Here is a 230,686-nt window from a genome sequence, read left to right as displayed (position 1 = left end):
CATCTTGGAAAGGTGATTGCAGCTGTAAGTATATCAGGTCCTACTATGAGAATGACCGACGATAGGATGAATACGCTGAAGTCAATTATGGTTAAAACAGGAAAAGCTGTCTCCGCCCGTTTGGGGCATATCAGCCCTTTAAGTTAAATGTAGTGGCCCGATTATCTTTTATTAAAGATATATCGGGCTAATTTTTTTGCACAAAAAATATATATTAAATTTTCTTAATATTATTGAAATTACAAAAATGGGCTGTATAATTAGGTATAGGTCAAGTTGTTGTTGTATAACAAAAATACTATAGTTATATAACAATGTTTCGTGGTCCGCAACAAAATGGAATTATTGTTTGTTATTACAAAACTGAAGGGGGAAATGTTATTAATGAGTACGGGAACTTTAGCTTTTTTATCTCTTTTGCCGATTATCGCAGTGGCAGTGTTCCTGGTCGGAATGAGATGGCCTGCCAGCAAAGCAATGCCGATTTCATATCTGGTGGCAGTTGGTTTGGCACTATTTATCTGGAAAGTACCTGGAGCAAATGTCGCTGCTGCTTCGATTAATGGCCTAGTTGTTGCAGGAACTTTGCTGTACATTATTTTTGGTGCGATTTTACTTCTCAATACTTTGCAGGAAAGCGGTGGCATTAAAACAATCCGCCAGGGATTCACCGATATTTCTGCAGACCGGCGTATTCAGGTAATTATTATTGCTTGGCTGTTTGGATCATTTATTGAAGGAGCATCCGGCTTTGGTACACCTGCGGCTGTAGCAGTTCCGCTTTTAGTAGGATTAGGTTTTCCGGCAATGGCTGCTGTTGTTGCTGGAATGGTAATCCAAAGTACACCAGTTTCATTTGGTGCTGTAGGAACTCCTATTCTGGTAGGTGTACAAACAGGCTTATCAGCTGACTCAAGCATCACTGACAATTTCCTCGTACTAGTAACACAAATTGCCGGCCAGGTTGCAATCCTACATATGATTGCAGGCACATTGGTTCCTTTATTTGTTGTAGCATTAATGACAAGATTTTTTGGTAAAAACAAATCCTTCTCAGAAGGAATTAAGGTGTGGAAATTCGCTTTATTTGCTTCTTTTGCAATGACAATTCCATATGTAATCGTTGCAAATGTCCTTGGACCGGAATTCCCATCAATGGTAGGGGGATTAGTCGGTTTGGCAGTGGTAGTTACTGCAGCTAAAAAAGGTTTCCTTATGCCTGCTAAGGATCAGATTTGGGACTTTGAAGAAAAGTCTAAATGGGACCCTGAGTGGAGCGGAAAACTGGAAATTAAAGATATTGCACATAAAAGCGGCAATATGAGTATGGTTAAAGCCTGGGCTCCATACGTACTAGTAGGATTATTCCTTGTTTTGACAAGGTTGAAAACGCTTCCTTTCTTAGGTTGGATGCAATCATGGACTGTTAAGTTCGAAAATATCTTTGATTCTGGAATTACATCCAGCTTCCAGCCTTTATATTTGCCTGGCACGATTTTTATTCTTGTATCCCTAATCACCTATTTTTTACATGGTATGAATGGAAGCGGATACAAACGGGCCTGGGGTCAATCATTTAAAACAACAATTGCAGCTTCTACTGCCCTAATTTTTACCGTTCCGATGGTTCAAGTGTTTCTTAACTCAGGAGGCGGTGCAGCAGGTTTTGATAAAATGCCAATAGAGTTAGCAAATGGTGTTGCCGCTCTTGCCGGCGATTATTGGCCATTATTCTCAACATTCATAGGCGGGCTTGGTGCTTTTATTGCAGGAAGTAATACTGTTAGTAACATGATGTTCTCCTTATTCCAGTACGATGTTGGATCACAAATTGGTGTTGATGCAACATGGATTGTGGCCCTTCAGGCAGTTGGCGGTGCAGCAGGAAATATGATCTGTGTCCATAATGTTGTTGCAGCATCAGCAGTCGTTGGTCTTGTTGGTAAAGAAGGAGCTGTTATCCGAAAAACCTTGTTCCCATTTTTCTATTACGCACTATTAGCAGGTTCAGTCGGATACTCGATTGTTTGGTATTCACAAAAAGGCATATTTAACCTGGGTTCATTTATTGCGGTTGGTATAGCCGTTGCAGCTGTATATATTATTGCAACAAACAACAGACGCTCCAACATGATTTTGCCTCCTCCTTCAGTGAATGTAAAGTCTGCTAAATAAGGTCTTTTCTAACTGGCTTAGCTCTTATGCTAAGCCAGTTTTTTAATGGATTATTAGAGATATGAAGAAAATTTTCCATAACCCTATTTTCTTTTCCTATTTCTTGTAATATAATCTAACTGTATTAACTGTACTATGTATCATAGTACACTGTATACAGATGGGAGGGTTAGCATGTTTGAATTGGACGTAAGGAGCCGGAAGCCCATATATGAACAATTGGTTGAACGGTTAAAAGAGCTGATCATAACAGAGGTTTTAAAGGCTGATGAACAGCTGCCTTCCGTAAGAACGCTGGCCCAGCAGCTGACGATCAATCCTAATACCATTCAAAAGGCGTACAGGGAACTTGAATCCCAAAGCTATATCTATTCTATTAAAGGAAAAGGGAGCTTTGTCAGTCCTGCAACTCCAAAGCAAAACAGTGAAAAAATCGTAAAAGTGAAAAATGAGCTTTCGAAGCTCCTTTCAGAAGCATTGTACCTCGGCATTACAGCTGATGAATTATTCAAGATGATCAAAGAGATAGAAACAACCGTAGGGGGAGGGATAGAAAGTGATCAAAATCAGTAATGCCCGAAAATCTTTTGAGGAATTGGAAGCTGTCGAAAAGGTTAGCATTCATGTGAACAAAGGATCTATTTATGGATTGCTTGGTTCCAATGGAGCCGGGAAAACAACGCTTTTAAAGCTATTGTCCGGCATTTATGTACAGGACGAAGGATCAGTTACGATTGATGGCCAGCCGGTCTTTGATAACACGGCCATTAAGGAGAAGATCTTTTTTATCCAGGATAATCCCTTTTTTCTGCCACAATATACAGTCAAGCAAATGGCACAGTTTTATAAGAGCATATACAGCCGATGGAATGATGCTCGTTTTGAAGAACTGGCTGCTATTTTTGAAATGGATGTACATAAAAAGATCCATAAATTTTCGAAAGGAATCCAGAGGCAAGCTGCATTCATTCTTGCTTTGTCCGCAAGGCCAGAAATTCTTATTCTTGATGAGCCAATGGATGGCCTGGATCCCGTTATGAGAAAAAAGGTTAAAAGCCTGCTCATTGACGAGGTGGCAGAAAGGGAAATGACCATTTTGATTTCCTCTCATAATTTACGGGAAGTGGAAGATTTATGTGATTACATAGGCATTATGCATAAAGGCCGGATCATATTGGAAAAAGACTTGGATGATCTAAAATCGGATACCCATAAAATTCAGGTAGCTTTTAAAGGGCCTGTACCTGCCATCTTTGATTCTATGAAACTACTGCATAAAGAAAAAAGAGGGAGCATCATGATTTGCATCGTAAAGGGAGATGCAGAGGAAATCTCCGCATATGTTGAACAATTTAAACCTGTCATTCTTGACGTGCTTCCCCTTACGCTGGAAGAAATTTTTATTTATGAAATGGGGGATGTTGGATATGCCGTCCAAAATATCCTTGGTTAATAAAGAAATTTGGAAAATCATCACCAGGAGTATTGGCTGGGTTTCGATTATCTACTTTTTAGGGCTGTTTTTTTCCATTCCGCTTGAGATTCTGATGACCGTTTCAGAGGAACAGCGTAAATTCATAGATATTGACAATCTGTTTCAATATCATTTTCAGATTCAGATTATCTTAAACATGAGCATACCAGTGCTTATGGCAGTCTTTTTATTCCGGTTTCTTCAGGTGAAACAGTATAGTGATTTAATGCATAGCCTTCCAGTTAAAAGAGAAGCCATATTTCATCAATATGCCATCATTGGAGTTATTCTTTTAATTTTGCCAGTTCTGCTCATTGCCATTATCGTGCTGATTCTTTATCAGCCGTTCTTTTTGTATGATTTTTATAACATTGGTGAAATTTTTAAATGGCTGGGCATAACCCTTATGTACAACATCTTAATCTACTTGGCCGGTATTTTTGTAGGAATGGTTTCTGGTTTATCTGCGGTACAGGGAGCGTTAACATATATTATATTGTTGCTCCCAGTTGGCCTGATTATTTTGCTGGCTTTTAATTTGCCTTTCTACTTATATGGTTATCCGAGTCAATATTATTTAGAGAGCAAGTTTGAGAAGTTTTCCCCTTTGGTTTCTTTAGCACAAATCAATTACCGTGTATCTGGAGCACCCGAAATTGCGGTTTATCTCATTCTTATACTCTCCCTGTACTGGCTCAGTTTGTGGGTTTATAAAAAGAGAAAGCTGGAGGGTGTTTCCCAGGCGCTTGTATTTCCGATTACTAAACCAATTTTTAAATATGGAACCACATTTTGCACCATGCTACTTGGAGGAATGTACTTTGGCGAGATGCGAGGCGGCATGGGATGGCTTATTGCAGGATATGTGTTCGGAGCGCTGATCGGATATGTGATAGCAGAAATGGTTTTGCAAAAATCCTGGCGTGTAACTATCCACCTTAAAGGGCTGATGATTTATACAGCTGCAATGGCCGTTTTGTTCATACTTTTTCAATTTGACTTTACCCAATACGAAAAAAACATACCCGCAGCTAAAGAAATTGAGCAGGTCCATTTTAGTGAAAGTTATTATCTTTATAGTGACATTGATAGGGATGAGCCTTTATATCTAAGAGAATATGAAAATATTGACCTGGTCAGAAGGCTTCATAAAGAGATTGTTGAAAATAAAAATATTGATCACAGGGAGTCCAATGACCAAGATACTGCCTTTATCGTGTATGAGCTGAAAAATGGCGAAAAAATTGTTCGAAATTACAAAATAGATAAAACGAAATACAGACCATTTTATAAGCTTATCTATGAATCGGATGAATATAAAACAGCAACAAACGAAATCTACAAAGTCGAAGCAGATGAAACTACCAAAATCACCATTACTCCTTCCGGTCCTGTTAGTAAGCGGGCTACCATCACAGATCCTGATGAGCTAAAAGAAGCGGTTGAGATTTTGACTGAAGAAGTGGATTCAGCAGCCTATGAAGACAGCCAAAATCATGTTGAGCCGTATGCCTATATCGAGATTTTCTATGGCGACAGCAAGAAAGCCTACATGCAATGGAATCCTTCCTATACAAAGTTTGAAAAATGGCTTAAGGAAAACTCGCTGCTGGAGGAGGCGAGAGTAACAAGTAACGATATTTCATATGCCCTGGTTATGAAAGCAGAGGACCTTGAGATTAATCATGCAAGAGGTTTTTCATATGAGGACATTTTTGAAGATATGAAACAAAGCAACCTGGCAATGAAGATTACCAATAAAGAACAAATTGAGAGCAGTCTTAAAAACGCAAGAGGTTTTATAGATGGAGAATATTTAATTGCCTTCTATTTTGAAGAACAAAGAGCGATTGATATTAAAAACTTCAATGGAGAAAACGTGCCAGACTTCATTAAAAACCATTTTGAATAGAAGCTAGGTAAGCTGGAAAGAGAGGGGGATGAGAGTGACTAAACGTTCATTGGATATGAGTGAAATTTGCAATCTGTACAATAAACGGCTCTTTCATATAGCTTACTGCATTACCCGTGATCACTATCTTGCACAGGATGTTGTGCAGGAAACACTCATTAAGGCATTTGAAAAAATAGATACCATTGAGGATCAGAAAAAATTGGGGGCATGGCTATCGGCGATTGCAACCAGAACAGCGATCGATTTTGTCCGAAAAGAAAGAAGGACATACGAGAGAATAGCAGATTGTATCGATTTGGAAAATTGTCTGGAAAGAAATCATCTCGATGCCGGGCAGGAAGCAGAGATGAACATGCTGCAGGAACAGATATACGCATATGTCGATTCCCTCTCACCCGATCAAAAAAGAGTGTTCCTGCTTAAGGTTAATCACGGATTAAAAGAAAGAGAAATTGCCGATATTCTTCAATTGAACCCGAATACAGTTAAAACAAAAATATTTCGGGTCAGAAAACAGCTGAGAGAAATGCTGGGAGATCGGTATTCTGCCTGATTTTAAAAAAACAGCTTCTGAAAAGGGAGCTGTTTTTTATTTTTCATTGGAACAGATGCTGATAAAATCCATAACTTGATGATAAATCATTTTAAACAAGAAAATCAAAAAAAATGCTGGAAAAATCAATAGATTGCCGCTGACTTATCCCAAAAATCTTATATTCTATTAATAATTCTCCGAAAGTAGGCCAGGAAGTCCATGCTTCTGTAACCTTTTTTGATCAAAAAGATCCGATGCAAACCAGGATGACATCTTTTAAAATTTACCGGGAGGCAGACCCGCTATTACATGAAGCTCAGTGGAGAGCCGAAGAACCCGATAAATACGCTATATGGGCGGTTGGAAATGAAGAAGAAATGAGAAAGTTGAACCTGAAAGAATTGCCTGGCGTCAGTAAGGTTAACATCTCTAAGCCATGGAAAATGAAGGGTGGCCATGTCATGCCAAGCCCGCTATTCGTAATTTTTGATCAAAACACGGCTATCTTTTTGGCAGCAGACCATCCTCAGCTGGTGGATTATCTTGAAAAGAAATCGATGCAATAGGAAAAAGGGTGCTGAATAATGGCGGCACCCTTTTTTGTTTTGTCCCATTTAATTGTTAATTGAAGGGAATAACCACAATAATTCCTTGATGCTTGAAGGATGGTAGTTAATCTGGAGGAATAACGACGATAATCTCAGGGATTCTCGTGATATGGTAGTTAATTAGGAGGAATAACGACGATAATCTCAGGGATTCCTGTAATATGGTAGTTAATCTGGAGGAATAACGACGATAACCTCAAGGATTCTCGTGATATGGTAGTTAATCGGAAGTTAAAACGATTATCGTCCATGTTTTATCCATCTCAGGCACCGTAAAATGTGAACATTCATCGAAAGTTATCATAGGGAACTTAACTTATTAAAAAAATAAATATTAACCCAAGAAATCAATAAAAAGCTGGCAATTTTATCTACATTTAATAAAAAAGCCAAAATATTATATACCTATACTAGTAAATGTGTCAATGAAGTTAATCAATAGGAAGAGAAGCCATTTTTTTGCTCCGAAAATAGCTAAATTTTTATACTAATATTTTTACATTTAATAGAAATAATAGGTATAATAGTCCCGAAAGCGCAAGAATTGTCGTAATTTTGTGTATTTATAGCAGGATATCTGCTTAGTAAGTCTCCTCGTACCTGCTTCTCCTAAGAATGTTGCCCTCACCATGAACATAATTTATTGGCAAAATAAATTTTTCCTTAACGGAAACTAAAGCGCTATGTTTAAAAGGGGTGTGATAGCGTTACAAAAATAAACTCTCTCTTGCCTAAGCCTGGCGGACTCACACAAGAGAGAGAGGTGAAAGGAGTATACCTTTCCATGTAAGTATACTCCTTTTTATTAAAATGTGAAATATGTCACAAATATTTTAAAAAGGGAGATGAATAAATATGGTGAGTAGTAATAAAGAAAAGTTTGTAGTAAGGCGGGATACAATGGCCATTCTACCGGAATCCACGTCGAGCGGAAACTACTCAAAAGTAATTGAAGGGAACCATAATTTTTGTGTAGATTTATCGCCATACCAGTTAATGAATGAAAGTCTTTTGCATTATTGCTCTGATTTAAAGGGAGCGATACGGGGAACAAAAACGATTCTGGGGAATATACATATTCCGCCTGTACGCATTAACGGCAATCCGGATATGTACTGGATCCCTCACATATCACCAAAACAGGCAGACTGTGTTTGGATTGCTCTGCATCATATTGCCGATATAGCCTATTATTCTAAAAAACATACACGTGTAATGTTGAGCAATGGCTGTATGATTAATTTGGAGATTAGCATAAAACAGCTTCAATCTAGAATTGATTCTGCTGAACAGCTTCAGTACAAAATGAAGAAAATAACGGATAGGACAGGAACCTTCATGCTTGATCCTGAATATGGCATGGAATTTATACGGGATGAATATAACAATTACCGAAATAAACATTTAAAGCAAATCTTTTAAAATAATCAGCAGGATTAACGAGCCTGTAAATGGAAAAGAACTCCTAAGAAAGCATATTAAAAAGGGAGGCTCATTATGAAACTTCAGGATTGCAGGGCAATAATCACTGGCGGTGCTTCTGGGCTAGGCGAAGCGACTGCCAGGAAAATAGCAGGATGTGGCGGAAAAGTACTTATTGCTGATCTGGCAGAAGAGCGTGCGCAAAAGCTTATGGAGGGTTTGGGAAAAAATGTCATCTTTATAAAAACAGATGTCACAAAGGAAGACGACGTCCAAAGAGCAGTTGCATATGCAGCAGATCAATTTAGGTATATTAATACGGTTATTAATTGTGCCGGAATAGGGATTGCTTCTAAATTACTGGGCCGCAAGGGGATTCATAAGCTTGAAACATTCTCAAAAGTTATTTCTATTAATCTTGTAGGGACTTTCAATATAATCAGATTAGCTGCGGACCAGATGACAAAGAATGAACCGAATGAACACGGAGAAAGAGGGGTCATTATTAACACGGCTTCTGTTGCAGCCTTTGAAGGGCAAATAGGGCAGGCAGCCTACAGTGCTTCAAAGGGCGGTGTGGTCAGCATGACTTTGCCAATCGCCAGAGAGCTTGCCTCTTATGGTATCCGTGTTATGACAATCGCTCCAGGTTTATTCCATACACCTATGTTTGAATCACTCCCGGAAGAGGAAAGAAATTCTTTGGGGAAAATGGTGCCTTTTCCATCAAGATTAGGGTATCCGGAAGAATATGCAAAGCTGGCTGAAAGCATTTTGGAAAATCCGATGCTGAATGGAGAAACGATCCGCCTGGACGGGGGTATTCGCATGCAGCCAAAATAGGAATAAAGAAACCTAACCTTTCAATTGTGAAGAAGGTTAGGTTTTTTGAAATTTATATTTCTAAATGTTCTAAAAATAATGACTATTATTGTACAATATATATGAAAGCCTTTGCAAAGGCGGAAATGCATCAATATGAACTATGGCAAGAAAATTTATGGATTCGGAGGGAAAGCGATGGCTGCACCATACATACAGGAAGAGCATGAAATTTTTAGAGGCTCTTTACGCAAATTTTTAGAGAAGGAAGCCTATCCGAATTATGAGCAATGGGAAGAGGACGGGATTATTCCTCGTGAGTTTTGGCGCAAAATGGGTAAGCAGGGCTTTTTATGCCCTGATATTGAAGAGAAGTATGGCGGTAGCGGAGTGGACTGGGGCTTTGCGGTTGTCATCAATGAAGAGCTTGAACAAGTAGGTTCAGGTCTTGTCGGAATCGGGCTTCATAACGATATTGTAGTTCCATACATAACTGCATACGGAACAGAGGAACAGAAAAAAAGATGGCTGCCAAAATGCACTACTGGGGAAACCATCACCGCGATTGCCATGACTGAACCAGGGGCTGGTTCGGATTTGGCAGGGATTAAAACGACAGCAAAGCTTGAAGGGGACCATTATATTGTGAATGGCGAAAAGACCTTCATAACAAATGGAATCCATTCAGATTTGATAATCGTAGCCTGTAAAACGGATCCGAATGCCGAGCCGAGGCACAAAGGAGTAAGTTTGCTTGCGATAGAGAGAGATACACCCGGTTTTAGCCGGGGAAGGAAGTTAAAAAAAGTAGGTCTTCATTGCCAGGACACAGCTGAGCTGATTTTTGAGGACTGCAAGGTTCCAAAAGAGAACTTAATTGGTGAGGAAGGAAAAGGCTTTTTATATTTAATGGAAAAACTGCAGCAGGAACGGCTTGTAGTCGCAATCGCCGCACAAGTGGCAGCAGAAGAAATGCTTAGATTAACACTTGAATATGTTAAGAACCGCCAGGCATTTGGAAAGCAAATCAGCCGATTCCAAAACACTCAATTCAAAATAGCTGAAATGGCTACGGATATTGAAATGGGAAGGGCCTTTCTTGACAATTTAATTGCCGAGCATATGGAAGGCAAGGATGTGGTTACAAAAGTATCCATGGCGAAATGGAAATTGACAGACAATGCCCGGAAAATTGCCGCTGAATGCATGCAGCTTCATGGCGGCTATGGCTATATGGAAGAATACGAGATTGCCAGAAGGTTCAGGGATATTCCGGTCGCCAGCATATATGCCGGTACAAATGAAATCATGAAAAGTATTATTGCTAAAAATATGGGCTTATAAGGAGGAGCAAATATGCGTGAAGCTGTCATTGTAGAAGGAGTGCGCACCCCTGTCGGCAAAAAAAATGGACTTTTAAAAGATATCCGGGCCGATGATCTGGCTGCAGAGGCTTTAAAAGCCCTGGTAAATCGTGCTGGCATTGACCCGGTCATTATTGAAGATGTCATCCTTGGATGCGTATCGCAAATTGGAGAACAAACAGGGGATATTGCGAGGGTAGCCGCTTTGATTGCCGGTTTTCCTATTGAGGTTCCTGGAATAACTATTGACCGCCAGTGTGGTTCAAGCCAGCAGGCTGTCCATTTCGCTGCACAGGCTATTTTAGCCGGAGATATGAATGTTGTCATTGCAGGCGGAGTTGAAAGCATGTCCCGTGTGCCTATAGGCTCCAGCTATCAAGGTGTTGGATTCAGCAATAATTTGACAAGCAGGCATGAAATTATTCATCAGGGATTATCGGCAGAACGAATTGCAGAAAAGTATGGATTTACAAGAAAACAATTGGATCATTACTCATATGAAAGCCATCAAAAAGCACTGAAGGCACAAGCTGGAGGCTATTTTGCCCGGGAGATTGCACCAGTGGAAGTGACTCTGCCTGACGGACAAACCGTTACAGTTAAAGAAGATTCCGGACCCCGGAAAGGAACATCTGTAGATGCCCTGTGCAGTTTAAAAACAGTTTTCAAGGAAGATGGAGTTATTCATGCAGGCAACTCAAGCCAAATAAGTGATGGGGCAGCTGCCCTTTTGATTATGTCCCGAGAAAAAGCTGAGGAACTGGGGCTTAAACCGAGGTTTAGGATTCTTGCCCGTTCAGTGGTAGGTTCTGATCCTACTTTAATGCTGACAGGACCGATTCCGGCAACAGAAATAGTCTTAAAAAAAGCCGGTTTATTAATTGATGAGATTGATGTTTTTGAAGTGAACGAAGCTTTTGCCCCTGTCCCGCTTGCCTGGCTGAAGGAAACAGGGGCCGATCCGGGCAAGCTCAATCCTAACGGCGGTGCGATAGCGCTTGGCCATCCGCTTGGAGGAAGCGGAGCCCGCTTAATGGTCACCATGATGCATGAATTGGAAAGGACCGGAGGACGCTACGGCCTGCAGACAATGTGCGAAGGCCATGGAATGGCAAATGCAACAATTATTGAAAGATTAGATTAAAAATATGGGGAGGAATGAAATTGACGACTACAATTGGGAACATTTTTGATTTAACTGCTGGGAAGTTTCCGAACAAAGAAGCTTTGTATGATGTCAGGAAAAATCTGCGTTTTACTTACAAAGAATGGAGCCTGGAAATTAATAAACTCGCAAATGCCCTATTAAATGCAGGTGTAAGGAAAGGCGATAGGGTTTCAACCTATTTATTTAACACCGAAGAATTGGCAACTGCGTTTTTTGCCTGTGCTAAAATTGGTGCGGTGTTCAATCCGATCAACTTCAGGCTGATGTCCGAGGAAGTAGCTTATATTCTCCAGGATGCCGAACCAAAAGTAGTGTTATTTGAGCAAATGCTGGAATCCGGCATTACTCCCATTGCTCAGCGTTTCCCCCACACATCCTTCTGGTACATTGATGAAAACGCGCCCGAATATGCAGCATCTTATCGAGAAAAAGTCGATTTGGCACCACACACCGATATTGAAGGGGATATAGAAGAGAATGACTTATACGCCATCATGTACACTAGCGGTACAACCGGGAGGCCAAAGGGTGTGGTTCATCGCCATCGGGATATGGTGGAACAAAGCCTCATCGTCATCGGGGCAACAAAGCTCGAAAGCAGCGATAATGGCCTCGTAACCGCACCTATGTTTCATTGTGCAGAGCTTCATTGTGCCTTTTTGCCCCGTGTGCATGTGGGTGCAAAAAATACAATCCTCCATCATTTTGAACCGAAAGAAGTTTTACGGTTAATTACTGAAGACAAAATTACAAAATTTTTCGCGGCACCAACAATGTGGAATATGCTTCTGCAGGAAAACCTCAGTGATTATAATCTTGAAAGCCTTAAACTGGGGCTTTACGGGGCAGCTCCGATGGCTCCTGCACTCGTTTATGCTTGCCGCGAGAAATTGGGTATTTCCCTTGTGCAGGCATATGGAATGACGGAGATGGGCCCTGCTATCTCGTTCCTGTCTGAACACGACCAGATCAGAAAAGCAGGCTCCGCGGGGCAGGCATGCCTAAATCATGAAATACGAATTGTCCGGCCAAACGAAAACGGCCCGTCAGATCCGGAAGATACCGTTCCAGCAGGAGAAACAGGCGAAATAATCGTGAAAGGCCCATGTATGATGAGTGGCTATTTCAATCGGGAAGAAGCTACCCAAAATGCGATGCATGGCGGCTGGTACCATTCGGGCGATATTGGGTTCCTGGATGAAGAGGGGTATCTATTTGTAAAAGACCGTGTCGACGACATGATCATAAGCGGAGGAGAAAATATCTATCCACGTGAAGTAGAAGATGTTTTATATACGCATAATGGAGTTCTTGATGTTGCGGTAATCGGCCAGCCTGATGACCGATGGGGAGAAACAGTTACGGCATTTGTTGTAAAAAAAGATCCTTCCCTGACAGAACAAGCGCTGGACGAACTTTGTAGAAACAGCATCGAGCTCGCCAATTATAAACGGCCAAGAAAGTATGTATTTTGTGATGTCCTGCCAAGAAATGCAAGCGGCAAGATCCAAAAATTCATGCTTCGCAAACAGCTTGAAGATTTATTTGCAGATGGGAAAATATAAGCCGCAGAAAGGATTGCATGATGTTAAAAGGCATAAGAATAATCGACTTTTCAAATTATCTCCCAGGCCCATATGGCTCAATGAGACTGGCGGAACTGGGAGCTGAAATCATTAAAGTGGAACCGGTAAATGGAGACCCGGGCAGACATTTAGATATCAAAATCGAGGGTACAGGTGCTGTATTTGTGGCCAATAACCGCGGAAAAAAAAGCATAACGCTGGATTTAAAAAAGGATGATGGGCGAGTTGCTGCCCTGAAGCTGATAGCTGAAAGTGATGCTGTTCTAGAAAGTTTCCGTCCAGGTGTTATGAAAAAGCTGGGGCTTGATTATGATTCAGTTAAAATGCTGAAACCAGATATCGTCTATTGCTCCCTTACAGGCTACTGTGAGAATGAAGGCTACCGCAACCTGGGAAGCCATGACTTAAACTATATGGCAGTCAGTGGGGTCCTTGCCCAGTTAAAGGATCGAAACGGAAGGCCAATTCATCCCGCCAATACAATGGCAGATTATATGGGAGGCATGGCAGCGAGCGAAAGAATACTGGCTGCTTTGCTTTCCTGTAAGCTTACCGGCAATGGCGGTTATCATTGTATTTCCATAGCCGAGGTTATGGCTTCAATCATGGGAAACCATTTGCTGATTGAGAATGAGACAGGCTATTCAAATGGAATTTCTGTTTTAAATGGGGAAATCATTGCTTATTCAATCTATGAAACATGGGATAAACGTTTCATGGCACTTGCTGCTCTGGAGCCTAAGTTTTGGGTGAACTTCTGTAAAGCAACGGGGAGGGAAGATTGGATCGAGGCTCAGTTTTCCAAGACTAATGGTGATAATCCTATTTTTATGGAAGTAACGGAACTATTCATAAGCAGAACAATGAGGGAATGGTCCGAATTTGGACAAGCAGTTGATTGCTGCCTGACTCCTATATTGGAAACGGAGGAACTGAAAGACTTTCCACTTTACAAAAGAACTTTTGAAAAAAACCTAAGTTATCCTGCCATTAAGATGCATGGCGGTTTAAAGTCAGAAGTGGCATTGCCACCAAAAAAAGGCGAGCACACAGAAGAAGTTTTAACAAGGGAATCTCAGCGGAGAAAATAAAGTCTATGAAAAAAGAGAAAGAACTTTAAAAGTAAGCAAGAACGTTTCATGGGCTGGCGGCGCTGAGTTTTGTAAGATAAAAACTTCTGAAAGCAAGATGGAATCAGAAGATAAAAAAATGAAAAGACCCTTAATCTATAAGTTAAGGGTCTTTTCATTGGCTAAGAATAGATAATAGTAATACTCCCAAAATCAATACGAATCACTGCCCTGATTAGATTGGTAAAGCCCTGAAAGAACCAGTCGGATGTTATCGCTTTTTTTTAATTCTTTTAAAAGTAACGTGGATGTTACATAGGTGACAACAAACGTGTTGTTATTAAAAGTGGTATGGGAGTCGATGATTGTTCCGCCGTTTAGTACCTCCTTGTCTATACAATAAATAATGAAAGCTTAACGATTGTTGTATGGACAAGTAACCATGTGATGTATTTTTGCTGTCGCTATTTGAAAGAAGGCAACTGTGTACAAGGATTAAATGATATAATGAATGGGAATACATACTAAAATAAACTTTTTGTAAAATTTGGAGTGTGATGGTCACGAGTGCGTTTTATTAAAACAATCCCAAACATGGTTACGTTGGGTAACTTATATTGCGGTTTTCTTTCAATTGGTTTTGCTGCCAATGGACAATTCAAAAATGCAGCTATTCTCATATTAATTGGCATGATGCTTGATAGCATGGACGGCAGGCTCGCCAGAATGCTGAAAGCGGATAGTACGCTTGGAAAAGAGCTGGATTCACTGGCAGACATTGTTACGTTCGGAGTTGCACCCTCGTTTTTGGTATTTTATACATACTTCTTTCAATTTGGAATACTTGGATTAATTGTTTCCGGTCTTTTTCCATTGTTCGGAGCCTATCGATTGGCCAGATTTAACATAAGCCCTCCGAAATCCTCGCTGAACTATTTTATCGGAGTGCCCATAACCGCAGCCGGAGGTATTATGGCTATTCTGACACTGTTTGGTGACCGGATTCCCAATATCATCACAACGGTTGTGTTCACGGCACTATGTTTTTTAATGGTAAGCAGAATACGAATTCCCAGCTTTAAGGAAGTCCCTCTTCCAAAATATGGGACAATCGTTACAATCTTTTTGGGAAGTGTATTATACGTTATCTATAAGGGTTCATATGGACCATTTCCCAACTTGATTTACATTGCCATTCCGCTATATATAGCGTATTTGGCCTATAGGTTTATTAAAGGAAAAAATAAAAAAGACATCGATTAGCAGACTCTTTTAAAAGGGTCTGTTTTTTTAGTGAACAGAAAAAAAGGCCTAACTGGCCTTTTTACTTGTAGAAGACTTTGTCAATATTATATTTTGCTTGCAGTGTATTGATAATATAGGTTTCATAAATTTCCCGTTCCATGCTATCTTCCACATAGATAACGGCAATTTTATAGACTTCATCACGGTGATTTTTGATTGGCGATACATTGTCTTCAAAATGCTTTTTGACACGCTGTCTTAATTTGCGGGCTTTCCCTACAAACAGCAGGTCTTCATTCACATCAAAAAACAAAATCATGCCGCCTTTGTCTCTGGGAATCTTATGGTAATCTGTGAAGCCATAGACACTGCTAAGCTCACTTTCGCTTGCTTGTCCTGTTTGCCTGTTTTTTGTAATCACGAGATTTGGTTCAGGGATTTCAATTTTAATCAATATCATCACTTCCTATTCTGAACTAAAGGGTACCATAAATTTGCTAAGTAATCCACAATCCGGAAAAAAACCGATAATTGCATTTATTTTGTCCAGAGTCAGGATTCATGATTCAAAACTTGCACGAAAATCTAAAAATACCTCTCAGCACCCGTGTAGTGAATAAACTAAATGGTGCCTGGAAATGGAAAAACTTCATAAAGCGCCCGTATAGGCAGAAGAGGTTCCTGTTTGGACAGGGAAATTTTAGAAGCAATTAGCTCTGTTAAGGATTTCCGCACAAGAATCTCAGCGGACCCCGGGGGCTCTCTTTGATACGTATTCCCGCTGGGCATTGAATAAGCATCTTCGAGCAAGCACCGCACGAAAATGCGAATGCATTTTCGAGGCTCTCACGCCTTACGCTCAAATCAACATAGGACAAAATCAATAATGAGCTTTAACAAAGCAAGCAATTAAAAAAGGATCCCTTCAGATCCTAGTAAGCCTTTATTCTTTCCTTTCTTTTATTTGTCATGCTCATAAGCAATTCATTGTTAAGTGAGCGTGCCATATTAAGCGTAAGATCGAGCACCTTTTTCAATCCTTCCTTCTGTCCGCTATTAACAGCAATATGGTCGCATTTGATTTCGTTTTCCACACATATGCTGTTGCGCCCAACAGGGTAGGTGATGTGCCCAACCTCATGCCAGATAATGGCTTCTTTAACTTCACTATCTATACAAAACTTCTCATAATCATAAACGACAATAAACCAGTCATACCGGGGATCGAGTGATTGATAAAACATTGTTAGAAGTCTGCAGTCAATATTCCATAAACGCAGCCAACGTTCGTCCCGTAATCCAAAATTTTTTAATACAGTCTGTTTATCTTCGACGATGGCAGCTTTTCCGGAAAGGCCGTAACGGGGAGGATATAACTCTTCGCATACACAGATCAAGTGAAATTCTCCTTTTTTAAAATGTTCTACTAGCATTGTTATGTATATTTTTGAGTTTTAATCAATATGTAATTTAAAAATAAGCTATTTATTAATTTGTTAGAAAAAATGTTATAAATGTTCGTTTGGTATGTGAAAATATTCACAAATATATTGTAGAATAATGTCATTTTTAAGACAATAAACCCGTGGTTGATAGGCTAAATTAACGCTAGAGGTGAGAGGACATGTGTGAACAACATTGCAGCACTGAAAAAAAATGAAAGCGGCAGTGGTACATGAATTTAAAGAAAACCTGGCAATTGAAAACATAAAAATTCCATTAGTAGGATGTTTTAGTGAAAATCAAAGCTTGCGGCATTTGCCATACAGATTTGCATGCAGCCCATGGAGACTGGCCGGTAAACCAACACTTCCGCTCATATCTGGCCATGAAGGTGTAGGGGAAATTGTTGAGGCCGGAGAAGGAGTTACTCACTTGAAGGCAGGAGACAGGGGTGTGTTCCTTGGCTGTATTCCGCTTGCGGACAATGTGAATATTGCTTAACAGGACGTGAAACTCTTTGCCATAACCAGCTAATGCCGGCTATTCAATCAATGGCGGCTGCGCAGAATATTGCCTGGCAGATGAACGCTATGTAGTAAAAGTTCCCGATTCGCTTGATTATGTTGAAGTTGCACCAATCTTTTGTGCAGGAGTGACTACATATAAAGCCCTTAAAGTCGGGGAGGCAAAACCGGGTGAATGGGTGGCTGTTTATGGAATAGGGGGACTAGGCCATGTGGCAGTCCAATATCCTAAAGCAATGGGATTAAAGGTCGTTGCAGTTGATACGGTTGACGAAAAACTAGCAGCTGTCAGAATACGCAAGGCTCCAACTCGTGCTTGTAGAATGGGAAAAACAGTGAGAAAGGGAACAAATCGTCTTCATTAGTGCCCGTTAGAAGGAAAAAGCAGAGAGAAAAGGAACTAATCGTCCTCATGAGTACGTTTTTCAATTTCCTGAACGATAATCTTAAAGTCTCCTAAATTCTCCTATATCTATAGTGAAAAACACATCCACATAAGGAAATTGTCATATCAAAAATTCAATGAACATAAAAATGAGAAAGTGCTGGGGTCTGTGAAAAAATATTTTTAAGAAAAAAAGGAAAAAAGTATTGTATAAAGAATATTTAAACTATTCATAATTTTATAAAATATATTTCGCTGCTCGAAAAAAGGAGGATTGAAAGTTTGGGAATTTTAGAGATTAAAGATGTCACACTGCGATTTGGCGGAGTTGTTGCTCTGGATCATGTCTCTTATGAAGTGAAGGAAGGAGAGATTTTTTCACTCATTGGGCCAAATGGTGCAGGTAAGACGAGTATGCTGAATTGCATTAGCGGTCTTTACAGGCCGGCTTCCGGGTCGATCAATTTCAAGGGGGAAGATATAACCCGCTATAAGCCCCATAAAAGAGCCAGCCTTGGAATTGCCCGGGCATTCCAGAATATTGAACTTTTTCCTCATTTATCGGTTTTGGACAATCTTATGCTCGGCCGGCATGTAAGGATGAAAACAGGGGTTCTTTCAGGAGGCCTTTATTGGGGAAAAGCGCAAAGAGAAGAAGTTGAACATCGTGAAAAGGTTGAGCAGGTAATCGATTTCCTCGAAATTGAACACATACGGAACACGCCTGTGGGTACACTTTCCTACGGTTTGCAAAAACGGGTTGAAACCGGCAGGGCGCTTGCATTGGAACCAGAGATCCTTCTTTTGGATGAACCAATGGCCGGGATGAACAGCGAGGAAAAAGAGGATATGGCACGCTATATTATCGATATCCACGAGGAAATGAATACAACCATTATTTTGATAGAGCATGACATGGGAGTTGTCATGGATTTATCCGATCATATTGCAGTGCTGGATTTCGGCAAGCTGATTGGCTATGGGACACCAGAAGAAATCCAGAATAATCCTAAAGTAATAGAAGCTTATCTGGGAGAAGAAGATGCCGTATAAAAAACAAAAAGCGGCTGTAATTATATCTTAATTTTTATGGAGGGGGGATCAATTCGATGAGCTTGACATTTCCGCAGCTTTTAATTGAAAGGGTTTACAAAAATGGTTCGCAAGTAGCTTTGAGAGAAAAAGAGTTTGGTATTTGGAACGAACTCACATATGCGGATTTTTTAGACCAGGTAAAAAACTTCAGCCTTGGGTTGGCAACACTGGGGTTTGAAAGAGGAGATAAGCTTGCCATTATGGGCGATAACAGGCCTGAATGGGTAATCAGTGAATTGGCGGCACAAAGCCTAGGCGGGATATCCGTCGGGATCTATCAGGAATCCCTTTCAACCGAACTCAACTATATTATCAATGATTGTGATGCCACGATTGTGGTAGCTGAAGATCAGGAGCAAGTGGATAAACTCCTGGAGATAAAAGAAACAATTCCTAAAGTGAAAACGATCATTTATTACGATCCTAGAGGAATGAGAGATTATCAGAAGGAATTTCTGCTTAAATTTGAAGATGTGCTGGCACTGGGCAATACATTCAAATCACAGCACCCTGCATTTTTTCAGCATGAAGTTGACAAAGGTACCACAGATGATGTCGCCATACTTTCCTATACTTCCGGAACAACCGGAAATCCGAAAGGCACCATGTTAACCTATCAAAATCTTGTAGAAATGGCTAAAAATCTATCAAGCATAGATCCGCTGACAGATAAGGATGAATATGTCTCTTTTCTGCCGCTTGCCTGGATTGGCGAGCAAATGATGACAATCGCTATGGGACTATATAACGGGATGACGATTAACTTCCCGGAAGAACCGACAACTGTATTGGAGGATTTGCGGGAAATTGGCCCACAGGTAATGTTTTCGCCGCCCAGAATCTATGAAGACATGGTTTCCCGCTTTCAGGTGAAGATTCAGGATAGCGGCTGGCTGAAAAGAAAGGTATATAACTGGTGCAAGCCAATTGGTGAGAAAGTCGCTAAAGCCCATTTTGAAAATAAGCCGATAAGTTCGGGCACAAAACTTCTATATAAAATTGCGGACTACCTAATGTTCAGTGCCATTCGAGACCATTTAGGGCTATTGAAAATCAAGCGTGCCTATACGGGAGGGGCTCCGCTTGGACCGGATGTGTTTGAGTTTTTTCACAGCATCGGAGTAAATGTGAAAAGCATTTACGGCCAAACAGAGGTTTCCGGTATTTCAATTGTGCATCGAGATGGAGACATCAAGCTGGATAGCGTCGGCATACCCATCCCAGGAACAGAAGTGAAGATTTCTGAGGAAGGTGAAATTCTTATTAAAAGCTCAAGTGTCTGTAAGGGCTACTACAAAAATGAAAAAAGTACGAAAGATACCATTCAGGACGGCTGGCTGCATACTGGGGATGCCGGCAGGCTTGATGAGGAAGGGCATTTGTATGTCATTGACCGGATTAAAGATGTTATCCGCCTTGATACCGGTGAGATGTTCTCTCCGCAATTTATTGAGAACAAACTGAAGTTCAGCTCCTATATCCAGGAGGCTGTAGCAATTGGCAAGGACCGGCCTTATGTGGTTGCAATGATAAATATTGATATGAAGAATGTGGGTCGGTGGGCGGAGAAGAACCAGATCAGCTATACAACCTATACAGATCTGTCCTCTAAGCCGGAGGTCCTTGATTTAATTGAAAAACAGGTCCAGGAAATCAATCAGTCTCTTCCTGAAAAAGCCCGTGTGAAGAAATTTGTCCTGCTATACAAAGAATTGGATGCAGATGATGAAGAACTAACGAGAACAAAGAAAGTACGCAGGCAATTTGTTGCCAAAAAGTATGAATTGCTTATTGATGGTCTATACACCGAGGATAAAAAGATTAAGGTTAATGGAACCATCAAATATCGTGACGGTATAGAACAAACCATCCAAACGACACTTCAGGTCATCTTTATGGATGAAGGAGAGGGGGCAGCTTAAATGATCTTTTTCTTGCAAATGCTTGTAACAGGAATTGTAGTAGGAAGTGTCTACGCATTGGTGGCATTAGGTTTTGTATTAATCTATAAATCCAGCGATGCCATCAACTTTGCACAGGGTGAGTTCCTTTTGATTGGAACCTATGTGTGTTTAACGCTTATTACAGCATACAACATACCTTTTGTGGCCGCATTGTTAATTGCATTAATATTTAGTGCAGTTCTTGGCTTTGTCATTGAACGAATCGTATTAAGGCCATTTATCGGAGAGCCGGTTATTTCGATGATCATGGCAACCATTGGTTTATCCAGTGTGCTTGCCGGGATTGTTCATATTATTTGGGGGCATGAAACACGTGTATTTCCAAAGGTTTTCTCTGAACAGCCGGTTAAGCTGGGAGAAATCGTGATAGCACCGGTTTATCTTTGGTCACTTTTAATCGTATTTATCATGCTTGGCATCTTTACCCTCTTTTTCAAATATTCAAAGCTTGGCATTGCAATGAGGGCCACTGCAGATGACCAGCAGGCGGCTATGTCAATGGGGATTAGCGTCAAAATGATTTTTGCTGTAGCCTGGGCAATTGCTGCGATTGTTTCAGCAGTCGGAGGAATCCTGCTTGGGAATATTAATGGCGTTAACGCTTCCCTTTCGGCTATCGGATTGAAGGTTTTGCCGGTTGCCATCCTTGGAGGGCTAGACAGTATTCCGGGCGCCATTATTGGCGGGCTCATTATCGGCATACTTGAAAGCTTGACTGGCGGTTACCTGGATCCATTGGTTGGAGGCGGTCTGAAAGAAGTGATGCCGTTTGTCATCCTCGTATTAATCCTGATGTTCAAGCCATATGGTTTGTTCGGAAAAAAAGAAATCGAGAGGGTGTAAACGATGAGAAATCCCTTTGTAATGGATTGTGGAGAATTCCATGTGAATTATAAACAGGATATGGCCATCTGGAAAATTTCCAGAGTGCGGATGCGGGTATTCATTCTGCTGGCTGTTTTCGCGGTATTCCCGATGTTTGCCTCCGATTATGTGATTGGTTTAGCTACACTTTGTGGAATTGCTGCAATTGGAGCAATCGGATTAAATATTTTAACCGGTTTTACCGGGCAGATTTCAATAGGGGTAGGTGCATTTCTAGGTGTGGGAGGTTATACTTCTGCCATTCTGACAGCCAAGCTGGGGTTAAGCTTCTGGATTGCCATGCCGACTGCAGGTATTATTACGGCGGTTGTGGGCGGATTGTTCGGTTTGCCATCGCTAAGGCTGAAAGGACTGTACTTAGCTATCGCTACCCTGGCAGCACAAGTGATTATCCTGTTTGTCATTTCTCGCTGGGACTCGTTAACAGGCGGAACAGCCGGAATGGTGCTATCAAGGCCGGAACTGGGCGGATTTGTTTTTTACAGCGAGCGCAGCTATTACTATCTGATGTTTGTTGTTCTGGTTATTACAACCATATTTACCCTCAATCTCTTCCGCTCTCGGGTTGGCCGGGCATTTATAGCTGTCCGTGACCGTGATGTGGCAGCAGAAGTAATGGGAATTGATTTGTTTAAATATAAGGTATTGGCATTTATTGTAAGTTCCTTTTTCGTTGGAATTGCAGGTGCCCTGCTGGGCCACTATACAATGGTGGTAAGTCCAGAGCTGTACAGCATTACAGTTTCCATTGAGTATTTGGCAATTATACTCGTAGGCGGATTGGGCAGTGTGTTCGGGTCAATTTATGGAGCCGTGTTTATAACACTTCTGCCAGTTGTCCTTAGATCTGGGGTTGAGCTTTTAAGCGGAGTTTTCCCAGACTTATCAGCTGTCTTAATCGGCATGAAGGAAGTTGTATTCGGACTGGTAATCATCTTGTTCTTAATCTATGAACCACAGGGACTTGCGAAGATCTGGAAGAATATTAAGGATTATTTTAAGCTTTGGCCGTTTTCATATTAATTCCCGGGCAATAATATCTGAAAATTTTGAAAGTGTATTTGATAGGAAGTATACTTTCAATTTTTAATAAAAAAAGAAGGAATAAGGGGGAGCAAAATGAAAAAATTTTGGGCAGGTTTATTGGCAGCAACACTAATGACTGGAGTGCTGGCTGGCTGTTCAGGCGGCGGTGAGGAAGCAGCGGCAGATAAAAAAGGCGCGGTAAAAATCGGCGGTATTTTTGACCTGACAGGCGGTACCGGTGATGTAGGCACACCTTATGCAGAAGGGGAAAAAGCATTTTTTGAATCCATTGCCGGCGAGGATATCAACGGAAATAAGCTGGAATTAATCGGTGATGATTATGCGTACAAAATTCCTGAAGCACAGAAGTTATATCAAAAGTTAAAATCCAAAGATAAAGTTGCTGCCATTTTAGGATGGGGTACGGGTGATACTGAGGCCCTTCGCCAGCAGGTTGCAGCTGACAAACTTCCATTTATCTCAGCTTCTTACTCTGAGAACCTAAAAAATATTGATGAAAGCCCATATAACTTCCTGGCTGCCGCTTCCTATTCAGACCAGGCAAGATCTGTATTAAAGTGGATAAAAGACAATCATACTGGCGGTACACCGACTGTAGCTTTAATTTACAATGACACCGCATTTGGGAAGTCTCCAATCGAAGATGCCAAGAATTATGCCAAGGAGAATGGCATAGAAATTGTTGATGAACAAATTGTTGACTTGAAGACGCTCGATGCAACATCACAATTATTGAATATGGAAAAGAAAAATCCTGACTATGCGATTATTAACCAAACATGGGGAGCAACGGCAACAATTCTAAAGGATGCTAAAAAGCTTGGTTTGGATACACAATTTATTGGTTTAAACTGGGCTACTGGGGAAGGTTTGCTTCCAATTGCCGGCGATGCTGCTGAAGGCTTTATCGGTGTCGTAACTCATGCATTCCCGTATGAAGACCTTCCAGGAATGGAAGAGGTTAAAAAGTATGTAGAGAGCAAGGGTGAAAAGCTGGAAGACAAAAACCAGAAGTTTATCCAGGGCTGGGTGTCTGCCAAGATTATGGTTGAAGGCATAAAGCTTGCTGAAGATCCGACAACGGGCGAAGGCATCCGTGCTGGACTTGAGAAAATTTCAAACCTTGACCTTGGAGGATTGGCTGCACCAGTTACATTCACAGCCGACAGCCATGCAGGCACAAATCAAATCCGTTTGGCAGAAGTTAAAAACGGGAAGTTCGAAGTGTTCACAGACTATATCGGCTACTAAACAGACTGGGGGCGAGGTTGATAACCCGCCTCCTGTTGAATTTTAAGGGTTCAAGCTGTTATTAGGCGAAATTGTGAACTTAGCGAATAAAGTGGGGGATTTAGCGAACAATCTGAAAGGATTGGCGAATAAAATGCTTAAAACAGCAAAGAAATGTCAGATTTAGAGAATAAAAGTCGAAAACTGAAGAATAAACTTGAAACGGCTTAATAGATAAAGATAATAACAAAGGAAAATCAAGTTCAGCGAGATAAGAAGCTAGGAGGATAAAGCATGCTGACAATTAACAATGTCGAAGTAATGTACGATAAGGTCATTCTTGTTCTAAAAGGGATGTCAATGGTCGTTCCTAAAGGGAAAATTGTTGCCCTGCTCGGTAGCAATGGTGCCGGGAAGACGACTACACTGAAAGCTATTTCCGGTTTGCTAAAAAGTGAAAATGGCGAAGTAACTGATGGTTTTATCGAATTATACGGCGAGCGGATTGATGTAAGCGATGCAGAAACCATTGTGAAAAAAGGGATTTTTCAATGCATGGAAGGCAGACGCGTTTTCAAGCATCTTTCTGTAGAAGATAATTTAATTGCTGGTGCACATACCCGGAAGGACCGGAAAAATATTAAAAGTGATATCCAAAAAGTGTATCATTATTTTCCGAAGCTTGAAATGCTGAAGCACCGCCAGGCGGGCTATCTATCAGGCGGGGAGCAGCAAATGCTCGCCATCGGCAGAGGCATAATGGCCAAACCTAAAGTGCTTCTCCTGGATGAACCATCGTTAGGACTAGCGCCGCTATTAGTGAAAGAGATCTTTGGCATCATAAAAAAAATCAATGAAGAAGAGGGAACGACTATTCTCGTAGTTGAACAGAATGCAAATGTTGCTCTTTCGATTGCAGACTATGGCTATATCATGGAAAATGGCCGGATCGTGATGGACGGGACAGTGGAACGATTGCTTTCCAATCAGGATGTTCGCGAATTTTACCTGGGCATGGGCGATAAAGGCCGGAAAAGCTATAAGGATATTAAATCCTATAAAAGAAGAAAGAGGTGGCTATAGGTGGAAAAGCTGAAGGATATGATTCAGTATGCATATGAGAAAGTTCCGGGTTTTAAAAGGCAGCTTGATGCAGCCGGCCTAGCACCCTATGATATTCAATCGATCAAGGATCTAGTGAAAATTCCTGTACTTAAAAAAGATCGTTTGCCTGAACTGCAGGCTGCCATCCAGCCTTTCGGAAACCTTGCCGCCATGAAGCCAAATGAAATGGCAAGGATCTTTATGTCACCAGGCCCAATCTATGACCCGCAAACCCATGAAAAAGATTTTTGGCGTTTTTCAGAGGCACTTCATGCGGCTGGTTTTGGCCATGAAGACATTGTACAAAACACTTTCTCCTACCACCTGTCACCTGCTGGCTTTATGTTTGACTCGGCTCTTCGCGAATTAGGGGCAACTGTGGTTCCCGCAGGAACAGGAAACCGGGAGCTGCAAATCCAAGTGATGAAGGATGTCAAAGTAACCGGTTATGTAGGAACACCCAGCTTCTTTAATCTATTGCTTGACGCAATAGAAGAAAAGGGATGGAAGATCGGCAAGGAAATAGTCATTGAGAAAGTATTTTTTACGGCGGAAATGCTCACTGTACAAATGCGGAAACGGTGCGAGGACAATGGCATTTCAGTTTTTGAAGGATATGGGACAGCGGATTGCGGCTGCCTGGCGTTTGAGGATAAACAAGGGCCCGGTCTAAAAGTGACGGGTACAGCCATTGTGCAAATTTGTGATCCGCATACAGGGAAGGAAGTTTCAGCAGGTGAGGGGGAGGTGGTCGTTTCGCTTTTTGATAAAAACTACCCGCTCATCCGGTTTGGGACGGGTGACCTTTCACGCTGGGTTGAAGGCTATGAAGGGAAAAGGATTGCGGGAGTGCTCGGCCGTGTAAGCGATGGCGTTAAAGTGAAAGGAATGTTCGTAAGAGAAAAGCAGCTTTCAGAAGTCTTAGAGGGAGCAGGATATTCAGCTTTCCAAGCTATTGTCACAAATGATAAGGGACAGGATGAGTTTAGAATTTTAGTAGAATCCGAAGCTGAATTACAATCTGGATTAGCTGCCAAGATTCAGGATGTCATCAGGGTTAAGCCCCTTATAGAAAGAACAGCTTGCGGCAGGTTTAAAAAGGAAGAAAAAAAGCTAGTAGACAAACGGAATTACGAATTAAAAAAAGTTTAGATTGATGGAGGGCTGACAAGCCTTCTTTTTTATTGTGCCGGATTAACGACGATAATGGCCAAACTAAGAGAAAAAAGGTAGTTAAGTAAGCAGGATTATCAACGATAATAAGTAAACAAATAGAACAATGGTCGTTAACAAACCAGATTAACAACCAAATTGCCTATCAACGAGAAGGAAGGTCGATTGCTTTTTTATTCTGACTCTCCACCACCAAAAACAATCCCTTATAATAAGAAGTCAAGTTTGTCACCTGCAGTCCGGATTCCTGGATGGTGTGCAGTGTGTCACGGTTTAGATGGCAGCCATCGCATACTCGTTTCCAAAGAGGATTTAAGGCTTCCTGGGCAAATGCGAGAATGGGATGATTCATTTTCACATGTTCAAAGAATAGTATTTTTGCATGGGGTTTGCTTACCCTTTTGATTTCCTGCAGTGCTTTTTCAGGGTCTGGAATCGTACAGAAAACAAGTGTAGCAACAACTGTGTCAAAGGTATCATCAGGAAAATTCAGGCCTTCGGCTGATTGCTGATGGACTTGAATGGGAACAGCTGCAGCAGCCTTTCGCGTATAAGACTGTTCGATCATTCCTGGATTTGGTTCAATGGCATCAACATGTTCTGCGTTTTTATATAATGGAAAGTTGATGCCAGTGCCTGCACCAATTTCCAATATACGACCGGTAGCATGCGAGAGAATCTCTTTACGTATTTGCTGGAATTTCCGTTTTTCTAGCGGCTGCATGGCTAGATCATATATGGATGGGAAAAAGTTTCTCATTATGTTCATCTCTCTTTTCTTGTTTACGTTCCTTTCTCTATTTTACCTTTTTGCAAAAATGAAACAAGCTGGTACCTTAATAATAAAAGTACCAGCTTGAATGATTATAGTTTGTTTTCGAACATGTCGTTCAGCTTTTCGTAGGTATCCGGATACTTAGCCTCATATTGCAGGTAGGTTGGAACAGGGTAGCGGACCCCGCCTTTGTGAGTTTGCTTTAACCCATCAATGAACTCCTCCGCCATGGAATAAGGAATTGTAAAGGCCATTTCATGATCATGAGTCTGGCCGAAAACACGATCACCGTAACATGGCAGAATGACTTGCGGTTTATCGGCCTTAATTGTTTTAATGACGATATCAGCACAATCAGCTCTTGCGGTAAAGGTAGAAGTGATTTCCCCGCCTGTATGATAGAGGGCTCCGGCAACCATCCTCATAACCTGTGCAGAATTCCCATAGACTGCGATCACTTCTGGTTCAAAAGCTGCCCTTCCCAGTGGAGCCATCAAAACTGTTCCCGCTTCTTCTCTCGTAAACTTTGGAACAGCCGCTTCCGTTAAAGCTCCCAAATCACATGTTTTTGTGTACATGCCATCTGTCAGGCTTCCATTGGTGTAATAGTCCAGTTCTTCTTCAAATCCAAATGCAATTTTGGCAATTGGGCAGGATAAATCCTCTCCACCCATGGCAAGAGCCCAACCATATCGCCTTGCCATTGTAACACCCTGGCAGATGCTGAACGTTTTGCCGAAATCTTTAGCAGGACGCTTTACCCGATCAGGCATAATTTCCTCTTTTTTCATTACCCTAATAGCAAGTGGAAAGGTGTCAGGCCGCACATATGTATGAATCGCAGTTTCCAGCTCCGATAGCATTTGTGTATGGACAGTTTGCTGCATCATTAAACCTCCTTAAAAGCTTGTAAATATAATATTCTGTAAATTATATGGTTTAACCTGCTTATTTAGGAGTAAAATCTATCAGATATCTGCTCTCAGTGTAAAAGACTTTTTCAGTGATCTCTGTAATTTTGGCAATAAAGCAAACGATACAAATGTTACGGCTAAATCCAGAGGGAGATATGCCGCCATCCACCCCCAAGCCATACTATAGCTGAATCCTTTAGGGGCATCTGCCCATAGCTTAAGAGAAAGGTACATCCAGTTCGTTCCGATAAAATAGTTGCATAGTATACTTAAAAAACCTGCAAATATGTAGTGATTTCTTGTTGCTTTCCTTTGCTCAGCAACTAATTTTCCTGTTACAAAAGCTACAAGAACAAAAGATAGAATGAATCCAAAGGTCGGGCTTAATATCTGGGCAGGGCCGCCTTTAAATTGTGCAAAAACAGGAACCCCTATTAAACCAATAAACATGTAAACAAGCATTGCCATTGAGCCTATTCGGCTTCCGAGAATACCTCCAGCTAAAATGGCAAACAGAAGCTGCAGTGTGATTGGCACACTTCCAATCATTAAAAAAGGTGACAGATTTGCACCAATTCCCATTAGGGCGGCAAATAAACCGCAAAGCACCAGATCCTGTGTTTTTAATCCTTTCATATTTAACCCCCTTATTTTTTGTCAACTCAATATTATTTTGGTTAACATTTAATTGAATTATATATTCTCATATGTTAACCTCTTTGTAAATAAGGTTTACAAAAGGGGGTATTTTTATTAAAAGTTTATTTATTACCGGTACTGATACGGATGTTGGCAAGACGATGGCTTCTACACTCCTGACGGGCTACCTAAAACAAAAAGGAGTAAAAATTGCATCATACAAACCCGTACAAAGCGGTGCAGATACTTTACATGGAAAACTTACAGCGCCTGATGTTGAATTTTATAAGCTTGCAAATCCTGAGCTAAATGACAAAGAAGCTTATACATATCTATTTAAAAAGGCTTGTTCTCCGCATTTGGCAGCCCGGGAAGAAGGAACAAGGATTGAGCAGGAGAAGATCATTGACCATTATAAACAACTGGAAGCAAAATCCGATTTAGTCCTGATTGAAGGAGCTGGAGGAGTAATTGTCCCTTTAACGGATGCGGGTTACTCTATGCTTGACTTAATGAAGGAATTAGCAGTTCCGGCTGTTGTGGTTGCGCGGACTGGAGTCGGCACTATCAATCATACAGTCCTTACGGTTGATAAGTTAAAACAAGAGGGTGTACCAGTTGCCGGGGTTGTTATGAATCAATTACATATAGGAGATCCAGCTGTCGAGCTGGACAATCAATGGATGATTGAAAAGCTTACTAAAGTTCCTGTTATTGGCGTAATTCCTTATATGGAAAACCCATCTGAGGCAATCAAAAATCCTGCATTGCTGGAAAAAGTATTTTCTAAGTTTGATATATTGGAGGAGATCGCAATTGATAAACAAACAAGCTCTTTTAGATAGCAGTAAAAATCATTTATGGCTTCCTTTTACTCAAATGACTGATTATGAGCGCGACCCGTTAATTATTGAAAGCGGTGAGGGCATAATTCTAAAGGATATAAACGGGAAGGAATATTTGGATGGCTATTCCTCCCTTTGGCTGAATGTACATGGCCACCAGAAAAAAGAATTGGATGAAGCAATTAAAAAGCAACTAGAATTAATTGCCCATTCCACGCTTTTAGGAGCGGCCAATGTACCGGCTATTGAGCTTGCGGAAAAACTAATAGAAATTACGCCTGAAAAAATAAGGCGGGTGTTCTACTCTGATTCCGGGGCAACGTCTGTTGAAATCGCGGTTAAAATGGCGTATCAATATTGGCAAAATCTAGGGAAGGAGAGGAAAAAGAAGTTTGTGACCCTATCCAACAATTATCATGGAGATACGGTTGGCGCAATAAGCATTGGCAATGTGGATCTTTTTCACCGTGTATATGGCTCGCTAATGTTTGAGTCTATAAAAGCGCCTTTTCCGCTTGTATATCGTAATCCATTGAAAGATGAACAAGAAATAAGGGATTGTGCACTGTCAGAATTAAGAACAATTTTTCATGACCATCATGATGAAATTGCAGCTATTACAGTAGAACCGCTTATGCAGGGAGCGGGAGGGATGAATGTGATGCCCAAAGGCTATCTCAAAGGATTAGAAGAGCTTTGCCGGGAGTTCAATATTCTTTTAATTGTAGATGAAGTCGCTACAGGGTTTGGCCGGACAGGAAAAATGTTTGCGGTCGAGCATGAAGATGTCCAGCCGGATATAATGACTGTTGCTAAAGGGATAACCGGAGGCTATCTCCCAATTGCTGTAACGCTTACAACAGAAGAAATTTATGAAGCATTTTATGGAGAATATGAAGAAATGAAGACTTTCTTCCATGGACATTCCTATACAGGCAACCAGCTGGGCTGTGCCGTTGCTTTGGCAAATTTGAAAATTTATGATGAAGAGAAGATTTTGGAACAGGCAGCAAAAAAAGCAGAGTTTATCAAGTCTGAATTAGAAACATTAAAAAAACTTGCACATGTTGGAGATATCCGCCAGGCCGGTTTGATGTGCGGGATTGAACTCGTTCAAAACAAAGATACAGGGGAAGCTTATCCATGGATAGAGAGAATAGGTTATAAGGCAACTCTCGAAATGCGGGAACGGGGAATGCTGACAAGGCCGCTTGGAGATGTTGTGGTCTTTATGCCGCCGCTTGCGAGTACGGAGGAACAAATAAGGAAGATGGTTGAAATAATGGCAGACTCTATTAAAGCGGTAACGGAAAAAGAAAAGTCAGCAGTTTGAGAATTTATTTGATGAATGCTTGGGAAAATTATGCCCAAGCGTTTTTGTTTTGTTGACATGAAACCAAATGGTTTTATATAATAAAAAGCGAAACCTAATGGTTGTACTTTTTATTGTAGAGGAGAATTCATGATGGAAACACTGCAAGATATCAAACAAACCGTTATCTTTAATGCGCCAATCGAAAAAGTATGGAAGTCAGTCTCTACATCAGAGGGAATTGAATCCTGGTTTATGCCGAATGACTTTAAGCCTGAGTTGGGTTATGAGTTTCATTTGCAATCACCGTTTGGTCCGTCTCCATGCAAGGTTATTGAATTGGATGAGCCAAATCGTCTTTCTTTTACTTGGGATAAAGATGGCTGGGTAGTTTCGTTTATTTTAAAAGATCTGGGCGGAAAAACAGAATTCACTCTTATTCATGGAGGATGGAAGCAGCCTGATGCTGTTCTTCCGAAAGCTAATGAGGAAAGCGCGGTTATCCGTGAAAGAATGTCACATGGCTGGACTGGAATTCTGGAGAACCTTGGCAAGGTTGTAGAGAAATAATGAGTTCGTCTGCCCAGAAACATGATGTGTTTCAGGCAATTGCCGATCCGACTAGAAGAGAAGTTCTAAGGCTGCTTGCTGAAAAAGAGCGTCCAATTTCCGAGATCAGCGCTCATTTTCCGATTAGCCGTACGGCGATATCGAAACATCTTCACATATTATCAGAGGCTGAATTGGTCAGCGGGAAAAAGGTTGGAAGGGAAAAAATTTATCATTTGCAGCCCGAACCGCTGACAGAATTAAAGCAGTGGCTGTCGTTTTACGAGCAATTTTGGAATAATAAGCTGCTAAAGCTCAAACATATTGTTGAAGACGGTGATGATGGGCTGAATATAGTGGAGAAGGATGAAAAAAGCAAATGATTTTTCAGAAAAAGAGCTTGTGATAGGCTCTTTTTTCTTTTTAGGGAGAAGTTTTGGCCTATGGTGATAAAAATACTGCATTTTTTAAATTAGAAAGAATGAACATCGTCAACATTGCTATTTTTATCGTCAACTTCCGGTTAAATTTAATCAACTTCCAAGGATGATAAAAATTTTCACCTGAAAAGTTAGGTCTTTCTCTCAAAAGATATAATATAATGAAATTTGTGTTCATTATTTTTTAAGGGAGTTCTTGGCGATGTATCAGACATTTACTTTACAAGAGAAGGTTAAGCAAATTTCGATTATGCTGATCCCGATTTTGATTACGCAGCTTGGCATGTTTGCGATGGTCTTTTTTAATACGATCATGTCAGGCAGATATAATGCTTCCGACCTTGCCGGAGTTGCGATTGGTTCTTCGATTTGGAATCCTGTTTTTACCGGGCTCAGCGGTATCTTGATGGCTGTATCACCGATTGCGGCACAGCGATTTGGCGAGAAAAAGAATAAGGAAGTTACATCAATTGTGAAAAATGGAATGTACCTCGGTTTTATCATTGCATTTGCTGTGATTATCATCGGGACAGTTTTGCTGAATCCTATTCTGAACAGCATGAATTTGCCGCAAGCGGTAGAAGGAACTGCACGCGGATATTTGATTGGACTTAGCTTCGGTATTATTCCGTTATTTGTTTTTAACGTACTTAGGTCTTTTATTTATGCACTAGGCAAGACTCGAGTGGTTATGATCATTTTATTTTGTTCGCTTCCGATTAATTTCTTTTTAAATTACGTCCTTATTTTCGGCCATTGGGGTTTTCCTGAATTGGGAGGAGCTGGCGGCGGCTATGCAACTTCGTTTACGTATTGGTTTATTCTCGCCATGACTGCCTTTATTGTCAAAACAAAAGAGCCATTTTCAGGGTACCATATTTTTAGTAACCTTCAAGACTTTTCATGGGAAAGATGCCAGGAGATCTTAAAAATTGGTGTGCCAATGGGGCTGTCCATCTTTTTTGAAACAAGCATGTTTGCAGTTGTGACCATTTTAATAAGTAAATTTAACGTAACAACGATTGCTGCTTACCAGTCGGCATTGAATATCGTTTCTTTCTTGTATATGATTCCAATTAGCATTTCCATGGCACAGACCGTATTAGTAGGTTTTGAAGTCGGAGCAGGAAGATATAAGGATGCTAAGGCATACAGCTGGCTCGGCATTTATTTATCAATTTTTATTGCTTTGTTAACAGGCCTGCTGGTGGTTCTGTTCCGTTATGAGGTTGCAGGTTTTTATTCGAATGAACGTGCTGTTATAGCCCTTACTGCCCATTTCCTCATATATGCTTTGTTCTTCCAGATTTCCGATGCCATCCAGGCTACAGCTCAAGCGGCTTTAAGAGGATATAAGGATGTAAACATATCTTTTATTATTACACTGATCGCTTATTGGCTGGTCTGTCTTCCCGTTGGTTTCCTTCTGGCTAACAATACAAGTATGGGAGCAACTGGTTATTGGATTGGATTAACAATCGGATTGCTTGCTGCAGGAATTTGCCTGTCTATGAGGCTGATCTATATCCAGAAGCGAAAATTTGTGAGTGCAGAGGTTCGGGAAGCAGGATAAAACAATCGCCTGGCCGGTCATGGCACAGGCAATCTTTCTTTTTGCAAATAGACCCTTTGACATCTTCCTGACATATTGAGCCGATATAGTAAAGGCGAGGGTAAGCGATGCTTGGCCCTAAAAAGTTCAGGAGGAATACATATGAAAAAGACGGTAGCAGGTTTATTGATGGCAGGTGTTTTGATGGCAGGAGGTTATGCAACCACCTCTTTTGCGACAAATGGGGAAACCTCGGCAGAAACAGGGAAGAGCTTAAATTGGAATTTTAAAGGCCAGGGATTTGGACATCATGGTTTCGCAGGTGATTCTGAATCAATCCTGGAAAAAGCTAAAGAGCTTGGCATTAAGACAGATGGAAAAGATGCTCAAACACTGATTAAGGAAATCCGCACTGCCGAAATAAAAAAGGAAGCAAAGGAACTGGGAATAAAAACGGATGGTAAGGAAACGGCTGAGCTTATGGAAGAGGTCATGCTTGCAAAGATAAAAGAGGAAGCGGAGAATTTAGGCATCAAAACAGATGGGAAAGATGTACAATCCCTGCATGAAGAAATACGCATAGAAAAACTAAAAGAAAAGGCTAAAGAACTAGAGGTATCGACTGACGGGAAAGATGCAGAGACCCTCATGCAGGATATTCAGACAGCTTCTCTAAGTAAGGAAGCCAAAGAACTTGGAATTTCCACGGAAGGAAAGGATTTACAGACTCTATCTCATGAAATTTTCACAGCCTCCATAACAAAGGAAGCTAAAAAGCTTGGTATAACAATCGAAGGCAGGGATATCCGCGAAGTTGCCCAGGAGGTTGCTTCCGAAATGGTGAAAAAGGAAGCAAAAGAACTGGGAATCTCCATTGATGGAAAATACCTTCAGCAAATTGCTCAGGAAGTCAGGGAGAAAAAAATAGCTAATCTTGCCAATGAGCTCGGGATTTCCACTAAAGATAAAACAACAGCTGAGCTTATTGCAGAAATAGATGAGAAAGATAGTGAAAAATTACAAGAAATTCTTGGGCAAGGCCTTTTTGGGATTGAAATGAGGGGACTGGGCATAAAAGACGGGTATAGAAGGGATATTAATGGTCCAGGTAAAAGCCATGGCGGAAAAATTCATGAAGGCGGCATCGGAAAGCAAGGGTTCATGGGCGGCCAAAATGAAGCTGAGCAAACATCAACAGACGCTCTTTAATAGATTTGGATAATCCCCGTATACAAATTCGGGGATTTTTCTGTATAGTAAAGTATTGGAGGGCGGTAAAAATGAAAAAAATCCTGGTTGCAGAAGATGAACTGGCTATTTCCAAGGTTTTAAGTGCATACTTGCAGCGTGACGGATATAAAGTTTTGACAGCTTATAATGGGAAGGAAGCATTGGATTTATTTTTCGAACAATCACCTCATCTGGTCCTTCTGGATATCATGATGCCGGGGATGGATGGCTGGAGTGTGCTAGAAAAAATCCGTGAAAAAAGTGCTTGTCCTGTCATTATGCTTACGGCGCTTGGTGACATTGATTATAAATTAAAAGGCTTGAATACAGGTGCTGATGATTATATCTCCAAGCCCTTCGTTGGGGATGAGGTAGCTGCGCGTGTGAATGCTGTTTTAAGGCGTTCTCCGAATGTTTACCTTGATGAACATATAAAGCAATTTGGCAGTCTGGTGATTAATTTTGATTCCCATACAATCTTCTTAAATGGAAAAGAAGTAACGTTGACGCCTCGTGATTTATCATTATTGTTATTTCTGGCAGAAAGGCCGAACAGAACCTTTACAAGGGAGCAGCTGATTGAGCATGTTTGGGGAATGGATTATGATGGAAGCGACCGTGCAGTCGATTTGGCTATAAAAAGAATCCGGCAGGCTTTGTCGGATTGGCCGGCTTCGGAAGGTGAAATCCGTACACTAAGAGGAATGGGGTACCAATTCCATGTTTATGAAAAATAAAAAACGGACGACCTTGCTTCGCTATTGGACGACCCGCTATCTTTTTACCCTTTTAGTTGGACTCATTATTCTAGCAGCGGGTTCAATGTGGTGGATCAGGCAAACAACTCTTGAAAACAGGCTGAATTTGATGCAGTATCTAGCCGTCGAAACAGCCGATCGGGTGGTGCAGCAGGACGGCAATATAGAATTTGATCCTTTTTTTAACCGAATGCTGGAGGAAAGGGCAAAATTGCTGGAATTTAAATTTGAGCCGCAGGTATTTATAAGTGATTTAAATGGCCAGGTTCTTTATAAAAAAGCTGGCCGCATGCCAAGAAACAGTCAAGCTGGTCCGGGGCTCGGAACACTGCCCTCTGAACTGCTGGAGAACGAAAAAAATGTTAAAAGGATGAAAACGCAGGATGGCCTGTCTGTTTACGCTGTTAAGACACCAATAACGGTTGATGAAAACCAAGTCGGCTGGGTTGTCGTCGTACAGAGCGCTGATGATTTGACGAATGTGAATCAGGAATACCGCCTGTTGTTTATAATGCTGGTCGGTTTGGGGCTGCTCGGTTGGAGCGTGATTTATTTCCTATCGCGTAAAATTTCTCGGCCGATTCAGGAAGTAGCGTTTGCTGCTGCCAAAGTCAGTGAAGGGGATTATGAAATTGACTTAAAAGCTTCAGCTAATGAGGAAGAAATTCATAATCTTATAACTTCATTTAAAGAAATGACAGAACGCCTAATGCATCTTGAAAAACTCCGGGCAGAATTGCTGGCAGGCGTCACACATGATCTGAAAACACCCGTTACGTCCATCAGCGGACTTGTTCAGGCTGTCCGGGATGAGGTTGTCAACGGTGAAGAAAAACAGGAATTTCTTGATATAACGTTAAAAGAAGTCAATCGATTACAGAAGATGATTGAAGATTTACTGGATTTCAACTCTCTTTCAGCTGGTGCTTTTTCAATTCGTCCTGAAAACTGTGATATGAATAAGCTTGTTCAGGACATTGTACGCCAATGGGCATTAACCCAAAAAGGCGATTTTCAATATAGCCTCGAGGTACCGAATGAAACGCTTTATCGGTCAACGGATCCATACCGCCTGCAGCAAGTGTTAATTAATCTGCTAAATAATGCTTTACAGGCAATCGAAACCAATGGCCATATCACCGTAACTTTAAAGGGACAATATATTGATGTTAAAGACACTGGAACGGGTATACCTGTTGAGGAGCAGCCGTATATTTTTGAGCGCTTTTACAGAGGCGAACAAAAAAAGCTGAAAGTAAGAGGGCTTGGGTTGGGTTTGCCGTTCAGCAAGCTGCTCGCCAAAGCATTAAATGCCAGTTTAATTTTAAAGGATAGTTCAAATACTGGCAGTACTTTTTCAATCGTATGGGAAGAAAAAGGATAGATGTAAGCAAGATCACCTTGCTTTATCTATCCTTTTTGTGTATTTTGATATCTTCGGCTCTAGGGTGCTGATGGTTTTGAATGATAAAAAGCAGACATTTCAGAGAAATTAGGAACCTAGGCAGGTGAAAAGTGAGGGTTTGTAGTATATTGACTTAAAGGTTGACTTTCCATGAATCTGTTCCCTTTTTAAAAGCTGGCACCGTGTCCGCGTACATATACCTTATTTTGAAGGGATGAATATAGTTAAGAAAATTTTTTTATTTTGGTTATGTTAAAGCTTATCGTTGATTTTGACACCCTGTTGATTGGAGTGGTAGGGGCGAGATCCTCGAAAATGCATTCGCATTTTCTTCGTGCGATGCTTACACGAGGATGCTTATTCAATGTCCAGCGGGAGAGCGTGTCGAAGGGGGACCCCACAGGCGTGAATGCTCCGAAGAGGCTTCTGGGACCGCCCGCGGTTCGCTGAGTCCCTGGAGTGGAAATCAACAGGCAAGTTTAACACAGCCCTTATTTTTATAGGAGGAATTATATGACTGTAAAAGCCATTTTTTTCGATGCTTATGGAACACTTTTTGATGTGCATTCTGTTTCGGAGAAATGTGAACAATTTTTTCCGGAGAAAGGGATGCAGATAAGCGAGGTATGGAGGCAGAAGCAGCTGGAGTATACTTGGCTTCGCTCATTAATGGACCGTTATGAAGATTTTTGGAAGGTGACCGGGGATTCGCTAATATTTGCATTAAAAGCCTTGGATTTGCAAGCCAGCCAGGAAATCCGCAGTGCTTTATTAAATGAATATCTGCGCTTGAAGGCATATCCGGAAGTTCGGGAAGCTTTAGAATTGTTAAGTAACAGAAAGCTGGCAATTCTTTCAAATGGAACGCTGCAAATGCTGAATCCGCTTGTAAGGAATGCGAATCTGACAGAAGCCTTTAATGACGTTATTAGTGTTGATGAACTGAAAATCTATAAGCCTTATATGGGTGTGTATGAATTGGGAACAGCTAAATTATCAATTGATAAAACAGAAGCGCTATTTGTTACCTCCAATCCATGGGATGCTTCAGGTGCGAAAACATTTGGCTTTCAAGTCTGCTGGATAAACCGGAATAACAAACCATTTGACGAATTGGGTGTGAAGCCTGATCTTATTGTGAGGGACTTGGAAGAACTGGCAAATATATTACAATAATGAGGTAAACTTAATTTTTTTTGCAGGAATATAAAATGCTCCACGCAGCGAATGTTTTTTGCATATTTAATTAATTTTTACCAGGTGACATATCTATTTTTGACTCCAAAATAAGCTAGAGGGTAGAATAGTAATGTTCTTAAAAAGATAACTGTATAAATAGATTGATTCTATTTAAAATGCAAGGAGGACATTCGATGGAGTCTAAATCTTCCACTTACGAAATAGATGTCAACGGTTCTCTATTTGATTGGGATCTCGATAAGGGAACGTTTAATTTTGAAAATGACGAAGTAGTACTTTTCTGGGTGAATACAGCCTTTAAAACTCTGCTTGACTCAATTGAGGAAATCGCCGGGGAAAAGCAGGCAAAGCTTGTTCTGGAAACTGCAGGCTACCGTACTGGTAAAATTGTAAGCAAATTTTATCTGGAATCCGATAAGGAAAGAGAAATAATCATAAACCACCTTCCAAATATCTATTTAACTGCGGGCTGGGGCAAAACCGACATTGTCTCGTTTTGCTTAGAGGAAAAGAAAGCTATTGTGCGTGTCAAAAATGGCTGGGAATATAAAATCAATATTGCACAAAAGAAAGAGACGGAAGGCACTTTTCTGCCTGGGCATTGGGCTGGAGTATTAGGCGGCTTATTTGAAACGAATGTGTGGTATAAAGTGGTGAAAAGTCAAGTGCAGGGAGACGAGTATTCCGAATACGAGTTCTTTGAATCTGAAATAACGCCATCAATGAATGTAAATGCCATGATCCAAGAGCAGACTCAGGCTGCCCAAAAAGAAATGGAACAAAAAATCTCTGAACAGACCAGGGTATTATCTGAAATTATTAAAGAGATATCATCACCGATCATTCCGGTCACTGATTCCATTTTGGTCATTCCTTTGGTTGGGAAATATGAAGAACTTAGAGCAGAGGAACTTTTAAACAGGACACTGTTGAATTTACCTAGATATAAGGCTGAGTATCTGATATTGGATTTAACGGCTTTAAAGGGTGTCGATCAATACACACTTGATTTCCTGCAGAAATTTGTAAAAGCAGCTTCGTTGTTGGGCACTCAATGCATATTCGTCGGCATATCACCGGAATTAAGTGTACAAATAATCGAAAGAGGCTTTACCGAAACAAAAACTCCGTGCTTTTCCATCCTGCAGCAAGGAATTTCTCATGCTTTGGACCGATTGGGGCTTGAGATTGCAGAAAAGAAACAGCGGTAAAAAAAACAGCATTGAGCCCAATGCTGTTTTTTTACTGTTCTTTTATAAACTCTTTTATTTCATCTGGTAAAATGGCTGTTTCCCATGGGTGCCAGTAATAGGCAGTGCCGTCAAAATTTATAGGCAACTGGTTCACCTGTATAAAAAATCATATTATAGAAAATAGGGTCTCCTTTTGCTGTGTTAGGATTAAATCCTTGCTGGTTCTTGCTGTCTATTAACAGCTGCAGGAAATGGCTAAGATCTTCTTCTTGTTTTAATTCTGAAATTTTCTTATCTCCTTCCTGAGTGTAGAGCCTGTAGATTTCAATTCGTTCTACACGCTCAAGGGGCATGTCATCAAAATGCCAGCTAAACTCCTCATTTTCTATTGAATAGTAGACAGAATATCCGTTAATTTTGTCCGGAGTTTTAACAGCAATCAGAACTGGCTGCCCTTTAATGGCATAGATTTCTGTTCCTTTTTCATGAAAAGCTGCATCTCCATTTTTAATTTTGTAATTTGGGTTCGTGACATTGTCTGTAACCCGGAATTTCACTTCTCCAGCCTTTTCTCCTAAAAATTCTTCTTCTGCTAAAACACCTGTAAATGCCGTTATATTCCCTGCCTTCCCATTTTATAAAATCAACCCAATCAATGACTGTATGTGTATCAAAAGGTGTTGACCTGCAGCCGGCTAGCAGCAATAAAAGTATCATAAAAGCAAAAAACCTCTTCATATTGTCCCCCCTCAGTTAATGGACGGAAAATTCCAAAAAAATAGTTACGCTGTTATGAAAGCATCTTTTTGTTTATATTTTCATATATTGATGAGTAAACCCAATTTTTAGGGAGGGGACTTAATGTATTACGCACGATTGGTAAAATATAAACTTGAGGTAGGTCAGAGAAGTGTAGCCGAAAAGCTGACAAAGGAATTTGACTCTGCAAGCAGAGAGCTAAGCGGATTTCGCGGCAATGTTTATTTTTTTGACGATCCGGCAGGGGAATATAGAGCGCTGAATTACTGGGATACAAAGGAAGACGCAGAAAAAGCACAGGCTTATTTATATCCAAAATTGATGGTGAAACTGCAAAGTGTAACAAAGGAGAAACCATCGTTTAAATTTTTTGAAGTGTTTGATGCAACAGAAGATGGGGATTTGATTTCATCGCATATAAAAATTTGAGCAATATGAAAGTGACAATAAGACAAATGATTATGATATAGCAGGCCGCCCGGAATATTCATCCAGGCGGCTTAAATTTTGAGTTATTTAGCGATAAAGCTGCAAAAGAGGAAACAGAAAAGATTTATCGAAATACATAAATTGGAATAGAACAGGAGGGTTCGAAGTGATCTATGAGATGACGGTTCAAATTCGTGTATCGGATATGGAAGAAGGACAAAGATGGTATGAGACATTGTTTAATAAAAAACCGCATTTTATCCCCCATGCCGGATTTGCAGAGTGGGAGCTCATTCCGGGATGCTGGCTCCAGGTGGCTGAGGGCCTGCCGAGTAACGGGTGCGGTCCGATTCGGCTGGGCGTAACCGATCTGGAGGCTGAACGCGAAAGGGTTATGAATGAATTGAAAGTTGGAGATTTTGAGATTTTTTCAAGAAAAGAAGTTCCTGTTAAATGGGCAACCTTTACCGATCCATGGGGAAATAAAATAGGTTTCTTTGAATATATTGAAGATCAAGAGAAACAGGCGCAGACTAATCGCATTTTAGGCTAATAGATTAGGAGGATAACCGAAATGGATCATCACTATATAAAAAGAAATGAAGGATTTAACCTTCATATTGCCCCTAGTCAGGAGATAAGCCCGGAGGAATTTGAAGAACGCAAGGAAGAGTTTTATGTGGAAAAAAATGATGGAATCCATGCAAGAGTATATAAAGGTTTGCCTATGAAATTGCAGAAGGATTCAGAGGATCTCAACTTGTCCGAGGGTCTTAGCCATATAGAGGGGCCAGTTCTGATTTTAAGGGGAGAAGAAGGTTCTCTTCTTAAAGAGGAGGAAATTGAAGACTTTACAAAATATCATCCTTCATTTAAAGGTTGAAATCATAGCCGGGTCCGGGCATTCTGTTTTTGATCCAAAGGAACAGACAGATGAAATTTTTTATAAATATTTTATAAGTTTGGCATAAAAAAGGAGAAGAAATGAAGATCAGGAAACTGGATAAAATGGAGTCACCTCCAAAAGAGCTGCTCTTATTGGCCGACCCTTCCATCGAAATGATAGAGGATTATCTGAATAGAGGCGAAACTTATATTTGTGAGGAAAACGGTCAAGTGGTCGCAGTCTTTGTAATGCTGGCTACGAGGCCGGGCGCTTGCGAGATTGTAAATATTGCCGTCAGGGAAAGCCGGCAGGGGATGGGGATTGGCAGAAAGCTAATCGAGTACTCCATATATACTGCCAGGTTAAAGGGGGTTAAAACTCTCGAAATTGGAACTGGCAACTCAAGCATTGGGCAGCTGGCCCTTTACCAAAAATGCGGATTTAGAATCACTGGTGTCGATCGGGATTATTTTCTGCGCCATTATAAAGAAGACATTTTTGAAAGTGGGATACAATGCAAAGACATGATTAGGCTGTCGATGGCTTTATAGATTAGGAGGTATGTATGATGCAGGCGAGAATTCTTAATACTTATCAAATTAAAATTGCGGGTGAAGCCGAAAGCGGACAACTCATGGATATGCTGAAAGAAGTGGCAATATGGATCCAATCGCAAGGAATTGATCAATGGCAATATCTATTAGAAGGCGGCGATGATGATGAAATAAAGCAGGCCATCTCTAAGGGAAACACATATCTTGTTACAAAGGATGATGAATTAGCGGCAACCTTTACATTGTCCTCTAAGCAAAACGACTGGGATAAGCATATTTTTGGAGTAGAAGCGAATCATGATTCTCTTTATCTGCATAGGCTTGCGGTAAAGCCCAAATTTATGAAAAAATGTCTGGGTGCAGCCGTTATAAAATGGATTGATGAAGAAATAGCAACTGATAAACAATACCTTAAGCTCGATTGTGTCGAAAATAACCCAAAATTGAATGCTTTTTACAAAAATAACGGCTTTGAACGTATTGGAGTAACTGACGGGCACAGCAAATACCGGAAGAGCTTTAAAAACTAACTCTAAATTGGCAATAACAAGCTAAACTAAAAAGCTTATTTCATGAATGCATTCTTGCAATGTGTTATTTTAAAGAATGAAATAAATAAAAAGGGGTGTTTTGTTTTGCGGGATAATGAAGTTTTAAAAGAAAAAATATTGGGTGCTTATCAATTCAGGCATGCGACAAAAGAATTTGATCCCAATAAAAAGATTCCAGAAGATGATTTCCGTTTAATTTTGGAAACAGGGCGTTTGTCACCAAGTTCATTCGGGTTTGAACCTTGGCGTTTTGTGGTCGTCCAAAATGAAAAGCTTCGCGATAAAATTAAAAATGCTTCCTGGGGAGCATTTGGGAAACTCCCAGAGGCAAGTCATTTTGTATTAATCCTGGCAAGAACCAAAAAAGATACCAGGTATGATTCGGAATATTTGCAGGATCATTTTAAAAATAAATTAGGAATGCCAGAAGAAATTATGGCCAATTATTTAAAGCGGATTGAAGAATTCCAAAAGTCTGATTTCAACCTTTTGGATGGGGATCGCCCGTTGTTTGATTGGGCGTGCAAACAAAGCTACATAGCACTTGGGAATATGATGACAGCAGCGGCCCAGATTGGCATCGATTCTTGTCCAATTGAAGGCTTTGATATTGAAAAAATGAATAAGCTATTAAATGATGAGGGATTGCTGGAGGACGGCAGCTTTGGCCTTTCAGTTATGGTTGCTTTTGGGTACCGTGTAAAAGAGCCAAGGGCAAAGACCCGCAGGCCGTTTGATGATGTTGTTAAGTGGATCGACTAGGAAAAGAGCTTGTACTCTTTTCCTTTTTTTTTGCCTTAAAAAAAGAAATGGCATTTAAACAAAGAAGAAATATTCTAATGGGAAAAGTTGGGAGTTTATGTGTTGACTGCAGGACTTATTCATCATTTCGAACTGAATATTTTTTTGGTTTAAAGGTTTCTGCTAATTTCTAGGAGCTGGTTTTTAGAGGAATTGGGATATATACCCTATTTCAATAATGGGAGAGCTGGCTAAGCTGGAAATTAAGAAATACATATATTGTTTTTGTCCAAACAGAAGAATGGTTTCAGGGCAAGCAAGGTTTGGGTCAATCAGCCAGAATAATATGTAAAAGGGCTTAAAATCGAATATACATGAGCAATTTGGGTCAGAGATTATATATAAAATTAATAAATCTATAATAAATTGATAGGGTTACATTTAATAAAAAGCTAGAAGGCGAACGGGAAATAGCCCACCGATTCTATAAGGAAATGGTATATCGGGATAAAGGTACAGGTTTTGTCAAAAACCTGTATAAAATAGTTTAATAGCATATTAATTAGAGGGAAGGCCAATCAGCCTTCTCTTATTTTGTCATTCTTTTAGCGTATTGGACAAACACCGTTCCCTTTTTTCTTCCTTTTCATAGTTTGTTACTAGCTTATGGAAAGGAGGAAAATTATGTTTGGATTTTCAATGATACAAATGGTACGTGCACATGCAGATAAACTGGATATGCAGCTGCGTCAAGATTTAATTCATCTTTATACACCTTTTAAATGGACACCTTGTTTTTTGCATTCTCCTTTGGAAAAAGTGCTAAAAAGAACAAAAAGCTTCCATGTAGTGGTTGAATTTAAAAATGACTGCAGTTTTTCTGATGCAGTAAAAGAATGCCATGTTATTTCTGAAAGGCATTTTAGAGCAAAAGTAAACAGAAGCTTTTCTAGTATTTCCTGCTGCAGTATGGAAATGACACCAGCGGCACTGGATGATCTATTAACTTCATGCTCCCATATACACAAAATCTATTACGATCGAAAAGTACAAGCACTTCTAGACGTTGCCACCCCCTCGGTTGAAGCAGGGGCAGCACTGAATGCTAACGGTCCCTTAACAGGACAAGATGTTACGATAGCTGTTATCGACACGGGTATTTATCCACACCAGGATTTGCAGAACCCTGATACTCAGCAGACCCGAATTATTGAATTCCAGGATTTTATTAATAACCGTCAAGACGCTTATGATGATAATGGCCATGGTACCCATTGTGCCGGGGATGCTGCTGGTAATGGCATCGCATCCGCCGGAGTTTATCGGGGACCTGCTCCGAATGCAAACCTCATAGGGGTAAAAGTACTTGATAAGGTTGGATCAGGATCCTTATCTACCGTCATGGCGGGGATCCAGTGGTGCATCGATTATAACAGGGACCTCAATAATAAACCCAAAATTGACATTATCAGCATGTCCCTTGGAAGCTCACCTGCAGGCGATCCAGAAGAAGATATGATGGTAAAAGCGGTAGAGGCAGCATGGGATGCAGGTATTGTTGTTTGCGTTGCAGCAGGAAATTCGGGTCCGAATTTTGGAACTATTGCCAGTCCGGGCATCAGTGAAAAAGTAATAACAGTCGGTGCAATGGACGATCGGGACACACCAGACCGTGAAGGTGATACGATAGCAAGCTTTTCAAGCCGGGGAACGCTAGCAAGTGAGCTGGTTAAGCCCGATGTAGTAGCACCTGGTGTAAATATCATATCATTGCGCTCGCCAAACTCCTATTTGGATAAGCTTCAAAAATCAGCTCGCGTAGGCACTGAATACTTCTCATTATCTGGTACATCAATGGCTACACCGATTTGTGCAGGGGTTGCTGCCTTAATCCTTGAAAGCAATCGCCTGCTGTCACCTGATCAGGTAAAAGTGAAGCTTAAGGATGGGGCAGATGCATGGGGGGATTTTCCAAAAGATCAAAATCCGTACGTATATGGGGCCGGATATATAAGTGCAAGAAATTCAATCTTTGGAAAAGAAGATCAGTAAAAAATTCAAAGCGATTCTCTAATGGGAATCGCTTTAGTTTAATATTAGATACATACTAGAAGAAAAGAAATCTTCCAAAGGAGATTAAAATACTAGAGCAGCTTTTAAAGTATGGCGGGATAATTGTTTTTCATTACGTCACCTTTTTTCTGAATGGCAGTAAGGATAACAATGCCAAATATATAAAAGCAGTAAAGCATTTAATCAATGAAGAAAGTAGCATTTTTTTCCAGCGAAAAAAAGAGCCCTGTTTTCATGGCTCCTTTTTTTAATTTATTTATCATGAATAGTTAATTTTTCTAAATAGTTTCCAGATAATGCTCCATAAATCCAGGTGGGTAAAAATTTAAAGGCAGAGGCCTCAAAGCAATGATAATTGATGGGCAAAGAATAGTATCTTCCTGTGCTTGTTTCAAATGCTTGTACATAGCTTTTCCGCCGACCGAATTGGCAGAATGGATAGTGATGCGTTTAGCAAATAACTTTTCCTTCACCATTAATTGTACGAGCAAAAAGCCATTTCTGTCTGGATGCACCAAATCATGATCTAATGAGAGATGTTCTATTGAAAAATTTTGCAGCAAATCCATGCATTCATCGACGGTTTCTGCTAAAACATATCCCTCTGGCGCTGATCGATAATCATCAAGGAAAACGCTAATTTTCTCGATAAGTTATTGCTCCTTTAATAGGGTAGACAGCGAAAGTCTAATAGTCCCTATAGTTTTTTCATGCAGTTTAATTGTACCACATCTGACATAGAATGGCGAACATTCCCGAAAAAAACAGAATTTGTAAGGCCATCTTTCTTTTGTTATATCGTATAATACGATATAATTGTTTTACAAGATATTTAAAAGGTGGTTCATATGAAAAACAAAGTAGAATTACTAAATCAATATTGGACAGATATTTATTTTCATTTGCATTACATTCACACTGATAAAATAACCCACCAGGCGATACGTATCATGCAGCTGATTGATAAACAGGGGAACATTGGTGTTAGTGAAATTGCCTTATTTCTTAACGTTTCCCATAACACAGCATCAGAACATGTGAAAAGATTGGCGAATAAGCAATTTATAATAAAGGAAAGGGATCCTTCTGATGAAAGAAAAGTATTCATTTGTTTAACAGATAGAGGAAAAGAGGTATTAGACAGAAATACCAGCCTTGACCAGGAGAAATTGAAGCAGGTTTTGAATGAACTGGATGAAAAAGAACAGTATGCCATTGAACAAGCACTAAAGATCTTGAGTGAGCGTGCAAAGCAATGCAAATATTAATGAAGATTGTCGCATCTGCACTTGTCATTGGGCTGGTTACGGAAATAGCCAGGCGATATCCTGCTTATGGAGGAATCTTTGCCGCACTTCCTTTAGTCAGCTTGTTAAGCATCATTTGGCTGTATTTACAAGGTGAAAACGCTGTAATCTTAAGTAAGTTTGCATTGGGCGTTTTGGCTGGGTTTCCTGCAACAGCTTTCCTTTTAGGCATTGTGTATATTTCATTGCAGAAATCTCTAAATCTTTTCGCTGCAATCGGACTTGGGATTAGCGGGTGGCTACTATTTCTATTTGTTCAGGATATAGTGATTAAAAATGTCAAAAATATTTTATAACCATAGATTTTAGGAGAATAACATGATTAGAATTCAAGCGGTGAATAAGAAGAATGAATTAAGCAAAGACATTTCTCTAGAGGTTTTGAAAGCAGATTCTGCTAATTTCAAATGGTTTTGGATAGATTTTGATCAGCCAACCGAAGAAGAAACAGCTGAACTGGATAAGACTTTTCAATTTCATCCTTTAGCGATAGAAGATTGTATTGTAAAACTGCAGCGCCCAAAAATGGATTACTATGAAGATTATAGCTTTTTTGTAACGCATAGCTTAAATCATATTGATGAAAGCAAGCAGGAAATTAACTTTTTCATTGGTTCCAATTACATAATTTCTTACCATCATGAAGCATCGAAAGAGATAAATGAAGTGTGGGATCGGTTAACTTTAAGCAAAAAAATAAATAAATGGGATCCCTATTTAGTCATGTACCATATCTTCGATAAAATCGTCGATAATTATTTTCCAATCGTTTACCAGCTTGAAGATCGGTTAAGCCTGATTGAAGATAATCCTAACGACGAGTCCATGGAAGAGTTGCTTGAAAAGCTATTTGATATCCGCCATCACTTATTGCAAATCAGATATACCGTTATCCCGATGAGAGATCTTATTTATCGCGTAATCAATTCTCACCGGCTGACAGGTGTAAAGGAAAGATATGAGTACTTTGCTGATATACATGACCATTTATTGAAGCTGACGGAAATGATTGATGGAAACAGGGAACTGACGAATGATATCAGGGATAGCTATTTATCCATCAACTCGCATCAGACAAACCGGGTGATGAAAGTGCTTACCGTCATAACAACCATTTTCATGCCGCTGACGTTTATAGCCGGGATTTATGGAATGAACTTCGAAAACATGCCTGAACTGACCTGGAAGTATGGCTATTATGAAACTCTATTCTTAATGTTTGTCATTGGAGCCGGGATGTTTTGGTGGTTCAAAAAGAAAGGCTGGTTTAGATAGTGGAACGAGATGGATTTATAAAAAAGCTGTGTCGGATTGATGTCCGGCACAGCTTTTTGGTTAGAAGAATTTCTTCTTCCAAAAAATGAGTGCAGTGAAACTTGATAATAGGAAAACGACGATAAGAATCATCACAAAAGCATAAGGATGATTTTGGTAAGGCAAGTTCACATTCATTCCAAAGAAGCTTGCAACCATGGTAGGCAAAGCCAAGATAATAGTTACGGAGGTGAGGAATTTCATAACCATATTTAAGTTATTTGAAATGACGGAGGCAAAAGCGTCCATCATGCCGCTTAAAATCGAGCTATAGGTTTCTGCCATTTCGATTGCCTGCTGATTTTCTATCATGACATCCTCGAGCAGGTCCTTATCCTCTTCATACATTTTTACATAATTCATCCGCAGTATTTTTTGCAGAACAACTTTGTTAGATTTAAGTGAGGTTGTAAAATAAACAAGACTCTTTTCTAAAGCTAGGAAAGCATATAATTCTTTATTTTTTAAGGACTGGTGAAGTTCCCGCTCTATTTCATTCGTTTTTCGATTAATTTGCTTAAGATAACGCAGGTAGTAAGTAGAAATAAAATATAAGATTTGCAGGGCGAAACGGGTTTTCTTATTTGTATAAAAGCCCTTAACTTTATTTTTCTTAAATATTTCCAAAATTGGCGTTTCTTTTGATGAAACGGTTACGAAGCAATTATCCGTCATAATAATGCCAATTGGAATCGTTTCATAAATGGGAAAACCAGCATCGTCATGTGTCATATAGGGAAAGTCAATGATGATAAATACATTCTGATCTTCTTTTTCAATTCGGGACCATTCATCGTCATCCAATGCATTTTTAATAAAATCAACTGGAACATTCAATTTATTGGATACCAGCTCAACTTCTTCATGCGAAGGCTTGACCATGTTTACCCAGCATCCCTTGGTAATCTCTTCAGCAGAAATTACCTTGCAATCCTGATCTGTTTTAAAAATTTCAATCATAAAAAAACCTCCTCGTTATAATGAGGAAGCAAAGATACCTCTAACGTTGTTGATATTTAAGCAATAGTACTTCCCGCTCAACAAACAGATATGTCCCGCTTCCTCCTGCAGATTCTCAGGGTCGGGTTCTAAGGAACCGTAGCTACTCAAAAATATCAACTCCTTTAAATGGTATACCTTTATCATATATTCCGAAGATAGAGGCTGCAACCTAATTTTTTTACCTCTTTTTTATGTGGGAAAATTCTAATTAACTGTTATATCCATGAAGGAAAACAATTTGAATGAATGGAATGTATATAGAGAAGAGTGTTTAAAGGGGGAAACAAATATGGCTTGATTAGTGATTGTCATGATCGCATAACTGCCAATTTTCTATAGAATTCATAAGCGGCTTGATTACTTGGAGGAAGAAGTGAAATGGCTAAAACGAGAAGAACTGAATGACCAGGAGTAGATTTAGAAGGGGAGCGGGTGGCAAGTTTGAATAATATAGAGATACTAGAGGTTAAATCGATTGAAGGATATGAAGCCGAGTTATCAGAGCTTTTAATAAATGTGGTAGAGGAAGGAGCTTCTATAGGCTTCTTGCCGCCATTAGGAAGATCGGTGGCGGACGAATATTGGGCAGGGATCTTAAAATCGGATGATGTAATCTTATTTTTAGCACGTATGGATGGTAAAGTTGTTGGCTCAGCACAGCTGCATTTATGCACGAAACAGAATGGCAGCCATCGCGCAGAGATAGCAAAATTAATGACAGATGTTTCTATACGCCGGAAGGGCCTTGGACGTTTACTCATGCAAACGGCTGAGGAGAAAGCAAAGCGGGATGGCAGAACCCTGCTTGTGCTTGATACAAGAGAAGGGGATCCATCCAATGATCTTTATCGATCATTGGGCTTTATAAAAGCCGGGATAATCCCCGGTTATGCGAAATCAGCTAACGGTGAATTGGCTGCAACCGTTCTTTACTATAAAAATGTATAAAGAGAGGATAGCTTGTCGGATAAAGACACAATTAACGATGGGATGGACCATTTAAATAAGATTGAGGGGTATCCAACGGACGTGGAGTTAAAGAAGCTTCCGAGGCCATTTAAGATATTTTGGATACTTCTTTATAAGCTTCTTTGCTGTATCGATCCTGTTTATCATCATTATGAACTTTTTGGATTGACCGAACGGGAGGATGAATATGAATAAAGAGAACATCGCCCTGCAAAAACTTCGCCCAGAACACATGGAGGCTTTGAGAGCATTCACGCTGCCAGAGGAGCAGGAACAGTTTACTGCATTGCCGAAAGATGTTTTAGAAACGGGAGAGGGACAATTCCCCATTGTTATTACCAAGGATGATCATCCTGTCGGCTTTTTTATCCTGCATACTACTGAAAGAGTTAAAGAGTTTACTGAAAATCCCAAAGCTATGCTTCTGACAGCGTTGTCCATCAATTTTTCACAACAGGGAAAAGGTTTTGCAGGGAAGGGCATGGCTTTGCTGCAGCCATTTTTGAGGAAGGAATTTCCCCGCTGCAGCGAGGTTGTTTTGGCAGTAAACAGACGAAATATTGCTGCCCAGAAACTATATGAAAAAGCAGGATTCCAGGATACCGGCCGTAAGAAAATGGGGAAAATCGGCGAGCAGTATATTTATAATTATTTAATAGAAGGACTGTGTTAAAGCTAAATGCTGATTTTGCACAATGACGATTGGAGCGGAAGGCGCGGGACTCCAGCGGGAGGAGGCTCCCTGACCGCCTGCAGCGGAAATCAACAGTCAAGTTTATCAGAGCCAATAGAAAAATAAAAAGCAGCATCCCTTTAATGATGAGGGTGCTGCTTTTATTTAAACCACTTGTGAATAATATACAAAAAGAAAATCGTGGCACTTGTTAAGATGATAACCATTAGATGTGCATCTGACATTCTGTCTGCCTGTACAGCATCATAAATAGCGATAGAGAGTGTCTGCGTTTTACCAGGGATATTGCCTGCAACCATTAATGTGGCACCGAACTCTCCCATCGACCTTGCAAATCCGAGCACCAGCCCGGCCAGAATCCCTTTATATGCAAGCGGGATAATGATATAAATAAGCAAATTAAACCGATTGGCCCCATCCAGCTCGGCTGCACCGATTATGTCTTTATTGATCGATTCAAATGCTGCCTGAATCGGACTAATCAATAAGGGCAGGGAAGCAATCATTGCTGCAATCACAGCCGCTTTCCAAGTAAAGATGATCGGACTTCCAGCTACCGTCTCAAACCACTGTCCAAGAAGCGTATTTCTGCCAAGCAGTAAAATTAAATAGTAGCCTAAAACCGTTGGCGGTATAACAAGAGGAATCGTGACAATGATTGATAAAAACTTCGTCAATCTATTTTTCTTAAAAGCAAACCACCAGGATAAAAAAATACCGATGATGAATGCTAAAATGGTAGAAAAAATAGCAACTCTTAAAGATAATGTTAAAGGTAGAATGATCGTTTCCATTACGGCAAATCAAACCCATACTTTTCTAATATTTCTTGCCCCTGCTTACTCAAAATAAACTCAGTAAGTTTTTTGCTTTCTTCTTTTTTCTCCGATTGTATAGGAATTCCGAGTGTCTGCTTAATCGGTGAATGGGCTTTTTCATCAATCAGTTCAAATGGCAAAGCGGTTTTCTGAAGCAGGGCCAATGCTATAATCCCGGCATCTGCATTCCCTGATTCCACATATTGAAAGGCTTGCCTGATATTTTCCGCATATACGATCTTAGGCTCTATCTCATTCCAAATACCTGAGGCTTCCAATGCTTCTTTTGCTGCTTTTCCATATGGGGCATGCTCCGGATTGGCAATCGTTATGGATTTCACTTCAGGGCTTAAGAGATCATCCAGTTTTATCTCTTCATTGCCAGAATCTGAACTTAAAATGGCGATCCTTCCCAATGCGTAATATTTTTTTGAGTCTTTCTCGACTGCTTTTTTATCAATTAGCTTATCAATATAGGACTCCTGTGCTGCTGTAAACAAATCGAACGGAGCGCCTTCCTGGATTTGCTGAGTGAGCAGGCCTGTAGAGCCAAAGGTGAATTCCACCTCAATACCCGTTTCTTTCGTAAACTCATCACCTATTTCTGTTAATGCATGATATAAATCAGAAGCGGCTGCTACATAGACTTTTTCTTCACGTGTCTTAGCTTGGCTGCAGCCGCTTAGCACTAAAAGAAAAACGAAAAGCATCAATAGTACATTTCTATTCATCCAACTCGAACCTTCCATATGTAAGAATTCCAATCAATAAAGACATTATAACACCATCAATCGCCATATCGGGAATGATATCGTTGAAAATAGTGACATTCTGGCTCCAAATAAAAAACTATCTATTGCAGATAGCCTCGTTGACCCCAATCGCTGATAATGGCCCATTTTGGTTATTGAAAATTTCGTTGATAAATAGGATTTTGAGGCTGCCCATTGCTTAATTTTTTTATCTTAAAGGAATTTCCCAAACAATCTCGAATTAAATTGTAATATTCTCACGTATTGGAGGAATATGGTGGAGAATACATTTATTGCATTTCTGGACAGGTATTTGGACATTTGGAGGAATTGTTCTCTGGCTGAGATGAAACGAGTTGTAGCAAGGGATTTTCAGGCAAGGGAAGTAACGGATGGTTTGGTGTCCGATTTTGGTTTTGAGGAATCTATCACCGGCTGGGAAAAAGGCTTTAAGTTTATTAAAGAGAATGAAGCCCAATGGGATGTGAGCAAGGTCTCGATCCTTCAGCTTAGAGAGGGAGAAATGCTCGCTATTCTTTCGGCCACGATTATTATAAATGGGATTAGCCTGGATACAGCCAATTTGTTCTTCCAAACCTTCAAGGAAGATACCCTTGGAGAATGGAAGCTGGCCAGAAGCTATATTGAAGCTGGTATACCTTCAGAGAATATTAAAAGCCTGGCACTTAAATAAGGAGTTTCCTGGAAGCGATTCTGTCAGAAGGATCGTTTTTTTGAGGAGTAGAATGCAGGGCATAAGGAGCAAACAATATGATCAAACATGTAATTTTTGTTAGATGATAAAAATAGAAGAACTGGATGAAATGAGAAGAATGTCAATCAGGGAAAGGAGCGAGAAGCTGAATGTTCCTATGTATAAGATGCTTATGAACATTCCCCAGTTTTATAAAAGGTACCGGCAAGCCATTCAGGAAATTCATTTATTTCCGAAAATGAAGTATGTGCTGAATGAACTAGGCGGGAAAGGAATACAGACAGCCATTATATCATCAAACTCTGAAGAAAAATATTAGAGCCTTCCTTCTACGCAACGAGATTAAAAGTTCACAAAAATTCTTTGTTCCTATGATAAAAAAAGGTATTCCTTTGCCAGATGTCACATCTCCAAATCCAAAATCAAGTTCAAAGATATTCCATTAGGTGTAAAATTGACTGTTTTTGAAGAAATTGCTAATGATGTGGCTTTTAAATTGGTGGTTTGCTTACAAGCATGTGGCAAAGGTCAAGCAGATTCTATTCGTAATGATGTTGGAATGATGTGGCTTGGATTTTACATGGAATGGGTTACTGTTGGGAAGGTTTTAAAAACCTTAATGATTAAGCGCGGTTGGATTAAGGTCCCCCCGTATTACTATCCTCCGGGATCTCCACAACAGTAAAACCAACTTTATCTAAAAAGTTGGTTTTTTTAGGTACGGAAGGAATTTGCAGGCAAGAGCCAATATGCAAAAAGCTGCCTATTTGGCTGGAGCAGCTTTCACTAGAGCATATGTTGGGAATGTACATGCCATCGCTGAATGCCTCGTAAAGATTTTCGTAAATTAGACTAACTGCATCGGTGCTCTACTTCCTTGTCTCCCGCGTGTTGCTTCTGCCAATGTAGGCTTCAACTGCATGGGTTAAGGCATCAAGACCTGTTGCTGCTGTAATATGGGAAGGCAGTTTTACAGTAAGCAGAGGATTAAGTACAGCATAATGAGGTATAAGGTTGAGATCAATAATTGCATACTTTTCGTGGGTGCGGCTATCTGTTATCACCGCTGCTACAGTCGCTTCACTGCCTGTACCTGCAGTAGTTGGAACTGCGAATAGAGGAGGGATATCCTTTCTAATTTTAAATTGCCCTTTCATTTGTGAAATGCTCCTATCTGGCCTGGCGACACGGGCACCTACACCTTTTGCGCAGTCCATTGGTGAACCCCCGCCAAAAGCGATTATCCCCTGGCAATGATTGTTCTTATATAGTTCAAGTGCTTCCTCGATATTCTTGATGGTTGGATTCGGAACAGTTTTATCATAAATGAAAAACTCAATACCTCTGTTCTGCAACCCTTGAAGAAACCCACCCATTAACCCAAGCGAACGGATTCCGCTGTCTGTTACGATTAATATCCTGCTGATTGCATTCGTTTTAATAAAATCAGGCAATCTCTCCAGGCTATTAACTCCCTCTATTAATTTGGGTTCGCGCCATGGGAGGATAGGGGATACCAGTTTAAATATTCTCTGATAGACCCTGCAATAAGCTTTATACATTCCCTCACCCCAATCCTTATATTTTTGAAAATTCCAACATTATAATTCATATATACCTTTATGTTTAAAGGGGTGTCAATATGTGGAATGAGAAAAATATAGTTTTAAACAGAGACAGTCACTTGACATGATCGTTAATATATTTTATGATTATCTCGAAATCAAGATAAATTAATTCGAGATATTGAGAGAGGGTGATAACATGGAAAGACCCTGTCCCAACCAAACATTCCTGCTGCTGATGCAAACGTCCAAGGCTATTCAGGAACGTGTTAGGACAAATATCACCAGCTACAGTCTAAGCATGACGGAATTTTCGGTATTAGAGGTTCTTTATTATAAAGACATGCAAACAATCCACGAGATTGGGAAAAGAATCCTAATTACTAGTGGTTCCATGACTTATGTAATTGATAAACTCGAGGAGAAAGGTTTTACTAAGAGAGTAGCTTGCCCGAAAGATCGCCGGGCCATTCATATAGCTTTAACAGACAAGGGAAATGAAATATTGGGAAAAGTCATGCCGGAGCATCAAAAATGGGTGGATTCATTTTTTGAGGAGTTAAATCCAGTTGAGATGGAAAATCTGAACAACCTACTTGAAAAAATAAAAAGAAGAACTAAAAAATAAATTTTTTAAGTTATTATCTCGAATTGGAAATACTTGAATTTAGAATGCGAAAAATTAATGCTGCTGAAAAATATGAACAAATCAGGGACCACATCGAGCTGAGGTTGATTCAATTTAAAGTAAGAGAACTTGATAAATGAAAATAAAGGAGACGATTGGATGAAACATATTTTTCAAAAAGGAAAAGATCCTTCTAAACCAACATTATTATTGCTGCACGGAACAGGCGGTACAGAGTCCGACCTGCTTCCGCTAGCCAGCCATATTGATCCGGAAGCTTCAGTTTTGAGTGTTCGCGGAAATGTGCTAGAAAATGGTATGCCGCGATTTTTCCGCAGGTTGGCTGAAGGCATTTTTGATGAAGAGGATTTGATTTTCCGCACAAAGGAATTAAATGAGTTTCTTGATGAAGCGGCTGAAAAGTATGGGTTTGACCGTAAAAATATTGTGGCGGTTGGATATTCGAATGGAGCCAATATTGCAGGCAGTTTATTATTTCACTATCAAAAATCTTTAAAAGCGGCCATTCTTCATCATCCAATGGTGCCAAGAAGAGGTGTGGATCTTCCGGATTTGCAAGGTACTCCAGTATTTATTGCTGCTGGAACAAATGATCCGATCTGTCCTGCGGAGGAATCAACAGATTTACAGTCACTATTGGAAAATGCCGGAGCAAAAGTAGAACTTCATTGGGAAAATCATGGACACCAATTAACCATGGGCGAAGTTCAAGCAGCAGCCCGCTGGTATAAAGAAATATAAAAATAGTTAATTGGATTGGTAAAAAGGGAAGAGATTAAAAGAATAGGCGGTGCAGGCATGGGTTTTCTTTCAAGGTTATTTGGAAATTCAACAAAAAAGGAGACGGTCAATATGGCAAACGTAAAATTAGCAGTTATCTATTACAGCATGGGCGGAACTAATTACCAATTATCAAAATGGGCAGAAGAAGGTGCAAAGGAAGCAGGTACAGAAGTTAAGGTATTAAAGGTGCCTGAATTGGCACCACAATCTGCAATCGAAGGAAATCCGGCATGGAAAGCAACTGTTGAGGCAACGAAAGACGTTCCTGAAGTAACAGGTGATGACCTTGAATGGGCAGATGCTATTATCTTCAGCGTTCCAACACGATTCGGGAACATGCCTTCACAAATGAAGCAATTCCTTGATACAACTGGCGGTCTTTGGGCTCAAGGAAAGCTTGCCAATAAAGTGGTAAGTGCGATGACATCTGCTCAAAATCCGCATGGCGGCCAGGAAGCAACCATCCTTTCACTTTACACAACGATGTACCACTGGGGTGCTATTGTTGCGACACCAGGATATACAGATCCTGTTATTTTTGGAGCTGGCGGAAATCCTTACGGAACAAGCGTTACCGTTGACCAGGATGGAAAAATGATTGAAGATGTAGAGGCAGCAGTAAAGCACCAGGCAAAGCGTACAATAACTGTTGCGGAGTGGGTTAAAAAAGGGAATCAGTAATGGATTTTATTTGGAGGAGCAGTCGGCTGAAGCCGATTGCTCTCTTCACCATTTGAAGGGGAGAATTGAGGATGGAAAATAAGAAAATTTTTAAACGTGAGATTGCTGCAGTCAGGAATGTGCATTTGCATGAACACAGTCACATCCATTCAGCTGGCCCTGTCATTGAGCCTGGAAATTGGGAAAAGTATGATCCATTTTTGCTTCTTATGGAAGATAAGTTTCAAAAAGGTGCCTTCGATATCCACCCTCATCGTGGAATCGAAACCGTTACATATGTCATTGATGGAGCAATCGAGCACTATGACAGCCATTCAGGTGAAGGGGGCGTTCTGGGACCTGGTGATGTCCAATGGATGACTGCAGGCAGCGGAGTGGTCCATAATGAAGTGCCATCAGAAGGTATAACAGCGCACTCCTTGCAGCTGTGGATCAACCTTCCCCGTGAAAAGAAAATGACAGCACCAAGGTATCAAAATCTAAAAGGCAATGAAGTTCCAGTCAGAGAAGAGGAGGGTGCTGTTATCCGTATTTTTTCAGGCTCATCAAAAGATGTCGGTTCCCCTACTTTAAATCATGTGCCTGTAACGATGGTTGAGGCAAGGATGGAAGCAGGTGCTTCAGTCTCACAGGACTTGCCCGGCAGCTATAAGGGAATCATTTATATAATAGAAGGCAGCGGAGTTTTTGGGGAAAATGAAGTTCGCGCTTCCAAGGGACAGGTTCTGGAATTAGGTAATGGCGGGGACATTGAAACAGGCGAAATCAATTTTACAGCAGAAGAATCATTACGCTTTTTGCTTTATGCAGGAGAGCCTGTAAAAGAACCGGTTGTAGCCCGCGGTCCATTCGTGATGAATACAGAAGAAGAAATACGGGTAGCATATCAGGAATATATGCAGGGGACTTTTTTAAAATAGGCTCTGTTAAAACTTATTGTTGTTTTTAGCACCCTGTTAATTGGAGCGGAATGCACGAACTCCTCGAAAATGCATTCGCATTTTCTTCGTTCGGTGTTTATTCGAGGATGCTTATTCAACGTCCTGCGGGAGTGCGGATCAAAGGGAGACCCCGCAGGAGCAAAGCGACGAGGAGCGTCGGACCGCCCACGTTCGCTGAGTGCCTGCAGTGGAAATCAACAGGCTAATTTAACTGAGCCTTAAAATAAAGCAATCTAGAATAGAGCAATCGATTTGGATTGCTCTTTTTGATGTTTCTGTTTTGAATTTCTTTAAATGGTAGAATTGTTGAGGGAACTTATATTTTATTATGTGGAACCGTATCTTTTTGAGTGAAATTCTTAACTTATGTGCAGCTTTTTAAATATATGAACCACTTTCGCCTAGTTGCGATTAACCTTTTTATTTTTATGAATATGCCCTAAAATATATATGCCGCTTTTCCGATTTATCGTGCTATTCCTTGCTGCTGCAGGTTCTGAAAAAGGCAGCCAAATGGAAAAAAGAAGGAATAAAAACATATTTAGAGAAGTCTTTATCATTTCAATATAAGGAGGACCTGAGAATGTACGAATTAAAAACAAAAGAGAATGATAACAGTGTTATCGAGTTTATAGAAAAGGTCGATAGTCTGAAAAAGCGTGAGGATGCTTATAAGCTGCTGGATATTTTTACGGAAACAACCGGTTATCAGGCCAATATGTGGGGGCCAAGCATTATTGGGTTTGGATCCTACCATTACAAATATGAGACAGGCCATGAAGGCGATGCACCGCTTGTAGGCTTCTCGCCGAGAAAAGCAAAAATCAGTTTATATTTTGCAACAGGTGATACGAAGCGTGAAGAACTGCTTAAGAAATTTGGAAAGCATACTTCTGGAAAGGCCTGTGTGTACATAAACAAAGTGGCGGATATTGATGTGGATGTTTTAAAGGAGCTAATCCTTCAATCGATTAAATTTTTGCGGGAGACATACCCGGAGAAATAGAGGCTGGTGGGCCTAGATGAGCTTAGTGAATCTGGAAGAATAACAAGATAGGATATCTTTAATATGGGATTGCCTGATAGACATCTATCTGCTGTTGAGGGATTTATATTTTGGATTGCATATTACGTATGAATGTATAATGGAAAAATGATAAGAAAAAAAGTATCAAATGAAAGGCAAAGAAAGTTAGCCCTATCAACTTGGCTAACTTTATTGTTGTGCAGCAGTTATAATTGCATGTAATTATAGTTGAAAAGTCGGTTTTATCCTTTTAAGAAAGTTAACGCTTGTTTTACAGATTTCATAGTAATAATTGATTGATGGCTTCTGCCCATATTATCAAGCGCTTTTTGTGCGAGTTCGGGACGTATTCCTGTAATAATTGGCTGAATGCCGAGCAGACGCATAATCGCTTCAATTTTAATTAAGAAATCGACAACAACTTCATCAATATTATAAATTCCAGAAAAATCGATAATAATATGTTTTACATCTTTTTCGGTTTTTAATTTTGTTGGCAATGTTTCCAATAGGATTTGAGCTTTATCATAATCGATCGTACCGACCAGAGGAATGATTGAAATACCATCCAGTACAGGTACAATGGGAGTGGAAACCTCGTTAAGTCTTTTTTTATATTCGTGTTCCATTTCCTTTTTGTCTGTGATATCTCTTAAGACTGAGAGTATGGCCCGCTTCTCACCGTATGGGAAGGGGTGACACGAAAGTTCCACCTCCAAGATAGACCCGTCTGAAGTAACGATTGTTTGTTCTAGAAGTGCACCTATTTCGTTTTCCTCTAATGCTCTGCGTATACGCTCTTTAATTCTCCCTTTTGCATCATCAGGGAAAATATCAAGTACTTCCGCTCCAATTAGGTCTTCCCTTGGTGCTCCCAGCATTTTTGAACCGGGGTTATTAATATATAAAACTTTGTAATCGCTATGAACGATAGTGGTTTCAAAGGTATTTTCAACGATTTGCCGGTATAACTCATTCCGTGCATGATCGGGTATCGAGCCAGTTGAAAGATCTTGCATTCTATTTCCCTCCAAACTTCGTATTTCCATTAACTATAACATAGTAAGGAAAGAGATAAAAATCCTTCGGGATATAGAAATAAACCATACAAGAAAAAAGGATTATCAATTTGCGGGTCACAAAATATAGTTATTCAAAAAATAACGAATGGGGGAGAAAGAAGCGCGAAAATGGACGCAATAAAATTCGAGAAGGACACAAAACAGGGTAGGACTTTTTAAGTGAAAAATATCATTAACCATAGCATAAACAGCTTATGCAAAAAAGGTTACTGCATTCATGTTGTGGTATAGCTAGTAATGGGGGCAATAAATAAGGCCAGATATAATAATGTATTTGAAATGGAGGTTCTTAGATGAAAAATAAACCAACAGACAGAATGAAGCGGGAGGATGTTCCAAAAAATCAAAAGTGGGACTTGACCGCTCTTTTTGAAACCAAGGGTAAGTGGGAAAAAGAATTACAGGCCGTAAGAGAAGATCTTTCAAGCGTAACAATGTTTAAAGGCAGACTTCAGGAGAGCGCAAAAATGCTGCTTGATTGCCTGGAAGCAAAAGAAAAGCTGCTTGAGCGATTTAATTTAGTATTCATGTATGCGGATTTGCGTTTGTCTGTAGACAATACAGACACTGAGAGACAGAAGGACTCAGCAAAAGCGTCGGAGACACGGTCTGAAATGAATGCAGCACTATCGTTTGTGGAAAATGAAATTATAGCCCTTCCAGAGGAGAAGGTTAAAAAGTTTATAGAGGAAGAACAGGGGCTGCAGCCTTTTGAAAAGTATTTCGCTGATTTGCATGAAAGGAAGGCCCATGTACTAGGCGAGGAAACAGAAGAGGCTTTGGCAGCCCTTGGCTCACTTTTCAGTGCACCGTACAACATTTACAACCGTGGAAAGCTGTCTGATATGCAGTTTGATTCATTTACAGATGAAGAAGGAAAAGAATGGCCGCTTTCGTTTGCTCTGTATGCAGGAAAGTATTGCTCATCGTCTTCCGCCGATATTCGCAGAAATGCCTATGATTCTTTCAATAAAACATTAAACCAGTATAAACATACTTTTGCGGCAGCTTATGCAGCGAATGTAAACCATGAAGTGACAATGGCGCGTCTGCGAGGATATGATTCTGTCACGGACATGCTGCTTCAGCCCCAGCAGGTCACGAAGGAAATGTACCATAACCAGCTGGATGTCATTCTGGAAGAATTGGCGCCGCACATGCGAAAATATGCGATTCTGAAAAAACGTGTTCTGGGATTGGACAAGATGACTTTTGCTGATATTAAAGCGCCGCTTGATCCGGACTTCAAGATTGAGACTAGCTACGAGGAAGCTTTAAAAACAGTGAAGGATGCCTTGGAAATTATGGGTTCAGAATATATGGATATGATTAATACAGCTTTAACGGAAAGGTGGGTTGATTATGCAGATAATATCGGGAAATCAACAGGCGCATTCTGTTCCAGCCCATACGGAGCCCACCCATATGTACTTATGACTTGGCCCGATACAATGCGGGGGGCCTATACGCTTGCACATGAACTGGGTCATGCCGGACATTTTTACCTTGCAGGAAAAAATCAGAGAATGGTGAATACAAGGCCATCACGATATTTTATTGAGGCACCATCCACCATGAATGAGATGCTGCTCAGCAACCATCTCCTCTCCAAAACGACTGATAATCGGACAAAGCGCTGGGTCATTCTCCAGCAGCTGGGTACGTATTATCATAACTTTGTCACTCATTTGCTGGAAGGAGAGCTGCAGAGGAGAGTTTACAAATTAGCTGAGGACGGTGAACCAATAACAGCCAGTGTGCTGTCTGAGCAAAAATCGGATGTTCTCAGGAAGTTCTGGGGAGATACGGTTGAAATCGATGGAGGAGCCAGCCTAACTTGGATGCACCAGCCTCATTATTATATGGGATTGTATCCATATACCTATTCAGCTGGTCTAACCGTGTCTACGATCGTATCCAAACAAATAATTGAGGAAGGCAATCCCGCAGTCGAAAGATGGCTGGATGTATTAAGAGCCGGCGGAACGCTCAAGCCTCTGGATTTGATTAAAAAGGCAGGTGTTAATATGTCCAAACCGGATCCTATCCGCGAGGCCGTAGCCCATGTCGGCAGCCTGATTGATGAGCTTGAGGAGAGATTTTAGCGGATAAAAAAAGGATGTTACGAGAAAAAGATAGAAGGAGAGAACATTACCAATTACTAATTATTAAGGCAGTGTTTAAGCACATTCTTGGTTTTGGGACTTTGTTAAAATGGGAGGGGCGAGATCCTTGAAAATGCATACGCATTTCTTCGTGCGGTGTTTATTCTGGGATGCTTATTCAAAGTCCTGGGGATCAAAGGGAGACCCAGCAGAGACTCAAGTCGACAAGGAGGCACCCGGACCGTCCACGGTTCACTGACATGGAGCGGAAATGAACAGGCAGGGTTAAAAGAGCTAAAAATTAAAAATGTTAAATTTCTATGTTGATTTTCCCCTGTAGCAGACAGATTTAAAGGAACAAGTTATGATGTTTCTGCAGGTCAAACTGACAGGGGATTTTTTTGTTCCAAAATTATATAAGATAGCATTAATTTACCAGTTACTTCCACTCGAAAATAATATATTTTGTATTTATATGTTAGTATTTGAAGGTGATTACATGCAGCCGAGCCTGACTCCTCTACAACCAAAAATAAAACGCAGGAAAAATAAGCTTTATATATCAATTAATAAGAAATTTGTGTTCAGCCATTTAATTTCGGTGGCTTGGCTTGCTTTTTCATTTTATTTTTCGTTGCCCTGGCTGGAGGATTTGTCTGCAATTATTTCTCTGCCCTTAGGGATAATCGTGATCGGAGGAATCGCTTATGTACCGGGTTATATGAATGCTTTTCTCGTTATGAGCCTTCTTTTGGACAGGCAGCCTCCTTTTAAAAACCAGCAGCCTAATGATGATATAACGTTGCTTGTGGCAGCATTTAATGAAGAGGAATCCATTTTTCAAACTTTGAGTTATGTGGCAGACCAGGATTATGAAGGTAAGATAAACGTTATAGTTATAGATAATCATTCATCAGATCGTACATATGAACAGCTGATAAAAGCACAAAAAGAATTGCCCCTGGACATACATATTTTAAAAGAGCCCTTGCCAGGCAAGTTTCATGCACTGAATAAAGGTTTGCTGCATGTTACAACCCGGTACGTAATTACCCTTGATGCTGATACTCTCCTGCATCCATCAGCCGTCCGTTTTTTAGTGTCACGAATGGAAAGCAGCCCGGCAAATGTCGGAGCTGTTGCGGGCTCCATGCTTGTAAGGAACAGCCGGGACAACATTTGGACGAAAATTCAGGAGTGGGATTATTATCTGGGGATTGCATCAATTAAAAGATTGCAAGGTTTGTACCAAGGCACACTGGTAGCCCAAGGAGCATTTAGTTTGTATAAAACAGAATGTGTCCGGCAGGTTGGTGGCTGGCCGAATGCTATTGGGGAAGATATTGTTCTAACCTGGCGTCTCCTCCAAAAAGGGTGGAGGGTTTATTTTGAACCGCTGGCAGCCGCATTTACAGATGTCCCTTCAAACCTGCCGCATTTTGCAAAGCAGAGGTCAAGATGGGCGAGGGGAATGATCGAGGGATTGAGTGAAATCAAACCATGGAATCAGCCGCAGCTGTACACTAAGTACTTAACAGGTGTAAACTTTGTCATGCCTTACCTGGATATTGTATATACTTTCTTCTGGCTCCCCGGTTTGGTGCTTGCCTTCTTCGGTTATTATTGGATTGTCGGCCCGATGACGCTGTTTGTTTTGCCACTTACTGTATTAAACTATGGGATATTGTATTTTTATAAGAAACAGTACGTTTTTAAAAACCTGAACTTAAAGGTAAGGAAAAATGCAATTGGGTTTATTTTATTTATCCTTTGCTATCAGATGATTATGTCTCCCATTTCTGTCTGGGGCTATTATCAGGAGCTCTTCAAATTAAAACGTGTTTGGAAATAAGCTGTTAAAATGAAACCTCGCTGTTTACCTCAGCGGAGTTTTTTTGTTGAAATGCTTTTATGAAATTTGTTTTTACTTTATTTTCACAGGTAATTTATCTTTTAAAATAATGCACCTTTACTAAAGATATTCTTATAATATTTAAGGAAAATGAAAAAAACTTATTTGCAGACTTATAGATACAAAAACCTTTTCATTGCATTTAGTTTGCCTTGGAGATAAAATGTTTACCAAAGGAAACTTTTTAAGGTAGGCGCATATACTTTATAAAAATGGATATATATTTTTTTAACACAAAAGTTGCCCTGGATAAACTTTTTTGGCAACAGTGAAAAAGGAGAGAAGAAAATGTCGCAGGAAGTTTTATTTGCGTTTAGTTTAACGTTGTTCGCCGGTTTAGCGACAGGGATTGGCAGCTTAATGGCGTTTTTTACTTCCAGAACAAATACAAAGTTTTTATCTTTGGCACTCGGCTTTTCTGCAGGAGTCATGATTTATGTATCCATGATTGAAATTTTTGTTAAAGCGAAGGATGCACTGGTAGGGGCAATGGGTGTAGTAAGCGGGAATTGGGCAACAGTGGGCGGCTTTTTTGGCGGGATGATCCTAATCGCATTAATAGATAGATTTATTCCAAAACAGGATAATCCGCATGAAGTGAGAACAGTAGAGGAAATGAATGACCCTAGCAAGGCTGCTGAGCATCAAGGGCTATTAAAAATGGGTACCTTTGCAGCATTGGCCATTGGCATCCATAACTTCCCGGAAGGTATTGCGACTTTTACATCAGCACTTCAGGATCCGGGTCTGGGGATTGCCATTGCAGCAGCAATTGCCATTCACAACATTCCGGAGGGAATTGCTGTGTCGGTACCAGTTTATTATGCAACAGGAAGCAAAAAGAAAGCTTTTAAGTTATCATTCTTATCCGGGCTCTCTGAGCCGATTGGGGCTTTGGTGGCTTATCTGATTCTTATGCCTTACTTAAACGATATTATGTTTGGTGTCATTTTTGCCGCGGTAGCAGGCATCATGGTGTTTATCTCTCTTGATGAATTATTGCCGGCTGCGAAGAAATATGATGAAGCCCATACGTCCATTTACGGTCTCGTCGCCGGGATGGCGGTTATGGCACTAAGTTTGCTTCTGTTTATTTAACAAAAAAGGCAGTCCCTCATTCTAGTGAGAGACTGCCTTTTTCTTGCTTCTGATCTGATTAATGGGCAGACCCCTTATCAAAATTGCTGCCGCTAACATCTGCAATATTCTCAATAGCCACTAAGGCATTTGGATCAATGTCTTCCACAATTGAGCGCAATGTAGATAATTCAATTCGGGTCACAATTGTATAAATTATTTTCTTTGGCTCGCCTGTAAAAACACCCTGGCCTTGAATATAGGTCATTCCGCGGCCTAATTGTTTAATGAGTGCATCAGATATCTCTTCGGGAACATCGGAAATAATAGTAACCGACTTTAATTCTTCCAAACCTTCGACGACAATATCAATCATCTTATAAGCGATATAATAGGTGATAATCGAATACATAGCTGTTTCCCAGCTGAAAACCAGGAATGCAGCCAGTATGAAGATGAATACATTGACAATCATAATAAATTGTCCTACTGATACAGGACGCTTCTTGCTGACGAGGATGGCGATAATCTCTGTCCCATCCAAAGAACCGCCAGTTCTAATTACGAGGCCTACACCTGTTCCAAGGATAACTGCTCCAATAATCGTGGCTAAAAATAAGTCATCTGTTACCGGTTCAAAATGATGCAAATAAGCTGTACTTGCTGATAGAACGATAACCCCATATAAAGTATGTATGGTAAACTTGGTCCCGATTTTTCGATAGCCAATATAAAGGAATGGCAAATTCAATATAATCAGGAATAAACTCATTGTCATTCCGGTTAGCTCGGCAGCAATGATTGAAAGGCCGATCACACCGCCATCCAGAATATTATTGGGAACCAGGAAAAACTCAAGCCCAGCTGCTGCGATGATGGCTCCAATCGTAATCATAACCATCTGTCTTACTTCTTTTAAAACACGCTTTTTTTTCGTCATTGCCAATAGGATCAAGCCTTTCTTTTTGCAAAATACTTTAGTATTATATCATTTTTTCAGAAAAAATTTTAAGACAAAGCATCGCGGACAAAGTTTTGCACCTTGAGAGGTATTCGGAATGTAGGTGCAGAATGTGATTAAATGGAAAATTATTAAGAATTGGGGAGAAACAAATGACTTCAACCTATGTAAATTGGGGGCAAGCAAAAGTCAAACTAACTTGGCAGGAGACAATACAACTACCTGAATATGGTTTAATTACTAGCGTACATGGGCTTTGTTTTTATGAAAACAAACTTTTGTTAGTAAATTTAAACCACCGCGGCTGGGATATTCCCGGCGGACATATTGAGCAGGGTGAAAACCCGGAACAATGCTTAAAACGTGAAGCAATGGAAGAAGGCTATGTGGAAGGGGAATGTAAGCTTTTGGGACATGTTATCGTAGATCATAGTAAAAACTCACAATGGAATGAATGCAGTCCTTATCCCAAGCTAGGATATCAGGTATATTACCGAATGAATATTAAGAAGATGCATGACTTTGAAGGAAAGTTTGAATCAGTGGAAAGAACATTGATTGATCCAATAAGAGTATCAGACTATTTCAAGGGGTGGCATGAGGTCCTGGCACAGACGCTTGTATGTGCTTTGAAAGAAGGATAGTAGAATTCTTTAAAAAAGGATGGTCGATAGATGAAATCAGTGAACTTTAATGTGCCCAAATTAGAAACGGTTCGCCTTATGCTCAGAAAGCTCACTTTGGGGGACCTTGAGGATATGCATACATACACATCATCTATTGAAGTAACAAAATATGTCCCATTCCCAGATCAAAAAAGCTTAGCAGACATCGAAGCTTTTATCCAAGATGTAATGGAGCAATACGAAAATAATAAAACAGCGCCATGGGGATAGAGCTTAAAGAAAGCGCAAACTTATTGGCACAATCGAGTATGTCTCCTGGGAACCGGCACATCATACTGCAGAAATAGCTTATGTGCTTTCTGAAGACCATTGGGGTAGAGGGATTGGCACAGAAGCAGCAAAGGAAGTAATTAAATTTGGGTTTGCAGCAATGGATTTAATCCGAATCCAGGCAAGAAGCTTCTCAGAAAATATTGCTTCACAGCGGCTTCTGGAGAAAGCTGGGATGTCACTTGAAGATATCTTGAGGAAAGCTTATTTTTAAAAGGCAAGCAGAGGGATATCGTGATGTATTCTATTTTGAAGGAAGAATTTTTGCAGATAAACTAAAAAGAGCGTTTATGCTTTTTTTTATTTCTGGCTGTGTTGAAGCGTATTTGTTGATTTTGGCACCCTGTTGATTGAAGTAGAAGGGGGAGACTCCAGCTGAGCAGTGTGTCGAAGGGAGACCCCACAGGCGCGAAAGCGCCGAGGAGGCTCCTATTAGACCGCCCGAGGATAGCTGAGTCCCTGGAGCGGAAATCAACAGGCAAGTTTAACAGAGCCTTAGAACCGAACTGTTACCTTCATGAGCCTTTCTTACTGCTGGCAAGTTTTTTGCGGTCTTTCGTGCCAGGAGGCTTCTCCATCCAATGGTGTTTGATCATGATATCAGCCCCGGTTTTGGCGTACTTGGCAATTTCAATGGATAAACGCTCATAATTCATGGCTAAATCACTTCGCTGGCTCGCTGCAGCTGCTGTTGCATAATTCCCGGTTCCTGCCGCACTAATTAAACTCATATGAAACATTACCAGCTTATCTGAGAAGGTCTTTGTTACCGAATTGCTTACACTGACATCAGGCAAACGAGGGGTGGGAATATCATTTTGCAGCAAAATATCTGAAAAAATTTTAATATGCTTATTTGCTATTTCAGCTCCCCTGAGCATAAAATCTGAAACCTCTTTAGAAGGGGAGGTCTGTGCAAAGCTGAGGCTTAAATTCACACCCATTGCGTTGGTCATAACATTCATGTATAAATGGGAAATCTCAATTGCATTTAAGGGCCTTTTATTCGCCAACGGATTTAATCCGCTTAAATAATTCTTGGTGTCTATATACTCAGTTACATTCGGTGTTTCAATATATGGATGTCTCGCAAGCAGTCCTTTTTTAAGTGCTGTCCTATTGGATTTATTATAGAGAACGGAGGTTTCATATAGCCCTTTTGTATAGTAATCGCAGATGTCTTCCCTCGAGCTCATGGACAGAAAGCCCCCATACGCAATCAACCCTGTTCTTGCCATATGATTTACATAGGTTAAACAGAAGATATCAGAGAAAAGCCAGGGTGCACCCATATAGACGTCATTGTCTGAAAAACCATCAGGAAGGGCAAGCTCGTCCTGTTTATAAAACTTCACCAGTTTCTTCAAATGGCCGGATGCCAAATCATACGCATATTGGACCACCCCTTTTATTTCCTTATCTTCCAGATGCTTAAGCATAAATCCTAAAACACACCTTGCCATGCTATCATTCATATATGATGTCCATAGGGAAGCTATTTCAGCTGCCGTTAAACGTGTCTTGTTCTGGTGCATTCCTAAGCCTCCTGAAAAAGTGGTTGGGTATGTATAAATTATATTTTTTTCCTTACTATGGGTTATTATTCCTAAATGAAAGTTATTTATGAACCTGTAAAACACATGCACTTGAAACATCCTGTCCGCAAATAAACCCTGGCTAAACGAAAATTTTTACCTGCATAAAGAATGGCTTCCTGCAGATGAAAATACCATACGGACATAGATAAGGGTTATGCGTACAAGATTTTTTTATTCGCAATGAACTGGTACCGCATATAAATATCCTTTTTTAATAAAAGAGCTATAAAAAATGGCATTTCTGAATCTTTTTTTCGGAATTCTTCGTAAACATGTATATATGCGGATAAAAACATGTTTGAAGCGAAATTTAGCACTGCAATGAAAGGGGAGTCGGTTAATTGATACATACTTGTAAATTTTTTAGTATAGCGTTCATTTTCATTTTATTATCTGCCTGTTCACAGCAGGCTGCACATCCTTTGGTGAAAGAAGAAATTAAAGGAATACAGGAATTTCCTCATGATTTTAAAATACCGGCTTATATGCCATTTGAGGTAAAAGAAACAACTCTTTTCAGCTACCATGATGGAAAAGATCTAGGCAGAACGGACAGCCATTACAGTGTCGAGATTTCATTTAAAGGAAGAGCTGAACATGATTGGATTATCATAGGTGTTATGCCTGAGATTGCACTTGAAAATTCAACAGGTACCGAAGAAAAGCAAATCCAATTAAGTGATGGAACGAAAGCAGAGTATTATTATAATGAAGCCACCCAAATCGTTACCTGGAATGAATCAGGACTAAATTATAATATTACCGTATATTTAAATAATCGTGGCAAGGAGCAATATTCTCAAGAAGAGTTAATTAAAATTGCAGATTCACTGGAGCCATTTTACAGGAGTAAATAGGTTTTCGAAAGCGGGCTGATTTTTGTTGAACAGAATTATGGTAATTGGGATCTCGGCAGGGGCAGGCAAATCCACGTTTGCCAGGGAAGTCGGAGAAGCATTGGGAATAGAGGTTATTCATCTGGACGCGATATTTTGGAAGCCTGGCTGGGTGGAGAGCGAACTAGAAGAATTTTCGGCAGCACAGCGGGGAATTGTCAAAAAACAACAGTGGATCATGGAAGGCAATTACAGCAATACCTTTGATATCAGGGCTGATATGTGTGATACGGTTATTTACCTTGAGCTTCCATTATACATCTGCCTGTACCGAGTTTTGAAAAGGTGGATAACCAATATTGGCAGAACCCGGGCGGACATGGCTGAGGGGTTCCAGGAAAAAATGGACTGGCCATTTATTAAATTCATCATCACAACTTATGGACCCCGCAAGAAAAAGATGGCAGAACGGCTAATGAAATTTCATGCTGCAGGAAAAAAGGTCATTGTGCTGAGGAGTCAAGAGGAGATTGAATTATATGTAAAAGGCTTGGAAGGCAAGGTAAATCGGGTTTGTTAGTTAAAGCTTAAAAATCTGTTTAGTACAATTAGAGATTCATAAATTTGAAAAATGATGCAAAGAAAGTCAAAAGTGGTTCATAAATTGAAAAAGTTGAACGCATAAATCAAAAAGTGGTTCTAAAGATCCGAAAGTGACGCATAAACGACTAAATATCGACAAAATTCATCTATTAAAGCTATCAAAATAAAATGTTTATGAAAGCAGGTTGATAAATTGAACACGCCAAAACATATTGTTTCAGCAGCTGCCATTGTCTTAAATGAAAATAATGAAATTTTGCTGATCAAAGGTCCGCAAAGAGGATGGGAAATGCCAGGCGGACAGGTTGAAGAGGGGGAGTCTCTAAAAAATGCAGCAATCAGAGAGACGAAGGAAGAGTCAGGCATCGAGATAGAAATTACGAAATTCTGCGGTGTTTTCCAAAATGTAAGTGACTGCATATGCAATACTTTATTTCTGGGAAAACCGGTTGGAGGAAAATTGACAACCAGTTCAGAGAGTCTGGAAGTTGGTTTCTTTCCTATTGAGGCTGCCATGGAAATGGTTACTTGGAAGAATTTCAGACAGAGGATTGAGTATTGTATGAATGAGGAGCTTCATGCTTTTTATGTTGATTTTTGATACGGTTAGATAACAAAAGAATAATGATAGAATTAGTGAAGTTTTAGTCCAGTTCCGCATTCAATATATTATAAACACTCTGTAAATAATATTAAAAAAGCGGCAAAAGCCGCCTTTTTTATAATCAAATTAATAGACCAATCGTTTATCCAAAAACAGCTTTTGTCATTAAAAAAAGAACAGAAGGTGCTAGAAGGCAGCCTAGTCCAGTGTAAAAAGTGGCAGTAACAGCCCCATATGGAACTAGTTTAGGATCAGTCGCAGCCAATCCGCCGGCAACTCCGCTTGTGGTACCCATTAGTCCTCCATAAACCATGGCAGTACGAGGGTTATTTAAACCAATGTATTTTGCAATAAAAGGAGTTCCGATCATTGTAAGAATGGATTTTACCAAACCAGCAGCAATACTTAGGGTTATGACCTCTGAACTAGCACCTAAAGCTGTTCCTGTTACAGGACCAACTATGTATGTGGCTGTCCCGGCACCAATGGTTGTAAGGCTAACCGCGTCTGTATAGCCAAAGGCCAAAGCGATTACAACACCTACAACAAAGGAGAGGATTACTCCCAAAAAGAGGGAAACCACACCGTTAACTCCCGCTTTTTTTATTTCACTGAAATTGGCTCCAAAGGCGGTAGCCACAATCGCAAAGTCACGGAGCATTCCTCCACCCATCAAACCGATACCTGCAAAGATGCCGATGTCTGATAAGCCTTTTTCCCCTCCTGTAACCACTCCGCCAATATATGCAAGTACCAGTCCAAGAGCTATTGCTATAGCGGATCCATGGATTCGGCCCTTTGTTAACTTATCAGAGAGAAAATAGGAGAGAAACATTGTAATTCCTACAACTGTAAAGGCGACAATAAGGCCGTTGTCTAAAAGTGCATTACCTAATATTTCTAACACGCTGGTCACCTCCAGAAATTCCACTTTCAAGTGTTTCCTTAACATTGCCGCCCCTGCTTAAAAGTGGAACAAATGCCCAGCTTATAAAGACTGCTGCTACGCCGGCTGTAAGGGCTAGAGGCCCTCCATCCAAAGCAGCTACAACATTTTGCTGAGCTGACATTGCTATAACAATTGGAATATACATGGCACTCCAAAAGGATAATCCTTCCCGAGTTTGATTATTCAATTTATCCTTCTTCTTAAGGTATTCCACGAGCAGAATCAGCAACAGCATAGCAATACCTACACCGCCTACATTTGCGTCGATCCCCAGTATACTACCAAGGAAATCTCCCAAAAATACACCCGATAACAAGCAGAAGGATAGTAAAGCAACACCATAAATGACCATTTAATCTCTCCTTAAATTTTTTTGCTAAGGGCAAAGGGACAGAGCCGTAAAGTTACTATGACTTTTGTTCAACTGGCTAGAACAAGGTGAAGGGTAAAACAATTAAAAGAAAGCGCTTGCAATTTTAGAATCTACAGTCGACTGTATTCCTAGAACTCATAATAAAACGGAAGAAAAGGAAAAGTCAATTAATTTTTATAATTTTCTCAAAATATTGAATTATTAAAAATGAGGCGTTATAATAGAATCGACAGTCGACCAAACAATTTTCTTCTGAAAGGGACAGTGTCATGAAATCGGATAAAATTAATCAGAATGCCTTATCAAATCATATAGCTGAACACATCACTGAACAAATTATCAAAGGGGAGTTAGTTCCTGGTGAAAAGCTAATAGAACATATTTATGCTGAGGAGTATGGAACAAGCCGTGCACCAGTGAGGGAGGCAATTTACTTACTCTCGATTGAAGGACTTGTTGAAAGGATTCCCCGAAAAGGAGCGGTAGTCAAAGATTATACAGAAAATGAAATTTACGATCTTCTTGAAATTCGAATTATGCTAGAGTCCATGGCAATGGATAGAATCAACAGGAATGGGGTTGATGAACAGGGACTGCAAAAAATGTCAGTACTTTTAGAAAATATGAAGAATGTTTCTGATGTTCATACCTATACACAGTTGAATCATTCATTTCATACGTCACTTATAGAAATGAGCAAAAGTGAAACAATTAAGACCATGTATTCCCGTCTGGGGTGGCCGCTCCTAAGGATACAAAGTCTTTCCTTCGCACACCAGGGGAACATTGAAAAATCTGTTCATGAACATGAAATGTTAATCAATCTTTTCAAAGAAAAAAAAATAGCTGAGGCAACAGAGCTGCTGACAAGACATAATCAGGACGTAATAGCCAGCATGAAACGAAAGCTGGGTAAGTAGGAGGGGGAGCAGATGAAACTTGCATTCTTATTTCCCGGCCAAGGTTCACAAAAAATAAGCATGCTTCACAGCTTACCTGACCATTCTGCTGTAGGTGAGGTTTTACAAGAAGCAAGTGAAGTAATTGGTGAAAAAATTAATAATCTCGATACTGCTGAGGCATTGACGTCCACTGTATCAGTTCAATTGTCTTTACTTATTGCGTCAGTGGCTGTTTCAAAAGCATTCGAAGCAGAAGGGGTGAGGCCGGATTTTGTGGCAGGTCATTCAGTCGGTGCCTTCGGAGCTGCAGTTACTTGCGGGGCGATGGATTTTGCCGATGCTTTGAAGGTTGTAAAACTTAGAGGTGTACTTATGGAAGAGGCTTTTCCATCGGGTTATGGGATGGGGGTGATTTCAGGTTTGGATGCAAAGTCGGTAAACGATATGGTTGAAGCAATATTTTCTGAAGAGAACCCGGTATATTCCTCCAATGTTAATGCAGCCGACCAGATCACAATTTCTGGTTCCATTCCAGGTATCAATATGGTTCTCGATCAAGCGAGTCATGGCGGTGCAAGGAAAGCTGAACTTCTTAACGTAAGTGTGCCATCACATTGTCCATTGCTAAACTCTGTTGCTGATTCCTTATATGACGAGCTTGCACATGTTAATATTCGTTCTCCAGTTGTTCCCTATGCCTCAAATAGAAAAGCCAGGTTAATAAGGAATTCGGAGCAAATTAGGGAGGATCTCGCTTTTAATGTTTCCCATCCTGTCCGTTGGTATGAAGTTAGCTCTTTGCTTTGTGAGTATGGCACAAGGCTTCTGATAGAAATGCCTTCAGGGAATGTTCTAACCAATTTAAATAAAAAAACGCTGCCGGGTGCCCGCTCTGTCTCAGTGGATGAAAACGGTTTTGAAAATTGCTTTTTCTTGGCAAAGAGATTTTGTTCTTAAATAAAAATTTGATATCAGAAAGGGGATATATATAATGCAGGCTGCTAAACAACGGTCTTGGAATAGACGTCTTGAAGCCAAGCAAAAAAGAGTAGAGAAAATGAAGGGAATTACCAGCGGCAGAATTATACCCACACACCAAATCGTCGAGGCTTTAGAAACGCTGATTATGCCAGGGGATCGGGTGGTTCTGGAAGGCAACAATCAAAAACAGGCCTCTTTCCTTTCAGCCGCTCTTGCCAAGGCTGACCCTAAAAAATTATTCGATTTGCACATGATCATGTCCAGCATTTCCCGTCCTGAACACTTGGATTTATTTGAGAACGGTATCGCAAACAAAGTGGACTTTTCTTATGCTGGCCCCCAAAGTCTTCGAATGGCGCAAATGCTTGAAGATGGAAAGCTGACAATGGGCGAGATTCATACATATGTGGAGTTATATGGCAGGCTATTTATTGACTTGATTCCTTCAGTGGCTTTAGTGGCAGCAGATAAAGCCGATTCAGCAGGCAACTTATATACAGGGCCAAACACGGAAGAAACTCCGACCCTTGTTGAAGCAGCAGGTTTTAGCAGCGGCATTGTTATTGCCCAGGTCAATGAATTGGCTGATGAATTGCCTCGTGTTGATATACCAGGTTCTTGGATTGATTTTGTAGTTGTTGCCGATAAGCCTTATCAGCTGGAGCCGCTGTTCACCCGTGATCCGCGGCACATTACAGATATTCAGATTCTGCAGGCAATGATGGTCATAAGTGGAATATACGGAAAACACGGAGTTAAATCTCTGAACCATGGTATAGGCTATAATACTGCCGCGATTGAACTTCTTCTCCCAACTTACGGTGAATCCTTAGGGCTGAAAGGGAAAATATGCAAGCATTGGGCTTTGAATCCCCATCCGACCCTTATCCCGGCTATTGAAAGCGGTTGGGTAGAGAGTGTCCATTGTTTTGGCGGAGAAGTAGGAATGGAAAAATACGTCGCTGCCCGGCGTGATATATTTTTTACTGGCCATGATGGTAGTTTGCGTTCAAACCGGACACTTTGCCAGCTTGCCGGCCAATATGCTGTCGATTTATTTGTGGGTTCAAGTCTGCAGATTGACGAAGCAGGGAATTCTTCAACCGTAACGAGGGGACGCCTTGCCGGCTTTGGAGGAGCACCGAACATGGGACATGATCCAGGAGGTAGGCGCCATTCCTCTCATGCATGGTTAGACATGATGACAGATACAAACCCGCTTGCACGGGGAAGAAAATTGGTTGTTCAGGTAGTTGAAACATTTCAAAACGGAAATAAACCAGTTTTTGTTGAATCGCTGGATGCTGTGGGTGCCAAAAAGGATATAGGGCTTGAAACAGCACCTGTCATGATTTATGGAAATGATGTAACACATATAGTCACTGAGGAGGGGATTGCCTATCTATATAAAACGGACAGCATGGAAGAACGGAGGCAGGCAATCGCAGCAATTGCCGGTGTAACACCAATAGGCCTGAAGCATGATGTTAAGAAGACTGGAAAATTGAGAAGAGAAGGGTTAATTGCTCTTCCGGAAGATCTCGAGATTAGAAGAACGGATGCAAACAGGTCACTGCTGGCTGCCAAAAATGTTGAAGAGCTCGTGGAATGGTCGGAAGGTTTATATGAGCCGCCGGCTAAATTCAGAAGCTGGTAAAGAGACGGAAGTGATAAAAATGAAAGACTTGCAAACTTATAGCTTTAACCTTGGAAAGCTGGCGGTACAATCACTTATAGAAGAGGCAGAGCTAACGCCAAAACCAGGACTGGTTGATCAGAATAACTCTGGGTCGCATACAGATATGTCCCTAAAAACGATGATTAAGTCTGCTAAAGCACTTGAAACTACTTTTAGAGAAATAGCGGAAACCAGCCTTAACCGGATCCCTTCACAACAACTCAGGGAAGAGATAGCAGTCATTGGGCGGCGGGGGGAACAGGCTATGTTTAAGGCCACCGGTGGTGTAAATACTCATAAAGGAGCTATATGGGCTTTAGGTCTTCTTGTTTCCAGTGCTGCGATGGACTTAGGGAAAAGCGGAATTGAAGAGATAGCAATCCAAGCAGGAAGTCTGGCTCTCTTCACTGATCGTAATCTTCCTGCTGTTAAAACAAATGGCAGCTTTGTTAAAGCAAGGTTTGGAGTAAATGGGGCCAAGGGTGAGGCAGAACAAGGTTTTCCCCACGTAAGGCATTTTGGGCTGCCAATTCTTTATGAATCCAGAAAAAGATGTATGAATGAAAATCTTTGCAGGCTAAACGTACTCATTGCTCTTATGGCAGAACTAAATGACACCTGTATTTTGCATAGAGGTGGGGCAAAAGCTTTGAGCAGTACAAAGAAGCGTGCAAAGGAAATTTTAAAAGCTGGAGGAGTTTCTACGGCCAAAGGCTGGCAGTTATTAAAACAATTGGATCAATCATTATGCCTCCAAAAGGTATCACCTGGCGGAAGCGCGGATTTGCTTGCTGCCACCATATTTATGGACTTTTTAGACCAGAATGCAAAAAGCGAGTTCAAGAGACAAGGTGCTTTACTAATTTAATAGAAGGGGGAGCTGCCATATGGAAAAATTAAACTTTCGGTTCCCTGCAACTCAAATGCTGGAGTCAAATGCTCATGTTGGAGTTGTAGGGTCAGGTGACCTGGAGATTTTAATGGAACCGTCCGGACAGGGATATGCAGATGTGACGGTCCGGACAGGCGCAACAGGATTTAATCAAATATGGGAAGCGGTATTAGAACGGTTCTTTAGTAATAATGATATCTCAGCAATTATTAAAATCAATGATTTTGGGGCAACTCCCGGTGTTGTATCATTGAGGCTTTCACAAGCATTGGAGGTGGGCAGAAATGCAGGATACGCTAAAAAATAGCTTTGTTGAATGCAGAGGAAGGGAACGTGCCCGTGTTTTGCTTGACCAGGGTACTTTCAGGGAACTTTTAGGACCATTTGAGGGACTTGAGTCTCCGCATTTGGAGCTGCAAGGCATTGTTCCTCAAAGTGATGATGGAGTCGTGGTTGGAAAGGGAGAGTTAAATGGCAACCCGGCAGTAGTCATTTCCATTGAAGGCAGTTTTCAGGGAGGCGGAATAGGAGAAGTCTCCGGTGCGAAGATTGCAGGGGCTTTAGAGATGGCACTTGAGAAAAATAAATCTGGAAATTTAATATATCCCATTTTTATTTTTGATACTGGGGGAGTCAGACTGCAGGAAGCCAATTATGGCCTCTTATCAATTGCCGAAATTAGTGCAGCCATCGTGGCGTTAAGGGAGTATGTTCCCGTTATTGGGGTAATCCCGGGCAAAATTGGAGCTTTTGGCGGGATGTCAATTAACGCAGGTTTATGCAGTACTTTAATCATCACGAGGGAAGGCCGGCTTGGATTAAATGGACCAGAAGTAATCGAGCAGGAAGCTGGGATACTGGAATTTGATTCAACGGATCGCAAGCGGATTTGGGATACTATTGGAGGCAGACAGAGAGTGGCTGCTGGTTTCGCCGATATAGAGGTTGAGGATGATATCTGCTCTTTTAGAGAGGCCATATTGTCTGCAATCCAGCAGGGAGCAGTGGAAAGACCGAGAAGCTCACAGGTTGAGAGATACCTATCTTTTATAGGCTCTGTAAATACATCAGAAGTGCTGACCCCTCAGAAAGTTCAGGATTTATGGGCAGAATCAAATCGGTATAATTCAGATGAATCCAACAGAGCTACTGATAATAGTGTTATTAAAATTAAAAGCAGGGGACATAGATGGTTTAACCTTTTGACAGCCGGCAGCAATAATATTGGAGTTGCTCCTTCGGTCTTATGTTCTGATGCCATAATCGGCGGCAAGCCTGTTCGTTTTCTTGCTGTTGTCCCTGATGAATCAAGCCGGTTTCCAAGAGCACGTTCAGGGGAATTTGGTCTTGAGCAGGGTTGGATGATTGCCAAGCATATCCGTGACGCTATTGAAGCTGACAGATTCAATGAAGAAAAACGTGCAATTATAGCCATTGTTGATGTTCCTAGCCAGGCTTATGGGTACCGTGAAGAGCTTTTGGGAATCCATCAGGCATGTGCGGCAGCCGTTGATGCTTATGCATCAGCAAGATTAGCTGGGCATCCGGTAATTGCCTTTATTCCTGGAAAGGCAATTTCAGGTGCATTTTTATCACATGGAATGCAGGCAAGCCGATTAATCGCCTTGGATGATGACGGTGTCAATGTGCATGTAATGTCCAAGCAATCTGCAGCTAGAATAACTCAAAGAACCATTGAGGAACTAGAAGAAGCCACGAAAAAAGTGCCTTCAATGGCCTATGATATCCGTTCCTTTGAAAAATTGGGTGCACTTCATGAACTTATTTCGGGTATTAAGGCCGATGAACCCGCTGGTGCTGATCGGGAAGTAGTTTTTAAGAGTTTAATTTCAGCGATAGAAGATATTCAAAACAGTCCACGTGATTTGAGCAGAAGGCTTACTTCGGATTTTGCAAAAGAAGGGGGACGGTCAGCATCGATTTTAGTTAGAAAGAAGCTGGCGGAGCAATGGTAATAGACCCGCATGACTTAGTGGAGATTGATACAAAAAATCTTATCAGCCATACTCCAATCCCTGACTGGGCGATCGAATCGTTGAGTGTTGCCCCCTACGTTGTTGTCCGCAGAGCAAATGCGCCCAGTGGACAGATAGCTATAGGGATTAGGGGGAAGTCCAGGGGTGAAAGGTTTCCTGCATTTTTACCTGAGCATGCTATAATTCGTCAACTCAAGCCAGAGCATTTGACTGGCAAGCATCTCTTGAAATATAGGCAATCACCTGTGTTTGAATCACTTGAAATAGCAGGGGAAATACTGGATAGGTACAATCTGGTGTGGGGACCTGGGGGAAGTGCCGGTTTTGAACTTGCCAGCGGAGTTGAAACTGTTACAGCAAAAAGCGATCTTGACCTTATTGTACGGGCCATTAATCCACTTCCCATAAATATAGCCGTCAAAATACTAAGTGAATTACAGAGGTGCCCGGCTAAAGCAGATGTTCAGGTTGAAATAGCTGAGGGGGCTTTTTCATTAGTGGAATATGCAAAAAATTCATTTCCAATCCTTTTAAAAACTCAATATGGTCCCCTTTTAATTGAGAATCCTTGGGTGAATAGTTTAGCTACCTCAAATTTCGCTTGTGAAATCTAAAAGTGAATTAAATCTTCTCCATAAGAAAATTTGAAAGCTGCCCTTTTGGCAGCTTTCGTTCTGAATCATCATCTGCTTTCATTCCAAGAAACACCATTTACAGAATAAAACCAGACACCTCGTACAAAATTCTTCTTTATACTATCGGGCATAGCAGCTGCCCATTGCTGCCATGTTTTTCTATGGGGGGGTTATAGTTGACATATCATTCTGTAACGTTTATTATTACAGTAAGTTGATTGCTTATAATTTAGGAGGCGGACATGAACAGTGAATTTACACTTGCCATTCATAGTTTAACCCTGCTCGCGCTGCAGCCGGATCGGATGTCAACAAGCGATGCCATAGCCGAGAGTGCAGGTGTTCACCCCGTTCGCATTCGCAAAGTGCTAAGTTTGTTAAAAAAGCATGGATTTATCAAGTCAAAAGAAGGTAATGGCGGCGGATTTATTTTTGCTTTAGATTTAGAAAAAGTTAATCTTTGGGATCTTTATAAAATTACTTCTGAAGGCACACTCCAGCCGAAATGTCCTGAATCAAACGAACAGTGCATTGTGGGAGCAAATATGCAAAGAGTTCTATTTGCCATTTTCTTAGGTGCTGAAGAACATATGGGAAAGTATTTAAAGGACTACACCATAAAGGAAGTTATCGATCTTATTAATCAGGAACAATAAAGCGGGAATGGGGTATCCATACCGCATGTTTTTTATCATTTAAATGTAATTAAAAAAGTTACAGTTCAGCCTATCGAGTGTAAATCAATTAATTTGGGGTATGCCTTATAATACAGTTTAAATCAATCAAACTAAAATAATTAGAAGAAGGTGAAACGCATGCTGACTAATAATAATTCCATATTAAAAGTAGGGGATTGGATTAAGGGGAAGTCACAAAAAGGTGAATTGATTCTAGGTTATATTGAAACACTGGATATATTGAAAGGGATAGTAAAGGTAACCGTAGTGACAAGTGACAATCAGGAAACGATTGGAAAAACCATTCAAATGTTAAGCAGGAGGGTTAAGCCATTACCTGAATCTAAAGTGGCTAACAAGGAACAAATCCATTTCCTAATAGACTTGGCGCTTTCAACAGGGGATGAAGAATGGTTCATTGAGCTTTCTTCCAAATTAAATTCAATGAAGGAACTTGTAAAGGGAGTTTCATAGACATAAAGATTCCCGTGATAAAGCTGAAAAATTAAAGGTGAAGTGCTATTAGGATGATAAACAGGGAAATGCCCTTCTGAATAGCTTTTCAGAGGGGCATTTCCCTGTTTATTTATTGCTGGAAATGGGGCCTTCAAAAACTTCAGAGTTCTTGGCAAACTTAAATTCAGTCATAGCTTGTCCGCCGGAGGAGAGGTTCGGATAAAAATTCACATGGTTTCCAGTGTGTTCAGCTTTTTTATTTTCCATTCCTTTTGCACGCTCGATTGCTTCTTCGAAAAGGGTTGCGTGAGCTGCTTCCCGATCGATCAGGAATTGGAACATTTCTCTTGCACCAGGGTCTGCTACGTGGCGATACAGCTCTTCATATACCTTTTTTGCGCGCAGCTCGGCTGCCAAGTCTGATTGAAGGTTGGCAACGAGGTCACCGACATTATTAATAAAATTTCCGGTAAATGGAGTGCCGGATGAATCCACAAAATCAAGGCCATGGCCGTCAAGGATCGTGCTTTTTTGTACTGTTGAATTTTGATGTATCATACTATTAACATAGCCTTTTGCGTCAGACAGCAGATTTCCTTCTCCTGCCATTTTGCGTTCGTCACTTCCCAGTTCATTCATCATCTGTTCTTTATCCGGGCCGCCCATAAGCTGTGTAATACATGCACCAACCATCTCAAGATGAGAAATTTCCTCTGTAGAGATATCCATTAAAAGATCACGAATGGCAGGATCTGGAGTACTAAAGCTCTGTGCAAAATATTGCAGGCAAGCCTTTAATTCTCCATTAGCTCCTCCAAATTGCTCAAGTACTGCAGCAGCATAGGCAGGATTGGGTTCTTTCACATTAACGGGAAACAATAGCTCTTTTTTGTGGATATACATATTCAACCTCCAAAATAATAGATTTACATACTAACCATTCCCATCTGTCTTTTTCATAAACATTAGTTTGGAAAATTCATAGTATTGTAAAGAATAAAGAAAAAAGCCCCTGCATTTAATCTGCAGGGGTTTATGAATTTCTCTTCTTATATTTTGCTATACGATTTGCTCTTTTCTATGTTAACTCTCCCGGAGAAAAACACCGCTCCCCCGCCCATATCCGATAGCCGATCGGGTGTCAGGGAGTTGACAAGCTGGCTGGTGCCAGGAGCATCTGCCCATAAGCCTTGTGTAACAGCGACGCCAGGGAGGACGAGTTCGCCAACAGCCGCTTTAAGTTCACATTCTCCACGCTCATTCCAAACGTGTACCATTTCTCCATCAATGATTCCTGCTGCATCAGCATCTTTCTTATTTATATGCAGGCGCGGCTCTTTTTCAAGCTTTACGTGCCTTTCATTATTGGAAAAAGTAGAGTTTAAGAAATTATGGTTCGGTGCCGGTACTAGCAGGAAAGGAAAGCCGGCTTCATCCTCCAAAGGGATATAGGTTGGTAGAGGAGGGTAGCCCGCATCCTTCATTTTCTGAGAATATAATTCTATTTTTCCGCTTGGTGTCGGCAGTTTGCCCGGGAAGATCGGCTTCACGTTGGCTTTGATATATTGATTTTTTACAAGAGAATGATAGCTGATTTCTTTAATATTGGGATTGTTAGGGAAATCAAGTGCTTTCTCTATCATTTCAGCTTCTGTTTCCTGAAAAGCTGGTTCATCAAAGCCCATTCTTTCTGCAAGCAGGCGAAATACCTCCACATTCGATTTGGACTCCCCATAAGCTTCCATAACTGGCTGCTGGATTTGCATGTAATGGTGCCAATAGGATGAATAAAGATCTGTATTTTCATAGGAAGAGGCAGCTGGCAAAACAATATCAGCATATTTAGCGGTTTCGGTTAAAAATAAATCATGGACAACGAGAAACAAATCTTCCCGCTGAAGCCCTTTTCGTACCTTATTGCCCTCAGGCGCTACAACTGCCGGGTTGGTGCCGTATACAAACATGGACTTGATGGGCATTTCCAGTTCAAGAAGGGCATGGCCAATCTGATTCATATTAATGGTTCGTGTATTCTTATTTTCCAGGAGGTCAGGGCGCTGTAACTCTGTTGTATTAAGAGCCAGGTAACCTGAATTCCCTTTAATGGCACCCCCGCCTTGAACGACCCACTGGCCAGTCAGAGCAGGGAGGCAGGAAATAGTGCGGATGCACATTCCGCCATTATCATGGTGCTGCAGGCCGTTTCCGATCCGGATAAAAGAAGGGGACGTCTTTCCATACATGCGAGCAAGTGTATAAATATCCTCAACAGGCACTCCGGTAATACCCGAGACGGTTACCGGATCATATGGGACGACATGCTCACGAAGATCTTCATGGCCAACTGTGTACTTCTCTAAAAAGTGTTCATCCACCATGTTTTCCGAAAACAAAATATGCATGATCCCAAGTGCAAGAGCCGTATCTGTACCAGGTGTAATCGGAATAAACCAATCTGCCATTTTACCGGTCTGGTTTTTATGTACATCAATAACAACGATTTTTGCACCACTTTTTCTTGCTTTTTGTGCAAGTACGACCTGATGCATGTTGGTGCTAACCGCATTGATGCCCCAGAAAATAATAAGCTTGGAATGAATGGTGTCTTCGGGATCAATGCCAAAGCTTCCGCCCATAGTATAGCTGTATCCGACAGTCCCGGCAGATTGGCAAATCGTCCTATCCAAACACGAAGCACCTAGTTTGTGAAAGAAACGGCGGTCCATTCCTTCCGCATTAAGCCTTCCCATATTGCCATAGAAGCTATATGGCAGGATACTTTCCGGTCCCTCTTCTTTAATCAGATCTTTCCACCGGGAAGTAATACTGTCAATGGCTTCCTTCCAGCTGATTCGCTTAAAGCGGCCTTCCCCCTTTGCGCCAATCCGCTTTAAAGGATATTGCAGACGTTTTTCATCATATAACCGTGCAGGCATGTTTCGTACCTTATTGCAGATATTGCCTTTTGTAACCGGGTGACTGGGGTCACCTTCAATTTTCACGATTTTTCCGTCTTTTTTATGAACAAGAAGCCCGCACTGGTCTGGACAATCCAGTGAGCATACGGAAGGGAATACACCGTTAAAAGAATCGCTGTAAGAGTTCATATCAAAACCCCTTTACTGAACATATTAAACTGATAATATCACAAAAGTCAGATTAATTAAGTGATTTATTGATAGATCGGTATGCGGTAAAAGCAGAATAAATGTTTCCAGACTGCTGCCTAATGGGTAGTGAAAGGTATTTCCATTGCTTTTAGTCGTATTTCCCGCTAAAGTTTTTAAATAGATGATTGAAAGGAAAGGTTGCGAATACTCTTTGAAAATATTTATTACAGGAGCAAACGGATTTTTAGGAAAAAAACTTTCCCTTAAGCTTTTAGAGCAGGGGCATGAACTGTATTTATTAGTCAGGAAAAGAACCCGATTGGATTCTTTTATGTATAAAGAAGGGAAGGGATACTCCCGGCAGATCCATATTGTAGAAGGAGATGTGACAAGGGAGAACCTCGGTTTAAACGCCCAGCTTTTAAAATCATTAACAGGAAAAATCGATGCGATCTATCATAGTGCTGCGCTGTTATCTTTTGATGAAAATGATCGGGATAAGACCTATATGGTGAATGTTGACGGTACGGAAAACGTCCTGAATTTTGCTCTAAAGGTTGGAAGTCCAAAAGTATTGTATATTAGCACTGCCTATACGGTTGGGGAAGAGAGTGCAGGGTCAGAAACACTTTATTCTTCAGACAGAAGTTTTGTAAATCCGTATGAAGCTTCTAAATGCGAGGCTGAGCATTTGGTTTATGGATACAGAAAAAAACTGGAAGTGGTGATCCTCCGCCCAGCCATTATTATCGGCGATTCAAAGACAGGAGAGGCCGACACTAATTTCGGCCTGTATGGATTTTTAAAAGGTATTAAGATTTTAAAAAAGCGAGTGGATCGGAAAAAGGATAATCAAAACTGCAGAATATTTTTAGATCCGGATGTTGCCCAGAATTTTGTGCCAGTCGATTATGTTATTAATGCGCTGGATGCAGCCTTGTTCCATAGCGAGAATGGTGACATTTTTAACATTACAAACCCCAGCCCGCCCTTGCAGTCAGAGATTTTGTCGATTGTAAAAGAGGTTCTTGACTTTCCGGAATTGGAAATGCATTCACTCTCTTCAAACGAGGAGATGACAAATGAAGAAAAAGCTTTTCATGATTCAATGAGAATTTTTAATAGCTATTTTCAGCGGACGATTGATTTTCCGACAGAGCATACAGAAAAAATGCTCACAGCGGCCGGGATCCCAATGCTGGAAATGGATAGAGAAATGTTAAAAACGATTATAGAAGTGTTTTTAACCGATCAGGCGAAGGTTCCTTTATAGTTTAAAGAGATAAGACCGCGGATAAATAATCCACGGTCTTTATATTTTGTTATATCCTTTGCCCTTTTAATAGTCTCTTCCTGTTTCTTCTTATCTTCCAGTACCTGAAGGTGGATATATAAAATCCTCTTTTCTTCAAGACTTATATATATGTGTAGGACAGATTCTTATAAGTCTCCTTTTTACAGCTTACCTATGTCTGGATAATTTCATCCTCCAATAAAGAAAGCTCACTCCATGACAGCGGTTTGGCCATTTGTGTTTTCTAATGAAAAATGAAATTGAGCTTTAAAATTAAGGATTAGAAAAAGCAAGGTTGCTTCTGATTTGCTTCTTCATTTCTCCATTTCCTGTTCCTCTGCCGCCTTGCCTTTATAGGAATCTTTCATGGGACGGCTTTTTAACAGCCTGCGATGCTTAATTTCTAGCGTTTGTATATGATTTAGTTCCTCGATCAAATCGTGGACAGATAGAATCTCATACAAAATCGCTGTTTCGGGCTGGACATGATGGTGCGTGCGCGGCTTTAAGCCGCCCGCTGGATTCTGCTGTTTTTGTTTGATAAACCATTGTGTGACTTCGCTGATTTTTTGATGATGGCTTTCCGTTATTAGAAAGCCCGGATCGTACAAGCTGTCCTTCAGATCATCCAAAACTGAAATGGCGAATTTTTGCTTATTTTTTTCAAGCTCGATTTGGCTAGGAGGCAAAAAAATTAAGTTGCCAACGTGATAGATAATTTGCCTTAAAATGGTGAGTTTTTTATATTCATAATGAAAGTCACGCATATCGTCTCGGCTGAAGCGATGATATTTATATTCAGCTTTTTGATAATTGCATAATGTCTCCGTTTTTTCAATATCCTTTATAAGCCTTTGAAATTCTGTACGGAGATTTTTATCGTAAACCTCAAGATGAAAAATTTCCAAGCCTCGTTTATGTAAAATATCGCCAGATCTCCTATATAAGGAATGAATGCTGCTCATAATCGATTTAGAGTAATTCGGCGGCATGACAAAAAAGTTGACAGCAGTTGACACCACAATGCCGGTAGTGGTTGTCCCCAACCGGATGAAAAAAGAAGCCAAGTAATGGTCTTGGACTGTAGAAATCATGGCTACCCCCGTTAATGTGGCAACCAGCATTCCATCATGGAGCTTCAATTTATGGCAAGCGATAATCGTAGCCAGGGATACAGAGGCATAGCTGTATGGGCTGTCACCGAATAAGAAAGTAAAAAGGACAGCAAATCCAGCCCCAATGGCTGCCGCAGGAAACCGGACATAAGCTTTTCGGATTGAATCTGCGACGGTTGGTTCAATGGTTACGATCGCTGTAATGACCGCGAACATGGCCGGCCAATCGAGCATATGGCAGATAAAGGCCGTGATAAATACAGCAAGCCCTGTTTTGGCAATTCTTCCGCCAATAAACTTGTAATGAATAAGTAATTTCATAAGCAGTCCTTCTTTAAAGCAGTATATGTCTATAGTAGTGTAATGGCGTATCCAGAGCAAATGTAAATTTTCTGATAAAAAGGGGTATCTTCCGTGACAGGCAAGGATAGTATGTTAAAATAAACAACTATACAGAATAAAAATCCAGCTAATTTATACAAAGAACCATGTTACATAGGGGAAGGGTGAGTTTGAATGTCAATTGAAAGTGTAAAGGCCCATTTTAAAAAATGGGACCGGGAAAAAGATGTGATGGAGTTTGATTCTTTAAGTGCAACCGTAGACCAGGCTGCTGAGACAATCGGTGTCATGCCGGCACAAATTGCCAAGACTCTCTCCTTCAGAGGGGACGAGGATCATGCCATCCTTGTGGTTGCAGCAGGCGATGCCAAAATAGATAATAAGAAATTCCGGAGTACATTCGGCTTTAAGGCGCGTATGCTTTCTGCGGAAGACGTGCTCGAACAAACTGGCCATGCAGTAGGCGGGGTATGCCCATTCGGATTGGCTAACGACCTGGATGTTTACCTGGATGAATCCATGAAAAGGTTCGAGACACTATTTCCTGCTTGCGGAAGCAGCAACTCGGCAATCGAACTTACACCTTATGAAATTGAGGAATACTCAGATGCAAAAGGCTGGGTGGATGTCTGCAAGGACTGGAAAGATGAAGTCATTATTGAGCGGGCTCCTGAGAAAATGACGAAATAAAAAATAAAGGGTGCCAGGTACCTATACCAGTTGACAGAATTGGTACAGGTACCTGGCACCTTTTAATTTGCATTAGTTATTTACAAATTGACGAATAAGGTTATTCAGCTGTTTTGCGGATTTAGTCGGGATACGGTGGTCAACTTTTTCAATAAAATGCAATTGATTGTTAGGTAATTTTTCATGTAGTTGCTCTGCATATGAATAAAAAGGCTTATCCTTTTTACCGTATACCAATAAAATTGGCAGATGGATTTCAGCAAGCTGGTTTACGCAATTGTATTTTAAGCTATAACGATAATATTGCTCGATATTACGGTAATCGCCTTTTCTTGCTTCTGAAAACATTTGTTTAAACAGCTTAATATTATTTGAATTATTCCAAGAGATGGACCACGCTAGGAAGCTTATAGCGCCCTTGCTTGAAAGCCTGATCCCCAAAGAAATCTTCTTCCTCAGGTAATCGTCATTTACATCTGCCATTGCCCCAATCGCGATTCCCCCTAGAGCTCTTTCAGTAAACGATAGCATGAATTCCAAAACAATAGAACCGCCTGTAGAATATCCGCAGAGAAATGCTTTGTTAATATTTAGATGGTCCAAAAGGCGAATGATATCTTTAACAATAAGTGGATAGGTTACAGGTTCAGGGGAGTAGGGGCTTCTCCCATGTCCGCGAATATCAAAAGTAATAACCTGAAAATTTCGCGAAAGTTCTTCTAATTGGTACTTGAAATTGATGGAAGTTAATACAGGAGGGTGAATAAAAACAATGGGTGTACCGCTTCCTTTTACAGTATAGTGCAGACTGGCCCCGTCCAAATTCAGTATTGGCATGTATAGACACCTCAATTTATTGATGCTTTTTAATACATAGTAATTCCTTAACTAATATGTCTGATCTGGACAGGTTTATACGAAAAAGGAGTTTACCTTTGTCTCTATAAAGGTTCCTAGCGACCAAAGTGGATTTTTTCCGTGTTAGGTATTTTCTTTATTTCAAAAAGGAAATAGGGTATGGCCAAAACTTCTTTAAATTAAGGCGCCTGATCTCCGCTGCAGACACTCCCTTTCCAATCAATAGGGTGCTAAAAACAACAATAAGCTTTAGCAGAGCCTAAATGAAAAGTAGTGAAAAAACAGGAATGTTGTATTATTATAAGTAATAATGAATAATCCTAAAGCTTAATAGAATGGAGTGCATCTTAATGGGGAAAAAGCTGATTATCGATCAAATTGACAGTTTACAAGCTGATTTTTATAACATTAGCAAATATATTGGTGAAAACCCTGAGCTTGGACATGAAGAGTTCAAGGCATGCAAAGTGTTGGCTGAAGAGCTGGAGAAGCATGCATTTTCTGTGGAAGTGGGGACATGCGGTTTGCCAACTGCATTTACAGCCACTTTTGACAGCGGGAAGGAAGGTCCTGTTGTTGGATATATGTCTGAATATGATGCATTGCCAGAAGTTGGACATGCATGCGGCCATAATTTGATTGGAACAATGGGAATTGCTGCAGGCATTGGTCTAAGTAAAGTGATCAACGAAACTGGCGGGAAAGTGATAGTATTTGGCACACCGGCTGAGGAAACAAAGGGCGGCAAAGTGACAATGGCAGAAGCGGGTATATTCGATTCACTTGATGCTGCCATAATGGTACACCCGTTGGACAATTATGTGAAGAGCGGAACATCACTGGCGATGGATGCGATCCAGTTTGAGTTTTTTGGAAAATCCGCACATGCAGCTGCAAATCCGCATTTGGGTATTAATGCATTGGATGCTGTTCTCCAAACCTTTAACAGCATTAATGCTATGCGGCAGCATATCACACAGGATGCCAGAATCCATGGAATCATTACAGAGGGCGGAAAAGCAGCAAATGTCGTTCCCGATTACGCTGTTGCTCAGTTTTACGTCCGTGCAGCAAAACGGGAATATGTAAATGAGCTCGTAGAAAAGATTAAAAAATGCGCAGAAGGTGCCGCATTGCAGACTGGGGCGACAATGAAATGGTCATTCTATGAACTTTCATATGACAATATGATCACCAATAATCCTTTGTCGGAAGCTTTTAATAAAGAATTGGTTTCCTTAGGAGTGAATGCGGGTGAAATCTTGGACCAAAAAGACGGATCGGGTTCCCTTGATATGGGAAATGTAAGCCAGTCAGCCCCTTCCATTCATCCATATATTAAAATCTGTAATGAGGCTTATGCATGCCACACACATGAATTCCGCGAGGCGGCAATGAGCGACCAGGGAAGAGAAGCTATGATCCTCGGAGCCAAAGCAATGGCGCTTACCGGCTATGAGGTCTTAACAAATAAAGAACTATTAAAGCAAATAAAAGAAGAATTTAAATTACAGAAAGCATTGGTTTAGTCATAGACATATCCCAAAATAATGGAATTCTTAAACAAAACGGCTAAAAAAAGAACCATGATTCTTCCATAAAACTGGGATGAATCATGGTTTTTTATTTTAAGAAAGACCATTCCATTCTGAATATAGCCCGGTTCCGTTGCAGGCAGGGCAATCAAACTGATTAGCGTGATAAGCGAACTCATTGCCTGGATACAGAGAAAACCCTCTGCCATAGCAGTCCGGGCACTTATTTTCTTCCTTCATGCGGTTGACATGATTTTGATATCTTGTCTCGCGCCATTCATTAAAGGCGTTCAATAATCCCATCTTTTTCACCTCAGCCATTTTTTTCTTATTTTGAATAAAATGGGCAGATTTTATACATCTCGTTACTATATGTATATGAAATAGAGGGGACAAGTGTGAAAAGATGCTCGTCCAATTGTTTTAAATTACGGTATTACTTTATATACGGTGAAAATTTCTTTTATTGCATCATTATATTTTATTTCAATATCTGTTTCATCATAGAACCATTTGTCATTGGATTCTACATAAAAAGTGATTCCTTCCCTTTCTTGCTGTTCACAGCAAATTGCGGGTAAAGCCGGATAGAAAATGGTTTTGCTGACTGGAATTCCTTTTCAAACCATTTAAATGCTTTGTCATCAATTGAGATCATAACAGGTGCACCATCCTTTCTTGTTTTTAGTGTAAGTGAAGGATAATGATGCTGTCTGTGCTTAATGTCACAAAGCTGCTAGGCAAGGCGTTATTTTTTCTGAATTTTGTCAGGCCACTTTTTGTTGAGTGCTTCTACAAAAATACTTACATTCTTTTTCTCTTGCATGACCGGGGAAAGAACATATGAAAGAGTTCGTTTGAATTCCTGGTTTTTAATTTTGATGATTGAAAGGTTTTTTTGGTTAACATCTCTTTCTACTACACTGCCTGACAGGATGCTGATACCCATTCCGTTTATAAGTGTTTCTTTAATCCCCTGGTTGCTGCTGATGGTAAGAAGGGATTTCACTTTTAACCCGTTTGAACGGATAAAATGGTTAAAGTATTCGCGTGTGCCAGAGCCAGTTTCCCTCATAATCCATGCCTCGTTCTGGAGATCTGTAATGGCTACTTCCTTTTTATGGACTAAAGGATGCTTATTTGAAGAAACAATAAATAATTCATCTTGCATAAAAGGAATGACTGTAAGCTCTTTTTCATTCGTCTGGCCTTCAATTAACCCAATATCAACGTGATGGGACCGAGTTGACTGGATAATTTCCTCCGTGTTTCCGATCGTCACTTGGAGTTCGAGCTCAGGGTAATTTTTTTGAAGATCAAGCAGTAAGGGAGGCAAAATATATTCCCCTATTGTAAAACTGGCTCCAATTTTCAGTTCGCCTTTAATGGTGTTTTGCTGCTCTAAAATATCCTGCCGGGTCTGCTCATAAATGGTAATCATCTGCTTGGCCCGGTCATATAATATTTCACCGCTTGGGGTAATTTTAAGAAATTTGGGTGAACGGTGGAACAGCTTGGTCTGAAACTCTTTCTCAAGGTTTTTAATGTGCAGGCTGACGCTCGGCTGTGACATAAGAAGGAGCTCAGCTGTTTTTGTAAAGTTTTTTACTTCTGCCAAGGTTACGAAGGTTTTTAAGGCATCATAATACAAAAAATCACCGCTTTGTCATTAGTATTATTAATAAGTGTGATAATTAATATTTATTTTACTAATGTTAGATCATTCGGTAAAGTAATAGATATATATTTTTTAGGTTTAAAACCGACTTTTTTTATAGGAAAAGAGGAAATTTAAAGAAAAACAAAAAAATCAGCCATATTAGCTGGTTTGGTGAGGTGGATTACGTTGCAACTTCAGGTAATGAACAGTCCGTTTAATCAGGAGCAGACAGAGCTCCTTAATCGCTTGCTGCCGACTCTGACAGAAACTCAATCTTTATGGCTGAGCGGCTATCTTGCAGCAGTGCAGTCATCATCATCACAGGCTGCACCGGCAGTAGAGGAATTGTCTGCGGTGGCTTCCGGTTCGGCAATCTCCAAAGAAGTGACCATTTTATTTGGATCGCAAACAGGGAATGCGCAAAGCCTAGCAAAAAAGGCTGGAAAAACACTGGAAGGTCATGGTTTTCAAGTAAATGTATCCTCCATGAGTGATTTTAAGCCAAATAACTTAAAAAAGGTAAAGAACCTATTAATTGTAGTTAGTACCCATGGTGAGGGAGATCCTCCAGATAATGCATTAACTTTCCATGAATTTGTCCATGGCAGACGTGCGCCAAAGCTAGAAGGCTTGCGTTTCTCTGTATTGGCGCTTGGGGATAGCTCTTATGAGTTCTTTTGCCAGACTGGGAAAGATTTTGATAAGCGTTTGGAGGAGCTTGGCGGGACACGGATTGCTGCCCGCGTAGATTGTGATCTTGATTTTGATGAACCAGCTGCGGAGTGGGTGGAAGCTGTACTTGCCGAATTAAATGAAGGGCAAAGCAGCGTAAATTCATCAGGAACTGCACCAGCTGCCCAAGCTCCGGCAGCCGAATCTGTATATTCCAGGTCCAATCCGTTCAGGGCTGAAGTGCTGGAAAATATTAACCTAAATGGACGCGGATCCAATAAAGAAACGCGCCACCTTGAATTGTCGCTTGAAGACTCCGGATTAACGTATCAGCCTGGAGACAGCTTAGGTGTTTATCCGGAAAACGATCCGGAATTGGTAGATTTGCTCTTAGAAGAAATGAACTGGGATCCTGAGGAAGCGGTGAAGGTGAAGGATCAAGTGGTTACCTTGAAAAATGCGCTGCACTCTCATTTTGAGATTACAGTTCTGACAAAGCCGCTTGTGGAAAAGGCAGCAAAGCTTTCAGGTAATGAAGATTTGCAGGAGCTTGTTTCCAAGAGTGATCAAGTAAAGGCATATATTGATGGCCGGGACCTGGTTGATCTTGTTCGCGATTTTAAACCGTGGAATGGTACTGCGCAGGATTTTGTTTCTATCTTACGAAAAATGCCTGCACGCCTTTATTCCATTTCAAGCAGCCTTGAGGCAAACCCGGAAGAAGTGCATTTGACAATTGGGGCTGTACGTTATGACGCTCACGGACGCGAAAGAAAAGGTGTCTGCTCGATTTTATGTGCTGAGCGACTGCAGCCAGGGGATACCTTACCTGTATTTATTCAGCACAATGAGAATTTTAAACTGCCGGAAAATCCTGAGACTCCAATAATCATGGTTGGACCTGGTACTGGAGTTGCACCGTTCCGCTCGTTTATGCAAGAACGTGAAGAAGCAGGTGCAGAAGGAAAGTCATGGATGTTCTTTGGTGATCAGCATTTCGTAACAGACTTCCTTTATCAGACGGAGTGGCAAAAGTGGCTTAAGGATGGCGTACTGACAAAGATGGATGTTGCTTTTTCCCGCGATGGCGATGAAAAAGTTTATGTGCAGCACCGTATGCAGGAGAACAGCAAGGAACTATTCCAATGGCTGGAAGAAGGGGCAGCTGTCTATATCTGCGGCGATGAGAAACACATGGCGCACGATGTCCATAATACTCTCATTGACATTATTGAAAAAGAAGGCGGTTTGACCCGCGATCAGGCTGCAGCTTATCTTGCTGAAATGCAGCAGAATAAACGCTATCAGCGTGACGTATATTGATTTGGAATGAAAGGAGTTTTTCAGCATGGTGAACCCTAAATTAAAAGCGCCGGATGGCCCTCCGAGTGACGTTGAGGGCATTAAGGATCGAAGCAATTATTTGCGCGGAACATTGGCAGAAGTAATGCAGGACCGGATTAGTGCCGGAATTCCGGACGACGATAACCGCTTAATGAAGCACCACGGCAGTTACCTTCAGGATGACCGTGATTTAAGAAATGAACGCCAAAAGCAAAAGCTGGAACCGGCATATCAGTTCATGCTGCGTTTGCGTTTGCCAGGCGGAGTAGCAACTCCGGAACAATGGCTTGTAGTGGATGAATTGGCTGATAAATATGGCAATGGAACTTTGAAGCTGACAACGCGTCAAACCTTCCAGATGCATGGGATTTTAAAATGGAATATGAAAAAGACGATTCAGGAAATCCATGCAACAATGCTGGATACTATTGCTGCGTGCGGGGATGTCAACCGTAACGTTATGTGTATCTCAAATCCCGATATTTCAGAAATTCATTCGGAAGTCTATGAATTAGCGAAAATGTTAAGTGATGATTTGCTGCCTCGTACGAGGGCATATCATGAAATCTGGCTGGACGAAGAAAAAGTTGCCGGTTCGCCTGAGGTAGAAGAAGTTGAGCCGATGTACGGTGCGCTTTATTTGCCGCGTAAGTTCAAGATCGGAATTGCTGTACCGCCTTCCAATGATATTGATGTATTTTCACAGGATCTGGGTTTCATTTCTATTGTAGAAAACGGCAAGCTGGTTGGCTTTAATGTTGCTATTGGAGGCGGTATGGGCTTCTCTCATGGCGACAAAGAAACATATCCTCAGCTTTCCAAAGTAATCGGTTTTGTTGCGCCGGATAAGATTTATGATGTCGCGGAAAAGGTTATTACCATTCAGCGCGATTATGGAAACCGCTCCGTCCGGAAAAATGCACGCTTTAAGTATACGGTAGATCGACTTGGTTTGGAGACCGTTAAAGAAGAGTTGGAGAATCGCTTGGGATGGAGTTTGGATGAAGCTAGGCCATTCCAGTTTGACTCAAATGGAGACCGCTATGGCTGGGTAAAAGGTGTCCGTGGAAAATGGCATTTTACAATGTTCATAGAAGGCGGCCGGGTTGCGGATTTTGACGGATATAAGCTCAAAACGGCTTTGCGCGAAATAGCGAAGGTTCATAAAGGTGATTTCCGATTAACTGCGAATCAGAATTTGATTATTGGGAATGTCTCTACTGGAGATAAGCAGAAAATTGAGGCGCTCATTGAACAGTATAGCCTGACAGATGGAAGTCGGTATAGCGCACTGCGCCGCGGATCCATGGCCTGTGTAGCCCTCCCAACTTGCGGATTGGCAATGGCTGAAGCCGAACGCTATCTTCCTGTTTTGATCGATAAAATAGAAGAGATTGTGGATGAAGCCGGCTTGCGGAACGAGGAAATTACCATACGTATGACCGGTTGCCCGAACGGCTGTGCACGCCATGCTTTAGGTGAAATTGGCTTTATCGGAAAAGCTGTCGGTAAATACAATATGTACCTGGGTGCAGCCTTTGACGGAAGCCGGTTGAGTAAAATGTACCGGGAAAACATCGGGGAAGAAGACATATTAAACGAGCTGCGCGTTATTCTGCCGCAATATGCTCGGGAACGCCTTGACGGCGAGCACTTTGGCGACTTCGTGGTTCGTGCCGGGATTATCGAGGCGACAACTGATGGGACTAACTTTCATAATTGAGATTGAGAAAAGACGGGGATCGCGGGGTCCCTGTCTTTTTTTATAGATCGAACGCACATAAAAAAATTTTATCCGCACATAATTTCCTGCTTTCGCACATAAAAAAATCTATCCGCACATAAAACATCTCTATCCGCACATAAATTCTAATTTCGACATCGCGGAATCAAATCTCCATTATTTTTGAAGGAAAAATAGCCGGATTGTCGAACCTAGTAATAAAAATACTTATTGGAGTGATGTTATGATACTTAAAGAAAGAAAAATTCCTCTTTTGATTCGAAAACTGGAAGCTCTTCTCCGCAGGCTGCCTCCTCTCCATCCCAAAATCCCATTAATTAATGAAGATCTAAATAAAAGAATTGCAGGTTATAAAGGTGAAGCTTCTATTGATTTTCATTTGGATTTTCTAGATATTAAGGGGTTATTTATTTTTCATAATTTATCTATGTAATTTCAGTCTTTTTCTATTTTTCTATATTGATAACCTTATAGAGAAGGTATGGAGGCAGAATCATGATTGATTATCGAATAAAACCTATTGGAGGATTTGATGAAAAAATGGGTGAACTGGTATCGATGCTGGAACATGCTAGGGCGGTGACGTTGCAGGATATTTATGGTTTGACACAGGCTGAACTGGACTTTCTTCCTGATGAGAACAGCAACACGATTGGTTCTCTTTTGATGCATATGGCTTTCATCGAATATGTCCACCAAATCATTACATTTGAAAATAGAGATCTGAATAAGATTGAACTCGTGAAATGGGGGGCAGCTATGGAACTTGGCGGGAAAGCCAAAGCAAAGATTAAGAATCAGCCTCTTGAGTATTACATGAATGAACTTGGTAGCATTAGGAAGAAAATTTTAACGCTGCTAAAAACAAAGCAAGACAGCTGGCTATTTAAACAAGGAAAATGGAAAAATGGAGTTCCTTTTAACAACTATTGGCTTTGGTTTCACGTAATGGAAGATGAAATCAGCCACCGCGGGCAAATAAGAGTGATTAAACGGCAGCTGGCTATGAAGAAAAAAGGTGATCAGTTAACTTAACAATCCTGGAGCTGGTCTCATTTGGAGACCAGCTGATATTATGCAAATCTAATTTCCGAAGCTTTCCCAATTTATGACACTAAACTTTCATTTAAACGTATGAAAAGTATACAGAGAAATTGGATAGGAAGCGGTGGTTAACAATGAGTAAAGGAAAAAGGACCGAGACTTTAATGGGAAGTGGAATGGCTATAGGACTGGCGCTGGGCGTGGCTTTCGGTTTGCTTTTTGATAATCCCGGAATCGGATTGGCGATCGGAATTGCGTTGGGGGCAGGGATAGGGTCTTCCAAAAAATAAGTATATTTCAAAGGGGGGATGGAGATTGGTCAAAAATACAAAATTATTTAGGGTGGCGGCAATTTTATTTATTGCTTCAATGATTATAAACTTTCCTTTTCCGCATGAAAGTCCATTTGGCGAGGAAGCGCTAACGATTTTAGATATTCCAATTAGAACGGTAAACGGTCTATATTTTGTAGGGATTCTAACCTTGTTTTTGTTTATTTTGAGTCTGTATTTTCTTTACAGGTCACTGGAAAAATATTATATCCGTTCCATCATCGCAGCAATTTTTATCTCTTCTCTGTCTCCTCCCATTTTGGCAGAGGCCTATCAAAAAACAATGGCTGAGGGTATATATGCTGTCTCTTATCAAAAACAAGAAAGCACCTGCAGCTTTGAAATGGGCACTGAAGAAATATTGCACGTAATTTGTGGTCTTCCTTTTGAAAACTATAGCAACGATGATGTAAAGTTTGAAATCGAATTTTATGACAAATACCTTTTCGAAGATGATGAAAAAATGGTATCGCTGTTGAACAGCAATGGCCCATATGAGGCTAGTATAAGGGCAAACGAAGGAAAAGAAGTTCGTATTGAAACTGATATTGATGTATCAGAAATCAAGAACCATATTATTAGCGGCGAATCCTCCTTAATTAGCATTATCATTAAGTCCCGAGATGGATTTAGAAAACTGTGAAGTTTTAAATAGAACACTTAAATTATTGAGCTTAATGATAAATTAGAAGATAAAATGTAAGGGGTTACTTAATGAACATTCAATTAAAGCCTGTTACGAGAGACAATTGGGAAGAAGTAATTAATTTAAAGGTGAAGGAATCGCAACGTCACTTCGTTCCTTCAGCTGCGGTTTCACTGGCAAAGGTGTATATCAAACCCGACGGGGAGCAAGTCGAGTATATTCCATTTTCTATCTATGATCATGATAGAATGGTTGGTTTTATCATGCACGCTTATGAAGAGGGTACGGTTAATATGTATTGGATTAACGGCTTTATTATAGACGAAAAGTTCCAAAGGAGCGGGTATGGCAGGGCAGGGTTAAATGAAATGATCAACTGGATAAAAAATAAATTCCCAATATGCAAGGAAATCCGGTTAACTGTTCATAAAGATAATCATTATGCACGAGATCTTTATAATAGCTTTGGGTTTCTTCCAACTGGAGAGGTTTGGGGAGACGAGGAAGTATTCTATTTTGAGGTAAAAAGGAGTTTTTAAATGAACATTGAATCACTTAAGGTAAACAAACAAAGCTGGGACGAGGCAGCGGAGCGTTTTTATGGGCGTAATCCGCTGCCGGAATACGGCCCGCTTGCGCCAACTGAAGATGAGCTGAAATTATTTGGTGATGTTCGTGATTTGAAAATGTTGGAAATAGGGTGCGGAAGCGGACATTCACTTAAATATTTGGATCAGCGAGGTGCCGGGGAGCTTTGGGGACTGGATTTGTCTACAACCCAAATTGCTGCCGCCAAGGCACTTTTACAAAACGCTGCCTCACCTGTAAAGTTATTTGAATCGCCGATGGAGAATAATCCCGGATTACCTGACGATTATTTCGATATTGTTTTTTCTATATATGCTTTGGGGTGGACAACTAATCTTGAGAAGACTTTAACGAATGTCCATCAGTATCTGAAACCGGGGGGATTGTTTATTTTCAGCTGGGAACACCCCATGTATAACCGTGTTAAAGCTAAAAATGGTGAGCTGCTGATGGATAAATCCTATCATGATGAAGGTCCATACCAGCATGAAGCTTGGAGCCAGCCTGCCATCATGCAGCAATATAAACTAAGTACTTATGTTAATTTATTGATCGACAACGGTTTTAAAATTGAAAAGGTAGTTGAAGACGTAAGTTTATCCGATGAAGATATCCAGAGGCATGCGAATAGATGGTACTCCTATGAAAAAGCAAAGGATCTGCCAGCAGCTTTTATAATAAAAAGCAGAAAGTCTTAGATTTTTCTATCTCTTTTGGAGTGGATCTTATAAAAACACCCTCTTTTCCAGAGGGTGTCATCCTTTTAGTTATAAATCCGATTTCGGATTCGTATTAAATTTACCGTTTTTGTTTTCTTTTTCATGACCGTGGACCTGGTCTCCGCCATTGCCTTTTTCTCGCACTTTTTTACCGCCGAGCTTTACGTTTGGGTATTCTTGTTCTGACATGGTCTTCACCTCCATGTTATTTAAATTATCCATATTGGAAGAAAATATATAAATTTTAGGGTATTTGCATGGAATTTACTCTTATTAGGCATAGCCCGGCGGCTCATGACAGTGGAATGTGACAACCTATAAATATTAATAGGCGGGATGTGATTATTAACTTAATCATCGAAGTCTTTAGAAGGATAGCCTGTTCCAAATGTGCTTTTTGGAACGGTGAATTATTTGCTGTTGATGGGAACGGTACATAAGCTTAAAGTACTTGGGATCTATAAATGAGGAATCCTAAATGGCTATATGTCCTCTCACCGAAAATTGGATAGTCACCTAAAAGCGAGCCAGCCAATATAATAGGTATACGAATTAATCTTTAATAAAAAGGTGACTGGAATGGAAAAGGTATTGCTTTTCTGTGATCCAGGGATTGATGATGCGGTGGCAATAATTTATGCATTATTAAATCCCAGGATTGATTTAGTAGGAGTGGTTACTGGTTATGGCAATGTTAATGAAAAACAGGCAACAGAAAATGCATCCTATTTGCTGCAGCTGGGAGGAAGGCCGGATATCCCGGTTATAAGAGGGGCAAAGGGGCCTTTTTCCGGTGAGCTTGTCAGTTATTATCCGGAAATTCATGGACCAGAAGGTTTGGGGCCAATCCGTCCGCCTGATAATCTTGTAACAAACGTTCAAGATTACAGGGCCGTCTTTGACCTTATAAATCTGTATAAAAATGATTTAACACTTGTAGATGTAGGAAGGTCCACCTCCCTGGCTACATCTTTTATCTTGAAAGGAGCCGAGGAAGTAAATCAAGTTAAGGGAATTTACATCATGGGAGGAGCCTTTAATCATCCCGGAAATGTTACTGCCGTGGCTGAAGCTAATTTTTTCGGAGATCCAATTGCAACTGACCTTGTCCTTGAAAAGGGAAGAAATGTCACAGTTATTCCACTTAATGTGACAAATTATGCTCTGGTGACCCCGCAAGTAGTCAATTGGATAGCAGCTTCTAAATCCAATCCCTATTCTGGATTGATTAAACCAATTATTGATTACTATATTAACGCATACAAGAAATTGGTACCAGGCTTGAATGCTGCCCCGATGCATGATGTAATCACCTTATTCGCGTTAACCAGCCCTGGTTCTTTTCAATTTGCCTCACGCAGGGTTAGAGTCGAATCTTCATCGTTATCCAGAGGGAGAACAATTGCCGACTTCCGGGCAAATCCAAAAGAAGAACAGAAGGAAACGCTGGATCATATCGCCTTGGCATTCGACTATAATGCCTTTATTCAAGACTTTATTAACGTTATGACTGCTAAAGTTAATAATGTTAAAACGATTGAAAAACGGTGTCATTTTTAATGGGATTTGTATTTCATTTGGAATGAAAAGGTCAGGAAATATATCTGCCTTGCAAAAAATAAGAATAAAAACCTTATTATGATTTTAAGGAAACTGATCTGGGTGATTGTTGAGATGAATTTTTTCGGATATTTCTTGCAAAACTAAATATATGGAATCGATATGTGAAGCGGTATGAATTCCATATGCAATACCTGCTAATACGACTGAAGTTCCGATCTTTCTTGGGTCATATAGGCATCTCTATTATGAAACTTGACTCAGTTTGTTATACTAGTATAGGTAAGAATATATGTTTAAACCTATTAACAGATATATCTTGCAAATATTAAGTGATAGGTGGAAATAAAAATGAGTCAAAAACCATACAGAGTATTGCTGTATTATATGTATGTTCCGATTGAGGACCCAGAAGAGTTCGCAAGGGAGCATAAAGCTTTTTGTAACGAGCTTGGCCTTAAGGGACGTATTCTTGTTGCAAATGAAGGGATTAACGGTACTGTTTCAGGGCCAGTGGAACAGACGGATCGCTATATGGAAATGATGAGGCAGGATCCTCGCTTTGCAAAGATGGTTTTCAAGATTGATGAAGCGGATGGCCATGCTTTTCCAAAAATGAAGGTGCGCGCCCGCCGAGAGCTGGTAACACTTCGTCTTGAAGACGATGTCAATCCGAACCAGCTGACAGGGGAATATCTTGAGCCTAAAGAATTTTACAAGATGCTTCAGGATGAAGATACTGTCGTACTGGATGCACGCAATGATTATGAGTATGATCTTGGCCACTTTAGAGGAGCGATCAGACCTGATATAAAAAACTTCCGTGACCTGCCTGAGTGGGTCCGTGAAAATAAAGAAATGCTTGGCGACAAAAAGATTATAACGTATTGCACAGGCGGAATCCGCTGTGAAAAATTCTCCGGCTGGCTTTTGAAAGAAGGCTTCAAAGATGTAGCCCAGCTTCATGGGGGAATTGTCACTTACGGAAAAGACCCTGAGGTTCAAGGCGACCTGTGGGATGGCCAGCTTTACGTATTCGATGACAGAATCGGCGTACAGGTCAACCAGAAGGAGCATGTAGTCGTAGGGAAAGATTACTTCTCAGGAGAACCATGCGAGCGCTATGTAAACTGCGCTAACCCGGAGTGCAATAAAAAGATTCTATGCTCAGAAGAAAACGAGCATAAATATATGCGTAGCTGTTCAGATGAATGCCGCATACACCCAAGAAACCGTTATATCACGGAGCATGGGTTAACAGAAGCAGAAGTAGAAGAACGATTAGAAAAAATGAATGCCTAATATGGTGAGAGCAGATTTTCTTTTGTGAAAATCTGCTCTTTTTATGATTGGAAAATTCATGAAACCTGCTATAATAAATTCAATATTTTAAAAACATTAGGGTGGGAGTGAGAAATATGGAAAACTTTCTTTTGTTCCTGTTTATGTCGTTTCTGCTGGTAATCCTGCCGGGACCGGACACAGGAATTTTAATCCAAAATACCATATCAAGCGGCAAAAAAAGCGGGGTTAAAACTATGTTTGGCTCTGTTGCAGGACTGCTGGTCCACACGATGGCTGTTGTGTTTGGCTTATCGGCCTTGATTGTAAAATCAGCATACATTTTTTCGATTATTAAATATGCCGGCGCGATGTACCTCATATACCTGGGCGTTGTTTCACTGAAATCTCTGTCAACTCAACGGACGCAGACGGAAGGTGTTAAAAAGCACAGGAAAAACAAATCCCATTTCCTGCAGGGGTTTTTCACATGTGTGTCCAATCCGAAGGTAGCCGTCTTCTTTTTGACGTTCTTCCCTCAATTTGTAAGCCCGGGTGAAAACCACTTTGTCCAATTTCTGACAATGGGATTCACCTATAGTATTATTACAATCGTTTGGTTCTTTTTCTATGTTTATTTAATCGACTTTTTTAGAAATTGGCTGAAAAAGCCTGCTGTAAATAACGTTCTGCAAGGTATTTCAGGAGTAGTTTTAATGGGTTTTGGTATTAAATTGGCTCTAGAGAAACAGCCGTAAGGTGAAGGGACTGCTTAAAGACGGTAATCCAGATTTAGCAGTCTCTTTTAGTGTCTAATTCGAAAATCCTCCCTGATGTTTCTTTTCTTAAGTTTGCAGGGTTCTATTCTCCAACTGTAAAGAGAAAACAGAGTACACCCTGTTCTCTCTTTATGCTTGATCCGACCACTTTCTGACTGTTTCAGCAAGCGAGTACTTTTGTTTCTCAAATTGCCTAACCCGATGGCCATTTGCACCTGATGGATGAGGGAATCCAAATAAGATTGTATGACCAGCGAGCTTGTTGTCTGCTAGCAGATGGCGGATGATGCTTTCAACTGTTTTGCCAAGAGGGATGATGAGAGCGTTCTTGTTAATTTCTCCAATTTCCTCTGCAAAAAACTTTGTTGCATATTCAGCCAGCAGCTTTGACTGAAGCATCCCAGGCTGATGGCCTGTATAATTTTTGCCCTTGTAGAAGACGGGGTATTTAATAACTGAAGTAGTATGCAGGAGAGTCCTGCATTCATTAAATAGTGCTAATGAGTCATTAATATAAAGAGATTCGGGAATTCCGCATTGATTAAGCATTGATATTAAGTTAGTCCGCATTGCTCCGGCAAAACCGGCTGCTATCTTCGTTTCCCTCAAGACAACTTTTATTTCTTTTTCAGCTGCCAAGCCCTTCACAAAATGTTCATAGGCAATTTTCATTTGGCTCCAGCCGGGTGTGATGCCCACTATGATGATTCTTGCTTCGTTATTGATATATTCGTTATGGGGAGCATAGTACATCTCCAATTCCCCGTGCTTTTTTATTAAAAATTCTTCTGATAACAAGTCTTCTTTTGTTAATGGCATTGAATCATTTAATGTTCGGATGGCCGGTAAAAAATCAGGCAGCAATGTATGTGTCATAAGAGATCCCCTTAATGCAAAGAATGATTTTCCATAATATTACCAAATGGTGAATAATAAAAGCCACTCAAGGGACATTAACAAATAAAAAGGAATATTCATATGATAGGACTGCTCATTGCCATCACTCTGTTTAATCTTACTGCATTTAAATCGAATAAACGCCTGACCAAAAACCAAATTTTACATATCTGGTTATTTACAATATCAGCTCAGCAGGTCTTTGACTGTATGATTGAATTCAAATACTGGGGCTACTGGTATTTCACAAAAGAACCGAATTGGGGCGGACTGGTGGCTCATATTTTTGTAGTGCCGCCAGTCAATATGATGTTTTTAAACTGGTACCCTTTCAACTCAGACTTAATAAAACGGGTTACATATATAATCTTCTGGGTAGTTGCCATACTGCTGTATGAAGTATTGGCTTTGCTCCCTCAGCCATGGGGTTATTTCAGCTATGGCTGGTGGGAGTTGTGGCATGCAGCCGTCCTTGATCCAATCCTTTTTTTTATCATGTTAAAGTATTATAAGTGGATTTGCAGGCTGGAAAAAGAGGCATGTAAATGAAGAATGCTGTAAAAATAGTTTTTTTAGTAACTTTAAATTTTGAAAAGACAGAAGCTTCTTCTCTATGGGGGCACCCCCACTCAATTATTAAAGGGGAAAGTAAAAATTGGATTGTGGAGCATAAAGGTTTCTCATGTGAACCATGGTAGAATATGAGACGAGTCTTGCATATAAAGGAACCAATAAAAATATAAGAATGCCCGTTTCTTAACGTATCAGATCACAGATGGGGCATCCGATCTCGCTGGGGATTTTTCCTTAAAGTGCGGTTCCGAATATAAATCGGAAAGAATCGAATGCGAAGGCTGCAGATACCTGGATAAGCAAAGAAGTTTAACGTTTATTGCTTAAAGAGGGAAAGTTTGAAGAGATTATTCTCAAAAGAGAGAGGGGATTGGACCTCTCTTTTTGCGGTGGTCCATTTAATGAATTTTAATCCTTTATTATGGTACAATTTTTATATCATTATCCCGGAAGGAGAGCATTTGTGGATATTAAATTAACTCATAAAGGTATAAAAGAAATATGCGGCACAGTCTCCTTCAAAAGAGGGGATGCTTTTTTTCGGAATAGTAAAGTAAGATTTAATGAATATAACGCTGATCGCTGCGTAGCAACGGTGTCTGCAGCAGAAGATTTTTATGTGACGGTTGAAAAGGATTCGGGAAGCAGCTTTCAAACTTCTTGCAGCTGTCCGAAGCTTGCTTCCTTTGATAAGGAATGTCAGCATGTTGCGGCTGTGCTGCTGGCAATATATAAACTGCAGCAGAAGGGAACACCGGTAATCAATTCTTCAGAAGAAGAGATGGCTGCATCGCCAGAAAATTCACTCACGGACGGTTTCCTGACTCTTTTCAGCGATTCGCCTGTCCGATCAAGCGGACATCAGCTGCATTTTGAAAACAGAAATGTGCTTGAAACGGAATTTACATGTCAGCCGGTGCATTTGGGGAAAGGCCAATATTTATTTACTATAAAATTAAAAATAGGCCCTGCTCTGGTGCTTGATATCCGCGATTTCCTCCAATCGGTAAAAGAAGGAAAACCATGTGTGGTATCCCTAACTTTTACATATGATTCAAATCTGTATTGCTTTAAACCTGAATCAGATGCCGTCATCCAGCAGCTGATCCAGGTAATACATGATGAATCCGTTTATGTGAATGCCTTGTTGGACGAATTTGACTATATAGCCAGCAAAGATATGCTATTGATTCCACCCTCATCCTGGGAGCGCCTCAAACCAAGTCTTGCACATGCGGAAAAAGTGAAGCTTAAAGTAGCTGGTAAAACATTTGACAGGTTTCATTTCTCAGATGAGAGTTTGCCTTTACGATTTGAATTGTCAGAAGCCGACAGAAAATGTTATTTGAGAATTAAAGGGCTGGATCCGCTGCTTGTACTTAATTCTTACAATTCTGTTCTACTTGGAGGCAAAATCATTACGCTTAAAAAGGAGAATTGCCAGCGACTGTATGATCTGACACAAATGATTGAAGCTACAGGGGAAAATATGATTCCGATCGCTGCGGAACAAATGGAGCTTTTTTTGGAAAAGGTAGTCCCAGGTTTGCGGAAATTAGGTGAAGTGCAAATTTCAGAGGAGATGGCCAAGCAGTTTTTAAAGACTCCTCTTGTTGCCAAGCTCTACCTGGATCGTTTGAAAAATCGGCTCCTTGCCGGCCTGGAATTTCACTATGAAAATATTGTGATTAATCCATTGGAAAGACGGGAACCACGAGGCGGAGCACGGATTATTCGCGATGTTGAAAAGGAAGATGAAATCTTGCAGCTGATGGAGGAAAGCTCGTTTGCCAGGACGGAAGGCGGTTATTTTTTGCAAAATGAAGAGCTTGAATATGAGTTTCTTTATCATGTCGTTCCGAAGCTGCAAAAGCTCTTGCAAATATATGCTACAACGGCAGTTAGAAATCGTATTTTCAGGGAAAACGCTAAGCCGCGAATCCGGATTAGAATGAAAAAGGAACGGACCAATTGGCTGGAGTTCAAGTTTGAAATGACCGGAATTGCAGATCAGGAAATCCGTGATATTTTATATGCTCTTGAGGAAAAACGGAAATATTATCGATTGCGAAATGGTTCGCTGCTATCTTTGGAAGCAAAAGAGTTTGAAGAAATCCAGCGGTTTTTAAATGCTGTACCCGTGCAGGCAGAAGAACTGGAAAGCGGATTGGATATGCCGATTGTCCAGGGCCTAAGAATGGTGGATACAGTTGGGGAACAGGGTACATTTCGGCAGGAGGAGTCTTTCCGAGAGTTTTTAGCCACTCTTGAAAACCCTGATAGCCTGCAGATTGAAGTGCCGGAAAGCCTGGATACGGTTCTCAGGGATTATCAAAAGCATGGCTATAAATGGATGAAGACACTGGCCCATTATGGCTTTGGCGGCATTTTGGCGGATGATATGGGGCTGGGCAAAACGCTGCAAACCATTGCGTTTATACGATCTGAGCTTCCTGATATCCGGGACAAAAAGGTTCCTGCGCTGATTGTATGCCCTTCTTCTTTAACTTACAACTGGTTAAGCGAACTGATGAAATTTGCACCGGAAATTCAAGCGGTTGTCGTAGACGGCAATCAGTTTGAACGGGCAGAGCTTCAGAAAAATTTAACTGGCATTGATGTAGTCATCACATCTTATCCGCTGCTTTTAAAAGACTTTAAATGGTATGAGATACAGGATTTTCACACAGTATTTTTTGATGAAGCCCAGGCGTTTAAGAATCCGGTAACACAGACAGCCAGGGCAGTGAAAAAGATACAGGCTAAACACCGTTTTGCACTTACTGGAACACCGGTTGAAAACTCCCCTGAAGAACTATGGTCTATATTTCATGTGGTCTTTCCTGAGTTATTTCAGGGCTTGAAGGATTACAGTAATTTGACCAGAAAGTCAATTGCACGGAGAATTCGGCCATTCCTGTTGAGGAGGATGAAGGAGGATGTCCTTTCCGAACTTCCCGAAAAAATGGAATCGATTGATTCTGTTGAGCTGCTGCCTGAGCAGAAAAAGTTATATGCTGCTTATTTGGCAAAACTGCGGGAGGACACTTTGAAGCATCTAAATAAAGATACAATCAGGAAAAATCGTATTAAAATTCTTGCCGGTTTGACCCGTTTGCGTCAAATTTGCTGCCACCCTGCTTTATTTGTTGACGGCTATAAAGGCAGTTCGGCCAAATTTGAACAGCTCAAGAGAATTATAGAAGAATCAAGGCTTTCAGGCAGAAGGGTGCTTATTTTTTCACAGTTTACAAAAATGCTTAATCTGATTGGAAGAGAGCTGGCTCTTGAGGGGTTGCCATTTTTCTACCTTGATGGGCAAACACCTTCCGAGGAACGTGTCGAGGTTTGCCGCCGCTATAATGAAGGAGAACGGGATTTTTTCCTTATTTCGTTGAAGGCTGGGGGAACAGGCCTCAATCTGACCGGTGCGGATACCGTCATATTATATGATTTGTGGTGGAATCCGGCTGTTGAGGAACAGGCAGCCGACCGGGCACACCGCATGGGCCAGACTAATACAGTCCAAGTCATCAAGCTTTTGGCCCGCGGTACGATTGAAGAAAAAATGAATGAACTGCAGGACAAAAAGAAAAACTTAATTGAAGAAATCATAGACTCTGATGAAAAAGCTGCAAAGAGCCTTTCGGAAGAGGATATTCGGGAAATATTAATGATTTAAAAGGAGAATACAGATGTCGGAAAAACAAATCAAAGGGAGCGACATGCCTGAAAAGCTTGCAAAACCGGCAAGACGGGCGCTTGAAGGCGCAGGCTATTTTCGGCTGGAGCAACTTGCGGGTGTTTCTGAAGCAGAAATTATGAAGCTGCATGGAATGGGGCCGAATGCAATGGAAAAGCTCCGCAAAGCATTGGCTGATAAGGGATTAGCATTTGCAGATGAATTACAATGGGCGCGTCTTAAATGACGCGCCTATTTTTTGTGAGATTCGCGTCAGAATAAGAAGTTGTGCAAAAACCAATGAGAGTGATTCATATGAAAAGTGGTTCATATATTTAGAAAATGAGGATAAAAGTGTTTTTTCTTTTGAAAAATACTCTTTTCTAGGTTAATACGTCTCGACTGTTAGCTAGATAAAGTTAAGAACATGTTAGATAAATAGCTGAACATGCAAGGTGAATACAAAAAATGCTGGATTAATCTCTCACATGGTAGCTATTAAAAAAAATAGTTTAATTAAAGAAGGAATTTACCTAATTTTAGAGAAAGGAATAACGATTTAAAATGTTTGGAGGTTATTTCCAATGTGTAAAATGGTTTCGAAGGAATTTGAAGCAGTGGTTATGAGGAACAAGGGACTTTTTAGAGATTATGCTGAATTGGTCCCTAAAGCCGCACAGCATTTCCTGAAGCGGGCACATGATATACCAAACAGTACAGGTGTTGAGGTTTCCATTTTTGAACCTAAGAGAGATCAAACACATATAGAAGGAACCTATTTCGTAGGCTGTTTAGTAGATGGAGATGCTGATTCTTTGCCAGAAGGAATGGAGTACATACGAGCTGAGAATTCATACGCGACGATTAGAGGCAAGGTAACGGAGATGGGACAGTTGTACAGCGAATTGGATAAATGGATTGAAGATCAGGGTTATCAATATGGCTCCCCGGAACATTATATTTTGGAAGTTTATTACCCGGTGGAAAATGATGCTGAGCATGTTGAAGTCTATATCCCTATTAAAAATGAACTAAAAATCGAAAGGGTGTAGGTATGAAAAAGAGTTGTCCGAAATGTCATACAGTGATGGCGAAAGCCCATTTGGATAGCCAGCCGATTAGGGTTTACAAAAAAGGTGAAAAACCAAATGCTGGTACAATGAGCGATATTAATCCTTGCTATGTATGTCCCAACTGCGGACTAATAGAGTTATATGCAGAGGAGCCAGAAAAGTTTAAGTGAATGCTTAAAATAAAAACCGTCCAGAGTATCTCTGAGCGGTTTTTTGAAATTATATTTCCTTGGACGAAATCGGGAGAAATAGCTTGATGCCCCGTTTATTGAAAGGCAGCATTTTAAAATCAGCTATTAAATGGCTTATGTATCCTGCGAGGCATGTATAGAAAACGCCATTGATTCCGATGGATACTTCAAATTTTGAAGCAATGTAGCCAAAGAATATAACACCAATTATTGAATGGGTATAGCTGCGATGCGAAACGAATGAAGCGATTAAAATATAAATCCCAAATAATATCATCCACAGTTCCTGGAGGGAAATCCCGCCTGCCAGGACGCCGATTCCAGTTATGGTCAGCATATGTTTTTGCCTGATGCGGGATGAAATGGCGACCATACCTATTCCGATAGCGATACCAAGCCATTTCTCTTTAGAGTTTCCTTCATAAAAACTGTAAATAATCATTAAAATTCCGACTAGCTGGGCAACTGTTCGAACCACTTCATGTGATAATGTGATCCGGTCGCGAAGCTTTCCATCAATATCCAGGTCGGGAATTAATCCGGAAACCCCGCCTAATCCGATCAATAGAAGTGTTGTGGAGGGGCTGGTATCAACAGTGTTCGCAACCACGTATCCTGCTGCTGCTCCGATTGCTGCATGGGCGGTACCATTCAAAATTTTTTCCACCTTTATGAGATATTTGCATTTTTTTCATGCTCTATTATTTTATAACAAAACATTTGTTCTGTTTAGTGTTTACTAGAATTTAGTGCTTTTCTCCCAAGCGTTGCTTAATTATCCTGGGCAATCATGAAAGGGTTCATGGTATAATGAACAAATGAAACATACATAAGTTTGTAAGATGAAATAACGTTTTATCGGAATGCAAGAATTTGTTTTTTTTAAAAGGAAGGTATTTATGGCTGAGGAAAACATAACAAGGATTCATTTAGATGGCAAGGAATACATATTGATTGGAACAGCGCACGTTTCAAAGCACAGTGCAGAACAGGTTAAAGAGGTTATTGAAGCGGAGCAGCCAGATTCTGTTTGTGTAGAATTGGATGAACAGAGGTATCAATCGATAACAGAGGGCAGCAAATGGAAGGAAATGGACATCATTCAGGTTATTAAGGAGAAGAAAGCTTCCCTCCTTCTAATGAATTTGGCTATTTCTTCTTTTCAAAACCGGATGGCAGATCAATTTGGCATTAAGGCCGGACAGGAAATGATACAGGGAATTGAATCAGCGAAAGAAACGGGAGCCAATCTTGTTCTGGCAGACCGCAATATCCAAATCACATTCGCACGGATTTGGGGAAATCTCGGTTTAAAAGGAAAGGCACTCCTGCTTAGCCAGGTGATCGCCAGCATCTTCAGCAAAGATACGATTTCAGAAGAAGAATTGGAAAAAATGAAAAACCAGGATACGATCAATGCGATTCTGAATGAGTTTACAGAATCTTTTCCCCGGTTAAAGACACCTTTAATTGACGAACGGGATCAGTATCTGGCCCAAAAAATTAAAGATGCACCAGGCGGAAAAATTGTTGCGGTATTGGGGGCAGCCCATGTACCGGGGATTAAAGAGGAAATTAAGAAACAGCAGGATATGACTCGCTTGACTGCACGCCCGCCAAAATCCAATCTACCTAAAATTATTGGATGGAGCATTCCTGTATTTATTTTGGCAATTATTGCTTACACTTTTTATGCCAATCCTTCTGCCGGATTTGCGCAGACGATCAGCTGGATTATTTGGAATGGCGCACTATCATCCCTTGGAGCGGCCATTGCAATGGGGCATCCGCTTACGATTTTGACAGCCTTCGTGGCAGCGCCAATTACGTCATTGAACCCTCTGCTTGCAGCTGGCTGGTTTGCAGGTCTTGTACAAGCCTACATCCGCCGTCCAAGTGTAAAAGACTTTGAAAACCTTTCAGAGGACGTTTTTAGTGTAAAAGGCTTTTGGCGGAACAAGGTTAGCCGCATTTTGCTGATTGTTGTACTCGCTAATTTGGGAAGTTCACTAGGTACCTTTATTGGCGGTGCGGATGTAATCCGGGTGTTTTTGGAGAATCTATAATTGGAATCCTGTTTTCTTCTCCTGTTGGGAGAAAGGTTTCCCATTTAGCGAAACAGACTGGCCTTTCAACCCATTTGTTATCATCACGGCATTACCAAAATGGGCTATCACCCTGTAGCCCAGTGCTTGGTACAGAAGGCAGACTCCACGGATTGTTTGGGAAAATGGGTATAATGAAATAGATCTTTGTGAAAAAAGTAAAATAAAAAAAGTGTTAGTTGTCTTAAGCAGGCAGCTAACACTTTCTGGTTTATCTATCTGCAACAATTGCTTTTCTTTTATACAGCCACGATCCTAGAATGAAGGTAATGGCTCCCCAAATCACCATTACGCCAATTCCAAACCACAATGTGCCAGAAATAACACTTGTCTCATACACCATGCTTTCTCTCAGGCCGTCCGCAAAATAGGTAAGCGGAAGTACATTAGAGACTGGCTGCAGCCATTCAGGCATTGTTTCAACCGGAAAAAACACACCGCTTAAAAACATCATGAGGAAGCTGACAATATTTGCAACTCCCATATAGGCTTCAGTCGTTTTGCTGAAAGAAGAAAAGAAGTAGCCAAGAGCATTAAAGGACAAGGCTCCAATTAAGAAAACAACGACGAGACTAATAGGACTTATATAAAGGTTAGCGCCGAAGATCAGAACACCTATTAACGATAGCAAGATGATTTGTATAATGCTGAACAGCAATCTCATAACCATATCGCTTAACCCAAATATGCCCATGTTTGCAGGTGTCATCCGAAGCCTTTTGATTAAGCCTTTTCTTCGCATTTCTACCAGATCAACCATTCCGAACATGCCGCCTTGAGCAATCGATAAAGCAATCATGCCGGTTAATAGAAAATCTGTATAATCTAATTCATTGCTCCCGGATGAAAGAGATTTGTATTGTAATTCAAAAGAAGGCTCTGCACCAGCCGCAAATAAATTAGCCTGCTGTACAAATTTATCCAGAATGCCGGAAACCGCCTGAGCTGCTGCACCTTGTTCATCCTCTTTATTCACAATAAGCAAAACAGAAGAGGCATTTGCTGATTCAGGCAAGATAATGGCTGCATTCACCTCCTGATCTTTTACCCACTCCTCTGCTTTCTCCCGGCTGACAGGCTTGCCAGTTTTCACTTCAAATATCGGAAGTCCGCTGATTTGTGTTAAGAGCATTTCCGAAGCTGGGTTCGGATTGGGATCGACAATGGCAATTTCTGATTGAAACTCTTCATCTGAATTTCCGCTAAAGATAACCATAAAGATTACCATCAGGATGACTGGAAAAAATATACCCCAAAACCACGCCTGTTTTTCACGGAGTGTCAATTTTAATTGAGCGGAAAGCATCATTTTAAATTGATGAAAATGTTTAATTTTAATCCCTCCATTCCTTGCCGGTAAAAGCAATAAATACATCTTCGAGACTCATTTCCCGAATGGAGACCTGCTCCACCTGATATGATTTCTCCTTGGTGAATCTGAACAATTCCAATAGCGTATCCTCCGGTTTTACGGCCCAGACTTTCAGGGATGTACCTTCACGCTCTGTTCTTGTAGCGGACTCCAGGTTACTGGAAAAGTGGTCAGCTTCCTCTGCAGCATTCTCGCCATCCAGGAATGACAATCTTATTTCGCGTTCATTTGTAAGTTTCTCAATGAGAGCAGAAGGGGAATCAAGAGTGATAATGTTTCCCTGGTCCACGATGCATACACGATCACTTAATTTTTCGGCTTCTTCCATATAATGAGTGGTTAGAATGGTGGTCTTGCCTAGTTGCTTCAGGTGGAGAATTATATCCCAAATATTTCGGCGTGCCTGGGGATCCAGGCCGGTTGTCGGTTCATCTAGAAAAATAATTTCCGGATCACTGATCAGCGCAAGGCCTATTGCCAGCCTTTGCCGCTGGCCGCCGGAAAGCTTTTTCACCTGATTTTTACGATGGTCAGTTAGGTTAATGATCTCGAGAATGTCGTCCGTTGGCCGGGCATGATCATAAAAAGAAGCAAAAAGATTCAGGTTTTCTTCAGGTGTTAATAAATCAAACATGGCGCTCGATTGGGGCTGAACGCCAATCTTCTTCTTGATGGCAACAGCGTTTTTATTCCAGCTGAGATCCCCAAAATGAATTTCACCATCATCTGGCGAAACCAAGCCTTCAATCATTTCCAATGTTGTCGTTTTGCCTGCACCGTTTGGACCGATAATCGTAAACACTTCCCCAGCTTTCACCGAAAAACTGATGTCTTTCACAGCCCGTATTGTACCGAACGACTTTTGCAGATTCCTCACTTCTAAAACCGTCATCATGCTTCCTCACTTTCTTTGCGCTTCTGAGTCGGATGAATGAGCTTAGCAGAATGTGCACCATCCTAAAAAATTATTAATCTTCTATTTAATACGTTGCTGATTTTGAAAAAATTCATTTTCGAAAAAAACTTAATAAATAGCTAATGACTAATTGGGTAAAAGTCGGAAGAATGGCCGTACGGATTAACGGCGAAATGTTGGAAGTAAGCGGAATGAAGATAGTTAAAGGTTCAGATTAACGACGAAATGTAGATGGGACCTATCAAGGATGGTCGTTAAAGAGGCAGATGGAAGGACGTTCTAGATGGTCGAGAGAAAATGAATGTGAACCATTTCCAAGTAACTCTTAGGACGGTCGCTTTTTAGAATCTGTTGGCGTATAATGAATCTATAGAAACAATTTCCTTAACTTTTTCCATCCGATTCTATAGGAGGCTGAGTGTATCATGAAAAATGAACAAATGGTGCCAACCCATTTAACGTTTAAATCGAAGAAGGCTATAAAAAATGGAGAAGTGATTCGGACTGCGCTATTTGCAAGATTTAAGGTTACTGAAGTCGAGACAGAGCTTAAGGAAAAATACTATTTCATTTTCTATAAAAACAATCTCATATATGGCGATCTGCTTGAACATATAGAAGAAGGCACCTTCATAGAGAAAGCGATGGAAGAAGGAATTGTATTAGAAAGAAATCATCCCTTTATATCCGTTCTAAATCAAGCCTCACCATTAACCATCCCTGCAAAAAATAAGCTCTTCTCAATGCTTCAACGCAACTATTCTCTCCTCGAAATACCATGCATAACTGCTGCTCTCGATTCTTTTTTTTCAAAAGACCAGCTTGGCCAAACCATCGAAAAAATATTTTTCCACTTTAGAAGAAACGGCAGTTTTTTAAAGGCCTTTCAATCCATCCGTATATTGTCTGAGTTTTCACCTTCCCTAGTAACTGTGGGCGATATCCTCAATACCCGTGAGTTTAGTTCATATGCAAATTTCTACAGCACTTCATCCATCTCAGCCATCGATCAAAAGGATCCCTTATACACAGAATTTTACTGCTTCGCAAAACGCAAACATCCCGATCACCATAAAATGCTCGAAACCCTGCTGAAGAATCAGGAACGGTATGCAGAATGGCTGCTGGTTTGGATGGAAGATAAAAAGAACCTTATAACAGAGTCAGTTAGAAGCAATACTGATCTAGCGCTGCACTACATACCGCTGGAGAACTGGATCCTTGCTTTATCACAGGCGAACATAAATCCATATCAAGGGGTACAGCAATCTCTTGGGTTTATTGAAGACTTGATCAGTGATGGACAATTGGAGAAAGCGGCCATTTATTTGTTCCCATTTATTCAGGACCTGCCGGCAGAATATAATAAGATTCTAAATGAGCTAAGAAAAAACCTGGATGCCCAATTTGTCGCATCCCATTTGGATGAATTTCTTCTTCTTCTCGAGCAGATTGACCAGGAAGATGATCCAATGCAAACGGAACAGCGGATTTTACAGCTGATTGCTAAGCTGATGGAAGGACATGATGTATCGGCTGTATCTAATAAATTAAAGCCGATCTCAAAAAAGTTTCCGCACAGTCTGGCCATCCGAAAAATCAATAAAATGGCAGCAATATTGGAGGATCCCGACAGAATGATGGAATTAGGCCAATTTTATGCAGAATTTAGCCAGTATGATCAAGCCATCGAATGCTTCTTCTGGGAAATGGAACTCAAACCAACTGACCCCAACCCTGTATGGCAATTATGCAAAATGTACCAGCACAAAGGGATGGTCCAAGAAGCCTCAGCCTATCAGCAAATTTACACTCAATTGAGAAGCAGCGGTGAAACAGGGTGAAGGAGGGGATGTTCATCCTGCTCACAATAAGATAAGAAAAATTCCCGGTTTTTGGCTCATAATTTTTGATTTCGCCATAAAATGAAAATTCCGCTTCTAAAGCCTGAATTTCGCCCAAAATATAAGTTTTACTCAAAAATCCTGTCAGTTCCTTATTAAATATACAATTACGCCGATAAAACTTGTTTTTCTCCCATAAACCTGTTTTCATAAGAGGAAAGTTATTCATAATGGGGAGTTGTATTAATGAAAACAGAAAATGAAAAAATGCTTGCCGGCGAAATGTATGATCCTGCAGGTCCGGAACTATTAAAACAACGCGAAAATGCAAGGAGACTGGTTAGGCTGATCAACCAAACAACAGAGAAAGAAGGAGATATACGGATCAGCCTGCTAAAAGAATTGTTTGGATCAACAGGTGATAATCTTTTTCTGGAGCCTGCTTTTCGATGTGACTACGGCTACAATATCCATGTGGGCGAAAACTTTTTTGCCAACTTTGAATGTGTCATTCTTGATGTATGCGAGGTAAGGATTGGGAACAATTGCATGCTCGCTCCGGGCGTACATATTTATACGGCTGCTCATCCTCTTAATCCGACTGAACGAAATTCCGGCAGGGAATTTGGGAAGCCTGTAACAATCGGAAACAATGTCTGGATTGGCGGGGGGGCCATCATCAATCCTGGAGTGAATATAGGGGACAATGCGGTTATTGCATCTGGTGCAGTTGTCACCAAAGATGTTCCTGAGAATGTGGTTGTAGGCGGCAACCCGGCAAAAATATTAAAAAGGATTCAGATTGATTAAGAATAAAGTGCTTTATTTCTTAGGAGTTAAAGCTTTTTTTATGGAAACTAATCTATTCTAGCAGAAGGCTTTTTCTGGAAAATATTGAATACAAATAATGATTTGGTTTATTACACATTTGAAAATATGAACACTTATCGGGCAAGCCGAATTCAGAAATCGAGAAATCAATTGAAGAGCTGAAGTATTTGCCAGCTAGTGTGACAGATGAAGAAATTGAATGGACTGTACTCGGTTTGCTGACATTAAGAGAAAACGATATTATTTCCAAACTTGGTGCAGGAGAGTACGCCTTGCAGCAGATGCAGGAAGAATGGCATGGAATTACCCGGGAAGCGATTAATATCCGCACAGCGTAAGGGAAAATTCTTCGACCCAAAGATAAACCGAATAAATGAAACTATTAGACTCTCAAACTATATTTTTAGTCAATCAGCTGCCATAATAATTTGAAAACTTCCAGGCCAGACAGCTTCTAGAAGAAGAACTTAAATAGAGCAAGACTCATTATTAGAAATAAAACAATCGAACCGCAAAAAATACCCATCATCTGTCTTCCTGCTTTTTGTTTTATTCGTAAGTATTCTGTATAAGTGATTTCACCTTTTGCAAACGTGAGACCTGTTTCATTTGGTTCAATCATATAATGGATTCCATCAGAATCCTCCAGTATCACTGATGAAATCAAAGGCAAACGATCTAATGCATCCGTATCAGGGTCAGATATGGGAATTTCACTCCCAACAAAATTGACTTTTATAATTTTGTATTTTGTTTGATTTCTCATGTCTTCATAAATATTAATGGAATGTTGTTCAATTGCATTTGTGGAAACGCACAATTTTATCACCTCATTTTAATTAATTATATTTTAAAAAAAAGCAGAGGTGAATCCTTAATATTGAGGAGATATTTTAAGAAGTAAAGAAAATATGGAATAGGTTAAAAAAGAATGAGCTGCTCTGGAAGAGGTAGCTCATTTACATAACTTTATTTACGTCAATTTCATCGGAGTATCTAAATCATTAGAATCACGGTAGGACCGATACGATACAAATTGTTTTCCGTGGGAAGATCCATCCAGCTGCAATATGCGGTCATTGCTGGTTTCCATATAAAGTAAATCATCATTCACTTTTAGCCAATAGAATGTGTAGGTGTTTCCGAGCAGCTCTTTTTTGGATATTTGTGTGTCAGGATGCTGTTGAATGAATTCAGCCAGCTGCTTAACTGAAACAGAAGGGATATCTGCCATTTCAAAGAACTTTCCTTTTAAATTGGCTTTTATTTTGCTAACTGTGTTCATAGCCTTGTCTTTGTATTTGTTTTTAGACATATGGTCACTCCTTGTTAGTGAGATTATTAAGCATAATTCCCATTTGTTAAAAGAATAAACAATATTGCATAGAAAGACGCGTCAAAATATTTCTGCTTGTCAATGAAATTTAAGGTTTGCTGTTTCAGCAGCACCAATCATGAAGTTATACTATTTCATTTTGCTGGTGAAATTATTGGCGGCTCTTTGGAGCTGGAAGAGGAAGAGATCACAGATAGGAAATGGGTACCGCTTTGCGAGGTTGGCAGTATTGAAAACAAGGAACTTCGTAATCCCGAAGTGATAAAACAGATTATTAATGCTGTAAAGATACTAAATATTACCCTTTAGAAATTTATAAAGAGAAATTACGCTATTGAAAGAAAAGGAATTTTCAGGAATTTTGTCGAATTAATACCCTATTGATTAATATAGGGTGGGTTATAGATGGAATTTAAGATAAAGCACGAATTTTTTAATAAGGCCATTGCAGATGTAAGTAAAGCGGTATCCTCTAACACTCTTTTTCCTATTTTAACAGGCATTAAGGTTGCCGCAGATGAAGATTGTTTAACACTTACCGGCAGCAATTCGGATCTTATAATAGAAAAAATTATTCCAGAGGTAATTGATGGAGAGAAAATCCTGGAGGTTTTTCAGTCCGGCAGTGCTGTCATTACAGCAAAATTTTTAAGTGAAATTGTAAAAAAATTGCCGAGTGACATCCATATTAAAGTAGACAAAGAGCAGCACATGACAATCACATCAGCCGATATTCTTACAAACTTAAATGGCTTTCCCTCTGAAGAGTATCCAAAGCTTCCGCAAATGGAAAATGCCGAGCATATTAAAATCCCAGCAATGAAATTAATGGAAATAATAAAGCAAACCGCTTTTGCTGCATCCAAGAATGAATCAAGGCCTGTCCTGACAGGTGTCCATATGTCTTTTAAGGAAAATCGCTTTTCGTGTGCTGCAACCAATTCACATCGTTTGGCATTAAGAGAAACTGAGCTTGTTTGCAATGTATCTGGCTCTTTTGTTGTTCCAGGCTCAAGCCTCAATGAACTCGCCAAGTTAATGAATAATGTGAACGGCGAAATACATTTATTTTTAACAGAAAACTATATTGTCTTTAAAACTGAAGCCATTTCACTTTACTCGCGCCAGATTGAAGGCAAGTATCCGGATGTTTCCGGCCTTATCCCTCATGAGGCAAAGACAGTTATTACTTTGAATGCCAATCAGCTTTTAAAGGGGATTGATCGGGCAAGCCTGTTTGGAGGTGAATGGAAAAATAACAATGTTCATTTGATGGTCAAAGAGGATTCAAAATTAAGAATTTCCTCTAATTCTTCTTCAATAGGGTATATTGAAGAAACTCAAAATATAATTGATATTAGCGGTGAAAGAGAGTTATCCATTTCACTTGATGGAACTTTTTTAATGGAAGCTTTAAAAGCAATCCAGGAAGATGAGGTTATATTACGCTTTAGCGGATCCATGAGGCCGGTTTTGCTTAAGCCGGTCGGAAATGACTTCTATTTGCATCTCATTTCCCCAGTACGAACTAACTAATAAAGGAGGTCCCTGATGAATCGGATATTATTATTGAGTTTCCTTGCTTTACTGACTGCCACTTTAGCTTTTAAGGGCGTGGATTTATGGTCTCTAGGAACCAATGTGGATGGAGATGGCATAGGGATTCACTTTATGGGCTTTGAAATTAATGACAGAGTTCCTAAGGCCAGTATTCCTGTTTATGCCATTGGGTTTCTTGCATCGAGTTTGGTGACGCTGCTGATTGGGATCGTTTTAATCGGCGGAAAATTTAGAGGAGCTGAAAATGAAACATACTAAACTGCTGCTTCTTATTGCGCTCGCAGTTTTATTAGCAGCGGGGGGATGGGTATATAAATATGTTACGAATGAAACCTATGAAGGAATGAGTATTATACCGGAAGATCATGAGGATATTCCCTTATTTAATGGGCTGGAGCCTAGACGCAACGAATATGTGATTGAGGGAAACCAATGGGAGGACATTTACACCTTTTATATGAAGGAGCTTCCGGGTAAAGGGTGGAAGCTTAGGCACAAAGGTTCAGCAATGGATGATAATGATCCAGCGAATGATTGGGGTGGTTTTATGTCAACCTGGACAAAGGATGGCTTTGAAGGAGAGCTCTCCCTTTCTGCCGGTTATTTTCAAGCCGAAAACGTAACGGAGGTAAAGTTTGACCAGCATATACCGCCGAAAATCACATCGTGGATAGATAAACCACCAGCACGTGTTTGTGTATATGCAAAACCATCTGAAGAAAACTGTACGACCATTGAAGATAAAAATATAGATAATATTGTTCATTTTATAGATGAAATTGCGTACGATACCAGCCAATTTGAACAGCAGAAACAATATGGGATTATTGAATTTTTAAATGATTCAGGTGAGACTTATTTTAGTGTAAAAGTCCATTACTCAAAAGAAGGCCAGATTCTTTTCCTTGAATCTGAGAAAGGTGAAAAGGAAATGAAGCCGGAAGGTGAATTCTTCGAGTGGACGAAACTTGAACATTTGATTAAATAAGCAAGTACAAAAGGGACTTTTATAAAAGTCCCTTTTTATATTGGGCTCCAAGATGAAGTTTCACAGATAAAAGATAGCCTTAAGGTTCAGATTCTTTATTTTAGCACTAACCACTAGCATCAATAGCAAAGATAGATGAGGATCGGTGCTTTTTTAATGTCTTTCGAATACAAGTCTGTTTTTCCAAATCCACCCATTATAAAATAGAACCGACGCATGAAAACTTAAGAAATGCACTTTCAATCTTAAGAAATTCTTAAGATTTCTATTACTTTAATGTTAAGATTTTACGTTTAGTATAAAAATATGAAAACGAGCAGCTGGAAAGTAGGGGGATTATGGTTCATTATAATGTGCTTGTTGTAGATGATGAAAAAGAGATAAGGGATGCGATAGAGATTTATCTTAAAAATGAGGGCATTACTGTGCTGAAAGCGAAGGATGGAATTGAAGCACTGGAAATTTTGAGCGAGCAGCAGGTGCATCTGATTATATTGGATGTGATGATGCCGAAGCTGGACGGAATTTCGGCTACCTATAAGATTCGCGAGAAGAAGAACATTCCGATCATCATTCTAAGCGCCAAGAGCGAGGATACGGACAAGATTTTGGGCCTGCAGGTAGGGGCTGATGATTATGTCACCAAGCCATTCAATCCGATGGAGCTTGTTGCCCGGGTAAAATCCCAGCTTAGAAGATATGTAACATTCGGAACATTTGAAGGCATTAAAAAGGTGATTGACTTAAATGGCCTCATGCTTGATAAGGAAGCGAAAGAAGTGTCGGTTAATGGAGAGCCGGTGAAGCTGACGCCGATTGAATACAAAATTGTCGAACTGCTGATGACAAACGCAGGACGTGTTTTTTCTATTAATGAGATTTATGAACGGGTTTGGAACGAACCCTGTTATAATGCGGAAAACACTGTTGCCGTTCATATTCGAAAAATCCGTGAAAAGATTGAGATCGATCCGAAGAATCCAAGATTTTTAAAGGTGGTATGGGGAATTGGATACAAGATGGAAAAATAGATGGATTATTGCTATTATAACGCTATTATTTGCTTACGGTGTGAGCGGTGTTTTATCTCTTATATTTTATGGCAGGGAATATACGAATCCCGACTATTTCCACACAGCTCAGTTTAGAAGCGATTTGGATCAGTATGCCGGCTATCTGGAAATGTTTGAGCTGAACAACGTCACACTGGAGGAAGCCAAGAATGCAATCAAGGTTACGGAAGAGGACATAGAGGAGCACCGTTATAGATATGGGGGTCTGCCTGCACAAATAGATAACATTAAAGCCCAATATGAACCCAGAATTCAAGAGGCAGAGGCTGCTGAAAATAGTGAATTTGCACAAACCATAACGGAACAAATGAATAAAAAAATACAGGACATTACAAAAAACTTTGAGAGTGATGAACACGTACGTCCTAAAGTAGTGAAAGAAAAAGAAGAAAAATTAGAAGCATTCTTCAAGGAAAAAGAACGATTACGGGATCAGTACGATTTTTATGGGAAATCATTTACCTATTATTTTGAGGATACTGCTACAGGCGATGTTTACACAAATTTAACTTTGTCTAAAGATGAGTCACCGGAAGAGGTGATGAAAAAGGAGATGCTTTATCTTACGGATTACACCATGGACAAAGATTATAGTTACCATTTTATTATGGATGGATATGAAGATATTGCGCAGTCACTGGTAGAATCCGAATCAGGCTACTTTAAAGGTCAAATTGGCCTGGCCAAAAATCTTCCTGATACAAATATGTTTGTTGATCAAAACAATCATTTCAAACAAAAACAGATTGTATTATTCGTTTATACCGGCACAGCTGTTCTTGCATTGCTTATTGCGCTGTTTGCTGGCAGAAGGTCGAAGGCACTGTCTGCTGAAATAAAGAGGTGGGAGCCTTTATATAGTAAGCTGCCAATTGATTTGCGAATAGTCTTTTTAGGTTTTGCAGCTATAGGCAGTATATTATCGTACTTTCTATTAAATGATTTTCTTATGGATTCCTACGAAATTTCATCACATGCAATAGAATTGATCATTGTCCTGCTTGGTGCCTCGGTTCTTAGCGGACTAACGTTTGTACAGCTGAAATATATCGCTGGTGAGTTTAAAAACAGGGAGAAAGCAAAGGCTGTTTTGAAAAAAAGTCTGGTTTACAAACTGTGGATTCTGCTTAAAAACATAGCAAAGAACACTGCCGATAGCCTGCATGAAGCCTTTTTAAACCGAAGTACAGGCACTCAGCTATTTCTTATGCTCGGAGTGATTTTCGGATTGGGAATGGGATCAATTATCATGTTGCTTCATCCCCTGTTTGCACTATTTTACCTGCTGATTCTGGCTTTCGTTGGCATCCCGCTTGTCATGGCACTGGTCAAACGCATCGGCTATTTCAACCGAATTATTGAGACGACCAACGAGCTGGCATCCGGCCATATGGGGCAGGATTTGCCGATTACTGGGAAAAATGTGCTGGCGACACTTGCAGGCAATATCAATGTCCTTAAACAAGGTGTAAAAACTTCCCTTAGTGAGCAGGCAAAGAGTGAGCGGCTGAAAACGGAACTTATTACAAATGTAAGCCATGATTTAAGGACACCATTAACTTCTATTATTACGTATACCGAGCTTCTAAAATCAGACGATGTTTCTTCAGAGGACCGATCAGCTTATCTTGAGATTATTGACCGTAAATCCAAGCGGTTAAAAGTACTGATTGATGATTTATTCGAAGTTTCAAAGATGGCGAGCGGGAATATCGAACTTAGAAAGGAAAGAGTTGACCTCGTGCAATTGCTGCAGCAGGCACTCGCTGAGCATGATAGCGCGATCAGTGAATCCAATCTACATTTCCGTGTCGCAAACCCGGGAGTACCGCTATTCGCCCGTGTAGACGGTCAGAAGCTTTGGCGCGTATTTGATAACTTAATAGGCAATATCCTGAAATACTCATTGGAGAATTCCCGCGTTTATATTGCGATGGCTGCGGTAAAAGGCAAGGCTGTCATTACGTTTAAAAATGTTTCAAAATACGAGTTGAACGACCAGAGTGAAGAGCTTTTTGAGCGGTTCAAGCGAGGCGATAAGTCACGTCACACCGATGGTTCAGGTCTCGGACTTGCCATAGCGAAATCGATTGTCGACCTCCATGGGGGAAGTCTGGATATTGATACAGATGGTGATTTATTCAAGGTCTCCATTTCACTGAAGTTAGAGGAGTAAATGAAGATGAAAGATATTGATTTTTCAGAGCTTTACAGCTTGCATTATAAACGCCTTTTTCATATAAGCTTGTCTATCACAAGAGACGCATATCTCGCAGAGGATGTTGTACAAGAGACTTTTATAAAAGCAATGAAAAAAGCTGAAACAATAGAGGACAAACAGAAAGTAGGAGCATGGCTCGCTGTCATTGCCGGGAGGACTGCCCTTGATTTTGTAAGAAAAGAAAAGAGGAAACCGACCATCCCGATGGAGCAGGAAATGATTGAATGCCTGGGAAAAAAAACAATGCAAAACGTCGAGCAGGAAGTCCAGTCAGGGTTTATGGCTGAAGAAATCAACTCGGCAATAAGACAGCTGACGCGAGACTATCAGGATGTCCTTTTTCTAAAGCTGGACAAGGGATTAAAAGAGCATGAAATTGCAAGTATTCTAAACCTCAAGCAATCAACCGTTAAAACAAGGATTTTTAGGGCGAGGAAGCAGTTGAAAATGATGGTGCAGATGAGTGCATAGATATTGAAAAAAGGAGAGCAGATCATCCGGGAAAGGAGAAATGCTCTCCTCTTTGTATTGAAAGGACCCTTTTTACTCCAGGCAACTATTTATACTGACTAAAAAAATTTTACCTTCGTAATAGCTCATCTCATAAACGCAGGCTGAAAATTAATAGTTTACCAATTTAAAAATAGGGGAATGCCTTTCATAGAATAGAGGAGGTGCTTTTATGGACCAATACCCAAGGTCTTCAAATCAGCAAGATAGCCAATGTGAAGTGAACGAACAAGCATCAAACCAAGAAGCAATCCCTGTAAACGAGGTAGTAGTTAACAAAGAAACGATACTTGCAAATGAAACCGGTGTACAAAATGAAACTTCATCTACTGTACACAATGAAACCACGTCCGCCAGCCAATCAAGAAACTATCTCCTTCCCGGGATTGTGATTGGAAGTATTTTAGGAGCAGCAATGGCTCTTCGTGATCCTCAAACGCGGAAGAAGGTTACAGACACCGCTGCAAACCTAAAAGAAAATCCTAAGGAAACGATGGAAGATATGACACAGCGATTTAAAAATGCTTCATTTTCATTTAAGGAAGCCATGTCGGAAGCTAATGCGATCTTCACCATGGTCAATGACCAGCTTCTGAAAAACAAGGGATCCAATTCGATCACTGGCAATTTGGCAAATACCGCGAATTTAGTAAATGTAGCTTCAGAAGCAAAAGAGAAGTTAAAAGAGGCTGCCGCAAATCTGTCTGAAGCCGGTAGAGCACTTTCTTCATCCCCTTCCCAGACGACTTCTTCGGGAAGCAGGACTAGCGGTACAGTTCAATAGATGCAAAAAAGGAGCAATTTCATAATTGCTCCTTTTTTGTGTGTAATTTTAGCATAAATAAAAGCTGAAGCGTCTGCCGCGCTCGAAGGGCCATTCCCCTCTTTAAAATAGAAGAAGCACCTGAATCCTCATATTAGCTTTGCGGGCAAACAAAGGACAATTCTAAAGGATCCGAGTGATTTAGAATATGCTTTAAAGAGCAGTTAGTGTGTTTACAGGAAAATCCGTCCAAAGTCTCTCCAATATGGACGTTATACAGAGCGGTTGCGGAAGAAGTTGTTTATTGGCAAGCTGATGAAAACCGTAAACATATTAGACTGTGGTATAAGCTTGAAGGGCGGTATCCCTATAAAAATCCATCATTTATTTTTATCTTTTATCTGTATTAAAAATCTATAAAAACAGTTTTCCCTGGTAAAGCCATTCCTTGCATAGATGCCGTTGACAAGGGCAAAATAGTAAAAATTTTCTCCTGAATTGGAAAAAGGAATTGTTTATGATAGGTCTTATTGTTTCAATCACCATATCGAAAGGTATACAGAAAGAAGTATGACAGCGAAAAACAATGATAGGAATATGCGCTATTATGTTTTTTAATGGTATTCTAAGATGTTGACAGGGTTTTTCTAATCAAAGGTAAAAGGAGCTTGATATATTGTCAAAATTCACCCAATAAATGTTCCAGGAAATGCAGAAGAAGCTATGAACTTTTACACTTCATTAATTAAGGATTCAAAGATAACTAGCATCACTCGTTATCAAGAAGCAAATCGCCGGGTAAAAAGGGGAGCGTAGTGAAAGGCAGCTTCTAAGTTCGGCGTATCGTGGCAGCTTAACCTTCCACTTTAAAGAAATAAAAAAGTGCTATAAACCGCGGTGCATTAAATTTATGCAATTTGCCTAGGGGCGTTTATTATTTTAATTTTACAAACCATAAATGGATTAGAATATCCATTAGCATAAAAGAATATTGGAGATGATTTTAATGAGTAAAGCGAAAGCCAAGAGCGGAACAGGCAGAGGAACAGGAAAGAAGGGATGGAATCGTTGGCAAAAGAGTGCAAATAAAGCCAAAAGTGCGAAACCCTATAAAAGCAAGGGTGTGAAGCATGGAGAAAGTACAAAGTCGCCAAGTAATGGTTATGAAGACAGCTCAGATAAAAAGTGACAGCTGAATAAATACATGTCCTTAACAAGCCAGGGATTAATTGGCTGGAAAATTACACCTCAAGCAAACCTATAAAAATCAGTACCATAACTGTCTACTTTAATTCTTATGGAATTGCTATAATAATATGGACTTGCGCAGCGGAGGTGAATACAACATGATCTGGTTTATAGAAGCGTTACGAAAAACATTTAATTTCAGCGGCAGATCCAGACGAAAAGAGTACTGGATGTTTATACTGGTTACATTTATTATTTCAGTCATTCTTACCATTTTGGAGATGTCTCTTGGACTGGAGTTTAACGAAAATTTTGGGATCTTAACAACCCTATTTTCTCTTATCCTTTTAATTCCGAGTCTTTCCGTCACAGTTCGCAGACTTCACGATACCGGAAAGAGCGGGTGGTGGATTTTAATATCTCTGATTCCTTTAATCGGGGGAATTGTTATCTTGATCTTTACTTTTATGGACAGCGAGCCGGGCTCAAATAAATACGGTCCAAATCCGAAAAAAGCGGCAATTTAATAATAATCCTGGCCACCCATGTGGCTGGGATTTTTATTTTTATGAAACTTTTTTAACAAAGTATACGTATTAAAATGTAATCTAAATTTTTCTATAAAAGGCGATTATCGAGATTTAAAGGAGGAACCCCTCCCCATGGTTTTTGGTTCAAAGGTAGTTAAGCATTTTAAAGTTATTATTGCTCTGGTCGTTTTGCTTATGGACTTCCGTATCTATAAAGTATGTTTTTTATAATGATTTCCTTTTAGTAAAAGGCGGGCAGATTAGCCGTGAAATCCTTTATGATGAAATTACGCAAATTTCATCTGCAAATGATATGTATACCGGTTACAGAATTTTGTCATCGAAAGGCATTGTGTAATTTTTTTCACAAAAAAACTTTATTAGGGAGCGTCAAGATTTGCCTGAAAATAATGAATAGTTTATCGCCGAAATAATGAAACGCTGTCCCAGGGTAAAGGTTCATGGTTAAATTTTTTAATAGAAAGGAATTTAGATGATGGAACAATTAAAAAAACAAATACTCGAACTGGAGCTAAAGCTACTTAAACCTGAAATCCGTACTTCTCCTAAAGAGATTGATAAGCTGCTTGCGGAAGGTTTTTTTGAATTCGGAAGCTCAGGGAACGTCTGGTATAAAAAAGATTGTATTGTGCCAGAAGGAATCGGAGTAATGAAGATGACTCTTTCCGAATTTGATCTTCACCCATTATCAGATGATACAGTGCTGGCAACCTATCGGGTAAGGGACGATACCAGAATGCAGAATTCGTTGCGCAGCTCTATATGGAAATTTATCGATGGCAGATGGCAGATGTTTTTTCATCAGGGAACGATCACAAAATCCTAAAAAGGAGGCTGTATCTTGGGCAGGGAAATTCATTTTGGAGAAGTAGAACTTACTTTAAAGCTAACGGGTCTAACAGCATATTTTGCTCTGAAGCGGAAAATCATCATGCCTTACTCTATGATCAAAAATGTTACGGTTGACTATTTTCAAGCTCCCCAATGGATGCTGAGGATGCCCGGTACTTCAATTGCTCCTTTAAATATATATGAAGGCAGCTATAAATACGGAAATGAATGGTATTTTCTTTCCTATGAACGAAGAGAGCCGTTAATGATCATTGGTCTGGAAGGCCATGTAAAATATAACTATGTTATTTTTCAAATCGATCTGGCAACAAAATTAGCGGCTGAGGTTCGGAGACGAATAAATGAGTTAAATACTTTAACAAGCTATTAATTTGTTTATGAGAATCTTTTTTTAAAGCGAGGTTTTTATTTGCGGAAAAAGCTAGAAAAAAGGCTTTCCTATCTTTACACAGGTGAAACGATGAGTCTCATTCTATTTATTTTTATTAGTTATTTGCTAAATTATACATTCCCTCAAATGCATTTATATTCTCTTCTTTCGTTTTGGACATCGTTTTTGCTGCTGGAATTTCTTTTGGTGCAAGGGGCTGTTTACTGGTTTGTAAAATGGATGCGGTTAAGGAGTGAGAATACATCGATTACTCCTATCAGGATTGTTCAGAAGTTAAGGTCTTTAAAGAAAATAAATGTAGGTTTTATCATAATCCTTCCTGGTGCATTCATAGCAGATTATGTAAAGTGGCAGCCTTAACTGCCATTAAGCGGTATATTTTTTCTGCATTTATCTACATCTTTGCCATTCTGGAGTATATTAACTATTTTCATATTTAGTTATCCTATGATAATCCCTCTGACATTAAAAGTCTTTTGAGATCCAAACAATTCAAACAAGCTTGTTTAAGCAAGGATTTTGAAAGGCTATAAAAAATAAAAATAGTAGAAAGAAGGGGATACATGGTAAATTCCTTTGATTAACGACGAAATCGAAGGGAGTTAGCTAAGATAGGTAGTTAATGCATCCGATTAACAACGAAATCGAAGGGGTTTAGCTAAAAAGGGTAGTTAATCCCGCCGATTAACGACGAAATCAAGGTGGTTTAGCTAGAAAGGGTAGTTAATCCCGCCGATTAACGACGAAATTGAAGGAGTTCAGCTAGAAAGGGTAGTTAATCCCGCCGATTAACGACGAAATCGAAGGGGTTAAGCTAAGAAAGGTAGTTAATCCCGCCGATTAACGACGAAATCGAAGGAGTTAAGACTAAAAAAGTAGCTAATCCATCTGATTAACTTGTATTCTCACAGGAAACAAGCAGCTATTCAAATAAATGTTTTTCTGCTAGGGATAAAACTTAGTAAGTCTTTATATCTTAAAAGGTATTAGTGTTGTTGTAGAAAAAGGAGGTCTTTTTGTGAGCGTTGGCCAAAATTATTTAAAGATCGTGGTGAACAGGTTTCAAAGCGTCAAGAGTCTTGGCGATAAGACAATCCAACAGCTTTCTGATGATGAGTTGAATTGGGCTTATAATGATGAATCGAATAATGTGGCTGTGATTATAAGGCATTTGAGCGGCAATATGGTTTCCAGGTGGACTGACTTTTTAACAACAGATGGAGAGAAAGCATATCGAAATCGTGATGAAGAATTTTCAACAGCTATTGCTTCCAGGGAAGAACTGCTAAAAATTTGGGATAAAGGCTGGCAGGTACTTTTCGCAGCATTAGATAGTTTAAATGAACAGGATTTACTAAGGAAGGTTTATATTCGCGGTGAAAGTCATTTAGTTATAGATGCTATTGAAAGGCAAATGGCTCATTATGCATACCATGTTGGACAGATTGTCTATATTGGCAAGCTATTAAAGGATGAGAAATGGGAAAGTCTAAGTATTCCTAGAGGGAAGTCTGAAGAGTATCTTCAAGAAATGCTCGACAAACATGAAGCTGAAAAATAGACGATTAAACTTTGAGCAATCCAATAGTTCAGAGGAATATATTTGAAGAATATAAGAATCATTTTATCTTTAATTGTAATTTCCGTATCCCTTTAAATGCTATTCAGCGAGAGCTTTGAATTAGTTCCTTACAATGCCTTTTTTCTGGGTTTATTGATGTTGGTGATTGGATTGGAAGAACTAAAAAAAGGCGAAAAGGGGTATCGATATTTAAGCATTGCGGTTTCGCTCTTTATTTTTTTGTCTCGTTACAAATATTTATAAACTAGGGATATGGTATAATTGAGAAAAAATGGAAGAATTGTTCTCTTTGGAGTTTATTACTGTAAAAGTATTGTTAGTTTCATTGTTTATTATCCTTATACATAGTATCGAAACGCTTGCCTACGCGGTACGGTTATCAGGAGCGAGGGTGAAGCTGATTGCTTCGGGTTTGTCTTTATTTAGCATGATAGTGATTGTATCGAGGATGGCTAATATGATGCAACAGCCATTCACTGGCAGTATTGTTGATACAGCACCAGAAGAAAATTTCCTGGCTTTTGTGGAAAACCAGTACAGAGTCCTGATAGGCGCGTCTACAGTTGGAACCATCATCGGGATTTTATTGCTGCCGACCTTTGTCGCAATTTTTTCAAGAGCTATCATTCACCTGGCAAACGAGGGGGGATCCGTGCCTTCATTGCTGAAAATCGGTTTTACCTGGAAATATCTAAAAAGAGGATTGACACAATTTGGGATTCCCCGATTTTCTTATTTAAAAGGAATAAAATTAAGCGAAATACCGAAAAGGCTGTTTTTGTTTAATATGTTCGTAACGGCTATTTATACAATTGGTGTCTTATGCGCTTTATGCCTCTTTGCTGGCACCTGATAGATCTGGGACAACCGTTATGGCTTCCGGCCTGATAAACGGGGTCGCAACCATCCTTTTATCTATTTTCGTCGATCCGAAAATTTCTGTACTGGCAGATAATGTTGTACACGGAAAAGGTAAGTACTCGACACTCAAAGGGATATCGATCTTGATGATTTCTTCAAGGCTTATTGGAACTGTCATTGCACAAGTGTTGTTCATACCAGGAGCCTATTATATTGCCTGGGTTTCCAAATACCTCGTTATGTTTAGCTGAAAAAGGGATGCAGGAACAGCCAGTATATGTTTTAAATGCTTGTCTGAAGAGCTTATTTAAGTGGTTGCCAGGTTTGGAGATTTGTAAAGCAAAAAAGAGCTGACGGAAATGTCCGTCAGCTCTTTGCTTTTTATAATTTAACAACTTCTAAATAATGCAGCTGATGCCCGTCTTTTTCATGTACTTTGAATGTAAAGCCTTCAGCTTCAATGGCAGTTCCGATATCAGCGTCATCCATATGCTGAGTCAGGAACCAACCGCCAATTGTATCTACATCTTCATGGTGAAAATCAGTCCCTAGTAAATTGTTAACATCTTCTATAAGCAATTTGGAATTCAGAATATAGTGATGGTCATTTAATTTTCGAATTTCAGGGATTTCATCTTCGTCAAATTCATCCCGGATTTCACCGACGATTTCCTCCAGGATATCTTCTACGGTTACTAAACCGGAAGTGCCGCCATATTCATCGATAAGTATCGCCATATGTGTCCGTTCTTTTTGCATTTTGACAAGCAGGTCATGAATCGGAATGCTTTCAATGACATGGATGACTGGATTAATGAAGGAATCCAAATCCAATTTTTCCGGCTTTAATCTGTTTGTCAGATTGGCTGTTAAGAATTCTTTCACATTGATGAAACCGCGGATATTGTCTTTGTCTCCATCTTCCACAGGGTACCGCGTGTAATTTTCAGATTGGATCGTGTCGATTATCTCTTTAAAGCTGTCGTCAATGGAAATCGTGATCATTTCCGTCCGCGGAACCATGATTTCTTTGGCTACTCTTTCGTCAAATTCAAAGATATTGTTCATGTACTTCAATTCATTTTTATTAATTTCACCGCTTTTATAACTTTCCGATAAAAGAATCCGGAGTTCCTCTTCCGAATGGGCGATTTCATGTTCGGATGCAGGCTTTAAGCCAAACAGGCCAACAAGGACACGCGCTGACCCATTTAAGAACCAGATAATAGGATAGGCAATTTTATAAAACCATATAATCGGTTTTGCAAATGCCAAGGTAATAGCTTCTGCCTTTTGAATGGCAACCGTTTTGGGGGCTAGCTCCCCAATTACAACATGAAGAAAGGTTACAAGGGCAAAAGCAATTCCAAAGGATAGTATATGGGTTACCGATTTATTCAGCTCAAAATACTCAAACAATGGGTGCAAGAGCTTCTCAACAGTAGGTTCACCAAGCCAACCTAGTCCTAATGCAGTCATGGTGATTCCTAGCTGGCAAGCTGATAAGTATTCATCTAAATGGGATACGACTTTCTTGGCCGCTGCTGAGCCTTTTTTTTCTTCAGCTATTAGCTGATCGATCCTCGAAACACGGACCTTTACAATGGCAAATTCCGTTGCGACGAAAAATGCGGTTAATGCTATTAATAAAGCAATCAGTAATAAATTAATGGTTGTGGTCAACGAGCAGTCTTACATAAAGTAAGACTTACACCTCCTATAGATTGTTTGTTAAAGTTTCCCTGCACAATTTCAGTGCCGACGTATTCATTAGCTCAGCAATAAGAGCAATGACTGAATTAATGATAAGCTATCGTTTGATAATTTCTTTTTAAAGTGTTCATATTTAATTGGATCAGATTCTTTCAACTGAGAAAGAGCCTTAGATACATCCTTCTCCAAATCCTGTATTTTTAAGCGGAGTTCAAGAACATCCACTTCTTCAGAAAATTGGCTGATCACCTTATTCTTAATTTCCTCTAATGATAATCCATCATCCTTACATTTTTCAATAAAAGCAATACGTTCGATAGAGGAGTAATCATAATAGCGGTAATTTGAAGGAGAACGTTCTGCTTTTAATAAGCCAAGTGTTGTATAGTAATCTATTGTTCTCTTGGTAACATTGGCTTTCTCAGCCAACTCCCCAATTCTTAACTTCTCAGCCCCATGAGTACCCCTCCGAACTATAACGTAATGGTTTATGAATTAATTATACTAGAATGTGATTAGTTAGCAAGAAAAATGATTATTAAATTTGATGAAGGACATTTTGATCTAATCTTCAAGAAATTTGGTTCTTCAAAGGGTAAATGAAGGACATTTTGTCCCTACATTCAAGGAGTTTCGTCCCTCAGAGGTTTAATGAAGGATATCTTGGTCTTCCCTTCAAGGAGTTTTGTCCTTCATGGATTTAACTTATATTGGGAAATTGTGCTAAAATGTAGATTCGGAGGGGGAGGTAATAAGGAGTATTAACAGACCAGCAGGATTTGGAATCAGGCTATTGGCCAGTTTTCTGGACTTCTTATTGATCTTGTTTGTATGTGCAATTGGATATTATATCATTTATGGGGAGTTCATTGTTACCTGGAAGGACAGCTTAACCTGGCAATTGATCTATATAGCTTACTTAACTATAACGCCTGTCTTTTGGTCTGGCTATGTAATCGGCAAGAGAATTTTTAAGATAGGGATTAAAAGGTATATAGATGACCAGAATCTCACTCTCGGTAATATGTTTTGACAGAGGTGATTGGACATTATTTACTTATGGGACTAACTTTTGTAATATCAATGATCGTCAGTATTATAATGATTATTTTCCGTAAAGATGGAAGGGGACTGCATGATTTAATTGGAGGTACATATATAGGATACAAGGGGTAAAAAAAGATATGTCTAATAAATTACTAAACATCGAACAGTTAATGGAAGCATTAACAAAATCATGGTCATTAACTTCAAGCTCCAAGTGGACCAGTGAAAATCCAGCGAATGGCCAATGCGGGGTGACTGCTTTGGTTGTAAATGATCTACTTGGTGGAGATATAAAGAAAACGGAGTTAAGTAAAGGCTGGCATTTCTATAACACTATTAATGGTAAACGGTATGACTTTACAGCTTCCCAGTTCAAAGAGGATATTGATTATATGGATCTTCCTTCAAACCGGGAGGAAGCTTATGCTGATACGAATGAAAGTCAATATGCTTATTTGAGAAAATCTGTATTCCTTTATTTTAATCAATAAAGAACCGGCACTGAGAAACAGTGCCGGCCTCAATTTATTAATTTGCCTTAAGTCCTTCTCTTTTTTCCTCAGTTTCTGCCACAATAACAGCGCATGCAGCATCACCAGTAATATTGACGGCTGTACGTGTCATATCAAGCAGGCGGTCTATTCCGATAATTAAGGCTATACCTTCGACCGGCAGGTTAACTGAATTCAGGACCATAGCCAGCATAATTAGGCCGACTCCCGGTACACCAGCAGTACCAACGCTTGCAAGAACAGCTGTTAGGACAACAGTGATTATCTGTGTGAAGGTAAGATCCACGTTGAATACCTGTGCAATGAAGATCGTGGCGACACCCTGCATAATAGCTGTTCCGTCCATATTGATTGTGGCGCCGAGCGGCTGGACAAAGCTGCTTATGGACTCCGGCACTTTCAGGTTTTTCTGGGCTGTGCTCATGGAAATCGGTAAAGTGGCATTACTGCTTGATGTACTAAATGCAACACCCATTGCAGGTGCAAAGCCTTTAAAGAACCATAAGGGACTCTTCTTTGCAAAGACGGCTACTGAAGTTCCATAAGTCAAGATGGCATGTACAATTAGTGCAAGTACGACGACGATCATATATAGGCCCATCGCTTTGATGGCATCAAGGCCCTGGCTGCCGACAGCGGAAACAATGAGGCCAAAAGTTCCGTATGGAGCAAATTTCATTACCAGATTAACAAGATACATCATAAGGTCATTGCCTTGTTCAATTAAATTCAATATTCCTTTTGTTTTGCTTCCAAGCATTGTCAGGGCAAAACCGACAAATACAGAGAATGCAATAATCTGAAGCATATTTCCTTCAGCGAAAGCTTTTACTGGATTGGTTGGAATAATATTTAATAGTGTGTCAGAAACAGGGGGAGCTTCCTTTGATTCATACTCCACATTCGTTATATCAAATTCTCCAACATTTCCCGGCTGAAATATAGCTGCAATGGAAAGGCCAATGATAATGGCTATACTTGTAGTTAAAAGGAAAAATGAAATCGTTTTAATACCGATCCGCCCTAGTTTTTTCGGATCGCCAAGACCTGCAGTTCCCAGAGTAATTGAAAAGAATACAATCGGAACAACAAGCATATTTATAAGGTTTAAAAATATCTTTCCAAGCGGAGTGAAGATAAATTGGTCCAGCTGCGGGAAAATGCCAGGTGCAAATATATTAATGAACAAACCTGTGATTCCCCCAGCGATCAGGGCAATAATAATTTTAGTTGATAACTTCATGACGATTACCTCCAATAGCTAAATATACAAAGAAATACAAGAGCGAGAATTTTTATTTTTCCTATAATACCCATAATTCAGATGAATTCCCCTAAAATTGGCCATAAAAAAACACAGAGGCAAAAACCACTGTGCAAAACTGCCGTGTTTTCCTCTCAACACGCTTACGAGGTTAGCTGTCGGGTTCGGGTCTTGAGAGTACCCTACCTTAAAAAAGGATTCACCCCAAATACTTATAAAATAAGTACAAATGGTTCCCCCGCTCAAAAGATTAAGCGAATGACTTATAAAATTTTTCTTGTATAATATTAGGTTGTTGAGAAGTGGTTAGTTTTAGTGTTTTTGCCGTTTTCGGGGTTATAACTATTTCTATTGTCCTGATAGTAATTTAATATGAATTTTTAAGTTTGTCAATTTATAAATTAGAAGTTAAACCTATTGTCCTATTTGTTTTCTGTTATAAATCACAAAATACGAATCTCAAATTAAACTTTATTAGTTTAATTTGAGCTGCCTTTTACGTTGAAATATTTATTTTTAAAAGTTCAGCCATCTTAATAATGGATGTCTATTCTTGTCTTTAATTTTTACATCTTTCATATTTACCTGCTCCTGGTGCTCTGAAAGCCATTTTCTTAGCTCTGCCTTATCCTTACAATGTGTATAATACATTTCCCCATTTTTGCCTGTAGCGCTAACGACATATCTGCAAGTATTCCCCATAATACACCCTTTTTCATTTAATATCTTAGAGAATTATAACAAGTATTTGCAGAATGTCTACCATTTCTTTTAATACGATCCTGGGCAGGTCAGCCCTTTAGAGTAGAAACAAGGAAGTTTGCAGAAAAAATAGAATAAAATAAGATATAAATCTTAGTGGGGGATATGCATGCGCAGGCCAAACGAGGAGAATAAGTTAGAAATTTTAGTACGGAAAATTCATCCGGGTAACAGGCTGAATAAGGTATGGGATTTAAAAGGCGGAGTTTCAGCGGAAGTAAAAGGTCTTGAAGTGGTTAGGCCTTGTGGGCATATTTTAAAAATGGTGGTCCGCCAGCATGGGGATGCTGATTTTTCAAGGAATCCCAACATAGCCGCTGATGAATTAGTGTTGCTAAAGGTTTTAAAATCAGAGGGGATTCCAGTCCCGTCACCGTATTATCTTGAAAATACTGGAGAGATTTTTTCCAGGCCATGTTTAGTAATAGAGTTCATAGAGGGAACAACTGAAATTCCTGATGACATGGAAAAGGGTTATTTGGAACTTCTAGCTGTGGAATTAGCAAAAATCCATTGTTTGGACATCTCAAAATATAAATTATCCTTTCTGCCTAGAAAGGAAGAAAGGTTTGCTGAGATGCTGGAGAAAGTTGACGCTGATAACGCGGTTCTGGCAGCGCTGACGTCAGTCTTTCCGTTTCCCGGGAGAAATACTGATGTCTTGCTGCATGGGGATTACTGGCCAGGTAATATTTTGTGGAATGATGGCAAGATTGTATCCATAATCGATTGGGAAGATGCGTGGATAGGTGACCCGCTTGCAGATTTGGCGAATGGACGTTTGGAAATTCTTTTTCAATTAGGAAAAGATGCTATGAATTATTTTACTGAACAATATAAATCGGCCATGACAGAAGTTGACTATTCCAATCTGCCTTACTGGGATCTATGGGCTGCATTACGTCTATCCAAGGTTACGGAATGGGGACTTGATGAAAATACTATAAAAACCATGAAGGAAAAAATCAACTGGTTTATATCCCAAGCGATTGACTAGATGAAATCGGAAATTTTCAAAATACAAAACTATAAAATGCCGGACAGAGCTGGGCATGTACTAATTGGCAAGGGTGCAGAGTGAATGGGGTATTGGTTCGGACTTGCATATTGGTTATTGATTTGTGGGTTCTGTAGCTTTATTGATTGCAGGTGTATCAGAAAGGTTAAGAAAATACTATTAATTGGCAGCTTTTTGCTTGTTTTGCAGTCACTATGTGAAGTGTGTAGCTTTCAAAACACTGAGGTATGGAATGAAAAGGGAGAGTGCGGTATATCCAAATAAAGTAAAGATGCCCTCATTCAAGGGCATCTTTTTATAGAACATCATTCAATTCAGTATTAGAATAGACGGAGATTAAGACCACGGCTTTTTCATCAGTAACGTTTTTGGCGAAGTGCGGTACACTTGCATTCCAGCTGAAGGAATCGCCGGCTTCAACAATAAATGAATCTTCTCCTTGTTCGGCCAAAATTTTTCCCTCGAGCACGAGATGGCACTCTTCTCCTTCATGGGCATGTTGTTCACCCATGGATGCTCCAGGCGGAAATTCAACAATCATCATCCTCAGGCCGCCTTTTGACGTTAAATGTTCTATCTTTAAGTTGTTAAAAGTCGAAGTCGTTCTTTCCTCTTTGCGGACGACCCTCATATGCTGTTTCTTCTCCAGCAGCAAATAGGGAAGCGGGACGCCAAGAAATTCTGCAATCGTACTCAGAGTATTAATGGAAGGGGATGTATTATTATTTTCCACATTGCTGATGAAGCCTTTTGATAATCCCGTCCCTTCAGACATCTGTGCAATGGTGATTTTTTTGCGGTTTCTGATTGCCCGTATTTTTGTTCCAATGTCCAGTTTAATCACCTCAGGAGTTTCCTAATAAAAAACATATTTATATATTAGCAAAAAAATAATTGACAATCTAGAGGGACTCTTGTTATCTTATAGATAATTAATATTCATATGAAGAAACAATCGTTTTTTTTGTCTTTTTGTTATCTAATATGAATCTTTAATCTCTATAAAGAAACGCGGGTGCCATTTGAGATGCGAAGTGGCTTTTATATTAATTAAAAAAGGAGGAATAATACGATGATGCCATCATTTTTTATTGCCCACGGAGCACCATTGCTTGCGATTGAAAAAAATATATATACTCAATTTTTGCAATCCTTGGGCGTTTCATTGGAAAAGCCAAGAGCGATTATTCTATTTTCTGCTCACTGGGAATCAGCAGTTCAAAAAGTAAGTGATATTAATGACTTTGATACGATTTATGATTTTGGCGGATTTCCGGAAGAGTTATACCGGATTAAGTACCCTGCTAAAGGCAAAAGAGAAGTCACAAAAGAAATTACGGAATTGTTTACGAAGCAGGGGATCGCTTTTGAAGTCGACGAAAAGCGAGGCTTGGACCACGGTGCTTGGGTTGTTCTTAGGATGCTTTATCCTCAAGCAGACATTCCAGTCATTTCAATGTCAGTTAACCCAAAGCTCACACCTGAGGAACAATATAAAATTGGTAAGTCCTTGGCGGCATTAAGGAAGCAGGATATATTGATCATTGGGAGCGGTGGCACGGTTCATAACCTTGGAGCAGTAAACATGTTCAAGGACAATGGTTCGGTCGATAGCTGGGCGCTTGAATTTGAAGAATGGCTTGAAAAACATATTAGCGAGTGGGATTTGGAATCATTATTCAACTACAAATCTTTGGCCCCGAATGCAGATATCGCGGTTCCGGCATATGGAAATGAACATTTCATTCCGCTTTTTTATGCAATGGGTGCGGCCGATCAAGAAAGGGCCGCCAAACTTTTGCATCGAAGCTATCGATATGGAAATTTAAGCCACAGTGTGTGGCAATTTGGCTATTAAAATAATAGGAGGAATATAAATTGGATAACAAATATGAAGTAGGTACACTTATTTTACGGGTTGTTTTGGGATTAACATTCTTTGTCCATGGTCTAGTAAAGTTTCAAGGCGGAATTGAAAACACAGCGGGATGGTTTTCAAGTATTGGCCTGCCAGGATTCCTGGCAACAGTTGTTGCTGCTATTGAGCTGGTCGGCGGAATTGCATTAGTACTTGGTTTATTCAGCAGGGCGGTATCTGCCTTATTCGTCTTACTCATGGCAGGTGCCATTATTAAAGTGAAATTAGCGGGAGGTTTCCTCGGCAATGGCCAAGGGGCCGGATATGAACTGGACCTTGCTCTTCTTGCAATGGCTGCGGCAATTGCAATTACAGGCTCCAAATTATTTGCATTAGATCAGATGGTTTTTAGAGCGAAAGAAAACAGCAGCAATTCTACTTCCATTCAATAAGCTAAAGGCATTACTTCATACAGAGGTAATGCCTTTTTTATGGGATTGAGGGAAACCTGCAGGTTATCTATTTGCATCAAGGGGGGTAAGATGTACCGCAGACCAAATTATTATTGGTGCGGGAACTCAGGCTCTTATTAGTTTATTGTGCTTGCTAATTGGGCAATGGAGAATCCTGGTTTTCATAGAACTAGAACCGTATTCAGCATCAGGGTATTAAGATGATTCCAATTTCACTGGATGCAGATGGGATTAATATTAAATCGCTGCGAAAAAGCGGTGCCAGTGTTGTTTATGTAACCCCTTCACACCAATTTCCCTATGGAATGGTTATGCCCATCAAGAGACGAATGGAATTGCTGATGTGGGCAGAAGATAACAACGGTTATATTATTGAGGATGACTATGATGGTGAGTACCGTTATATCGGGAAGCCGATTCCATCTTTACAGGGGCTGGATGCAAAAGGGAAAGTAGTCTATTTGGGGACTTTTTCAAAATCATTGATCCCTTCAATCAGGATTAGCTATTTAGTTTTGCCTCCAAAAGCTAATGCAGATTTACCAGAATCATTTTACACTCTATAAACAAACAGCATCCAGGCTTCATCAGGATACCCTTTATCGCTTTATGATTGAGGGATGGCAAAGTCATTTGAATAAAATGAGGACGCTCTATCGGAAAAAGCATGAAATTCTAATATCATCCATCAAGAAGCATTTAGGTGACAATGTAAAGGTAATTGGGGGAAAATCCGGCCTCCATATTGTTCTTGAAGTTAACAATGGTATGACAGAAGGCACGTTAATAAGCAATGCTTCGAAGGCAAGTGTAAAGGTATATCCGTTATCAATCTATTACGATGGGGAGAATAACGAGAAATCAGAAGTAATCCTTGGGTTTGGGGGATTAACTCTTTCAGAAATAGAAGAAGGGATTGGTTTATTGAAGGAAGCATGGGATATCTAATCAAATCAGAAAAAGGTGCTTCTAATGAGGCGTACTCCTTACATAGAGTAGTACGCCTTTTACTCGTTATATAAAAAGTCTTTTTCAATTCTCTATAACCTTCATCATCTTTCAAGACAACAATATAATTTTAAGGCAGTTTTTCCGGAAGGAATCATCCGTGTTTCAAAATTCATGCTGTCAAAAAGCTGATGTAAGCTTTCAATTTCTGAAAGGCCATCAGCTCATTGCATTAATCCCGGCAATACTCGATGTTATCCTCTGGTAGGATTTCATATTTCAGTTTCATCCTTATCCCCTTTTTTCCATCATTTTATTTGGAAAGTATCAATTAGTCCAAAGAAAATGGGACTGAACCTTTGACATGATAGAGGAATATTTTCATTGGTATAGAATTTAATTTTAAAAGAAAACTTAAATGAGGGATACACTTGATAAAGGAAATTGATATCCGTGATCGAAAAGCTGCTGATTTCAAAGAATAAGGTTAAGTGGGGACGGTTCTCGTGCTTCTTTTTTCATTTAAAGGGAAGCAACGAGAGCCGTCCCCATGCTTCTTTTCTTTCTTTATGGTAATATATTCTCAAATGATGGAAGAGGAGAAAATGATGAGGACGCTGCAATTAACATTAGGAGAGGCAATTGAGATATGTAAAGCGCTGTCGAATGAGCATAGGATGACGATATTGGATATTCTGACACAAGGACCGATGAATGTAAATGACCTTTCGGAGATGATGGAATTACCTTTTTCTACTGCTGCGGCGAATATCAAGAAACTCGAGGACGCATGCTTAATTTCAACAGAGCTCGTTCCTGGGCGTGGCATGCAGAAGGTAAGCTCCAAGAAATATGATCGGATTGTGATCAACCTTAGGAAGGAAGAGCAGGTTGATGAGAATATTATTACCATCGATATGCCGATTGGAGAGTTTGCCGATTGTGAGATTGGGCCAACTTGCGGGCTGGTGAGTGACTCGGCCTTTTTAGGGATGATGGATGAGCCAAGGTCTTTTTATGAGCCAGAAAGAAAAGAGGCCCAGCTGATTTGGTTCCGTAGCGGCTATATTGAATACAGGTTTCCTAACAGGATTCCTTATGGAGGCAAAGAGGAGCGTTTGGAAATCATGGCGGAACTGTGCTCCGAGGCCCCTTATCACAAGCTGGACTGGCCTTCGGATATTACCGTTTGGGTAAACGGGATTGAAATTGGAACATGGACAAGCCCGAGTGATTTTGGGGGAGAGCGAGGGTTTCTCACGCCAAAATGGTGGCTGACAGAAAATACTCAATATGGCCTGTTAAAAACCTGGACAATCAATCGGCACGGCTCCTTTATTGATGGGGTGAAGCAGTCGGACGTTACCCTTAAGGATTTATCCATTCATGCGAAGCCTTATATTTCAATTAAGTTTGGCGTGAAAAAAAATGCGGTAAATGCCGGAGGGATGAATTTGTTCGGCCATCGGTTTGGAAATTATGAACAAGGGATTATCATGAAGCTCCACTATTCCCATAAAGAGTAAAATAGAAATTCAGCTATGGGTGAAAAATGCTATCGGCAAAATCGATAGCTTTTTTTATAAACACCGTAAATCCTTAGCTTAACGCTTGAAAATTGTCCTAAATCCAGCCCTTGCAGCATGTAAATCTGAAAAAATACTATATTATTTTTTTATTTTTTATTACATAAAATACTGTAATGGTTCCGGCAAACATGTTATAATAATATTCAGAAATATCACTAATATTTTAAGGGGGAAATTGGGTTGAAAAGGATTAAGTTAGTAATGGTCATGATGCTTTTCGTATTAACAGTTTTTACAGGCTGCAGCAGCTCAGAAGAATCAGCATCCTCCAATGATGGAAATGAAAGCGGTAACAAAAAGATTGAATTGAAGTATTGGGTTCCGTTCAGCGGCGGAGACGGCGACTTTATGAAAGCAATGGTCGCAGAATTCAATAAAACCAACCCTGATATTCAAGTTGAAATGCTAAACCTGAAGTGGGAGGAGTATTATACAAAACTTCGCACCGCAGTCGCTTCCAAGCAAGCACCTGATGTAGCGGTTGCCCACACGTCAAAACTGGGAGAGCTTGTTCCTTCCAATATGATTGCCGACCTTGATCCGATCGCTGAAAATGCCGGGATCAAGTGGGATTCCTTTAACCAGAATATCCTGAATGCCACGATGTTTGAAGGAAAACACATGGCATTTCCGCTTGATACTCATGCAATGATCATGTTCTACAATAAAAAAATTCTTGGCGATGCCGGTCTTTTGGACAGCGATGGCAAACCTGCAATCAAGCCGGGCGCCGAAGGATTCGTTAAGTTTCTAAAGCAGGTTCAACAAAAAGCGCCGGCAGATGTGATGCCTTTTGTCGGAACTTCAAACGGCAACGTTCCTTTCTGGATGTGGTGGTCCCTGTACAGCCAGATGGACGGAAAGCTGTTAAGCGAGGATGGCAAGAAAGCAGCTTTTAACAACAAGGAAGGCAAAGAAGCATTGCAGTTTATCTCCGACCTAGTCCATGAGGACAAGCTTTGGCCGAAAAACGTGAAAAACGGTGGGGGAATTTTTGCCGCGGGAAAAGCCGCTGTTAATTTTAACGGAGTATGGTCTACCGGAACATTTGAAAAAAATGAAGGGCTCGACTTTGGTGCAACAACCATTCCGCAGCTTTATGACCAAAAAGCTACCTGGGGCGACTCGCATACCCTAGTGCTTCCGGTCCAGAAAGAAGAAGATCCAAAGAGGCAGGAAGCGGCAGCAACATTTGCCAACTGGCTTGCTGAAAATGGAGCCATGTGGGCAAAAGCCGGCCATGTTCCAAGTAAGCCTGAAGTCATTGAGTCTCCTGAGTTCAAAGAGCTGGAGTATCGCAGTGACTACGTCCAGGTTGTCGATGATGTGAATTTCATGCCGAACTCTGAAAAGCTATTCCCGATTGGCGACATCCTGAGAGCAAACTTTGATCTTGTGATGAATGGACAAGCATCGGTTGACGAAGTAATGAACAAGGCGGAAAAAGAAGTAAATGATTTGCTTGCCAAGTAGATGATGCTTTAAGGGCGGCCCCTTTATGGGGCTTCCTTTCTTATAACGCTATCTGCAGCATGTTTGATAGAAGGAGGTTAACATGGTGGAACCTACAGTACCTGTAAAAAAAGATGGGAAGGGACACATCATCGATAAAAGGGCGGGTAAAATGACAAGTCTGATTGCCAACAAAAAGGCTTTGTCACTCAACCTATTTGCATGGCTGTTCCTGGCGCCTTATCTATTATTCTATTCATGGTTCATGTTGTATCCCATTATCAAGGGATTCATCATCAGCTTATATCAGTGGACGATCGGCAACGAAAGGACCTACGTGGGCCTTGGAAATTATCAAGCAATCTTTAAGGATGGATTTTTCTGGGAAGCCTTGGGGAACACCGTCTACTTTGTCGTCATCTCAACCCCGACTTTGGTGATTGCCGGGATTCTGCTGGCATTAATCGTAAATTCAAGACTAAAAGGCACCGGGTTTCTAAGATCGGCATTTTTCCTTCCTCATATTCTATCAATCTCGGTGATCAGCAGCATTTGGGTATTCGTCCTCCAGCCGTATACAGGCCTGATGAATTCCGTTCTTAAAACACTGGGCGTGACGCAGGAGATTTTCTGGCTGGACAGTGCCAATCTTGCCTGGCTGTCGATTCTTTTGGCAACGATCTGGTGGACGGTAGGGTTCAACATGGTCCTGTTTCTGGCAGGCTTGCAGGAAATTCCGGATGATCTTTATGAGGCTGCCCGCATTGATGGAGCCAACAGCTGGCACTGTTTCCGCTATATTACACTGCCTTCATTGAAAGGCGTCATTTTGCTGGTGGTCGTCCTCCAGTCGATTGCATCTTTTAAATTATTTGGACAGTCTTACCTGATGACAAATGGCGGCCCTGGAACCTCGACGAGGACGCTTGTGCAGTACATCTATGAAACAGGCTTCCGTACGAATGAAATGGGTTTGGCATCTGCCATGTCGTATGTACTCTTTTTGGTTATGGTCCTGTTTGCCATCATCCAATTTAAATTTATGGCCAAGAAAGACTAGGGCAGGAGGGAAGAAAAAATGAATGCAGTTAAACCAAGAGTTACGCTAGGAAGGATCCTTCTTTATATCTTTAGTTACTCATTTGTATTGATTTGGCTGATACCGATGTTATGGATGGTGATCACCGCAATAAAGCCGGACGGCAGCCCGGTAACCGTACTGACAGAATTGATAAAACCTCCTTTTACAATGGACAACTACCAATATGTTTCGGAGAATGCATCGATTTGGAGGTGGACATGGAACAGTGTCTATATAGCCGTCGTGACTACGGCATTAACATTGCTCCTGACTTCAATGGCGGCGTTCGCACTTTCGAGAATCCCGTTCAAGGGAAGCAAGCTGGTTTTTTGGATCATTATCGCAGGCCTTATGGTACCGACTGAGGCCACGATTATTCCATTGTTCCTGATGATGGTCGATTCAGGCCTTGTGAACAGCTATAGCTCGATCATCTTTCCAAGCATTGCCGCTCCCCTGGGGGTTTTGATCCTGAAACAATTCTATGACGGCATTCCAAAAGAACTTGTAGAAGCGGCCGAAATGGATGGTGCGAATAAACTCAGGATTTGGTGGAGCATCTTTTTGCCATTATCGCGTTCGTCAATGGCAGCACTGGGCATTTTTACTTTTATCAGTTCATGGAACAACTTTCTTTGGCCATTTCTGGCAATCAGCGATGAAAAGATGATGACTCTTCCAATCGGCATCCCGCTTTTTCAAAGCGGATATGCGGCAGAGCTTACGATTCCGATGGCGGCCAATATGCTGGCAAGTCTGCCGGCTTTGCTCGTATTTATCTTGTTCCAGAAACACATTATCAAAGGAATCACCATGACAGGAATTAAATAAAAGCGGGAGGCAAAAGCGATGAGAGAAACACTAAGTTTGGATGGGGTCTGGAATTTCAGGCCGGACAAGAAGGATGAAGGAGAATGGCGGGACTGGCAGACAGCCGGAATTCCTGAAGGAAATGATGTGAATGTGCCGCACATTTGGCAAAGGGATGGAGGCAGCCTTGTCAGCTATAACGGCGCGGCATGGTATGAGAAAATCTTCACCTTCCCGGCAAAAGAAGGCAGGGTTTACCTCCATTTCGGTGCGGTCGATTATCATGCAAGAGTATGGCTGAACGGACAGTATGTCGGGGAGCATGAAGGCGGATTTACTCCGTTTGAATTTGAAATAACGGATTACCTCGTCCAGGATGCAGAAAACAAAGTAACTGTGAGGGTTTTTGATCCCGAGGATAATGCCGAGATTCCGATTGGCAAGCAAGGAAGCTGGTATACGCGGGTCAGCGGCATCTGGCAAAGTGTTTACATAGAGAGCAGGCCGGCCGCTTTTATCGAAGCTGTCCAGGTGACCCCTAATACGGATACTAGTGAAATTAAAGTGAACTACATTATAAATGGGGATTTATCGGGAGGGTCAGAGGTTCGATTCGCCGTCCGCCATCATCTCTCGACTGATATGTCGGTTGTGACAGAAACAGTGAATATAACCGAAAACCAGGGCGAATATATTCTTTCCATCCCTAACCCAATCTTTTGGGATATGGACAACCCGCATTTGTATGACTTGGAAGTGACGCTTCAAGAAGATTCGCAGATTTTTCCATTCGGCATGAGAAAGGTGTCTTTTGAGGATGGCCGGGTGATGTTGAATGGCAAGCCGGTGTATATCCGGGGAGCATTGGACCAGGCGTTTTATCCGGATACCGTTTATGTGGCTCCGTCTGATGAATTTATCCAAAAAGAAATACAGCTGGCCAAACAAATGGGCTTTAACATGCTCAGAAAGCATATCAAAGTCGAAATCCCGAGGTATTTGTATTGGGCCGACAGGATGGGCATGCTGATTTGGGCGGAACCGCCAAACTATGTGAAATTCACTCCGCAGGCAACGAGGAGATTTCAAAATGAACTGACGGCGATGATCAACCGGGACTTCAATCATCCTTCGATTTTGATCTGGTCCATTTATAACGAGGAATGGGGCCTGGAGTGGGATTTGGCCAATGACCCGGTGAAGCAGAAGCATGTCGAAGAAATGTATGACTATGTAAAGGCACTCGATCCAACAAGGCTTATTTGCGACAACTCAGGCTGGACACATGTGAAAACCGATATTAATGACCATCACAGGTACTTTGTCTGTCCCGACCAGCTGGAGGCATGGCAAAAAGACCTGGATGAATTCGTGATCGGCAATCCGGATCAAAATTTTGTGGATGGCTATCAGTCAAATGGAGAGCCGATCATTGTCTCCGAGTTTGGGGTTTGGGGGCTGCCGAGCGTTGACAAGCTGAAAGAACATTATGGCGAAGAGCCTTGGTGGTTCATTAACCAAGGGGAAGAATCTCACCAAGAGGACTATAAAAAGCCGACAACAGGCATGGAGAATTTCACCAAATACCAATTGAATGAAACCTTTGATACCTTTGAAGATTTGGCTGTAACATCGCAGAAGCGAATGTTCAGAGCTGTGAAATCTGTGATTGAAGAAATGAGGAAACGCCCGGAGATCGCAGGCTATGTTGTCACCGAATTTACGGATATTGAGTGGGAGACAAATGGCTGGCTGGATTACCTTCGAAATCCAAAAGAGGGCTTCGAGAATCTGATTGACTTTAATGGTGCTTTAACCGTGATGGTCGACAAAATGGCGAGCAATGTATGGGCAGGGGAGAAGGTTTCCTTGGGCCTTGTGATCAGCAATGACGATTTGAAAGAATTTGAAGCTTCCGTTCATTGGTCCATCTCCGGTCTGGAAGCAAGCGGGGCGGTGCCGGTCCGCTCAATCGGCGAAACGATCATCAGGCTTGAAGACGCGATTTCATTCGAGGTTCCGGAAGTGGAAGCTGCGGGCTTCCATGAGCTCAAGCTGGTTCTGAAGGCCGGCGATCAAATTCTGGCGGTAAATCAGGAAGAAATGACGATTACTCCGAGAGTTGTAAAGAAAAGAGGAGAAATTTCCGTCCGCGAATCATCGGGAAGACTGCAGACGGAGCTGGTTTTAAATGGTTATGAAGTGAACAGTAACCTCAGCCAAGGAGTTCCAGTCCTCACAGATCAGCTTGATCAGGAGGTTCTCGATTTTGTCCACAAAGGCGGGGAAGTGATTTTTCTTGCTGAAGAAGGAGACAGGATTGAGGAAAAAGGACACTTTACTTTTAGGGAGCTTCCTGCCGGGGAAAGCTGGCCGCGGGCTTCATCCTTTAATTTTGTAAATCCAGGCTATTTCCCTGGTGTTCCTATAAACCCGGAAATGGGCTGGGAAGCCGACCTGCTCATTCCGGACTATGTCGTGCCTTTCAGCGATTATAAAAAGCCGGGCAGCCGCCGGTCCATAAATATGTTCGGAAGTCCGGGATTGGCTCAGTCCTCCAAAATACTTTCAGGCTATTTCCAGGGATGGGTTGGGCAGGTTGGAGGTTCGATCATGGTCCAGAAATACGGAAAAGGGACGATTACTTTAACCACCTGGAAACTAAAGGAGAACTATGGAAAACACCCGATTGCCACGCAGGTAGTTGACACCCTGGTAATATTGGATACCAAGGAAGTTTTTAAGATGGAAGAACAGGCGACAGTATAAATAACAGTGCCTGCCTTTCTGCACGGGAAGGGCGGGCACTTTTTCCGAAAGAGGGGGAGTAAGTCTATGAAAATAAAAAAATTGGAATTATTCAAGGTGCCTCCAAGATGGCTGTTTTTAAAAATCACCACGGATAATGGCCTGACAGGCTGGGGCGAGCCAGTGGTTGAGGGGCGGGCTGATACCGTAAAAACGGCTGTTGAGGAATTGAGCGAATATCTCATCGGCCAGAATCCATTAAGAATCGAGGATTTGTGGCAGGTGATGTACCGCGGCGGATTTTACCGCGGGGGCCCAATCCTGACAAGCGCGATTTCCGGCATCGAACAGGCCCTTTGGGATATTAAAGGGAAATATTATAATGCCCCGGTTTATGAGCTTTTGGGAGGAGCCTGCCGGGATAAAATCAAAGTGTATAACTGGATTGGCGGCGACAGGCCGTCGGATGTGAAGCTTGCTGCTCAAAAACAAATCGAAGCCGGATTTACAGCCGTTAAGATGAATGGGACCGAAGAAATGCACTATATAGATTCATTCTCAAAAGTAGAGGAGGTTATTGAACGGATTGCGGCTGTGCGTGAGGTAGGAGGAAGCGACTTTGGAATCGGCATTGATTTCCACGGCCGTGTCCATAAATCAATGGCCAAGGTACTCGCCAAGGAGCTTGAGCCTTATCGTCCGATGTTCATTGAAGAGCCGGTTCTCCCCGAAAATAATGAGGCGTTAAAAGAAATTGCCAGATATACTTCGGCGCCGATTGCGACCGGTGAACGGATGTATACCCGATGGGGCTTTAAAGGAATTTTGCAGGAAGGAATCGTGGATATTATACAGCCTGATGTTTCCCATGCGGGAGGGATTTTGGAAACGAGAAAGATTGCTGCCATAGCCGAAGCGTATGATATCGCCCTTGCGCCGCACTGCCCTCTCGGCCCGATTGCATTGGCCTCGTGCCTTCATGTGGACGCCTGCTCGCCAAATGCCTTTATTCAGGAACAAAGCCTTGGCATTCACTACAACGAAGGCAGCGACCTGCTTGATTACTTGCTGGATGCCAAAACCTTTGCCTACAAGGATGGCTATGTCTCCCTGCCAACAGGTCCGGGGCTTGGAATAGATATCAATGAAGAAAAAATCAGGGAAGTTGCCGAGGTTGGGCATCATTGGAGAAATCCGGTCTGGCGGCGCCATGACGGCACGGTTGCGGAGTGGTAAAGTGATGAAAGACATTGACCTGATTACACTGGGCGAGACAATGGCGCTTTTTACCCCGGGAAGTGAAGGCTATATGCGGTATGCATCAGAGTTTTCCCGCTCGTTTGCCGGTTCCGAAACAAATGTGGCTATCGGGGTATCAAGATTCTGCTTTAAAACCGGGTGGATCAGCAAGGTCGGTAAAGATGAATTGGGCCAGGCCTTGCTTCGTTTTTTAAGAGGAGAAGAGATCGATGTTTCGCAAGTGAAAGAAGATAAAGACCATCCAACGGGCCTTATGTTCAAGGAATACCTTAGGGACAAGTAGCTTAGGGTTTTCTATTACCGCAAGGATTCAGCGGCCAGCCAACTTGCCCCGGAAGATATTGATGAAACCTATATCAAGCGGGCGAAATATCTCTTTCTCTCAGGCATAACCCCAGCTCTGAGCGATTCCTGCTTTGTAACGGTGAAAAGAACAGTTGAGCTTGCCAGGAATGCAGGTGTGACCGTCATTTTTGATCCGAACTTGCGGCGCAAGCTTTGGACAGAGGATAAAGCAAGAAGGATATTGACCGAACAATCAGGTTTGGCGGATATTGTCCTCCCTGGCGTGGCCGAAGGCGAATTTCTGTTTGGGACCAGCGATATCAAGGAAATTGGGCAGTCGTTTCTTGGGCTGGGGGCGAACCTCGCAATAGTCAAGCTTGGTGCGAAAGGGGCCCATTATTTTAGCGGCAGTGAAAATGCTAGGGTTCCTGGTTTCAAGGTGGAAAGAGTGATTGATCCAATCGGGGCGGGAGATGCGTTTGCCGCCGGATTCATTACAGGATTGATCGAAAATCTTCCATTGAAGGATGCGGTTGTAAGAGCCAATGGTTTTGGGGCAATGGTGACACTTGTCAAAGGCGATGTAGAAGGCCTGCCTGAAAGAATGGAATTGGAGCAATTCATCGGCCAGGCGTCCTTTGAAGATGTTCAGCGATGAAGGAGGGGACATGTTTGACCTTAGAAGCGATAAAACAACATAAAATCATATCCATTATCAGAGGCGTCCCAGGTGAATTTATACCGCAAATCTTTGATGCTTTATACGAGGGTGGAATCAGACTGGTTGAGCTGACGCTAAATACCGACAATGCCCTCGACCTTATTGCAGATATGAGTAAAAGATACGGAGGGAAATTGCTGATAGGTGCTGGAACCGTGAAGGATGAGGAAAATGCCAGGTTGGCAATCGACGCCGGGGCCAAGTTCATCCTGACACCCATCCTTGACATCCCAACCATCCACGCAGTCAAAGAGAGAGGGGCCGTGTGCATCACCGGAGCCTTAAGCCCAACAGAAATTTATACCGCTTTCACACATGGATCGGACCTAGTAAAAGTCTTCCCGGCCGGGCCAATGGGCGCAGGGTACATAAAGGACCTCAAAGGACCAATGCCGCAAATCCCGCTTGTCCCGACGGGGGGAATCGATGTAACCAATGCATCAAGCTATCTTCAAGTCGGCGCTGTTGCCTTGGGGATTGGCAGTTCACTTGTACCTGCAAAAGAACAATACAGCAGTGCTGATATTGCCGAGATAAAGGCAAAAGCTGGGCAATTTCTAAAGCTTAGGGACGGTTCTAGTGCTTCCTCGTTTTCCCGGAAAAATATTTTTTCCTTCCGATTATTCTCCAAGTCTTGATGGATTATTTAGAAATACCAAATCACAGAGTGTTCTTTATTCTAAAAAGAGGGATATAGTGATTTTACCTTTGAATGTGGTATCGCAATATTTTAAAGGGGACTCCCCATACAGTAATTTTTTTACTTACGTTGAAGAAACGATTAAACAAAAAACGTAAATAAAAATGGTACCGGCATTTTTCAGTGCAATAAATTAATAAAGTTACTCAAGTAACGGGTGCGTTGATCCGGGAAGGATTGAGGCACCTTTTTGCTGAATTCCTTATTTAACAAACGAAGCATTTAGTTTATTCTTTCTGGTTAACAGCAAGTTGAGCATCCTGTAAACCTCCAAGATTTGATTTGGCGTAAATTCACTATGGAAAGAATCTAGGATAAGGAACGTAATGCCAAGTTTTTCTTGAAAATTCTCAAAAAACGATTTATCATATAAATAGTTAATTAATTTAATTAAGTTATTTTTTGACTCGACTAAGAATGGGGTGGAGAACTTGGCAACCATTTATCAAGAATTAGAAAACCTCTTAGAATATGGATTAAAAGAAAAGTTATTTGAAAAAGAGGATAAAGTATATGTAAGAAATCGGATTATGGCTGTTTTAAAACTCGACGAATGGGAGGATAGTGCACCTTCTGTGCAAATCTCATCCTTATCAAGAACTCTGAATTTAATTTTAGATTGGGCCTATAAAAATGGTTTAATTGAGACAAATACCTTAACCGAGCGCGATATCCTTGAGACCGAAATAATGAATTGCCTTATTCCTCGCCCCTCAGAGGTAATTCGTGAGTTTTACAATAAATATGAACAAGGTTCGAAAGAAGCAACGGATTATTATTATCATTTATCAACAGCTTCTAATTACATTCGTACAGATAGAATTCAAAAAAATAAACAATGGAGAGCAGAGACACCTTATGGGGAGATTGACATTTCCATCAACCTGTCAAAACCTGAAAAGGATCCAAAAGAAATTGCCATGATAAAAAATGTCCCATCCTCGTCCTATCCTGCTTGCCTCCTGTGCAGGGAGAATGAAGGTTACAGGGGAACTCTCCGCCATCCGGCAAGAGGGACACACCGAATAATACCGGTTAAATTGAATGGAGAAGATTGGTTTTTCCAATACTCACCATATGTTTATTATAATGAGCATAGCATTGTTTTGAGGAAAGAACACGTGCCTATGAAAATGTCTGAGGACACATTTAGAAGGCTGCTGGATTTTATCGAAGCGTTTCCGCATTATTTTATCGGATCAAATGCCGATTTGCCGATTGTAGGGGGATCCATTTTATCACATGACCACTTTCAAAGCGGGCAATATACCTTTGCTCTTGAAAGAGCAGAAACAGCAGAAATAATTCGGCTAAGGAATTTTCCATCAGTAACGATCGGTAGGGTCAACTGGCCAATGTCGGTTTTAAGAGTTCAGGGCAGCAAAGAAGAAGTGGCTGAAGTAAGTAATATTATTTTTCAGACATGGCAGAATTATAGTGATCCACCTGCAGAAATTCATGCACATACTGGTAGAACCCCCCACAATACAGTTACTCCGATTGCACGCAAAAGGGGAAAGTTATTTGAGATGGATGTCGTTCTTAGGAATAACCGGACTTCTGAGGAATTTCCGGATGGAATTTTTCATCCTCACCAAGAACTTCATCATATTAAAAAAGAAAATATTGGACTGATTGAAGTTATGGGGCTAGCGGTCTTACCTGGAAGGCTTTCCGAAGAACTTAACAATCTGGCAAAGTACCTCCTGAATCCAATTGAAAAATCTACGTGGGGACAGGACATGTTAAAACATTGGGAATGGTATTGTAACATAAGGAGAAAGTACAGTCAGCCTACTGAAGATAATGTAATGGAAATTATAAAGTGCGAGGTTGGCCAGAAATTCCAGACAGTACTTGAACATGCCGGAGTATATAAGCAGACAAATGAGGGATTGAAAGCCTTCAAGCGCTTTTTAGATGCATTAGAAAATCAATAAACACTTAAAAGGAATTAGCGGTTAGCTCTAATTCCTTTTAAAATCTAACATTAGTAAATTAACTTAATTAAGATAATAATTTAATAGCAAAATAGAAAGTAGGAATGAAAATGAACCCTTCGGAATTAGCCATTCTGTTTCAAGAGGCCTTTGGATATCGTAAAGGGATTCGGCTTTTTTTTGCACCGGGAAGAGTAAATTTAATAGGGGAACACACGGATTATAACGGTGGATACGTGTTTCCGGCAGCTTTAACTTATGGGACCTGGGCAGCAGCCGGCCCAAGAGAAGATGGCATCTACCGCTTCCGGTCAGCAAATTTTAGCAGTGGGGTAGATATAATGACGGCTGACATTACTTACAGGGAAGAAGATGATTGGGTCAACTATCCAAAAGGTATGCTTCAAGAACTGATTCAGTTTTCCGGCCTCGAACATTTTAAAGGAGCGGATATTATTTTTTATGGCAATATTCCAAACGGAGCTGGCTTATCGTCTTCTGCTTCTATTGAATTGGTCACAGGATTGGCATTGAGCAACCTTGCCGGGTTAAATATTGAAATGTTGGAATTGGTTAAGATGGGACAGCATGCAGAGAACCGATTTGTGGGAGTTAATTGCGGTATTATGGATCAGTTTGCTGTAGGCATGGGAAAAAAGGATCATGCGATTGCCTTAAAATGTGACACACTCGAATATCATTATGTACCTGTAAATATTGAGGGATATAAAATTGTGATAACCAATACGAATAAGCGCCGCGGGTTGGCAGATTCAAAATACAATGAGCGCCGCCGGGAATGTGAAGAAGGTCTTAGATTATTACAGGCAGAACTTCCGCATATTCGCTCGCTTGGCGATGTCACGCTGCAGGAGTGGGAACATACCAGGCATGTTATGAAAGATCCAGTGATTGTTGGAAGAGTTGAACATGTAGTGACCGAGAATGAGCGTGTTCTGAAAGCTATGAAAGCTTTGAAGGATTGCGATCTTTCTACCTTTGGAAGGTTAATGAAGGAGTCCCATTTGTCATTGAGGAATCTTTACGAAGTGACCGGTGAAGAGCTTGATGCCCTTTTTGAGGAAGCGTCTAAAATCGAAGGTTGTATTGGTACCAGAATGACAGGGGCAGGATTTGGAGGATGTAACGTGAGCCTTGTAAAAGAGGAAGCAATTAAGGAATTTCAAGAATCTGTTGCAGAAAATTACCAGGCCAGGACAGGTTTGGAGCCAACTTTTTATGTATGTGATATCGGCGATGGAGCCAAAGAAATACCAATACTAGAAAATTAAAGTGTAGGGAGGAAGAGCGATGGCCATTTTAGTTACCGGAGGAGCAGGGTATATCGGGAGCCATACTGTAGCGGAGCTTTTGAATCAGGGTGAAGAGGTTGTTATTATTGATAATTTGGCAACTGGCCATGAAAAAGCTGTCATCGGGGGAACTTTTTATGAGGGAGATTTGCGTGATAGAAAGTTTTTAGGCGAGGTCTTTTCCACTCATAATATTGAGGCAGTTATTCACTTTGCTGCCAGATCACTCGTTGGGGAAAGCGTATTTAAGCCGCTTGAGTACTATGAAAATAATTTGATTGCCTCCCATACCCTAGTAAATGCCATGCTTGATCATGGTGTGAAAAAGATTGTCTTTAGTTCAACAGCAGCAACTTACGGAGAACCCAGAAATATTCCTATTCAAGAACATGATGAAACAAATCCGACAAGTCCTTATGGAGAAACAAAGCTTGCTATGGAAAAAATGTTCCACTGGTGTGATTCTGCTTACGGACTAAAATCCATTTCTCTGCGGTACTTTAACGCCGCAGGTGCTCATCCTAACGGAGAAATTGGAGAAGACCACAATCCGGAAAGTCACTTGATTCCTATTATTCTTCAGGTGGCACTTGGTCAAAGAGGTCATATTGGAATTTTTGGCGATGACTACCCAACGAAGGATGGCACATGTATTCGTGATTATATTCATGTAATGGACCTGGCAAATGCCCATTGGCTTGCCTTGGAGTATTTGCGCAAAAAAGAAACTAGTGATGTATTTAATTTAGGACATGGAACCGGGTTTTCCGTGAAAGAGGTTATTGAAACTGCCCGAAAAGTTACAGGAGAACCGATCCCGGAAGTCGTTAGCCCAAGGCGTGCTGGTGATCCGGCTGTATTAATTGCATCACCTGAAAAGGCACAAACTGCTCTTGGCTGGAAGCCTCAATACAATGACCTTGCAACAATTATTGAGTCAGCCTGGAAATGGCATAGCACCAATCCAGCAGGCTATAAGGAGCAGAAGGAGGAGAATTGATGTGAAGGAGTTTGTATGTACCCCGCTGGAAAAAGTGTTGAAATTTATAGAGGAAAGCAAGTATGACGGTGTTTTTTTTCGCAAACGCTCTAACTTTGCCTGGATTACTGGCGGAAAAGACAATCATATTGTGAATACAACTGAAAATGGTGTTGCAGACCTGGTTTTTTTTGCTGATAAAAAATATTGCATCACTTCGAAAATGGAATTAGCCAGGATACATGATGAAGAGATTGAAGGTTTAGGTTACGAGTTTATTACAACTGAATGGTATGAAAACCAGGATGCAGCGATCAGATCCCTTTGCGATGGGAAATTGATTGCGAGTGATGTGCATTTTAAACCTTTTGAAAAGTGTGCAAGTGAGCTTTCAAACCTACGTTATACACTAACTGAAGAAGAAAAAGAACGCTATCGATGGCTTGCGCAAAAAGCCGCCAAAGCTGTAGAGACTACTGCAAGGGAAATCCAGCCTGGCTGGACGGAGTTTGAAATTCAGGCACATTTGGCTTCGAAGTTAATAAAAGATGGAATTAACCCACAGGTAATTCTTGTATCTACTGATGAAAGGGTATTTAACTACCGACATCCAATACCGACAGAGAAGAAGCTGCAAAACTATGCGATGATTGTCATTTGTGCTGAGAAGTGGGGGTTGGTAGCCAATGTAACCCGATTTGTCCATTTTGGTCCCCTCCCTAAGGTGATTGAAGATAACAAGCATAAGTTAGTGAATATTGATATTGCAATGAATCGGGCAACAAGGCCAGGAATACTCATTAAGGATGTACTCGAAAGTGGTTTTGAACAATATCGTGCAGCAGGCTATGGTGAGGATTGGCGCTTCCTTCACCAGGGCGGTCCTACAGGCTATGAATCTCGCGAATTTCTGGCAGTACCGGAGGGTCCTGGAGTTGTGAATCTACATCAGGCATTTGCTTGGAATCCTGCCATTCGCGGAATTAAATCGGAGGATACTATTCTTGTTGGAGAAGAGGATAATGAAGTATTAACACACACTGGCGAGTGGGTATATATTGAAGTTCAACAGGACGGAAAAACCTATTTGCGCCCTGATATTTTAGTCCGAGAAATAGTGAATGAGTGATAAAAGGTCCGCTTCCTTGGCAAGCGGACCTTTTCGTATTTATAGATTTGCATTTTTAAAGAGAAACTGAGCCAGCTTTCATCCCTTTATATATTAGGTATTCAAGCCCAATCATACTGCGGCGTTCAAAAAAAGCCACAGAATCTATTTTCATGACTCGCTTGTCCGTTTTTTATTTAGTGTTAAGAACTGGCGCATTTACTTTTAGTTCACTAGGCTGTAGTCCTTTAATTGTAGGCCATCCATCTTTCCAATTGAGCGGGTCGATTATAAGCACTTCTTTTTAGGAGCAGGGATATTGGTGTCGAGAATTCTATCGATTCATTCTTTATAGGTGATAGTGGAACTCCTTATCTATTCTGGGGCAGCTTTAATGGCATATATGGAGTTGAGCTTGAAGAAGATGGATTTAAGGTAAAAGGCAAGCCATTTCAGTTTGCCGGAAATGCCTTTGAAGCTCTATTGGGCCGACAAGATTGGTTACTTAGTTTGGGGAGAAATGGCTAATGCATCTGAATATAGAGAAGAAGCAGCTCGAAGACTTGCAACTGAGTGGTTTGAAGTTGTAAAGCGTGATTACAGCCATCCATCGATTATTGTATGGCTCCCACTCAATGAAAGTTGGGGTAGATCTCGTGTCGCCAATGATAAATATCAGCAGGCTCATGCTCGTCTATGTACTGGCAGACAAAATCGGTTGACCAGTTACGTCCTGTGCTTTCCAACGATGGTTGGGGGCATTCCATTTCTGACATTTGTGGAATTCACAACTATAAAACACCAGATCAAATAGAAAGAGCATATATGGATAATGAGAGTCCTGTCTCAACAACACCGGCTAACCGTGTTATTTATGCACATGGCTTTTCTTACCGCGGAGAGCCAATAATGATTACGGAATATGGCGGAATAGCCTATAAAGCGGATGGGTTCTGAAGGATGGGGCTATTCAGCAGTTCGAATCAGCTGAGGAACTGGTAAACCATTAAAAGAGGGTGACAAAGGTGCTCTTTAACAGCCCAGTAGTCCAAGGTTTTTGCTAAACACAACTAACAGATGTAGAGCAAGAGATTAATGGCCTATTTACTTATGATAGAAAACCAAAATGTGATCTGAATAAAAAAGGAAATAAACAGCCAAAAATATATGAACAGAAGCCTTATCCATGTGATTGCATAAGGCTTTATTAAAACAGTAATTGTGTATTGTCCCTATTAAGTCAAAAAAACCTTCATGATACCATGGGGAAAGAATGTTACTTGGAGGGAATATTTTAATGCAGTAATAAAATACGTAAATAGTTCCAAGAGTTATAAAGTATTGGCGGAAGAGTTGGGAATCCGGAATCGCAGACAGCTCAAGATTTAGGTTAGGAAGTGGGAAAATAAAGATTGTGAGTTGGGAGCTATCTAAGAGAGATGATCTTGAACTTGTGTTAAATACAGTAGAAAAATGGACAAAGGAATAAGACTCTGTGGAGCCGTTCCTCATTCTGACCAGAGGTTCCAGTACACGTCTAAGCTATACAACTCTCGAAAAGGAAACTGCCTGGACAACGCCTCCGTTGAATCATTCTTCCCACACCTCAAAACAGAGAAGTTGTATATGGGACAGTTTAATTCAGATGAAGAGCAATGGCAAGCCATAGACGATTACATCTATTACTATAATTACAAACGAAGAAAAAACAACTAAAGAAACGTGCGCCGATTGAATATCGAGACACGCTCACTGCATAGCTTTTTTTATCTTCTCTATTGACAGGGGCAAGACCACTGGCTGGTTCATTTTATTCATTTCCCCTTGCAGCGAACAACTCTGCCAGAATTAAGGCAACAGCTCCCATGACGGAAGCATCTTCTCCGAACTTGGAGACTAGAATCTCTGTCTCCTTGGCTGATTCAGTCAGCGCCCTTTGGGCAATGGTGTGTTTTACATTTACTAAAATGTATTCACGGGCATTGGAAACTCCGCCGCCTATGATGATCCGTTTGGGATTTACAATATGAATCAGATTGGTAAGTCCAATACCAAGATATCTTCCAGCCTGTGAAAGAATATTCTGTGACAAAAGATCTCCCTTTAAAGCGGCTTCATAGATCATTTCACCACTAAGCTTTGAAAAGTCACCATTAATTTTATCATGGAGATTGCTTTCAAGTCCTAGACGAAGCTCCCTTGCTACTAGCTCGACAATTGCGGGGCCGGACGAGAAAGTCTGGAGGCACCCAAAATTTCCACACGTGCATTTTGGCCCATTGACATCGATGACCATATGGCCGATCTCGCCGCTGATTGAATTTTGGCCATGAAATAGTTTGCCATTAATAATGATGCCAGCCCCAACACCGCGCCCAACATTTATACACACAAGACTATCTACTCCTGTTCCGTTTCCAAACCATTGCTCGCCTAAGCTCATGGCACGTGCATCATTTTCCACTTTTACTAACATGTTAAATCTATTTTCAAGAAACTCCTTAACAGGGACATCTTTAAGGTTCAGGTTAGGTGCAAAAATGGAAACACCCTCTTCCACGTCTACGATTCCGTGCATGGCGACTCCGATTCCAACAATTTTATTTTCATCTATTTTTCGACTCTTTTTAATAGAAAGGATGGCTTCTGCCATAATGTCAAGCAGGCCTTCATTCGTCACTTTGGCTGGAATCGGTGTTGTTTCTTTTTTTAACAGCTTTCCGCTAATATCAGCAAGAATCGTGGTTAGATGATGTGATCCGATGTCAAGACCTATGACGTGGAATACAGAGCTGTTTAATGTTAACATAGTTGGCTTTCGCCCACCGCTTGATTCCCCAAGAGAACGCTCTACAATGATATCCGCCTGGAGCAATTCCTTTACTAGATTGCTGACTGTTGGTGGTGTGAGCTTAGTAACTTTAGCAATTTCAGCTCTTGAAATTGGCCCTTGCTCACGGATAATATTTAAAATGACTGATCTATTGATTGATTTCATTAACTGGAAGCTTCCAGTTAAAAGGGCTTTTCCCATTTTAAACTTCCCCCGATAATCTGTCGTTTCACACTTTGTTAAATAATATTATAAACTATATAAGCTTAAAACAACAGCGATTTTTCTGTAAAGAAAAGAGGCATGTTAGGTATGAAGCGTGGCAACAGGACCTGGTGGTGGAATGTACACTGGTCCAGACTCAAAACCTTATAGGGCAATACATCCACCTTGGCTTCTATTTGCAATTCAACTTCGTAAAATGAGGATGGTAAAAGAAGCAGAAATAATTGAAAATGCTTTAAGAAACATTGGTTGGAAGGTCTAATTGATAAATCAAAGAACATTTATGCTATCAAAGCTACTGGGTACTTTAAACTTAAGACGACACAGCTGCTGCAACCACTCTTCTTCTTATTCTAATGAAACAGTGTTGTTAAAGAAAAAGGTCCTAATTTATTAGTAACTGGAATAAGAACTTGAATTCTGAATAACAAATGAGGAGAGGGTATGTAGCCTCTCCTCATTTGTTATTCAATTTCCTCATCATTAAACATAATAATTTATATATCGGGCGCCATGTATAAGAACAACATCTATCAATAAAACCGAATACTTTTTTTAAATATAGGTGAAATTGTGAAGGATTGCACTTAAACTAAACCAGCTAATAGTTTGACAATATTTTTCATTAAAACCTAAAAATCTTTCATGCTATACTAAAAAAGGGTATACCTAATAACCCTCCGTTTTCTTATAATTGGAAGGTTTTGTGTTGTTTAGTTATGATATAGGTTCTATGCTATATCTTGGAAAGTCATTTTGCTTTTTAATAGGGCAAAAATCCAATGTAAGAGCTTGTTAACACATGCGATTACAGCTACTTTAAAAGGCTTTCCTTCTTCACGTTTCTTGTCGTAAAACTCACGCATTTTTTTGTTGCGAGGGATGACTTCATCAGTCGTTTTCTTCTTGAGACAATCACGAATAGCACAACGAACTGCCATATATAGGGCATGGCAAAGTCTACTAGATCCTCGTTTTGTGATCCGATTCTTGGTGGCAGTAAACTTCCCAGACTCGAATACACTAGGATCAATTCCAGCGAAAGCTACAAGCTTCTTAGGATTGTTAAATCGATCTATCTCACCAATTTCAGAAATAATCGTTGCCGCGACCTTTTCTCCGATACCCGGGATAGATTTGATGATATTATATTCTTCAACTTCTTTTGCGAGAGCATCTATCTCTGTCTCTAACTTGGATAGGTGCTCTTTGTATTGAAGAATGATGTTTATATATATATTAAGACTCAAAATATGACTCTGATACAAAGTCTTTTCGCTAAACTTTTAGCAAAGGATAAACTTCGAACTTACTTAGGATCGGAAGGGAAACCATATTGAGTCGATTTATGGAGAGGAAATTGCTTCTCATAGAGAGCATAATTGACGAAGACGATCTACTAGCTCTTATTGACCGTTATTAGCATGAAAAGATGAAACAAGGTTGATAGGGGCATCTGCTAGAAGAAACGTTGATATAGAAAACAATATTCTATATTATGTAATTCGAAATTTTGCATTTTCGACAAGTAACTACATTAATTGGCCTGAATTGAATTTTTTTGAAGTCATTTTTTAAAAAGGTTGGAAATGAATTATATGTAAATCCACACATACAGATATGTCAATTTTTAACAACATGTACTAAATTAGAATCTTTGCATGTAACTGTTGGATAGAACATCTTCTTACACACCTTTACACATTGTTTTTCCTAAGTTGCGAAAAATAGCCTAGTAATGAAGATCGGTTTCTACTGAGTTGAACAAAGAAACAGTAAGGATGACATTTCCAAGTGTTGATAAATTACACGTAGAAGGCATTGCCTACAAAGGGATTAAAGTAGGAGCATTATTCATAGTCGCAAAATTAGGTACCTATGTTAAATCAAAATACAAAAATAATTTTCAAAATATTATTGACTATTTGAAAAATTCGTGATATTTTATCGGTAATTAATCATAGATTAGGATTAATTACTTTTTACTGGCATTAGGCAACGTCTTTATTGAAAACAATGAGGTGCTACGAAAATGAACGTAGAGTTGGGTACTGCAAAAGTAAATATTACACCGAAGGTTCCGGTACAGCTGGCAGGTTTTGCTCATCGGTATGGATCCTTCGAATCCGTTAAAAAGGAACTATTTCTTCGTGCCTTTTATTTTCTGAGCAAGTCAGATAACAGTGAAAATCAAGCGGCAGTCATAATCACAGCAGATCTTATTTGGTGGGGGACGGACAGGATTGCGGAAATGGAAAATAAACTTCAAGAAAGACTAGGCATACCTGCTGGAAGTACGATCTTTCATGCAACCCATAATCACTCAGGGCCACAGACATGTAAGGAATTCTCCACTTTTCTCGGGATATGTGAAGATGAATACCTCGCTGTCCTAGAAGATCGATTAGTGGAAGCTGTACAATTGGCAAAGGACAATACAGAAAGGATTCAAGCAGAAAGGATTTCAACTACGTGCGGCATCGGAATAAACAGAAGGAAAGCTGAAAACGGACAGATTGTAATGGCACCCAATCCAGAAGGTATTGTTGATCCTGAACTTATCGTAATAAAGTTTGTGAACGAAAGCCACCGATTAAAAGCCGTTCTTTTTCATTATGCATGTCATCCGACAACTACCGGTGATAATTTCGTATCATCAGAGTTTCCAGGTGCTGCTTCAGATAAAATTGAACAAACGTTTCATGACAATGTGGTGGCGGGCTACTTACAAGGATGCTGCGGGGATGTCCGGCCCAATATGATGACTGAGAGTAAATTTTATCGCGGAGATCAGGGAGATGTAGACCGATTAGGCAACCTTTTAGCAAAACATGTGATGGATTGTATTGGAAAAAACACTTGGACCAAAGTGAGCCTATCAAATCTCGGTATTACAAAATCAACTCTTCTTTTAGACTTTGAGAACTTACAGACAGTAGAACAGCTTACTTGGAACTCGAATATAGAAAAACTGAAAATGAAGGAATGGAGGAGGAGGGTTCAAACTAATCTACCCCGTTTTGCTGCAGGTCTGCCACTTGAATTCCGATTGCTTTCCTTGGGTGGAAATTTATCGTTCCTTGCCATGAATGCTGAAATGGTAGTAGAATATGGCATTTACATAAAACAGGCGTTTAATGGTAGGGTGATACCACTCCCTTACAGCAACGGAATGATTGGCTATGTTCCGACTGAAAAGCAGCTTATGGAAGGAGGATATGAATCAAAAGAGTTTATTTATTATTTTGCTCTTCCTGCCCCATTTGACCGGTCTATCGAAAAAAGAATAAAGGAAAAAATGAGAAGACTAATAGGAAAGGAGATCACACCTCTTGATCGTTAAACCTGTTTTAACTAAAAAGATCGATTCTTTAAAGGTAAGAGTCTATGAAACTCGTGAGGAGATGGGGAGGGAAGCTGGAAGGAACGTGAAAGAAAAAATCCATGAGCTTCTTGATAAAAAGCAGAATATTCGGATTGTTTTCGCGGCAGCGCCCTCCCAAAATGAAGTGCTTCAATATTTGGCAGAGGCGAAGGATATTGATTGGTCAAAAATAACGGTTTTTCACATGGATGAATATATCGGACTTCCTGAAGAAGCGCCGCAGCGCTTTGGTTATTATCTTTCTAAAAAACTGTTTAATAGCGTAAAACCAAAAAAAGTACATTTGATAGATGGAAATCGTTCAGTGAAAGAAGAGTGCAGACGTTATGCTGCACTGCTTCAAAAAGCACCGATTGATATCGTATGCCTAGGAATTGGTGAAAACGGCCATATTGCCTTTAATGATCCACCAGTCGCAGATTTTACCGATTTAAAGGTTGTAAAAAAAGTAGAGATGGATAAAGAATGCAGGCAGCAACAGGTGAATGATGGTTGTTTTCCTTCCATTGAAAAAGTCCCAACAGAAGCGTTAACCCTTACAATTCCAGCCCTTTTGTCTGGCGAGTATTTATTTTGTGTGGTACCTGGAAAGTCTAAATCAAGAGCTGTAAAGAACGTTCTTGAAGGTCCTATTACAATCGAATGCCCCGCCTCCATCTTACGCACACATCCCCAATGTACGTTGTATGTAGATAGGGACGCTTATGATGGAAAATAATAGCCAAACGGTTATTCATGCAGTCCATTATAAAACAGGGCAAAATGTTGAAGTGAAGTTTGATGGAAATATCATCTCAGAGGTCAATCCAGCTCCTAAGCTGCAAAAGGAGGTGCCTTTTATAGCACCCGGATTAATTGATTTGCAGATAAACGGTTATGTAGGGATTGATTTCAACACACTTCCAATAAAACCGGAAGAGATTAGAAAAGTAACAAAAGAACTGTGGAAACAAGGGGTAACGACTTACTTTCCGACGATCATTACAAACAGTCCGGAAAAAATGAGAGAAGCCCTGAAATCTATACGAGAGGCATCTCAAAAATTTGCCGAAGTTGAGGAAGCAATAGGAGGCATTCATCTAGAAGGCCCTTTTATTTCACCAGAGGATGGTCCAAGAGGGGCCCATAGACAAGAGTATGTGCGGTCACCGGATTGGGATTTGTTCTGTACCTTCAAAGAGGCAGCTGGTGGAAAAATTAAGATGATTACGCTTTCCCCTGAATGGGAAAATGCTTCTGAGTTTATTAAAAAATGCACCAATGATGGTATTTTAGTATCCATCGGTCACACTGCAGCAAGTCCGGAAAAAATACAGGAAGCCGTAAAAGCTGGAGCTAGAATGTCTACACATCTCGGTAATGGAGCTCACCCTATGCTCCCTAGACACCCTAACTATATATGGGAGCAGCTCGCAAATGATGATCTGGCAAGCAGTATCATCGCCGATGGATTCCATTTGCCCGATTCCGTGTTAAAAGTAATTCTTCAGTTGAAAGGCAACAAAACGATTCTTGTCAGTGACAGTGTTTCCTTGACTGGGATGCTTCCGGGTGAATACAGCCTACATATTGGCGGGAAGGTTGTACTTACGCCAGAAGGGAGGCTTCACATGGCTGAATCTCCAGGGCTCCTTGCTGGCTCTGTTCAAACCCAGCTATGGGGAATCAATCATCTGCTGAAGCGAGGGTTGTGTCATCTAAACTCAGCCATTGATCTAGCTGCGTTAAACCCGTCCTTGTTGTTACATTTGCCAGTAGCTCATATTTCTCAAGGGAATCCAGCTGATTTTATCCTTTTCTATCAGAAAAAAACGAAAGATATCGAATTATTTAAAACATTTAAAAACGGAAAAGTAGTATATGAAAATAAGGAGGTATCCAAGCATGTCAGCTCCTATTATGACGAGTTACTTGGATCAAGTGACAGCACATTTAAAACGTCTTCATGATGAAGAGATGGATGGAATTGGGAAGGCAGCGAGAATGATTGCGGATCAGATTAAAGAAGACAAACTTGTTTTTGCTTATGGACCAGGAGGGCATTCAAACCTTGGTTCTCAAGAAATCTTTTTCAGGGCGGGAGGATTGATGCATGTAAGCGCCATTCTAGACGAAGGCACATTGCTCAGCGGTGGTGCCATGCGTTCAATGGCTGTAGAAAGAACACCCGGCTACGGGAAAATCGTGATTGAAGATTACGGTCTTCAAAAAAATGATCTGTTAATTATTATTAACGCGTACGGGATTAACTCTGCAACGATTGATGCAGCACTGGAGGCAAAAAGGATAGGTGTAAAAACGATAGGAGTTACTTCTGTGGAGCACGCTTCACAAACACCAGCAGATCATCCTGCGAGGCATCCATCAAAGAAAAATCTGCACGAACTTGTTGATATCGTGCTGGACAGTAAAGTGGGGGTGGGAGATGCCATTCTAGAAATTGAAGGGCTTGAACAGAAAGTTGCTGCTGTATCAACATTTGCCAATGCTTATTTGTTAAATTCAGTGACTGCAGAAGCGATCCAGCTGTTGGTGGAGAAAGGCATAAAACCCCCCATTTGGATGAGTGGTAATGCGACAGGTGGAGATGAATGGAATGCACAATTCATTAATCGTTTTAAAAATAAGATAAAGAAACTATAGAACAATACCATCTGCACCAAGTAGCAGTGTTTAGACTAGGAGATTAGATATGTCAGTTAAAGGTACATCGATACTACGAGAGAGAAATCAAAAAAAAGTAATTGAATACGTAAGAAAAAATGAGCCTTGTTCCAGGTTAGAAATTGCTGCAGCTCTTGAAGTAAGTAAAAACACAATTTCTCTTATTGTTGATCAGCTCATCAAAGATAAGGTGATCAAAGAATCTGGCAGTTTGGAAAAGCAAGGTGCCGGAAGACCGAGAATTATGCTTTCCCTGCTGGAAAATGCTTATCTTTCCCTTGGTTTTCTTTTAGGGAAAAACAGGATTGATTACTGTATTGTTAATTTTCGTTTTCAAACCGTAGAAGAAGGAGGCCGAAAACTGGAACCTAACCATAACCTTATTGAAGAATTAATCAAATTATCGAAAGAGTTGATTAAAAAACATCCCAAAATTTATGGAATTGGAGTAGGTGTTCCAGGATTGGTCGACCCAAACTCTGGATATGTGTATCATTCGGCGAATCTTGAATGGAGGGATGTCCCATTAAAAAGAGAGCTAGAAAAGGAATTTAACCATAAGATATCCATTTTTAATAGTGTAAAAGTCGCGGCTTTACGAGCTATTGATGAGATGAGGGGAGGCGATTTTAAAAGTGCATTTTATATAAGGATAGGTGAAGGGGTAGGCGGTGCCTTTATTATTGGAAATCAGGTCTATAACGGAAATAGCTGGACAGCTGGAGAAATTGGACATATTTCCGTTGATCCTTTAGGTCCTGAATGCAGCTGTGGACAAAAGGGCTGTCTTGAAAAATTGATCAGTATGAACACTTTTCGTGAATTTCTTCAAAATAACAATCCGGAAGTTAAAGTTAAACATTCACAAAAAGAATGGATGGATTGGGTGAAAAGCAACCTAACCGCAGCAAAAGAGTCAAGTCAATATGGAGAGTATTTAGGAAGGGCAATTGTTCATGTTATTCATTTAATGAACCCGCAAACCGTCATTGTGGATTCTCCTTATAATACGTTTGAAAACTTTAAAAATAAAACAATAGCGGCTGTTAAAGTGAACACTTTGCCATTTCCATTACTGAAAACAAATATTGCTTTTACAGAGCATGCATTTTCTCCGGCGAAGGGAGCCGCAATCTCTATTTTACTGCAGCTTGAATATCACAACGACTAATAGCCATGACTACAAAACTGGAGGTTAAAGTATGTCTAAAATTACGTTTATTGGTGCGGGGAGCACAGTTTTTGCAAAAAACGTACTGGGAGACTGTATGCTTGTTCCCAGTCTGGAAGGATTTGAATTTGCTCTTTATGACATTGATAAAGGCCGGTTGGACGAATCTAGAAGAATGCTGGAAAACTTACAGGTGAACCTAAAAAGCAAAGTAAAAATAGTATCTTATGGTGATCGAAAGAAGGCATTAAAAGGCGCAAAGTATGTGATAAATGCCATTCAGGTTGGAGGATACAAACCAAGTACCATTATCGATTTTGAAATACCAAAAAAATATGGACTTCAACAGACGATAGGGGACACAGTTGGTATCGGAGGAATTTTCAGAGGTCTTCGAACGATTCCGGTGATGATGGACATGGCTAGAGATATTCAGGAAATGTGTCCGGATGCATGGCTCTTAAATTATACGAATCCTATGGCCATTTTGACTGGTACCATGCTGCGCTATGGTCATAATAAAACAGTCGGACTCTGTCACAGTGTTCAAGTATGTGTGCCTATGCTTTTGGATTCCCTTAAAATGGAGAAAGACAACATCCAAGCTAAAATTGCCGGAATAAACCATATGGCATGGCTGCTGGAAATCACAAAAAATGGCGAAGATTTATACCCTGAAATAAAACGGAGAGCCAAAGAAAAACAAAAAACAAAGCATAATGATATGGTTCGTTTTGAAATGATGAAAAGGTTTGGGTATTACGTAACCGAATCATCAGAGCACAACGCGGAGTACTACCCGTACTTCATAAAGGAGAAATACCCAGAATTAATAAATGCATTTAATATCCCTCTTGATGAGTACTTAAGAAGGTGTAAAGAAAAGATAGCAAGATGGAGCAACATGAAAAATGAACTTGTGGAAAATGTCCAATTGTCCCATACCCGCACAGAGGAGTATGCCTCTTATATTATCGACGCCATGGAAACGGACCGTCCGTTTAAAATCGCCGGTAACGTATTAAATACGGGTGGCTTACTTTCTAATCTTCCGGAAAAAGCTTGTGTAGAAGTACCTTGTCTCGTTGACCGAAGCGGTGTTATACCTTGCTACATAGGTGAATTGCCTGAACAGCTTGCTGCCTTAAACCGTACGAATATCAATATGCAGCTCTTAACAATAGAAGCAGCAATCACTCGTAAAAAAGAACATATCTATCAGGCGGCTTTACTCGATCCTCACACATCCTCAGAACTTGCAATCGATGACATTGTTTCCTTATGTGATGATTTAATAGAAGCGCACGGAAGTTATCTGTCTTCATTTAGCTAGATTAAGAGTTTGACTTTTTGAAAAATGTAATCAAAAAAGAAATAGGAAGAAATACCTGAGTTCATGAAAGCACTTTTATAGACACAAAATAGACTTGTCTTTTATTAACTGAATTTTTATACTATTCAGTGAAATCACAAAATGAGGAGGTAAAAAGATGCGGAAATGGATGGCAGTAATATCACTAGCATCGTTAGTCATGTTTTCCTTTTCTTCTGTTAACTTAGCGGAAGAATCTGATTCACCATGGATTGAGAGATTTGATCGGTATGATGAAGAACAAAGCAAGGCTTACGATGGGACAGGTCATGTAGGCCCAATACCTAGTTTAGGTTATTCGACATCGCAGTTGTATGGTTGGGGTGAGTCTTACGTTTTAATGGGTTATACTGGAATGTACATGGCGACAAAGGATACAGAATACCTCGATAGATTAACAGAAGACGTTGACGGGATGTTCAAACAGCTAAAAGATAACGACCACGATGGGTATGATAGCTGGTGGACACCATCTTACAGTGTAGATCAAATTATAAACGGCAATATGGAAGCTGACAGTATTTATTATAAAGGCAGCGCCGGGGCGTACATGACTGATGGATGGTATCCTTATCCATGGTATGGTGAAAAAGGATCTGTTTATCGAACAGATACGGCTAAAGCTGCCGGAAAGTATAGTACGCTTGTACAAAATACGGAAAAAGAAAACTTCGTTGCAGCTTACACAATCATTCCAAATTACACACCTGATAAAAAGTATCATTTAACATTTAAAGCAAAAAACAAGCAAGCCAATCAGAAGGGGAAGGTTATGATCGTTCGACAGGATACCGGCCTTCCAATAAGTGAGTTTGAGTTTTCTTCTGAGGAATGGAAATCATACACCTTTGATTTTATGTCCCCAAAAGAGGCAGGCGTTCAATTAAGAGTGTATTTAACGAATGCTGAAAGCCAGAGTGCAGAGACGGGTACTTACTATGACGATGTTTCCTTGAAACAATATGGGGAGTACATCGTGCATGAAGGGATGGCTTTAACTGGTATATCGGCGTTCGTTGACATTGTTTATAGTGATAGAGATTTAAAGAAAAAGTACGGTGAAAAAGCGAAGGAATATTTAAAAATACTAGAGAAAAACTTTTATCCAAAATGGGAAAAACACTGGTCAGAATATGAGAAAGATGGTGTCCCTATGGGGGTTTACAAATTCCCGTTTGATGACACGGCCAGAATGACTCAAATCAATGAATACTTCCCATTTATGCAGCCTTCTAAAGGAATTACGATTCCACATAATCAATATGCAGCAGCAGGAAGAACCCTTATCAACCTTTACAATGCGACCGGTGAAGAAAAGTATTTGAATAAAGTAGTTAGAATGGGAAATTTCTTGAAAGACAGCTTAAGGGAAAAGGATACTGAAAACGGGAAGGCATATGTTTGGAACTACTGGGATAATACAGGGCAGCCGTGGGATTTTGGTTATTTTAGGTATAAAATGGAAGATCTCAGCCACGCCAATATCGAACTTGGACTAGCAGTAGATCTGCATCAAATAGGAAAAGTTTTTACAGATGAAGATATGCAAAAGTTCTCTAATACGTTTACAGAGCTCATCTGGCAAGGAGACTATTCAAATCCGCGTGTGAGCTCCCTTATAGACGGTACAGGCAGCAGTAATTATTCTGTACTCATAGCGGAATGGGTCACACTCAGTCAGTTCGACAGCAAAGTACGTGATATTTCTCTCAGTCTATTAAACAAACCGAAAGATACGTTCGGGGCTACTTACGGAATGAACATTGTAGGGAATGTATTACGATATAATCCAGACTTGCTTAATGAATAATCCTTTTAACCTGTCTCTCCTAAGGGGCGGGTTGTCCTTTTGAGAGGAGAGAACGATGGTAATTACAAATATTGAGGTTTTTTCCTTTAAATCTGCCTATGAAGCAAAACTTTGTGATTTCAGGAGGTTCCGTCGGGGATCAAAAATCTGGAGCTCCACATGTATATGTCAAGATAACGAATGATAATAGTGAATCAGGGTGGGGAGAAGCTCGACCTAGCCATAGATGGAGCTACGAACGCTTGAATCGGTAACGACGACAATTAATCTTTATTTTAGACCAATGCTTATCGGACTCGATTCAGAAAATCTCCATCACATTAATCGTGTATTAAATCAGCAGATCAAAGGGGGTTTAACCGTAGGGCAGCCGATCGCCAAGGCGGCAGTTAACATGGCTCTTTATGATTTGATCGGAAAGCAAAACAATAAATCACTGGCTCGATTATGGCATTCAAAACCTAAATCAACCATTGAACTCTCTTATCTGATCAGTACAGAGAGTCCTGATGAAGCAGCAAGAAAAGCTAGATTTGCCCATGAAAATGGCTACAAAGGTTTGGACGTTAAAATCGGATTCGACTTAAAGCAGGACTTGGAAATAGTAGACGCTGTAAAACATACTGCCCCTAACTTGTATTTTCGAGTTGATGCGAATCAAGGCTATTCTTTTTCAAACGCAGTAAAAGCAGCAAAGCATTTTGAAAAAATCGGAGTTGATATTTTTGAACAGCCACTAAAAGCAAATGATTTACTAGGACATGCTCAACTTCGGCGAAAAACTTCTGTTCCGATTGCTCTTGATGAAAGTATATGGACAGCGGCTGACTTAATTCAGGCGGTTCGTTTTGAGGCTTGTGACACTGCGGTCATTAAACTTACAAAAATGGCTGGTCTTACAGGAGCTAGACGGTGTGGAGAGATTGGAAGAGAAGCGGGTCTTGAATTAGTAGGGGGTGGTCTTACTGAATCTACGCTAGGTTTAAGTGCAAGCGCGCATTTATTTAATTATTTAGAAATAGAGACCCCTGTAGATCAGAATGGACCGATGTTTCTTTTTGACGATCCAGTAGAAGAAGGGCCTCGAATTGAAGAAAGTACAGTACATTTAACGGATGGAGCTGGAATCGGCTGTAAAGTAAATAGTTCTAAACTAGAAAAATACAAAGTAGAATAAAGAGCTATTTTACTTTATTTATTACTTTATCTAAATGGTCAGCTACAAATGATAAACGTATCCATAACCAATGGGATAAACTAATGGCCGTTTGGAAATAGATAATAACCGTAGCGAACGTTCGATCAAACTGTAATCGGCCTTTTGGAGGAACTACCAATCGTGGATACCCAGGATAAAGATGCCTTGGATCAATTAATGCCTTGGTCATTAACCTTCCCCTTAGTTGTCGTGTATTTAGAAAAGAATAGTTAAATTAAATCAACAAATCCCCATCTTTTTAGGTGGGGATTATTTGAAGTTTACAGATAAACGGTAAATCTGTCTAGGCCTTCCCCTAGAAGATATTTTTTCTTCGCCAACAACATCGACCATTCCTGCATCACTCCATTGAACAAGGATTCGATTAGCACTTCTAATTGTAATACCAAGTATAGTGGATAGTTCCTGTGCTGTATAATGCGTTTTATTGTATCGCACGACTTGTGCCATCAGCTTGCTCATATAGGCTGCTGACATTCCAGCCTTTTCTGCAACACTTAATAATTTTTCATCCGTAATAGACAGGTCGTAAATCATAGGATGAGTCATTTCAACAGGTCCGATGACACTCCTGTCTTCCCTAACAATAAAGCAAGTATTGCCTCCAAATTCTTTTGATTGTCTGAGGGCAATTCTTGCATGGTTTCCTGCATCTGTTGCTGATCGGCCAAAACCAATCCCAATGCTGATCGAAACACCTAACGATTTATGCGCATCATCTAAAATAGGGAGAAATTTGTATCCTCTAGTTTCCCGTTCAAAGATTCCTCTTGTGGTGAAGAAGAGGAATTCTCCTCCTCCAAGACTCGTTAAGTGACCGTCTAGTAACTTGACATAGTCCAATAACAAACGATGGAGATCCAGTTTAAGTTTTTGGATTTCATGTTCTGTAGGATAAAGGCCAACCATTTTTTTGAAATTATCAATATCTATAAGTCCAACTACAATCTGGGATTCCTTGTTTCTTCGGGTTTTAGTAGCCAAAAGAGCACGTTCCAAAGATACAATCAGATCCTGATGAGTAGGCGTAACCCATTCGTTAGGGACTCCAAGTTCTGTCAGTCTTTCAGCAACAGTTTGAACACCGGTCATAGCTGAAAACTCTTGTTGTTTATTAAAATTTTCCACATGAAAGGTAAGGATATCGTCCAAAGAAGCCGTTGCAGTTCCCTCAAAAAATGTTAATTGGGTATTTTTTTCCCCTAGTTCATTAAGGATGTTTTCTACATATGCTTGAGTGACAGAATCGACCGTCAGGGCGTTTAACCCGTAAAGTGTCTTGATTCGAAAGAGAGAGCGATACAATCCTGTACCCATTAACGGAACATAGTGTACGGGGATGCTGAATTCCATACTTTCTTTCACTTTTCGGAACACATGATATTCCAAAAATAAAAGCACTTCTACTTTGTTTATTAACTCGGCGGTCAGGCTAGTGGCAGCGTTTTCATTTTCATATACCTGAAATATAGGCGTAAAGGAAGGAAAAGATTGTAAAGCTTCTCGTGTTCTTTCAACAAGAATTTTGGGACCTATTACACCAATTGCAATACCGTTTTCAATATCAGTAGATTGGAAGTCAGTCATATAATCCTCCTAATATAGAACTTCTAAAAAGCTTGGACTCATTATATCTGATTTAGGTAATGATTAAAAGACTTTTTATAGACTTGTCTTTAAAAGTTATATACGACTATAATGGTATTGAATATTCAGAATATTTGATGGAGGCCTTTTATGAATAAACAGTTAACGATTGGAATGATTGGACTTGATACCTCTCACTGCCCAGCTTTCACAGAACTGCTAAATAATAAAAATAATCCTCATCATGTAAAAGGGGGATATGTAAAAGCTGCTTTTCCTGGAGGGTCTGAGGACTTTGAACTAAGCTATTCCCGAGTAGGTTCTATACTTGAACAACTTCAAAGCCAGTATAACGTCCATATTGCAGAAACCCCCCAGGAGGTTGGGGAATTATCAGATGCAATTCTGCTTACTTCAGTCGATGGTAGAGTTCATTTAGAACAATTTAAACAGGTTGTATCTTACAAGAAGCCTATATTTATTGATAAACCATTTGCTGTTAGCTCAAAAGATGCGACTGAGATTTATCGTCTGGCTGCTCAAGCTGGAATTGCTGTGATGAGTTCATCCTCATTACGATATGTAGAAGACCTCCAAGCTGAAGCTAAAGAATCACCCGGAGCTATTTTAGGGGCAGATACACACGGGCCAATGAAAATCGAACCTACACAGCCTGGACTCTTTTGGTATGGAATTCATTCTGTAGAAATGCTCTACACGATTCTTGGAAAAGGATGTAAGTATGTAACGGCGGTTACTAATGAAAACTATGACCTTATTACAGGGGAATGGGAAGATGGGAGGATTGGTACAGTAAGGGGGAATCGTAAAGGAAATAATACATTTGGGGCTTTAATCCATAGGGAAAGCTCTACCATTTATGTTGATGGGCAAAAAGGGACCAAACCTCATTATGCCAGTTTGCTAGAAAACATCATAAAAATGTTCCAGACCTCAGAAGCTCAAATTGACCTCGAGGAAACAATTGAAATTATGCGTTTTATAGAAGCTGCTAATGAGAGCCGTATTACAGGGGAAAGAGTCTGGTTGTAACCGTATGATAAGAACGAAAAAGGAGCTGTTTCTTCATGAGTATTGCGAAAGTTGGGATTTATTTTGACAAAAAAACAGCAGAAAGGAGATGGGAAGAGGGATTAAATGTATTCGAAGTTTATGTTAAACAAATGGTTGAATACATTGGAATACCCTTTGACTGGATTGAGACCCATAATGGAATTAAGGAGCACGATATTCTTATAATCGCTTTAGAATCAGCGGAAGAGTCTTTTCATGAAAAGTTATGGAATTATGTAAATGAAGGCGGCATTATCATTGCCTATGGAGGATTAGACTTTTTTGCGAATTCGCTTGGACAGCAAACGAAGGGAATAGGAACTGGCTATGCATTAAATATTTTGGATTACCCCTTACGATTTTTACAAGGAATATGCTGGAATCCTCAAAATAGCGGGGCAAAGGGATGTATCGAAAAGGGATTCATTACAAAAGAAAGTCCAGATAGCGCCATTCAAGGTTCATTGCTGCAGCGATTCTCCGTAGGGAAAGGCGAAATCCACCGATGGTCCGTAGATATTATCGGTACGATCGTAGGTCTGCAGCAGGGAACAAAAGGTGTAGAGCAAGACGGCATTCCTGCACCAGATGGTTCGGCTAATCTTGATGATAATCTGCTAAAAGCTGATGATGGTTTTGAAATGCATTGGGAGCATGACCGGCAATTGACTGAAACAGGGGAACCGTTTTTTGCCTATCCATATGCGGATGATTGGAAAGAAGTTATGATTTCGCATTTGGTTCAAACGGCGTTAGAAAAGGACCTTGTCTTGCCATTTATCGATTATTGGCCTGATGAGATAGATCAAATAGCCATGATTTCACATGACAGTGACTTGAATATCGATCAATCAGCTCAAATAACACTTGACCTTCTAGATCAATGTGACGTAAAAACCACCTGGTGTATGATGGAGCCAGGCTTTCATCCCGATTATTACGAAAAAATGTTGAAGAGTGGACACGAAATTGCTTTCCATTATAACGCTCTCGAGTCAGATAATGGCCATTGGAGCGGAGAAGAATTTAATAGGCAGCTTAACTGGCTGAAAAAGGCTGCAGGACTCCCTAAAATCACTTCCAATAAAAATCACTACACATTGTTTGAAAATTGGGGGCAGCTATTTCAATGGTGTGAAAAATACGGTATTGAATCCGACCAAACGCGTGGACCGAGCAAAAAAGGGAATATAGGATTTCTTTTCGGTACATGCCATCCGTACTTTCCAATTGCTTGGGAAGATGAAAAGAACAGATTTTACAATGTAGTTGAAATAAGCTTTTTAACCCAGGATTTGGGCCTTGATCGATTAGTTGATACTAGCGTAATTCGGCCGTTTCTATCTTCCGTCCAAAAAGTGCGAGGGGTAGCTCATTTTCTATTTCACCAAGTCCATCTCTACCGGCAGGCATCCGTTCGGGAAGCGTTCGTCAAGGTCGTTGAAGAAGCTAAAAGATTCGGATATGTATTTTGGACAGGAAAACAGATTAACGATTGGGTTCGTTTGAAAAAAGAGATGCGAATTACCGGAATAGATGAGGATGGAACTATTCTGTTGAGGAATGGGGTATATCGGTCAGTCGTCTTGGTTCCGGTTTTGGACGGAAAAGAAGAACCTGGTTTAGTAAGAAGGTTTGGAGTTTGGTGCAGAAAACATGTTTACCAACAGAAACATTTCGATAATGAATCGAGAGAAGAGGATATCCTACATGTTCATGAAAGAGGATAATCTGATGGAAAAATTGGCCATACACGGTGGATCTAAAGTAAAAACAACGCCTTTTCGTACGGGAAAACGCTTCGGGTCGGAAGAAGCAAAAGAATTGCTGGAAGCATTAGATCAAAATACGCTTTTTTACCATTCAGGACAAAAAGTCAAAACATTTTTAAGAGATTTTAATGAAATGTTTGGTGTGAATTACAGTGTTGCAGCATCATCTGGAACAGCAGCGATCCATGTCGCACTTGGAGCGGCTGGAGTAACGGCAGGTGACGAGGTAATTACAAGTCCGATCACTGATCAAGGAACACTAATCGGCATAATTTATCAAAATGCGATTCCCGTTTTTGCAGACTTAGATCCCCATACGTACAACATGGACCCAATATCGATAGAAAAATGTATTACGAAGCGTACAAAAGCGATCCTCGTTGTTCACTTAGCTGGCAATCCAGCAGACATGGATCCTATTATGCAAATCTCAAAACAGTTCGGGCTGAAGGTGATCGAAGACTGTGCACAAAGCTATTTAACAAAGTACAAAGGAAAGCTCGCAGGCACGATCGGTGACTACGGCTGCTTCAGCACAAACGATTATAAGCATATTTCAACTGGTGACGGGGGAATCGTTACGATTAATTCTGGGGATGAAGAAGATTACAAAGTGACGCATGCATTTGCCGATAAAAACTATCAGCGATTGGGAGATAAGGTGGAGAGAGAGTTATCTTACCTGGCCCCTAATTATAGAATGACAGAACTACAGGGTGCCGTCGGGATTGCCCAGCTAAAGAAATTACCTGAAATATGCAAAAAGAGAAAGGGATATGGCGATAAAATTACAGCTGGAATTAACCGTATTAATGGAATCCATCCCCATAAGGTTTTTGATTACAATTCCTGCACGTACTGGTTTTACATGTTCAGAATAGATGAATCCCAATTTTCATGTACAAGAAATCAATTTGCTGAGGCTTTAAGAAAAGAGGGCATCCCAGCTTCATCTGGATATATTCCTGAAGCAGTTTATTTAAGCGACTTATTTCAAAACCGGCAAGCATATTTAAACAGCCATTATCCATTTGAATTATCGGATGTTTCTTATGAAATAGGAATATGTCCAGTTGCCGAAGATATTCTAAGGACTACGATCCGTCTGCCGGTAAATGAGTTTTTTACTGAAGAAGACATCGACGATATGGTTAAAGGAATTTATAAAGTTGCGAACTACTACCAGCTCAATAAGGTGAAAACGCTAGATAGAGGTGATGATTATGACGAAATTAGCTATTGATGGCGGTAAACCAGTACGCCAAAAACCTTACCCCATTTGGCCAGTAAGCGGAGAACATGAAAAGAATCTTTTAATTGAGGTGTTGAACTCTGGCAAGTGGGGCGGATCAGGTGGAGCAAACGTCCCCGATTACGTACCAAAGCTTCCATTATTCGAAAAAGAGTTTGCAAGATTTCAAAGCTCGAGCTATGGAGTAAGTGTAATGAATGGCACATTAGCGATTACCGTTGCACTTCAGGCAGCTGGGGTTAAACCTTATGATGAAGTGATCATGCCGCCCTATACATTTATTGCAACAGCAACGGCTGCCCTCTTGTATGGAGCGATTCCTGTATTTGTCGATGTCGAGGAAGACACCCTTTTGATTGATCCGGAAAAGGTAGAGGAAGCCATTACTCCGAAAACAAAAGCAATTATAGCAGTCCATATTGGTGGAACACCTGCAAACATGGATCGCTTAAGGGAAATTTCAACTAAATATAACATTTCTTTGATTGAAGATGCTGCCCAAGCGGTAGGCTCTCAGTGGAAAGGGATAGCTGTTGGTGCTCTAGGAGACTTAGGTACCTTTAGCTTTCAATCAAGCAAAAATTTAACATCAGGTGAGGGGGGGATGATCCTCTCGAATAAAAAGCACTTAGCCGATAAAGCGTGGTCGATCGCCAATGTTGGAAGGGTACGTGACGGAGCTTGGTATCAGCACGATTCTATCGGATGGAACATTAGAATGACGGAGCTACAAGCTGCTGTTTTATTAGGACAGATGTCAAGACTTGAAGAACAATTGCAGCTCCGTGAGAAAAATGCATCACTCTTAGACCAATTAATGGGAGAGACCAAAGGTATTCACTTGTTCCGTAAAGATCCAAGAGCAACAAGAAATGGGTACCATCTGTACATGTTTTACCTTGATAGGGAATTATCCAAAAAAGTAAATAAAGAGGACTTTGTCCGAAAAATGGCTGCTGAGGGCATTCCTAGTACATCTGGATATAAAGCACTTAACCTCTATGATTCTATTATCCAATCTATTAAGGACTGGACGGGGGAAAAACAGCAATACCATTGTCCAATTGCAGAACGAATGGGAAACAAACAAGTTATATGGATAACCCAAACGGTGCTCTTAGGAGATGAAGAAGGTATCTATGATGCTGCTAAAGCGGTAAAAAAAGTAATGCAGTCATATCTTTAATCTGGAGGAATCAGAATGAAACTTAAGTTTTTAGGGGAGATGGAGGAACTTTACCAGGGGATTCATGAATTACAAACACAGCTTCAGTTCCAAGTCGCTGATGATGGTTTTCCCATCCTCGTAGAGCAAACGCTAGAAAATCAATTAGAAGTTAGAAAGGATGGAAGCCAAGGACTCATTCGGTATGCAAATAAAATCCACTTCTTTCGCGGGCTAGGATTATTCATCGAGAAGGCTATGAATCAAGGGTATTTTTACGTAAATGAAACCCCCCAGTTTCAGATGAATGGGATCATGCTAGACTGCTCTAGAAATGCAGTATTAAAACCAGATACAGTGCGAACCTTTCTTCGTTATATGGCGGTAATGGGATTGAACATGGTTATGCTCTATACGGAAGATACGTATACCATAAAAGAAGACCCCTATTTTGGATATATGAGAGGAAGATACAGCGAGAGTGAACTAAAGGGCCTTGATGACTATGCCCACTGTTTCGGTATTGAGATGATTCCCTGTATTCAAACTCTTGCCCACCTTTCCACATATTTAAAATGGTCTCATACAAAAGATTTTAAAGATACAGATGATGTTTTATTAGTGGGACATAAAGAAACGTACTCTTTTATTGAAAAGATGATCGTATCCGCATCTAGTCCATTCCGTTCAAATCGAATTCATATAGGAATGGACGAGGCTCATGGATTGGGACGGGGCCGGTTTTTGGATCTGCACGGAAAAGAAGAACGATTTAAGTTAATGAATAAGCATTTAAAAGAACTTGTGAAAATCACTTCCGAATATCATTTGAAGCCTATGGTATGGAGTGACATGTATTTTAGGGTGTGGTCCCGGACGGATGCATATTACGATCTGAACATTACTATCCCAGAAGAGGTATTAATGGATATACCTGATGATGTCCAGCTTGTTTATTGGGATTACTATAATGAAGATGAGGATTTTTACAAATCGTATTTCGAAAAGCATACCGCTTTTGGGAAAGCTCCTGTTTTTGCAGGCGGGATTTGGACTTGGCATGGGCCAACCATTCATTATAAAAAAACATTCAATACAACAAACGCAGCCCTAAACATGTGTAAGAAGCAGAACGTGCAAGAAGTATTTGCTACACTATGGGGAGATGATGGAGCGGAGAGTAATTACTATCTTGGGCTTCTAGGCATGCAATTGTATGCAGAACATGGGTATTCTGAGCAGCTGGATACTGAGAAGCTTAGAAACCGTTTTGAATTTTGTACGGGAGCGAATTACGATGCCTTTTTAACAATGGGGAATTTAGATGCACACCCTTCAGCGGATTGGAACAAGCTTATACCTGACAACCCAACGAAATTCTTGCTCTGGCAAGACATTCTTATCGGCTTGTTTGATAAGCATATAGAAGATTTGAACTTCAGCAGCCATTATCAATCGATAAAAAAAGAAATTTCAGGAAGATTGGTTCAAGAATCTAATTGGGACACGTTGTATGGATTTATGATGAAGATGTGCGATGTATTATGTATAAAATGCGACATTGGGATCACAATCAGTAATCTCTATAAAGAAAAAAACATGACAAAACTTAAAAGAATAGCGAATGAAGAATTAACTGAATTAAATAGGTTGGTAAAAGAGTTAAGAGAGCTTCATAGGGATATCTGGTATAAACAAAACAAAGCATTCGGGTGGGAAATTCTCGATATTCGTTATGGCGGGTTATTAGCAAGAATCGAAACAGCGCAAAAAAGGATAATGGATTATGTATTGGGTAACATCGATCGTATTGAAGAGTTAGAGGAGGAAAAGCTCTACTATGACTCACACCCAATGAAAAAAAATATTGGTATAGGCAAGGAAAATAAATATACAAAAATAGCCTCTGTAAACGTATTTTAAAGAGGGATTTAAAGACAATTAATGGACTTGTCTTTAAAAGGGATGAAATTTATAATTAAAACGAAATCAAGAAAACCCTTACAATTAATTGTCGGAATATTTAAAAAATGTTAAAAAAATGGAGGGGTATGCACATGAAGCGTAAAAAATGGCTGGGTCTTGTAATGGTTTTTTTACTCGTTTTCACTCCTTTGCTTGCTTGTTCGAATAGTGAAACGGCTTCAGGCGGTGAAGGTTCCGGTGACAAGAAGATTGAATTAGAATTTTGGACGATCAACTTAAAGAAAAATTTTGGCGATTATATTCAAGGAATGGTGGACGCTTATGAAAAAGAAAACCCTAATGTGACCATTAAGTGGGTAGATGTCCCAGGTGCTGACGCTTCCAAAAAATTTATTACCGCCATGCAAAGTAAAGATATTCCTGATGTTGTAAATCTATCAAGCTCAGACATTTCGTTAATTAGGCGATATAACGTATTAAGTCCAATAAATGATCTCGTAAAAGAAGAAGAGCTCTCTCCTTATATTGATGGATTGATAGAAGGTTTAACTTTTGAAGATGATTTGCTGGCAATCCCTTGGTATCATGGCGGACCACCTGTAGGGTTCTTAAATACTGAACTTTATAAACAAGCTGGTTTAGACCCTGAATCTCCTCCTGAAAATTGGAAAGAGTTATTGGAAAACGGCAAAAAGATACATGAAAAACTGCCAAAAGTATACGGCTCTAATGATATTCCGTCAATGGAAGTCCTGGTTGGACAAGGGCTGCCCATTTTAAATAAAAAGGGTACAAAACCTGTTTTCAACTCAGAGGAGCATGTGGAGTTTGTCGAGCTTTTCGTTGAAGCATACGAAAATGGATCAGTAGCGCCAGGAGCTATATCCGAAGATGACCGTCAGCTGCAGCAGACATTTGAAAACGGGCAACAGGCTCACGTAGGTCAAAAATTGGTTTCCGGTTTAGTCAATATTGAAAAGAATGCGCCGACAATACTTCCTAAATTAAAGGTGTTCAAACCTATTACTGGTGAAGATGGCACTGTTGCTATAGGCGGAATTCAAACCTTTGTAGTTCCAAAGAAATCAGAGCATCCTGAAGAAGCAGCTAAATTTGCCCTTTTTGTAACGAATGCCAAAAACCAATTAGAATTTACGAAACTTGTTTCCATATTCCCATCAACGGAAGAGACGTTAAAAGATCCTTTTTTTAAAGATTTTGAAGTAAAAACGATACACGACGAGGCGAGAAAGCTAATGGTTGAAATTGCGCCAAATCTGACTATTAATATTCTTGGAATTAATAAAGAGGAAGAATTAAAAAAGTATTATTTAGAACAAATACGTGCGGCAATGCTAGGTGAAAAAACGGTGAAAGAAGCCCTAGACGATGCAGCTGCTCATTGGGAAAAGGAGCTTTCAAAGTAAAGTAATACTTAGTTTAAGCAGCGGATTTATCCAATCCGCTGTCATTGTTTTTGCTAACAATGTCACAGGGAAAGGAGTAGGTAAATTGCAATTTAGCCGAATAGAGACCTTTAAAGAGAAAAAAGTGAGAATCAAAAGGACAAAGAGAAAGAAAATCAACCTTGTCCCATATATATTTTTGCTTCCAGCCATTGTCCTTATCTTTACTTTTGAGTATTTACCCACTCTTAATGCTTTTTATTATTCTTTTACCGAGTACCATGTATTTGCACCTGCAGAATGGATAGGGTTAGAAAATTATAGAATGATGATGGAAGACGACAAGTTTTGGAAATCACTTGGGAATTCTTTTCAATATTTTTTAATCACCGTACCTATCATTACAATTGTTCCCCTCTTCCTAGCCATGCTTGTGAATAGAAAAATAAAAGGAATTAATTTATTTAGAGTTCTTTACTATCTTCCGGTAATAACCTCAATGGTAGCAGTCGCGATATTGTGGAAATTTTTATATCACCCGACAGGATTAATAAACGCGTTTTTAAATTTTATTGGAATTGAGTCTGAGATCAACTGGTTGTTGAACACAAAAACGGCATTACCGGCCATCTCCATTCTTGAGTCATGGAAAGCAATGGGGTTCTATATGCTTATATACCTTGCCGGCCTTCAGATGGTATCAAAAGAATTAATCGAAGCGGCAAAAATTGACGGTGCTACAAAAGCAAGAATCATATGGCATGTGTATCTTCCGCAGCTAAGGCCAGTATTTGCGGTAACACTTGTTATGTCAACAATTGGATCTATCCAAATGTTTACCAGTGTTTATATTATGACTGGTGGAGGCCCACTAGACAGTACAATGTCCCTGCCGCTGTATATTTACCAAAAAGCATTCGAGGAGCTTGACATGGGGTACGCGACAGCAATGGGCATCGTTTTATGGGTGATATTAATGATCCTTACCATTATCAATTATAAGATTTCCAGAGGGGGTCAATCTGTACAATGATAAAAAATAACAAAAATAAGGTGATTAAGACTATTCTATTATATGTCATTTTATTTGCTGTTGCGTTGTTATTCATTGGTCCTTTCCTGTGGCTCCTTTCTACAGCGTTTAAATCAAATACTCAGGATGTTTTTGGATTTCCACCAAGTTTTATACCAAACCCTGCTGTATTTGATCATTTTATTGAAGCATGGACGGCCATACCGTTTCTGAAGTATTTGGTTAATTCTTTTCTCCTTCTCATCATTATGATCCCTGCCCATATTTTTTTGACAGCATTTACGGCATACCCGTTAGCACGCATGAACTTTCCGGGAAGAAATTTTATTTTCTACGCGATTATAGCTACCATGTTCTTGCCTGAAGAAGGAAAACTAGTTCCGCTTTATATAATCGTAGAAAAGCTCGGAATGGTAGATTCCTGGTTGGGACTTATCGTTCCTGGACTGGTAGGCGGATTCTCAATTTTCTTGATGAGACAAGCCTATCTAAGTATCCCAAAGGAAATCGAAGAGGCTGCAATTATTGATGGATGCGGTCCATTTAGAATATGGTGGAGCATCATTTTGCCGCTGACTAAGCCGACACTTGCCGCGTTAACTGTTTTCTCCTTTATATCGGTTTGGAACTCCTTTATGTGGCCATTGATTATTTTAAAGGATGAAAACTTGTACCCGATTGCTTTAGGATTAGCATATTTATCCGGAACGTTTGGAACCGATGTTAAAACGATGGCTGCAGGAGTGATTATCTCCCTCGTCCCGGTTATTATCTTCTATATTATTATGCAGCGTCATTTCGTAAGCGGGCTGCAAGGTTCTATTAAAGGATAAACTAAAGTGAAATGAGGACGATTAGATATGCAAACCATTACTTGGAAAGACAGGCCCTTACGAATTGTTGATTGCATACCGCCTGCGCCGGATATTTATGAAAAAATCGATTTGCCAAAACAATTTAAGATTAGACAGGAACTCGGTTTTAACTGCGAGCATATCGAAGTTCATGATGTAGCAGAAGGAGAATCCGGAATTACGTATTATCCATCCGATTGTGCAATTCAGGTTAGAAAGAATATTTTACAAGAGATTTCGAATTCATATGAAACGCTCGGAATAAACCCAATTGTTTACTTTAACGTACATTGGCTTGCAGAACCGCTAGCTAAAAGGTATCCAGAATGGCAGCAAAAAAATAAGGAAAATGATGTAATTCCAAGTGCTTATGGAAAGGGTTCCTATACTTGTATTAATTCGCGATTTAGGGAGTATGCCTTTCAAACAATACGGAACCTTACCCAGTATGCCATTCAAGGTATCTTTTTAGACGGCCCATTTTTCAGAATAGAAGGCTGTTATTGTAAGGAATGCAAAGAGCTGTTCTTTAAAGAGTATGGGTATCCGATACCTCATTGGTCGAAAGCAAGCAACAAGGAAAAACAGGAATTATTTCAATTTAAACGTTATTCGATTGCCCGTTTTATGAAAGAAGCAAATGCTACGTTAAAAAAAGTTAAGCCGGACAGTATGATCTATATGAACAGCCCTCAACTCGTTCCGACAAAATACTGCAGCAGAGACAACCGGTTGACGGTTAAGTATCAGGATATGCTGCTGGCAGAAGGTGGTTTCCTCGGAGAAGATCTTAGGAAAGTTCCGATTTGGAAGCCTGCTGCAACAGCACAACTGCTGGAGACACAGGCAGATGGAAAGCCCTACTGTGTCGCCATTGCTGGCAGGTTAGCTCCATGGTCTCGTTATTTATTATCGCATGCAGAAACTTGGTTGACTCATGCGATGGCAGTCTCACATGGAGCGAACACGTGGTATGGCATCTATAACGATAACAACCAGGATAGAAGGATGGGAACAGTAAAAGAGATCAATCGATTTCTGAGAATAAACGAAAAGTATTTTACAGATACGAAATCAATGGCAACGATCGCCTTAATGTGGTCATATGAAACGGCGAATGTTTATCAATCATCCGCAGAGGAAACCGATTTTACTACTGGGCAAGAAGAGCTGGCAGATGAGGAGAAAGGGGATTCCCGTGGCTCTTTTATAGGATGGTACGATGCTTTGTCACGAGGCAAAATCCCCTTTGATGTGATTGATGATACGTCTATAATAGATGGAAGCTTTCAAAAATATGAACTTATTATTCTTCCAAATGTCAGTGTCATGAATCCAGAGCAAGCAGAACAGATTGAAAGGTATGTAAAAGAAGCTGGAAAAATAATCTCTTCTTTTGACACATCGTTATACGATGAATACGGGATGAGGAGGGCCAAACCTCTTTTAAGTAACATCTTAGGAATAGAAAGAATAGAGGGAATCAATAACTCTAAATACGATCACATAGAAATTGATAAGGAAAGCCATTTGACAGAAGGCATCGATCAAACCGTGATTCCGGCTGCCAGTTTAGGTACCAAAATAATACCTGCCGCTAAGACTAATCTTTGCATGCATTACCGGAGGAAACAAAAATCAAGGTATTGTGAGCTCCCGGAGATCACTTCTTATCCATATATTGTTCATCATTCTTATGGAAGTGGTAAAAGTATTTACTTCACGGCTAATGTTGGCAAGTTTTATGAAAGCTTTGCACTTCCCGAGTATCGGATATTGATGAATAACGCAGTAAGAGAGCTTGTAAATGTACCGGTGCTTGTAAAAACAACAACCCCTAATGAAGCGATTCATCTTTCCCTTCGGAAAAAAGGGGAAAAGCAAATCCTGCTGCATCTCGTGAACTATACAGGATCTATGATAAGGCCAATTTCCGATGTCATCCCGTTAACAGATGTACAAATCGAGCTAAAGGCAGAACTTAGAGTCTCGGATGTAAAAGCACTAAGAAAAAATGAACAACTTAAGTTTCACCAGGAAGAAGGAACTATTTTTATTCAATTGGATTTTCTATTGGAATATGAGGTTGTTGTAGTTAATTTACAATAAACAGAAGTAATTAAAGACTGTAAATAGATATGTCTTTATTTATCAATAAACAAATTAATTTAGAGAGATGAGGAGAAAAATGGAGACACTTCAAGATCTAGAAAAGAAACTGTCTGAACCATCTAGTCGATTAATTAAGGATATTCGCGATATTAAAGGTGACATTATGATTTTAGGAGTGGGGGGAAAAATGGGCCCTACTCTTGCAAAAGTTGCAAAAAGAGCTTGTGACCAGGTTGGGGTAAATAAAAGAATTATAGGAGTATCACGCTTTTCTTCAAAGAACGTAAGAATTGACCTTGAAGAACATGGTGTGGAAACCATTGCTGCTGATCTGTTGGATGAAAAGGAGCTTCAAAATCTGCCAGAAGCGGAAAATATCATCTACATGGCCGGCTACAAATTTGGAACAGTAGGCAATGAATCGTACACATGGGCGATGAATACTTTTCTGCCTGGTAAAGTTGCAGAGAAATTTAAAAATTCCAGAATCGTAAGTTTTTCATCAGGCAATGTTTATCCGTTAACAAATGTTTCTTATGGGGGAGCCTCTGAAAATCATCAAACTGGGCCGGTAGGTGAGTATGCTCAATCCTGTCTTGGGAGAGAAAGAATTTTTGAACATTTTTCAAGACTGCATGGAACGAAACTAGTCCAATTTCGTCTGAATTATTCTATCGATTTAAGATATGGTGTTCTTTTGGAGATTGCGAGAAGCGTATATAACGGTAATCCTATTGATCTTCATATGGGTCATGTAAATGTCATTTGGCAAGGTGATGCAAATGAAATGGCAATTAGAAGCCTAATGCTAGCAGATTCCCCACCGCTTATATTGAATGTAACAGGTCCTGAAACGGTATCAATTCGCTGGTTGGCTGAGAAATTTGGTGAGAAGTTTGGAAAAGAACCTGTTTTTTTAAATGAAGAAAGTGAAACGGCGCTCCTAAATAACGCAACAAAGGCTCATAAATTGCTAGGCTATCCTCTCGTTACATTACAACAAATGATGGAATGGGTAGGTCGCTGGGTAGAGATTGATGGAGAAACAATCAATAAGCCTACCCATTTTCAGCAGAGGGAGGGAGCCTTTTAACGATGGAAAATCGGTTGAAAGCAATAATCCATAAAGCGATCCTAGAAGGACTTGTCATTCCGGCACATCCACTTGCCTTGAATGCAATGAGAGAACTGGATGAAGAAAGACAGAGAGGACTTACGAGATACTACATGGCAGCAGGAGCAGGCGGGGTAGCTGTAGGTGTACACACAACCCAGTTTGAAATAAGGGACCCAAAATATAACCTAAATAAAAAGGTACTTGAACTAGCAATAGACGAAGTAAGGAAAGCCAAACTTGCCAGACCTTTTGTAACAATAGCAGGAATTTGCGGAGACACTTTTCAGGCTCTTGAAGAAGCCCGATTTGCAAAAGAGTTAGGATATGATATGGGCCTTGTAAGCATGGGCGGGCTATCGGACTGGTCTGAAACTGATTTAATCGACCGGTTAGAAGCCATCTCTCAGATTATTCCTGTGTTTGGATTTTATCTTCAACCTTCTGTCGGGGGCCGTATCCTAAGCTATAAGTTTTGGAAAACAGCTGCCGAAATACCAGGTGTGATGGCCATCAAAATTGCGCCATTCAACCGATACCAAACACTTGATGTAGTTCGTGCGGTAGCCCATTCTTCCCGGAGTGACGAAATTGCACTATATACCGGAAATGATGACAACATTATTGTCGATCTGCTGACCGCATATAACATCCAAGTAGATGGGAAAACGGTGAAAAAAAGGATTGTTGGAGGCCTATTAGGTCATTGGGCTGTCTGGACAAAGAAAGCAGTTGATCTACTGGAGGAAATAAAACAAGTGCTCGGTGAAGAAAATTCTACCCGGATTTCAGAGTTATTATCCCTTAATGTTGAAGTGACTGATGTAAACGCAGCACTGTTTGATCCTGCTAATGGTTTTTCAGGTTGTATTCCAGGCATACACGAAATTTTGAGAAGACAGGGGTTGCTTGAGGGAAGGTGGTGCCTAAACCCGGATGAAGACCTTTCTCCAGGCCAGTTAAGGGAAATTGAGCGGGTATATAGAGAATATCCTCATTTGAATGATGATGATTTCGTACTGCAAAACCGTTCTAAATGGCTTAGCAATAATAACGTATACTAGATGGGACGTATCGTTATATTTATATATGTGGAACATTGGAAAATTAATAGAATTGGTAAATTGTTGACGGGGTGTTTCGACCATTAGTGATCATACAAGGAGATATTGGGACTATGTAAAGTTGATACACTAATGATTTAATGAAGTGATCTACAGTGTATACTTTTTCGGAGGTTAAAATAGTTGGATGATAAAGCAGGTGTTTACTTATCCTATAGCAGTTTTTTCTACAAACAGAACAGGTCATATATATTAAGAGATAACGTATTTGCCTATTATTTTTTTATGAGAGGTGAATAATAGTGGCTAAAATTAAAAGCAAAATTTTATTAGGACTTTCCATGATAATGGCTATCCATATGTTGTTTTCTCAATCTATTCTAGCTTCATCAAATATATGGTATGACAAGTATGTAGCAAATGAAAACATTTATGGAAGTTCTTATTATACTTCCAAGGACTCATCTGATTTAGCATGGGGAGAAAGCTATCTCCTAAGAAGTTATATAGAATTGTATAATCAAACAAAAGATAATCAGTGGTTACAAAAATTTACACTTCATGTAGATAAAATGATCTCTAATAGTAATGATGATGATAACGATGGGTATTTGGGGTGGACTACCTATAAGTATTCGCCCATTGAGTTAGATAATGGAGGATTTGAGTTAGATTTAAATAATTGGACAAGATTTCAATCTACTACTTCAACGGCATTTCAAAATAACGAACCTGCGGTATACAATCAAAGCCAATACGGTGAGCATAGCTTAACTCTAAAAACAAATGGTAGTAGTTGGCAAAAAGTTTATCAAAAAATGATGTCTTATGAACCAAATACCAAATACCGTCTAAGGTTGTTTGGAAAAACGAATGGATTAGTAATGGGTGAAGCATATGTCCATGATAGAACGACCAACACGATATTAGGTAAAGCAACAATTGATAGTACTGAATGGGGATTCTATAACATCGATTTCACCACACCTTCGAGTGGCCATAATCTTGAAATCTGGTTAGGCCATAACACATACACGGTTTCCAATGGTATTACTTATTTTGATCAAGTAGAAGTAAGTGCTTATTATCCTTATCACGTACATGATGCTATGATTGGAATCCCAATTGCAGAGTTTATCCGCCTAATTAATAACACGCCAGAATTACAATTAATTTATCAGAATAAAGCAAATTCGTACCGACAATTTGTTGAAAATGAATTAATTCCAAAATGGGAGCATAGTCAAGTCATTGGAAACACATGGGATTCCATATTAGGGACATATAGAGAATCGAAAAATTATACAGCTCAAAGCGGTACTACAAATGGCCCAGGTACTACTTTGCCATATAATATGTTTTTAGCATTTAGTCAATTATTAATTATTATGTATGACATTAATGGGAATTCTAGTTACTTAGAAAAAGCGAAAAGGATAAATGAATACTTTAAAACTAAGTTAGTAGTTGATCCTAACCATGATTCGTACTTGTGGAAATACAGCGATAATTATAATTCATGGGAGGATACTTCCCATGGTCAACTTGATCTGTCTGCAATTGTTGAAATGTATAGATATGGTTTAAGTTATTCTGGAGATGACATTGAAAAATTTGCAAATACTTTTTCTAATGTCATGGTAGATAGAACTGTGACCCCCAACAAAGTCAAGAATTTTGTAAGCGGCAACAATACAACAAGAGGTCCGTTTATCTATACGTTAAATCTAGCAAACTGGACAGAATTATCACAGTTTGACAAAAGTGTATGGCCAGTAGCTGCGGAACAATATAGAAGCATAACACCTAACAGTGGTTTTAAATTTTTGACGTTAGCTCAAATTATGAAATGGGATAGAGCTAAACTCGTAAACCGGGGTTTTGAATATACAACAAGTTTTGATAATACTCAACCAGCACAATGGGTTAGAACGAATTCAACCGCAGCGACGGCATATATGGATACCCAAAACAAAATAAGTGGTAATTATGGTGCTACCATAAAATCCAATGGTACTTCGTGGCAATACTTAACCCAAACATGGGAAGAGTGGGTCCCTTCTACTTCATATACTTTAACCTTTTCTGGAAAAACAGATACTACAGGAGCGGGGGGAAGGGTCATTATTAAAAATGAAACTACTGGTGAAAGCTTAGTTAATTATACTTTTGAAAATACAAGCTGGCAATCTCATTCTGTTACCTTTAACTCTCCTTCCAATAGTTCGCATGTTGTAAGGGTTTATTTAGGTAATAAATCATATGCAATTCTAAATGGGAAAGTACATTTTGATAATATTAAAATTAAAGCACAATCTGATGTGTGGTAAAAGAATTTTAAAACGATGATTAGATTTGATAAAACCTCTTGATCTTAAAGGATCAAGAGGTCAGTTTGTGAAGAAAGTAGGGTGTTTTTTCTTTACATGCTCCTAGGGCAGAAGGTTCATGTGGTTTTACAAAACAACATACATTTAAAACCGTTCCCTACCCAGTTAACCATGTAATCGATACTAACGGTGCTGGTGCATACGCTGCTAGTTATTGTCGGTCATATTAGATGAAGAGAATCCTTAAGCTCAAGATTTGCTTATAAAGTCACTGCCTAAAGCTTTGAACCGGGCTAACATTTTGGGAGATTTAGCAATTCAACATAAAGGAGATTGGGACGGGGCACCTATAATAGCGGAAGTTGAACTACTGGAAGGCGGGCATCAAATCGTTACTCGATAGTAAAGACTTGAAAAGAATTAACCATTGGGAAGGTTGATTCTTTTTATTCTAAATAAAAAAAATAGGAAGTGAGGTATCTCGTATGAAAATGACGTTAAGATGGTATGGGGAGGAAGACTCTATTTCGCTAGATGCCATTCGCCAAATTCCAGGTGTGACCGGTATTGTGTCTGCGATTTATGATGTTCCAGTCGGTGAAGTATGGCCGGTTGAAAAAATAAAAGCATTAAAAGACAAAATTGTGAAAAAAGGCTTTACGTTGGATGTCATTGAAAGTGTACCGGTTCATGAAGACATTAAGCTAGGGCTTCCATCTAGGGATCTTTATATTGAAAACTATAAGAAAACAATTCGTAATCTTGCTGCATCGGGTGTAAAAGTTATTTGCTACAACTTTATTTTAGTATTTGACTGGATGAGATCAGACCTTAATCTTGAGATACTATTTAAAAAATGAACCCACTTACTGGTGATTTGCAGTTACTAGGTTGGGATTCAAGCTATGGAAAAGATGAATTATCGAATTTACATAATCATTATGAATCGATGACAGAAGAAAAGTTATGGGAGAACCTGCAATATTTTTTACAATCGATTATAAAAGTGGCAGATGAAACAGGCACTAAAATGGCGATTCATCCGGATGATCCACTTTGGTCGATTTTTGAACTTCCTCGCATAATAACTTCAAAGGAAAATTTAGAACGATTTACTCAACTTGTTGAAAGTCCAAATAATGGATTGACAATTTGTACAGGATCTCTTGGTGCGAATCCAAACAAGGATTTGCCTGAGATCATTCGTTATTTTGGTCAAAAAGGACTTATTCATTTTGCACATATTCGAAATATAAAAATCACAGGATATCATTCATTTCATGAAACCTCTCATCGTTCATCTGATGGCTCCCTTGATATTGTTGAAATTATGAAAGCTTATGATGATATCGGTTTTGATGGTCCAATACGACCTGATCATGGCCGAATGATTTGGGGTGAAAAGGGAAGACCAGGTTATGGATTATTTGATAGAGCCCTTGGTGCTGTCTATCTAAATGCTATTTGGGATACATTGAAAAAGACTAAAATGAAAGGGGAGGTTTTCCAAATTGAAAATCCCGTTTCAGGTTGGAAAAGTTGCCGTCATTAATGGAGGGAGCGGTGTATTAGGTAGTGTTTTCTCAAAAGCACTGGCTTCCTGCGGAGCGAAAGTTGCGATTATTGGACGTAACCAGGATAGGCTTGACCGAATATCTTATGAAATAGGGAGTTCTGAGGAACGGCATTGGGTATAAATGCAGATGTATTAAACATAGCTCAATTAACCAATGCCAATGAAATCATTCTAAATAAGCTAGGTCCCTGCGATATTCTGATCAATGGAGCAGGGGGAAACCACCCAAAAGGTACAACAACAAAAGAATACTTCAACGAAGAAGTTCTTGATCATAAGGAAAACCTTTTAACTTTTTTTGATTTGGACGCTGAGGGTATGGAATTTGTAATTAATTTAAACTTTCTTGGCACTATACTTCCAACTCAAATCTTTGCAAGGGAGATGATTGGTAATAAAGAAGGAGTTATTTTAAATATTTCATCTATGAATGCTTTTACCCCATTAATAAAAATTCCTGCTTATAGTGGAGCAAAAGCCTCTATCAATAACTTTACACAATGGCTTGCCGTACATATCTCAAAAGTAGGGATTAGAGTTAATGCGATTTCTACAGGATTTTTTCTAACAGGTCAAAACGAGAAACTCTTACTCAACGAAGACGGTTCATATACAGAGAGAGCAAAAAAGATTTTTGATCATACACCGATGGGACGCTTTGGGAAAAGCGAAGAGTTGATTGGGACACTTCTATGGTTAATTGATCACAATTCTACAGGATTTGTAAATGGATTGTTGTTCCTGTCGATGGGGGTTTTTCAGAATATTCAGGTGTTTAACTATAGAGAAAATCCAAAATAAGGCCAAAAAGGGCGACACTGAGATATCCAGTGTTGCCCTTGTTAGATACTCTGTCTTTTTTTAGTGCTTGGGGGATTATATCAGAGTGAACTAATTATATCAAACGAAGGGAGGGAGCGAAGGATCTGGTCCCTTATTTATAAATTTTTTTATAGAGTTTAAATTCACTTTATTTACGCCTTTTTCCTAACACTTCTGCCGCTTTCCTAGCTTTTTCTCTAGTCGTATTAATATAAAGAAGGGAGGTATCAGACGAAGTATGTCCTAACTGATTCATAACAAGGGGAATATCACCAGTTTGTTCTGCTAGATTCGTAACATACGTATGTCTGAGCTTATGGGGTGACATACGCTTATCAAAAGACTTCGTATACTTTTCTACAATGGCTTCAATCGTTCGATTAGTGAGGGGAGAGCCCCTTTAAAGTTTTGAGCGTTTAAATCCCGTCTTATAAAGTTGAGGCTGAACTCATCGAGTGTTCTGATATACCTCCATTAAAGGACACCGTTGATACGCTGCAAAAATGTGGAGAAACGTTCTTTGGCTATTATTCAAACGAAGGATTATGCGGAGCGATATCTTTAAAAGACGAGAATAACACAATTGATATTCATAGATTAATTGTTCACCCCGATCATTTTAGAAAAGGAATAGCCCAAAAGTTGCTAGAATTCATTGAAAGAATAGAAGGAATTAAAAGCTTGATCGTCTCAACTGGCTCTAAAAACACGCCAGCCATAAATTTTTATGAAAAAAACGGATTTAAAAAAGTTAATCAAATTATAGTGAATGAAAATTTATTTTTAACCTCACTTGAGAAAAAATTTAAGTAAAAAGGAAACTGCTTAAAGAAAGTGAATATTTTTTACAAATCAGTCTAGGGAGGGAATGTTCTCATGAGTTCATTAACAGCAGAACAAGTAGAGAAGGCGATTGAGGAAAAGGAGAAGGAATTAATTCGTGTAAAAGGGGAATTGGCAACATTAAGAAAACAGCTTCCTTCATTCACGGTAAAAGATTACCTGCTGACAACTACGGAAGGCACTAAAGTTGCATTGAGCGAGCTTTTTGGAGACAAAAAGGAGTTAGTGGTCATTCATAATATGGGAAAATCGTGTCCCTATTGTACTCTTTGGGCAGATGGATTGAATGGTTTTACACAGCATATTGAAAATAAAGCATCCTTTGTTTTAACAAGTCCGGATGGCTATCAGACACTAGACCAAATTTCAAAAAGCAGAGGCTGGGAATTCATTTGTTTATCAACTGAAGGGTCGACTTTTAAAGAAGACCTAGGATTTAGAGATCAGAATGGAAATGTACTTCCAGGAGTCTCGGTTTTGTTGAAAAATGATGACGGCAGCATTCACCATTATACAAAAGCTGCGTTCGGTCCTGGCGATGAATACTGCAGCATTTGGTCCCTTTTTGAGCTTCTGCCAGGGGGAAGTGGAGATTGGGGTCCGAGAAATAAATACTAAAATTGTGCGTTTCTGCATTCTGGCAGAGACGCTTTTTTAGTTCAATGCAAAGTAAAAAAAGGAAACTTATGGTATATTTTAATAGGGTCTGCCATCATAAGTTGTTTGTCACTTTAAGTCATTGGAATAACAGCTAAAAGGGAGTTCTGTCCATGCTGAAAAATAAAAGCATTACTAATAAATTACTAAGCGATGTTATAGAAGATGTTAACTTTTCTGGTGTCGTTTTCGCTAAAACGGAGATGGAAATAGCCTTCCAATCAGCTCGTGGTCATTCAAATAGAGCTGATGAATTATTAAATAATCTAAACACTAGGTTTGGCATTGCATCTGGATGCAAGTTATTTACAGCAATTGGCATTTGTCAATTAGTTGAGGAAGGGATACTTACATTTGATACCAGACTTAAAGAGATAATGGGTGACATTTTTCCTCACTTTGATAAAGATATTACCGTTCACCACCTGTTAACCCATACTTCTGGAGTGCCTGACTATTTTGATGAGGAAATTATGGATGATTTTGAGGAGCTTTGGAAAGAAAGGCCAATGTATCATCTAAATCAATTAAGAGATTTTCTTCCTTTGTTCCAAAATAACAAAATGATGTTTAAACCGGGTGAAAGATTTCATTACAATAATGCAGGATTTATATTGTTAGGCTTAATTATTGAGAAAAGGACGGGCCTGAATTTTCAGGACTATGTCCAATTGAATATATTTGAACCTTGTGGGATGAAGGATTCAGGTTACTTTCGTTTTGACAATCTTCCTAAAAATACAGCAATTGGCTATATTGATAATGAGGAAGACGGGACATGGAGAACCAATATTTATTCATTACCCATTAGAGGCGGCTCGGACGGTGGAGCGTACGTGACTGCCCAAGATATGACCTTCTTATGGGATGGTTTGCGGACCTATAAGTTATTAAGCAAAGAGTATACAGAAAAACTTTTGACACCGCATGTTATAGTTAAAGATGTCAAATATTACGGATACGGGATATGGATTAGTAAGAGAAATGATTCAATATTTAAGTATCATGTTATGGGTTATGATCCAGGGGTTAGTTTTCATTCAGCATATTATCCGGCTAGCGGATTAACGCTGGTGATTCCGTCAAATAAATCATTTGGCCCATCTGCTATAATGGAAACATTTGAAAATCACATATAAACCGATCAAAGGGCGTTACTTCCAATGGAAGAACGCTCTTTTCAATTCTAATGAAACTTGCCCGATCCTTCTTCGAGGGTTTTTATTTTATTTTAGAAAGTTCTAAAGAAATTGGTTAAATATGTTAACATGGAAGGGTGAGATTTTTAGTAAAAAAATAAGGAAACACCTTTAATTATTTTGCGGATTAATTAATTCCTTGATTGAAGGAACGGTGGGATTGCAATCGTAAAGTCAATAAAATGGCAATTCATCTTGTCTATAATGGTTGCGCCTGCTTTTGTCTATCAGTCCTTGTCTTATACCGAGTTTATGGGGGGATGGGGAGTTTTATTTTCCAAGATTCCTTTTTTACCTCGCCATGATTTTTTCTGTATTTAATGCAGGAATCCTTAAGCAAAAATTTATGTTCAATCAAAGAAACGAGGAGGAGAAGAGTGAATAAAGTTCGTAGATTAACCTTATTTTTTAGCCTGATGGCTCCTGCTTTTATATCTGGTGGCATGGGTTTGAGAAACTACTTTGAATATGCACCAACTTTTGGATGGGTCACTGGTCTTGTTCTTTTTCTGCTGGCTTTAATCTTTGCGGTTAAGAGTGCAGAAAGGAGCAGCTAAATGAATTTTAATTTAAAAGAGGCTATTGAGATTTTGGAGCGCACACCACAAACCTTGGAATATTTTTTAAAAGGGGTATCTGAGGGATGGCAGCAATGCAAAGAGGGGGAAGGTACTTGGAATGCCATGGAGGTGATTGACCATCTTATTGAGGGTGAGAAAAATAATTGGATTCCGAGGCTGGAATTTATTCTTCAGGAAGGGGAAAACAAACCGTTTCCACCGTTCGATCGGTATGCCCATTTAAATGAAATGGAAGAAAAGTCTATTGAAGAAAAACTTATAAAATTTAAAAAGATTCGAACCCATAACATAGTTAAACTTAAGTGTTTAATTGATCCTGAAGTTCATTTGGAATTGACGGGTTCTCATCCTGTATTCGGTGTTGTGAGGGTAAGAGAATTGATTTCTACATGGGTTGTCCATGATCTCACACATATTTCGCAGATTACGAGAGTCATGTCCAATAGATATAGGGCGGACGTTGGTCCGTGGATTCAATATTTAGGAATACTGAAAAGATAATGCAGGCTAACCGAATTCCGCATAGGGCCCCATAAATCGGCTATTCCTGGAGATAGAATCGTTGCCCGTGCAGCGGAAATGAAAAGAAATTTCCGGACTGTTTTTTACCCAATCGACATTGCAGGAAGAAAGCTTAATTGCAACCATGGATGCGGTGTCTTATCGGAAGGACCATACAAAAAGGTTAAGAGATAACTTAAATAAGTGAGGTAATAAAAGGGGGATGAACATGATTGTTGATTGCCATTTTCATTTGGATGAAACAATGCTGACTCTGGAAAAAATGGTAGCGGGCATGGATAAAAATAGGGTAACGAAAACAGCGCTGATTCCCCCTATGAACGAAACCATGTTTGAAGCAGATAGCACTTTTCAGCTTAATTTACAACGCTTATTCCGTCTTCTTATCTTAAATGTTCCGCAAATTGGGCTCAAAATTTATGATGGTCTTGTAGAGGAAGGATATTTAAAACTTTATGGCCATGCATACAAGATTTTCACAAAGCCAAACAATGAAATAGTCGCAGCTGCTATTGGTCGATACCCAGACCGTTTTCTAGGCTGGGCAGCAGTGAATCCACTGATTCCTGAATCAGTGGAAGAAGTGGAACACTATCTTGGTAAGCCGGGAATTATTGGAGTAAAAGCTCATCCGTTCATGCATCAATATTCCATTAAGGCCCTTGACCCAGTCGCAGCTATGTGCGAGTCAAAAGGTATCCCGATAATCATTCATCTGTCTTCAGAACCCGACTCCTATAAATATTTACCTGAACATTACCCAAAACTTAAAATAATATATGCTCATGCAGGCCTTCCATTTTGGAAAAAACTTTGGAAGTACGTGATTGATAAGCCAAATGTATTTGCAGATACCTCAAGTGACTACCTCAATCCCTCAATTGTAAAAATGGCAGTGGAATCATTAGGATATCGTAAAATCCTTTATGGGTGTGATGGGCCATATGGAATGAAAGAAGGTAACGAATATGACTATTCGGCCAAGAAAAGCTGGATTGAATCACTTCATATTCCTGATTACCAAAAGGATTATATACTTGGAAGAAATTTTTTAGAAATTATTAAGCATATGTAAATTTTTTCGTCTCCGGCTTTTTTAGGGCCAAAACCTCATGATTTCTGACATTTTGTTCCTTTATACTTGGGAAGGATTGTGACTTTTTTGAAAAAAAGTATTCAACAAGGAAATGTCCTTTCAAAAATTGCTGGAGGCGAGTTCATGCAAAAAAGTAAGAAAAAAGGTTTGCTGATGTCTTTGATTTTCTTTACTGCTATTCTCATGTTCCTGCAACCGCTTCAAGAGTCATTGACAAATGCAGCTGCAGGAGTTGGTTCCTGGTCTTCCCCTTACTCTGTTTCACAAGGTATTTACACACAAAATAATTCGAGTAAAACCGTCCAAGGGTATGTTGTTGGGCAGCCGACTGCAGCGAATACAGTCATTACAAGCGGATTTCCAAATGACTATGCCCTGGCACTTGCGGATAGCCCTTCAGAGACTAATACAGAAAACATGCTTTATGTTCAAATCCCAACTACATTTCGCTCTGCTTTTGGATTAAAATCTAATCCTTCTATAATGGGAAAGCAGATTAAGGTTACCGGCACTCTTACTGCTTATTTCTCTCACCCTGGATTGAAAAATGGCACTTCTTTTGAACTTCAGGGAGATGGATCAACACCTCCCGTACCAATTGATGGCTATTATGATGCTGCAAATGGAAAAACCGGAGAGGCTTTAAAGACAGCACTCCATAATATCATCGACGACCATATAGAAATATCGTATTCAAATGTATGGGAGGCACTTCGGGAAACAGATGAAGACCCGAATAACCCTAATAATGTCATCCTTCTTTACACAGGTCGCTCACAAGGCAAATTTACCAATGGATCAGGAGTCAATGACTGGAATCGCGAACATGTTTGGGCCAAATCACATGGTGACTTCGGAACAACCATGGGTGCGGGAACTGACTTGCATCATTTGCGGCCGACAGATGTTACCGTGAATAGCTCACGAAGCAATCTTGATTTTGATAATGGCGGAAGCCAGCATTCAGAGGCGACAGGCAACTATTACGACTCTGATTCTTGGGAGCCAAGGGATCGTGTAAAAGGGGATGTAGCGCGGATGCTATTTTACATGGCTGTCCGTTATGAAGGGGACAGCGGGGAACTTGATTTAGAGTTAAACCACCTTGTCAATAATGGCTCTGCCCCTTATCATGGCAAAATGCCTGTCTTGCTTCAATGGCATAAAGAAGATCCAGTCGACAATTTTGAGCGGAGAAGAAACGAAATCATCTACACGGATTTCCAGCACAACCGCAACCCATTCATCGATCATCCAGAATGGGCATCGGCGATCTGGGAATAATATTTGGGAAAGGCGCTTTTCTTGGAAAGGAAGAGCGCCTTTTGTTTTAATTTTATATAAAGCAAGATTTCTTAATGGCTTTAAATATAAAGGTTTCACTTAATTTCAAATATATCACCTGATCCCCTTGGGAACGGATATGAACCATTTTGAGCGCGGTAAAGTATTCATTTAGGGAGGCAGATATGGAGTTGCCTCCCTTTTTACTTTAATCTAGAAATATGTTGACAACGGGTTAGCACCGGAGTAATTTATATTTATTATTTTAATAAACAAACCTTTTTGCTGAATCATTATGAGCGGGGGAACCATTTTTGATAAACCTGGTTTATCTTGGGGTGAATCTTAGCATATTAAGTTAAGAAGGGAAACTCTCAATCCCTAATCCGACAGCTAACTCCGTAAGCCGCAATGAGAGAAGGGTTAATGGCGAGCATTGACCATTCTTTTTTAAGAGTGGTCTTTTTCTGTTCATTTTTAATAAGAAGGGAAATTCTTCAATGAAAAAACAATATGCTGTGTTTGGATTGGGCCGTTTTGGCGGAAGTCTGGTTAAAGAGTTTTATGAGCTTGGAGTCGAAGTTTTAGCAATCGATATTGACCAGGAAAAAGTGGATCAATACGCACAGTTTGTTACATATGCAGTACAAATTAATGGAATTGACGAAGCAGCAATTAAAGACGCGGGAATGAAGAATATAGATCACGCTTTTGTTTCTTTTGGTGAAAATATTGAGTCAAGCATCTTAACATCATTGTTATTAAAAGAGATGGGAATTCCGCAGGTTTGGGCAAAGGCACATAATGACTATCATGCCAAAGTGCTCGATAAAATTGGTGTAGATCGTGTAATCCATCCTGAAAGGGATATGGCCAAACGGATTGCACACCATATCGTTTCTGAAAAAATGATTGATTATATTGAGCTCTCAGAGGATTACAGTATGGTTGAAATCGTTGCATCAGATAAAATTCACAATAAGTCCTTATTAGATCTCAACATAAGAGCTAAATATGGATGTAATATCGTTGGGATTCAGCGGGGAAAAGAGATTATCGTATCTCCCCCGGCTGAGGAGGTCATTTTTAAGGGAGACGTCTTAATCGTAATGGGACGAAACAAAGGAATCGGCAGGTTTGAAAGGCATGGGGTTTAGGGTGGAGAAAAATTATTTGAGGCATACTTTTAATAAGAAGCTAATGAATGATATTATGGGGGAATTCAGGAGTGTAACAGAATATGCGGGGGATTTTACCGTCATAATGACGCTCAGTGCCCTGTTTATAATTGGCTGTATCGGCTATATCGCGGTGCTGGATATTAAAAGAAACAGAAGCCTGAAAAAGCTTTCTGTGCATACCTAATTGGTTTTGCTGATGACACTTATTCTTAATTAACTGGGCACGATTTTTATTTTTGCATTGGAATATCATAACCCCGGAACTCTAGGGGATTTGTCTTTAAATGATAAACTACCAGGAGCTTATTTCCACGGGGTTGTCCCAAGAACAGCAGGCTTCAACTCACCCAATACCTGGTGCAATATCTTCGGATGCCTTGCACAATACTATGTTTTGGTAATAATCGTAAAGAAACAGGATAGAGACGGACTCACTATCCTGTTTTATTTATTAAAGCTGATTAATTTTAGTAGAGGATTTTTCTTTTTATCCGTAACATTTATATCGTTTCGTGAAATCCTGTCTTGGTTTTCCAATATCCATTTCTGCAGTTCTTTCTTATCTTTACATTGGGTATGGTAGGTTTCTCCGCCTTTGCCAACAGCGTTGACTACGAATCTGCAATTATTCTCCATAGATACCACCTTATTTTCAGATAGTAGAATCTAAGTGCATTATAACAAGACAAAATTGAATTTCAATGGTTTTATTGTAAAAATTCTTTCTATCCAATTAATAACAATGGAAACTGAGTTCCGGTCTGCAAAATTACCTTATTTTATCGCAAACTGTTAACCATCGGAGTACTGCCGCTTGAACTCTATAAAAAATTCAAACTAAACAACAAAAATTTACAGACTTCTTTTACTATCTTAAAGTAAAATGGAAATATGCGGGGAAGAAGATTATAGATTAGAGAACATAGCTGAAAAAGAAAATAGGAGTGCCTGTCATGGAAACTTTACTTATATACAAAGATGATGTATCCAATAAGTTCTGGAAAATTAACGTTAAAGGAAAGGTTTTTACAGTTAACTATGGAAAAGTTGGGTCAATTGGGGCGGTAAAAACAAAAGTATTTGAGTCAGAAAACCTCTGCCAAAAAGAAGCCAATAGACTTATACAATCTAAGCTAAAAAAAGGTTATGTGGGGGCAGCTTTATCTGCACAAGTGATAAAAGAGAGCACGATGACAGAATCGCTTTTCTGGGAACTGGTTGAGACTGCCGGGAAAAAAGGGGAGGACCCTGACGAGCAGCTTGAGTGGCTAATAAACAATCTAACCAGAAGACCGGTAAAAGATATTGTCATGTTTGATTACTGGTTTAACCAGAATTATAACAAATCCTATTCTTCTAATCTGTGGGCTGCAGCTTATATTATTATGGGCGGCTGTTCAGATGATTGCTTCGATTATTTTAGGGCTTGGCTGCTTTATCAAGGTAAGGAAACATATGAAGATTTAATGATAGATCCTGAAAAAATAATTCCTTGTCTTCGAGATCTTGAAAAAGAAGGAGATATGCCTCAGTTTGAGGATTTGCTCTATGTTGCCAGTATGGCCTATGAAGAGAAAACTGGATTAGACGAAGACCAGTATTATCACTTATACGAAAAGCTAACTGGCGATTCATATTTACAACCCGATATAGAATTGGATTGGGACGAAGATGATGAAGAAGGGTTAAGAAAAAAATTTCCTAAGTTATGGGAAAGATACGGAGAAGACCCGCTGGAATATTAACAGTAGATAGGCTGCCAAATGAGGGCAGCTTTTTATTTTAATTATGAATACCTTTTGAAGACGAAATTGCATTCAGCGTGATAAAAATGGTCGTCATGACCGCTCTATGAGGACGACAGGTCATCCATTAGCAAGTGAATGCTCGCCATGAACGGCTTGTTTGTTAAAATAATCTATTGCTCATTATAATCTGAATTTACAGGTAAACAGGTTTAGTTGCTTTTAGATAAATAGTATAATAAATACATAAATTGCTTAAGGGATTATATCAGGATTAAAATAGATATACTAAGTATTTTTATTTGCCGTTGTAAAGATTTCAGGGAGGCATACGGGGGAAAATTACATATGACAAAGATTATGCAGATAACAGACGAACTGAAGGATTGGATTGTTAGTATGTTAAAAAGTAATGTAAGTCCGATTTGCGCTAATTAAAAAGGGATTTGATAACCGGTTTGCATATAAGAGGTTTTTTGAAATTGTTGGAAATGAAGCCGTTAGGACGACAGATGGTCATCAAGTTCGCTATAATAATGACGTTCCAAGATTGGGAGGAAGGGAAATACCCTTAACAGAAGCGACGGTGTAAAGGGTATAACCAGAAATAAAAAGCTATATGTTCTGCATTTGGACTCTGTACTCATTCCACCAGAAGAATGTGATGAGTTCATCATCCTTTCAATGAGTGCTTGCAGCCATCCCGTGTGGTGGATACAGCTTCCGAGGAAGCATTGTTTATCATCAATAGAGGTTCAGAAAAAAACAGAAGGATGTTTTACCAGGTGAAGCTGATTAATAAACTATTCTCAAAGCAAAAACCAGTAAATATTGAATTTTGCCAGCGAAATCTTGACGAATTTTTAAAGGAAGAGAATTTTTATGATTACAATCTTTTTCTTAATCAGAAGAATATTAACTGTAAAGAATATGAGTGCCAAAGCAAATGTAAAGAGTGCAAGCAGACTCCGTATGCAGTAGTGGATGGCGATTTTATTGCTGCAGACAATCCTGTTGAATTATTGGCAAAGCTTAAAGTGCGGGCTGAGAAGTAAATAATGTAAATAAAGTGGTAATATGTCTATCCGTGCTAACAGGGATAGGCACTTTTTTATTGTTAAAATCAAATGAAGAAATCTATCCGTCGTATCTACTATAATGCTTAAAGATCTTTACGAATGAAATAAGACATTCCTTTTGAAGGCCTTTTATAAAAAATAAATCAAAAATTTTTGATAAAAAGATTGCAATTAGAAATAATTGCTAATATAATCAAATTATAAATCAAAAAAATTTGATTTAAAGTGAAAGGGTGACTGAAATAAGAAATTCTTTAAACATTTTTTTGGAAAAGAAACTAACGTTTCTGATTGCTGTAGTATTGATCTTAAAGAAGCGGAAATTTCTCAAGATGAATCTCGTTGCGAGACATCCGCTTCAGAGGACTCCTGTTGTAAGTAAAGCAGGAAGTAAATTTGTACAGCTGCAATAAATACGATTAAATAGGAGGGCTTATTTTGAAAATTCATGTAGGGATTAATGTAACGGATTTAAACCAATCGATTAACTTTTATTCCAAAGTATTTGGTGCACAGCCTGTAAAAGTAAAGCAAGACTATGCGAAGTTTTTAATGGAAGATCCAGGCCTAAATTTCACGTTAAATTTAAAGGATAAGGTAACCGGAAATCAGGTTGGTCATTTTGGGTTTCAGGTTGAAAATCAGGAAGAGGTTCTTCAGCATAAAGACCGGCTGGAAAATCTGGGCTTTTTTGCAAGAGAAGAGATGGATGTTACCTGCTGCTATGCAACACAGGATAAATTCTGGGTAACAGATCCCGACGGAAATGAATGGGAATTTTTCTACACAAAGGCTGACGTGGAACCGATGGAAACGGGGTGCTGTTCAGCTGAGCCGGTAAAGATTGAGATTAAGGATTCTTCCTGCTGCTCTTAAATTTAGAAAAACGCTGATTATTTCAGCGTTTTTTATTTTGCCGTAAAATAAAAGTAGAGGAATTGGATCAATTCAATTCCTTTTTACATACATTATTCAAATAAATATTTGAATAACTTTCGTAAAGAGTTATAATATATTCAAACAGAAGTTTGAATAATGAGGGGGATTAAGTTGGGTTCCAAGGATACGTGCGATATTTATTGTTATGACGAAGAAAAGGTTAATCGTATACAAGGGGAGCTGCTGAAGGAAGACCTTTCTAGTGTTGCCCATTTATTTAAAGCACTTGCAGATGAGAATAGGGCAAAGATTTCCTACGCACTGTGCCAGGATGATGAGCTATGTGTTTGTGACATTGCCAATATCATTGGGGCTACTGTTGCAACAGCTTCCCACCATTTACGCACCCTTCATAAGCAAGGGATTGTGAAGTTTCGGAAAGAAGGCAAATTGGCTTTCTATTCCCTGGATGATGACCATATTAGACAGTTGATGATGATTGCATTGGCTCATAAAAGTGAGGTGAAAGCCGATGTCTGAACAAGAAGTACAATTAGCGGAACCAGAAACGAAAACCTACCGCGTTCAGGGCTTTTCCTGAGCAGGCTGTGCTAAAACGTTCGAACAGAACGTGAAACGCCTGGATGGCGTTTTGGATGCAAATGTTAATTTTGGGGCTTCCAAAATAACGGTAACAGGAACGGCTGCCATGGAAACCATTGAAAAGGCTGGTGCCTTCGAGAACCTTAAGCTGCGTGCTGAAAATGAAAAAGCAGTGGAGCGGGAGGCGTTCTGGAAACAAAAAGAGAATTTCAAAGTATATATATCAGCTGTTTTGCTGGTGATTAGCTGGTTCTTAAGCGGGCAATATGGTGAAGAACATATCATTCCAATCGCTGGATATGCAGCCGCCATTTTAATAGGCGGGCATACGCTTTTTCAAAAAGGGTTAAAAAATCTTGCCAGATTAAATTTTGATATGAGTACCCTTATGACAATTGCCATTATAGGTGCTGCAATCATTGGTGAATGGGGTGAAGGGGCAATGGTGGTCATTCTGTTTGCCATTAGTGAATCCCTGGAACGCTATTCAATGGATAAAGCCCGCCAATCGATTGAGTCCCTGATGGACATTGCGCCAAAAGAAGCGTTAATTCGCAGGGGCAATGAAGAAATGATAGTCCATGTAGACGATATTCAAATGGGAGATGTAATGATTGTTAAACCAGGACAAAAACTGGCTATGGATGGAACCGTAATGAAAGGTACTTCAACCTTGAACCAGGCAGCGATTACAGGAGAAAGTGTTCCGGCCACAAAGACAATTGATGATGAGGTCTTTGCAGGAACGTTAAATGAAGAAGGCTTGCTTGAGGTAAAAGTAACAAAACGGGTAGAAGATACAACCATTGCGAAAATCATTCATTTGGTGGAAGAAGCCCAGGCAGAAAAAGCGCCTTCCCAGCAATTTGTCGATAAATTCGCTAAGTATTATACGCCCGCTATTATTGTTTTAGCCATTTTAATTGCCGTGGTTCCTCCATTATTCGGCGGAGATTGGAGCGAGTGGATTTATCAAGGATTGGCAGCACTAGTGGTGGGCTGTCCCTGCGCACTTGTTGTTTCGACGCCAGTTGCTGTTGTTACAGCAATAGGCAATGCAGCCAGAAATGGTGTTCTAATTAAAGGCGGCATCCACCTGGAAGAAGCGGGTGCCCTTAAGGCGATCGCTTTTGATAAAACGGGCACCTTAACTAAGGGTGTCCCTGCAGTAACAGATGTCATTACGTATAACGGTAATGAAAGAGAACTAATGAAAATAACAGCAGCCATTGAAAAAGGTTCACAGCATCCGCTGGCTTCAGCCATTATGAGAAAGGCTGAGCAAAATGGATCTGACTTTAGCAGTGTGGCTGTTGAGGATTTCCAGTCCATAACAGGTAAGGGTGTCAAAGCTGTTTTTAACGGAGTGCTTTATTATGTAGGAAGCCCGAAGCTGTTTGAAGAGCTGCATGGAACTATTGATCGCGACAAAAAACAGCAGATATTGGACCTGCAGACACAAGGAAAAACGGTTATGGTGCTCGGAAACGAAAGAGAGATTCTTTTCATGATTGCCGTTGCGGACGAAATGAGAGAAAGCTCTGGGGCGGTTATCAGTAAGCTGAACAGGATGGGAATTGAAACAGTTATGTTGACGGGAGATAATAAGCGAACGGCTGCAGCGATCGGAAAACAAGTCGGCGTTGCAGAGATTAAAGCTGAGTTGCTTCCGCAAGACAAGTTGACTTTTATTAAAGAGCTTCGTGCTCACCATCATAGTGCTGCAATGGTCGGTGATGGTGTAAATGATGCACCAGCACTGGCAGCTTCTACGGTTGGCATCGCAATGGGGGGGGCCGGAACGGATACTGCTCTGGAAACCGCGGATATTGCTTTAATGTCGGATGATCTAAGCAAATTGCCATATACAATTAAGTTAAGCCGCAAAGCTTTGGGGATCATTAAACAAAACATTACATTCTCCTTAGCGATAAAAGCCTTGGCATTACTGCTTGTTGTGCCCGGCTGGCTGACATTATGGATTGCGATTTTTGCAGATATGGGAGCAACATTGCTTGTAACACTGAATAGTTTGAGATTGTTGAGAGTAAAAGAGTAAATATGAGGGCGATGCTGTTGGTGGCATCGCCCTTTTTTCTATAAAATAGCTGCGTTTAACATTTACCTTATGCGGTGAGTCAACAATTAAGGAATTTGGAAAAGTGAAGGAAGCCTTCAACATAGGATATAAGAGGGAGCTTTTGGGAAAGGGTGAGCAGGGATGCTACAAAAGATAGAGCCGGAGTGGCTGCAGAGTTATATTGACTCGCCGGAAAAGCAGCAAAAGTTATATAAACGGACGCTTTTTATCGTCGTCCTTTCGCAAATTTTTGGGGGTACCGGGCTTGCAGCGGGCATAGCGGTTGGAGCGCTGCTTGCCAAGGAGATGCTGGGGACTGACAGTTACGCGGGGCTCCCAATTGCGTTGTTTACGCTTGGTTCTGCCGGAGCCTCATTGATTGTCGGGCGGCTATCAGAGCGATACGGACGGCGATTTGGGCTTGCTGCAGGGTTCCTGGCTGGAGGGGCAGGGGCTTTCGGGGTAGTCGCGGCAGCCGCTGCAAGTAGTATTTTACTTTTATTCGTATCTCTGGTCATTTACGGTGCCGGAACGGCAACAAACCTGCAGGCAAGATATGCTGGGACCGATTTGGCCAATTCACAGCAGCGGGCAACGGCTGTTAGTATCGCCATGGTATCCACGACATTTGGTGCAGTAGCAGGTCCCAACCTGGTTGATGTGATGGGGCGGTTTGCGACAGGCATTGGTGTTCCTGCTTTATCAGGACCGTTTATTTTAGCCGGAGCTGCTTATATTTTAGCCGGGTTCGTTCTTTTGGCATTTCTGCGGCCAGATCCGCTCATGGTGGCAAAGGCCCTGGCGGGGGTGCAAAGTCAAGAAAATGGCAGCATTCAAAATGAAAATACACATACAGCGCCGGAAAATAAAAAGGGAATCATTGCAGCTGGGACCTTAATGGTATTAACACATCTGGTTATGGTGGCCATTATGACAATGACGCCTGTCCAAATGGGCCATCATGGGCATGAGTTAAGTGCAGTTGGGATAATTATTGGATTCCATATTGGTGCCATGTACCTTCCATCCCTGCTGACCGGAATTCTGGTAGATAAGCTGGGACGAAGTACGATGGCTATTGCATCCGGAGTTACACTGCTGGCTGCTGGTCTGATTGGCGCCGCAGCACCTGGTGATTCCGTGCTGATCCTTACGATCGCGCTTATTTTATTAGGCTTTGGCTGGAACTTTGGGTTAATTAGCGGCACGGCCATTCTCGTAGATTCTACAGATTTGTCCAATCGTGCCAAAACGCAAGGGACGATTGATGTTATGGTTGCTTTGTCAGGGGCAACGGGGGGAGCACTTTCAGGAATGGTTGTCGCCAACTCGAGTTATGCAGGGCTCTCGATAGCAGGCGGAATCCTATCACTGGTGTTAATTCCGGTTGTCATCTGGTCACAGAAAAAAACCAAAGTTTCGAAAGATATTTTACAGTCTCATGATGGCTGATGATCCAAAAAGAGATTTGATTTCTAGCTTGACCAACATCTTATAAAGAGCCTCGTGAAGTGCAGTCCTTTTTTTCTAAGTATATTAAAAGTTCACAAGCAGCTAACCTTCCATGATTATACTTGGAAGGTTTTTAGCTTAGGTATGATAACAGGTAAAAACCTATATTTCAGAAAATTTTATTTTTTTTCGTTAATCATGTGTAACCGTTTCTGTTGCAAAACCGTCTATCTATATAGTCAAAAGAGATGCAGCATACAACCAGGCAACGGATCAGCCACCACTATTTAATTGAGGGTGATTGTTGTGTTTAAATCCAATAAGTTCAGATTTGTATTAATCGGTGTTTTGGTGGTGTTGTTTTTTTTAGCGCCAAGAATTTTCTCTAAAGGGCCAGGAAACGTTAATCCAGTGATTGATAACAGCCACACTTCCGCAGCTCAGCCAAAAACAGAGAAGCTCAAGAAAGCGAAAATAAAAACAGCAATTGAGTATAAAGGGAAGATTTATCGGGATCTGGAAACCCATTATTACGTATTTTCGACCTCAAAGATAGGAAAGATTGATATAAGCTGGGGGTCTGATACACTGGGTTCCGATTATATTATCACAGATAAAAATTGGGGAGCCATGTATTTTAATGGGGATGTATTGCCAGCTGGTGAATATATGCTAGTCATTACGTCAAATCCTGCAGAATCACCAGAGGATCCAGCTCTTCTTTCTTATCATTTTATTCTTAAAGGGCTTTCTTTTAAGGAGTCCCCCGATACTATGCTTCCCGAGTTAAACATCGAAAGTCCGCAGGAGCTTGTAACGCGGCTGCCTGAAGGTGAGCATACTGTAAAGTTTAGAGGACTTTCAGACGCAATTAATCTCACATTTGGAACTTTTGGTTTAGAGGAAGAAGTCACGGTATCCTTAACAAGTCCATTTGAAATAACCATCTATTTTGATAAAACCAGTCCAAACTATAGTGCTTACCGGATTTCGGCTGCCAATGAATCGGGGAACACAGTTAATCGCTATTTTGAATTTATCTATGAAGGTGGGGCAGAGGAGTAAAAATAAAAAGTTTATTTTAAAAAGGGGGCTGCTGCTGTAACCTTTTTTTGTATTAACGGAGCAAATTATTATAAAGATTTTAAAAGAAGGGTTGATTATTTTCCAGATCTGAAATAAAATAAGAAAAATCAGAAAAATAGAACAGGAAACACAATGAAAGGGAGTATTAAGGAATATTTATTGTTTAGAGAGCTGCCGGCCGGTGAAAGGCAGTCAGTAAATTCCCCAACTCGCCCGGGAGTGGTAAGGCTGATATGTAGGCCTTAACGGTTGACCGCCGTAATCGAGTCGTTAAGCGGGTTCGTTTTGTTTTTCAGCGAATCAAAAAGAGTGGTACCACGTAGGCATAGCCTGTCGTCTCTTATGAGATGGCAGGCTTTTTATTTTTTAACGAACTCAAATTAATGGTGAAAAGGTGGTTGTCAACGTGAAAAATAGTGAAAAGTATTCAAGAGGTTATTTTATGCCCCCGGTGAAAAGCTTAAAATGGACTGAGAAGGAGTATATTACTGAAGCTCCGACCTGGTGCAGTGTCGATCTTCGAGATGGAAATCAGGCCTTGGTAGTACCCATGAGCTTAGAGGAAAAGCTGGAATATTTTCAATTGCTTTTGAAAGTGGGTTTCAAGGAGATAGAGGTAGGCTTCCCCGCTGCCTCTGAAACAGAATATGCTTTTTTGCGGACATTGATTGAACAGGATTTAATTCCGGAAGATGTAACGATTCAAGTGTTAACACAGTCAAGAGAACACATTATACGAAAAACGTTTGAATCGCTGCGAGGTGTTAATAAAGCAGTGGTCCACCTGTACAATTCAACTTCAGTGGCTCAGCGTGAGCAAGTATTCAAGAAATCGGAAGAAGATATTATAGACATTGCTGTAACCGGGGCAAAACTGCTTAAGAAATATGCTGCTGAAACCGAGGGAAAATTTCAATTTCAATATTCACCGGAAAGCTTCACCGGTACGGAAATGGAATTTGCCCTTGAAATATCAAACCGGGTACTGGATATATGGCAGCCAACAGCTGAAAACCAGGTGATTATTAACCTTCCTGCTACGGTGTCAATGTCGATGCCTCATGTTTACGCAAGCCAAATCGAGTTCATGAGTGATCATTTGCACTATCGTGATAATGTGATTCTCTCTCTCCATCCGCATAATGACAGAGGAACGGGTGTTGCAGATGCAGAGCTGGGCATGCTTGCCGGAGCCCAGAGGGTGGAAGGAACGCTATTTGGAAATGGAGAAAGAACAGGAAACGTTGACATCGTAACACTGGCTTTAAATATGTTTTCACATGGGGTTAATCCAAAGCTAAATCTTGAAAATATCCGTGAAATTATATCAAGTTATGAAGAATTAACAAGAATGAAGGTTCATGAAAGACATCCTTATGGGGGAGAACTTGTTTTTACTGCCTTTTCCGGATCCCATCAGGATGCCATTGCTAAAGGGATGAAATGGCGTGAGGATAGGGAACGCCAGTATTGGACAGTGCCTTATCTATTAATTGATCCTAAGGATATCGGCAGAGAGTACGAAGGGGATATAATCCGTATTAATAGCCAATCCGGCAAGGGAGGAATCGGTTATGTTCTTGAGCAAAACTATGGGCTTGACCTTCCTGCCGAAATGCGTGAAAGCTTTGGATATAGTGTAAAAGATGAATCAGATCGCTTACACAAGGAGCTTCTGCCAAATGAGATCTATGATATCTTTATAAATAAATATGTGAATAAAAATAGCCCTGTTGAGTTTATTAATTATAGATTTACTCAAAATGAAAACTACGAAACAATTGTATCAATCAGAATAGAAAATGAAGTCCATGAGTTTATTGGTGAGGGAAATGGAAGGCTGGATGCCATCAGTAATATTCTCCAAACCAAACTCGGCATCAATTTTAAAGATTTAGTCTATAAGGAGCATGCCCTAGAAATAGGCTCTGGGTCAAATGCTGTATCTTATGTAGGTTTCACCGCTTCGGATGATAAGGTTTATTGGGGATGCGGAATTGACGCAGATATTATGACATCCTCTGTAAAAGCTCTTTTCAGTGCTGTCAACCACATGAGCGAGAGTGTCCGGCTTCCGCTTGAAAAAGGATTGTCAGCATTAAAAAATTAAGGAATATTAACCTTAAGAAAAGGCGGAATAACGAGCAATATTCAGAGAAATATAAAAGTTAAAGCCTAAATGCCCAAAAATAATTAAATATTGGATTTTATTTCTTCTGTTGAATGTTGAAATTGTCCCATGCTTTTTTTATATTAAAAGTGTCAAAGCCATGCATTTCTGTTTAGAAGGAGGATGCATATGAAAGACTTTTATATCTGCTGTGGACTGGAGATCCTATCTTGGCAGAGAGATCGACCGGTGCATTTATAGTTGGGGTTGAGCATGGTGGGATGCAGGACGAAACGGACAACCTTGTCCCATGATATGAAGAAAGAGAGATTTTAACCAAATAAACAACTTTTATAGGAGGCGTTACGAATGACTACGAAAGCAGTACGCAAGCGTAGGAGGATTAAGCGTTTCCTTCAAAAGGAATTAAAAAAAGGCAGAGTGAAACGGGGCAAAGCGATCGCTGCTGTATAGGGTGCAGTCAACTTGTCCAGAAGCAGAAAACCGGGGTATGGAAATACCCCGGTTTTGTTATTTCATTTTAGTTGATTTTATAAGGATTCCTTCTAATATAGCTGCTGATTTTGGCAAGGGCGTGAATGTATGTATATCCTGAATTTTTATTAGAAAAGGATAATAGGCTGATTATATGGAATTTACCTTACAAAGCATGTATTAGGAGGATTAAAATGAGTACTCCTGTTATTAGTACAGAACGATTAATTTTAAGAAAAATGAATAAAGATGATGTGGAACATTTAATGCAAATATTCTCAGATCCCGAGGCTATGAAGTATTATCCAGCAACTAAGGATGAAAAGCAGACGATGGAGTGGATTGACTGGACTTTGGGCAATTATGCTAAATATGGTGTGGGTCTTTGGATCGTGGAGAATAAAGAGACAGGAGAATTTCTTGGACAGTGCGGCATTGTGCCGCAAGATGTTGATGGAGTGACCGAAATGGAGATAGGATATTTGTTTGCCAGACGTGTATGGGGAAAGGGATATGCAACAGAGGCGGCAATAGCTTGCAAGAAGTACGGTTTTGACCAAATCAAGTTAAAGAAGATTATCTCATTACCGGATGTTCATAATATTCCATCTGCAAAGGTTGCTGAGCGGATTGGAATGAAGATTGAAAAGACCATTCATAAATGGGGAAAAGATGTATTCGTTTACTCAATCACAAATAGTCTTTTATGAAGCAGGTGAATGGGATTGGAAGTAATTGAACTCAACGGCGGGGGATAGCAAGGACTTTATTTGAGTTGGTTAAAGAGGGTTGCAGAAAGCATAAACATATTGGAATTATAACTGTTAATTCATCTCCTTATGCGGTCGAAGTTTATCATCGTTTCGGGTTTGAAGGTACTGATCAAGAGCAAACGGTGAATGGGATCCTGTTTACGCCTAGTCGTATTTGTTAAAATAAGTCTCATTGAGAAGACCCTGCAGAATCGTGCAGGAAAAGTCGGATGGGAAGCTTCGTCTCCTGCTAATGTATGGATATAAGGAGGTCATTGAAGTGGATTCGCTCAAACACATGAATGATGCTATGAGGTTCATTGAGGCTAATCTAACGGAACATATTGATTTTAAGGAAGCTGCAAGGCTAGCTTATAGCTCGGAATATCATTTTAAAAGAATGTTTTCCTTTCTTGCAGGAATCTCACTTTCTGAGTATATTCGCCGGAGAAGACTTACGCTGGCGGCTTTCGATCTAAGGGATCCAAGCATGAAGGTTATTGATATTGCGGTCAAGTACGGATATAGCTCACCAGACTCTTTTACAAGGGCGTTTCAGCATCTGCATGGCATTACACCAACAGAAGCGAGAAATAATGGCCATTCACTTAAAGCCTATCCTCCGATGACCTTCCAATTATCGATTAAGGGAGGCAATGAAATGAACTATCGAATTGTAGAAAAAGAAGCGTTTCGCATTGTTGGGATTAAAAAAAGAGTGCCGATTATATTCAGCGGAGTAAATCCTGAGATTGCGGCCATGTGGCAAAGTTTAGATGAAAAAAGAATAAATGAACTCAAAAATCTAGCGAATATCGAGCCAACAGGACTAATCAGTGCATCAGCGAACTTTTCTGAAGGCAGAATGGAAGAAAAGGGGGAGCTGGATCATTATATTGGTGCAGCAACAACAAAGGAGTGTCCCGAAAACTTAGCCATGCTTGAAGTGCCCGCATCTGCATGGGCTGTTTTCCAAGCGGTCGGGTCGTTTCCTGAAACACTGCAAAATGTATGGGGACGCATTTATTCAGAGTGGTTTCCATCCTCTAATTATGAACAAAGGGAGGGTCCGGAGATTCTTTGGAATGAACATAAAGATACTACCTCGCCAACTTTTAAAAGTGAAATCTGGATACCGGTTTTGAAAAAGTAAGATATGTTAAAAAAAGCTTCCCGCAAACGAGGGAAGCTTTTACTCTATTCTATCCACTTTTTATTTAGAGAGTCAAATTTGCCCTGCAGCTTCATTTCATCCATCCACATTTCGAGGTAGCTGGCATAGACGAAGTCACCACGTGGGATCATATAGCCTTTTTCATTGTTGGTGAAAGGGTCGTCGGTCAGGGCTGCATATAATCGCGGATCCTCATTAGCATAAAGGATTGCTTCCACGGTATCGGTGATCATAACATCATACGTTCCATCGGCAACCAGCCCAGGGATATCAAGGTTGTTCTCTACAACTGTTACATTTGCGTTAGTCAAATACTGGCGGACAAAGGCTTCATTTGTACCGCCTGGATTTACGCCAATGCGGACGGAAGGCTTGTTGATGTCTTCGATTGAAAGGTATTTATCCTTGTCTTCAGCCCGTATTAAAGGCACTTTTCCAAATGAAAGGTAGCCCTGCGATACGTAAGCTGTTTTTTGTCTGGCAGTATTACGGGTTATGCCGCCGACGGCAATATCAAATTTATCTGCCTGCAGGTCTTTCATCATGTTGGGCCAGGTAGTTGCGACAAAACGAACCTCCACGCCGAGATCCCTTGCGAGTTCTTTGGCAGCATCGACGTCATAGCCTTCATACTCATTTGTCACTGGATCCAAATATGTAAAAGGCTTGTAGTCCCCGGTCATGCCTACTCGTATGTATCCTCTCTCGATAATCTCATCCAATTGGGAAGCTTCAGCTTTTTTCAGATGGCCTGGGGCATTTTCAGATGCAGATTCAGCAGATGCATTTTGTGTTGAGATCAGGTCGTGGCTGACATATCCGGTGCCAACCAGAGATAGACTGATAACTCCGGCGAGCAAAGCTTTTTTCCATTTCTTAAACATGTGTGTTCCTCCTTTTATTTCTAGTGAAAATGATATATTTATTGTAGTCTAAATAGTTGGATATTTCTGTTAAACAAAGAGAAATAAATAGATTTACCTACTATCATTTTACAAATCCCTACAAAAGTAATAGTGGAAGATTGTATAGTATTAAAGGGAAAAGCAATGGGGAAAGTACTTTTTTAGGACAAACGGCCGTGTCTGCAAAGCTTAAATATGGAGCTTTTTTCACTGAAACTGAAATAAATTTGCTCGAGGAACGTCCTTATATGTCCGTTTCTGTAATAAGTCAGAGTCTATTTCTAACCTTTCAGAACGGCGGAGTTAGATTTAGAAGGGGGGAATGAGCGGCTCTGCGATAAACCATTTTCCTTTTCAAGTCTGGAAAAAACAGTAGTGAAAAAACCTTATGCAGTTTTCGTAAAGATTGTTGCTTTTTACCGGCAAACTTTGTTTATCTAACTGAGTTGATTGTAGCGGAGGGCACTTGACTCCTGCGGGAAGTGAGGAAGTGTGAGACCCCACAGGCGAGGCCGAGGAGGCTCGCATCGCTCCCCGCGGAAAGCAAGTGCCCCGTGCTGAAATCAACGGGCAGAATTTATAAGCAAAAACAACAATCTATGTGAAAAGAGCAAAACCTTAAGAATACACGGGAGTCAATTCTAGATTTTTAAACTTACAAGTATTTACGTTGACGATCCAACTGGGCAAAATTTTGGGGGTTCAGCAAACTTACATATGCAGCGGGAATGGCAATTATAGATTCATCTTTCATCTAGAATGGTACTAAAGAATAGGTGTTTTTCTGTTTAAGTGGGGTTTTAGATTCTAAAAGGCTATTTTTAGTGCAAAATAAATTAAATTTGACACTTTGAGTAAGCAAAACACTCGATTTGGAGGACCTTTCTGCTGTAATAAGAGGTTTTACACGTTTTATTTGCAAATTTGCCTATTTTATTAGCAAGTTTTTGGTTTTATTGGCAACTAGGCCCGTTTTATTAGCAACTTCTCTAAGTTTATTAGCAACTACTAGACCGCTGAGCCAAAATCCTGAACAGGTGATATCTTATTTGGGCCACTTTATCATCAACTGTTCAATTATATCGTCAACTCGGCTTATACCTCATCAACTTTCCTGAATATCATCAACTTTTCAAAATAAAAAGGAAGGAGCCTGTTTACTCCTTCCCCGCACCTAGTTCGACAGCTAACTCGAGAATTGTTTTATTAATCCGCCATACATAGTAAAGATGGTGGATGAGATCACGCTGGGATTGTTTTCTGGTTGGAGCAAGGCGTTCGATTAATTCCCGTTCCTTTTCAAGGCTGTAGACCAGCGCCCCGTCCCCATTGCCTTTTATCACTTCCATTAATGTTTCGATATTCAGATCCAGTTTTTCTTCGATCCTTTTGAAGACCTCTACCAATTCGTCCGGATAATCAAAGCCCTTCCGATAGGAGGAGGCAACTAAATGTCTGGCATAGTAATTGATTGCAGCAAATATTGTAATCCATCTGTTTATATCCGAGTGACGCGGTGACCCAGGCTTTTGGGTTAGCGATTGGGCTTCCGTTTTGATCGTCTGAAGTTTTTGGTCCAAGGTAAACGCACTCCCGGATAGTTCCTTGACATTTACATCTTCTCTAAATCCTCGTACATACTCTGTTACAAATGGCTTTAGTTCTGTTAAAAATTCATTAAAGGAATCAGCGACTTTGTCCTTGGTTTTCTTTGGGAATACAAACGTGGAAACCCCAAATGCAATGGCAGCACCGGCAATCGTATCAATGACGCGTGCACCTATGAGGGAAATAGAAATCCCGCCCAGTAAAAGGTCGTACATAAAAGCGACCAGCATCGTAATAAACATGCTCATTAATGTGTAAGACACTTCAAGCAAATAGAAGGCGAAAAATACTGCCACAAAGATCAGCGTGACTTCCAGAGCAGAATGGCCAGATACCAGCCTTGCCAGTGTAAAACCAATTACTGCTCCAATAATGGTTCCGATCGAACGCTGAAACCCTTTAGTGTAAATACGGCCTATGGATTCCGTTCCAATCAGGACGATAAAAGCTGTCAGAAGAACCCAGTATGGCTGGGCAGGCGAGATGATTTGGCCGACAAGGATTGATAAAACAGCCGCTACCAAAGCCTGATATGCTTTTTTAGTGGAAGGTTTTAGACTTTTATCCTCGTCTTCCGAGTCGTTTTCACCTGAATCCTTTTCAGAGTCTTTTGCCTCTTCATCCGCCTCTTCAAATTTCTTTTCGATTATCTTTTCACTATGAAGAGCTTGCTGGATGGTGATCGCACCTTCGATTACGTGATTCGCAATTGACTCAATCCGCCGGATTAAAAAGAACCATCCTTCAGGCTGTTCCTCACGATTGAATAAATCTATAATCAGCAGTCGCAGTGCCTGCACGGCCAGTTCTGCTTCGTGTAAATTTTGTTCTTCATAATTTTGGGCGAGGACCTCCGCATCCCGGAGAGACTGGGTTACCCATTTCAGCAGCCTTCTTAGTTCATCAATTTCAAAAGCGTCTGCTTTTTTTAAGCTTCGCATCGAGTCGGTCAGTGTTTCGATCAGCATTCCGGTATCAAAAACGTACAGACGCAGCTGAGAGGGGGTTAAACCTGGCCATAACTTCTGTACGTCGTCTTCATTTATATAGTCAGAAGCAATGATGGCATATTCCCTAAGCTTGAGCACACTCTTTTGCAGCTCTTTCTTACCTTGGGGGCTCAATTCCTTATCCTGCATGCCCTGTATTAAAAGTTTGAAAGTAAGGTTGCTTTGGATATGAAAAGAACTGATGCTTCTTTTCAAGTTTTTCGCAGAATCCTGGAAAAGGACGAAATTGAACAAGAAGGCATAAGCAATTCCAATCCAAATGCCTAAATAAAACCAGGGAAGCTGGCTGCTTGTCAATTTTAAAATAGAAGAAAAATAAACCGTCATGAAACCGATCATACATAAAGAAAAATATCGAACTCCAAAACGGGTAAAATAAAAGCTGCCAAAAATTAAGATGATCATCGCTATTTCAATGTAATAGGCATTGTTTGCCAAAGAAGAGCCGAGCGTAATTCCGGCCATAGCTGAAACACCAAGTAATAAAGTAGTTAGGATTTTTTTTCTTTTCGTATCATCCATTACAATCATGATGCCCATCATCCCGGCCATTCCGGAAACAATTGCCGGAGTAAGTGCATCAAATCCAGCTGCACTCATGACAAATAGCGTCGTAAAGACAGAGGCCATTAAACTGAGGGTAGCCCGTCCCGCTTTCTGAAACCTGATAAGTCCGGGGTCAGAAGCCAGTAAACGCCCGAGCCAATGGTGTTTTATATGCAGTTGTTTCATTGTGTCACCAATCTTTGCAAAAGTTTTTCTATTTAGAGAGTTAAAGTATATTTTAACACTCGCCGTTTTAATATCCAAATTGAACACATTCAGGTGAATTTACCCCCTAGTCAACTTTTTCAAACAATAAATGTAAAATATTATTTACGGTTTAAAAATCGAACGAATGTTCTATAATAAGGTATGGAGGGGGTTACAATGCCACTTAAAAACAGAGGCTTACTAAAATGGCTGCCTGCACACTTTATGCCGAAACATAGAGCTATACTGAAAAAACTGGAAATCGAACAGAATTATCAATACAAGCCGCTTATCGATGAGTATGAAATGCTGGAATATGAAAACAGAATTCACTATGCTATGGAGTTTGCTTCAATCGTAAAAGTAAAGGTTTGGAGAGAAGGCTTTTTTCATGACTTCAAGGGAAGAGTGAACAGGCTGGATGGGTTTAGCAAAAAGATTTACATAGAAACAGACCATGGCTACATACAAAAAATCGTGTTTGATGAAATAGTTAGGGTAGAGGCAGAAGAATAGTCACAGTCAAAACCTCTTTGAAAAACATTCTCCTTAAAAAAGACTGAAATGCTTTTTGTTAATGGCTCTTTTCCAAAAGATTGTTGTTTTTGAATAAGTTCATTGAGATAAACGAGGTTGGTTGATTGTAGCGAAAGGTGCGAGATCCTCCAAAATGCATTCGCATTTTCTTCGTGCGGTGCGCCGAGGAGGCTCACCGCCCGCCCCGCGGAAAGGGAGCATCCTGGAGCGGAAATCAACCACTTCTTATTACTTTTAAAAAGCAACACTGTTTGCGAAAACAGCCTTGCTAATAGAGAACGGATTATTTTCCTAAAAACAATTCTTTTCTTATTAAAACCGGTAAATGATTGTAATTAACAGGTACGAATGATAGCCTTAACGAGCATAGTTTTTTTTCTATGCAAAGGGAGTGTCTACGATGGTAAGTCAATCGGAATATTTACTTTTTCTTAGAGAACTTGGACGCTTGCATAATGATCTTCAAAACTGTTGCGATACCCAAGTCTGCATTGACATCTCCCGGGATATCCTCTTAATTCAAAAGGCTTTAGATTTGACTGCTATTCAATAGTGGTCTTTTTTATATCGATTTTATAACGGTTTACTTTTTTTCACTCTTTTTCCATACAAGAATATTCACCTCTCTACAAATAAAGGAAAATATTAACGTTGAGCACCCGTTTTTTAGAATATTTAGATATAATAAAAGAAAGAGAATGATGGAGGGGAATATGAAAAGAGAATTAGAGAAAGCAATTGTGCTGCGGAATATTGGGAAGTATCGAGAATCCAACGAGTTACTTGTAAAATTGGCAAGCGAGTTTAACGATGATCCATTCATCAATTATCAATGTGCCTGGAGTTTTGATGTGCTCGGTGAAGAGTCGAAGGCAGTCGATTTTTATAAAAAGGCAATTGAGCTTGGGTTGCCTGACGAGGATTTGCAAGGAGCGATACTCGGACTTGGGAGCACCTACCGAACATTGGGAGAATATGAGAAATCAAAAAATGTTTTGCATAGAGGTATTGAACAATTTCCAAACAACCGGGCAATCCAGGTGTTTTATTCAATGACTCTTTATAATTTAGAAGAGCACAGTACAGCGATGGAGCTTCTGCTGAACTGCCTGGCTGAGACCACCACAAATGCTGATATATTGAAATACAAGAAAGCGATAAACTTCTATTCTGATAAACTGGACAAGGTTTGGGATTAAAAGGGGATGATACAGGAAAAACTTTTAACACTGTTTTAGGATACCAGGTTATTATTTATTAATATTATCATGGAAGTCTAAGGAGTTTTATAGGTGAGTGAGTTATTAGTAGATTTGATAGATGATTTAAAAAAGACGAACGGAGGTCATATCCTTTATCACTATGATCAGATAGATTGTTACCTTCGAAATGCGGTTGCCTATATTGTGGCAGGAGTTGAAAACGGAGGTCATGTGATGTTTGTGGAAAATGACCGGAATCTTCCTCATATAATGAAAGAATTGGAAAAGCATTTAAGCAAGGATGAATGGGCCAGAGTCCATTTTGCTAATAACTTTGATTTCTATTATTCCAATGGTAATTTTAATCCAGAGACCGTTATTAACTATTTCATAAAAAATGCCCAGCCTTATCTGGAAAGCGGGGCAGCTTTGTATACATGGGGGCTTGTGGAATGGGGAAACGTGAAGGAATACATTCCGAAAATAGAAGAGTATGAAAAAAAGTTAGATAAGATGATACCTGAAAAAGGCATTATTTCATTATGTGCCTATGATAACAAGAGTACACCTGATGAATTAAAAGAAAGATTAAAGCGGTGCCATGGGGTGCTGGTAACAGATCGTGAATACACCTACTTGCAAAATTAAAATAGAAAAGGCTTTTTTTGAGGAGAGACTAGTGGGAAATATAACATTTAAAGATATTTTTAAGCCGGGCCAGACCATTTTGGAAACTGATTTATACATTCATCATCATAATCCCGAAATGCTGCTGCAGTATGACAGCAATTTTATTAGTTTTAAAAAAATGCCGACTATTAAGGAGTTCATTGAAGCTCAAGCTTATCTAAGAGCCTATCATCAAGAATATGGCCAAAAGCATGTTCGGTTTTATTTTCCGGAAGGAGAGCCATTCACAGAGGAGTTAATGGATTTCTTTCAGAAAGACGAGGATTATTCAATCGGATATCTTGAGCTTTTCGCTATTCAGCCGGAGGACTTTCCTGCTGTGCAGGAAAATCCTGAGATCGCTGTTGAAAATGTAACAGAGGAAACAGGGGATGCTTATTTAAGATTTCAGTATGAACATGATTCGGTTTATGGGGAAGATTATGCTGACAAGAAGCAAAGCCAGCATTTGCGGAACTTTAAAAATCAAAGCATTCAGCAAATCCTTGCGTTTTATCAAGGTAAACCGGCTGGATCTGTCGATGTCATTTTAAAGGACAAGACAGCTGAAATCGATGGTTTAATGGTCCATGAAGACTTCCAGAAAAAGGGTATCGGCAGCCGTCTGCAAAAATTTGTTATGGATCAATTCCAAGATAAAACGGTTATACTGGTCGCAGACGGGGAAGATACCCCAAAGGAAATGTACCGGAAGCAAAACTATCAGTACCTTGGAAAGCAGTATCAAGCATTAAAAATATATGAATGAAAAAGGTCTGGTTCTTTGAGAACCGGCCTTTTTTGGTGGGTTAGTAGAACACTGTTCTGTTAAAAGGAATAAAAATCGCGTAAACAAGTGTGGTGATATTGTGATGTTGTCGAAAACGATCGGGATAGCAAGAAAAAATTCCGTTTCATAATGTAACAGTGTTATGCTACGATTGCGTCAACAGAAAGGAGTCCTGAAATTTGAGCGAGGAATTAATTTCTAAAAAAGATGTGCTTGATTTAACAGGCATTTCTTACGGGCAACTTTATCGCTGGAAAAGAAAAAACTTGATTCCTGAGGATTGGTTTGTCAGGAAATCAACCTATACGGGGCAAGAGACTTTTTTTCCAAAAGAGAAAATCCTTGAGCGGATTGAGAAAATACAGAAAATGAAGGATACCCTTTCGCTGGATGAATTAGCAGATATGTTTTCACCTAGTACCGCCAATCTAAGGATGAAAAGGGCGGATATTATGGCTAAAGGAATTGCTTCCGAACCGGTTTTGAATATTTTTCTCGAACATCAAGGAGAAATGAATGAATTTGATTTTCATCACCTCATAAGTCTATTTTTTCTTTCTGCCTTGCTGGAATCAGGCGATATTCATTTAGAGGAAGGGAAAATGCTGCTGCAGCTACTAAACGATCACCAGAAAATAGTTCATCAGCATAATACGGTTATTTATTTTATTCGCAAGCTTGGTATTTCCAGCTGTTTATTTTCTGTTAAGGGTGAAGAGCTATACTTTGAAAAAGGGACAAAAGTTGTCACAACTTTATCAGTAGGGCAAAGTGCAGAAGAATTAAAGTCAAAATTAATGTAGGAGGAAAATAATGAATACAAAAACATTAGGCAATTTGGTGATCAACGGAATCGGGTCCTCAAATGGAGGTTCATTTGAAAAAGTGGAGTTAAATGGGAAGGGAACGGTAAATGGAGATACAGAATGTGTAAAGCTCTATTGTAACGGTACCGGTACAATCCATGGGAACGTAAAAACGGAGAGGGCTAAGATTAGCGGCGCAGCCATGATCAATGGAGCAGTAAAAGCGGAGGAACTTATTATCAATGGTTCTGCCTCCATAGCTGAAGCAATCAGCAGCAAAGTGGTGGAGGTGTCTGGAAAGTCATCTATAGGCGGATCCGTAAAATGCGATGAAATGACTGTGAATGGAAAGGTATCCATTGAAGGAGATTGTGAAACGGAAATCTTCCGTGCGGAAGGTGCCTTTTCTGTAGCAGGTTTACTGAATGCTGAAACAATTGATATAAAGCTATTTGGAGACAGCAGAGCGAAAGAAGTTGGCGGCAGGAATATAAAAGTAGTACAGCATAAAGAAAGCTTATTTAAATTAATTAAATCCATTTTTCCATTGAAGCTTGAGGCAGAGGTTATTGAAGGGGATGAAATCGAACTGGAAGGAACAGTGGCTTCTATCGTAAGAGGGAAAAATGTGAAAATGGGAAAAAATTGCGAGATTGGGCTGGTTGAATATTCAGGTGAATATGATTGCCTACCGGGTACGCTGGTTAAAGAATCACGCAAAATATAAGAAGGGAGGATGTCCTTGTGGCTGAAACGCTTTCCTTGCAGGGCGGCTTTGAGGTTGGCGGAGTTAAATGTCGGAACAATGGACATTGGCCTGCGGTTTAGTGTAAATAAAGCAGAAGAAATTATAGGCGGAAAAATTATCATGAAAAAGAATTCAAGGATTCCTTTCTTTTCATTTGGCAAAGGCGGCAGGCTTGAAGCGAAAAGGGGATGACATTTACCTGGAAAATACAAAAGCAGATTTTGTAAGGGGAAATCATGTGAAAATTAGCCCAGGGTACGAGATTGGGATTGTTGAGTATTCAGGAACTTATGAATATAAATCGGAGTCTGTAGTAAAGGCAAATAAAAAATCTAATAGTGTCGATTTCCACAATATACGAGCGGTGTTTATTTCCGGTTTACTGGGTATTATAACTCAAAAATGATGGTCCAAAAAGTAATTTGTTACGACTTTTGTATTTATATATTTATTCGAACCTCTATTTAGCTTTCCGCATTTCGATTCATTGATCGAGGATTTTCCATATCGGGTATGAAGAAACGCCAGATGAAGTCAGGGCAATTAATTAGCATATTTGAAAAATAGAAGGCCGAGCTTTGAGCTGTGAAATATTGATTATACGCATAGTGTACAAAAAGAGTTAACTATAATCTAAATATAGTATATATAACGACCGGAAAATAAAAATAAATTTTTAAATTTGTAAGCGCTTTAAAGGGTTGAAGTTTTCTGAAGACTTTGATAAGATTTATAAAACTGAAAAGGCTATGTGTGACTGGCGAGACACGGATTACCGTGAGGGAGCACATAGTGTCGAAGCCGTTCGCCTGGGCAGAGGTAAGGGATTCTACCCCTTACCTCTTTCTGTTTAAAAACTGACAAAGCTATTTAGAAAAGGGGAGAATCCAGTGAGTACCATGACTTTAGACAAAGTAAAGACTATTAAAACGTTAAACGCAATTGCAAAAAGTGGCCTTGATGTTTTTAACAAGGACCATTTTACAATCGATAAAGAGAGCGATAATCCTGATGCAATTGTTCTTCGCAGCTTTAACATGCATTCAATGGAATTTGGCGATCGGTTAAAAGCAATCGCTCGCGCTGGTGCCGGAGTGAATAATATTCCGGTCGAAAAATGCACAGAGCAGGGCATTGTTGTTTTTAATACGCCTGGAGCCAATGCAAATGCTGTAAAAGAAATGGTTCTAACCTCATTGATGGCTTCATCCCGCAACCTGTTTGCCGGAATTGCCTGGACCAAAACATTAGAGAACGAAGGCGATCAAATTCCAAAGCTTGTGGAAGCAGGGAAGAAGCAATTTGTCGGAAAAGAAATTAAAGGCAAAACACTTGGTGTTATTGGCTTGGGTGCAATCGGAGCGCTTGTGGCGAATGATGCCCTTGATCTTGATATGGATGTAATCGGCTTTGATCCTTTTATTTCGGTTGATACGGCCTGGAACCTGTCCCGCAATGTCCAGCGTGCAATGACAATTGAGCAAGTATTCGCGGAGTCTGACTATATCACAGTGCATGTTCCGCTAACAGATGACACAAGAGAAATGTTTAACGAAAATACATTCAGCATGCTGAAAAAAGGCGTTCATATCTTGAATTTCTCCCGAGGTGAGCTTGTGAATGAAGCCGATATGGCAGCTGCCCTTGAAAGTGGAAAGGTTGGCAAGTATATCACAGACTTTCCGAATGAAAATGTGCTGAAAATGAAAAATGCAGTCGCAATCCCACATTTAGGTGCGTCTACACAAGAATCTGAGGAAAACTGTGCTGTAATGGCAGCACGCCAGGTAAAGCATTTCCTTGAAACAGGCAATGTTAAGAACTCAGTGAACTTTCCAAACGCAGCTCTTCCTTATACAGGCAAGCGCCGCGTAACCGCTTTTCATAAAAACGTCCCGAACATGGTTGGTCAAATCACACTTGCAATTTCAAGCTACCAGCTGAACATCGCTGACATGGTGAACAGAAGCCGCGGGGATTACGCCTATACAATGATCGATATTGATAATAAAGTGAATGGCGATGTAATTCCTGGTTTGTTGAATCAAATCAATCAAATCGAGGGCATTGTTTCAACACGGATCATTTAATTATGAAGCCTCAATTCCTATAGGATTGGGGCTTTTTATTTGCAGTGGAATTGGTTGATAATATTTTTAGCTGAGTTGATGATATTTAGTGAAAGTTAACGATAAAATGGCATAGGTGTTGTTAGCCGGCTTTTGGAACCAGATCCACAAACGAATTTTTTTAAGAAATCTGCAAATAAAATGGAAAAAATGCAAATGAAACATTCACGCCTCAAATAAGGATTAAATGGCGGCTAAAAGATTTCCTAAGCAGCCCCAAATTCTCCGAAAATAGGGTACCCAGATACCACAAATCTGTATAATAACAGATAAACTTAGAATAAACTGATAAAAAAATTGCAGTTGCCCGTATCTTTTTGTTTGTTTGATCCGTTATAAGAGCAGAGATGTGTAAAGGAGTGAGCAGGTTTATGAAGCAGGGGGAAATTCCGGTTCAATCAGGTTGTGAATATAAGCAGACTGAGGAGATCCGTATTGCCAGTTTATATCCTTCCCTTCAGCGTTATGGACGGTTTCTGGCACAAAACAAGTGGGACGGGGATGATATTGCCCAAGAGGCTGTCTTCCGTGCATTCTGTGCCTATAAACCATGCAGTATCAATCAGGCTCTTTTAAAAAAGATAGCGTATAATTGCTGGATGGATACTGTCAGAAAACGAAAGCGGGAACAGCTTATAGAGCAACCGGAACAGGAAGGGAAGGAAACCAAGCAGAAAAATAGTGGTTTAGTGGATCATCTCCTAAGTCAACTAACATTGAAGCAGGCTGTTATTTTTGCATTAAAAGAAGGCTTTCAATACAAATCAAAGGAAATTGCCGAAATTATGCAGACAACCGAATTCGCGGTAAAATCCTCGCTTAACCGTGCCCGGAAGCAGCTTAATCATCCGGAAACAGATGAGAGAAAAGTAACTTTTACCAATGAGGAAGAAGAGAGGGTGTTCCAGTTTCTGCAAGAATCATTGGCCACGGAAGACCCATCGATCCTTCTTAAAGCCATTCCTACCCTGCATTCCTTGAAAAGCCAGGCCGTATCGAAGCCTGTTCTTTCCGTTAAACAGGCTCCTTCAAACACTCTCTGTATGGCGGCATAAATCCGCTAAGAACAGGAGGGATACAGGTGACAGCAATACCTTATGTAATTGAGCAGTCCAGCCGGGGAGAGCGATCTTACGATATTTACTCCCGGCTGCTTAAAGACAGGATCATTATGATCGGCGAAGAAATAAACGATGGGGTGGCAAATAGTGTCATTGCCCAGCTGCTCTTCCTGGCAGCCGATTCCCCGGATAAGGATATTTCTTTATATATTAATAGTCCAGGAGGCTCTACCACTGCCGGGTTTGCCATATTTGATACGATTCAATATATCAAGCCGGACGTGAGAACAATCTGCACAGGGATGGCAGCCTCCTTCGGTGCCATGCTGCTTTTGGCAGGAAAGAAAGGGAAACGCTACAGCCTTCCTAACAGTGAAATCATGATCCACCAGCCGCTTGGCGGGGTTAGGGGGCAGGCTACCGAAATTGAAATTTCTGCACGGCGGATTATCAAACTGAGAGAGCATATTAACAGCATTATTGCTGAGAGGACCGGCCAGCCATTGGAAAAAGTAGCCCGGGATACGGACCGCGATTATTTCATGAGTGCGGAAGAAGCAAAGGAATATGGGATTATTGATGAGATTATTTATCATAGCTAGCAATGGAATAAGAGATTATTTATGCATATGAAGAGCAGCCAGTTTTGTGGCTGCTTTTTTGTGTCTTTAATAAATGGCAGGAAAAAAAAGAAACCAGCTATCGCTGATTCCTTCTACTTGACTTCTGAATAAAACTCATCGATTGCCCGAAGCCAGTTTGTCCGTGCAATTTGACCGGCTTTGTTTTTATCTCTTTGCTCAAAAGCCTTCAGAATCTCTTCGTGCTCTTCAATTGAGCGGGTTTTTAAAATAATCGTTTTATTATAATACAGCCGCATGACATGTGCTTGAAGCATGGAAACAGTATTCGAGATATATGGGTTTTGTGCAAGTTCAATAATAATGTTATGAAACTGCTCATCCTGCTTCAGAGCTGAAAAGGTATCGCCTACATTAAGGGCTTGAGCGAATTTATAATTGATGTCCCGGAGAATATCGATTGTTTGCTGGCTGATAACTGGCGCAGCCATTTCGGCAGCAAGCGCTTGCAATACACCTAATGGAGGCAGAATTTTACTTATGTCTTCTGGATTTACCGAGGTGACTTGCGTGCCAACGCCAGGAAACATTTCGACAAACCCCTGGACGTTTAGCAGTTGAAGCGCTTCCCGAATAGGTGTTCGGCTGACACCCAATGCCTTGGCAAGATCGGCATCATTCAATTTTTCTTTCGGCTGCAATGTCCCGTCAATAATCCATTCCTGAATCTGGGAGAATGCACGCTCTTTTGCTGATATACGGGTAGGTGATGAATAGTTGGAAGGAATCGGCATAGCTGTAACCTCCTCTTTATTTTTTCATAAATTACTTTTTATCTGCTAATTTAAAGTTATTTCCAATAGATTATATTTAGTATATAGAAGAATCTAGAAAAATTCAATATATCGCATAATTCGACAAAAACTTTTGTGCGATATATTGCATAAGTATGTTTGATGTGTTATCTTGAGTTATGCAATATATTACGTAATCAAAAATAAAAAAATAATTACTTTGCAATAACTTTTCAGAAGATTTCAATTTGATAGATTGTTAAATAAATGGAAATTAACTATTAAAAGCAGAGTAATAGGAGGGTTCTATATGAGCAGTAAAATACCTTTTTCATATTTAGTCGCAGTTGGTTTTATGTTGTTTGCCTTATTTTTTGGGGCAGGAAACTTAATTTTTCCAGCTATGCTTGGCCAATCAGCAGGTATTAATATTTGGTCTGCAAATGCCGGTTTTATCATAACAGGGGTTGGATTGCCGTTACTAGGGATTCTGGCACTTGGCTTTTCCGGAAAAAGTGATTTGCAATCATTGGCAGGACGGGTTCATCCACTATTTGGATTAGGTTTTACCGTAGCGCTTTACTTATCAATTGGACCGCTATTTGCCATTCCAAGAACAGCTACTGTTTCATTTGAAATTGGAATTAAACCATATTTTTCTGAAGGAAGCAGCGTTATTGGTTTAATAATCTTTTCCATCCTCTTTTTTGGAATAACGGTTTACTTTTCATTAAAATCTTCCAGTATTGTGGATATTATAGGAAAATTCTTAACACCAATGCTGCTGATCGTTATTGCCGTTCTGATCGGTGCAGCTTTTATTAATCCAATGGGATCATTTCAGGCTCCAAGTGAAAACTATGTAAGCGGTGCGTTCTTCAAAGGGTTCCAGGAAGGCTACCTTACAATGGATGCCCTTGCTGCTTTCGTATTCGGGATTATCGTTGTAAATGCAGTAAAAGACAAAGGGGCTGCAACCAAGAAGGATATCATGGTTGCCATTGCTAAAGCAGGTGTGATTGCAGCAGGCCTTTTAGCGATTATCTATACTTCCCTTTCCTTTATCGGAGCATCAAGTGTGAGTGAGCTTGGTCTATTAGATAACGGGGGTGCTGTCCTATCCGGTGCCTCCACACATTATTTTGGCTCTTTCGGTGCCATACTTCTAAGTTTAATCGTATTTGGTGCGTGTTTAACGACAAGTATCGGGCTCATTACGGCTTGTTCTTCTTACTTCAATAAATTGATGCCAGGCATTTCTTACAAATCATTTGTTATTGTTTTATCCATTTTCAGTGCGGTTTTAGCCAACTTTGGTTTAAGCCAGTTAATTGCCATCTCTGTTCCAGTTTTAGTAGGTATTTATCCGTTAGCAATCGCTTTGATGGCACTGACCTTTTTGCATCCGCTATTTAAAGGAAAGAAAGAGGTCTATCAGGGCAGCATGCTATTCACATTTGTAGTAAGTATGTTTGATGGATTAAATGCAGCAGGAATAAGTTTTGCTCCAATTAACGAACTATTTGGTTCCATCCTTCCATTATATGATGTTGGATTGGGCTGGATTGTCCCTGCTATTGCTGGTGGTTTGATTGGATATGCAGTTGGATTATTAAAAAGCAGCACTTCGCAATCTTCGGAAGCTGAAAAAGCAGCATAATGACTAGGGCCCCCAGAATCATCTGGGGGCCTTTAATTTTTTGCAAAAAATACTTGGTCAAGGGGTCTTTAGTAAAGTTGCTAATAAAAAGTGGAAACTTGCTAATAAAACAGGAAAACTTGCTAATAAAATGGACGAAGTGACAAATAAAAGTGAAACAAAGATATTTTTAGTGAAAAATGCGAAGGAAAACGGGAAGATAGTCGCTTAAAGTATTCCAAAAACAGACTTCTCTCATCAAAATGATGACTCTTTTTTGCAAGAAAGTATTATTATAAATGTTTTTTCTTTTTTAAAACAACGAGCGGCTTCTATAATAAAAAAAGGTTTTTTATTGAAATCTCACCTAAACACGAACATTATATAATAATTTTTCATTAAATATTCATATTTTGGTTGTGTTTCGTTTGTGAGTTTGTTATATTCGCATAGTAATAATTTTAATTTCATCACTCGTATATGCTCGGTAATATGGTCTGAGCGTTTCTACCTGGTTCCCAATGAAAGAACCGGACTACGGGTTAAAGTATATGGAACTGATATTTAGTTTGATTTACGTACATTACTTTAACTCCAAAGGTCTGGAAGGTAGAAGTCGTTCTGCTTTTCAAGGCCTTTTTCTGTGGCCAAATCCGAGTATATCAAACAACAAGAGAAGGGGAGAGATCATTGATGAAAAAGAAATTCGCTTTATTCGCAGCAATTGCGGTTATGTTTGCGGCTTTGATTACCGGCTGCACTTCTGCTCCACAATTTCAAACAGAGGCCGAAAGTGCTCAAAGACCAATTCTCATTCAAGGGCCAATGCCAATTGAAGCTGAAAAATTTGCTCAAAGATTAGATAAAGTGAAAGTTGAAAAATCAGGAACGTTCGTGTTTTACATTGGAAAGCTTGATAAGTATCCTGTCATTGTTGCCAAAACAGGCAAGGGAATGGAAAATACAGCTGCGGCGACAGCGGTGGCGATTGAAAAGTATGAACCGATCGCAATCATCAACCAGGGTACTTCTGGCGGGCATGATCCAAGCTTAAACGTATTTGATATTGTTTTAGGAAAACGAACAACTAACATCGGTTCATTAAAAACAGGGCATTTGGAAGAAAACGAAGGAATCGAACCTACAAATTGGATTCCAATGGATTTAATGGCTTCTGAAGGAAGCGCCGGAGAAGATCCAAACGCTGAAAAGGCCCGTTACTATGAAGGCGATGAAGATCTGCTAGCAGCTGCCAATGCAGTTAAAGATAAATACACAAAAGGCAAGATTGTGGAAGGGACAATCGGTTCAGCTGACGTATGGAATAATGAAGTTGACCGTATTAAATGGTTCCATGAAAACTACGGTACATCTGTCGAGGAAATGGAAGGTGCCGCAGCAGCCCAAATTGCCAAAGCTTATGATGTCCCATTTTTAGGGATTCGTGTACTATCCAATAATAAGACAAATGGCGGTCAATATAATCCGAATACAGCTGAAGCGAATCAGGATTATGTTTATGAAGTCGTGAAACAATATATTTCTGATATGACAAGCAAAAAATAATATACCAAAGCCTCCATTTTTGGAGGCTTTTTATTTTCATTTGATATTAATTTTTACGAGAGGGCAATACTACAACATAGCTGAAAATAGACCTTTTCGAAAGGAGAGGCAACCATGTGGAATGCAGCATTTTGGGGCGGTGTGTCAGGTTCAGCCGTATTATTGGGGGCATTGGCAGCCATGTTTTTACCTATCAGAAAAAAATTTATCGGGTACATAATGGCGTTTGGTACGGGGGTATTAATCGGTGCGGCTGCTTATGAACTTCTTGGTGAGTCTGTTCATAATGGCGGCATAATTCCAACCAGTATTGGGTTTGTTGCAGGCGCAATTACATTTAGCCTTTTTGATATTATGATTTCCAGCAAAGGCGCACAGAATCGGAAAAGGTCAGGCCATAAAGCCGCAGCCACAGGGGGAATGGTTCTTTTCATCGGCACGATCATGGATGCCATACCAGAATCCATTATGATCGGTGCGAGCCTGATTGAAGAACAATCCGTAAGCTTTCTGTTGGTTACAGCAATATTTATAAGTAATTTTCCTGAAGGCCTTTCCAGTTCTTCAGGTATGGAAAAAAGCGGTTATTCGAAAAAGAAAATTATTTTATTATGGATTTTGGTTTTCGTGATCTCCATCCTGGCTTCCTTAATCGGATTCGTATTCCTTGATGGTGCTTCAAAAGAGGTGATGTCCGTAATTGCGGGCTTTGCAGGCGGGGCTATTATTGCAATGGTAGCGTCAACCATGATGCCGGAAGCTTATGAAGACAGCGGTCCGATGACAGGGTTTATTGCCGCTCTTGGCTTGCTGGTTTCGTTAATGCTTTATAACTTTTCTTAAGGTAACAATACACCTTCCATATTTCGGCATTTCTAAAGATGAATGAATGATATCGATCGTGGAAAACAAAAACGGGGGTGTTATTTAATGAAGATAAAAAAGCTCGTGAGAGAACAGCAGGAAGACGTACAAATAGAGATGGGCAAGTACCGAATGATTATTGAACGCCGCTATCAGGTTTTATCCTTTTTCAACGATCTGCTGCTGGGCGTTTTATATTTAATAGGAAGTATTTTATTTTTGACAGATGTCAGTAAGGTGGTTTCCATTTCATTTTTCCTTGCAGGCAGCATTATGATGATTATCCGTGCCGGTTTAAATATTTTGAAGGATCTTCATGTGCGAAAGGTTACAAAAAACAAAAACACGTAAACTTTAGCTTCAAATTTTCATAATTGGGTTTTGTGAGAAAGGGAAACGGCAATACTAGCGACATAGCATAAAACAGCTGCGGACTTTAAAAGCTGACTGCAAAAATAACCGTATTAAAAGGAGAATCCAAGATGGCTGAAGAAACAGAAAAGGTAAGCAATGTAAAAAAAGCGGATATTGGGGATACAATCAGTATTACAAGCGGTACGGAAAAAGGCAAAAAGGGCAAGGTAGTTGTTGTGCGAGATAACTCTGTCATTGTGGAATTAGGGATCAATCCCAAGAAGGATGAACCCATAAAAACAGTCATCAGCCATAAGCGATATAAAGTGGTTAAATAAACTGGAAGGAGTGCATCTCTACGGTGAAATCTCAAAAGTACCCGAAAGGATCATCTGCTTCAATTCCGCCGGAAGTCCGTGAGAAAATTATCCAAGCGGACCGCGATGAAAAAGCGAAGCGGATGACAAAACGACCGCAATAAGCAGGGAAATCCATGATAGTTCTTTTTTAGCTGTCATGGATTTTTTTTATTGGAGAAGAACGATTTAAGAGGTGAAATAAACTAAACCGTGAATATTTCGGTGAATCCTGTAACTGGCAACGAGATGCAGCATCGCATAAAACGGTCATAAACCAAAAGAATATTCATTTTGGCGTATTTTCTTTTGTGAAAAGAGGGGAAGTTGATGTTGGAGATAAGGTTTACCTTTTTGAATAAGTACATGTAAACTAGAAGTATAATATTAAAGAGATAATGGTGGTCTATATGATTAGTGCAATCGTATTATTTATTCTTGCGGGATTAGCTGAAATTGGCGGGGGTTATTTGATTTGGCAGTGGATAAGAGAGGGCAAGCCATTTTTCTGGGGGATAGGCGGAGGAATCATCCTTGCATTTTACGGTGTAATAGCTGCTTTCCAAGCTTTTCCCTCATTCGGCAGAGTGTATGCTGCATATGGCGGCGTTTTTATCGTTCTGTCTATTTTATGGGGATGGGGGATGGATAAAAAAACCCCGGATTTCTATGACTGGCTTGGTGCAGGGATCTGTGTTATTGGAACTTCAGTCATCCTGTTTGCGCCTCGGGAATAATTATTGCCTGGTCTTAAGGACATTCAAGTATATTTAGGACCGGGGATTTTTTTATGTTTTTAGTCTGTATGAGCAGGGTTTCCTCTAATTATTATTTTTCCCCAGGCCGGCTGCTACGAACAGCATAGAAAAGATGGGTATTATACTATGGTTGTATCCGGAGCTTTTGAGCCGCTTCTTAACTCGGTGATGAAAGGCATTCACTTCGACAGCATTATTGGAACCAGCATTTCGTTTGATAATAAAAAAGGCAGGCACCTCCCTTTAGAGTACATTCATGTCAGCCGTAAAAAGGAAGTAATTCATGAGAAGCTGGCCAATATGGAAGTGGATTGGGAAAATAGCTTTGCCTATGGCGATAGTTATTCTGACTTAAGTGTTTTGGAACTAGTGGGAAATCCAGTGGCGGTAAAACCAGAGCCTCGGCTTATACAAGTAGCAAACAAAAGGAAATGGGAAGTCATCATGTAATTTTTTATCATAAAAAGGAAAGTATTCAGGTAATATCATGAAAGCTGCCATATTCTTTGGGCCGCTTTTTATTTTCAAAAGGTTTAGAAGAAAAGGGTTAAGATAAGAACTGAGGATAAATTAAAATCGTCGCGTTTTAAAGACAGTAAAAAGACTATATAAAGGTTATAAAAAACTGATTTACTATTTTAATTAAAGGCAGTTTTGGTTAAATGTCTTTGGTTAGTCAGGAAGAATCTATTTGGAAAGGGGATTAATCTGAGGATTATGACAGCCCGAAATCCCATCCGTCCAAATCATAATTTTTCGGCGGTCAAAGCGATCGGCATTAACCCCGGAAAATAAACTGGATAAAACGCCGCCAAAGCCGGAACACCATGGTCGCAGCCAGGCCGAGCTTCCCGTCGCCACATACATGAGAACATTAATAGCAATCAAATCCATAAACAATTCCCAAATCCGGATAAGCTTTTACATATGAAAAATTTTGCGAACCATTGTGTTTCCCATTGCAAAGAAGTTGTAGTATGTATTCTGTTTTATTTTAAAGATTTTGAATTTAAATTCGTAATACGATATTTCATAAGATCAAGGTGCTTTTTACCATAAAAAAGAGTTTTAAAAAAAATCTCTTTTTTATGGTTGAACTGTGCCCCAGTTTACGGACAGTTTAAAAAAGCGCCTATGCGGCTAGTAAATGACTCCGGTATTGTTCCGGGGTCATTTTATTTAAGCCCC

The 230,686-nt window shown here is 40.2% G+C and carries 229 protein-coding genes, 11 pseudogenes, 4 riboswitches and 1 other annotated feature (1 of these 245 cut by a window edge); of the genes and pseudogenes, 197 read left to right on the top strand and 43 right to left on the bottom strand.

From position 1 onward, the window contains the following. The 14 genes from DFO73_RS13510 to pssA form a co-directional block, all read left to right on the top strand. Positions 1-147: the 3' end of an IclR family transcriptional regulator gene (locus tag DFO73_RS13510; RefSeq protein ID WP_110065262.1), read on the top strand. Its footprint begins 630 nt before the window's first position; the window shows 147 of its 777 coding nt (coding positions 631-777); its start codon lies beyond the left edge, outside the window; it ends in the stop codon at positions 145-147. A gap of 237 nt (positions 148-384) precedes the next feature. Then, positions 385-2,175 (top strand): L-lactate permease, encoded by a 1,791-nt coding sequence (locus DFO73_RS13505; protein WP_110065261.1) that lies wholly within the window; start codon positions 385-387, stop codon positions 2,173-2,175. Between the two features lie 174 nt (positions 2,176-2,349). Next, positions 2,350-2,748 (top strand): GntR family transcriptional regulator, encoded by a 399-nt coding sequence (locus DFO73_RS13500; RefSeq protein WP_110065260.1) that lies wholly within the window; start codon positions 2,350-2,352, stop codon positions 2,746-2,748. Next, positions 2,732-3,628 carry an ABC transporter ATP-binding protein gene (locus DFO73_RS13495; RefSeq protein ID WP_110065259.1) on the top strand — a complete coding sequence of 299 codons (897 nt, stop codon included), beginning with the start codon at positions 2,732-2,734 and terminating at the stop codon, positions 3,626-3,628. Before DFO73_RS13500 ends, DFO73_RS13495 begins: the two co-directional genes overlap by 17 nt. Further along, a complete protein-coding gene (locus tag DFO73_RS13490; protein WP_258309471.1) occupies positions 3,603-5,561 on the top strand; it encodes a DUF6449 domain-containing protein in 1,959 nt (652 codons plus the stop codon). The genes DFO73_RS13495 and DFO73_RS13490 overlap by 26 nt, the downstream gene beginning before the upstream one ends. 34 nt (positions 5,562-5,595) lie before the next feature. Continuing rightward, positions 5,596-6,117 carry an RNA polymerase sigma factor gene (locus DFO73_RS13485; protein WP_258309470.1) on the top strand — a complete coding sequence of 174 codons (522 nt, stop codon included), beginning with the start codon at positions 5,596-5,598 and terminating at the stop codon, positions 6,115-6,117. 248 nt (positions 6,118-6,365) lie between these two features. Beyond that, positions 6,366-6,665 (top strand): hypothetical protein, encoded by a 300-nt coding sequence (locus tag DFO73_RS13480; protein WP_142669525.1) that lies wholly within the window; start codon positions 6,366-6,368, stop codon positions 6,663-6,665. An 897-nt stretch (positions 6,666-7,562) separates the two neighbouring features. Continuing rightward, positions 7,563-8,129, top strand: coding sequence for a competence protein ComK (locus DFO73_RS13475; protein ID WP_110065256.1), 567 nt, complete (start codon positions 7,563-7,565; stop codon positions 8,127-8,129). Between the two features lie 75 nt (positions 8,130-8,204). After that, on the top strand, positions 8,205-8,972 hold the full coding sequence (locus DFO73_RS13470; RefSeq protein ID WP_110065255.1) for a 3-hydroxyacyl-CoA dehydrogenase: 768 nt from the start codon (positions 8,205-8,207) through the stop codon (positions 8,970-8,972). A 177-nt stretch (positions 8,973-9,149) separates the two neighbouring features. Beyond that, positions 9,150-10,295, top strand: a complete 1,146-nt coding sequence (locus tag DFO73_RS13465; protein ID WP_110065334.1) for an acyl-CoA dehydrogenase family protein — start codon at positions 9,150-9,152, stop codon at positions 10,293-10,295. 12 nt (positions 10,296-10,307) lie between these two features. After that, the gene (locus tag DFO73_RS13460; RefSeq protein WP_110065254.1) at positions 10,308-11,459 is read left to right on the top strand and encodes a thiolase family protein; all 1,152 of its coding nucleotides are present in this window, start codon (positions 10,308-10,310) and stop codon (positions 11,457-11,459) included. Between the two features lie 20 nt (positions 11,460-11,479). After that, positions 11,480-13,048: a fatty acid--CoA ligase gene (locus tag DFO73_RS13455; RefSeq protein WP_110065253.1), complete on the top strand. Its 1,569-nt coding sequence runs from the start codon at positions 11,480-11,482 to the stop codon at positions 13,046-13,048. A 20-nt stretch (positions 13,049-13,068) separates the two neighbouring features. Further along, a complete protein-coding gene (locus DFO73_RS13450; RefSeq protein ID WP_258309469.1) occupies positions 13,069-14,160 on the top strand; it encodes a CaiB/BaiF CoA transferase family protein in 1,092 nt (363 codons plus the stop codon). 546 nt (positions 14,161-14,706) lie between these two features. Beyond that, positions 14,707-15,402 (top strand): CDP-diacylglycerol--serine O-phosphatidyltransferase, encoded by a 696-nt coding sequence (gene pssA / locus DFO73_RS13445; RefSeq protein ID WP_110065252.1) that lies wholly within the window; start codon positions 14,707-14,709, stop codon positions 15,400-15,402. A gap of 61 nt (positions 15,403-15,463) precedes the next feature. Here the strand turns inward: pssA and DFO73_RS13440 are convergent, their stop codons facing one another. Next, positions 15,464-15,838: a nucleotide excision repair endonuclease gene (locus DFO73_RS13440; RefSeq protein ID WP_110065251.1), complete on the bottom strand. Its 375-nt coding sequence runs from the start codon at positions 15,836-15,838 to the stop codon at positions 15,464-15,466. Positions 15,839-16,316: 478 nt separating this feature from the next. Then, positions 16,317-16,781: a hypothetical protein gene (locus tag DFO73_RS13435; protein WP_110065250.1), complete on the bottom strand. Its 465-nt coding sequence runs from the start codon at positions 16,779-16,781 to the stop codon at positions 16,317-16,319. Between the two features lie 259 nt (positions 16,782-17,040). On the opposite strand from DFO73_RS13435, the pseudogene DFO73_RS29850 reads away from it, so the two are divergent. The 8 genes and pseudogenes from DFO73_RS29850 to DFO73_RS13395 all read left to right on the top strand — a co-directional run. Further along, positions 17,041-17,632 (top strand): annotated as a pseudogene (locus DFO73_RS29850) (alcohol dehydrogenase catalytic domain-containing protein); the annotation flags it as partial. 386 nt (positions 17,633-18,018) lie between these two features. Then, positions 18,019-18,789, top strand: a complete 771-nt coding sequence (locus tag DFO73_RS13425; protein ID WP_110065249.1) for an ABC transporter ATP-binding protein — start codon at positions 18,019-18,021, stop codon at positions 18,787-18,789. A 56-nt stretch (positions 18,790-18,845) separates the two neighbouring features. After that, the gene (locus DFO73_RS13420) at positions 18,846-20,753 is read left to right on the top strand and encodes an AMP-binding protein (RefSeq protein WP_110065248.1); all 1,908 of its coding nucleotides are present in this window, start codon (positions 18,846-18,848) and stop codon (positions 20,751-20,753) included. After that, positions 20,754-21,638: a branched-chain amino acid ABC transporter permease gene (locus DFO73_RS13415; RefSeq protein WP_110065247.1), complete on the top strand. Its 885-nt coding sequence runs from the start codon at positions 20,754-20,756 to the stop codon at positions 21,636-21,638. Positions 21,639-21,641: 3 nt separating this feature from the next. Further along, positions 21,642-22,703: a branched-chain amino acid ABC transporter permease gene (locus DFO73_RS13410; protein WP_110065246.1), complete on the top strand. Its 1,062-nt coding sequence runs from the start codon at positions 21,642-21,644 to the stop codon at positions 22,701-22,703. A gap of 96 nt (positions 22,704-22,799) precedes the next feature. Continuing rightward, positions 22,800-23,978, top strand: coding sequence for an ABC transporter substrate-binding protein (locus tag DFO73_RS13405; RefSeq protein WP_110065245.1), 1,179 nt, complete (start codon positions 22,800-22,802; stop codon positions 23,976-23,978). 273 nt (positions 23,979-24,251) lie between these two features. Further along, positions 24,252-25,040 carry an ABC transporter ATP-binding protein gene (locus DFO73_RS13400; protein ID WP_110065244.1) on the top strand — a complete coding sequence of 263 codons (789 nt, stop codon included), beginning with the start codon at positions 24,252-24,254 and terminating at the stop codon, positions 25,038-25,040. Then, positions 25,041-26,213, top strand: a complete 1,173-nt coding sequence (locus tag DFO73_RS13395; RefSeq protein ID WP_110065243.1) for a phenylacetate--CoA ligase family protein — start codon at positions 25,041-25,043, stop codon at positions 26,211-26,213. A gap of 166 nt (positions 26,214-26,379) precedes the next feature. Here DFO73_RS13395 and DFO73_RS13390 read toward each other — a convergent pair whose 3' ends face one another. The 3 genes from DFO73_RS13390 to DFO73_RS13380 form a co-directional block, all read right to left on the bottom strand. Next, positions 26,380-26,994: a class I SAM-dependent methyltransferase gene (locus tag DFO73_RS13390; RefSeq protein ID WP_110065242.1), complete on the bottom strand. Its 615-nt coding sequence runs from the start codon at positions 26,992-26,994 to the stop codon at positions 26,380-26,382. Positions 26,995-27,098: 104 nt separating this feature from the next. Next, positions 27,099-27,899 carry a DUF169 domain-containing protein gene (locus DFO73_RS13385; RefSeq protein WP_110065241.1) on the bottom strand — a complete coding sequence of 267 codons (801 nt, stop codon included), beginning with the start codon at positions 27,897-27,899 and terminating at the stop codon, positions 27,099-27,101. Between the two features lie 78 nt (positions 27,900-27,977). Beyond that, on the bottom strand, positions 27,978-28,559 hold the full coding sequence (locus DFO73_RS13380) for a biotin transporter BioY (RefSeq protein WP_110065240.1): 582 nt from the start codon (positions 28,557-28,559) through the stop codon (positions 27,978-27,980). 89 nt (positions 28,560-28,648) lie between these two features. On the opposite strand from DFO73_RS13380, the gene bioD reads away from it, so the two are divergent. The 10 genes from bioD to DFO73_RS13330 all read left to right on the top strand — a co-directional run bounded on the left by bioD (position 28,649) and on the right by DFO73_RS13330 (position 39,064). Next, entirely contained in the window at positions 28,649-29,407 is a 759-nt protein-coding gene (bioD, locus tag DFO73_RS13375; protein WP_309043206.1) for a dethiobiotin synthase, read from the top strand. A 34-nt stretch (positions 29,408-29,441) separates the two neighbouring features. Next, positions 29,442-30,740, top strand: a complete 1,299-nt coding sequence (bioA, locus tag DFO73_RS13370) for an adenosylmethionine--8-amino-7-oxononanoate transaminase (RefSeq protein WP_375137325.1) — start codon at positions 29,442-29,444, stop codon at positions 30,738-30,740. A gap of 132 nt (positions 30,741-30,872) precedes the next feature. After that, positions 30,873-31,289 (top strand): SRPBCC family protein, encoded by a 417-nt coding sequence (locus tag DFO73_RS13365; RefSeq protein WP_110065238.1) that lies wholly within the window; start codon positions 30,873-30,875, stop codon positions 31,287-31,289. Continuing rightward, positions 31,289-31,651 (top strand): ArsR/SmtB family transcription factor, encoded by a 363-nt coding sequence (locus DFO73_RS13360; RefSeq protein ID WP_110065237.1) that lies wholly within the window; start codon positions 31,289-31,291, stop codon positions 31,649-31,651. The genes DFO73_RS13365 and DFO73_RS13360 overlap by 1 nt, the downstream gene beginning before the upstream one ends. Before the next feature lie 259 nt (positions 31,652-31,910). Then, positions 31,911-33,281: an MATE family efflux transporter gene (locus DFO73_RS13355; RefSeq protein ID WP_110065236.1), complete on the top strand. Its 1,371-nt coding sequence runs from the start codon at positions 31,911-31,913 to the stop codon at positions 33,279-33,281. A 141-nt stretch (positions 33,282-33,422) separates the two neighbouring features. Next, complete coding sequence (locus DFO73_RS13350) at positions 33,423-34,469, top strand: hypothetical protein (protein WP_110065235.1); 1,047 nt, start codon at positions 33,423-33,425, stop codon at positions 34,467-34,469. Between the two features lie 71 nt (positions 34,470-34,540). Beyond that, positions 34,541-35,227 (top strand): response regulator transcription factor, encoded by a 687-nt coding sequence (locus tag DFO73_RS13345; RefSeq protein ID WP_110065234.1) that lies wholly within the window; start codon positions 34,541-34,543, stop codon positions 35,225-35,227. After that, positions 35,211-36,632, top strand: a complete 1,422-nt coding sequence (locus DFO73_RS13340; protein WP_110065233.1) for a sensor histidine kinase — start codon at positions 35,211-35,213, stop codon at positions 36,630-36,632. The genes DFO73_RS13345 and DFO73_RS13340 overlap by 17 nt, the downstream gene beginning before the upstream one ends. 534 nt (positions 36,633-37,166) lie before the next feature. Beyond that, entirely contained in the window at positions 37,167-37,829 is a 663-nt protein-coding gene (locus DFO73_RS13335) for a haloacid dehalogenase type II (protein ID WP_110065232.1), read from the top strand. 197 nt (positions 37,830-38,026) lie between these two features. Next, positions 38,027-39,064 carry an STAS domain-containing protein gene (locus tag DFO73_RS13330; protein ID WP_110065231.1) on the top strand — a complete coding sequence of 346 codons (1,038 nt, stop codon included), beginning with the start codon at positions 38,027-38,029 and terminating at the stop codon, positions 39,062-39,064. Positions 39,065-39,174: 110 nt separating this feature from the next. On the opposite strand, the gene DFO73_RS13325 is transcribed toward DFO73_RS13330, so the two are convergent. Beyond that, positions 39,175-39,603 (bottom strand): hypothetical protein, encoded by a 429-nt coding sequence (locus DFO73_RS13325; RefSeq protein WP_110065230.1) that lies wholly within the window; start codon positions 39,601-39,603, stop codon positions 39,175-39,177. A gap of 304 nt (positions 39,604-39,907) precedes the next feature. Here DFO73_RS13325 and DFO73_RS13320 point away from each other — a divergent pair, with 304 nt between their 5' ends. The 7 genes from DFO73_RS13320 to DFO73_RS13290 all read left to right on the top strand — a co-directional run bounded on the left by DFO73_RS13320 (position 39,908) and on the right by DFO73_RS13290 (position 45,018). Continuing rightward, entirely contained in the window at positions 39,908-40,234 is a 327-nt protein-coding gene (locus tag DFO73_RS13320; protein ID WP_110065229.1) for a hypothetical protein, read from the top strand. A 166-nt stretch (positions 40,235-40,400) separates the two neighbouring features. Next, positions 40,401-40,787: a VOC family protein gene (locus DFO73_RS13315; RefSeq protein WP_110065228.1), complete on the top strand. Its 387-nt coding sequence runs from the start codon at positions 40,401-40,403 to the stop codon at positions 40,785-40,787. Positions 40,788-40,808: 21 nt separating this feature from the next. After that, positions 40,809-41,117: a hypothetical protein gene (locus DFO73_RS13310; RefSeq protein WP_258309467.1), complete on the top strand. Its 309-nt coding sequence runs from the start codon at positions 40,809-40,811 to the stop codon at positions 41,115-41,117. A 101-nt stretch (positions 41,118-41,218) separates the two neighbouring features. Then, entirely contained in the window at positions 41,219-41,671 is a 453-nt protein-coding gene (locus DFO73_RS13305; RefSeq protein ID WP_110065227.1) for a GNAT family N-acetyltransferase, read from the top strand. Between the two features lie 14 nt (positions 41,672-41,685). Continuing rightward, the gene (locus DFO73_RS13300) at positions 41,686-42,204 is read left to right on the top strand and encodes a GNAT family N-acetyltransferase (RefSeq protein ID WP_309043148.1); all 519 of its coding nucleotides are present in this window, start codon (positions 41,686-41,688) and stop codon (positions 42,202-42,204) included. Positions 42,205-42,309: 105 nt separating this feature from the next. Then, positions 42,310-42,987: an NAD(P)H-dependent oxidoreductase gene (locus DFO73_RS13295; RefSeq protein ID WP_110065225.1), complete on the top strand. Its 678-nt coding sequence runs from the start codon at positions 42,310-42,312 to the stop codon at positions 42,985-42,987. A 663-nt stretch (positions 42,988-43,650) separates the two neighbouring features. Beyond that, positions 43,651-45,018 (top strand): S8 family peptidase, encoded by a 1,368-nt coding sequence (locus tag DFO73_RS13290; RefSeq protein WP_110065224.1) that lies wholly within the window; start codon positions 43,651-43,653, stop codon positions 45,016-45,018. Positions 45,019-45,317: 299 nt separating this feature from the next. Here DFO73_RS13290 and DFO73_RS13285 read toward each other — a convergent pair whose 3' ends face one another. Then, entirely contained in the window at positions 45,318-45,680 is a 363-nt protein-coding gene (locus DFO73_RS13285) for a cyclic-phosphate processing receiver domain-containing protein (RefSeq protein WP_309043204.1), read from the bottom strand. Between the two features lie 207 nt (positions 45,681-45,887). On the opposite strand from DFO73_RS13285, the gene DFO73_RS13280 reads away from it, so the two are divergent. The 3 genes from DFO73_RS13280 to corA are packed head-to-tail and all read left to right on the top strand — an operon-like array spanning position 45,888 to position 47,621. Then, entirely contained in the window at positions 45,888-46,307 is a 420-nt protein-coding gene (locus tag DFO73_RS13280) for a MarR family winged helix-turn-helix transcriptional regulator (RefSeq protein ID WP_110065222.1), read from the top strand. Next, positions 46,295-46,642, top strand: a complete 348-nt coding sequence (locus DFO73_RS13275; RefSeq protein WP_110065221.1) for a DUF3147 family protein — start codon at positions 46,295-46,297, stop codon at positions 46,640-46,642. The genes DFO73_RS13280 and DFO73_RS13275 overlap by 13 nt, the downstream gene beginning before the upstream one ends. A gap of 22 nt (positions 46,643-46,664) precedes the next feature. Continuing rightward, the gene (gene corA / locus DFO73_RS13270) at positions 46,665-47,621 is read left to right on the top strand and encodes a magnesium/cobalt transporter CorA (RefSeq protein WP_110065220.1); all 957 of its coding nucleotides are present in this window, start codon (positions 46,665-46,667) and stop codon (positions 47,619-47,621) included. A gap of 60 nt (positions 47,622-47,681) precedes the next feature. Here corA and DFO73_RS13265 read toward each other — a convergent pair whose 3' ends face one another. Beyond that, on the bottom strand, positions 47,682-48,620 hold the full coding sequence (locus tag DFO73_RS13265; RefSeq protein ID WP_110065219.1) for a magnesium transporter CorA family protein: 939 nt from the start codon (positions 48,618-48,620) through the stop codon (positions 47,682-47,684). 483 nt (positions 48,621-49,103) lie between these two features. On the opposite strand from DFO73_RS13265, the gene DFO73_RS13260 reads away from it, so the two are divergent. From DFO73_RS13260 to DFO73_RS13250, 3 genes are read left to right on the top strand one after another with little or no spacing between them, the layout of a single operon-like run. After that, complete coding sequence (locus tag DFO73_RS13260) at positions 49,104-49,610, top strand: GNAT family N-acetyltransferase (RefSeq protein ID WP_181396021.1); 507 nt, start codon at positions 49,104-49,106, stop codon at positions 49,608-49,610. A 12-nt stretch (positions 49,611-49,622) separates the two neighbouring features. Then, on the top strand, positions 49,623-49,826 hold the full coding sequence (locus DFO73_RS13255) for a hypothetical protein (RefSeq protein WP_110065218.1): 204 nt from the start codon (positions 49,623-49,625) through the stop codon (positions 49,824-49,826). After that, entirely contained in the window at positions 49,819-50,304 is a 486-nt protein-coding gene (locus DFO73_RS13250; protein ID WP_110065217.1) for a GNAT family N-acetyltransferase, read from the top strand. Before DFO73_RS13255 ends, DFO73_RS13250 begins: the two co-directional genes overlap by 8 nt. Positions 50,305-50,465: 161 nt before the next feature. Here DFO73_RS13250 and modB read toward each other — a convergent pair whose 3' ends face one another. Further along, positions 50,466-51,119 (bottom strand): molybdate ABC transporter permease subunit, encoded by a 654-nt coding sequence (gene modB / locus DFO73_RS13245; protein ID WP_110065216.1) that lies wholly within the window; start codon positions 51,117-51,119, stop codon positions 50,466-50,468. Next, the gene (gene modA / locus DFO73_RS13240; RefSeq protein ID WP_181396013.1) at positions 51,119-51,874 is read right to left on the bottom strand and encodes a molybdate ABC transporter substrate-binding protein; all 756 of its coding nucleotides are present in this window, start codon (positions 51,872-51,874) and stop codon (positions 51,119-51,121) included. The genes modB and modA overlap by 1 nt, the downstream gene beginning before the upstream one ends. 295 nt (positions 51,875-52,169) lie before the next feature. On the opposite strand from modA, the gene DFO73_RS13235 reads away from it, so the two are divergent. The 3 genes from DFO73_RS13235 (at position 52,170) to DFO73_RS13225 (ending at position 53,295) form a co-directional block, all read left to right on the top strand. Then, positions 52,170-52,589, top strand: coding sequence for a flavoprotein (locus tag DFO73_RS13235; protein ID WP_258309465.1), 420 nt, complete (start codon positions 52,170-52,172; stop codon positions 52,587-52,589). A gap of 103 nt (positions 52,590-52,692) precedes the next feature. Continuing rightward, positions 52,693-52,929 (top strand): HAD hydrolase-like protein, encoded by a 237-nt coding sequence (locus DFO73_RS13230; RefSeq protein WP_110065213.1) that lies wholly within the window; start codon positions 52,693-52,695, stop codon positions 52,927-52,929. 135 nt (positions 52,930-53,064) lie between these two features. Next, positions 53,065-53,295, top strand: a complete 231-nt coding sequence (locus DFO73_RS13225) for a DUF3231 family protein (RefSeq protein WP_258309464.1) — start codon at positions 53,065-53,067, stop codon at positions 53,293-53,295. A 184-nt stretch (positions 53,296-53,479) separates the two neighbouring features. Here the strand turns inward: DFO73_RS13225 and DFO73_RS13215 are convergent, their stop codons facing one another. Next, positions 53,480-54,172 carry an iron-containing alcohol dehydrogenase gene (locus DFO73_RS13215; protein WP_110065212.1) on the bottom strand — a complete coding sequence of 231 codons (693 nt, stop codon included), beginning with the start codon at positions 54,170-54,172 and terminating at the stop codon, positions 53,480-53,482. A 202-nt stretch (positions 54,173-54,374) separates the two neighbouring features. Between DFO73_RS13215 and DFO73_RS13210 the strand changes: the two genes are divergently transcribed. The 5 genes from DFO73_RS13210 (at position 54,375) to DFO73_RS13190 (ending at position 58,235) form a co-directional block, all read left to right on the top strand. Further along, positions 54,375-54,803: a MarR family winged helix-turn-helix transcriptional regulator gene (locus DFO73_RS13210; protein WP_110065211.1), complete on the top strand. Its 429-nt coding sequence runs from the start codon at positions 54,375-54,377 to the stop codon at positions 54,801-54,803. A 159-nt stretch (positions 54,804-54,962) separates the two neighbouring features. Then, a complete protein-coding gene (locus DFO73_RS13205) occupies positions 54,963-55,565 on the top strand; it encodes an alpha/beta hydrolase (protein WP_110065210.1) in 603 nt (200 codons plus the stop codon). Positions 55,566-55,676: 111 nt separating this feature from the next. Further along, positions 55,677-56,288: an NAD(P)H:quinone oxidoreductase gene (gene wrbA, locus DFO73_RS13200; RefSeq protein ID WP_110065331.1), complete on the top strand. Its 612-nt coding sequence runs from the start codon at positions 55,677-55,679 to the stop codon at positions 56,286-56,288. A 71-nt stretch (positions 56,289-56,359) separates the two neighbouring features. Then, positions 56,360-57,208: a pirin family protein gene (locus DFO73_RS13195; protein ID WP_110065209.1), complete on the top strand. Its 849-nt coding sequence runs from the start codon at positions 56,360-56,362 to the stop codon at positions 57,206-57,208. A gap of 604 nt (positions 57,209-57,812) precedes the next feature. Beyond that, positions 57,813-58,235, top strand: coding sequence for a DUF1801 domain-containing protein (locus DFO73_RS13190; RefSeq protein WP_110065208.1), 423 nt, complete (start codon positions 57,813-57,815; stop codon positions 58,233-58,235). 263 nt (positions 58,236-58,498) lie between these two features. On the opposite strand, the gene DFO73_RS13185 is transcribed toward DFO73_RS13190, so the two are convergent. Then, on the bottom strand, positions 58,499-59,275 hold the full coding sequence (locus tag DFO73_RS13185) for a PAS domain S-box protein (RefSeq protein WP_110065207.1): 777 nt from the start codon (positions 59,273-59,275) through the stop codon (positions 58,499-58,501). Between the two features lie 356 nt (positions 59,276-59,631). Here DFO73_RS13185 and pepF point away from each other — a divergent pair, with 356 nt between their 5' ends. The 3 genes from pepF to zupT all read left to right on the top strand — a co-directional run bounded on the left by pepF (position 59,632) and on the right by zupT (position 64,453). After that, positions 59,632-61,443 carry an oligoendopeptidase F gene (gene pepF, locus DFO73_RS13180; protein ID WP_110065206.1) on the top strand — a complete coding sequence of 604 codons (1,812 nt, stop codon included), beginning with the start codon at positions 59,632-59,634 and terminating at the stop codon, positions 61,441-61,443. Positions 61,444-61,942: 499 nt separating this feature from the next. Further along, a complete protein-coding gene (locus DFO73_RS13175) occupies positions 61,943-63,295 on the top strand; it encodes a glycosyltransferase family 2 protein (protein ID WP_110065330.1) in 1,353 nt (450 codons plus the stop codon). A gap of 348 nt (positions 63,296-63,643) precedes the next feature. Further along, complete coding sequence (gene zupT, locus DFO73_RS13170) at positions 63,644-64,453, top strand: zinc transporter ZupT (protein WP_110065205.1); 810 nt, start codon at positions 63,644-63,646, stop codon at positions 64,451-64,453. A 58-nt stretch (positions 64,454-64,511) separates the two neighbouring features. On the opposite strand, the gene DFO73_RS13165 is transcribed toward zupT, so the two are convergent. Then, positions 64,512-65,372 carry a YitT family protein gene (locus tag DFO73_RS13165; RefSeq protein WP_110065329.1) on the bottom strand — a complete coding sequence of 287 codons (861 nt, stop codon included), beginning with the start codon at positions 65,370-65,372 and terminating at the stop codon, positions 64,512-64,514. Between the two features lie 173 nt (positions 65,373-65,545). Between DFO73_RS13165 and DFO73_RS13160 the strand changes: the two genes are divergently transcribed. From DFO73_RS13160 to DFO73_RS29620, 3 genes are read left to right on the top strand one after another with little or no spacing between them, the layout of a single operon-like run. Further along, entirely contained in the window at positions 65,546-66,037 is a 492-nt protein-coding gene (locus DFO73_RS13160; RefSeq protein WP_110065204.1) for an NUDIX hydrolase, read from the top strand. Positions 66,038-66,067: 30 nt separating this feature from the next. Continuing rightward, positions 66,068-66,289, top strand: a complete 222-nt coding sequence (locus DFO73_RS29625) for a GNAT family N-acetyltransferase (RefSeq protein ID WP_309043131.1) — start codon at positions 66,068-66,070, stop codon at positions 66,287-66,289. Positions 66,290-66,311: 22 nt separating this feature from the next. Next, a complete protein-coding gene (locus tag DFO73_RS29620; RefSeq protein ID WP_309043202.1) occupies positions 66,312-66,563 on the top strand; it encodes a GNAT family N-acetyltransferase in 252 nt (83 codons plus the stop codon). Positions 66,564-66,864: 301 nt separating this feature from the next. Here DFO73_RS29620 and DFO73_RS13150 read toward each other — a convergent pair whose 3' ends face one another. Next, the gene (locus DFO73_RS13150) at positions 66,865-67,884 is read right to left on the bottom strand and encodes a DUF3231 family protein (RefSeq protein ID WP_110065203.1); all 1,020 of its coding nucleotides are present in this window, start codon (positions 67,882-67,884) and stop codon (positions 66,865-66,867) included. A 404-nt stretch (positions 67,885-68,288) separates the two neighbouring features. Here DFO73_RS13150 and DFO73_RS13145 point away from each other — a divergent pair, with 404 nt between their 5' ends. The 3 genes from DFO73_RS13145 to DFO73_RS13135 all read left to right on the top strand — a co-directional run bounded on the left by DFO73_RS13145 (position 68,289) and on the right by DFO73_RS13135 (position 69,987). Beyond that, positions 68,289-68,804, top strand: coding sequence for a hypothetical protein (locus tag DFO73_RS13145; RefSeq protein WP_110065202.1), 516 nt, complete (start codon positions 68,289-68,291; stop codon positions 68,802-68,804). Between the two features lie 25 nt (positions 68,805-68,829). Next, a complete protein-coding gene (locus DFO73_RS13140; RefSeq protein ID WP_110065328.1) occupies positions 68,830-69,363 on the top strand; it encodes a topology modulation protein in 534 nt (177 codons plus the stop codon). Positions 69,364-69,579: 216 nt separating this feature from the next. Beyond that, the gene (locus DFO73_RS13135; RefSeq protein ID WP_110065201.1) at positions 69,580-69,987 is read left to right on the top strand and encodes an NUDIX hydrolase; all 408 of its coding nucleotides are present in this window, start codon (positions 69,580-69,582) and stop codon (positions 69,985-69,987) included. 145 nt (positions 69,988-70,132) lie between these two features. On the opposite strand, the gene madM is transcribed toward DFO73_RS13135, so the two are convergent. Continuing rightward, positions 70,133-70,897: a malonate transporter subunit MadM gene (gene madM / locus DFO73_RS13130; RefSeq protein WP_110065200.1), complete on the bottom strand. Its 765-nt coding sequence runs from the start codon at positions 70,895-70,897 to the stop codon at positions 70,133-70,135. Continuing rightward, a complete protein-coding gene (gene madL / locus DFO73_RS13125; protein ID WP_110065199.1) occupies positions 70,878-71,291 on the bottom strand; it encodes a malonate transporter subunit MadL in 414 nt (137 codons plus the stop codon). Before madL ends, madM begins: the two co-directional genes overlap by 20 nt. Positions 71,292-71,581: 290 nt before the next feature. On the opposite strand from madL, the gene DFO73_RS13120 reads away from it, so the two are divergent. The 9 genes from DFO73_RS13120 (at position 71,582) to DFO73_RS13080 (ending at position 79,548) form a co-directional block, all read left to right on the top strand. Further along, the gene (locus DFO73_RS13120) at positions 71,582-72,232 is read left to right on the top strand and encodes a GntR family transcriptional regulator (protein ID WP_110065198.1); all 651 of its coding nucleotides are present in this window, start codon (positions 71,582-71,584) and stop codon (positions 72,230-72,232) included. Between the two features lie 12 nt (positions 72,233-72,244). Next, positions 72,245-73,171 (top strand): malonate decarboxylase subunit epsilon, encoded by a 927-nt coding sequence (mdcH, locus tag DFO73_RS13115; protein WP_110065197.1) that lies wholly within the window; start codon positions 72,245-72,247, stop codon positions 73,169-73,171. Positions 73,172-73,205: 34 nt separating this feature from the next. Next, a complete protein-coding gene (gene mdcA / locus DFO73_RS13110) occupies positions 73,206-74,852 on the top strand; it encodes a malonate decarboxylase subunit alpha (protein WP_181396012.1) in 1,647 nt (548 codons plus the stop codon). Further along, a complete protein-coding gene (locus tag DFO73_RS13105) occupies positions 74,821-75,741 on the top strand; it encodes a triphosphoribosyl-dephospho-CoA synthase (protein ID WP_309043123.1) in 921 nt (306 codons plus the stop codon). The genes mdcA and DFO73_RS13105 overlap by 32 nt, the downstream gene beginning before the upstream one ends. Positions 75,742-75,760: 19 nt before the next feature. Beyond that, complete coding sequence (locus tag DFO73_RS13100; protein ID WP_110065195.1) at positions 75,761-76,072, top strand: malonate decarboxylase subunit delta; 312 nt, start codon at positions 75,761-75,763, stop codon at positions 76,070-76,072. Further along, complete coding sequence (locus DFO73_RS13095; RefSeq protein ID WP_110065194.1) at positions 76,050-77,741, top strand: biotin-independent malonate decarboxylase subunit beta; 1,692 nt, start codon at positions 76,050-76,052, stop codon at positions 77,739-77,741. Before DFO73_RS13100 ends, DFO73_RS13095 begins: the two co-directional genes overlap by 23 nt. Further along, positions 77,735-78,376 (top strand): malonate decarboxylase holo-ACP synthase, encoded by a 642-nt coding sequence (locus DFO73_RS13090; protein ID WP_110065193.1) that lies wholly within the window; start codon positions 77,735-77,737, stop codon positions 78,374-78,376. Before DFO73_RS13095 ends, DFO73_RS13090 begins: the two co-directional genes overlap by 7 nt. A 263-nt stretch (positions 78,377-78,639) precedes the next feature. Next, complete coding sequence (locus DFO73_RS13085) at positions 78,640-79,053, top strand: RrF2 family transcriptional regulator (protein ID WP_110065192.1); 414 nt, start codon at positions 78,640-78,642, stop codon at positions 79,051-79,053. Positions 79,054-79,212: 159 nt separating this feature from the next. Further along, a complete protein-coding gene (locus tag DFO73_RS13080; RefSeq protein ID WP_110065191.1) occupies positions 79,213-79,548 on the top strand; it encodes an IDEAL domain-containing protein in 336 nt (111 codons plus the stop codon). A 108-nt stretch (positions 79,549-79,656) separates the two neighbouring features. Here the strand turns inward: DFO73_RS13080 and DFO73_RS13075 are convergent, their stop codons facing one another. Further along, complete coding sequence (locus tag DFO73_RS13075) at positions 79,657-80,433, bottom strand: manganese catalase family protein (protein ID WP_110065190.1); 777 nt, start codon at positions 80,431-80,433, stop codon at positions 79,657-79,659. A gap of 146 nt (positions 80,434-80,579) precedes the next feature. Beyond that, positions 80,580-82,637 carry a molybdopterin-containing oxidoreductase family protein gene (locus tag DFO73_RS13070; RefSeq protein WP_110065189.1) on the bottom strand — a complete coding sequence of 686 codons (2,058 nt, stop codon included), beginning with the start codon at positions 82,635-82,637 and terminating at the stop codon, positions 80,580-80,582. A gap of 214 nt (positions 82,638-82,851) precedes the next feature. On the opposite strand from DFO73_RS13070, the gene DFO73_RS13065 reads away from it, so the two are divergent. After that, a complete protein-coding gene (locus tag DFO73_RS13065; protein WP_110065188.1) occupies positions 82,852-83,913 on the top strand; it encodes an SDR family NAD(P)-dependent oxidoreductase in 1,062 nt (353 codons plus the stop codon). 335 nt (positions 83,914-84,248) lie between these two features. On the opposite strand, the gene DFO73_RS13060 is transcribed toward DFO73_RS13065, so the two are convergent. Further along, positions 84,249-85,370 carry an aromatic acid exporter family protein gene (locus DFO73_RS13060; protein WP_110065187.1) on the bottom strand — a complete coding sequence of 374 codons (1,122 nt, stop codon included), beginning with the start codon at positions 85,368-85,370 and terminating at the stop codon, positions 84,249-84,251. A 195-nt stretch (positions 85,371-85,565) separates the two neighbouring features. On the opposite strand from DFO73_RS13060, the gene DFO73_RS13055 reads away from it, so the two are divergent. Then, positions 85,566-86,081: a YbaK/EbsC family protein gene (locus DFO73_RS13055; protein WP_110065186.1), complete on the top strand. Its 516-nt coding sequence runs from the start codon at positions 85,566-85,568 to the stop codon at positions 86,079-86,081. 72 nt (positions 86,082-86,153) lie between these two features. On the opposite strand, the gene DFO73_RS13050 is transcribed toward DFO73_RS13055, so the two are convergent. Next, positions 86,154-86,918 carry an alpha/beta fold hydrolase gene (locus tag DFO73_RS13050; RefSeq protein ID WP_110065185.1) on the bottom strand — a complete coding sequence of 255 codons (765 nt, stop codon included), beginning with the start codon at positions 86,916-86,918 and terminating at the stop codon, positions 86,154-86,156. 371 nt (positions 86,919-87,289) lie between these two features. Here DFO73_RS13050 and DFO73_RS13045 point away from each other — a divergent pair, with 371 nt between their 5' ends. Beyond that, positions 87,290-88,468, top strand: coding sequence for a M20 family metallopeptidase (locus DFO73_RS13045; RefSeq protein ID WP_110065184.1), 1,179 nt, complete (start codon positions 87,290-87,292; stop codon positions 88,466-88,468). A gap of 99 nt (positions 88,469-88,567) precedes the next feature. Here DFO73_RS13045 and DFO73_RS13040 read toward each other — a convergent pair whose 3' ends face one another. From DFO73_RS13040 to DFO73_RS13035, 3 genes are all read right to left on the bottom strand, one after another. After that, positions 88,568-88,777: a methionine aminopeptidase gene (locus DFO73_RS13040; RefSeq protein ID WP_110065183.1), complete on the bottom strand. Its 210-nt coding sequence runs from the start codon at positions 88,775-88,777 to the stop codon at positions 88,568-88,570. A 223-nt stretch (positions 88,778-89,000) separates the two neighbouring features. Beyond that, entirely contained in the window at positions 89,001-89,132 is a 132-nt protein-coding gene (locus DFO73_RS29350) for a hypothetical protein (RefSeq protein ID WP_258309459.1), read from the bottom strand. Positions 89,133-89,222: 90 nt separating this feature from the next. Further along, entirely contained in the window at positions 89,223-90,125 is a 903-nt protein-coding gene (locus tag DFO73_RS13035) for a LysR family transcriptional regulator (protein WP_110065182.1), read from the bottom strand. 195 nt (positions 90,126-90,320) lie between these two features. On the opposite strand from DFO73_RS13035, the gene DFO73_RS13030 reads away from it, so the two are divergent. The 8 genes from DFO73_RS13030 to DFO73_RS13000 all read left to right on the top strand — a co-directional run bounded on the left by DFO73_RS13030 (position 90,321) and on the right by DFO73_RS13000 (position 97,202). Next, positions 90,321-92,129 (top strand): assimilatory sulfite reductase (NADPH) flavoprotein subunit, encoded by a 1,809-nt coding sequence (locus DFO73_RS13030; RefSeq protein WP_110065181.1) that lies wholly within the window; start codon positions 90,321-90,323, stop codon positions 92,127-92,129. 25 nt (positions 92,130-92,154) lie between these two features. Next, positions 92,155-93,873 carry an assimilatory sulfite reductase (NADPH) hemoprotein subunit gene (cysI, locus tag DFO73_RS13025; RefSeq protein ID WP_110065180.1) on the top strand — a complete coding sequence of 573 codons (1,719 nt, stop codon included), beginning with the start codon at positions 92,155-92,157 and terminating at the stop codon, positions 93,871-93,873. Positions 93,874-94,117: 244 nt separating this feature from the next. Next, the gene (locus DFO73_RS13020; protein WP_258309456.1) at positions 94,118-94,327 is read left to right on the top strand and encodes a hypothetical protein; all 210 of its coding nucleotides are present in this window, start codon (positions 94,118-94,120) and stop codon (positions 94,325-94,327) included. Positions 94,328-94,389: 62 nt separating this feature from the next. After that, positions 94,390-94,929: a DinB family protein gene (locus DFO73_RS13015; protein ID WP_110065179.1), complete on the top strand. Its 540-nt coding sequence runs from the start codon at positions 94,390-94,392 to the stop codon at positions 94,927-94,929. A 143-nt stretch (positions 94,930-95,072) separates the two neighbouring features. Further along, positions 95,073-95,228: a hypothetical protein gene (locus DFO73_RS28685; protein ID WP_181396011.1), complete on the top strand. Its 156-nt coding sequence runs from the start codon at positions 95,073-95,075 to the stop codon at positions 95,226-95,228. Between the two features lie 25 nt (positions 95,229-95,253). Further along, a complete protein-coding gene (locus tag DFO73_RS13010) occupies positions 95,254-95,913 on the top strand; it encodes a hypothetical protein (protein ID WP_110065178.1) in 660 nt (219 codons plus the stop codon). A gap of 71 nt (positions 95,914-95,984) precedes the next feature. After that, positions 95,985-96,455: a GNAT family N-acetyltransferase gene (locus DFO73_RS13005; RefSeq protein ID WP_110065177.1), complete on the top strand. Its 471-nt coding sequence runs from the start codon at positions 95,985-95,987 to the stop codon at positions 96,453-96,455. Next, the gene (locus DFO73_RS13000) at positions 96,456-97,202 is read left to right on the top strand and encodes a class I SAM-dependent methyltransferase (protein WP_110065176.1); all 747 of its coding nucleotides are present in this window, start codon (positions 96,456-96,458) and stop codon (positions 97,200-97,202) included. A 69-nt stretch (positions 97,203-97,271) separates the two neighbouring features. Here the strand turns inward: DFO73_RS13000 and DFO73_RS28680 are convergent, their stop codons facing one another. Beyond that, a complete protein-coding gene (locus DFO73_RS28680) occupies positions 97,272-97,412 on the bottom strand; it encodes a hypothetical protein (protein WP_181396010.1) in 141 nt (46 codons plus the stop codon). Between the two features lie 390 nt (positions 97,413-97,802). Between DFO73_RS28680 and DFO73_RS12995 the strand changes: the two genes are divergently transcribed. From DFO73_RS12995 to DFO73_RS12985, 3 genes are all read left to right on the top strand, one after another. Beyond that, positions 97,803-98,783, top strand: a complete 981-nt coding sequence (locus DFO73_RS12995; RefSeq protein ID WP_110065175.1) for a nucleoside hydrolase — start codon at positions 97,803-97,805, stop codon at positions 98,781-98,783. A gap of 351 nt (positions 98,784-99,134) precedes the next feature. Then, positions 99,135-100,085 (top strand): oxygen-dependent tRNA uridine(34) hydroxylase TrhO, encoded by a 951-nt coding sequence (gene trhO / locus DFO73_RS12990; RefSeq protein WP_110065174.1) that lies wholly within the window; start codon positions 99,135-99,137, stop codon positions 100,083-100,085. 116 nt (positions 100,086-100,201) lie between these two features. Then, the gene (locus DFO73_RS12985; RefSeq protein ID WP_110065173.1) at positions 100,202-100,822 is read left to right on the top strand and encodes a LysE family translocator; all 621 of its coding nucleotides are present in this window, start codon (positions 100,202-100,204) and stop codon (positions 100,820-100,822) included. Positions 100,823-100,972: 150 nt separating this feature from the next. On the opposite strand, the gene DFO73_RS12980 is transcribed toward DFO73_RS12985, so the two are convergent. Beyond that, entirely contained in the window at positions 100,973-101,719 is a 747-nt protein-coding gene (locus DFO73_RS12980; protein ID WP_110065172.1) for a uracil-DNA glycosylase family protein, read from the bottom strand. Between the two features lie 102 nt (positions 101,720-101,821). Here DFO73_RS12980 and DFO73_RS12975 point away from each other — a divergent pair, with 102 nt between their 5' ends. The 6 genes from DFO73_RS12975 (at position 101,822) to DFO73_RS12955 (ending at position 107,238) form a co-directional block, all read left to right on the top strand. After that, a complete protein-coding gene (locus tag DFO73_RS12975) occupies positions 101,822-102,289 on the top strand; it encodes a hypothetical protein (protein WP_110065171.1) in 468 nt (155 codons plus the stop codon). Continuing rightward, the gene (locus DFO73_RS28675; RefSeq protein WP_181396009.1) at positions 102,286-102,438 is read left to right on the top strand and encodes a hypothetical protein; all 153 of its coding nucleotides are present in this window, start codon (positions 102,286-102,288) and stop codon (positions 102,436-102,438) included. The genes DFO73_RS12975 and DFO73_RS28675 overlap by 4 nt, the downstream gene beginning before the upstream one ends. A gap of 338 nt (positions 102,439-102,776) precedes the next feature. Further along, on the top strand, positions 102,777-105,995 hold the full coding sequence (locus DFO73_RS12970) for a DEAD/DEAH box helicase (protein WP_110065170.1): 3,219 nt from the start codon (positions 102,777-102,779) through the stop codon (positions 105,993-105,995). A gap of 13 nt (positions 105,996-106,008) precedes the next feature. Further along, on the top strand, positions 106,009-106,242 hold the full coding sequence (locus DFO73_RS12965; RefSeq protein ID WP_110065169.1) for a DNA-binding protein: 234 nt from the start codon (positions 106,009-106,011) through the stop codon (positions 106,240-106,242). Positions 106,243-106,579: 337 nt separating this feature from the next. Then, positions 106,580-107,047: a GyrI-like domain-containing protein gene (locus DFO73_RS12960; protein WP_110065168.1), complete on the top strand. Its 468-nt coding sequence runs from the start codon at positions 106,580-106,582 to the stop codon at positions 107,045-107,047. 2 nt (positions 107,048-107,049) lie between these two features. Beyond that, positions 107,050-107,238 (top strand): hypothetical protein, encoded by a 189-nt coding sequence (locus tag DFO73_RS12955; RefSeq protein WP_110065167.1) that lies wholly within the window; start codon positions 107,050-107,052, stop codon positions 107,236-107,238. A gap of 49 nt (positions 107,239-107,287) precedes the next feature. On the opposite strand, the gene DFO73_RS12950 is transcribed toward DFO73_RS12955, so the two are convergent. Next, positions 107,288-107,914, bottom strand: a complete 627-nt coding sequence (locus tag DFO73_RS12950) for a metal-dependent hydrolase (RefSeq protein ID WP_110065166.1) — start codon at positions 107,912-107,914, stop codon at positions 107,288-107,290. 244 nt (positions 107,915-108,158) lie between these two features. Here DFO73_RS12950 and DFO73_RS12945 point away from each other — a divergent pair, with 244 nt between their 5' ends. Then, entirely contained in the window at positions 108,159-109,325 is a 1,167-nt protein-coding gene (locus tag DFO73_RS12945; protein WP_110065165.1) for a TraB/GumN family protein, read from the top strand. Between the two features lie 250 nt (positions 109,326-109,575). Here DFO73_RS12945 and DFO73_RS12935 read toward each other — a convergent pair whose 3' ends face one another. Together DFO73_RS12935 and DFO73_RS12930 are read right to left on the bottom strand one after the other, a co-directional pair. Continuing rightward, the gene (locus DFO73_RS12935) at positions 109,576-110,739 is read right to left on the bottom strand and encodes an ABC transporter permease (RefSeq protein ID WP_258309454.1); all 1,164 of its coding nucleotides are present in this window, start codon (positions 110,737-110,739) and stop codon (positions 109,576-109,578) included. After that, positions 110,699-111,631 carry an ABC transporter ATP-binding protein gene (locus DFO73_RS12930; RefSeq protein ID WP_258309452.1) on the bottom strand — a complete coding sequence of 311 codons (933 nt, stop codon included), beginning with the start codon at positions 111,629-111,631 and terminating at the stop codon, positions 110,699-110,701. The genes DFO73_RS12935 and DFO73_RS12930 overlap by 41 nt, the downstream gene beginning before the upstream one ends. Positions 111,632-112,077: 446 nt before the next feature. On the opposite strand from DFO73_RS12930, the gene DFO73_RS12925 reads away from it, so the two are divergent. From DFO73_RS12925 to DFO73_RS28670, 3 genes are all read left to right on the top strand, one after another. Continuing rightward, entirely contained in the window at positions 112,078-113,496 is a 1,419-nt protein-coding gene (locus DFO73_RS12925) for a hypothetical protein (RefSeq protein ID WP_110065162.1), read from the top strand. Between the two features lie 246 nt (positions 113,497-113,742). Further along, a complete protein-coding gene (locus DFO73_RS12920) occupies positions 113,743-114,306 on the top strand; it encodes a maltose acetyltransferase domain-containing protein (RefSeq protein WP_110065161.1) in 564 nt (187 codons plus the stop codon). Between the two features lie 188 nt (positions 114,307-114,494). Beyond that, a complete protein-coding gene (locus DFO73_RS28670; protein WP_181396008.1) occupies positions 114,495-114,665 on the top strand; it encodes a hypothetical protein in 171 nt (56 codons plus the stop codon). Between the two features lie 116 nt (positions 114,666-114,781). Here DFO73_RS28670 and DFO73_RS12915 read toward each other — a convergent pair whose 3' ends face one another. Both DFO73_RS12915 and DFO73_RS12910 read right to left on the bottom strand, forming a co-directional pair. After that, entirely contained in the window at positions 114,782-115,147 is a 366-nt protein-coding gene (locus DFO73_RS12915; RefSeq protein WP_110065160.1) for a hypothetical protein, read from the bottom strand. A 153-nt stretch (positions 115,148-115,300) separates the two neighbouring features. Beyond that, on the bottom strand, positions 115,301-115,642 hold the full coding sequence (locus DFO73_RS12910) for a hypothetical protein (protein WP_110065159.1): 342 nt from the start codon (positions 115,640-115,642) through the stop codon (positions 115,301-115,303). 102 nt (positions 115,643-115,744) lie between these two features. On the opposite strand from DFO73_RS12910, the gene DFO73_RS12905 reads away from it, so the two are divergent. The 18 genes and pseudogenes from DFO73_RS12905 (at position 115,745) to DFO73_RS12815 (ending at position 128,454) form a co-directional block, all read left to right on the top strand. After that, positions 115,745-115,972, top strand: coding sequence for a hypothetical protein (locus DFO73_RS12905; protein ID WP_110065158.1), 228 nt, complete (start codon positions 115,745-115,747; stop codon positions 115,970-115,972). Positions 115,973-116,068: 96 nt separating this feature from the next. Continuing rightward, the gene (dnaN, locus tag DFO73_RS12900) at positions 116,069-117,199 is read left to right on the top strand and encodes a DNA polymerase III subunit beta (protein WP_110065157.1); all 1,131 of its coding nucleotides are present in this window, start codon (positions 116,069-116,071) and stop codon (positions 117,197-117,199) included. A 15-nt stretch (positions 117,200-117,214) separates the two neighbouring features. Further along, a complete protein-coding gene (locus tag DFO73_RS12895) occupies positions 117,215-117,481 on the top strand; it encodes a hypothetical protein (RefSeq protein ID WP_110065156.1) in 267 nt (88 codons plus the stop codon). Further along, the gene (locus DFO73_RS12890) at positions 117,468-118,211 is read left to right on the top strand and encodes a hypothetical protein (protein WP_110065155.1); all 744 of its coding nucleotides are present in this window, start codon (positions 117,468-117,470) and stop codon (positions 118,209-118,211) included. Before DFO73_RS12895 ends, DFO73_RS12890 begins: the two co-directional genes overlap by 14 nt. Before the next feature lie 338 nt (positions 118,212-118,549). After that, positions 118,550-119,242: a response regulator transcription factor gene (locus tag DFO73_RS12885; protein ID WP_110065154.1), complete on the top strand. Its 693-nt coding sequence runs from the start codon at positions 118,550-118,552 to the stop codon at positions 119,240-119,242. After that, positions 119,220-121,460 (top strand): sensor histidine kinase, encoded by a 2,241-nt coding sequence (locus DFO73_RS12880; protein WP_110065153.1) that lies wholly within the window; start codon positions 119,220-119,222, stop codon positions 121,458-121,460. Before DFO73_RS12885 ends, DFO73_RS12880 begins: the two co-directional genes overlap by 23 nt. Positions 121,461-121,466: 6 nt before the next feature. After that, the gene (locus DFO73_RS12875) at positions 121,467-121,976 is read left to right on the top strand and encodes an RNA polymerase sigma factor (RefSeq protein WP_258309449.1); all 510 of its coding nucleotides are present in this window, start codon (positions 121,467-121,469) and stop codon (positions 121,974-121,976) included. Between the two features lie 211 nt (positions 121,977-122,187). Further along, positions 122,188-122,799, top strand: coding sequence for a YtxH domain-containing protein (locus tag DFO73_RS12870; RefSeq protein WP_110065152.1), 612 nt, complete (start codon positions 122,188-122,190; stop codon positions 122,797-122,799). A 702-nt stretch (positions 122,800-123,501) separates the two neighbouring features. Then, a pseudogene (locus DFO73_RS29845) lies at positions 123,502-123,558 on the top strand (VOC family protein); the annotation flags it as partial. Positions 123,559-123,784: 226 nt separating this feature from the next. Continuing rightward, positions 123,785-123,967: a DUF3934 domain-containing protein gene (locus tag DFO73_RS12855; protein ID WP_110065150.1), complete on the top strand. Its 183-nt coding sequence runs from the start codon at positions 123,785-123,787 to the stop codon at positions 123,965-123,967. A gap of 157 nt (positions 123,968-124,124) precedes the next feature. Further along, a complete protein-coding gene (locus tag DFO73_RS12850; RefSeq protein WP_110065149.1) occupies positions 124,125-124,493 on the top strand; it encodes a DUF805 domain-containing protein in 369 nt (122 codons plus the stop codon). Positions 124,494-124,671: 178 nt separating this feature from the next. After that, positions 124,672-124,854 (top strand): PH domain-containing protein, encoded by a 183-nt coding sequence (locus DFO73_RS29840; protein ID WP_181396006.1) that lies wholly within the window; start codon positions 124,672-124,674, stop codon positions 124,852-124,854. A gap of 138 nt (positions 124,855-124,992) precedes the next feature. Next, entirely contained in the window at positions 124,993-125,343 is a 351-nt protein-coding gene (locus DFO73_RS12840) for a nuclear transport factor 2 family protein (RefSeq protein WP_110065147.1), read from the top strand. Positions 125,344-125,358: 15 nt separating this feature from the next. Continuing rightward, positions 125,359-125,739: a hypothetical protein gene (locus tag DFO73_RS12835; RefSeq protein ID WP_110065146.1), complete on the top strand. Its 381-nt coding sequence runs from the start codon at positions 125,359-125,361 to the stop codon at positions 125,737-125,739. A 39-nt stretch (positions 125,740-125,778) separates the two neighbouring features. Next, positions 125,779-126,293, top strand: a pseudogene (locus tag DFO73_RS29345) (general stress protein). A 485-nt stretch (positions 126,294-126,778) separates the two neighbouring features. Beyond that, positions 126,779-127,321 (top strand): DUF1572 domain-containing protein, encoded by a 543-nt coding sequence (locus tag DFO73_RS12825; protein WP_110065145.1) that lies wholly within the window; start codon positions 126,779-126,781, stop codon positions 127,319-127,321. A 96-nt stretch (positions 127,322-127,417) separates the two neighbouring features. Beyond that, entirely contained in the window at positions 127,418-127,585 is a 168-nt protein-coding gene (locus tag DFO73_RS12820) for a DUF3953 domain-containing protein (protein WP_110065144.1), read from the top strand. A gap of 46 nt (positions 127,586-127,631) precedes the next feature. Further along, positions 127,632-128,454 (top strand): annotated as a pseudogene (locus DFO73_RS12815) (lipid II flippase Amj family protein). 130 nt (positions 128,455-128,584) lie between these two features. On the opposite strand, the gene DFO73_RS12810 reads toward DFO73_RS12815, so the two are convergent. Continuing rightward, positions 128,585-129,886: a hemolysin family protein gene (locus tag DFO73_RS12810; protein ID WP_110065143.1), complete on the bottom strand. Its 1,302-nt coding sequence runs from the start codon at positions 129,884-129,886 to the stop codon at positions 128,585-128,587. 87 nt (positions 129,887-129,973) lie between these two features. After that, positions 129,974-130,345, bottom strand: coding sequence for a MerR family transcriptional regulator (locus DFO73_RS12805; protein ID WP_110065142.1), 372 nt, complete (start codon positions 130,343-130,345; stop codon positions 129,974-129,976). Between the two features lie 364 nt (positions 130,346-130,709). Between DFO73_RS12805 and DFO73_RS29340 the strand changes: the two genes are divergently transcribed. Both DFO73_RS29340 and DFO73_RS12795 read left to right on the top strand, forming a co-directional pair. Further along, entirely contained in the window at positions 130,710-130,949 is a 240-nt protein-coding gene (locus DFO73_RS29340; RefSeq protein WP_309043091.1) for a hypothetical protein, read from the top strand. A gap of 151 nt (positions 130,950-131,100) precedes the next feature. After that, positions 131,101-131,454 carry a YunG family protein gene (locus tag DFO73_RS12795; protein ID WP_110065141.1) on the top strand — a complete coding sequence of 118 codons (354 nt, stop codon included), beginning with the start codon at positions 131,101-131,103 and terminating at the stop codon, positions 131,452-131,454. Between the two features lie 37 nt (positions 131,455-131,491). On the opposite strand, the gene DFO73_RS12790 is transcribed toward DFO73_RS12795, so the two are convergent. After that, positions 131,492-132,718 carry a dicarboxylate/amino acid:cation symporter gene (locus DFO73_RS12790; protein WP_110065140.1) on the bottom strand — a complete coding sequence of 409 codons (1,227 nt, stop codon included), beginning with the start codon at positions 132,716-132,718 and terminating at the stop codon, positions 131,492-131,494. A gap of 147 nt (positions 132,719-132,865) precedes the next feature. Continuing rightward, positions 132,866-133,006, bottom strand: a riboswitch (cyclic di-AMP (ydaO/yuaA leader). A 604-nt stretch (positions 133,007-133,610) separates the two neighbouring features. Here DFO73_RS12790 and DFO73_RS12780 point away from each other — a divergent pair. Further along, positions 133,611-134,498 (top strand): phosphotransferase family protein, encoded by an 888-nt coding sequence (locus DFO73_RS12780; RefSeq protein WP_110065138.1) that lies wholly within the window; start codon positions 133,611-133,613, stop codon positions 134,496-134,498. A gap of 316 nt (positions 134,499-134,814) precedes the next feature. On the opposite strand, the gene DFO73_RS12775 is transcribed toward DFO73_RS12780, so the two are convergent. Beyond that, a complete protein-coding gene (locus DFO73_RS12775) occupies positions 134,815-135,354 on the bottom strand; it encodes a helix-turn-helix domain-containing protein (RefSeq protein WP_110065324.1) in 540 nt (179 codons plus the stop codon). A 237-nt stretch (positions 135,355-135,591) separates the two neighbouring features. Between DFO73_RS12775 and DFO73_RS12770 the strand changes: the two genes are divergently transcribed. The 18 genes and pseudogenes from DFO73_RS12770 to DFO73_RS29835 all read left to right on the top strand — a co-directional run bounded on the left by DFO73_RS12770 (position 135,592) and on the right by DFO73_RS29835 (position 155,500). Beyond that, positions 135,592-136,377, top strand: coding sequence for a dioxygenase family protein (locus DFO73_RS12770; RefSeq protein WP_110065137.1), 786 nt, complete (start codon positions 135,592-135,594; stop codon positions 136,375-136,377). Positions 136,378-136,397: 20 nt separating this feature from the next. Then, a complete protein-coding gene (locus tag DFO73_RS12765; protein ID WP_110065136.1) occupies positions 136,398-136,829 on the top strand; it encodes a DoxX family protein in 432 nt (143 codons plus the stop codon). 221 nt (positions 136,830-137,050) lie between these two features. Then, positions 137,051-137,416: a hypothetical protein gene (locus DFO73_RS29335; protein WP_258309448.1), complete on the top strand. Its 366-nt coding sequence runs from the start codon at positions 137,051-137,053 to the stop codon at positions 137,414-137,416. A gap of 67 nt (positions 137,417-137,483) precedes the next feature. Continuing rightward, complete coding sequence (locus DFO73_RS29330; RefSeq protein ID WP_258309447.1) at positions 137,484-137,798, top strand: hypothetical protein; 315 nt, start codon at positions 137,484-137,486, stop codon at positions 137,796-137,798. 605 nt (positions 137,799-138,403) lie between these two features. Next, entirely contained in the window at positions 138,404-139,324 is a 921-nt protein-coding gene (locus DFO73_RS12755) for an ArsR/SmtB family transcription factor (protein WP_309043086.1), read from the top strand. A 243-nt stretch (positions 139,325-139,567) separates the two neighbouring features. Continuing rightward, positions 139,568-140,860 carry an ABC transporter substrate-binding protein gene (locus DFO73_RS12750; RefSeq protein WP_110065135.1) on the top strand — a complete coding sequence of 431 codons (1,293 nt, stop codon included), beginning with the start codon at positions 139,568-139,570 and terminating at the stop codon, positions 140,858-140,860. Between the two features lie 82 nt (positions 140,861-140,942). After that, positions 140,943-141,899 (top strand): carbohydrate ABC transporter permease, encoded by a 957-nt coding sequence (locus tag DFO73_RS12745; protein ID WP_258309446.1) that lies wholly within the window; start codon positions 140,943-140,945, stop codon positions 141,897-141,899. 18 nt (positions 141,900-141,917) lie between these two features. Further along, complete coding sequence (locus tag DFO73_RS12740; RefSeq protein WP_110065134.1) at positions 141,918-142,751, top strand: carbohydrate ABC transporter permease; 834 nt, start codon at positions 141,918-141,920, stop codon at positions 142,749-142,751. A gap of 18 nt (positions 142,752-142,769) precedes the next feature. Then, on the top strand, positions 142,770-145,499 hold the full coding sequence (locus tag DFO73_RS12735) for a glycoside hydrolase family 2 protein (RefSeq protein ID WP_110065133.1): 2,730 nt from the start codon (positions 142,770-142,772) through the stop codon (positions 145,497-145,499). A 66-nt stretch (positions 145,500-145,565) separates the two neighbouring features. After that, positions 145,566-146,714: a galactonate dehydratase gene (gene dgoD / locus DFO73_RS12730; protein WP_110065132.1), complete on the top strand. Its 1,149-nt coding sequence runs from the start codon at positions 145,566-145,568 to the stop codon at positions 146,712-146,714. After that, positions 146,623-147,681: pseudogene (locus DFO73_RS12725) on the top strand (sugar kinase). Before dgoD ends, DFO73_RS12725 begins: the two are co-directional and overlap by 92 nt. Positions 147,682-147,695: 14 nt before the next feature. Next, positions 147,696-148,382: a bifunctional 4-hydroxy-2-oxoglutarate aldolase/2-dehydro-3-deoxy-phosphogluconate aldolase gene (locus tag DFO73_RS12720; RefSeq protein WP_258309443.1), complete on the top strand. Its 687-nt coding sequence runs from the start codon at positions 147,696-147,698 to the stop codon at positions 148,380-148,382. Between the two features lie 493 nt (positions 148,383-148,875). Further along, positions 148,876-150,384 (top strand): UDP-glucose--hexose-1-phosphate uridylyltransferase, encoded by a 1,509-nt coding sequence (galT, locus tag DFO73_RS12710; protein WP_110065129.1) that lies wholly within the window; start codon positions 148,876-148,878, stop codon positions 150,382-150,384. A 110-nt stretch (positions 150,385-150,494) separates the two neighbouring features. After that, a complete protein-coding gene (locus DFO73_RS12705) occupies positions 150,495-151,676 on the top strand; it encodes a galactokinase (protein ID WP_110065128.1) in 1,182 nt (393 codons plus the stop codon). Positions 151,677-151,695: 19 nt separating this feature from the next. Then, on the top strand, positions 151,696-152,697 hold the full coding sequence (galE, locus tag DFO73_RS12700) for a UDP-glucose 4-epimerase GalE (protein WP_110065127.1): 1,002 nt from the start codon (positions 151,696-151,698) through the stop codon (positions 152,695-152,697). A 1-nt stretch (position 152,698) separates the two neighbouring features. Further along, the gene (locus DFO73_RS12695) at positions 152,699-153,805 is read left to right on the top strand and encodes a M24 family metallopeptidase (protein ID WP_219993430.1); all 1,107 of its coding nucleotides are present in this window, start codon (positions 152,699-152,701) and stop codon (positions 153,803-153,805) included. Positions 153,806-154,480: 675 nt separating this feature from the next. Then, positions 154,481-154,741: a hypothetical protein gene (locus DFO73_RS12690; protein ID WP_110065125.1), complete on the top strand. Its 261-nt coding sequence runs from the start codon at positions 154,481-154,483 to the stop codon at positions 154,739-154,741. Between the two features lie 516 nt (positions 154,742-155,257). Then, positions 155,258-155,500, top strand: coding sequence for an IS3 family transposase (locus DFO73_RS29835; RefSeq protein WP_110065124.1), 243 nt, complete (start codon positions 155,258-155,260; stop codon positions 155,498-155,500). 94 nt (positions 155,501-155,594) lie between these two features. On the opposite strand, the gene DFO73_RS12680 is transcribed toward DFO73_RS29835, so the two are convergent. Together DFO73_RS12680 and DFO73_RS12675 are read right to left on the bottom strand one after the other, a co-directional pair. Beyond that, positions 155,595-156,818, bottom strand: coding sequence for an ROK family transcriptional regulator (locus DFO73_RS12680; RefSeq protein WP_110065123.1), 1,224 nt, complete (start codon positions 156,816-156,818; stop codon positions 155,595-155,597). Between the two features lie 755 nt (positions 156,819-157,573). Continuing rightward, a pseudogene (locus tag DFO73_RS12675) lies at positions 157,574-158,119 on the bottom strand (IS110 family transposase); the annotation flags it as partial. A 755-nt stretch (positions 158,120-158,874) separates the two neighbouring features. On the opposite strand from DFO73_RS12675, the gene DFO73_RS12670 reads away from it, so the two are divergent. The 10 genes and pseudogenes from DFO73_RS12670 to DFO73_RS29830 form a co-directional block, all read left to right on the top strand. Then, a complete protein-coding gene (locus DFO73_RS12670) occupies positions 158,875-160,185 on the top strand; it encodes a neutral/alkaline non-lysosomal ceramidase N-terminal domain-containing protein (protein ID WP_110065122.1) in 1,311 nt (436 codons plus the stop codon). Beyond that, positions 160,175-160,945, top strand: coding sequence for a glucosamine-6-phosphate deaminase (locus tag DFO73_RS12665; protein ID WP_258309442.1), 771 nt, complete (start codon positions 160,175-160,177; stop codon positions 160,943-160,945). The genes DFO73_RS12670 and DFO73_RS12665 overlap by 11 nt, the downstream gene beginning before the upstream one ends. Then, positions 160,932-162,176, top strand: coding sequence for an N-acetylglucosamine-6-phosphate deacetylase (nagA, locus tag DFO73_RS12660; RefSeq protein ID WP_258309441.1), 1,245 nt, complete (start codon positions 160,932-160,934; stop codon positions 162,174-162,176). Before DFO73_RS12665 ends, nagA begins: the two co-directional genes overlap by 14 nt. Further along, on the top strand, positions 162,112-162,870 hold the full coding sequence (locus DFO73_RS12655) for a sugar isomerase domain-containing protein (protein WP_110065120.1): 759 nt from the start codon (positions 162,112-162,114) through the stop codon (positions 162,868-162,870). Before nagA ends, DFO73_RS12655 begins: the two co-directional genes overlap by 65 nt. 49 nt (positions 162,871-162,919) lie before the next feature. Beyond that, positions 162,920-164,062, top strand: coding sequence for an ROK family transcriptional regulator (locus tag DFO73_RS12650; protein ID WP_110065119.1), 1,143 nt, complete (start codon positions 162,920-162,922; stop codon positions 164,060-164,062). Between the two features lie 31 nt (positions 164,063-164,093). Continuing rightward, the gene (locus tag DFO73_RS12645; RefSeq protein ID WP_110065118.1) at positions 164,094-165,395 is read left to right on the top strand and encodes an alpha-glucosidase/alpha-galactosidase; all 1,302 of its coding nucleotides are present in this window, start codon (positions 164,094-164,096) and stop codon (positions 165,393-165,395) included. Between the two features lie 157 nt (positions 165,396-165,552). Continuing rightward, a complete protein-coding gene (locus tag DFO73_RS12640; protein WP_110065117.1) occupies positions 165,553-167,244 on the top strand; it encodes a carbohydrate binding domain-containing protein in 1,692 nt (563 codons plus the stop codon). Between the two features lie 226 nt (positions 167,245-167,470). Beyond that, positions 167,471-167,632, top strand: a pseudogene (locus tag DFO73_RS29615) (mandelate racemase); the annotation flags it as partial. 6 nt (positions 167,633-167,638) lie between these two features. Then, entirely contained in the window at positions 167,639-168,421 is a 783-nt protein-coding gene (locus tag DFO73_RS12635) for a mandelate racemase/muconate lactonizing enzyme family protein (RefSeq protein WP_258309480.1), read from the top strand. Positions 168,422-168,503: 82 nt separating this feature from the next. Further along, positions 168,504-168,676 (top strand): annotated as a pseudogene (locus DFO73_RS29830) (IS66 family transposase); the annotation flags it as partial. A 36-nt stretch (positions 168,677-168,712) separates the two neighbouring features. On the opposite strand, the gene DFO73_RS12625 reads toward DFO73_RS29830, so the two are convergent. After that, entirely contained in the window at positions 168,713-170,050 is a 1,338-nt protein-coding gene (locus DFO73_RS12625; RefSeq protein ID WP_110065116.1) for a GTP cyclohydrolase IIa, read from the bottom strand. A 150-nt stretch (positions 170,051-170,200) separates the two neighbouring features. On the opposite strand from DFO73_RS12625, the gene DFO73_RS12620 reads away from it, so the two are divergent. The 14 genes and pseudogenes from DFO73_RS12620 to DFO73_RS12555 all read left to right on the top strand — a co-directional run bounded on the left by DFO73_RS12620 (position 170,201) and on the right by DFO73_RS12555 (position 189,507). Then, the gene (locus DFO73_RS12620) at positions 170,201-171,103 is read left to right on the top strand and encodes a Gfo/Idh/MocA family protein (RefSeq protein WP_110065115.1); all 903 of its coding nucleotides are present in this window, start codon (positions 170,201-170,203) and stop codon (positions 171,101-171,103) included. Between the two features lie 35 nt (positions 171,104-171,138). Continuing rightward, entirely contained in the window at positions 171,139-172,854 is a 1,716-nt protein-coding gene (locus DFO73_RS12615) for a hypothetical protein (RefSeq protein ID WP_110065114.1), read from the top strand. Then, positions 172,835-174,139 carry a DegT/DnrJ/EryC1/StrS family aminotransferase gene (locus tag DFO73_RS12610; RefSeq protein WP_258309440.1) on the top strand — a complete coding sequence of 435 codons (1,305 nt, stop codon included), beginning with the start codon at positions 172,835-172,837 and terminating at the stop codon, positions 174,137-174,139. Before DFO73_RS12615 ends, DFO73_RS12610 begins: the two co-directional genes overlap by 20 nt. Continuing rightward, the gene (locus DFO73_RS12605) at positions 174,120-175,334 is read left to right on the top strand and encodes a DegT/DnrJ/EryC1/StrS family aminotransferase (RefSeq protein ID WP_110065113.1); all 1,215 of its coding nucleotides are present in this window, start codon (positions 174,120-174,122) and stop codon (positions 175,332-175,334) included. The genes DFO73_RS12610 and DFO73_RS12605 overlap by 20 nt, the downstream gene beginning before the upstream one ends. Positions 175,335-175,349: 15 nt before the next feature. Then, positions 175,350-177,236, top strand: a complete 1,887-nt coding sequence (locus DFO73_RS12600) for a beta-N-acetylhexosaminidase (protein WP_110065112.1) — start codon at positions 175,350-175,352, stop codon at positions 177,234-177,236. 134 nt (positions 177,237-177,370) lie between these two features. Beyond that, a complete protein-coding gene (locus DFO73_RS12595) occupies positions 177,371-178,666 on the top strand; it encodes an ABC transporter substrate-binding protein (protein WP_181396004.1) in 1,296 nt (431 codons plus the stop codon). A gap of 85 nt (positions 178,667-178,751) precedes the next feature. Then, positions 178,752-179,678: a carbohydrate ABC transporter permease gene (locus DFO73_RS12590; protein WP_181396003.1), complete on the top strand. Its 927-nt coding sequence runs from the start codon at positions 178,752-178,754 to the stop codon at positions 179,676-179,678. After that, positions 179,675-180,511, top strand: a complete 837-nt coding sequence (locus DFO73_RS12585) for a carbohydrate ABC transporter permease (protein ID WP_110065109.1) — start codon at positions 179,675-179,677, stop codon at positions 180,509-180,511. The genes DFO73_RS12590 and DFO73_RS12585 overlap by 4 nt, the downstream gene beginning before the upstream one ends. A gap of 27 nt (positions 180,512-180,538) precedes the next feature. Then, on the top strand, positions 180,539-182,641 hold the full coding sequence (locus DFO73_RS12580; protein ID WP_110065108.1) for a beta-galactosidase trimerization domain-containing protein: 2,103 nt from the start codon (positions 180,539-180,541) through the stop codon (positions 182,639-182,641). Positions 182,642-182,720: 79 nt separating this feature from the next. Next, positions 182,721-183,737, top strand: a complete 1,017-nt coding sequence (locus DFO73_RS12575; protein WP_110065107.1) for an NAD-dependent epimerase/dehydratase family protein — start codon at positions 182,721-182,723, stop codon at positions 183,735-183,737. Between the two features lie 2 nt (positions 183,738-183,739). Further along, complete coding sequence (locus DFO73_RS12570) at positions 183,740-184,822, top strand: dihydrodipicolinate synthase family protein (RefSeq protein ID WP_110065106.1); 1,083 nt, start codon at positions 183,740-183,742, stop codon at positions 184,820-184,822. A gap of 302 nt (positions 184,823-185,124) precedes the next feature. Beyond that, entirely contained in the window at positions 185,125-187,152 is a 2,028-nt protein-coding gene (locus tag DFO73_RS12565) for a hypothetical protein (protein WP_110065105.1), read from the top strand. Positions 187,153-187,637: 485 nt separating this feature from the next. Next, a pseudogene (locus tag DFO73_RS12560) lies at positions 187,638-188,704 on the top strand (mannonate dehydratase). Beyond that, positions 188,664-189,507, top strand: a pseudogene (locus DFO73_RS12555) (SDR family oxidoreductase). The pseudogenes DFO73_RS12560 and DFO73_RS12555 overlap by 41 nt, the downstream one beginning before the upstream one ends. A 191-nt stretch (positions 189,508-189,698) precedes the next feature. Here DFO73_RS12555 and DFO73_RS12550 read toward each other — a convergent pair. After that, positions 189,699-189,938: pseudogene (locus DFO73_RS12550) on the bottom strand (tyrosine-type recombinase/integrase); the annotation flags it as partial. A 32-nt stretch (positions 189,939-189,970) separates the two neighbouring features. Between DFO73_RS12550 and DFO73_RS12545 the strand changes: the two are divergent. The 9 genes from DFO73_RS12545 to DFO73_RS29320 all read left to right on the top strand — a co-directional run bounded on the left by DFO73_RS12545 (position 189,971) and on the right by DFO73_RS29320 (position 197,097). Beyond that, positions 189,971-190,363 carry a GNAT family N-acetyltransferase gene (locus tag DFO73_RS12545; RefSeq protein WP_258309478.1) on the top strand — a complete coding sequence of 131 codons (393 nt, stop codon included), beginning with the start codon at positions 189,971-189,973 and terminating at the stop codon, positions 190,361-190,363. 63 nt (positions 190,364-190,426) lie between these two features. Then, the gene (locus DFO73_RS12540) at positions 190,427-191,011 is read left to right on the top strand and encodes a DUF899 family protein (protein WP_110065104.1); all 585 of its coding nucleotides are present in this window, start codon (positions 190,427-190,429) and stop codon (positions 191,009-191,011) included. A 152-nt stretch (positions 191,012-191,163) separates the two neighbouring features. Further along, a complete protein-coding gene (locus DFO73_RS12535; protein WP_110065103.1) occupies positions 191,164-192,189 on the top strand; it encodes a serine hydrolase domain-containing protein in 1,026 nt (341 codons plus the stop codon). Between the two features lie 437 nt (positions 192,190-192,626). Then, on the top strand, positions 192,627-192,806 hold the full coding sequence (locus DFO73_RS12530) for a hypothetical protein (protein ID WP_110065102.1): 180 nt from the start codon (positions 192,627-192,629) through the stop codon (positions 192,804-192,806). Further along, positions 192,807-193,331 (top strand): DinB family protein, encoded by a 525-nt coding sequence (locus DFO73_RS12525; protein WP_110065101.1) that lies wholly within the window; start codon positions 192,807-192,809, stop codon positions 193,329-193,331. It begins immediately after the preceding gene. Positions 193,332-193,560: 229 nt separating this feature from the next. Then, complete coding sequence (locus DFO73_RS12520) at positions 193,561-194,427, top strand: amidohydrolase family protein (RefSeq protein ID WP_181396002.1); 867 nt, start codon at positions 193,561-193,563, stop codon at positions 194,425-194,427. Between the two features lie 144 nt (positions 194,428-194,571). After that, entirely contained in the window at positions 194,572-195,732 is a 1,161-nt protein-coding gene (locus DFO73_RS12515) for an endonuclease (RefSeq protein ID WP_110065319.1), read from the top strand. A 273-nt stretch (positions 195,733-196,005) separates the two neighbouring features. Further along, positions 196,006-196,155, top strand: a riboswitch (cyclic di-AMP (ydaO/yuaA leader). A 77-nt stretch (positions 196,156-196,232) separates the two neighbouring features. After that, complete coding sequence (locus DFO73_RS12510) at positions 196,233-196,889, top strand: potassium channel family protein (RefSeq protein ID WP_110065099.1); 657 nt, start codon at positions 196,233-196,235, stop codon at positions 196,887-196,889. A 1-nt stretch (position 196,890) separates the two neighbouring features. After that, on the top strand, positions 196,891-197,097 hold the full coding sequence (locus DFO73_RS29320) for a hypothetical protein (protein WP_258309439.1): 207 nt from the start codon (positions 196,891-196,893) through the stop codon (positions 197,095-197,097). A gap of 260 nt (positions 197,098-197,357) precedes the next feature. Here the strand turns inward: DFO73_RS29320 and DFO73_RS12500 are convergent, their stop codons facing one another. Next, positions 197,358-197,549, bottom strand: a complete 192-nt coding sequence (locus tag DFO73_RS12500) for a hypothetical protein (protein ID WP_110065098.1) — start codon at positions 197,547-197,549, stop codon at positions 197,358-197,360. A gap of 317 nt (positions 197,550-197,866) precedes the next feature. Here DFO73_RS12500 and DFO73_RS12495 point away from each other — a divergent pair, with 317 nt between their 5' ends. The 11 genes from DFO73_RS12495 to DFO73_RS12440 all read left to right on the top strand — a co-directional run bounded on the left by DFO73_RS12495 (position 197,867) and on the right by DFO73_RS12440 (position 210,347). Next, positions 197,867-198,658: a DUF4240 domain-containing protein gene (locus tag DFO73_RS12495; protein ID WP_110065097.1), complete on the top strand. Its 792-nt coding sequence runs from the start codon at positions 197,867-197,869 to the stop codon at positions 198,656-198,658. Positions 198,659-199,365: 707 nt separating this feature from the next. Next, complete coding sequence (locus DFO73_RS12485; protein ID WP_258309438.1) at positions 199,366-199,713, top strand: DUF1450 domain-containing protein; 348 nt, start codon at positions 199,366-199,368, stop codon at positions 199,711-199,713. Between the two features lie 459 nt (positions 199,714-200,172). Then, complete coding sequence (locus DFO73_RS12480; RefSeq protein WP_110065095.1) at positions 200,173-200,613, top strand: ArsI/CadI family heavy metal resistance metalloenzyme; 441 nt, start codon at positions 200,173-200,175, stop codon at positions 200,611-200,613. A 174-nt stretch (positions 200,614-200,787) separates the two neighbouring features. Continuing rightward, positions 200,788-201,156 (top strand): ArsR/SmtB family transcription factor, encoded by a 369-nt coding sequence (locus DFO73_RS12475; protein ID WP_110065094.1) that lies wholly within the window; start codon positions 200,788-200,790, stop codon positions 201,154-201,156. Beyond that, complete coding sequence (locus tag DFO73_RS12470; protein ID WP_110065093.1) at positions 201,149-203,278, top strand: heavy metal translocating P-type ATPase; 2,130 nt, start codon at positions 201,149-201,151, stop codon at positions 203,276-203,278. The genes DFO73_RS12475 and DFO73_RS12470 overlap by 8 nt, the downstream gene beginning before the upstream one ends. 162 nt (positions 203,279-203,440) lie before the next feature. Then, the gene (locus DFO73_RS12465) at positions 203,441-204,751 is read left to right on the top strand and encodes an MFS transporter (protein WP_110065092.1); all 1,311 of its coding nucleotides are present in this window, start codon (positions 203,441-203,443) and stop codon (positions 204,749-204,751) included. Between the two features lie 306 nt (positions 204,752-205,057). Beyond that, a complete protein-coding gene (locus DFO73_RS12460; RefSeq protein ID WP_110065091.1) occupies positions 205,058-205,816 on the top strand; it encodes a hypothetical protein in 759 nt (252 codons plus the stop codon). Positions 205,817-205,960: 144 nt separating this feature from the next. Further along, positions 205,961-206,181, top strand: a binding site (T-box leader). A gap of 62 nt (positions 206,182-206,243) precedes the next feature. Continuing rightward, complete coding sequence (locus DFO73_RS12455) at positions 206,244-207,947, top strand: 2-isopropylmalate synthase (protein ID WP_110065090.1); 1,704 nt, start codon at positions 206,244-206,246, stop codon at positions 207,945-207,947. 689 nt (positions 207,948-208,636) lie between these two features. Continuing rightward, positions 208,637-209,152, top strand: coding sequence for a GNAT family N-acetyltransferase (locus DFO73_RS12450; protein ID WP_110065089.1), 516 nt, complete (start codon positions 208,637-208,639; stop codon positions 209,150-209,152). 44 nt (positions 209,153-209,196) lie between these two features. Then, a complete protein-coding gene (locus tag DFO73_RS29825) occupies positions 209,197-209,376 on the top strand; it encodes a GNAT family N-acetyltransferase (RefSeq protein WP_110065088.1) in 180 nt (59 codons plus the stop codon). Between the two features lie 98 nt (positions 209,377-209,474). Then, a complete protein-coding gene (locus tag DFO73_RS12440; protein WP_110065087.1) occupies positions 209,475-210,347 on the top strand; it encodes an AraC family transcriptional regulator in 873 nt (290 codons plus the stop codon). Between the two features lie 44 nt (positions 210,348-210,391). On the opposite strand, the gene DFO73_RS12435 is transcribed toward DFO73_RS12440, so the two are convergent. After that, on the bottom strand, positions 210,392-211,252 hold the full coding sequence (locus DFO73_RS12435) for a transporter substrate-binding domain-containing protein (RefSeq protein WP_110065086.1): 861 nt from the start codon (positions 211,250-211,252) through the stop codon (positions 210,392-210,394). Positions 211,253-212,430: 1,178 nt separating this feature from the next. Beyond that, positions 212,431-214,623: an FUSC family protein gene (locus DFO73_RS12430; RefSeq protein ID WP_110065318.1), complete on the bottom strand. Its 2,193-nt coding sequence runs from the start codon at positions 214,621-214,623 to the stop codon at positions 212,431-212,433. Positions 214,624-214,821: 198 nt separating this feature from the next. Here DFO73_RS12430 and DFO73_RS12425 point away from each other — a divergent pair, with 198 nt between their 5' ends. The 11 genes from DFO73_RS12425 (at position 214,822) to clpP (ending at position 223,188) form a co-directional block, all read left to right on the top strand. Then, positions 214,822-215,160 (top strand): YolD-like family protein, encoded by a 339-nt coding sequence (locus DFO73_RS12425; RefSeq protein WP_110065085.1) that lies wholly within the window; start codon positions 214,822-214,824, stop codon positions 215,158-215,160. A 734-nt stretch (positions 215,161-215,894) separates the two neighbouring features. Beyond that, positions 215,895-216,380, top strand: coding sequence for a tetratricopeptide repeat protein (locus tag DFO73_RS12420; RefSeq protein ID WP_110065084.1), 486 nt, complete (start codon positions 215,895-215,897; stop codon positions 216,378-216,380). Between the two features lie 93 nt (positions 216,381-216,473). Beyond that, a complete protein-coding gene (locus DFO73_RS12415) occupies positions 216,474-217,031 on the top strand; it encodes an MEDS domain-containing protein (RefSeq protein ID WP_110065083.1) in 558 nt (185 codons plus the stop codon). Between the two features lie 31 nt (positions 217,032-217,062). Next, positions 217,063-217,821, top strand: coding sequence for a GNAT family N-acetyltransferase (locus DFO73_RS12410; protein WP_110065082.1), 759 nt, complete (start codon positions 217,063-217,065; stop codon positions 217,819-217,821). A 200-nt stretch (positions 217,822-218,021) separates the two neighbouring features. Continuing rightward, positions 218,022-218,645: a YhbD family protein gene (locus tag DFO73_RS12405; RefSeq protein WP_110065081.1), complete on the top strand. Its 624-nt coding sequence runs from the start codon at positions 218,022-218,024 to the stop codon at positions 218,643-218,645. Between the two features lie 10 nt (positions 218,646-218,655). After that, positions 218,656-219,375, top strand: a complete 720-nt coding sequence (locus DFO73_RS12400; RefSeq protein WP_110065080.1) for a polymer-forming cytoskeletal protein — start codon at positions 218,656-218,658, stop codon at positions 219,373-219,375. A gap of 54 nt (positions 219,376-219,429) precedes the next feature. Continuing rightward, positions 219,430-219,588, top strand: a complete 159-nt coding sequence (locus DFO73_RS28660) for a hypothetical protein (RefSeq protein WP_181396000.1) — start codon at positions 219,430-219,432, stop codon at positions 219,586-219,588. Continuing rightward, entirely contained in the window at positions 219,569-219,802 is a 234-nt protein-coding gene (locus tag DFO73_RS28980) for a hypothetical protein (protein ID WP_110065078.1), read from the top strand. Before DFO73_RS28660 ends, DFO73_RS28980 begins: the two co-directional genes overlap by 20 nt. Before the next feature lie 337 nt (positions 219,803-220,139). Further along, positions 220,140-220,218, top strand: a riboswitch (ZMP/ZTP riboswitch). Positions 220,219-220,286: 68 nt separating this feature from the next. Then, complete coding sequence (locus tag DFO73_RS12385) at positions 220,287-221,486, top strand: phosphoglycerate dehydrogenase (RefSeq protein WP_110065077.1); 1,200 nt, start codon at positions 220,287-220,289, stop codon at positions 221,484-221,486. A 410-nt stretch (positions 221,487-221,896) separates the two neighbouring features. Next, complete coding sequence (locus DFO73_RS12380) at positions 221,897-222,580, top strand: sigma factor-like helix-turn-helix DNA-binding protein (RefSeq protein WP_110065076.1); 684 nt, start codon at positions 221,897-221,899, stop codon at positions 222,578-222,580. A gap of 26 nt (positions 222,581-222,606) precedes the next feature. Beyond that, positions 222,607-223,188, top strand: a complete 582-nt coding sequence (gene clpP, locus DFO73_RS12375) for an ATP-dependent Clp endopeptidase proteolytic subunit ClpP (RefSeq protein WP_110065075.1) — start codon at positions 222,607-222,609, stop codon at positions 223,186-223,188. Between the two features lie 113 nt (positions 223,189-223,301). On the opposite strand, the gene DFO73_RS12370 is transcribed toward clpP, so the two are convergent. Then, positions 223,302-223,961: a GntR family transcriptional regulator gene (locus DFO73_RS12370; protein ID WP_110065074.1), complete on the bottom strand. Its 660-nt coding sequence runs from the start codon at positions 223,959-223,961 to the stop codon at positions 223,302-223,304. Positions 223,962-224,271: 310 nt separating this feature from the next. Between DFO73_RS12370 and brnQ the strand changes: the two genes are divergently transcribed. The 8 genes from brnQ (at position 224,272) to DFO73_RS12335 (ending at position 229,948) form a co-directional block, all read left to right on the top strand. After that, positions 224,272-225,621 (top strand): branched-chain amino acid transport system II carrier protein, encoded by a 1,350-nt coding sequence (gene brnQ, locus DFO73_RS12365; RefSeq protein WP_110065073.1) that lies wholly within the window; start codon positions 224,272-224,274, stop codon positions 225,619-225,621. A gap of 40 nt (positions 225,622-225,661) precedes the next feature. Further along, positions 225,662-225,832 (top strand): hypothetical protein, encoded by a 171-nt coding sequence (locus DFO73_RS28655; RefSeq protein WP_181395999.1) that lies wholly within the window; start codon positions 225,662-225,664, stop codon positions 225,830-225,832. A gap of 222 nt (positions 225,833-226,054) precedes the next feature. Next, a riboswitch (purine riboswitch) is annotated at positions 226,055-226,158 on the top strand. A 174-nt stretch (positions 226,159-226,332) separates the two neighbouring features. Further along, entirely contained in the window at positions 226,333-227,166 is an 834-nt protein-coding gene (locus DFO73_RS12360) for a 5'-methylthioadenosine/S-adenosylhomocysteine nucleosidase (protein WP_375137324.1), read from the top strand. A gap of 114 nt (positions 227,167-227,280) precedes the next feature. Beyond that, positions 227,281-228,009, top strand: a complete 729-nt coding sequence (locus tag DFO73_RS12355) for a ZIP family metal transporter (protein WP_110065071.1) — start codon at positions 227,281-227,283, stop codon at positions 228,007-228,009. Between the two features lie 87 nt (positions 228,010-228,096). Beyond that, positions 228,097-228,381 (top strand): YrhK family protein, encoded by a 285-nt coding sequence (locus DFO73_RS12350; protein WP_110065070.1) that lies wholly within the window; start codon positions 228,097-228,099, stop codon positions 228,379-228,381. A 131-nt stretch (positions 228,382-228,512) separates the two neighbouring features. Further along, positions 228,513-228,722 carry a DUF2187 family protein gene (locus tag DFO73_RS12345; protein WP_110065069.1) on the top strand — a complete coding sequence of 70 codons (210 nt, stop codon included), beginning with the start codon at positions 228,513-228,515 and terminating at the stop codon, positions 228,720-228,722. 428 nt (positions 228,723-229,150) lie between these two features. Next, positions 229,151-229,477 (top strand): YnfA family protein, encoded by a 327-nt coding sequence (locus tag DFO73_RS12340; RefSeq protein ID WP_110065068.1) that lies wholly within the window; start codon positions 229,151-229,153, stop codon positions 229,475-229,477. 87 nt (positions 229,478-229,564) lie between these two features. Next, on the top strand, positions 229,565-229,948 hold the full coding sequence (locus tag DFO73_RS12335) for an HAD family hydrolase (RefSeq protein ID WP_309043195.1): 384 nt from the start codon (positions 229,565-229,567) through the stop codon (positions 229,946-229,948). A 237-nt stretch (positions 229,949-230,185) separates the two neighbouring features. On the opposite strand, the gene DFO73_RS12330 is transcribed toward DFO73_RS12335, so the two are convergent. Next, a complete protein-coding gene (locus DFO73_RS12330; RefSeq protein ID WP_110065066.1) occupies positions 230,186-230,392 on the bottom strand; it encodes a hypothetical protein in 207 nt (68 codons plus the stop codon). Positions 230,393-230,686 lie beyond the last annotated feature (294 nt).

Origin of the sequence: Cytobacillus oceanisediminis (assembly GCF_003182355.1) — a bacterium.
GTDB lineage: Bacteria > Bacillota > Bacilli > Bacillales > Cytobacillaceae > Cytobacillus > Cytobacillus oceanisediminis_A.
Note: the sequence above shows the minus strand (reverse complement) of the source record. Positions and strands in the feature narration are given on the sequence as shown.

Bases quoted from the DNA above. Each gene is read 5' to 3' on its own strand.
- DFO73_RS12525 (WP_110065101.1), top strand. From the start codon at position 192,807: ATGAATTTTAATTTAAAAGAGGCTATTGAGATTTTGGAGCGCACACCA.
- DFO73_RS13405 (WP_110065245.1), top strand. From the start codon at position 22,800: ATGAAAAAATTTTGGGCAGGTTTATTGGCAGCAACACTAATGACTGGA.
- DFO73_RS13280 (WP_110065222.1), top strand. From the start codon at position 45,888: ATGAAAAACAAAGTAGAATTACTAAATCAATATTGGACAGATATTTAT.
- DFO73_RS12510 (WP_110065099.1), top strand. From the start codon at position 196,233: ATGAAAAAACAATATGCTGTGTTTGGATTGGGCCGTTTTGGCGGAAGT.
- DFO73_RS13475 (WP_110065256.1), top strand. From the start codon at position 7,563: ATGGTGAGTAGTAATAAAGAAAAGTTTGTAGTAAGGCGGGATACAATG.
- trhO (WP_110065174.1), top strand. From the start codon at position 99,135: ATGAGTCAAAAACCATACAGAGTATTGCTGTATTATATGTATGTTCCG.
- DFO73_RS12840 (WP_110065147.1), top strand. From the start codon at position 124,993: ATGGAACAATTAAAAAAACAAATACTCGAACTGGAGCTAAAGCTACTT.
- DFO73_RS12930 (WP_258309452.1), bottom strand. From the start codon at position 111,631: ATGATGACGGTTTTAGAAGTGAGGAATCTGCAAAAGTCGTTCGGTACA.
- DFO73_RS13470 (WP_110065255.1), top strand. From the start codon at position 8,205: ATGAAACTTCAGGATTGCAGGGCAATAATCACTGGCGGTGCTTCTGGG.
- DFO73_RS12600 (WP_110065112.1), top strand. From the start codon at position 175,350: ATGAAACTTAAGTTTTTAGGGGAGATGGAGGAACTTTACCAGGGGATT.
- corA (WP_110065220.1), top strand. From the start codon at position 46,665: ATGATTAGAATTCAAGCGGTGAATAAGAAGAATGAATTAAGCAAAGAC.
- DFO73_RS12400 (WP_110065080.1), top strand. From the start codon at position 218,656: ATGAATACAAAAACATTAGGCAATTTGGTGATCAACGGAATCGGGTCC.
- DFO73_RS12890 (WP_110065155.1), top strand. From the start codon at position 117,468: ATGAAACATACTAAACTGCTGCTTCTTATTGCGCTCGCAGTTTTATTA.
- DFO73_RS13080 (WP_110065191.1), top strand. From the start codon at position 79,213: ATGCTGACTAATAATAATTCCATATTAAAAGTAGGGGATTGGATTAAG.
- DFO73_RS13390 (WP_110065242.1), bottom strand. From the start codon at position 26,994: ATGAGAAACTTTTTCCCATCCATATATGATCTAGCCATGCAGCCGCTA.
- DFO73_RS13105 (WP_309043123.1), top strand. From the start codon at position 74,821: ATGAGCCGCCGGCTAAATTCAGAAGCTGGTAAAGAGACGGAAGTGATA.
- wrbA (WP_110065331.1), top strand. From the start codon at position 55,677: ATGGCAAACGTAAAATTAGCAGTTATCTATTACAGCATGGGCGGAACT.
- DFO73_RS12500 (WP_110065098.1), bottom strand. From the start codon at position 197,549: ATGGAGAATAATTGCAGATTCGTAGTCAACGCTGTTGGCAAAGGCGGA.
- DFO73_RS13160 (WP_110065204.1), top strand. From the start codon at position 65,546: ATGACTTCAACCTATGTAAATTGGGGGCAAGCAAAAGTCAAACTAACT.
- DFO73_RS12850 (WP_110065149.1), top strand. From the start codon at position 124,125: ATGATCTGGTTTATAGAAGCGTTACGAAAAACATTTAATTTCAGCGGC.
- DFO73_RS12920 (WP_110065161.1), top strand. From the start codon at position 113,743: ATGAAAACAGAAAATGAAAAAATGCTTGCCGGCGAAATGTATGATCCT.
- DFO73_RS12520 (WP_181396002.1), top strand. From the start codon at position 193,561: ATGATTGTTGATTGCCATTTTCATTTGGATGAAACAATGCTGACTCTG.
- DFO73_RS29335 (WP_258309448.1), top strand. From the start codon at position 137,051: ATGATTCCAATTTCACTGGATGCAGATGGGATTAATATTAAATCGCTG.
- DFO73_RS13005 (WP_110065177.1), top strand. From the start codon at position 95,985: ATGAACATTCAATTAAAGCCTGTTACGAGAGACAATTGGGAAGAAGTA.
- DFO73_RS12340 (WP_110065068.1), top strand. From the start codon at position 229,151: ATGATTAGTGCAATCGTATTATTTATTCTTGCGGGATTAGCTGAAATT.
- DFO73_RS12910 (WP_110065159.1), bottom strand. From the start codon at position 115,642: ATGTCTAAAAACAAATACAAAGACAAGGCTATGAACACAGTTAGCAAA.
- modA (WP_181396013.1), bottom strand. From the start codon at position 51,874: ATGAATAGAAATGTACTATTGATGCTTTTCGTTTTTCTTTTAGTGCTA.
- DFO73_RS13250 (WP_110065217.1), top strand. From the start codon at position 49,819: ATGAATAAAGAGAACATCGCCCTGCAAAAACTTCGCCCAGAACACATG.
- DFO73_RS13120 (WP_110065198.1), top strand. From the start codon at position 71,582: ATGAAATCGGATAAAATTAATCAGAATGCCTTATCAAATCATATAGCT.
- DFO73_RS12540 (WP_110065104.1), top strand. From the start codon at position 190,427: ATGAGTTCATTAACAGCAGAACAAGTAGAGAAGGCGATTGAGGAAAAG.
- DFO73_RS13330 (WP_110065231.1), top strand. From the start codon at position 38,027: ATGGAGTCTAAATCTTCCACTTACGAAATAGATGTCAACGGTTCTCTA.
- DFO73_RS12650 (WP_110065119.1), top strand. From the start codon at position 162,920: ATGTCAGTTAAAGGTACATCGATACTACGAGAGAGAAATCAAAAAAAA.
- DFO73_RS13310 (WP_258309467.1), top strand. From the start codon at position 40,809: ATGGATCATCACTATATAAAAAGAAATGAAGGATTTAACCTTCATATT.
- DFO73_RS13320 (WP_110065229.1), top strand. From the start codon at position 39,908: ATGTATTACGCACGATTGGTAAAATATAAACTTGAGGTAGGTCAGAGA.
- DFO73_RS12895 (WP_110065156.1), top strand. From the start codon at position 117,215: ATGAATCGGATATTATTATTGAGTTTCCTTGCTTTACTGACTGCCACT.
- DFO73_RS12595 (WP_181396004.1), top strand. From the start codon at position 177,371: ATGAAGCGTAAAAAATGGCTGGGTCTTGTAATGGTTTTTTTACTCGTT.
- DFO73_RS12535 (WP_110065103.1), top strand. From the start codon at position 191,164: ATGCTGAAAAATAAAAGCATTACTAATAAATTACTAAGCGATGTTATA.
- DFO73_RS13380 (WP_110065240.1), bottom strand. From the start codon at position 28,559: ATGAAAGGATTAAAAACACAGGATCTGGTGCTTTGCGGTTTATTTGCC.
- DFO73_RS13460 (WP_110065254.1), top strand. From the start codon at position 10,308: ATGCGTGAAGCTGTCATTGTAGAAGGAGTGCGCACCCCTGTCGGCAAA.
- mdcA (WP_181396012.1), top strand. From the start codon at position 73,206: ATGCAGGCTGCTAAACAACGGTCTTGGAATAGACGTCTTGAAGCCAAG.
- DFO73_RS12770 (WP_110065137.1), top strand. From the start codon at position 135,592: ATGATGCCATCATTTTTTATTGCCCACGGAGCACCATTGCTTGCGATT.
- DFO73_RS12995 (WP_110065175.1), top strand. From the start codon at position 97,803: ATGGAAAAGGTATTGCTTTTCTGTGATCCAGGGATTGATGATGCGGTG.
- DFO73_RS12790 (WP_110065140.1), bottom strand. From the start codon at position 132,718: ATGAAGTTATCAACTAAAATTATTATTGCCCTGATCGCTGGGGGAATC.
- DFO73_RS13150 (WP_110065203.1), bottom strand. From the start codon at position 67,884: ATGCACCAGAACAAGACACGTTTAACGGCAGCTGAAATAGCTTCCCTA.
- DFO73_RS28675 (WP_181396009.1), top strand. From the start codon at position 102,286: ATGAAGAATGCTGTAAAAATAGTTTTTTTAGTAACTTTAAATTTTGAA.
- nagA (WP_258309441.1), top strand. From the start codon at position 160,932: ATGATGGAAAATAATAGCCAAACGGTTATTCATGCAGTCCATTATAAA.
- bioA (WP_375137325.1), top strand. From the start codon at position 29,442: ATGACTGATTATGAGCGCGACCCGTTAATTATTGAAAGCGGTGAGGGC.
- DFO73_RS13480 (WP_142669525.1), top strand. From the start codon at position 6,366: ATGACATCTTTTAAAATTTACCGGGAGGCAGACCCGCTATTACATGAA.
- DFO73_RS12905 (WP_110065158.1), top strand. From the start codon at position 115,745: ATGAAATTTAAGGTTTGCTGTTTCAGCAGCACCAATCATGAAGTTATA.
- DFO73_RS12435 (WP_110065086.1), bottom strand. From the start codon at position 211,252: ATGTTTAAGAAATGGAAAAAAGCTTTGCTCGCCGGAGTTATCAGTCTA.
- DFO73_RS12345 (WP_110065069.1), top strand. From the start codon at position 228,513: ATGGCTGAAGAAACAGAAAAGGTAAGCAATGTAAAAAAAGCGGATATT.
- DFO73_RS13085 (WP_110065192.1), top strand. From the start codon at position 78,640: ATGAACAGTGAATTTACACTTGCCATTCATAGTTTAACCCTGCTCGCG.
- DFO73_RS12745 (WP_258309446.1), top strand. From the start codon at position 140,943: ATGGTGGAACCTACAGTACCTGTAAAAAAAGATGGGAAGGGACACATC.
- DFO73_RS28685 (WP_181396011.1), top strand. From the start codon at position 95,073: ATGAGTAAAGGAAAAAGGACCGAGACTTTAATGGGAAGTGGAATGGCT.
- DFO73_RS13175 (WP_110065330.1), top strand. From the start codon at position 61,943: ATGCAGCCGAGCCTGACTCCTCTACAACCAAAAATAAAACGCAGGAAA.
- DFO73_RS13415 (WP_110065247.1), top strand. From the start codon at position 20,754: ATGATCTTTTTCTTGCAAATGCTTGTAACAGGAATTGTAGTAGGAAGT.
- galE (WP_110065127.1), top strand. From the start codon at position 151,696: ATGGCCATTTTAGTTACCGGAGGAGCAGGGTATATCGGGAGCCATACT.
- DFO73_RS13300 (WP_309043148.1), top strand. From the start codon at position 41,686: ATGATGCAGGCGAGAATTCTTAATACTTATCAAATTAAAATTGCGGGT.
- DFO73_RS13190 (WP_110065208.1), top strand. From the start codon at position 57,813: ATGTACGAATTAAAAACAAAAGAGAATGATAACAGTGTTATCGAGTTT.
- DFO73_RS12465 (WP_110065092.1), top strand. From the start codon at position 203,441: ATGCTACAAAAGATAGAGCCGGAGTGGCTGCAGAGTTATATTGACTCG.
- DFO73_RS13275 (WP_110065221.1), top strand. From the start codon at position 46,295: ATGCAAATATTAATGAAGATTGTCGCATCTGCACTTGTCATTGGGCTG.
- DFO73_RS12985 (WP_110065173.1), top strand. From the start codon at position 100,202: ATGGAAAACTTTCTTTTGTTCCTGTTTATGTCGTTTCTGCTGGTAATC.
- DFO73_RS12885 (WP_110065154.1), top strand. From the start codon at position 118,550: ATGGTTCATTATAATGTGCTTGTTGTAGATGATGAAAAAGAGATAAGG.
- DFO73_RS12360 (WP_375137324.1), top strand. From the start codon at position 226,333: ATGTTTGCGGCTTTGATTACCGGCTGCACTTCTGCTCCACAATTTCAA.
- DFO73_RS28680 (WP_181396010.1), bottom strand. From the start codon at position 97,412: ATGTCAGAACAAGAATACCCAAACGTAAAGCTCGGCGGTAAAAAAGTG.
- DFO73_RS12960 (WP_110065168.1), top strand. From the start codon at position 106,580: ATGTGTAAAATGGTTTCGAAGGAATTTGAAGCAGTGGTTATGAGGAAC.
- DFO73_RS13235 (WP_258309465.1), top strand. From the start codon at position 52,170: ATGGTGGAGAATACATTTATTGCATTTCTGGACAGGTATTTGGACATT.
- DFO73_RS13450 (WP_258309469.1), top strand. From the start codon at position 13,069: ATGTTAAAAGGCATAAGAATAATCGACTTTTCAAATTATCTCCCAGGC.
- DFO73_RS12430 (WP_110065318.1), bottom strand. From the start codon at position 214,623: ATGAAACAACTGCATATAAAACACCATTGGCTCGGGCGTTTACTGGCT.
- DFO73_RS12620 (WP_110065115.1), top strand. From the start codon at position 170,201: ATGAATAAACAGTTAACGATTGGAATGATTGGACTTGATACCTCTCAC.
- DFO73_RS12420 (WP_110065084.1), top strand. From the start codon at position 215,895: ATGAAAAGAGAATTAGAGAAAGCAATTGTGCTGCGGAATATTGGGAAG.
- DFO73_RS13185 (WP_110065207.1), bottom strand. From the start codon at position 59,275: ATGCAAGATCTTTCAACTGGCTCGATACCCGATCATGCACGGAATGAG.
- DFO73_RS12355 (WP_110065071.1), top strand. From the start codon at position 227,281: ATGTGGAATGCAGCATTTTGGGGCGGTGTGTCAGGTTCAGCCGTATTA.
- DFO73_RS12780 (WP_110065138.1), top strand. From the start codon at position 133,611: ATGCGCAGGCCAAACGAGGAGAATAAGTTAGAAATTTTAGTACGGAAA.
- DFO73_RS13385 (WP_110065241.1), bottom strand. From the start codon at position 27,899: ATGATGCAGCAAACTGTCCATACACAAATGCTATCGGAGCTGGAAACT.
- DFO73_RS13055 (WP_110065186.1), top strand. From the start codon at position 85,566: ATGTCAATTGAAAGTGTAAAGGCCCATTTTAAAAAATGGGACCGGGAA.
- DFO73_RS12735 (WP_110065133.1), top strand. From the start codon at position 142,770: ATGAGAGAAACACTAAGTTTGGATGGGGTCTGGAATTTCAGGCCGGAC.
- cysI (WP_110065180.1), top strand. From the start codon at position 92,155: ATGGTGAACCCTAAATTAAAAGCGCCGGATGGCCCTCCGAGTGACGTT.
- DFO73_RS12640 (WP_110065117.1), top strand. From the start codon at position 165,553: ATGCGGAAATGGATGGCAGTAATATCACTAGCATCGTTAGTCATGTTT.
- DFO73_RS12610 (WP_258309440.1), top strand. From the start codon at position 172,835: ATGTTCATGAAAGAGGATAATCTGATGGAAAAATTGGCCATACACGGT.
- DFO73_RS13305 (WP_110065227.1), top strand. From the start codon at position 41,219: ATGAAGATCAGGAAACTGGATAAAATGGAGTCACCTCCAAAAGAGCTG.
- DFO73_RS13095 (WP_110065194.1), top strand. From the start codon at position 76,050: ATGCAGGATACGCTAAAAAATAGCTTTGTTGAATGCAGAGGAAGGGAA.
- DFO73_RS12605 (WP_110065113.1), top strand. From the start codon at position 174,120: ATGACGAAATTAGCTATTGATGGCGGTAAACCAGTACGCCAAAAACCT.
- DFO73_RS13100 (WP_110065195.1), top strand. From the start codon at position 75,761: ATGGAAAAATTAAACTTTCGGTTCCCTGCAACTCAAATGCTGGAGTCA.
- DFO73_RS13165 (WP_110065329.1), bottom strand. From the start codon at position 65,372: ATGACGAAAAAAAAGCGTGTTTTAAAAGAAGTAAGACAGATGGTTATG.
- DFO73_RS13500 (WP_110065260.1), top strand. From the start codon at position 2,350: ATGTTTGAATTGGACGTAAGGAGCCGGAAGCCCATATATGAACAATTG.
- DFO73_RS12580 (WP_110065108.1), top strand. From the start codon at position 180,539: ATGCAAACCATTACTTGGAAAGACAGGCCCTTACGAATTGTTGATTGC.
- dgoD (WP_110065132.1), top strand. From the start codon at position 145,566: ATGAAAATAAAAAAATTGGAATTATTCAAGGTGCCTCCAAGATGGCTG.
- DFO73_RS13400 (WP_110065244.1), top strand. From the start codon at position 24,252: ATGCTGACAATTAACAATGTCGAAGTAATGTACGATAAGGTCATTCTT.
- DFO73_RS12740 (WP_110065134.1), top strand. From the start codon at position 141,918: ATGAATGCAGTTAAACCAAGAGTTACGCTAGGAAGGATCCTTCTTTAT.
- modB (WP_110065216.1), bottom strand. From the start codon at position 51,119: ATGGAAACGATCATTCTACCTTTAACATTATCTTTAAGAGTTGCTATT.
- DFO73_RS13075 (WP_110065190.1), bottom strand. From the start codon at position 80,433: ATGTATATCCACAAAAAAGAGCTATTGTTTCCCGTTAATGTGAAAGAA.
- DFO73_RS12370 (WP_110065074.1), bottom strand. From the start codon at position 223,961: ATGCCGATTCCTTCCAACTATTCATCACCTACCCGTATATCAGCAAAA.
- DFO73_RS12820 (WP_110065144.1), top strand. From the start codon at position 127,418: ATGCTATTCAGCGAGAGCTTTGAATTAGTTCCTTACAATGCCTTTTTT.
- DFO73_RS12585 (WP_110065109.1), top strand. From the start codon at position 179,675: ATGATAAAAAATAACAAAAATAAGGTGATTAAGACTATTCTATTATAT.
- DFO73_RS12965 (WP_110065169.1), top strand. From the start codon at position 106,009: ATGTCGGAAAAACAAATCAAAGGGAGCGACATGCCTGAAAAGCTTGCA.
- pepF (WP_110065206.1), top strand. From the start codon at position 59,632: ATGAAAAATAAACCAACAGACAGAATGAAGCGGGAGGATGTTCCAAAA.
- DFO73_RS12635 (WP_258309480.1), top strand. From the start codon at position 167,639: ATGGCTCTTTATGATTTGATCGGAAAGCAAAACAATAAATCACTGGCT.
- DFO73_RS13505 (WP_110065261.1), top strand. From the start codon at position 385: ATGAGTACGGGAACTTTAGCTTTTTTATCTCTTTTGCCGATTATCGCA.
- DFO73_RS29625 (WP_309043131.1), top strand. From the start codon at position 66,068: ATGAAATCAGTGAACTTTAATGTGCCCAAATTAGAAACGGTTCGCCTT.
- DFO73_RS12855 (WP_110065150.1), top strand. From the start codon at position 123,785: ATGAGTAAAGCGAAAGCCAAGAGCGGAACAGGCAGAGGAACAGGAAAG.
- brnQ (WP_110065073.1), top strand. From the start codon at position 224,272: ATGAGCAGTAAAATACCTTTTTCATATTTAGTCGCAGTTGGTTTTATG.
- DFO73_RS12615 (WP_110065114.1), top strand. From the start codon at position 171,139: ATGAGTATTGCGAAAGTTGGGATTTATTTTGACAAAAAAACAGCAGAA.
- DFO73_RS12795 (WP_110065141.1), top strand. From the start codon at position 131,101: ATGTCTAATAAATTACTAAACATCGAACAGTTAATGGAAGCATTAACA.
- DFO73_RS12350 (WP_110065070.1), top strand. From the start codon at position 228,097: ATGAAGATAAAAAAGCTCGTGAGAGAACAGCAGGAAGACGTACAAATA.
- DFO73_RS13360 (WP_110065237.1), top strand. From the start codon at position 31,289: ATGAGTTCGTCTGCCCAGAAACATGATGTGTTTCAGGCAATTGCCGAT.
- DFO73_RS29835 (WP_110065124.1), top strand. From the start codon at position 155,258: ATGGACAAAGGAATAAGACTCTGTGGAGCCGTTCCTCATTCTGACCAG.
- DFO73_RS12980 (WP_110065172.1), bottom strand. From the start codon at position 101,719: ATGACACATACATTGCTGCCTGATTTTTTACCGGCCATCCGAACATTA.
- DFO73_RS13420 (WP_110065248.1), top strand. From the start codon at position 18,846: ATGAGCTTGACATTTCCGCAGCTTTTAATTGAAAGGGTTTACAAAAAT.
- DFO73_RS12515 (WP_110065319.1), top strand. From the start codon at position 194,572: ATGCAAAAAAGTAAGAAAAAAGGTTTGCTGATGTCTTTGATTTTCTTT.
- DFO73_RS12935 (WP_258309454.1), bottom strand. From the start codon at position 110,739: ATGTATTTATTGCTTTTACCGGCAAGGAATGGAGGGATTAAAATTAAA.
- DFO73_RS13015 (WP_110065179.1), top strand. From the start codon at position 94,390: ATGATTGATTATCGAATAAAACCTATTGGAGGATTTGATGAAAAAATG.
- DFO73_RS13090 (WP_110065193.1), top strand. From the start codon at position 77,735: ATGGTAATAGACCCGCATGACTTAGTGGAGATTGATACAAAAAATCTT.
- DFO73_RS12380 (WP_110065076.1), top strand. From the start codon at position 221,897: ATGAAGCAGGGGGAAATTCCGGTTCAATCAGGTTGTGAATATAAGCAG.
- DFO73_RS13290 (WP_110065224.1), top strand. From the start codon at position 43,651: ATGTTTGGATTTTCAATGATACAAATGGTACGTGCACATGCAGATAAA.
- DFO73_RS13265 (WP_110065219.1), bottom strand. From the start codon at position 48,620: ATGATTGAAATTTTTAAAACAGATCAGGATTGCAAGGTAATTTCTGCT.
- DFO73_RS12425 (WP_110065085.1), top strand. From the start codon at position 214,822: ATGCCACTTAAAAACAGAGGCTTACTAAAATGGCTGCCTGCACACTTT.
- DFO73_RS13205 (WP_110065210.1), top strand. From the start codon at position 54,963: ATGAAACATATTTTTCAAAAAGGAAAAGATCCTTCTAAACCAACATTA.
- DFO73_RS13215 (WP_110065212.1), bottom strand. From the start codon at position 54,172: ATGTATAAAGCTTATTGCAGGGTCTATCAGAGAATATTTAAACTGGTA.
- DFO73_RS12330 (WP_110065066.1), bottom strand. From the start codon at position 230,392: ATGGATTTGATTGCTATTAATGTTCTCATGTATGTGGCGACGGGAAGC.
- DFO73_RS13230 (WP_110065213.1), top strand. From the start codon at position 52,693: ATGATAAAAATAGAAGAACTGGATGAAATGAGAAGAATGTCAATCAGG.
- DFO73_RS12680 (WP_110065123.1), bottom strand. From the start codon at position 156,818: ATGGGAAAAGCCCTTTTAACTGGAAGCTTCCAGTTAATGAAATCAATC.
- DFO73_RS13050 (WP_110065185.1), bottom strand. From the start codon at position 86,918: ATGCCAATACTGAATTTGGACGGGGCCAGTCTGCACTATACTGTAAAA.
- DFO73_RS29350 (WP_258309459.1), bottom strand. From the start codon at position 89,132: ATGATCTCAATTGATGACAAAGCATTTAAATGGTTTGAAAAGGAATTC.
- DFO73_RS12570 (WP_110065106.1), top strand. From the start codon at position 183,740: ATGGAAAATCGGTTGAAAGCAATAATCCATAAAGCGATCCTAGAAGGA.
- DFO73_RS12645 (WP_110065118.1), top strand. From the start codon at position 164,094: ATGTCTAAAATTACGTTTATTGGTGCGGGGAGCACAGTTTTTGCAAAA.
- DFO73_RS13365 (WP_110065238.1), top strand. From the start codon at position 30,873: ATGGAAACACTGCAAGATATCAAACAAACCGTTATCTTTAATGCGCCA.
- DFO73_RS13045 (WP_110065184.1), top strand. From the start codon at position 87,290: ATGGGGAAAAAGCTGATTATCGATCAAATTGACAGTTTACAAGCTGAT.
- DFO73_RS12705 (WP_110065128.1), top strand. From the start codon at position 150,495: ATGAACCCTTCGGAATTAGCCATTCTGTTTCAAGAGGCCTTTGGATAT.
- DFO73_RS13335 (WP_110065232.1), top strand. From the start codon at position 37,167: ATGACTGTAAAAGCCATTTTTTTCGATGCTTATGGAACACTTTTTGAT.
- DFO73_RS12690 (WP_110065125.1), top strand. From the start codon at position 154,481: ATGTACTGGCAGACAAAATCGGTTGACCAGTTACGTCCTGTGCTTTCC.
- DFO73_RS12925 (WP_110065162.1), top strand. From the start codon at position 112,078: ATGAAAAATGAACAAATGGTGCCAACCCATTTAACGTTTAAATCGAAG.
- DFO73_RS13000 (WP_110065176.1), top strand. From the start codon at position 96,456: ATGAACATTGAATCACTTAAGGTAAACAAACAAAGCTGGGACGAGGCA.
- DFO73_RS12625 (WP_110065116.1), bottom strand. From the start codon at position 170,050: ATGACTGACTTCCAATCTACTGATATTGAAAACGGTATTGCAATTGGT.
- DFO73_RS12755 (WP_309043086.1), top strand. From the start codon at position 138,404: ATGATGAGGACGCTGCAATTAACATTAGGAGAGGCAATTGAGATATGT.
- zupT (WP_110065205.1), top strand. From the start codon at position 63,644: ATGTCGCAGGAAGTTTTATTTGCGTTTAGTTTAACGTTGTTCGCCGGT.
- DFO73_RS13350 (WP_110065235.1), top strand. From the start codon at position 33,423: ATGAAAAAGACGGTAGCAGGTTTATTGATGGCAGGTGTTTTGATGGCA.
- DFO73_RS12870 (WP_110065152.1), top strand. From the start codon at position 122,188: ATGGACCAATACCCAAGGTCTTCAAATCAGCAAGATAGCCAATGTGAA.
- DFO73_RS13340 (WP_110065233.1), top strand. From the start codon at position 35,211: ATGTTTATGAAAAATAAAAAACGGACGACCTTGCTTCGCTATTGGACG.
- DFO73_RS13490 (WP_258309471.1), top strand. From the start codon at position 3,603: ATGCCGTCCAAAATATCCTTGGTTAATAAAGAAATTTGGAAAATCATC.
- DFO73_RS12945 (WP_110065165.1), top strand. From the start codon at position 108,159: ATGGCTGAGGAAAACATAACAAGGATTCATTTAGATGGCAAGGAATAC.
- DFO73_RS12875 (WP_258309449.1), top strand. From the start codon at position 121,467: ATGAAAGATATTGATTTTTCAGAGCTTTACAGCTTGCATTATAAACGC.
- DFO73_RS12655 (WP_110065120.1), top strand. From the start codon at position 162,112: ATGTCAGCTCCTATTATGACGAGTTACTTGGATCAAGTGACAGCACAT.
- DFO73_RS13020 (WP_258309456.1), top strand. From the start codon at position 94,118: ATGATACTTAAAGAAAGAAAAATTCCTCTTTTGATTCGAAAACTGGAA.
- DFO73_RS12495 (WP_110065097.1), top strand. From the start codon at position 197,867: ATGGAAACTTTACTTATATACAAAGATGATGTATCCAATAAGTTCTGG.
- DFO73_RS13210 (WP_110065211.1), top strand. From the start codon at position 54,375: ATGGAAAGACCCTGTCCCAACCAAACATTCCTGCTGCTGATGCAAACG.
- dnaN (WP_110065157.1), top strand. From the start codon at position 116,069: ATGGAATTTAAGATAAAGCACGAATTTTTTAATAAGGCCATTGCAGAT.
- DFO73_RS13345 (WP_110065234.1), top strand. From the start codon at position 34,541: ATGAAAAAAATCCTGGTTGCAGAAGATGAACTGGCTATTTCCAAGGTT.
- DFO73_RS13195 (WP_110065209.1), top strand. From the start codon at position 56,360: ATGGAAAATAAGAAAATTTTTAAACGTGAGATTGCTGCAGTCAGGAAT.
- DFO73_RS12955 (WP_110065167.1), top strand. From the start codon at position 107,050: ATGAAAAAGAGTTGTCCGAAATGTCATACAGTGATGGCGAAAGCCCAT.
- DFO73_RS12975 (WP_110065171.1), top strand. From the start codon at position 101,822: ATGATAGGACTGCTCATTGCCATCACTCTGTTTAATCTTACTGCATTT.
- DFO73_RS12450 (WP_110065089.1), top strand. From the start codon at position 208,637: ATGAGTACTCCTGTTATTAGTACAGAACGATTAATTTTAAGAAAAATG.
- DFO73_RS13355 (WP_110065236.1), top strand. From the start codon at position 31,911: ATGTATCAGACATTTACTTTACAAGAGAAGGTTAAGCAAATTTCGATT.
- DFO73_RS13070 (WP_110065189.1), bottom strand. From the start codon at position 82,637: ATGAACTCTTACAGCGATTCTTTTAACGGTGTATTCCCTTCCGTATGC.
- mdcH (WP_110065197.1), top strand. From the start codon at position 72,245: ATGAAACTTGCATTCTTATTTCCCGGCCAAGGTTCACAAAAAATAAGC.
- DFO73_RS13465 (WP_110065334.1), top strand. From the start codon at position 9,150: ATGGCTGCACCATACATACAGGAAGAGCATGAAATTTTTAGAGGCTCT.
- madL (WP_110065199.1), bottom strand. From the start codon at position 71,291: ATGGTCATTTATGGTGTTGCTTTACTATCCTTCTGCTTGTTATCGGGT.
- DFO73_RS13040 (WP_110065183.1), bottom strand. From the start codon at position 88,777: ATGGGATTATTGAACGCCTTTAATGAATGGCGCGAGACAAGATATCAA.
- DFO73_RS13410 (WP_110065246.1), top strand. From the start codon at position 21,642: ATGAGAAATCCCTTTGTAATGGATTGTGGAGAATTCCATGTGAATTAT.
- DFO73_RS13060 (WP_110065187.1), bottom strand. From the start codon at position 85,370: ATGAAATTACTTATTCATTACAAGTTTATTGGCGGAAGAATTGCCAAA.
- DFO73_RS12575 (WP_110065107.1), top strand. From the start codon at position 182,721: ATGGAGACACTTCAAGATCTAGAAAAGAAACTGTCTGAACCATCTAGT.
- DFO73_RS12670 (WP_110065122.1), top strand. From the start codon at position 158,875: ATGAACGTAGAGTTGGGTACTGCAAAAGTAAATATTACACCGAAGGTT.